The organism is Kitasatospora sp. NPDC048722 (genome assembly GCF_040650235.1).
Lineage (GTDB): Bacteria > Actinomycetota > Actinomycetes > Streptomycetales > Streptomycetaceae > Kitasatospora.
The window spans coordinates 1-228,755 of record NZ_JBEZGX010000001.1 but is presented as its reverse complement, the minus strand read 5'-3'; the positions used below and the strand labels follow the sequence as shown (position 1 = coordinate 228,755).

The following is a 228,755-nucleotide window of genomic DNA, read 5'->3' as shown; positions in this document are numbered from 1 at the left end:
CCAGCGGGAGGAGTGGAAGACCTTGCCGGTGAATCCGCTCAGGCCGGGCAGGTCGGGGATCTGCGGGTCCGCGAGCGGGCCGGAGGCCGAGACGATGGCGTCGGCGGTCCACGCACCGGCCGTGGTCGTGATCCGCCAGCGCGTGTGCTCGCTCTCCCAACGCGCCTCCAGCACCTCGGCGTTGAAGCGCAGATGGGGGCGGAGCCGGAAGACGGTGGCGACCTTCTCCAGGTAGGCGCGGATGTCGGGCTGGCCGGAGAAGCTGCGCGGCCACTCGGGGTTGGGCGCGAAGGAGAAGGAGTAGAGGTGCGAGGGGACGTCGCAGGCGCACCCGGGGTAGCTGTTGTCACGCCACGTGCCGCCGACCGAGTCGGCGCGCTCCAGGACGACGAAGTCCGTGATCCCGGCCCGGCGCAGCCGGACGGCGGCACCGAGGCCGCCGAAGCCGGCGCCGACGACCGCCACCCGGACGTGCGGGACGACCTCGACGGCTTCCACCTCGACGACCTCGACGACCTCCGCCTCGACGGCCTCGACGAGCGCGACGGCCTCGGCCACCTCGGCAGCGCCGGCGCCTTCGGCGGCTTCGGACGCCTCGGGGCCGGCGGACACACCGGGTCGGGGGCGCTTGGTGCTGGATGCCATGCGGCGTCCTCCTGAGGGTGGGGGCGGTCGCGTGCTCTCCGCCAAGAGGAACTCTCCCGGACGTTCTGCCCGGAATCCCGATAACCATGCCAGCAATCACTGGCACGGTTGGCAGGGTAGCCCCTGCCAACACCGGTGGGAAGACGGCCGACCGCCCCGATTCCGGCGGCGACCCCGGCGGCGACGTCGGCGGACCGTCCTATGCTGATCGCCGTGGACAAGGCCAGAGCTGCTGCGGACGACAGAAAACGCGAGTACCGGGTGGAGGAACTGGCCGAGGCGGCCGGCATCACCACCCGCACGCTGCGCTTCTACCGCGAGCGCAAACTGCTCCAACCGCCGCGCAAAGAGGGCCGGATCGCCTGGTACGGGGAGGAGCACCTGGCCCGCCTGCGCATGATCGGCGAGCTGCTCGAACGCGGGCACACCCTCGGCGGCATCACCGAGCTCATCGGCGCCGGCGAGAGCGGGCGGGACGTCGCGGAACTGATCGGCCTGGAGGCGGCCATCATCGCGCCCTGGTCGGACGAGACGCCGGTGCGCCTGAGCTGGGACGAGCTCAAGGACGGCTTCGGCGACCAGCTCACCGAGGAGAACACGGCCGAATCCCTGGCCCAGGGCTACATCACCGTCACCGACGACGGCATCACGCACATCAGCCGCCGCCTGATGGATGCCACGACAGCACTGGTCGCGGAGGGCGTACCGCTGTCGGCCGTCCTGGACGCCAGCCGGCGCACCCAGGCACACGTCGACGCGATCGCCGAGATCTTCATCAACGTCGTCACCGACCACATCCTCGGCGCGCTGTCCGCCGACTCCCCGCTTCCGCCCGGCGAGGCCGCCCGCCTCACCGAGCGCATCCTGCGGGTCCGCCCGCTGGCCCGGACGGTGGCGGACGCCCAGTTCGCCCTCGCGATGGACCGCCGTGTGCACGCCGAGTACGACGAGCTGCTGCGCCACCGAAGGGAGAACGGCGCCCAGGGCTCCGACCGGAGCGAGGACAGGAGTGAGGACGGGAGTGAGGACGGGAGTGAGGGCAGGAGTGAAGGCAGCAGCGAGGACGGCAGCGTCTCCGACGCGTAGCGCGCACGCGTGACGGGCAGGAATTCCCGCGCCCTGCCCGCCCGTTGGTCCGCCGCCGGAGGAGCCGCCCATGCCCGGACACCTGACCCGCCGCGCCGCCATCGGTCTCGCCTCCGGACTCGCCCAGAGCCTCGCGCTTGTCGCCTGCGGAGCCAGCAGTCCGTCACCGAAGACAAGTTCGGCCGGCACGCGGACCGTGCGGCACGCGCACGGCGAGAGCACCGTGCCGACCCGGGCCTCCCGCGTGGTCGTACTGGACACGGACGCGCTCGACTCGGCCGTCACCCTCGGGATCGTCCCGGTCGGCGCGACCACCGTCAGTGAGGGCGCGGGTTTCCCCGGCTACCTTCCCGGTGACCGGATCGCGGGCACGAAAGCCGTCGGCGCCATCGGCCAGCCCAGCCTGGAAGCGATCGCCGCGCTTCGGCCGGACCTCATCCTGAGCAACCAGGTGCGCGACGACAAGCGGTACGACCAGCTGGCCGAGATCGCGCCTACGGTGCTGTCCAAGACCACCGGACCGACCTGGAAGGAGAACGTCCAGCTGCACGCCGAGGCGCTGGGACGGCAGGCGGAAGCGGCGACGGCCGAGGCGGCGTACCAGGCGAAGGTGCGGGACCTGATCACCGCACTCGGCGGACCGGCCAAGGCCGCGGCCACCAGGGTCGAGATGGCGCGCTTCCTCGCGGGCGCGCCGACCAGGCTCTACCTGAACGACACCTTCGTCGGCTCGCTGTTCAGGGACCTCGGGGTCGGCCGGCCCGCCAACCAGGACAAGCCCGGGTTCTCCCTGGAGATCAGCCCCGAGCAGGTCGACCAGGCCGCGGCCGACGTGATCTTCTACTCGGTGTACGGGGATGCCGCGAAGTCCGACCAGCCATCGATCCTCGGCGGCGCGCTCTGGAGGAACCTCGACGCCGTCCGCAACGGCCGGGTGTTCCAGGTGGACGACGGGCTGTGGATGCTCGGCATCGGGTACACGGGAGCCGGGCTGGTCCTCGACCAGATTCGGAAGGACCTCACGGCCGGCTGATGGGGTGACGGGTGACGGTGGCGGGCGACAGCCAACCACCGACGGCGAACAGGTGACAGATGACAGATGTTGAAATCTGTCATCTGTTCGCCGTCGGCCCGCCCCACCCCCCGCGCCCTTGGCCACTCCTCCAATCACCCCTCCCCCCACCCCCAGACTCCACCGGGTGATCAAACGATTACCGTCACAACGCCGCCACCTCTACCGTCTAGGCTCACCCGCAGGTCGCTGTCACCCGGTCGGGCCGGAGACGGGAGGCGGGCGCCCGTACCGGTTCCGTAGAGGAGGCCTGCACCGTGTCCGTGGCCGTGAACTTCCGCATGGCAAGGCAACTGACGGGCAGTCGGGTGCTGCTGTGGTCGCTGCTCGGCCGGCTTCCGAACGCGATGAGCCCGATCGGCACCCTGTTACTGGTCAGCCGGAACACCGGCAGCGTGTGGTCCGGCTCGCTGGTGGCCGGGGCCCTGGCGGGCGGTCAGGCGATCGGCGGCCCGATCGTCGGCCGACTGGCGGACCGGCGCGGGCAGCGCACGGTCGGACTGGCCGCCGCCCTCGTCAACGCCGCCGCCCTGATCGCCCTGGTCACCGCCTCCGAACGCGGGCTCGCGCTCGGCTGGCAGATCGCGCCCGCCGCGCTGACCGGCCTGTCCGTCCCGCTGGTCGGCCCGCTGTCGCGCAGCCGCTGGGTCCGACTGGCGGCCGGTGAACCGGATCTGACCTCGGCCATGCTGGCGCTGGACGGGATCGTCGACGAGGTGAGCTTCACCGCCGGCCCGGCACTCGTCGGCATGCTCGCCACCGCCGTCTCCCCGTCCGCCGGGATGCTCACCGCGGCCGTGCTGTCCGGCGTCTGCGCCACCCTGTTCGCCTTGCACCCGACCGCCGCGCCCGGCGCAGCGGCCCCGGCCCACGCTCAATCCCGTTCCGCCGAGCGCCTGTTCAACACTCCCTACGTCCTCCTCATGGCCGGTATGGCGCTGCTGGGCGCCTGCTTCGGCTCGGTCCAGGTCGGCATCACCGCCACCACCGAGGCGCTGGGCCGGCCGGGTGCCGCAGGGCTGCTGTACGGCTTCCTGGGCTGCACCAGTTCGATCGCGGGCATCGCCACTGCCTCGCTCCCCACGCGCTGGGGCCTGCCGCCGCGCCTGCGGGCGGGCACCGCACTGCTGTTCACCGCCTCCTGCGTCCTGCTCTTCGCGGACGGGAGCCTTCTGGCACTCACCACGGCGGTCGGGTTCCTCGGGGTCGCCGTCGCACCGCAGATGATCACGATGTTCGGCCTGGTCGAGCGCACGGTGCCGGCCGCCCGTCTCGGAGAGGCGATGGCGGCGCTGGTCAGCGCGCTCATCCTGGCCCAGTCGGCGGGCACCTTCGTCAGCGGCTGGGCGGCCGACCACTTCGCGCCGGGCGCCCCCTTCGCGGTCACGGCCGCCGCCGCGGCGACCGCCCTCGTCCTCACCGCCTGCACCGCGACCGAGCACCGCTTCCGACGCCGGCACTCGACGCCGCCCGCACCCGCTCCCGCGAGGGCCGCATCGCCCACCGCATGAAACGGCAGCGGGAGCGGCCGGTGGTCATTCCACCGCCGCCCCCGCCCGGGAACACCGCGTCCCCTCCTGCATCACCGCAACCGCACTACCGCACCTGCATCGCAGCACCAGCTCCACCGGCCCCGCATCACTGCACCGCGGTCACTGCACTGCGGTCGCCGCGCCACTGTCACCGCGCCGCGGCCACGTCACTGGCCTGATGCTACGTCAGTTCACGTTCACCGCAGTCCACGTGGCCGCGACCGCGTTGTACTCGGCGCTGTTCGCCCCGTACAGGTCGGTCGCCGCACTGAGGGTGGCCGCACGGGCACCCGCGTAGTCGGTGGTGGAGGTGAAGTAGGTGGTCAGCGCGCGGTACCAGATCTGGGCCGCCTTGTCGCGCCCGATGCCCGCGAGCGTCGAGCCGTCGTACGTCGGGCTGTTGTAGTCGAACCCGTTGATCGACTTCGCGCCGCTGCCCTCCGACAGCAGGTAGAAGAAGTGGTTCGCCACGCCCGACGAGAAGTGCACGTCGAGGTTGCCGACGTCGGCGGACCAGTAGTCGGCCGAGGAGCCGTCCTTGCTCGGCTGGTCCATGTAGCGCAGCGGGCTGCCGTTGCCGTTGAGGTTGATGAGCTCGCCGATCCAGTAGTTCGGCGGGTTCGAGGGCAGGTTGGCGTACCACTCGACCATCGTGCCCATGATGTCGGAGGTGGCCTCGTTGAGGCCGCCGGACTCACCGGAGTAGTTGAGGTTGGCGGTCGCGGCGGTGACGCCGTGCGACATCTCGTGGCCGGCCACGTCGATCTCGGTGAGCGGGTGGGTGTCGCCCTGGCCGTCGCCGTAGGTCATGCAGAAACAGTCGTCGCTCCAGAACGCGTTGACGTAGTTGGAGCCGTAGTGCACGCGGCTCGCCGCGCCGACACCGTCGTTGCGGATGCCATTGCGATTGAAGGTGGACTTGTAGAAGTCCCACGTGGTCGCGGCGCCGAACTGGGCGTCCACGGCGGCGGATTCGCGGTTCCCGGCGGTGCCGTCACCGAAGCTGTTGGTGTTGTTGGCGAACAGCGAGCCGCTGCCGCCGGTGCCGTTGCTCATGTCGCTGGTGGACTGGCCGCCGCGGGTGTCGTCCTTGAGCGAGTACGAGCCGCCGCTCTCGGCGGTGTTGAGCTGGACGTTGCCGACGAAGACGCCGTTGCCGGTACCGGCCGCGGTCTCGATCTTCTCGTGGGTGGACAGCACCGCGCCGGTGGCGGCGTCGGTGACGAGGACCTGGCGGCTCGGGGTGCCGTCGGCGCGGGTGCCCTCGACCTGGACCCGGTAGGCCAGGCGGGGGTTGCCGTCGCTCGCCCAGACCACCAGCTCGGCGGCACCGGCCTGGCGCACGTCGGCCATCGGGGACTCGTCGGAGTCCCTCGTGACGCCCACGGTGGCACGGACGGCGCCGGCCGCGTTGTCGGCGGCCTTGTCGGCCGGGATCCGCGGGGTGAGGCTCGGCAGGCTCAGCTGCACCGCGACCGCCTTGTTCACGGACTTGACCGCGCCGTCCTTGGCCTGGTGGACCACCAGGTCGCCGCCGATGACGGGCAGGCCGGCGTAGGTCCGCTCGAAGCGGAGGTGGCGGGTGCCGTCGGCGTCGATCACCGCGTCCTTGGCGACCAGCTTCTCCTGGTCGCCGAGGGCGAGCTGCTTGGCCAGCGGGCCGGCCTCGCCGTTCGCCACCGCGAGCACAGCGGCGTGCTGGTGGGCGGCCTGCGCCTGCAGCGCGGCGGCCGGGGCGGCCTGCGCGGCCGTGGTGCTCACCTGGATCACGCCGGTCAGCAGGGCCGTGGCCGAGAGCACGGCGACGGCTGCGAGCTTTCGCTTCACGTACGAGTCCTTCCGGGAAACCGCGTCTGTGCGCGGTCGCACCGCGTCCCGGGGGCCGGGGTCGGCACCTGTGGGGCGGGACGGGCACTGGCGTACTGGGCCCCGTTGCGATCGAACGGCAGGCCACCGAGGGGTGGGGGTGGAGGCTGCCGGCGGGGGCTGTCAAAAAGCATGACAACCCGACAAGCTTTTTGACAGGTCTACTTCATCAAGTGGCCAGGTCCCGCCAACCCGACGGACATCCAGCGACATGGACAAACCGGGGCGTTCCGGCCGCCCTTGCAATGGGTTGCCACCCGAACGATGCCCGCCGGCCTGCGCCGATGCCGCATCGGCCAACCAGCGCGCGGGACATGACAGGTCGCCAGCAGAGTTTTACACGCCTGTAAAACTTTCGATACGGAGTCTTGACGTCCACTTGGCGAGGTCCCGCCACCGGTCGCGCTTGTTCGTGGCCGAGGGGTCTGCTAGCCCCGCTGACTTGCGTGTTCGCCCGACTCCGGTGCGCAGTCGGGTAGTTGGGGCGTCGCGGAGATTTCTCCCGATGGTCCGTACCAATGAGGCGGAGAAGGCTCTCAGGCGACCCGGCCGCCCCGACGGGTGTAGCGAGCGGGGTGCCCCCGTCCGGTCATTCGGTCGGCGGAAGCGCGAACAGGTCGCGGCACTCGGTGAGTTGGAGGAGCGCGATGTCCTGCAAGGGCTGCGGATCGTCGACGACGATCCGCAGGATCTCGCCCGCCGGTGAGAGACCGTCGGGGCGGTCGAGGACGCGGCGCCCGGGCAACGGCCCGCACCGGCCCGCCCCCGCGTCCCGTAGTCCGGGGGCGAGGACACCGTCGCGGTCCAGCAGCACGCCTGCCGCTACCGTCACGTCCCGGACGTGACGGAGCGCGTCCTCCTCGCTCGTACCCGGGTACAGCTCGCGGAACGCCGCCCGGGCCGCGGCCAGGAAACGCTCCGGGTCGACGACCACGACGTCCCGGCGGGTCCGCACACTGATCGTCATCCCGGCGACGGGCTGGTGCGGTTCCTCCTCGCCGCAGCCGCCGACGTGGTCCGCGGTCTCCGGGGCGTCAGCCACTCGTGAGCCGCCACTGCTGGGTCGCGAGGCCGCTGGTGCAGGCCGTCATGGTGACGCGGCTGCCGACGCCGTTGGCAGTCAGGCACCGCGCGCCGCCGTTCTCGGCCAGCGTGTACGTGCCCCCGGTCGCCGGCCGGACCACCCAGGCGGTCAGGTAGCTGAACCCGGGGTTCAGACCGGCCGTGCCGTCATCGTTCTGGACGAGCAGGGGACCGCCCTTGTTGCAGGCGTTGTAGTTGGTGTAGTCACCCGGGCCCAGCGTGCCGATCCAGCCGTACTGCGAAGCGCCGCCCAGGACCGCCGGGTTGCCGGCCGACAGGTTGTCGTTCTGCAGCCCGAGCGGGAGGTTGTACGCCACGTTGACGATGCTCACCCAGTCGTTGCCGCCGCACGCGGTCGGCCTGGGCTTCGTCGGCGTCGAGGACGAACCGCCACCGGAGGGCGAGCCACCGCCCGACGCCACTCCACCACTCGCCACCGCGCCGCCCGCCGCCGCCCCACCGGGCTGGGGCTGGGGCTGGGGATTGCCGTTGCTGGCGGGCTGGTTGCCCGTGCCGCCGGCCCCGCCGCCACCACCGCCCGTCGGGTTCGACTGGCCACCCGACGCGCTGCCACCCGACACGCTGCCACCGGACGCGGTGCCGGCACCCCGGCCACCACCGGACGCCGCCGCGTTGCCGCCCGCCCCGCTGCCGGGCGCCGGCACGGGTGCCGGCGGCTGGTTCGCCGGGTTCGGCGGCTGGTTGGGGGCGGCGGACGCGCCCGGGGCGTCGGTCGGGGACGGGGTGGCCGCCGTCGTGGCCGCCGCGGACGGGGTCGGTGCGGTGTCCGTCCCCGACGTGCCGGGCGCGCCCGGTGTCGCCGGGGCCGTGGCGACGGTCGGCTGGGCGCCGGGTGGTGTGTGGGCACCCGCACCGCCGGGGCCGCGGTCGACGAGCAGGACGGTCGCCGTGCCCACCGAGATGACGACCGGGATGATGACGGGCACCAGCATCGCGCGCCGCGACCGGCGCCGCCCCGGTTCGGTGGCCTGCTGCGGGCCCACCTTCGCGACCTCGTTCGGCGCTCCCCCGTCGGCACCGCCGCCGTCCTTGCCCGGCCGGCCGCTCTTGCTCTCGGCACCCGCCGAACCCGCCTCGGCCTCCTCGTCGGCTGCCGCGGCAGCAGCAGCCGCGGCAGCGGCGGCCAGGGCACGCGTCACCACCTCCTCCGGCACCACGTCCGCGCCCCGGGCGCCGATCGCCGACCGGGCCGCGGCGGCCATGGCGGCCGCGTCGGCGTAGCGGTCCTCGGGCTTCTTCGCGAGCGCCCTCGTCACGAGGAGGCGCACCGCGGGCGGGAACTCCGCTGGCAGCTCCGGCGCGGGCTCGCGCACGTGCTTGAGCGCCACCTCCAGCACGCTCTCACCCTCGAACGGCGGCCGCCCGGTGAGGAGTTCGTGGCCCACCACGCCGATCGAGTACAGATCGGAGGCCGGCACGACCCCACCTTTGCCCTCGGCCTGCTCGGGCGCCATGTAGAGCGCGGTGCCGATGATCGCGTGCGAGGCGGTGATCTTGGTGCTGGCGACCGCGCGGGCGATGCCGAAGTCGGTGATCGTGACATGGCCGTCGGCGCGCACCATCAGGTTCGACGGCTTGATGTCGCGGTGGACGATGCCCTGCCGGTGGGCCGCCTGCAGGGCGTCCAGCGCGGACGCGAGCAGGGCGAAGGCGCGCTCGGGGGCCATCGGGCCGTCGGCGGCGAGGACCTGGTCGAGCGGGCGGCCCTCGATCAGCTCCATGACGATGTAGGCGCAGCGCTCCCCGTCGTCCCCGTCGCCCCCATCGGCGGCGGCGTCCCCGCCGGAGGCGCCGCGGCCGCCCGAACCGCTCTCGCCGTAGTCGTACACGTCGACGATCCCGGGATGGTCGATCGCGGCGACCATCTGCGCCTCGCGCCGGAAGCGCCGGACGAACGTGCCGTCCTCGAACAGCGCCGAGTGCAGGATCTTGACGGCGACCTGGCGCGCCAGCACGCCGTCCTCGGCCCGCCAGACGGTGCCCATGCCCCCGCCGCCGATCCGCTCGGTGAGCGTGTAGCGCCCGCCGAGCACGGTCCCCCGTCCCGTCATCCCCTGCCCCCAGATGTCATGACCCTCCCCAGCGGGCCTTCGGGCACACAGTGTGCCAGAGGGTGCCGCGGGGCCATCACCCGCCGTGCGAGCCGGTCCGGTCCGGTGACAAGGGCGTTTCGCACACGCTCGGCATACCGGGCACACGGGTTGCACCGGGATCCACCGGGCGTACCGGGGCGCACGCTGCTGCGGCGGGCACGCCAGGCGCCGCAGGACCCTCCGTGCGCCTCGTGCGCCCGCCGCTCCGGACACGGCCGTGTCCCGGGCGCGTGCCGCCTCAGGCACTGGTCGCCTCAGGCGCGCGCCGACTGCCGGGCGTGCTCGGCGACTTCCAGCACGGCCGCCGTCACGGCCCCGGGGTCGTCGGCGTGGATGACGTGACCGGCGCCGCGCACGACGATGTGGGTGCCGCGGGTCGCGCGCTCGGCGATGCGCGACTGCAGGAGCGTCCAGCGGGTGCGCAGGACCGCCGGCAGACCCTCGGTCGCGCTGAGGACGGCCACCGGCACGTCGGTCGTCGGTGCGGCGGAGCGGCGGCGCCGGATCTCGGGCACGGCGAGCGCCATCAGCCGGTTCTCGGCGACGGCGGTGCGCCACTGGTGGCGGCCCGGGCGGACGGCCCCGGCACCGGGAGCGACGGCCGACCGGAGCAGCCCGATCCGTACCATCGCGGCCTCGGCGGCGCGGACGGCCGGCGAGTGGAACTCCTCGTGCGCCGGATCCACCAGGACCAGGCCTCCGACGAGCTCCGGCCGCTGCCAGCCGACGAGTTGGGCGAGCAGGCCGCCCCAGCCCTGCCCCGCCAGCACGCACGGGCCGTCGTCGAGGTGTTCCACCAGGGCGACCAGGTCGGCGAGTTGGGTTTCCAGAGTCAGGCCCGCGTCGAAGCCGCTCGCGCCGATCCCGGCCCGGTCGTACGCCACGACCCGTCCGAACCGGGCGAGTTCGGGCAATACGGGCGCCCACGTGAGCGCCGGCGCGCCGCTGCCGGTCACCAGGACGACGGTCGGCCCTCCCCGACCCGCCTCCACCCAGCGCAAAAACCGGCCCCCGAGGTCCAGTTCGCCCTGGCGGACCCCACCGGGAACCCGCTCCGACAGGGCCGCCACCACCGGCGGCACCGTCGCGCCGCCGCTGCGCCGCGGGCGCGAGGCCGTCCGGGCGCGCGCAGCCGCCCCCACAGTCATTTCGTGCACAGTCCGGTTCCCCCCTGGAACTCTGGAACATGGATCGTCGTGATTCGTGATGAATCGCCGTCACGGGTCGCCGTCACGGATCGCCGTCGCAGCCGGGCCGTCACGGATCTCGGTCAAGGGACCACCGCCACGGCTCGCCGGGACGCACCGCTGCGCCCGAGCGGATCGGCCGGCGACCGGCCCGCAGTGCCGGATGCGCGGGTCGGTCCTCACCGCTCGGCGGCGCCGGGGCGCCTCCCCGGCCGCCCGTACGAACGGCGGCCCCGGCGGCCCCGGACGACGTGTGCCGCCGGACCGACCTTGACCGCCCGGACACACCGTAACCCGAACACTTCGTGTCCGTCGCGTGAGTAATGCGCAAAGAGAGAGTGCGAACAACCCGGAACGGACATACGCGGCAAACGACCGTAGGCTCCCGGCATGCACAGCAGCCTGACCGACCACGCACGGTGCCTCTACGGCGACGAGTACCGGCCCGAAGCGGTCGCACCCGGCCCCTGCACCGAACCGGACCACGACGAGGGCTACTTCATCGAGTCGCTGACGTTCGCGGACGCCGACACGATCCTGGCCATGCTTCGTGAGCTCTGCCCGTACCTCTGCGACGGCTACCTGCCGGTGCGGATCCGCAACCTCGCCTACCGACTGGTGCTCCTCCAGCGCCCGGACGAGCCGGACCTGATGCGCGAGGCCGCCATGAGCCTGATCCTGCACGGGCCGGACTGGGACGACGTCGCGACCGAACTGCGGAGGCGCGCCGACGCGCTGGAGGAGTGCGCCGACGCGCCCGGGCCCGGAACCGCCGCCGCCCCGCCGGACGAGCGCGGCTGACGACCCGGGCGAAGGTCCCGGAATCAGGTGCTGTCAGGCGGCGTCAGGCGGGAAGCGTGCGCTTCAGCAGGTCGAGCAGCGCCGTCCAGTGCCGGGCGTCGGCGGCCTCGTCGTAGCGCGTGGTGTCGGCCTGCGTGTAGCCGTGCAGGGCGCCCTCGTACACCTCGGCGCGGAATCGGACGCCGGCCTCGGCCAGCGCCTCGGCGAGGCGGGCGATCTGCTCGGGAGGCAGCGACGGGTCGTCGTCGGCGTGACCGAAGTACAGCTCGGCGGTGATCAGGTGGGCGCCGAGGTGCGGACTGTCCGGCGTCTCGCGCGCGAGGTTGCCCCCGTGGAAACCGGCCGCGGCGGCGACCCGGTCCGGGTGGGTGGCGGCCATGCGCAGCGCGTGCACCGCGCCCCGGCAGTAGCCGGTCAGCCCGACGGGGCCGTCCTTGACGAGCGGGCACTCGTCCAGCCAGGCCAGGTAGGCGTCCGCGTCGCGCCGGTTCACCTCGGGGGTGAGGGTGTTGAGCAGCGGGACGAGCTTGTCGAAGACGGCCGGGTCGTTGTCCGGGTCGATGACCTCGGCGTAGTCGATGACCGGCGCGCGCCCGTGCCGGTAGTAGGCGTTGGGGACGAGGACGGCGTACCCGGCCTCGGCGAGCCGGTCGGCCAGGGCCATCAGGTAGGGCCGGAGTCCGAAGGCGTCCATGTGGACGATGACGGCCGGGTGGGCCAGTGCGTCGTCGGGGTGGACGAAGTAGGCGTCGGCGACGCCGTCCGCCGTCGGGATCTCCACGGTGGTGCCGCGCACAGTCATGTGCTCGCTCTCTGTTCTGCCTGCCGGTCCGGTTGTCGCACCGGTCGTACCGTCTCTCGACGTCGGGCGGCAGGGTAGCCGGTGGGCCGGGGTTCGGCCCGCGAGTTGTGCGGCTCCCCGGACCACCGGCTCCGCTTCGACCGCCCGGGCTGCGGGTCCTGCGGACGGGAACGACCGTACGACCGGGTCACGTTGAGACCACCATGGGGATGATCGTGGGAACGGCGGCGGTGGTGGCCGCGATCGCGGGACTGGTGCTGATCGCGGCGCTGCAGATCCGGGGTGAGGCGTCGCCCCGGCGCGGCTCGAAGTCCGGTGCCGGGGGCGCCGCCGGGGGTGGGGGTGGCGGCGGGTTCGGCCTGGGAGGCGGCATGATGGAGGAACTGCACGCGCTCTTCAGCTCCGGCAAGCAGGTGCAGATCGAGCAGCGCCGGGAGCAACTGGTGCTGCGCGACGACGCGCACGCCGGAGCACCGCCGAACTTCGGCGTGGACCTGGAGGCGGGCGTGGCCGTGCTCCCGGCCGCACCGTCACTCCCGGCCGCGCGGACATCCCCGGCCGCGCCGACATCCCCGGACGGGGACCGGCCGTCCGGTCAGGCGCCCCAGGTGCGGGAGCAGAGCACGAGCCGGTAGCCGTCCGGGTCGGATATCGTCACGCCGTGCGCGTCCCAGTAGGGGTTGTTGGACGCGACCCGGGTGCCTCCGGCGGCCTCCAGCCGGGCGACGAGTTCGTCGTCCACGGGCGCGCCGAGGTAGACGACGAACAGGTCGTCGACGGTCGGGGCCGGTTCCAGCGGGTGCTCCGGGTCGTGGGTGAGCTCGAAGTGCCAGCCTCCACCCGGAGGGCCCACCATCAGCAGGTCGTGCTCGCCGGGGACGCGCTCGGTGGTGCGCCAGAGCACGTCGAGGCCGAGGCCGCCGGCGTAGAAGCGCTCGGCCGCCGCGAGGTCCCGGGAGGGGCGGGCGATCCGCACCCGCGTCGTCGCATCGATGATCACGCGGGGAAACCTAGCAGCCGGCACTGACAGCCCGCCGGAACACCAAGTCGGCCCCGGGCCGCCGGCGCCGGGCCACGGGCCGTCAGAGCCGAGACATCCGCTCCTCGTCGGAGGTGCGCGGGCAGGTCAGGCAGGCGACGGCGTCCGGCGCGACGGCGTAGTAGAGGCAGCAGCCGAGCCGCGTCCGGGTGGGGTGACACCGGCCGTCGGGGGTGTGCAGACGGCGGAAATCGGCCGCGCCGGGAAGCGGGAGCGTGCCGCCGGGCAGGACGGCCCCGGCGGCGGCGACCGCCGCGTCCTCCTCGTCGAGCATCCTGCCGAGGTACCAGATGGCGGAGGCCAGGTCATCCGTGACCATGCCCCAGAGCGCGCGGTCCCGTCGGCGGGTGGGCCCGGCGAAGGCGGCGACCAGCGGTTCGGCGTGCGCGACGACGGCGGCGCGCAGTTCGGCCCGCAGCTCGTCCTCGCCGAGCGGTCCGCCGGAACGGCCGACGTGGCCGCGCGGGCGCAGCGCGAGGTCTCCGGTCGGGGCGTGCAGCCAGAGGTCCGCGGGGTCGACGGCCGGGACGCGCCGGGCGAGGTGCCAGGGGCCGGCGATGAGCAGGCAGGCGGACCACACGTAGTGGTGCAGCAGGCGTGACGCGGTGACGTGCGGCCGGGCGGCGCGGCCGTGGCGGTCGGCGATGCGGGCCTCCTCGCCGGCCAGCGCAGCGGCCAGGGCCGTGTCGTCGCAGGCCAGTTGGGCGCCGGAGTACCAGCCGTCGGCGGCCGACGGGTCGGGGTCGGCCGGACCGAGTACGCGCAGGACGAGCGCGGGGCAGAGGTCGCTCAGGCGCCGGTAGTCCGCGAGCAGTGGCGACGCGGGCGTCGTGAGCGGGACGGGCGGCATCGGCGCCGCGAGCGCCGCCGCGGGCATGGGTGGTCCGGGGATCATCGAAACTCCCGAGCTCTGCTTCCCGAGATCGGATAAGGTGAGGCTCACCTTACAGACTTTCAAGCCGCCCGCGATACACCCACCCAAGCGGCACTCCACCCCAACTCCACTCCACCGCACTCCACTCCACCGCACCCCACAGTCGCCGACAAGCGAGATGTCCGATTTGTCAACGGTTGACGAACTTAGGCAAAGCTAACCTAAGATGTCGACTCGTGTTGAGAACCGATCCGACGGCTTCCACGGCCCCCGCGACGCCCCGGCGCCCTGCGCTCCGGCAGCCCCTGCTGCTGGCCGCCGGCCTGGGCGCGCTCGTGCTGTGCGCCGCGCTGAGCCTCGCGCTCGGCTCGCGCGCGATCCCGCTGTCCACCATGGCCGACGCCCTGACCGGCACCGCCCACGGCGGTGACGCCGACGTGGTGACGGGCCTTCGGGTCCCGCGCACCCTCATCGGGCTGGCGGTCGGGGCGGCGCTCGGCGCGGCCGGGGCCGTCGCCCAGGGCGTCACCCGCAACCCGCTGGCCTCGCCGGTCACCCTCGGCATCAACGCGGGCGCGAGCCTCGCCGTCGTCGCCGCGATCTACGCCCTCGACCTCACCCGGCCCGCCCAGTACGTCTGGTTTGCCTTCGCCGGTGCGGCCCTCGCGGCCGTCGCCGCGTACGCGATGTCCCGCCGCGGCGGCGACCTCGACCCGGTCCGGCTCGCGCTCGGCGGCACGGTGCTCACCGTCGTGCTCACCTCGTGGACCTCGGCGCTGATGCTGGCCAGTCACCGCACGCTCGACGAGGCCCGGTTCTGGCTGGCCGGCTCGATCGCCGGACGGCAGCTGGACACCCTCACCCCCGTCCTGCCCTTCCTCGTGGTCGGCCTGCTCGGCGCGTTCGCGATCTCCCCCGCGCTCAACGCGCTGGCCCTCGGCGACGAGGCGGCCCAGTCGCTCGGCGTGCCGGTGGCCCGGATCCGGGTCGCCGGCGGGCTCGCCGTGGTCCTGCTGGCGGGCGGCGCGGTCGCCGTCGCCGGACCGGTGGCGTTCATCGGACTGGCCGCCCCGCACCTCGTCCGCCCGCTCCTCGGCAACGACCACCGCTGGCTGCTGCCCGGCTGCCTGATCGCCGGTCCGCTGCTGCTGCTCGCCGCCGACGTGCTCGGACGGCTCGTGGTCCGCCCGTCCGAGATCGAGGTCGGCATCGTCACCGCCTTCCTCGGCGCGCCGCTGCTCGCGGTGCTGGCGCGGAAGGTGGCCCGGTGACCGCGATCGCCGCCGCCCCGACGGGCGCGCTCACCCGCCGCCGCGTCCGCACCGCCGCATGGTCGGTGCTGGCCGCCGCCCTGCTCGTGCTCCTGACCGGCATCGCCCTCGGCACCGGGCAGGTCAGCATCTCCGCGTGGGACGCGCTGCGCGCCCTCGTCGGCCAGGGCTCGCCCGGGGACGTCCTCGTCGTGCAGGAGTTCCGGGCGCCGCGCGTCGTGTCCGCGCTGATCGCGGGCGCCGGGCTGGCCATGGCCGGCTCGATGCTCCAGCGCCTCTTCCGCAACCCGCTGGCCTCCCCCGACACCATCGGCGTCACCGGCGGCGCCTCCTTCGGCGCGGTGCTCATGCTGGCCACCGGCGCCTCGCAGCAGCTGATCCCGCTCGCCGCGCTCGGCGGCGGACTGCTCGCCGCGCTCCTCCTCGGCGGCTTGGCGTGGCGCTCCAAGCTGGCCGTGACCCGCCTGGTCCTGGTCGGCCTGGCGGTCCAGCAGGGCCTCGCCGCCGCCGTGAACCTGATGATCGTACGGTTCCCGGCCGAGCTCGCCTCCTCCGCGATGCAGTGGACCACCGGCTCCCTCTACGGCCGCACCTGGACCGAGGTCTCGATCGGCGGCACCGCCATCGGACTCGCCGCCGCCGCCGTCGTGCTCTGCCAGCGCCGCGTCGCCGTCCTGGACCTCGGCGACGACTCCGCCGGCGGCCTCGGGCTCGACCCCGGCCGCGACCGGATGTGGCTGCTGCTGCTCACCATCACCCTCGCCTCGCTCGCCGCCGCCCTCACCGGGCCGGTCGCCTTCGTCGCCCTCGCCGTCCCGCACCTGGTCCGGCTGCTGGCCGGGCCGCCCACCCTCGGCACGCTCGGACTCACCGCCCTCACCGGCGCCGTCCTGTTGCTCGGCGCCGACCTCCTCGTGCTCCACGTGATCCCCGTCCACGGCCTGCCGGTCGGTGCCGTCACCGCCACCCTCGGCGCGCCCTGGCTCCTGGTGCTGATGATCCGCCAGGGCCGGCTTCCCCAGAGGAGCAGCTGATGACCGTCCCCGAGACGCCCCTTGCCGAGCAGACGGCCGCCGAGACGACGGTCGCCGAGACGACGGCCGCGGAGAAGGCGACGGGGGAGAAGACGACGGCGGACGCGACCGTCGGCGGCACGAACCGCCTCGCCGCCCACGGGCTCGGCCTGCGCTACGGCGACCGCGTGATCGTCGACGGGCTCGACCTCGAACTGCCCGGCGGCGCGGTCACCGCGATCGTCGGCCCCAACGCGTGCGGCAAGTCCACGCTGCTGCGCGGACTCGTCCGCCTCCTCGATCCGGCCGCCGGGACCGTCACCCTCGACGGCGCCGACATCCACCGGATGCCGTCCCGGGCACTCGCCAAGCGACTCGGCCTCCTGCCGCAGCAGCCGGTCGCGCCCGAGGCGATCACCGTCGAGTCGCTGGTGCGGCTCGGCCGCTACCCGCACCAGCGGATGCTGAGCCCGTGGTCCAGGGCCGACCAGGCCGCCGTCGAGGACGCCCTGGCCCGCACCGGCACCGCCGAACTGCGCGACCAGCAGGTCGACCGGCTCAGCGGCGGGCAGCGCCAGCGCGCCTGGATCGCGCTCGCGCTCGCCCAGGACACCGACCTCCTGCTCCTCGACGAACCGACCACCTTCCTCGACCTGCGCCACCAGCTCGACGTCCTCGACCTCGTCGCCGACCTGCACGAGGAGGCCGGGCGCACCGTCGTCATGGTCCTGCACGACCTCGGGCAGGCCGCCCGGTACGCCGACCACCTCGTCGTCCTCAAGGACGGACGGCTCGCGGCCGCCGGGGCACCGTCGGAGGTGCTGACGGCCGAGCTGGTGGAAGCCGTCTTCCAGGTGCCGTGCCGAGTGGTGCCCGACCCGGAGACGGGCACGCCGCTCGTCGTGCCGCGGGCGCGGGAGCGTACTCGCGCTCGCGCTCGCGCATCGGCTGCGGTCTGACCTCCTCGACGGGCCGCGTTCTCGTGCCGCTTCCCCTTCCCCTCCCTCGTCTCCTCCCTCTTCGTCTCCACCCTCTTCGTCCCCGCTCTCCGCTCGACCCGATCCAAGGAATCCGATGAACCGCCGACTGCCCGCCGCCGTCCTCGCCGCCACGCTCTCCACCGCGCTGCTCGCCGCCTGCGGCAGCAACGGGGACGGCGCCAAGGCCGGCGGCGACTCCGCCTCCTCGTCCGCATCCGCCGACACCGCCGCGGGCTTCCCGCGCAGCGTCAAGCACGCGGCCGGCACCGCCGAGATCAAGAGCCGGCCCAAGCGCGTCGTGGTCCTGGACAGCGGCGAGTTGGACGACGTCACCCTGCTCGGCATCACCCCGGTCGGCGCCGTCTCCCCGCACATGAAGACCGAGGGCGGCTTCCCGGACTACCTCAAGGACAAGATCAAGGACACCAGGGACGTCGGCCCGATGAACGAGCCGAACCTGGAGCTGATCGCCTCCCTCAAGCCCGACCTGATCCTGTCCTCCAAGGTCCGCCACGCCAAGGTCTACGACCAGCTGAACGCGATCGCGCCGACCGTCCTCGCCGAGACCACCGGCTTCCCCTGGAAGGAGAACCTCGCCCTCTACGCCCAGGCCCTCGGCAAGGAGGACGAGGCGAAGAAGGCGCTCGCCGACTACCAGGCGCGGGCCGCCAAGCTCGGCGAGGAGATCAAGGCGAAGAACGGCGGCACGATGCCGACCGCGTCCGTGGTCCGCTTCGTGGCCGGGCCGACCCGCCTGTACGCGAAGGCCTCCTACAGCGGTGTCGTGCTCAAGGACGTCGGCCTGGCCCGCCCGGCCTCGCAGGACGTCGACAAGAACATCGTCGAGGTGAGCGCCGAGCAGATCAACCAGGCCGACGCGGACCTGGTGTTCGTCACGACGGCCGACGACCCGTCGAAGACCAAGGAGAGCGAGGTCCAGCAGACCCCGGTCTGGCAGGGCCTCAACGCCGTGAAGAACAACAAGGTGTTCACCGTCCCGGACGAGACCTGGATGTCCGGCATCGGCGTCCAGGCCGCCGACGCCATGCTCGTCGACATCGCCAAGGCCGCGGGCGTCGAGGCCCCGAAGTAGCCGACGGCGGCCGGCTCCGGCAGCGGGGCCGGCTGCCCCCGCCCCCCCGGCCCGGCCCCCTGGACCACCGGACTGCCGGACTGCCGGACTGCCGGTAGCGGGCGGGGGACGGCGAACAAGTCCGGAGTGACAGATGACAGCAAACAGATAACAGATTTCGAAATCTGTCATCTGTTCGCAGTCCGCCGTCTCCCGTCAGCCGCCCCCTTCCACCCGCCCCTCCACCCGTCCGCCGCCACTCGCCCGCCACCACCCCAGCGAGGACCTCCACGCCATGCGGCTCTACCTGCTCGCCCTCAACCCCACCGACTCGGTCACCTCCGGTTTCCTGCCCGCCGCCGCCCGGCTCGGGCTCGACGTCACAGTGCTCACCGACTGCGCCGAACCCCACCGGCGGGCCTACGCCTCCCTGCCGTTCGCCGCACCCGAGGTACTGGAGTGCGACGTCCGGGACTTCCGCGCCGTGGTCAGCCTGATCTCCCGCCACCACGCGCCGGACGCGGTGTTCAGCAACAGCGACCACCTCCAGACCCAAACGGCCCTCGCCGCCGAGTACTTCGGTCTGCCGGCCAAGGACTGGAAGGCCGCGCTGCGGGCCAAGGACAAGGGTCAGCTGCGCCGCCACCTCGCCCTCACCGGCCAGGACACCGTCTGGTCCGCCGAGCTGGCCCCCGACCAGGACCCGGCCGAGCTGGACCCGCCGTTCCCGTGCGTCGTCAAGCCGCGCGAGGGAGTCGCCAGCGAGGACGTCACGCTCGTCGCCGACGCCGCCGAACTCGCCCTGCGCTGCAAGGAGATCCAGCACCGCAGGGCCGGCACCACGCTGGTCGTCGAGGAGTTCCTGGACGGACCGCTCTGCACCCTGGAGACGCTCGGCGACGGCCGCACCCGCCACGTCCTCGGCGGCTTCCGCACCCGGCTCTCGCCTCCCCCGGACTTCATCGAGGAGGTCCTGGAGTTCGTCCCCGCCCACCCCGCGGCCGTCGTCGGCCAGGTCCTCGCCCAACTCGACGCGCTCGGCGTCGGACTCGGCGCCTGCCACACCGAGTTCGTCGTCCAGCCGGACGGCCGTGCCCGGATCATCGAGGTCAACTACCGTGCCATCGGCGACCAGTGCGACCTCATGCTCGCCGAGATCCTCGGGATCCCGCTCTTCGAGCACATCCTGAGCGTCCACCTCGGCCGCGAACTCCCTTCCGGCCTGGCGGATTTGTGCGCCGCCACTCCGCGCCGCGCCCGCAACGAGGTGGTCTGCGCCGACCGCGCCGGTGTCCTCACCGCCGCCCCCGCCCCGTACGACGAGGAGCGCGACGGCGTCCGGCTCGCCTACCGCCCGCTGCGCCCGCTCGGCGAGCGGCACGAGCACTACCGCACCAACCGCGACTACCTGGGCGTCATCTGGGCCCTCGGCGAGGACCAGGGCGCCGTCGACGCCGCCGTCGCCCGTTTCCTCGCCGCCAACCGCTGGGAGATCGCCCCGTGACCGCCGCCGAGCAGCTCACCCTTCGCGTGCTCTCCGCCCTCGTGCGCGAGGACGTCCTCGGCCTGCGCACCCACGGCGCGGTCGAACACCGGGCGGACGGCCCCTGGCTCGTCCTCTGCGACGCCGAGCTCGCCGTGCCCGTCGCCCCCGAGGGATTCCAGTCCGAGTACGCGGCGCGCCTGCCCCTCGTCGACCTCGCCGGTCGCCGACTCACCGACCCGGAAGCCATCGTGGCGAACCTCACCGAGCTGGCCGACCTCGAGGACCGGCCCGGCTGGACCGCTCTCGCCGAGGAGTGCCGCCAGACCCTCATCACCATGGAACTCCACGAGCAGGTCCGACCCGAGGTGCACGCACGGCTCACCGACCTCTACGGCGCCGACCCGGCTGCCTGGAACGGCGCCGCCGCGAGCCTCGGCCACGACACCCTCGCCGCCTACCTCGACCACCCGGTCTACCCGACCGCACGCGGCCGGGCCGGTCTCGGCGAGGCCGAACTGCGCGCCTTCGCGCCGGAGTTCCACCCCGCCTTCGAGCTGCGCTGGCTGGCCGTTCCCACCGCCGCCGTCACCGCCCACGGCGCCGAGCCGCTCCCCAGCTGGTGGCCCACCCCGGCCTGGCTCGGCCTCGGCGACGCCTGCCCCGGCGACGGCTGGACCACCCTTCCCGTGCACCCGCTCACCGTCGGCGCCCCGCTCGACGAGGCCCTCGCGGCGACCGGCCTGGCCGGTCGCGCGATACTCGCCGACCGCCCGTACCTGACGGTCGTGCCCACGCTCTCCATGCGCACCGTCGCCGTCGCCGACGACCCCGCCTGCCACCTCAAACTCCCGCTCGCCACCGCCAGCCTGGGCCGGCTCAACCGCCGCACCATCAAGCCCGGCACCCTGGTCGACGGCGCCGCCGGACAGCGCCTGATCGAGGCCGTGCTGGCCCGCGAACCGCGCTTCACGGGCCGGATCCTGCACGCCGACGAGCAGACCTACGCCCACGCCGGGCACGAACTGCTCGCCGTGCTGCTGCGCCGCTACCCGGCCGGGCTCGGCCAGGCCGTCACCGTCCCGCTCGCCTCCCTGCTGGCACCTGCGCCCGGCGGCCGGCTCGTCATCGACCACCTCGCCGACCGCTTCTACGGCGGCGACCCGGTCGCCCTCTACGACGACCTGCTGGCGCTGCTGATCGACTGGCAGACCACGCTGTTCGGCTACGGCATCGCGCTGGAGTCGCACCAGCAGAACACCTCCCTCGTCCTGGACGAGGACGGCCTGCGCCTCCTCTACAAGGACGACGACGGCCCGCGTGTCCACACCGGCCGTCTGACGGCCACACTCGGCGAACTCGCCCCATCTTCCGAGGAGTTCGACGACGCACGGATCTTCGGCGAGGACGACCGGGCGCTGACCGACCTGTTCACCACCATCACCGGCCACCTCTGCACCGCCTCCCTCGCCTTCGGCCTCGCCGACCACGGCCGCGCCGAACTCGGCGACGTGCTCGCCCTGTTGCGCAAGCGTCTCGCCGAAGCCGTCGACCGCCTCGGACCGGTAGGCGCGCCGCTGCGCACGAGCCTGCTGGACGCCGAACGGCTGCCGGTCAAGGCCATGGTCACCGCCGGTACTCTGCTCACCAAGCAGCGCTCGGGTGCCGCCGACATCAACAAGCACTACACGAGCGGCCCCAACTACCTCCTGGTGAACGGCCTCCCGCGATGACCGCGGACGTGGAGGCCCTGCCGCGGCGGAGGCCCGTCGAGGCCGGCGGCTCCGACGGACTCGGCCGCCGTCAGGTGCACGCCGTCGCGGCCTGCTACTTCGTCGCCTCCTTCGCCGCGCTCGGCCTGCCGCCCTACCTGACCGCGATCCTGCCCACACTCGGCGACGCACAGGCCCGCTGGGCCGGCGTGCTCTACATCGTGCCGACCGTGTTCAGCGCACTCGGCGCTCCGCTGTGGGGCCGGCTCGCCGACCGGTTCGGCCGCAAGCGCCTGCTGCTGCGCGCCCAACTCGGGCTCACCGTCTCGTTCCTGCTCGCCGGTGCCGCCGACAGCCTGCCCGCGTTCACCGTCGCGCTCGTCCTCCAGGGCTTCCTCGGCGGCACCTTCGCGGCCACCAACGGCTACCTCGCCGCCGCGCTCGGCGGCCCCCGGCTGTCCCGGGCGCTCACCCTGATGCAGGGCAGCGCGCGAGCGGCACTCGTGGCCGCCCCGATCCTGGTCGGCGCGCTGTCCCCGTGGATCGACCCGCACCGCCAGTACCTGGTGATGGCCGTACTCCCGCTCGCCGCGGCGCTGTTGCTGTCGATGCTGCCCGAGCCCAAGGCCACCCGCCGTGCCGACGTGGCCACGGCCGGCGCCCCTGCGGCCGAGGCCGAACGCAGCGCGCCGGTCTCCCTCCGGCCGCTCTACGCCTTCGAGTTCACCTTCGTCTTCGCCACCGTCATCTCCTTCCCCTACCTGATCACGCTGGCCCAGCAGCGCCTGCCGGGCGTCTCGGGCACCACCACCGGCGTGCTCTTCGCCCTGCCGCACCTGTGCTACCTGGTGTTCGCGGCCCGCACCCACACCGTCTTCCACACCCGCCCGCACACGGGGATCGCACTCGGCTTCGCCTGCGTCACCGTCGGCCTCGCCGGACACGCCGTCGCCTACTCACTGCCGGTGTTCGTCGCCGTGCGGCTCCTGCTCGGCGCCGGGCTGACACTCGGCCTGGTCAGCCTCGCCGTCCTGGCCGCCGGAGCCGCCGAGGGCCGCCAGCCCGGCCGGATGTTCGGCACCCTCGAACTCGTCTCCAAGGGCGGCGCCGTCGCCGCCGGTGCCGTCGCCGCGCTGGCCAACGACCGGTTCGGCGCCGCCGCCCCCGTGGTCGCCGGCACCGCCGCCGCCCTGCTCGCCGCCCTCGCGGCCACCGCACTCACCGTCCCGTCCGCCCGTCAGCGCTGGAGTCGCCGATGACCCACGAACTGCCCACCGCCGACGACGCGGTGGCCCACACCCTGCTCAACTGCCTGCTGCGCGAGGTCTCCGCCCCCGAGCACCAGACCGCCGTCACCGACAACCGCCTCCAGATCCGCCTCCCCCGCCGGGGCGTCCTCCTGCGGGCCGCCCTGCGCCGCACCTCCTTGCTCGGCGCGCACCGCTTCACCGGCCCGGTCGAGATCGAACGCCGCAGCGGCTGGGAGGAGTTGGACTGGCGCGAGCTCGCCGAGCACGTCCAGGGCGAACTCGAACTTCGCACCGGCACGGTGAACGAGGAGTTCACCGACCAGGTCGCCTCCAGCCACGAAGGCGTCCGCGCGGGCCTGGCGCACAGGCCGCCCGGCGGACGGGACCGCTACCTCGACTCCGAGCAGGCCCTGCTGTTCGGGCACCGCTTCCACCCGGCCCCCAAGTCCCGCTCGGCCGCCCGGGGCGAGTGGCGCGACTACGCCCCGGAGTCGCGCGCCGCGTTCCAGCTGCGCCACCTGGCCGTCCGCGAGGAACTCGTGGCCGGACACTCGCTCGACGCCGCCTCGACCGCGCTGCTCGACGGGCTCGGCGAGGTGCCGGCCGGTTACCGCCTGCTGCCCGCCCACCCGTGGCAGTACCAGCTCATCGGCGATCACCCGCTGTTGCGTGGGGCCCTGGCCAGCGGCGATGTGCTCGACCTCGGCCCGCGCGGCGAGGAGTTCGCCGCCACCGCCTCGGTTCGCACGCTCTACGGCGCGGACGCGTTCCTCAAGTTCAGTCTCAACGTCCGGATCACCAACTGTCTGCGCAAGAACGCCGCGTACGAGCTGGCCGGCGCCGTCACGCTCACCCGGGTGCTCGCCCCCGCGCTCACCGACCTCGCCCGGCGCTTCCCCGGCGCCGCGATGCTGCGCGAACCCGCCTACCGCACACTGGCGTTGCCCGGTGCGGACGGCCGACCGGACCAGTCGCTGTTCGAGGGCTTCGGACTCATCGTCCGCGAGGGCCTCGGCGGCGTGCTGCGGCCCGGCGTCACGCCGCTGCTCGCGGCGGCCGTCGCCGACGAACATCCGACGAGCTCCGCACACATCTCACAGCTGCTGGACGGAAGTCCGGACGGCCGCGAGGCCCTCGACTGGTGGCACGCCTATCTGCGCCTGCTCATCCCGCCGGTGCTGGCTGCCTACTTCGACCACGGCGTCGTCCTCGAACCGCACCTGCAGAACGTCCTCATCGGCGTCGACACCGCCGGGCACCCGACCCAGGTGCTCTTCCGCGACCTGGAGGGCACCAAGCTCGTCCCCGAGCAGAACGCCGCCCTGCTCGCGGCCCTGCCGCCCGAGGTCGCCGGACCGATGACGTACGACGCCGAGCGCGGCTGGGACCGGGTCGTCTACTGCCTCCTGGTCAACCACGTCGCCGAGCTGCTCGCCGCGCTCGCCGACCGTCACCCGGAGCTGGAGGGCGCCCTCTGGCAGACGGTCCGGGACACCCTGGAGGAGTACGCGGCCGCCCACGGCCGCCCGCCGCGCCTGCGCGCACTGCTCGCAGGCGTCCCGCTGCCCGCCAAGGCCAACCTGCTGACCCGCTGGGAGCGCAAGGCCGACCGCGAGGCCGGATACGTCCGGCTGCCGTCGCCGCTCGCCGGGTCCGTGCTCGCGGAAGCCGCCCGGATGCCCTTCACCGTCCCCGTTGGGAGCGCCCGATGACCGAGTCCGTCCGCCGGCACGTCGCCGAGCTCACCCCCGACGAACTCCCCGCCTACGTCTACGACCTGGCCGCACTGCGCGACCACGCCGCGGCCGTGCGGGCCGCGCTGCCGGAGCGGGTCGAGCTGTACTACGCCGCCAAGGCCAACCCGGAGGCTCCGGTACTGGCCGCAATCCGCGAGGCCGTCGACGGCTACGAGGTCTCCAGCGGAGGCGAGTTGGCGCACGTGCGGGCAGCCGTGCCCGGCGCTGCCCTCGCCTTCGGCGGGCCCGGGAAGACCCCTGCCGAAATCGTGGCCGCCGTCGACGCGGGCGTGCACCGCTGGCACATCGAGAGCGAGCAGGAACTCCAGCGGCTGGCCGCCGTCCTCGCGGACCGGCCCGGCACGGTGGTCGACGTGCTGCTGCGCGTCAACCTACCCGTCGGGACGGGCACGTTGGACGCCGTGGCGCTCGCGATGGGCGGACGGCCGACACCGTTCGGACTCGACCCGGACCGCGCCGAGGAATGCGTCCGCCTCCTCACCGGCGACGGCCCGATCGGCCGGCGGCTGCGCCTGCGCGGGGTGCACGCCCACCTCGCCAGCGGTCTGGCCGCAGCCGAACACCTCGCGCTCGCGGAAGGGATCGTGGAGTGGTCGGCCGCTCTGGCCGAACGGCACGGCTTCCCGCTGGACGAGGTCAACGTCGGCGGCGGCATGGCCGTCGACTACGACGATCCGGGCCACCGTTTCGACTGGACCGCCTTCGGCGAAGGGCTCGCCAAGCTGCTCGACGCCCACCCCGGCCTGACCCTGCGGATCGAGCCCGGCCGCGCGCTCACGGCGTACTGCGGCTGGTACGCGACCGAGGTGCTGGACGTGAAGACCAGCCACGGCGAGGACTTCGCGGTCGTCCGTGGCGGCACCCACCATCTTCGGACCCCGGCCACGCGCGGACACTCTCAGCCGTTCGAGGTCCTGGCGGTGGAGGCGTGGCCGCACCCGTGGCCGCGTCCCGCGGTGAAGACCGGCCGCGCCACGCTGGCCGGCCAGCTCTGCACCCCGAAGGACGTCCTCGCGCGTGCAGCCGAGGGCGCCGACGGCCTGCGGCCGGCGGACCGGGTGCTGTTCGCGATGGCGGGCGCGTACGCATGGAACATCTCGCACCACGAGTTCCTGATGCACCCCTATCCGGGCTTCCACTACCTGGGCCACTGACCGACGTCCCGAGGCTTCCCGCGGACCCGGACCGCGGCACGGCACCGGACGCCGACGGAAGAGAACCGACGACGAACAGATGACAGCTGACAGATTTCGAAATCTGTCATCTGTCAGCTGTCAGTCGTCACCCCCGCAGGTCACCCCCGCACGGTCGTGCGAAAGTGGTAGGCAGCGAAGGGAGCGCGGACGTGCTGATGGACAGGGTGGCGGAGATTCTCGCCGAGGCTTCGGCCGAGGCGGTGGAGCCGCGTTTCCGCGCGCTCGCGGCCGGCGAGGTGATGGAGAAGGCTCCCGGCGAAATCGTGACGATCGCCGACCGCGAGGCCGAGGCGATCATCGAACGGCGGCTGCGCGAGCTCCTGCCCGTCCCCGTGGTCGGCGAGGAGGCCGTCGCCGCCGACCCCTCGCTCGCCCACGCCCTGCGCTCCGAGCCCGCCGTCTGGCTGGTGGACCCCGTCGACGGCACCTCCAACTTCGTCGCGGGCCGCCCCGACTACGCCGTCATGTGCTCCCTCGTCCGCAGCGGCCGGACCGTCGCTTCCTGGATCTGGCAGCCGTCCACCGCCACCGCCTACCGCGCCGAACTGGGCGCCGGCGCCTGGCGCGACGACGTCCGCCTCACCCGCGCACCGGCCCCCCACGACCCCGCCAAGCTGCGCGGCATCGTGAAAAGCCGCTTCCTCGACCCCGACCACCGCCGCCGCCTCGAAGCCAACGCCGCCGCCTTCGGCGAGCTCTCCCCCGGCCGCAATGCCGCCGGCATCGAGTACCCCGACGTCGCCGACGGCCACACCGACTTCGTCTTCTACTGGCGCACCCTCCCCTGGGACCACGCCCCCGGCGGCCTGCTGCTCGCCGAGGCCGGCGGCGTCGCCGCCCGCATGGACGGCAGCACCTACCGCCCCGAGGCCCCCGGCTGCGAGGACGGCCTGCTGGTCGCCGCCGACCCGGAGACCTGGGAGCTGGCCCGCGGCATCCTCATGGCCGACTGAGCCCCGCTCTCCTCCCCTCTCCGAAAGCCGCGGAAGGCCGCCGAAGGCCGCTCACCACAAGGCCGCTCATCACGCGACCGGTCACCACACGACCGGAAGCCGTTCCGGCAGCCGCTTGATGAACCCCGGCCGCCACGCCAACTGCTCGGCCGGAAGTGCGAGCCGCAGGGCGGGCAGGCGCTCGACGAGCGCCGTGATCGCGATCTCGGCATGCGTGCGGCCGAGCGCCGAGGCCGGGCAGAAGTGGCGGCCCGCCCCGAACGCGAGGTGCGGGTTGCTCGTCCGGCCGAAGTCGATCCGCTCCGGGTCCGGGAAGACCGCCGGGTCGTAGTTGGCGCCCTCGACCAGGATGAGCACCAGCTCGCCGGCCTTCACCTCCACGTCCCCCACCTGAACGTCCTCGAGCGCGAGGCGCGGCAGGGCATCGCCGATCGACAGGTTGACCCGCAGCAGCTCGTCCACCGCGGCTCCGATCAGCGCGGGCTCGGCCCGCAGCCGGTCGGCGAGTTCGGGCTGCTCGCACAGGTAGACGATCGCGTTGAGCAGGAAGGACGACGTCGAGACGGCGCCCGCACCGAAGAGCGACAGCGCGACGGTGGCGAACAGTTCGTCGCTGACGCGGTCCGAGACGTCCGGGGAACGGCGCAGTTCGGCGAACCGTCCGAGCAGGCCCTCCGCCGGCTCCGGGTCCGCGTTGAGCTGCCCGACCATGTAGCCGAGGTCCTTGTACCAGTTGGGAGTCGCGCCCGCGAACGGCGTCGGGCTGGTGATGAAGGCGACGTCGATGCCGGCCATCAGCCGCCGCCAGTCGTCGCTGGGGATGCCGAGCAGGCGGCAGTGCAGGGCCGCCGAGTAGGGCTCGGTGAAGCCGTCCCGGAGTTCACCGGGGGCGCCCTGGGTGACGAGCCCGTCGATCAGCCGGTGGGCCTCGGCCCGGAGCCAGCCGTCGAGTTCGCGGTCGGCGCGCGGGGAGAGCGTCTTCATGACGGCGTTGCGCAGCCCGGCGCTGTTGATGTTGCCCATGTTGTTGACCACCTCGGGCGGGATGGTCAGCGCGTACTGGCGCGGGACACCGGGGTTGGCGGTGTCCTTGAGGCTGAACCGCTCGTCCTCCAGCACCTGCTTGGCGAGCGCGTAACTGCTGACCAGCCAGGCCGGGTCGTCGGTCAGGGTACGGACCTTGGCGATCGGCCGCTCCTCGCGCAGCACGGCCGCCTCGGCCGGGAAGACGTCGCCCCGGCGCGGGAGCGGAAATTCGGCGTACGGGCACGTGGCGCCCTGCGGTGCGCCGTTCGACGTGGCGGGCGCGGTGGTCACCGGGTCGGTGACGGTCATGGGTGTGGCTCCTCGGAGAGATGGTTCGAGCGGCTTGGGGTCGGTCACGCGGCGCGCGCGGACAGCGTGCGCTCGGCGTCGAGTGAGGCACCGGGAACACCATCGGACCCGGCGTCGGACGCGACCTCGGACGCGACCTCGGACGCGATGCCGGTCCGCGTCGCGGCCGGGCGGATCACCGCGTAGCCCTGGCCGGGCATGGCGCGCAGGCCCTCGTCCCGGCCGAACAGGACGGGGGTGAGCGGGAGTTGCATGTGGTAGCAGATGACGGACGAGGGCACGCCCAGCAGGGCCGGGGTGTCCAGGAAGAACGGCAGCTCGGCGGAGATGTACCGCATTCCGGCGGCGAGTTGGGGCTCGCTGGGCGCGAGTCCCTCGTCCAGCCGGGCCGCCAGGAAACCCCGGGCCATGCCCTCCGCCGCGTCGCGGAAGGCCCGGTCGGCATGGAGGGCGTCGACGATCTGCCCGTGCAGTCGCTGGTACACGGGGTCGCCGGTGAAGGAGGAGAGGGCGTGCACCCGGACCTCGTCCCGGCGCCCGGCCTCCTCGACCCCGCGCTCGATCCGCCGGGCCGTCGCCTTGATCTCCTTGAGCGCTCGGCGCCCGGCGTGCTCGGGGGTGTAGCCGAAGGACTCGAACTGGGCGCTGACGTGCAGGTCGGCGTAGACGATGTCGGTTCGATCGAAGAACCGACGCCCCCATCCGAGGAGTTCGGCGATCCTGCGGTGGCTGAAATAGCTGTTGCCCGGGCTGACCCCGATGAGCAGGTGCTCTCCGCGGCGCCAGATCTCGCGGCACCGGGATGAGTACGGCAACGCCTCGTACGCGGCCGGGAATCCGGCCAGGCACCCACCGGCTCCGGCGGTTATCGGGGCTTCGTCCGGGAGGGATTCACGCATGCCTTGCCTCCGCTTCACAGCGATCGTCACAGGACCGTTTTCAGGGGGGAATTACCGCGGTTCACAGAAGTGCACGGCGGGTAGGCGGAGTTCACCCCTAGGTGCGGGTGGACCCGTCGCAGTGGAGGATGCGCGCCTGGTCAGGCGGCCTGACCCGAGATGCCGTGTGCGCATTGTGGGGCGGCGACCACCCGAAGTTACCGTCGCCGTTCGGGATCCCCGCAAGCCCTGCACAGGGGTTGGCGAAATGTGATCAGCGGTCGGCCGAAATCAGCCTGTACAGCCATCCGGAGTGTGTCCACGAAGATATGGCGGAGGTCGGCGAATATCGCCCGGACAGCCTCTCACACCAGTGTGGCTTCCTCCAACGCGGCGACGGAAAAAGGGATTTGTTTTGGAATCGCCGCCCCCTCGGCCCCGCCACGCCGACCGGCTCGACCGGCTCGACCGGACCGGAGTGCCCGCCCCGAGCCGGCCCGTGCCCCCGGTGACCTAGCCGGGCCGTTCCCCGGCGACCTTGCGGCCCGCCTTGACCACCTCGCGCAGCAGGGCGCCGACCTCCCCCGGCGTGGTGTGGGGGTTGAGGAGCGTCAGCTTCAGCCGCACCCTTCCGGGGCCCTCCCCCGGCAGTTCGGTGCGGCCGACCACGGCCCGTCCGCTGCGCAGCAGCAACCGGCGCAGCTGCCCGTTGAGTTCGTCGATCGCCTCGCCGCCCGTGAGACCGCGCGGGCGGAAGCGGAACAGGACAGTCGTGAGGAGGGGCTCGCCGTGGAGCTCCAGGGACGGTTCGGCGCGGACGACCTCGGCGGCGGTACGGGCGAGGTCGTGGCAGGCGTCGACGAGCCGGCCGAGCCCGTCCCGGCCGAGGGTGCGCAGCGTGACGGCGATCTTGAAGGCGTCGGCGCGGCGGGTGGTGCGCAGCGAGCGGCCGAGGAGGCTGGGGTAGCCGGCGTGTTCGTCGTCGACGGGGTTGAGGTACTCGGCGCGGCGGGCGAGGGAGACGTAGGTCTCGGCCCGGCGGACCAGGAAGACGCCGGCGGCGGCGGGTTGCCAGCCGAGCTTGTGCCAGTCGAGGGAGACGGAGTCGGCGCGGGCGATGCCGTCGAGGAGGGGGGCGAGGCGGTCGGAGAGGAGGGCGCCGCCGCCGTACGCGGCGTCGACGTGCAGCCAGGAGCCGTGGCGTGCGGCGAGGTCGGCGGCCGCGTGCAGCGGGTCGATCGCGCCGGTGTCGGTGGTGCCCGCGGTGGCGACGACGGCGATCGGGGTGTGTCCGGCCCAGGCGGTCTCGGCCAGGGCGCGTTCCAACGCTTCCGGCTCCATGCGGAGTTGGCGGTCGACGGGGACGGGGACAACGGACCGTTCGCCGAGGCCGAGCAGGGCGGCGGCGCGCTGGACGGAGAAGTGGGCGGCCTGGGAGGCGATGATGCGCGGGCTGGCGCCGGCCGGGATGCCGTCCAACTCGACGATGCCGTCCAGGCGTTGGTCGCGGGCCAGCATGAGGCCCATGAGGTTGGACTCGGTACCGCCGGAGGTGAGGACGCCCGCGGCGCGGGCGGGGTCGTAGCCGACGAGGGCGGCGAGTTCGGCGAGGATCGCGGTTTCGAGGGCGGTGGCGGCGGGGGCCTGGTCCCAGGAGTCCTGGGAGGGGTTGAGGGCGCTGACGGCGAGGTCGGCGGCGGCCGCGACGGCGAGCGGCGGGCAGTGCAGGTGGGCGGCGCAGGCGGGGTCGGCCGGGTCGGCGGCGCCGTAGGCGAGGAGTTCGGTGAGGCGGGCGAGGGCGCCGCGGCCGTGGGCACCGGAGAGGCCGTCGGCGACGAGGGCGGTGAGCTCGGCGGGGCTTCCGGCGGCTAGCGGTCCGGCGCGCAGGCCGGTGCCGGCGCCGAGGGCGTCGAGGACGGTGGCGAGCAGGGGGCCGAGCGCGCCCGGTCCGCCGGCGCCGCCCGCGAGGGCGTCCAACGGGGAATCCGCGCCGGGGAGTTCGTGATCGGGTTCGCGGCAGGACGCGTCATCGCGCCGGGCCCCGCGCCCGCGCTGGGGCTGGTACGTACTCTCGTCCCCCGGTTCCCGGTCGTGCGCGGGCCCGGAGCCGGCCCCCGCGCCGCCGCTCACCTGCCCTCCCGTACGCTCTCGGCGCCCCGGGCCGCCACCGCACCGTCCCGGCCCGACGCGGACGATCCCGCCGACCTGCTCAAACCCGCCGGTCCTGCCGGTCCTGCCGGTCCCGCCCATCCCGCCGGCCCTGCCGGTCCCGCCCATCCCGCCGGTCCCGCCGCTGCGGACGAGGGCGCCGCCGAACTCGCCGAGGCGATCGCGTCGGCGAGCCGGTCGAACACCGCGGCGGCCTGTTCGTCCGTGATGGTGAGCGGCGGGAGGAGCCGCAGGACGGCGTCGTGGCGCCCGCCGAGTTCGACGATCAGGCCGCGTTCCAGGCAGGCCTCACGGACCCGGACGGCGAACGCCGGGTCGGCCGGGCGCGCGCCGCACGCGTCGGGCTCGGCCGTGGCGTCGACGAGTTCGACGCCGAGCATCAGGCCGCGCCCGCGGACGTCACCGATGGCGGGCAGTTCGGCGGCGAGGTCGCGCAGCCGTGTCGTCAACCGGTCGCCGACGACGGTGGCGCGCTCGGCGAGGCCGTGGGCGGCGACGTACCGGAGGGTGGCGGCACCGGCGGCCATGGCGAGGGTGTTGCCGCGGAAGGTGCCGGTGTGGGCGCCGGGCCGCCAGCCGTCGTAGTCCTCGCGGTAGACGACGACGGCGAGCGGGAGGCTGCCGCCGATGGCCTTGGAGAGCACCATGGCGTCCGGGACGACGCCGCTGTGCTCGACGGCCCACATCCGCCCGGTGCGGCCGACGCCGGTCTGCACCTCGTCGACGATCAGCGGGATGCCGCGCTCGGCGGTGATGCGGCGCATCGCGCGCAGCCAGCCGTCGGGTGCGGGCACGACGCCGCCCTCGCCCTGGACGGCCTCCAGGACCATGGCGGCGGGGGTGGTGACGCCGCCGGACGGGTCGTCCAGCAGCCGTTCGACGTAGGTGGCGGAGAGGTCGGCGCCCGCGTCGCCGCCGACGCCGAACGGGCAGCGGTAGCCGTACGGGTAGGGCAGCCGGACGACGTCCCCGCCGCTCGGCAGGGGCTCCTTGACGGCGGTGTTGCCGGTGAGGGCGAGGGCGCCGGCGGTCATGCCGTGGTAGGCGCCGGTGAAGGCGAGGGCGCCTGCGCGGCCGGTGGCGGTCTGCATCAGCTTGAGCGCGGCCTCGACGGCGTCCGTCCCGGCCGGACCGCAGAAGTGCACCCGGGCGCGGGCGGCGAACTCCGGGGGCAGGCTCTCGAACAGGGCGGTGGTGAAGTCGTCCTTCTCCGCGGTGGCGAGGTCGAGCAGGTGCAGCGGCGCGCCGCTGTCGAGGGTGCGGCGGATCGCCTCCAGCACCACCGGGTGGTTGTGCCCGAGGGCGAGCGTCCCGGCGCCGGAGAGGCAGTCGAGGTAGCGCCGCCCGTCCGCGCCCTCGACGGTCATGCCGTTCGCCCGGACCGGGACGATGGGGAACGAGCGGGCGTACGTCCGGGCGGAGGACTCGCGGACGCGCTGGCGGCGCAGGACGGCCTCGCCGGGCGCCTGGGCGGGAATGGCGGCGAGCGACAAGACGTACCCCCAGGAGAAGTTAGGTAAGCCTAACTTTATCGCCCGCGACCTGGCCGGACGGTCAGGGGTACCCGGAACCACCCGACCGGGTGAACCTCCCCGTCTTCACCAACGAGCGTCCGGGCCAACGGTCACGGCCGCACGGCGGAATATTTTCGGGGATCGCGCCGCCGACTCTCTGGGGCTCCGCGCGCCAGGGCCTCCACAGCCTCACGCGCGGCGCCCGGCCGACCCGTCCCCCGCCTTCCAGCGGTAGCAGAGCTCCGGCCGCCCGACGCTCCCGTACTGCGGCTCGCGCACGGCGAGCCCGGTGTCGACGAGGTGTTCGAGGTACCTGCGCGCGGTGATCCGCGAGACCCCGGCCGCAGCGCCCGCCGCGGCGGCCGACAGCCCGGTCGCGGCCTCGCGCAGCACGCCCGCGACGGTGTCGAGGGTCGGCGCACTGAGTCCCTTCGGCAGGGCGTTCCGCTCGGGCGTGCGGAGCAGGGCGAGCGCCTGGTCGACCTCGTCCTGGCCGGTCGCCTCGCCGGTGCGGCCGAGGCTGTCGCGGTAGCGGGCGTAGCGTTCGAGGCGGTCGTGCAGGGCGGCGGCGCTGAACGGCTTCAGCAGGTACTGGACGACCCCCGCCGAGACCGCCTGCCGGACCATGGCGAGGTCGCGGGCCGAGGTCACCGCGATGATGTCGGTGGTGTGGCCGGCGGCGCGCAGCGTGCGGCAGAGCTGGAGGCCGTGGCCGTCCGGCAGGTAGAGGTCGAGCAGGGTGAGTCCGACGGGGGTCCCGGCGGCGCGGGCGCGCTCCAGGAAGCGCAGCGCGTCGGCGCAGCTGTGGACCGTACCGACGGCGCGGAAGCCGGGCTCGCGCCCGACGTAGAGGGTGTGCGCGGCGGCGGCGACGGGGTCGTCCTCGACGATCAGCACCGGGATGCCGGGCGCGCCGGCCGGGGCGGCGGCCCCGGAGGCGTCCGGCGACCCGAAGCCCGCGGTCACGAGACCACCTCCGCCGTTCTCTCCGCCTTGCCGGCGCCGCCGGCCGTCCTCGCTCCGCCGGTCTTCCCCGCTGCGCCTGCCGTCCCAGCTTCGCCGGTCTTCCCGGCGAGGGGCAGCCGGACGGTGAGCACCGCGCCGCGGTCGCGGCCGACCTCGACGGTGCCGCCGTTGCGCCGCGCGGCCTGCGCGACGAGGGCCAGTCCGAGGCCGTGGCCGCGGCCGTCCTGCTTGGTGCTCCAGCCGCGCCGGAACACGTCCTCGACGGCGGCCGGGTCGATGCCCGCCCCGGTGTCGGCGACGCGCAGCACCAGGTGGTCGTCCGCGTCGTCGATCCGCGCCGTCACGGTGACCTCCGGCGGGGCGGGGCTGTCGGCGGCGCCGGCGATCGCGGCGTCCACGGCGTTGTCGATCAGGTTGCCGAGGACGGTGATGAGGTCGCGGGCGGAGAGGTCCGGCGGCAGGACGCCGTCGTCGATGCGGCTATCCTCGGCGAGGGTCAGTTCCACTCCGCGCTCGGCCGCCTGGGCGGCCTTGCCGAGCAGCAGCGCGGCCAGGACGGGTTCGCTGACGGCTGCGACGACCCGGTCGGTGAGCTGCTGGGCGAGGGCGAGTTCGGCGGTCGCGAACTCCACCGCCTGTTCGTGGCGTCCGAGTTCGATGAGCGAGACGACGGCGTGCAGCCGGTTGGCGGCTTCGTGGGCCTGTGCGCCGAGCGCCTCGGTGAAGCCACGCACGGAGTCCAACTCGCCACTGAGCGACTGCAGTTCGGTGTGGTCGCGAAGGGTGACGACGCGGCCGAGACCGGTACCGATGGTGGACGTGTTGAGCACGACGACCCGTTCGGCGGTCAGGTGCACCTCGTCGCGGACCGGACCGTCGCCCAGCACGGCCGCGACGAGCGCCTCCGGAAGGCCGAGCCCGGCGACCGGACGTCCCTCCACCACCCCTTCCAGGCCCAGGAGTTCGCGGGCGGCGTCGTTGCACAGCACCACCCGGTGGGCGCGGTCGAGCAGGACCAGGCCCTCGCGCACCGAGTGCAGGGTCGCCTGGTGGTACTCGTAGAGGTGGCTGAGCTCGGCCGGGCCCATGCCGTGGGTGTGCCTGCGCAGACGGGAGTTGGCGAGGTACGTGCCGACCCCGCCGACCGCGAGCGCGGCCAACGCCACCCCGACCAGCGCCAGCAGTGGGCCGGTCAGCTGCTCGGAGATGCTCTCCAGTGTGATGCCCGCGCTCACGAGCGCGATCACCCGGTGCTGCTCGTCCAGGACCGGCGTGACCACCCGCACCGACGGGCCGAGCGTGCCGGTGTACGTCTCGCTGCGGGTCTGCCCGGCGAGCGCCCAGTCGATGTGGCCGAGGAAGCGCTTGCCGATCTGCTCCGGCAGGGGGTGGGTCCAGCGCACGCCGTCGGTGTTCATGACGGTGATGAACGAGACCCCGGTGTCGACGCGGACCTGCTCGGCGTATGGCTGGAGGACGGCGGTCGGGTCGGGCCCGGTGACGGCGGCGCGGACGGTCGGCGAGTCGGCGACCGCGTGGGCGACGGCGGTCACCTCGCGGCGGGCCGCCTCCTCGGTGCGGTCGGCGGTGAACAGGTACGCGAGGACGGCACCGCCCGCCACCACGGCGGCCACGATGACGACCTGGACGGCGAACAGCTGTCCGGCCAGGCTGCGGACCAGGCGGCGCGGGTCGGGGAGCAGCCGGCGCGGCGCGGTGGCGGTGGGGGTGCGCACGGACATGCCTGCCAGTGTGCACCACGGGTCCGCGCGTCCCGGGGGTGCGCGCGCCCCGCGGCGGGCCCGGGACGGGTGCGGTGCGGGCCCGGGGCGACTGTGGGCCCGGGACGCGCGGGCCCGGGGCGACTGCGGGTGTGACTGCGGCTATGAACTCTATGAACGCAAACGTGACCCCCGTCACTCCCGGGCCTGATAGTCGGAGCGGCCCACCACCCGGGGCCGCCAGGACTGCAGGGCGAAGGAGCCGCAGATGTCGATCACTGGAGCCGCAAAGCCGTCGGGGGGCAGACGCGAGGAGGAGCCGGACGGGCACCGCACGGAGGGGGCCGCGCAGCCTCCCGCCTCGAAGCGGGACCGCACCCACTACCTCTACCTCGCCGTCATCGCCGCCGTGCTCGCCGGCGTGGTGGTCGGCCTCGCCGCCCCGGAGTTCGCGGTCGGGCTGAAGCCGATCGGGACGGGCTTCGTCAACCTGATCAAAATGATGATCAGTCCGGTCATCTTCTGCACCATCGTGCTCGGCATCGGCTCGGTCACCAAGGCCGCCAAGGTCGGCAAGGTCGGCGGACTGGCCATCGGCTACTTCCTCGCCATGTCGACGGTCGCCCTCGCGATCGGGCTCGTGGTCGGCAACCTCCTGGAGCCCGGCAGCGGCCTGCACCTCACCGCCGCGCTGGCCAAGTCAGGCCACGCGCAGGCGGCGGCCGGCGGCGCGCAGTCCACCTCCGACTTCCTGCTCGGCATGATCCCGAACACCCTGGTCTCGGCCCTCACCGAGGGCAAGGTGCTGCAGACCCTGCTGGTCGCACTGCTCGTCGGCTTCGCCCTGCAGGCGATGGGACCGGCCGGCGCCCCGGTGCTCCGCGGCGTCGAGCACGTCCAGCGACTGGTGTTCCGGGTCATGGCGATGATCATGTGGGTCGCGCCGATCGGCGCGTTCGGCGCCATGGCGGGCGTGGTCGGGGCGACCGGCACGGCGGCGCTCAAGAGCCTCGCCGTCATCATGATCGGCTTCTACGTCACCTGCGCCCTGTTCGTCGTGGTGGTGCTCGGCGCGCTGCTGCGGCTGGTCGCCGGGGTCAACGTGTTCGCGCTGCTGCGTTACCTCGGCCGCGAGTTCCTGCTGATCCTCTCCACATCCTCGTCCGAGAGCGCGCTTCCGCGCCTCATCGCCAAGATGGAGCATCTGGGCGTCAGCCGCCCGGTCGTCGGCATCACCGTGCCGACCGGCTACAGCTTCAACCTGGACGGCACCGCGATCTACCTCACCATGGCGTCGATCTTCATCTCCGAGGCGATGGACAAGCCGATGTCGATCGGCGAGCAGCTGTCGCTTCTGGTCTTCATGGTGATCGCCAGCAAGGGCGCGGCCGGGGTCACCGGTGCCGGGCTCGCCACCCTGGCCGGCGGACTGCAGTCGCACAAGCCCGCGCTGGTGGACGGGGTCGGGCTGATCGTCGGCATCGACCGGTTCATGTCGGAGGCCCGGGCGCTGACGAACTTCGCGGGCAACGCGGTCGCCACCGTCCTGATCGGGCGCTGGACGGGCGAGTTCGACGCGGAGCGGGCGCGCCGGGTGCTCGCGGGCGAGCTGCCGTTCGACGAGCAGACGCTCATCGACACGCACGGCGGGCAGGACGCGGCGCCGGCGGCCGTGAGCCCGGCTCCGGCACCCGAGGGCGTCCCGGTCACGAGCGGCGCCACGACGGCAGCCTGACGGCCTCGCCCCGACTCCCCCGGCCCGGCGCCGCCTGACCAACCCCCGGAACGGCGCCGGGCCGGGGATGCCGCCGAGGGCTGAGCGGCGGCAATCGACAGCTGACAGATAACAGATTTCAACATCTGTTATCTGTCAGCTGTTATCTGTTCGCCGTCCGCCGTCCGCTGTCCGCCGTTCACTCTTTCGCCGTCCGCTGTCGCCCACCGGCCACCGCGCGCCCGGCGCACCCTCCGCCACTCCCGCCGTCACAACTCCTCTGACCCGCTGACCGCCCACGCCAGCCCGCACGCCGGATCCTCCAGAGCCAGGTGCAGGTGCCGCAGGCCGTCCGTCGGCTCGCACCACGTGAAGCAGCGCATCCGGGCCACCAGCGCGTTCACCTCGCCCCGGTCCGGGCCGTCCGCGCCCGCCATCGCCGCCAGCGCCCGCCACAGCGCGAGCCGCCCGTGCGCCGTGCCCCGCGCCGGATCGACCGCCCCCGCCTGCACCAGCGCGGGCACGGCGAGCGCGAACGGCAGGTACCCGCCGGTCACCAGCGCACTGCGGGCCAGATGGGCGGCCGCCTGCGGCGCCGGCCCGCGCACACAGGCCACCTCCGCCCAGTCCACCAGCTCGGCGAGCACCCGGGTGGCCCGCTGCCCGCGCAGCCGCCGCCCCGGGTCGGGCAGCGCCACGGGCCCGAGGCCCTCCCGGCTGGCCGGCAGCGTCAGCACCGCACTGCGCGCACCCCCTCGGGGCAGGTAGTCGCGGACCCGCACCCCCTCGCCCCACCCCGCCGCCTCCCACGGCTCCAACAGCAGCGGCACGCCCTCCGAATCGGGCTCGGCGCCGTAGGACAGGTCCTCCCCGATCAGCACCCGCGTGTGCGCGACCAGCCGCCGCACGCGCGCCGGGACGAGTAGCGGCGCCAGCCTCAGCCACGAGTGCCGGGTCGCCAGCACCTCCCACAGCGGTCCCGCGTCGTGGTCGCCCGGTCCGGCGACCGCGCCCGGTCCACCGTCCCGGTCGAACAACCGCACGGCCACCTCCGGCGGCGCCGCGTACGCGATCAGATGGCCCAGCGGCGCGGCCTCCGCCGCCCCGAAGAGCTCGCCGCAGCGCGCCACCGCCGCCGCTCGGGCCCGCCGGTAGGCGGCCAGCAGTTCGGGCCAGCGGCCCTCGTCGGCCAGGGCGCGCAGACGGCGGTCCTCGTACGTGATCACGATTTTCAGCGTACGGGCCGGGACGTCACATCAGCTGACTTGCCGTCAGTTCGGTGCGTCGGGGCAACGCGCACACCGCCCTCACCGCCCTCACCGCCCTCACCGCCACAGCCGACGCTCCTGCGGCCGCGCTCGCCCGCAGCCGCCCGCTCGCGCTCGACGACGGCGCGCAGGCGCACATGGGCGCGGCGCCGGGTGACCGCCAGCGTGCTGCGGTGGAGACCGAGGAGCTCCGCGGCCTCGTCGACGCTGTAGCCGTCGAGGTCCACCAGGACCACCACCCTGGCCTGCTTGGCGGTCAGACAGCGCAGCAGCCGGACCACCTCCCACCGCGCCTGGAGCTCGGCCATCCCGCCACCCGACGGATCGGCCGCCGCGCGCTCGCGCTCCCGCCCCCGCTCCGCCGGTTCGGGCACCGCCACCCGGCGCCGCTCCCGCCGCCACTGGTCGCGCAGGATGTTCGCCATCGTCGTGAACACGTAGGCGTACGGCTGCGGATGGCCGAGGAACCGCTCCGGGCGCCGGGCGATCCGCAGGTACGCGTCGTGGACGATGTCACCCGCCGCGAACGGGCTCCCGGCGAGCGAGGCGGCCGCCTGGTGGAGCCTCGGCAGCATTTCCGTGAACACCCGGTTGAAATCGGTCGGTTCGCCGCCCAGATCACGTCCGCCGGCACATCGATCGGTCAATTCCGCCATGCCGTTCTCCCCGGAAGTCGGCACCCGAACACCCAGCTGGAGCCCGCCCCAATCAGGCGCAGACATGTGACTCAGCTCACATCATAGTTCGTCGTCTCACTGTACGCGCTCAATCGTGTGCAATGCGTCATCGTCCGCACGGAGAACGGGAATTCGCCGCGGCGCACCGGCTCGAACCGGCTCCCGCCGGCACTCCCGGACTCCGGACGGCCTGGACGCTCCGCCCGATTCGAACGACCGAGCGAGGAGAACCACCATGCCGGGTCGCATCGCCAGGAAGATCACCACGTTCGGGGCCGCGGCCGCCGCCGCCCTCGGCATCCTCGGCACGACCACCCTGCCCGCCACCGCCGACGCCGCGGCCGACCAGACCATCACCGCCGGCCCGAACGCCGCCGCCGCCGACGCCGTCACCGCCTCCTACCACTGCGTCATCACGGCCAACTACGGCTGGCGCTGGGAGGGCAAGTGCAACATCTACTCGGGTGAACTGCGGACCATCACCTACTGCGCCAACGGCACGTCCAGCACCGGCCTGTGGATCGGCGCGCGGCCGGCGGCGTGGGACGTGTGGGGCAACTGCCCGAACTCGACCTGGACCCGCGTGCTGTTCCAGAGCCGGGGCTGATCCCCGAAGCGCGGGTCTGACCGTGGGTGCCGCACCGACCGGGCGACACCCCGCCCGCACACCTGCCGCGCCCGTACACGGGCGCCCTCAGGCCGCCCGGTCGTGCCGACGGGGGTCAGCGGACGCGGGCGCGGCAGGTGCCGGGAACTCCTCGATGGTGAGTTCGCCCGCCGCGCGGCGGCCGGCCCGGTCCCGGGCGGGCGGGGACAGCGCGACGAAGGCCGCGGCGAGGAAGAGGAAGGAACCGAGACCCACGGCGAGCGGGAAGATGAACTCCATGGGGCTCGCTCCGCCGGGGCCGGTCCGGGTGGGTTCGGGGTGGACGTGGACGGCGGCCATGCCCGTGTAGTGCATGCAGCTCACCGCGAGCCCCATGACCAGCGAGGCCGCTGCCGCCGCGAAACCGTTGCGGATGGTGACGGCGGCCCAGAGCGCGGCGGTGGAGGCGCCGACCGCGACCAGCGCGGACAGCGCGACCGTCCCGGAGTCGTAGCGCAGGCCGGCGCGCATCCGCACAGCGGCCATGCCGAGGTAGTGCATCGCGGCGACGCCGAGGCCGGTGATGAGGCCGCCGACCAGGAGGGCGGGTCCGCGGGGAGCGCGGCAGGCGACGACGGCGAGGCCGAGGCCGGTGACCAGCACCGCGACCAGCAGGCTCAGCACGGTCAGCGGGACGTCGTAGCGCAGTTCGGTGCCCTCGACGGTGAAGCCGGACATGGCGACAAAGTGCATCGCCCAGATGCCCGAGCCGATCGCGGCGGCGGCCGTCAGGAGCCAGTTCCGGCGGGCGACGCCGGTCGCGGCGAGGGCGCGCAGGGTGCAGCGCAGGCCGAGTGCGGCGCCCGCGCATGCCAGGACGTACGAGAGCGTGGGCGTCAGCCAGCCGGAGCCGAGGTGATTGACACTTCCCATGGGACCTCCGGTCGACCCGTCCCTGTCATATGCCGGACGCTCATGCGGCCCCGGTCCGGGATGCGTGGGACGCTACCGAGCACTGGCACTGGCCAGCGGAAGATCCGAAAAGCTGCCCGCGAGGCGGGAGTCGTGTGCTCGAATGGATCGGTTGTGGGTCCCGGGACCGTTGAGCCTGGTGGACCGGGCGGGTGCGCAGCGACGAACAGCGGGCGGCGAACAGCGAACAGGTTTCAGATGACAGATGACAGATGTTGAAATCTGTCATCTGTTCGCCGGTCCCTGCCCCGCCACCCGCACCGGATCACCGCGGCGCCACCCGGATCCGCATCGGGCTCGCCGTCCGCAGGGTGATCCCCTGGGCGAGCGCCACCCGGTGGTCGACCACCTCCAGGTCGAAGTCCCGCAGCAGCACGCCCAGCGCCAGCACCGCCTCCAGCATCGAGAAGTGCTGCCCGATGCACGCCCGCGGACCGCCCCCGAACGGGAACCACGCGTACCGGTGCCGCCCCTTCTCCCGCTCCGGCAGGAAGCGGTCGGGGTCGAAGCGGTCCGGCTCCTCCCAGTGGTCGGGGTGCCGGTGGGTGACCCACGGCACCACGAGTACCTGCGAGCCCCCCGGCAGGACGTACCCGCCGATGACCGTCTCCTCCACCGAGCGCCGCCCGATCAGCGAAGCCGCCGGGTAGAGGCGCATCGCCTCCTTCAACACCCGCGTGATGTAGGGCAGTTCCTCCAGGTCCGCGGCAGTCGGCGCCCGACCGCCGAGCACCTTCTCCGCCTCCTCCTGCGCGAGCCGGCGCTGCTCCGGGTGCCCGGCGAGCAAGTGCAGGGCGAAGGCGAGCGAGGTCGCCGTCGTCTCGTGCCCGGCGAGCAGGAACACCAGGACCTGGTCCCGAAGTTCGTCCCGGTCCAGCTGCTCGCCGTCCTCGCCGCGCGCCTGCTCCAGCAGCGTCAGCAGGTCGTCCGCGCCGGGGTCGGCACCGCGCACCGCCCGATCGGCGATGATCCGGTCGCAGACCGCGTACAGGTCCCGCTGGGCCCCGACGCCCCGCCGGTTGCCCGGGGTCGGCCAGTGGCGCGGCAGCCGGATCGGGGCGACGCCCCGGTCCTGGACGTAGGCGCCGAGCACCGGGAAGCTGCGGTGGACGACCGCCACCGCCTCCTCCACGTCCGCGCCGAACAGGATCCGCGACACCGTGCGCAGCGCGAACCTCGACATCTCGTCCGCCGCGTCCACGACGCCGTCCGGCACCGCGCGCCAGCGCGCCGTGAGGGCCCGGGACTCCAGCGCGATCGCGTCCGCGTAGCCGTCCACCCGGCGGCGGGTGAACAGCGGCTGGACGAGCCTGCGCTGGCGCTGGTAGTCGTCGTCCTGGCTGGTGAGCAGGCCGTTGCCGACGCTGGTCCGCAGCTCGTCGTAGAAGGCGTTCTCCTTGCGGAAGTTGGCGGCCTCGCCGCCGAGCACCTGCTGGGCGCCCTCGGGGGAGAACACCGCGTAGAGGTCCGTGCCGAGGCCGATCGGCCCGACGTGGAAGCGGACCAGGTCGCCGTAGTCGCGCCGGGCGTCGCGCAGGGTGCGCAGCGGGCGGCGGCCGATGTCGAGTCCGGAGCCCACGAGGGGCAGGCCGGGCGGTCCGGGTATCGAGCGGGTGGGGGCGGCAGGTGCGGGGGCGGCGGCGATCGTCATCGGGTCTCCTTCTCCACGGCGCCCCGACAACCTAACTGAGCGGTAATCACCGGCGGAAGGGTGCGCGGCGAGGGCGGGCTCCCACCGAACGCGCCCGGTCGGCCCGAACGCGCTCACCCCCGTGCTCGCCCCACTCCCGCCCCCACTCCTGCTCCTGCTCCCGCCCCTACTCGTACTCGGTTCCGCCCTTGCGGGTCAGGTACGCGTCGCCGACCACCTTGGCGATCGCCCGGCTCCCGAGCCGCGGGCTCCAGCGCTCGGTCACCGGCCGGATCACCACGCCTTCGCGCATGTGGAGTCCGCGCCCGGAGACGGTCTCCTCTCCCTGGGCGAGCTCCAGCACCGTGTCGGGGTCGAACGGTCCGCGCCACAGCTCGGGCGCCAGCGGCAGCCGGCCGTCGAGCAGATCGGCCGCGGACAGCCAGCGCAGTTGCCCGTCGACCACGGCGGAGACGTCGAACGCGGCGTAGCCGGGCAGTTGGCTCCGGCCGGAGGCGCCGTACGTCAGGTCCTGGACGCCCGCGCCGAAGACCTCGCCGAAGATGCCGACGCGCTCGGCACCGAGCAGCTCGGCCAGCCGAGCGGCCACGTCCGGTATGCCGTGGGCGCGCACGGCGCGCCAGTAGAGGTTGCGCTCGTCCTCGGCCAGGGCGAGCCCCTGCGCGCCGATGCCCTTGGACGACACGTGCACCTCGCCGGTGGCGGCGGTGTAGGTGACGAGGCAGCAGCTGCCGTGCAGCTTCTCGGTGATCACGACGGGCTCGCCGGGCTCGAAGACGTCCGGGTAGCGCTTGAGGTTCTCGATGTCCACCCAGGGCAGGAGGTCGGGCGCACTGACGACGTCGCCGTTCATCGACGTGGGGATCGGCGGCTGCCACTTCACGATCCCGAGGGCCTCGGCGAAGTCCTCGCCGTGCTCCGCCGCGGCGGCCAGGTCGGTGCCAGCGAGCGAGGCGGGGCGGCAGACGATGCCCTGTGACAGTTCGCCGCGCAGCCGGACGGCCTTCACCCGGTCCGCCTTGCCGCCGGCCAGCTTGCCGGTCAGGCCCAGTTCGGCGATCAGTTCCTCGGGGAGCACGGACTGTTCGGGGATGTAGACGGCGTAGTCGCCGGTCCGGTACACGCCCTTCGCGACCACCGCCCGGTAGAGCCCGACCTGGGCGAGCTCCAGGGCGTCGGCGTTCGGGTGTTCCAGGACGATCAGCTTCTCGGCGGTGACGCGCAGCGTGGACATGGACGGGCTCCTCCCCGTGGTTCTCGGTGCACCCGGCCGGCCGGTCGGGTGCGGACCGCCACCACTCTGTCGGCTAGGACCACCAGGCGCGACGGAATTTCAGCGCGCCCCCGCACCTCCCCTGCTGCTCTCCCACAGCGCCCGGTCCGCGACCGCACCCCCGGTCCGCCCCAGGACCCCCAGGACCACCCCGACACCGACACCACCGTCCGTGCACGTTTGAGCCTTCCCACAGGTGGGCGGACACCCTCACCGCTCCCCGCCTGTGCAATGCGACAGACGCTTTTCCACTCGCATTTGCGGCACTATGATCACCGTAACGGCCGCACCTGCGGCCCCACCCCCGCGCCCCTTCCGGCGCGTGCCGAGGAAGGGAAGCACCGATGGGCTTCCGCACGACCACCACCCGCAGACTCGCCGTCGCCGCCGTCGCGGCCCTCGCCCTCAGCCTCGGGGTCACCGCGTGCGGCAGCGACGGCGGCAAGTCCTCGGCCGGGGAGACGACCCCGGCGGCATCCACCGGCTCGGCGGCGGCCGGCGGCGCGGCGAGCACGGGCTCGGTCCCGAAGGCCACGGGCGACGTCACCGTCTTCGCCGCCGCCTCGCTCAAGGAGACCTTCACCGAGCTCGGCAAGAAGTTCGAGGCCGCGAACCCGGGCGCCAAGGTCAAGTTCAACTTCGGCGGCAGCTCCAGCCTCGCCACCAGCATCAACTCCGGCGCCCCGGCCGACGTGTTCGCCGCCGCCAGCCCGGCCACCATGAAGACCGTGACGGACGCGGGCGGCACGGGCGGCACGCCGGCCACCTTCGTCAAGAACACGCTCACCATCGCCGTGCCCAAGGGCAACCCCAAGCACGTCACCGGGCTGAAGGACCTCACCGCCTCTGGCGTGAAGGTCGCGCTGTGCGCCAAGGAGGTGCCGTGCGGCGCGGCCGCCCTGACGGCGCTGCAGGCCGCCGGCGTCAACCTGACCCCTGTGACCCTCGAACAGGACGTCAAGGGTGCGCTCACCAAGGTCGAGCTCGGCGAGGTCGACGCCTCCTTCGTCTACCGGACCGACGTGAAGGCCGACGCCGGCAAGATCGACGGCGTGGACTTCCCCGAGGCCGCCAAGGCCGTGAACGACTACCCGATCGCCACCCTGGCCAAGGCCCCGAACAAGGACGGCGCCGCCGCGTTCGTCGCCTACGTGCAGTCGTCCGAGGGCAAGCAGGTGCTGACCGCGGCGGGCTTCCAGACACCGTGAGCGGCCGAGACAACAGCACCAGGGCGGGCGCCGGCCACGGGGACACCCCCGTCGGCGCCCGCTCCGCTGCCACCCCGCCCTCCGTACCACCCGGCCCGAAGGCGCCGCGCCGCCGCCAGCACGCGCCGCGCGTCCCGGTCACACTGCTGCTCCCGGCGCTGCTCGGGCTGGTGTTCCTGGTCCTCCCGCTCCTCGGCCTGCTGGTCCGCGCCCCGTGGAGCGCCCTCTCCGAGAAGCTGACCAGCACCGCCGTCTGGGACGCCCTGCGGCTGTCACTCATCTGCGCGACGCTCGCCACCGCGGTGTCGCTGGTCCTCGGCGTCCCGCTGGCGTGGCTGCTCGCCCGCACCGAACTGCCCGGCCGACGGGTCATCCGGGCGCTGGTGACGCTGCCGCTGGTGCTGCCGCCGGTGGTCGGCGGCGTGGCGCTGCTGCTGGTCCTCGGGCGGCGCGGGATCGTCGGCTCGTGGCTGGACTCGGCGTTCGGCATCACCCTGCCGTTCACCACCACCGGCGTGGTGATCGCCGAGGCGTTCGTCGCGATGCCTTTCCTGGTGATCAGCGTCGAGGGCGCGCTGCGCGCCGCCGACCCCCGTTACGAGGAGGCCGCTGCGACCCTGGGCGCGTCCCGGCTGACGGCCTTCCGCCGTGTCACGCTGCCGCTGATCGCGCCCGGCATCGCCGCCGGGGCCGTGCTCGCGTGGGCCCGGGCGCTCGGCGAGTTCGGCGCGACGATCACGTTCGCGGGCAACTTCCCCGGGAAGACCCAGACCATGCCGCTGGCCGTCTACCTCGCCATGGAGTCCGACCCGGAGGCGGCGATCGCGCTGTCCCTGGTGCTGCTCGCGGTGTCCGTCGCCGTCCTGGTCGGCCTGCGCGACCGGTGGATGTCCACCACGCCGTGACCGCTTCCTCCCCTCCCCTTCCCCGCCCCATGGACGCCGCCCGGATGAACCCAGGACCCGTGAACCCCGCTCACCCGAACCCGGCACGCCCGAGCCGGGCGTCAGGGAGCCCGGCCGCCGAAAGTCCCACACCCGCAAGTCCCGCGCCCGCAAGTCCCGTATCCGGGAGTTCCGCGCCCGCCCTCGACGCCCGGCTCCGGATCGAGCGGGCCGCGTTCACGCTCGACCTGGCGCTCACCGCCGCACCCGGGGAGGTGATCGCCCTGCTCGGCCCGAACGGCGCCGGCAAGTCCACCGCCCTGCGCGCCCTCGCCGGACTGCTCCCGCTCACCGGCGGCCACCTGCGCCTGGACGGCGCCGTGCTCGCGGACCCCGTGCGCCACGTCCACACCCCGGCCGAGGAGCGCCCGGTCGGCGTAGTGTTCCAGGACTACCTGCTCTTCCCGCACCTCAGCGCGCTCGACAACGTCGCCTTCGGCCCGCGCTGCCAGGGCCGCTCCAAGCGCGAGGCCCGCGCCGAGGCGGCCGGCTGGCTGGAGCGGATGGGCCTGGCGGACCAGTCCGCCTCCCGGCCCGGCGGCCTCTCCGGCGGGCAGGCCCAGCGCGTGGCCCTCGCCCGGGCACTGGCGGTGCGCCCGCGGCTGCTCCTGCTGGACGAGCCGCTGGCCGCCCTGGACGCCCGCACCCGCCTCGAGGTTCGCTCCCAACTCCGGCGCCACCTGGCCGAGTTCGAGGCGGTCGCGGTGCTGGTCACGCACGACCCACTGGACGCCATGGTGCTGGCCGACCGGCTGGTGGTGATCGAGGGCGGCCGGGAGGTGCAGTCCGGCACCCCGGCGGAGATCGCCCGGCGGCCGCGCACCGACTACATCGCCCGCCTGGTCGGCCTCAACCTGTACCAGGGACGGGCGGACGGCCGGCGGGTCGAGCTGGCGGACGGCACGGTGCTGGCGACCACCGAGGAGCTGTCCGGCCCGGCGTTCGTCGCGTTCCCGCCGTCGGCGGTGACGCTGCACCGGGAGCGGCCCGACTCCAGCGCACGCAACGTGTGGGAGGCCAAGGTCGTCGGGCTGGACCTGCACGGCGACCAGGTCCGCGCCGACCTGACCGGCGAGCTGCCGATGGCGGCGGACCTCACCCCGGCCGCCGTCGCGGAGCTCGACCTGGCGCCCGGCACGACGGTGTGGGCGTCGGTCAAGGCCGCCCAGACGCACGCCTACCCGGCCTGAGGCGGGGGCCGCGCCGCCCCCGCTCCCGTCCCTACTCCGACTCGGACTCCGACGGCTCGACGAACCCCGATTCATACGCCGCGATGACCGCCTGCGTGCGGTCGCGCGCGCCGAGCTTCGCGAGGACGCTGCTCACGTGCGTCTTGACCGTCTGCACGCCGACGAAGAGCCGGTCGGCGATCTCGCCGTTGCTGAGCCCGCGAGCGACCAGCCGCAGCACCTCGGCCTCGCGCTCGGTCAGGGCCGCCCTCGCCAACGCGACGCGGGCCGCCGGGTTGCCGTGTCCGGCGGCGAGGCGGCGGATCGAGGCCGGGAAGAGCAGCGACTCCCCGGCCGCCACGAGGCGCACGGCGTGGACGATCTCGGCCGGGCGGGAGCGCTTCAGCAGGAATCCGTCCGCGCCCGCGCGCAGGGCCTGGTAGACGTAGTCGTCGTTCTCGAAGGTGGTGAGGACGAGGATCTTCGGCAGCCGCTCCTCCGGGCTCCCCGGGTCACCCTGCTTCCGCCGGCTGCCCGGGTGCGCCGTCGTCCGGGGCCGGACGAGTTCGCGGGTCGCGGCCAGGCCGTCCAGGACGGGCATCCGGACGTCCATCAGCACGACGTCCGGCCGCAGCGCGCGGGCGAGCGCCACCGCCTCGGCACCGTCGGCGGCCTCGCCGACCACCCGCAGGCCGCCCTGTGCCTCCAGGACGGCCCGCAGACCGGCCCGGACGAGTTCCTCGTCGTCGGCGAGCACGATGTCGACGGTCCCGGCGGCGCGCCCGTTGTTGATCATCACGATCCCAAGCGTAGGGGCAGCCGGACGGCGAGCACCCATTCATCACGACCGTCGCCGCCCTCGCCCCGCCCCTCCGTCCCCGCCGTGGCCTCGCCCCCGAGCAGGACGGCCCGTTCGCGGATCCCGCGCAGCCCCTTCCCCCCGCGCCCGGCCGGCGCGGAACCCGGCACCGATGCACCGCCCCGCGCCTGTGATGCGTTGCGCAACGGGTTGGCACAGCGCAGCTCCAACCGCCCGTCCCGGACGAAGATCCGGACGCCGACCGGCTCGCCGGGTGCGTACTTGAGCGCGTTGGTCAGCCCTTCCTGGACGATCCGGTAGCACTCCCGGGACAGCACCCCTGGCAGGACAGCGGCGGGCACGTCGATCGACGCGTGGACCGGGTTCCCCGCCGCCCGCGCGGTGTCGAAGAGCGAAGGGAGTTGCTCAACACCCGGATTCTCGGTGGTCGTTCCGTCCGGAGCCTCGCGCAGCAGGACGAGCGTCCGTTCGAGGTCGTCCATGGCCCTGCGGCCGGTCTCCTCGATGACTTCGAGTGCCTTGGCGGCGAACGCCGGATCTCCGACCTCGCGCGCGGCGCCCGCCTGCAGGACCGTCACCGTCAGTGCGTGGCCGATGGAGTCGTGCAGCTCGCGGGCCAACCGGTTGCGTTCCAGCAGGCGTTCGGCCCGCAGTTCGGCCTCGGCCAGGCGCTCGGCCGGTGACGGGCTCAGCAGCGCTACGGCCATGGCCAGTTGAAGCCGACCGGCCCAGACAACCAGCCAGCCGTAGCCGAAGAGCAACACCGGTGCCGCCAGCGGGCGCCAGAACTGCCCCCGTGCGTGCGGAAGTCGGAGCCCACCGAAGGCGGAGTCGGATCCGGTCAGCAGCGCATAGACGGCGGTGAGCGCGGCCACCGACGCGAACCCCATCACTGTTCCGAGCGCGACGCGCCCGATCAGCCAGGCTGCCGTACGCCGCCGGTCGGCCCAGGTGCGGGACGGGTCGGCGGCGATGTCCTCCTCGCGGTCCGGCACCAGCAGCAGCCGTGCCTGGACGCCCTCCGCGCGGCGCATCGCGGGCACCAGTGCGACGAGCGCCAGCAGGATGGCGTCCGTTGTGACGCTCTGCGCCAGGATCTCGGCGAGGCCCTTCCGGTACGTCCCTGGGTAGACCATCAGGACGACGCCCGCGAAGACCCACCCGATCAGCAGGTGCAGCCAGCGCGCGTACGTGGCGCCCGCGAGCAGCGGCGCTATGAACCTCGGCATTGCGCCATCCTGCCAGGTCAGCACCGCGCTTGACGTCCCTCCTCGGTCCACTTCCGGCTCCCTCCCGAGAGGGAGCCGGCTCCCCTCCTCGGCGGGATCCGCCGGACCGGCCCGCCCCGGTCGAATGGAGCAACCCGCCGGAGAACCGGCGCGGAGTCCCGGGCGGAACGCCTTCGGGCCCGGTGGGAGGAACGAGAGGAAGGAGCGTGCGGCCGTGATCGAGATCCAGGGCCTCACGAAGGAGTACGCGGGCAAGCGGGTCGTCGACGACCTGTCCTTCACCGTCCGGCCAGGCGTCGTCACCGGCTTCCTCGGCCCGAACGGCGCAGGGAAGAGCACGACGATGCGCCTGGTCCTGGGCCTGGAACGCCCGACCGCCGGCCGCGCACTGATCGGCGGCGACGCCCCGGCCGGAGGCCGCCCGTACGCCGAACTGACCCAACCCCTAAGGCAGGTGGGAGCCCTGCTCGACGCCCACGCCCTGCACGGCGGACGGACCGCACGCGGCCACCTGCGCTGGCTCGCCGCGAGCAACGGCCTGCCGGAGCGGCGCGCGGACGAGGTGCTCGCGCAGGCCGGCCTGGCCGACGCGGCCACCCGCCGGATCCGCGGCTTCTCGCTCGGGATGCGCCAGCGCCTCGGGGTGGCCGCGGCCCTCCTCGGCGACCCGCCCGTCCTGATACTGGACGAACCGGTGAACGGCCTCGACCCCGAGGGCATCCGCTGGATCCGCACCCTGCTGCGCGAACTCGCCGCCGAGGGGCGGGCGGTGCTGGTGTCCTCCCACCTGATGTCCGAGATGGCACTCACGGCCGACCATTTGGTGGTGATCGGCCGCGGCCGCCTGCTCGCGGACGCCCCGGCGACCGGGTTCATCGAGCGCCACGGCCGCCCCCGGGTGCGCGTCCGCGCCGTCGACGCGACGAAGCTCGGCGCACTGTTCGGCGGCGACGCCGTGCACCGGTTGGCTGCGGACGGCGTCTCGGTCTCCCAAGTGGACGGCGAAGCCTGGGAGGTGAGCGGGACGGAACCGGAACGGATCGCCGCGCTCGCCGCCGAGCACGGCGTGGTGCTGTACGAGATCGCCGTCCAACAGGACTCCCTGGAGGAGGCCTTCATGCGGATGACGGCCGACAGCGTCGAGTACCGCGCCGGCTCGGCGGCCACGGCATGAACCCAACCACCGACGCCGGAAGCGTGTTTCGCCACGCCCTCCGCGCCGAACGCATCAAGTTCACCACCCTGCCATCGCTCTGGATCCCGCCCCTGCTCGCGCTCCTCCTGACGCCCGGCATCACCACTGCGGTCGGCGCCGCGCTCGGGGGCACGGAGCCCCACCTCACCGACGACCCCGGCGCCGGCGTCTACTACGGCCTCAACTTCGGGCAACTACCGATGGTTTGCTTCGGGATCCTGTTGATCGGCCTGGAGTTCAACACCCGCATGATCGGCACCTCCCTGAGCGCCGTCCCGTCGCGCGGACACCTGTACGGCGCGAAGCTCACCCTCGCGGCCGCGGCCGCCCTCGTCGTCGGCGCGGTCGGGACGGCGGGCGCGTTCGCCGGGTACGCCGCCACCGTCCCGGGCGAGTGGGCCGGGCCGGCGCTGGTACGCAGCGCCGCCGCCGGCGTGCTCTACCCCGCGCTCCTGACGGTGTTCTGCCTCGGGGTGACCACCTTGCTCGGCAACCTCACCGCCGCCATGGGCCTGCTGACCCCGACCGTCTTCCTGCTCTCGCCGCTCCTCGGCGGCATCCCGGGAGCAGGCCGGGTGGTGCAGTTCCTGCCCGACCGCGCCGGCCAGTACGCACTGCACTACGCCGACGACCCGCAGATCGCCTACGGACACTGGACCGGCCTGCTGATCACGGCCGCATGGACGACCGCCGCGGCCTGCGGCGGACTGCGGGCGATGAGGCGGTACGAGGCGGCGGGCCACTAGCAACTTCCGGGTTGCACATCGGCGGATCGACGTGCAAAGTTGCCCGCGTGACACCGGAGCGCGGAAGCGATCCGGTCGCGGCGGTACTGGCCGCGCTCGCCGAGCCGACCCGACGGCAGGTCCTCGACGCCCTCGCCGACCGGGGCACGGCGACCGCCACCGAGCTCGCCGGCGGACTCCCCGTCACCCGGCAGCGCGATCGTCAAGCACCTCGCCGTCCTCGACCAGGCGGGCCTCGTCACCGCCCGTCGTGCCGGACGCGAGGTCCGCTACCAGCCGTCCCCCGACGCCCTCACGGCCACCGCCCGCTGGATGGCCGACCTGGCCGACGCCTGGGATCGGCGCCTCCTGGCCATCAAGCACCTCGCGGAGGGGGGCGACGGCGGCGGAGTGACCGCCGACGGGTGACAGCGAACAGCGAACAGATGACAGATTTCGAAATCTGTCATCTGTTCGCTGTTCGCTGTTCGCCGCCAGCGGGAGCGCGGCCGACCCCGTGCCCCTACCGCAGCGCCGGGTGCTCCGCGATCACCGTGCAGCTGCCGGGCGCGATCTCGGTGAAGCCCGCGTCACGCACCACCGGGAGGCCGCTCGCCACCAGCTCCGCCCACGCCGCCGGCGTCGGCGTCCGCACGGCGAGCGCGAAGCCGGACTCGGCCCATTCCTTGCGCTGCGCCTCGTCCAGCCGCCACCAGGCGAGCTGGGCAGCGTGCCCGGTCTGGGCCATGGTCTTGCCCGCGCTCATCTCCACGTCCGGGTTGAGCCACAGCACCGGAAGGTCCGCCTCGGGGGCGCCGATCTCCTCGGTCTCCTCCAGATCCGTCCCCGAGACCTGGAGCTTCGCGAGCTCCTTCGGCCACCCGTCCAGCGGGACCGGCGGGAACACCCGCACCTCCGCCTCCCGCCCCCGCACGGTGATCCCCGGCAGTTCGCCGGCCCGGCGCCACTCCCCGCCCCGGGCCCGCCGGACCACCTTGCGGATCCGCGCGTCCTCCCACGCGGCGACCCGCTCGGCCCACTCGCCGTCCGCCTCGGTCACCCGAGGGTCGGCCAGCAGCGTGAGCACGGCGCGGGCCGAGGTCTCCAGCGCGTCCGTCCGCCCGGGCGGCGTGGCCCGCTCCATCCGCACCACCAGCGGCAGCACGTACTGCGGCCGGCCGTCGCGGTCGTCTGAGGCGGGCACGGGAACGGGGGCATCGAACGGAGAAGTCACCCGTCCAGCATGCCAGTCCCCCCGATCACCCGGTCACGGCAGGTGCCGCCACCGGCCCACCCCCCGGCCCCAGCCCTCGGCCACGCCCGCCGCGGCTACCGCAACCGCTGCCGCAGCTCGTCCACCGCCGTACGGATGCCCGCGCTGTAGGCGTCCTCCGGCAGGGCGTCCAGGCTGCGGACGGCCCGCTCCAGCTGATCGCGCGCGAGGTCGGCCTCGCCCAGCTTGAGGTGGTCGGAGGCCAGGTTGAGGTGCAGCGACGGGTAGAACGCCCGCACCTGGAGCGCGGACTCGTACGTCTGGGCCCGCTCGGCGGTCAGCGAGTCGGCGGCGGCCAGCGCCCGGCGGTCCCACTCCAGTTCGGCCCGCGGGTCGTCCTGGAGGTCGGCCAGGTAGTGGGCGAGCACGCAGCGGTGGAAGACGTCGCCGCGCTCGCCGAGCGCCTCCCACAGCGCCTCGAAGCTGGCCCGCGCCTCGGCCGTGCGGCCGCGCTGCGCCGCCTGCACGCCGTCCAGTCCGAGCGCGATCCGGGAGAGGAACTGGTCGTCCCCGCCCGGCGGGAGCCCGTCCGGGCCAGCGGGCACGTCGCGCATATCAGATACGTCGGACATGCCCGCAGCCTAGCGGCCGCCCCGGGAACGCGCCGGACGGCGGGTCAGCGCCGGTAGCCGCGCTGACCGTCCCGTTCCTCCGCGTCCTCGTAGGCCAGGAACCAGCCCTCCGGGTGCGTCGCCGCCAGCAGCAGCTCGGTGCGCTGCTCGGTGGCGAGCTCCGGGTCGCCGTCGTCCGGCCCGTAGACGCCGAACAGCTCGTCGTGGCAGCCGTCCCAGTCGTAGTCGTACAGGTCGGCGGGCAGGTCGCCCATCATGTCGGCCACCGACTCGGGCTGCGCGCCGAGCAGCGCGCGGGCGTCGAGGAGGGCCATCCGCAGCGCGATCTCCTCGGCCAGGCAGCGCGGCAGCGGCCACTCGCCGAGCGCGAGGTCGTCGGCCAGGTCGTCGAAGGCCCGGGCCATCCCGCGGCGCCAGCCCCGGTGGAGGCGCCAGGTGCGCTGGGGCAGCCGGGCGAAGACCGTCCAGTCGGCGTCCTCGCCCTCGGTGACCGGATCGTCCCCGTGCTCGTCGAGGTCGTCGTACGCGGCGTCGGCCAGTCCGAGCAGCTGGGCGTGCAGGAGGCACGCGGTGCGCGGGGTGAGCGTCCAGTCCCCGCCCGCGCCGCCGCCGTCCTCGTCGTCGCCCTCCAGCGGGAACAGCTCGGCGAAATCCGGCGCGAAGTCCTCGGTGACGCTGATCTCCAGCGTCCCGCCGATCGCCTCGACGCCCGGGATCGCGGCCACCAGCCGGTCCGGGTGCAGCAGCGCGCCGAGCGCCGCGTTGGCGTCCTCGGCCACCTCGCGCAGCAGGTCGCGGCGCTGGCCGGCTGGATCGATGCCGTCGAAGTCCAGTTCCTCCACAGCCGCGATCGCCGCGGCGCGCAGCGCCGGCCAGTTGGTGATCCGCAGGCCCAGCACCACCGTCGCCTCGATCTCCTGCGCACCGGAGTCCTCCGCCGCGCCCGGCCCCTGTGGATGATCGCTTCGCTCGCCCATGGGGCTACGGTACGGCTTTTCGGCCGCCCGATCACCGGTCTGAACCAGCTTCCGGACACCTTGTCCGCCACACCCCGGCCACGCCTCTGTCACTCGGACGCACGACGGCGGCAGGATGGGCCTTATGGCTGACATCAACGAGTACGGCGGCGGGCAGGGCCCGAACGCCGACGTCCTGGTCGTGACCACCAACGACATCCCCGGCTTCCGTGTCGACCACGTGATCGGCGAGGTGTTCGGGCTGACCGTGCGCAGCCGGCACATCGGCAGCCAGATCGGTGCCGGGCTGAAGTCGCTGATCGGCGGCGAGCTGAAGGGTCTGACGAAGACCCTGGTGGAGAGCCGCAACGAGGCGATGGAGCGGCTGGTCGAGCAGACCAAGGCGCGCGGGGGCAACGCGGTCCTGATGATGCGCTTCGACGTGACGGAGGCAGCGGATGTGGGCACCGAGGTCTGCGCGTACGGCACGGCGGCCGTGATCTCCCCGACGACCTGATCGGCTGATCCGGCTGATCCAACTGGTCCGGCTGGCCCGGCCAGTCCCGCTGGTCCGGTTGGTCCGGTTGGTCCGGCGCCCCCGGGCCGCCGGACACTGCGGGGAACACCCGCCCCACCCCCGATGTTTCATCGGCGTGACTGTTTACGGTGCAACCAACGACGCGGGGCAGCGGCGGGTGGACGTCCTGGTGGTGGGTGCCGGGCAGGCGGGTCTGTCCGCCGCCTACCACCTGCGCCGCCGCGGCTTCGCCCCCTACCGGGCGGACGTCGACGGCGGCTTCGTCGTGCTCGACGCCGGGCGCGGTCCGGGCGGCGCGTGGGCGCACCGCTCGCCCTCCCTGCGGATGGCCACCGTGCACGGCTTCCACGACCTGCCCGACGCCGAGCTGCCCGCGCCCGACCCGGCCTCCCCCGCCCGCGAGGTCGTGCCGGGGTACTTCGCGGCGTACGAGGCGCGGCACGCGCTCCCCGTCGTGCGCCCCGTCACCGTCCACGCGGTGCGCGCCGGGTCGCACCGGCCGGACTCCCGGCTGTTGGTCGAGACCGACCACGGCACCTGGTCCACCCGGGCGCTGATCAACGCCACCGGCACCTGGACCCGCCCGTTCCTGCCGCACTACCCGGGCCACTTCGCCGGGCGGCAGCTGCACTACGTCGAGTACGACGGGCCGGAGGAGTTCACCGGGAAGCGGGTGCTGGTGGTGGGCGGCGGAGCGTCCGCGATCCAGGTGCTGTCGGAGGTCGCGGCGGTCGGCGAGACCGTGTGGGTCACCCGGACCCCGCCGGTCTTCCACGAGGGGCCGTTCACCCCCGAGTACGGGCGGGCGGTGGTCGCGAAGGTCGAGGAACGGGTCCGCCAGGGACTGCCGGTGCGCAGCGTGGTGAGCGTGACCGGGCTCGGCCCGTCCGTCGCGTACCGGCGTGCCGAGGAACTGGGCGCGCTGCACCGCCGGCCGGTGTTCGACCGGCTCACCGAGCACGGAGTCGCCTGGGGGGACGAGGAGTTGGCGGTGGACGCGATCGTGTGGGCGACCGGTTTCCGCCCCGAGGTCGGGCACCTCGCCCCGCTCGGGCTGCGCTCCCCCGGCGGCGGCATCGCCCTCACCGGGACGCGGGCCACCGCCGATCCGCGTGTCCACCTCGTCGGCTACGGGCCGTCGGCGAGCACGGTCGGCGCCAACCGGGCCGGGCGCGCCGCCGTCAACGACCTGGTCCGTCTCCTCGGCGACCCGACGGTGCAGCCCGCGGGCGAGCCGGCAGGTGAGCTGGCAGGTGAGCCGGTGAAGCGCCCCGCCCCGGTCGGCGTCTGACCCGGCCGGGGGTCTTCCGGCGCGGTCCGGTCCGGCCTGAAGCGGTCCAGCCTGAAGCGGTCCGGCCGCGCTCCCGGCGGGGGTCCCACGTCAGCGGTCGTAGTCGACCGTGACCCGGTCCGTCAGCGGGCGGGCCTGGCAGGTGAGGACGTAGCCCGCGGCCAGTTCCTTCTCCTCCAGCGCGAAGTTGCGGCGCATCTCCACCTCTCCGTCGGTGACGAGCGCGCGGCAGGTGCCGCAGACGCCGCCCTTGCAGGCGAACGGCAGGTCGGGGCGGGAGCGCTGGGCACCGTCGAGGATCGAGCGGTCGCGCGGGAGGGAGAGCGTGCTGCCGCGCCCGTCGAGGACGACGGTGACCTCGCTGTGCGCGCCGTCCGCGCCGGCGTGCGCCGCGTCGGGGTCGTCGGCGCGCTCCGTGACCGGCTCGTCCTCGGCATGGAAGAGCTCCTGGTGGACGCGTTCGCCCGGCACACCCAGTTCGGCGAGCAGCTCCTTCGCCCCGGCGACCATGCCGAACGGGCCGCACAGCCACCAGTGCCCGACCCGCCCGACGTCCACGAGGGCGCCGAGCAGCGCGCGCACCCGCTCGGGGTCCAGACGACCGCTGAGCAGTTCGGCGTCCCTGGTCTCCCGGGACAGCACGTGGACCAGCTGGAAGCGGCCGAGGTAGCGGTCCTTCAGGTCGGCCAGCTCGTCGGCGAACATGACGGTGTCGCTGCGCCGGTTGCCGTAGAGGAGGGTGACGGTGGAGGCGCGGTCGGCGGCCAGGACGGACGCGGCGATCGACAGCATCGGAGTGATGCCGGATCCGGCCGCGAGCAGCACGTGGTCGGCGGGGACGCCGAGTTCGGGACTGAACAGGCCGGTGGGCGTGAGCACCTCCAGCTCGTCGCCGACCCGGGCCTCGCGCACCAGCCGGCGGGAGAACAGACCGCCCGGCACCTCGCGGACGGCGATCCGCAGCGGGCCGCCGGCGGGGGCGCAGATCGAGTACGAGCGGCGTTCGTCGCAGCCGTTCACCTCCTGGCGCAGCGTCAGCGTCTGGCCGGGCCGGAACGCGTACGCGGCGGCGAGCCCGTCCGGCACGGCGAAGGTCACCGCGACGGCGTCCTCGCAGAGGCGCTCGATCCCGGAGATCCGCAGATGGTGGAAGACGGGGCGGCGGGCGGCGGCGGGAGCCACAGCGCTGATCTCGGCGCTGATCTCGGCGCTGGTCTCCGTGCTGGTCTCCGTGCTGGTCTCCGTGCTGGTCTCCGTGCTGGCGGCGGGCATTCAGATCTCCTTGACGCGTTCGAACGGCTCGCGGCAGGCGCGGCAGCGCCAGAGGGCCTTGCAGGCGGTGGAACCGAACCGGGACAGCTCCTCCGTGTCGGCGCTCCCGCACTGGGGGCACGACACGGGCGCGGCGGAAGCGGCCGTCCGGATGGGGCCCAGGGTGAGCGCGACCGACACCGCGCCACCGGCCCCCGCGCCCGGGCGCGGCGGGGCGATGCCCGCCTCGGCGAGCTTGCGGCGGCCCTCGGCGGTGATCATGTCGGTGGACCACGGCGGGTCCAGCCGCAGCCGCACCCGGACGTCCCGGTAGCCGGCCGCGCGCAGGCGGCGGTCGACGTCGGCGGCCATCTCGGCGACGGCCGGGCAGCCCGAGTACGTCGGGGTCAGCCAGGCGGTCACCGCACCCGTGGCGCCGTCCGCCTCGACGTCGGCCAGCACCCCCAGGTCGGCCAGGGTGAGCATGGGCAGCTCCGGGTCCGGGACGGCCGCGGCGATCGCGCGGGCCAGGTCCCGAACGGTGGGCTCCGCCGAGACGCCCGCGCCCGTCACCACGTCGCCCCCGGGTGGGCGCGGGCCACCACCTGCAGCTCCGCGAGCAGCGGGCCCAGCACCTCCGTGTGCACGCCGTCCCGGCCCGCGCGGCCCAGGACGGTGGCCAGCGGCGGCACGTTTGGCACCGCAAGCCCGGCCTCGGCGAGGACGGCGGCGAGCGAGCGCAGCACCGGTTCGCGCAGCACCGCCGGGTCCACGCCCACGCGCAGTTCCACCGGGTGCGCCGTGAACAGTTCCTCCAGCAGCGGCCACACCGCGTCCAGCCCGGCCTGCATGCGCGCCGACGAGTACGGCGTGCCGTCGCCGAGCCGCAGCGTCCAGGCGGTCGCGTACTCGCGGTGGTACGCCAGCTCCTTGACGCCGCGGGCGGCGACGGCCGCGAGCACCGGGTCCGGGTGGGCGCTCAGCGCCTCGTACAGCGCGCCGCGGGCGGTCGCGAACACGAGCAGGCGGGCGACCGAGTACGCGAAGTCGCCGTTCGGCGTCTCGACGAGGCGGACGTTGCGGAACTCGTGCTCCTCGCGCCAGTACGCGAAGTCGTCCTCGGTGCGCCCGGTGCCGTCCGCCTGGCCGGCCCTGGTGAGCAGCAGGCGGGCCTGGCCGAGGAGGTCCAGGCCGAGGTTGGCGAGTGCGACCTCTTCCTCCAGCTCGGGCGCGCGGGTGCACCACTCGATCAGCCGCTGGGCGAGGATCAGGGCGTCGTCGCCGAGCATCAGGCAGTAAGCGGCGAGGTCGGCGCCGTCCACGCCGTCGGGCAGGGCGGTGTCCACGCCGAGCAGCGGGTCGGCGAAGCCCGTCCCGTACGCCCAGCGGCCCTCGCCCTCGGGGCCGGGGGCGGCCTCGGAGAGGCCGAGGTAGACGTGGTCGTCGTCCGGTGCGGCGGCGGTGCCGGCGGGTGCGGTGTGGTCGTGCACGGTGGTTCCCCCGTCAGATGTGCGGGACATCCTCGGGGATGTCGTAGAAGGTCGGATGGCGGTAGACCTTGTCGCCGCTGGGTTCGAAGAACGGGTCCCGCTCGTCCGGGGTGGAGGCCGTGATCGCGTCGGAGCGGACCACCCACAGGCTCACGCCCTCGTTGCGGCGGGTGTAGAGGTCGCGGGCGGCGAGCAGGGCCATCCGGTCGTCGGAGGCGTGCAGCGAACCGACGTGGACGTGGTTCAGGCCGCGCCGGGGGCGCACGAACACCTCGTACAGCGGCCAGCCGGCCTTGCCGGCGCCGTCGACGTTGGACTCGGTCACTTTCCGTTCTCCTGTTCGGTGCTGCCGGGCTGCTCGGCGGCGCGGTGCTCGGTGCCCCGCTGCTCGGTGCCCCGGTGCTCGGCGGCGCGCTTCTCCGCGTAGGCGACGGCCGCCTCGCGGACCCAGGCGCCGTCCTCGTGGGCGGCCCGGCGGCGCTCGACGCGCTGGGCGTTGCACGGGCCCTGGCCCTGGATGACGCGGGTCAGCTCGGCCCAGTCGGGCTCGCCGAAGTCCCAGCCGCCGCGCTCCTCGTTCCGGCGCAGCTCGGGGTCGGGGAGGGTCACGCCGAGGTGCTCGGCCTGCGGGACGGTCATGTCCACGAAGCGCTGGCGCAGCTCGTCGTTGGTGTGGCGCTTGATCCGCCAGGCCATGGACCGGGCCGTGTTCGGGGAGTCGGCGTCCGAGGGGCCGAACATCATCAGCGACGGCCACCACCAGCGGTCGACCGCGTCCTGGACCATCCGGCGCTGGGCCTCGGTGCCGCGCATGAGGGCCATGAGCAGTTCGTAGCCCTGGCGCTGGTGGAAGGACTCCTCCTTGCAGACCCGGACCATCGCGCGGGCGTACGGGCCGTAGCTGCAGCGGCACAGGGGCACCTGGTTGCAGATCGCGGCGCCGTCGACCAGCCAGCCGATCACGCCGACGTCGGCGAAGGTGAGGGTCGGGTAGTTGAAGATCGAGGAGTACTTCTGGCGGCCGGAGATCAGCTTCTCGGTCAGCTCGGCGCGGTCGACGCCGAGCGTCTCGGCGGCGGCGTAGAGGTAGAGGCCGTGGCCGGCCTCGTCCTGGGCCTTGGCGAGGAGGATCGCCTTGCGGCGCAGCGACGGGGCGCGGGTGAGCCAGTTGCCCTCGGGCTGCATGCCGATGATCTCGGAGTGCGCGTGCTGGGCGATCTGGCGGATCAGGGTCGCCCGGTAGGCGTCGGGCATCCAGTCCCGGGGCTCGATCCGCTGTTCGGCGGCGATCACCGCCTCGAACCGGTCCTCCTGCGTCTGTGCGGGGACCGGCTCGGCCACCTCTGCTGTCACCACGGTCCCCTCTCACGTGCCTTCGCCGCGCATCAACCGACTGACCGTTCGGTCGGTACCATTCTGCGCGGCGAGGCGGGGCCCTGGCAAGGGATGAGGGCACGGAGGGTGGCGGGGGTGGCGGGGGGTTGCGGGACGACGGGGGTGGGGTGCGGGTGGACAGACAGATGACAGCGAACAGATTTCAAAATCTGTTCGCTGTCATCTGTTATCTGTTCGCTGTTATCCGTGAGCTGCCATCTGTTCGCCGCCAGTCGTCAGCCGCCGGTCGTCAGCCTTCCGCGCGGTCCCGCAGCCTCGGCAGCGGCACCGCGAGGAGCGCGGCGAGCAGGGCGATCCGGGGAGCGAGCTGATCGATCCGGATGTACTCGTGACGGGCGTGCGCCCCGGCGCCGACCGCTCCGAAGCCGTCCAGCGTCGGGAGTCCTCGCGAGCCGGGCAGGTTGGTGTCCCCCGCGCCGCCCGCCGGACCGCCGTCGAGCTGCTGACCCAGCACCGCCGCGAGCGAACGGACGTGCCTCAGCAGCGGATTGCCCGAACGTTCCGGCCACGCCGGACGGCTCGACAGCACCTCGGTGCGCACCCGTGCCCCCGGCCGCAGGGCGGTCAGCCGGGCCAGGTTGTCGAGTGTCCTGCGCTGCGCCTCGGCGGTGGAGAAGCGCAGACCGAGCTCGGCCTCGGCCCGCCCCGCGACGACGTTGGCACGCGAACCGCCACTGATCCGGCCGGCGTTGAGCTCCGTTCCGGGCTGGCCTGCCAGCCCGCGGACCACGACGAGCTGGTCGACGAGCTCGTCGACGGCCGACACCCCGTCGCGGGAGTCGTTGCCCGCGTGGGCCTCCCGGCCGGTGACGGTGAGCCGCACCCGGCTGCTGCCGCGCCGGGCGGTCTTGAGCCGGCCGTCCGGATGCGGCGGTTCGAGGCCCAGGACGGCTGCGGCGCCCCGCAGTTGGCGCTCGACGAGGCGCCGCCCGTCCGGGCTGCCGACCTCTTCGTCGGACACCACGACCACCCGCACGCTGCGGTGCGGCCGCTGCCCGAGGTCGGCGAGGAGCGCGAACGCGCCTTCCAGGACCGCCAGTCCGCCCTTCATGTCGACGACGCCGGGACCGGTGAGCGTGCCGTCCTGTTCGGAGACGGGCCAGTCGGCGAGGGTGCCGACCGGCCAGACGGTGTCGTGGTGGCCGACGATGAGCAGGTGGGGCAGGGTCTCGTCCTGCCCCACCCATTCCAGGACGAGGTGGTCGCCGGCCGGACCGGGTTCGCGTCGGGCGGTGGCTCCGGTGGCACGGAATCCACTGGCCAACTCCTCCGCGAGGGCGTCGAGTCGGGGAGCGTCACCGCTCGGGGACTCGATCCGCGCCAGGTCGGCGCAGCGGCGCCGGACGCCGCCGGCGAGGGTCCGGGCGCGGGTGCTGAGGGCCTGCGGGAGCCCGGGGAGCGCGGCGGTGGAAGCGGGTTGGGCGACGGCGCCGGGCCGGGCCTCCGCGACATGGGCGGCGGCGCCATATCCGTCGGTAGCACGGGCCCCAGTACGGGTCTCGACGCGGGCCTCGGACCGGGTCCCCCCCTCGGTGGCGCCCGGCACGGTCGCCCTCCCGGTGGCGGTCACGGAGGAGGCGGCCTTGGGCGCCGGCGCGGAGGCTGCCGTGGACGTCGTCCTGGGCGTGGACTTCGGCGTGGACGCGGACTCCGGTGTGGGCGCGGACTTCGGCGCGGTCGTGGCGGGTGCGGGAGTGGCGGGTGCAGTCGCGGCGGGAGCGGCTGTGGCGGGAGCGGCCGTGGCCGGCGCGGGTGCGGCAGGTGCGGTCGTGGCGGCCGCGGTCGCACGCGGCGACCCGACGATCTGGGGACTCAACGCTCGCCTCCTCGGCCGCCGCCGGTATTCAGCGGCCGCACCGGCCGGCCGGTCCATCCGGCGTGCCGGACCCGGGCGGGCCGGGCCGGGCGGCCGGGATGGTGGGCGGTCCGTCCGGACGGCCCGTCCGGCCCAACTACGGTGGAACGGCTGGTCGGCGTGCTTGGCATTGCGTCCTCCTCGCTCGATCCGGTGGCTCCGGTTCACCCGGTGCCCCGTGGACGGCGGCTTCGTAGCGGTGGGCGCGGTGAGCGCCGCGCAGGGAAGCCGAGATGTGAGCCTAGAAGAACCGTTCGGTTTCCTGCGAGGTGGCCCTGCTCCCAGCGTGCCGGGCCGGACCCAGCCTCGGGCACCCGTCGGGGAACGGCGGCGGACGCTCGGCGTGCGGCCCGGTTCGGCGCGCGGACGCGGTCGCCGGATCGCGTCCACCTCCACCATGGACCCGCCGCCGCGCTTCGGCAGCGCAAACCGCCAAGGCGCCGCATTTCCACGCCGGATGGGTGACACGGGCTCAGCGCGCGGTACGAATCCGGGGCGCGACCAGGGGCATCGGGGTCACCCGCCGGGCCGGAGGCCGGAGACGGTGCCGGGACGCGCCGGGCTCAGGCGCCGTCCGCCACCAGCCCTGCGTCGCGTGCGATCAGCGCGGCCTGGACGCGGTTGCAGACGCCGAGGGCGGTGAGGACCTGGCTGACGTGTGCCTTGACGGTGCCCTCCCGCATCCCGAGGACGCCTGCGATCTCGGCGTTGGAGAGACCGCCGGCGAGTTCGCGCAGCACGTCGGTCTCGCGCGGGGTGAGCCCGGAGACGCTGTTGCGGGCGGCGACGGACCGGGGCGCGCCCGTGCGGTGGTAGCGGTCGATGAGGCGACGGGCGGCGGACGGGTGGAGCATGCCCTGGCCGCCGGCGACGACGTGGACGGCCCGGGCGATCTCGGCCGGCGGGGTGTCCTTGAGCAGGAATCCGTCGGCACCCGCGGCGAGCGCCCGAAAGACGTATTCGTCCAGGTCGAAGGTGGTGAGCGCGATGACGCGCGGGGCCTCGGGCAGCTCGCGCAGGCGGCGGGTGGCGGCGATGCCGTCCAGGCGGGGCATCCGGATGTCCATCAGCGCGACGTCGATCCGCCGGGCGCCCGCCAGTTCGACGGCCTGGAGGCCGTCTGCGGCCTCGGCGACGACGACGAGTCCGGGGTCCTGGGCGAGCAGGTCGACGAGGCCGAGCCGGACCAGCGCGTCGTCGTCGACCACCATTGTGCGGATCATGGGACATCCTCGGGCAGCGGGGGCGGGGCCGGGGCCGGGGCCGGGGTCAGGGGGATCGGCGGGCCGTCCACTCTGTCCGGATCCGGTCTGCCTGTCGGCGGCCCGGCCGAAACCGGCCCTGCGGAATCCGGCCCTTCCGCGTCCGACTCGGCCGAAACCCGACTGTCCGGATCCGGTCCGTCCTCGGCCGCCGTGACCGCTGCGGCCTCTTCGACCACGTCGCCCAGGTCGCCCACATCGACCTCTCCAACCGGCACCGACTCGTGCACGGTAGCGACCGCCGGGACCGCCTGCGGCGGGCGCTCCGGTGCCGGGAGTCGTGCCGAGAGGCGGTAGCCGCCGTTGCCGTCCGGCCCTGCGTCGAGGTGTCCGCCGAGCGCCGCGACACGTTCGGCGATCCCCACCAGGCCGTAACCTCCGCCATTCGCTGGGCCGTTGGACACCGTCGAACCTGGACCGTTGCGGACCTCGACGGTGGTGGCCGGGGCCCCGTAACCGACCCGGACGGTGACGGGCGCGGCGCGCGCGTGCCTGCGGGCGTTCGTCAGCGCCTCCTGGACCAGCCGGTGGACGGCCAGGCGGTGGGTGGTCGGGACGGTCTCGGGGTCACCGGCGAGGGCGAGTTCGACCTCCTGTCCGGCCGCGACGGCCTCGCCGACCAGCTCGGTGAGATCGCGCAGGGCGGGCGCCGCCACCCGCGCGGACTCCTCCGCCCGTGGCCCCGGGTCACCGCTCGGTGGCCTCGGTCCGCGAGCCTGCCGCCTGGGCGGCGGGTCGGAGCGCAGCGCCCCGAGGACGTCTCGCAGGTCGTCGAGGGAGCGGGCCGTGGTGGTGCGCAGGAGTTCGAGCCGGTGGGCGAGTCGGTCGGGGTCCTCGGCGACGGCACCGGCCCTGGCCTGGTCGCGCAGGACTCCGGCGTGCAGCACGAGGAGGCTCAGGCGGTGGGCAAGGACGTCGTGCATCTCCCGTGCGATGCGGGCCCGTTCCGCGGAGCGGGCCTGATCGGCACGCAACTCCCGTTCGCGGCTCAGCGTTTCGACCTGCTCGCGCAGGGTGCGGATCAGGACGCGGCGGTCGTGCAACCAGAGGCCGACGGACAGCGTCACGGCCTGGAGCAGGAGTTGGGACCCGGTGGTGCCGGCCCAGCCGACCAGCGTGTCGGCCCGCGCCGCGTTGAGCACGGCGATGACGGTGCCGCCGACGACCGCGGGCCCTACGCGGCCGAGACAGGCGAGGTAGTAGACGCTGCACAACCCGGGCAGGGCGCGGTTGAGCAGACCGCCGGTGAGGACTGGCAGCACGGCGGAGGCCACCGGGTACCGGCGGGCGAGGAGCAGGGAAAGCGAGGCGAGGCCGGCTGCGACGGTCTGCGGCACACGCAACGGGTCGTCCGTGCGGGACCAGTGGACGAGCGCCTCCTCGGCGGCGAGCGCGAGGACGGCGAGCAGGAGCAGCGTTTCGACCCACGGTCGGCGGCCGGGTCCGTACCAGCCGAGCAGTCCTGCCCGCATCGGCTCACCCCCGCCCTCTCCCGACGCTCCCTCCATCCGTCCGGCTCGATGCTACGGCCGGCCGACGCGGCGCGGCCCCCTCCTTGTGGCCATCGGGACCCTCGACTTTCGCCAGGGGTCGGCGCGGTCCGTCGGCCGATTCCGGGGACTGCGGGCGTTCCTAGCGTCGACAGCATGACGAACGAACAATCCGACTCACCATCTCTGCAGGGCAGTTCGCCCCCATCGGCCGCCCGCGACCATCTGCTGTTCCTCACGGAGGCGCTGCGCACCTTCCACGAGACCGGCGCGCTGGCGCCGAGCAGCACGGAACTGGTGAACGCGCTGGCGGTTCCGGCGACCAGCCGCCCGAACCGGCCGATCTCGGTACTGGAGGTCGGCGCCGGAACGGGCGCGGTGACCCGCAGACTCGTCCAAGTGCTGCGCCCCGGCGACCGGTTGCACGTCGTCGAGGCGAACCGGCGCTTCGCGGAGCGACTGCGCGAGGACCCGGTGCTCGCCGCGCGGCCGACAGGGCTCGAACTGCGCCTCTCCGCCTGCCGGGTCGAGGAGCTGGACGATGCGGCGGACCCGCCGGGCGGTGGCTACGACGCGATCGTGTCGGGGCTGCCGTTCACCAACTTCGAACCGGCGCACGTCCGAAGGATCCTGGACCTGTACGTGCGGCTGCTCGTCCCCGGCGGCGAGCTGACGTACTTCGGCTACCTGGGGACGACGGCCGCCCGCACCCTCGCCTTCGGACCACGGCGCGGCGCCCGGCACCGGGCGGTGGTCCGCCTGCTGCGACGATTCGAGGCGGCGTACGGGCTGGGCGAGCGGACGGCGTGGCGCAACCTGCCCCCGGCTCGGGCCCACCTGCTGCGCACCCCGGGCGCTCGGGCGGCCTGGGACACGGCACCGCGCGCCGGACTCCGCCGCGTGGCCGGTGAGGACACGGCCGCAGTATCCGGCGAACCGACGGGCGACGCGGCTCCGGCCGCTCGATGATGGACCGGGGCCACGCCGGCCCCGCGATTCCGGCAGCGAGGAGCCCAGGATGACCCTGTCCGTACGTGACGCCGAGGAGCGGAACCGCTTCGAGGCCTGGGTGGACGACCGCATGGCGGGCTTCGCCGAGTACCTGCGCAGCGACAATCTGGTGGTGTACCCGCACACGGTGGTCGAACCGGACTTCGAAGGGCAGGGCGTCGGGGGCGCGCTGGCCCGCGCGGCGCTGGACGACGCCCGCGCCCGGAACTTGCCGGTGCTGGCGACCTGCCCGTTCATCAAGGCCTGGATGATCCGCCACCCCGAGTACGTGGCCCTCGCGTACGAGAACCGCAGCCGGGTGAACGACTGATGGGCGACGACGGCACCACCGCGCGCGGCGCGAAGGCGTACGAGGCCCCAGGGATCACGGTGACGTTCGACGCGGGGATCTGCCGGCACGCCGCCGAGTGCGTGCACGGGCTGCCCGCGGTGTTCGACACCGGTCGGCGGCCGTGGATCTCCCCGGGTGCGGCGCCTGCCGCGGACGTCGCCGAGGTCGTGCGGCGCTGCCCGACCGGCGCGCTGCGCTACCGGCTCGCGGGCGGCGAGGCGGAGCCGCCGGACCGGCCGACGACGGTGACGCGGACTGTGGACGGGCGGTTGCTGCTGCGCGGCGAGCTGCGCGTGGCGGCCCCGGACGGCGAGGTACGGGAGACGCCGAGGGCGATGCTGTGCGGGTGCGGAGGCAGCGCCGAGCAGCCGTACTGCGACCGGAGCGGCGCGTGCGGGGGCGGGGGCAGGAACGGCGGGGCGGCGAGTGACGAGTAACAGATGCCAGATTTCAGATGACAGCAAACAGATTTTGAATTCTGTTCGCCGTCGTGCCATAGTGGCACCCGGGTCACTTCGTCCATCGCCTCCCGGCGCCGTTTCGACCCTTGGAGCCCCCATGCCTGCTTCCGACCGCACCTCGAAGCCCGCGCAGCGCGCCCTCGGCGCCTCCGGCCCCCTCACCTCCGCCCTCGGCCTCGGCTGCATGGGCATGTCCGACCTCTACGGCCCCGCCGACGAGTCCGAGAGCATCGCCACGATCCACGCCGCCCTCGACGCGGGGATCACGCTCCTCGACACCGGCGACTTCTACGGCATGGGCCACAACGAGCTGCTGATCCACGACGCCCTGCGCGGTCGCGACCGCTCCACCGTGCAGATCAGCGTCAAGTTCGGCGCCCAGCGCGACCCGGCCGGCCAATGGGTCGGCTACGACACCAGCCCCGCCGCCACCAAGACGGCGCTCGCCTACACCCTGCGCCGCCTGCGCACCGACTACGTCGACGTCTACCGCCCGGCCCGCCTGGACCCGAACGTCCCGATCGAGGAGACGGTCGGCGCGATCGCGGACCTCGTCAAGGCCGGCTACGTGCGCCACATCGGCCTGTCCGAGGTCGGCGCCGACACCCTGCGCCGCGCCGCCGCCGTGCACCCGATCAGCGACCTGCAGATCGAGTACTCGCTGCTCTCCAGATCCGCGGAGGCCGCCGTCCTCCCCACCGCCCGCGAGCTCGGCATCGGCATCACCGCCTACGGCGTGCTCTCGCGCGGCCTGCTCAGCGGCCACTGGAATACCGAACGCCCCCTGGCCGGCAGCGACTTCCGTGGCCACAGCCCGCGCTTCCAGGGCGACAACCTGACGCACAACCTCGCCCTCGTCGAGGCGCTGCGCGACGTGGCGACGGCGCAGGGCGCGAGCGTCGCTCAGGTCGCCATCGCCTGGGTCGCCTCGCGCGGTGAGGACGTCGTCCCGCTGGTGGGCGCCCGCCGCCGGGACCGGCTGACGGAGGCACTCGGCGCGCTCGACGTCGAACTCACCGCCGCCGACCTCGCGGCCATCGAGGCGGCCGTGCCCGCCGGTTCGGCCGCGGGCGAGCGGTACGCCGCCGACCAGATGGCCCGCCTCGACAGCGAGCGCTGACCGGCCGGGGCGCCGAACGCCAGACACCCTCTCCCGCCCGTACCGCCGCCGTCCGCCCCCACGGCGGGCGGCCCACCTGTAAGGACGTACCTCCCGTGACGACGGACACCACCCTCACCGCCGAGCAGATCCTGATCGCGGCGGAGGACGTCCTGCGGCGGTTCGGCCCGGCCAAGGCCACCGTCGTGGACGTCGCCCGGATCCTCGGCGTCAGCCACAGCAGCGTCTACCGCCACTTCCCGAGCAAGGCCGCGCTGCGCGAGGCGGTCACCCAGCGCTGGCTCGACCAGGCCCACTTCGAGCTCGCGAACATCTCGATCGAGGGCGGCCCGGCCGAGGAGCGTCTGCACCGCTGGCTGGTGACGCTGTTCGCGGCCAAGCGGAAGAAGGCGCTCGACGACCCGCAACTGTTCGCGACCTACATGGTGCTGGTCGAGGAGAACAGCGGCACGGTCGAGGCGCACATCGACACGATGGTCCGCCAGATCGCTCAGATCGTCCAGGACGGCATGGAGAAGAAGAACTTCAAGCTCGCCCACATCCTCACGACGGCGCGCGCCGTCTTCGAGGCCACGGCGCACTTCCACGACCCCGCGTACGCGGGCGAGTGGTCCGACCCGACGGCGAACGAGCGCTTCGAGGCCCTCTGGACGCTCATCCTCAACGGCCTGCGCGCCAGGTAACGGCGCACGTCCGGGCCTGGGCGGGCCGGCACCGGAGCGAAAACCGGTCGCCGGTCCGCCCGGTGCTCGGGCAGACTTCCGCGCACGGTTGATCTCACTTGGAGGATGACATGCGCGCGGGTACCACCGGCCCCGTTGTCGACAGCCTGGACGGGCTCGCCCTCGGCGACGCCTTCGGCGACCGCTGGTTCCCGGTTCCCCTCGACGAGGCGCCGGCCGCGCTCGCAGCGCGCCTCACCCGGCCCGCGCCGTGGCACTGGACGGACGACACCGCGATGTCACTCGTCCTCGTCCGCCACCTGGCGACTCACGGAGAGATCCACCAGGACGTGCTGGCCCGGGACTTCGCGGCGGAGTACGCCCGCGAGTACGGGCGCAAGTACGGCCCGTCGATGCACCGGGTCCTGCGCGCGATCGGTCTGGGCGAGGACTGGCGGATCGTCACCGCCGCCCAGTTCGACGGCCAGGGTTCCCACGGGAACGGCACCGCCATGCGGGTCGCACCGCTCGGCGCGTGGTTCGCGGACGACTTGGACGAGGTGGCCCAGCAGGCCGAACTCCAGGCGCTGACCACGCACTTCCACCCGGAGGCCGTCGCTGGCTCGGTGGCCGTCGCACTCGCCGCGGCGCTCGCCGCCCGCAGTCGGGGCCGGAACGCGCCCTCCCGCGCCGAGCTGTTGACCGAGGTGGCCGGGCGGCTGCGGGACAGCGACGTGCGCTCCGGCCTGCGGATCGCCGCCCGACTGCCGGAGCACACCAGTGTCCGGCACGCCGCGAACGTGCTCGGCTCAGGATTCCAGCTGTCCGCACCGGACACCGTGCCGTTCGCACTGTGGTCCGCCGCCGGGCACCTGGACTCGTTGCCCGACGCCGTCTGGCACACCCTCGAAGGCTGGGGAGACAAGGACACCACCTGCGCCATCGCCGCCGGGGTGGTCGCCGCCCGGACCGGCCTAGCCGACGTCCCCGCCACCTGGCTGGCCGCCCGCGAGGACCTGCCGCACTGGGTCGCCGAGCTGTCGGCGACCGTCTGACCGGCTCGGCGCCCGGCCGCCGCCCACCGGCCGCCGAGCCGGATCAGCGGCGGGAGTTGCCGAACAGCAGCCGGTAGACGATCAGCAGCACGAGCGCGCCGCCGATCGCCGAAGCCCAGGTGGCCAGGTCGAAGAAGTGCGTCGCCACCGGCCGGTGCAGGAAGCGCGCGGAGATCCAGCCGCCGACGAAGGACCCGGCGACGCCGATCAGGGTCGTCACGATCAGGCCGCCAGGGTCCCTCCCCGGCAGCAGCAGCTTGGCGAGGCCTCCCGCGATCAGGCCCAGCACGATCCAGGCGACGATGCTCATGTGCCCTCCCGTTCTCCAGCGGACGGCCCCGTCCGACCGCTCTGCCGGTACGGACGCCCGAGGGCGTCCGCTGGTTCCATCACGCACTGGCGGACGATCGCCGACCGGGCCCCGCCCACGGACAGCCACAGGACGGACGCACGGGCGTGGCACCCTCCCGGCACGGCGGCGGCGCCGGGATACTGCGGCCATGCGCATCCTGATCGCCACCGCCGGATCGCGGGGCGACGTCGCCCCATTCACCGGACTCGGCACCCGCCTGCGAGCGGCCGGGCACCAGGTCGCCGTCGCCACGCACACCACGTTCGCCGACCAGGTGCGTTCCGCCGGGCTCGAATTCCGCCCGCTGCCCGTGGACCCACGGGCCGCCCTCGCCTCGGCCGAGGGGCGGCGCCTCCTGAAAACCGGCTCGGGACCACTTGCGGTACTCCAACTTCTTCGCCTGGGACGTCAGTTCATGCCGGCGCTCGGGGACGGCATCGCCGACGCCACCGCACTCGGCACCGACCTCCTGCTCACCACCAGCACCACCAGCGCGCTCGGCCAGGCCGCCGCCGAGGCCGCCGGCGTTCCGAGCATCGGGCTCTACCTCCAACCAATGGCTCCCACAAGGGAGTTCGCACCGGCTGTGACGGGAACCCGATCGCTCGGCGGGCCCGGCAACCTGCTCGCCGGCCACGCCGTCCAGACCGCGACGGACCAGCTCTTCGCCCCCGCCGTCCGCGCGCTGCGCCGCCGCCTCGGCCTGCCGCGCCTCAGCATCGCCCGCGCACGGCACAACCACCCGGTCCTGCACGGGTTTTCGCCCACCGTCATTCCGCGACCCACCGACTGGCACCCGCGCCTGGGCGTCGCCGGGTACTGGTGGCCGTGCCCGGACCAGCGATGGCAGCCGTCGGAGCGCCTACTGGACTTCCTCGCGGCGGGCCCGCCTCCGGTGTTCGTCGGGTTCGGCAGCCTGGTCGTCCCCGATCCGGAGCGGCTGACCGCCACCGTCCTCGCGGCGGTCCGCGCCGCCCGGGTGCGCGCCGTCCTGCAGTCGGGGTGGAGCGAGCTCACCGCGGCGGACACGGACGACGTGCTCACGATCGGCGACACCCCGCACGACTGGTTGTTCCCGCGGGTGGCCGCGGTGATCCACCACGCGGGCGCCGGGACCACGGCCGCGGCCCTGCGCTGCGGCACGCCGGCCGTCCCGGTGCCGGCCCAGCTGGACGCGCCGTTCTGGTCTGCGCGCCTGGCCCGGCTCGGGGTCTCCCCCGGCCCGGTCCCCCTCCGCGACCTCACCGCCGCCCGCCTCTCGACCGCCATCCGCCAGACCCTCGACGATCCCCGGTTCCGCGACCGGGCCGCCGGGGTGGCCGCCACGCTTGCCGCCGAGGACGGCACGGCGAAGGTCCTCACAGCGATCGAGCGGGCTGCCGGCTGACGGGGAGCGGCGCGCGCGACAAGTGACGGGCGACGGACGACAACGAACAGGTAACAGATTTCGAAATCTGTCATCTGTTATCTGTCACCCGTCAGTCGTCCGCCGCCAGCCGCCCCCTCCCCCGCCACCCCAGCCCCCCGTACGACACGAACGACGCCGCGAACCCGACCGCCCACCCGTAGTCGGCGAGCGGCTTGAGCGCCGGCACCAGCCCGTCCGCCGGGAACGGCCCGCCGTGCGACCCGCCGACCGCGAGCAAGCCGCCGACCACGAGCGCGGCCACGGCCCGCCAGTTCCACCCGCCCGCGTACCAGTACGCCCCACCCGGCCGGTACAGCTCCGCGAGCCGGAGCCGGGTGCGGCGCAGCACCCAGTAGTCGGCGATGAGCACCCCTGCGACCGTACCGAGCAGGCCGCCGACCACTCCGAGCCAGGTGTAGATGTACACGTGCGGGTCGGAGATCAGCTTCCACGGGAAGACCGCGATCCCGACGACGCCCGTCACGAGCGCCCCGGTCCGGAAGCCGATGAACCTGGGCAGCAGGTTGGAGAGGTCGTAGGCGGGCGAGACCACGTTGGCGGCGATGTTCACCGACAGCGTCGCGACCAGGACGGTGAGCAGCGCGAAGAGGAGGCCGACCGGGCTCTCCATCCTCGCGGCGAGTTCGATCGGGTCCCACACCGGCTTTCCGTACACGGCCTGCGAGCCCGAGGTGACGAGGACGGAGAGCAGCGCGAAGAGCGTCATCGTCGTGGGCAGGCCGAGGGCCTGGCCGCGGATTTGAGCGCGCTGGCTGCCGCCGAAGCGGGTGAAGTCGGGGATGTTGAGCGAGAGCGTCGACCAGAAGCCGATCATGCCCATCAGTGCCGGGAAGAAGACCTTCCAGAAGCCGCCGCCCCAGCCGAGTTGGGACGGCTGGTCGAGCAGCGGCCCGAGCCCGCCGGCCTTGAGGGCCATCCAGGCGAGGAGCGCGAGGGCGCCCACGATGACGAAGGGCGCGGCCCAGTTCTCGAAGCGCCGCAGCGTTTCCATGCCCCGGGCGATGATGGCCATCTCGATCAGCCAGAAGATCAGGAAGGAGAGCCACTGCGTCCACGGGTAGCCGCCGAACTCGCCTGCGGTGCGCCAGGATTCGCCGAGGAGTTTGCCCGCGAGCAGGAAGATGCCCTCGCCGCCGATCCAGGTCTGGATGCCGAACCAGGCGCACGCGACGGCGGCCCGGACGAGGGCGGGCAGGTTGGCGCCGCGCAGTCCGAAGGAGGCGCGGGCGAACACCGGGAACGGGATGCCGTACTTGGTGCCCGCGTGTCCTGTGAGCAGCATCGGTACGAGCACGATGAGGTTGGCGAGGGCGATGGTGAGGACGGCCTGCTTCCAGTCCATGCCGAGTGCGACGAGGCCGGAGGCGAGCGTCCAGGAGGGGATGTTGTGGGCCATGCCGACCCAGAGGGCGAGGAAGTTGTAGGTGGTCCAGGTCCGCCGTGCCACCGGGACGGGCCGCAGGTCGCCGTTGGTGAAGCCGTTCGGCGGCAAATCCCCGGTGGACGGGTCGAGTTCGACCCGTCCGTCGGAGTGCTGCAGTTGTCCGCCGCCGGTGGTCGCGGTGTCGGCCATGGGTGACTCCCCTATCCGTTCCCGGGCGTGGTCCGTGCAGGGCGTGACCGTCGTGGGCGCGACGGCGTGGTCGCGACGGCGTGGTCGCGCGTCACAACTGCGGGATGACGTCCGTCCCGTAGGCGTCGATGGTGGCCTCGACGGCGTCGTGCATCGCGTAGACGGCGAACTGGTCGACTCCGAGGGAGCGGAGCTCCTCCAGCCGTGCGAGCTGCGCCGCCGGGGGCCCGATGAGGCAGAAGCGGTCGACGATCCCGTCCGGGACGAAGGCGGTGTCGGGGTTTCCGGCGCGGCCGTGGTGGCTGTAGTCGTAGCCCTGGCGGTCCTTGATGTAGTCGGTGAGGGCGTCCGGGACGAAGTCGGAGTGCTCGCCGTAGTGGCTGACGAGGTCGGCGACGTGGTTGCCGACCATGCCGCCGAACCAGCGGCACTGCTCGCGGGCGTGGGCGAGTGAGGGGGGCGAGTCGTCGACGGTGACGTAGGCGGGCGCGGCCACGCAGATGGTGACGCCGTCGGGGTCGCGCCCGGCCTCGACGGCGGCGGCCCGTACCGCCTTCACCATGTACTCGGTGAGGTACGGGTCGGCCAACTGCAGGATGAATCCGTCCGCTTGACGTCCGGTCAGCGCGAGCGCCCTCGGCCCGTACGCCCCCATCCAGATCGGCAGGGAAGCGCCGGGCCGCACCCACGGCAGGTGCATCTCGGTGCCGTCCACCTCGACGGTGCGCCCCTCGGCCAGCTCCTTGACGGCGTGCATGGCGTGGGAGAGCCGGTCGAGGGTGGCGGGGCGGCGTCCGGCGACGCGCATGGCGGAGTCGCCGCGACCGATGCCGCAGATGGTGCGGTTGCCGTACATGTCGTTGAGGGTCGCGAAGAGGGAGGCGGTGACCTCCCAGGTGCGGGTGGAGGGGTTGGTGACCATCGGGCCGACGGTCAGCCGTTCGGTCTCGGCGAGGATGCGGCTGTAGATGACGAAGGGTTCCTGCCACAGGACGCAGGAGTCGAAGGTCCAGCCGTGACTGAACCCGGCCCGTTCGGCGCGGATCATCCGGTCGACGAGCAGGCGGGCGGGCGGATCGGTCTGCAGGACGAGGCCGATGTCCATCGGTGGCTCCAGAGAGAGGGACGGGGCCGCCGCCCGGGGCCGGAAGGGGCCCGGGCGGCGGACGGACCGGAGGGCGGGGAAAGGAAGGGCGGTGTCAGACCAGGTACTGGCAGGTGTCGCGGCGCAGGAACACGCCGTGTCCGGCGCGGCCGAGCCACCTGCCGCCGTCGAGGACGACGGTGCCGCGCGAGAGCACCGTCCGCGCCCGACCGGTGAGTTGACGTCCCTCGTAGGCGGAGTAGTCGACGTTCATGTGGTGGGTGGCGGCGGAGACGGTCTGCACCGCGGTGGGGTCGTAGACGACGATGTCGGCGTCGGCCCCGGGCGCGATGGTGCCCTTGCGCGGGTGCAGCCCGAACATGCGGGCCGGCGTGGTGCAGGCGATCTCGATCCAGCGGCGGCGGGTGATGTGCCCGTCGACGACGGCCTGGTGGAGGAGGTCCATCCGGTTCTCCACGCCCGGAAGGCCGTTGGGGATCTTCGAGAAGTCACCGCGCCCGAGTTCCTTCTGCCCGGCGAAGCAGAACGGGCAGTGGTCGGTGGAGACGACCTGGAGGTCGTTGGCGCGCAGCCCCCGCCACAGGGCCTCCTGGTGCGCACGCGGCCGGAGGGGCGTGCTGCACACGTACTTGGCGCCTTCGAAGCCGTCCGCGCCCTGCTCAGCGAGGTTGTCGGTGGAGAGGAACAGGTACTGCGGACAGGTCTCGCCGAAGACGTTGAGCCCGGCGTCGCGGGCCTGGGCGATCTCGGCGAGGGCGGAGGCGGCGGAGACGTGGACCACGTAGAGCGGGCTGCCGGCCACCTGGGCGAGCTTGATGGCCCGGTGGGTGGCCTCGGCCTCCAGGAGTTCGCGGCGCACCTCCCCGTGGTGGCGGGGCGCGGTGTGCCCGGCGGCGAGCGCCTGTTCGACGAGGACGTCGATGGCGATGCCGTTCTCGGCGTGCATCATGACGAGTCCGCCGTTGGCGGCGCCGCGCTGCATGGCCCGCAGGATGCGGCCGTCGTCGCTGTAGAAGACGCCGGGGTAGGCCATGAAGAGCTTGAAGGAGGTGGACTCTCCGGAGTCGACGAGAGCGTCCATCTCCTTGAGGACGCCGTCGGTGACGTCGGAGACGATGGTGTGGAAGGCGTAGTCGACGGCGCAGTTGCCGTCGGCCTTGGCGTGCCAGGCGTCCAGACCCTCGCGCAGGGAGCCGCCGACGGGCTGGACGGCGAAGTCGACGATGGTGGTGGTGCCGCCCCAGGCGGCGGCGCGGGTACCGGTCTCGAAGGTGTCGGACGCCGCGGTGCCGCCGAAGGGCAGTTCCATGTGGGTGTGGGCGTCGACGCCGCCCGGGATGACGTAGTGGCCGGCGGCGTCGATGACGGTGTCGGCGGTCCAGGCCCCGGCGGCGGAGCTGCCGGTGGTGGCGAGGGCGGCGACTCGTTCGCCCTCGATGAGGACGTCGGCGTGGAGTTCGTCGGCGGCGGTGATGACGAGGCCGCCGCGGATGACGGTGCGGTGGCGGGGGTCGGGAGTGGTCATCGGGGTGCTCCTCAGGCCTCGGCGAGCGGTCCGTAGGCATCGGGGCGGCGGTCGCGGTAGAAGGCCCACTGCTGGCGGACCTCCTCGATCAGGCCGAGGTCGAGGTCGCGGACGACGAGTTCCTCCTCCTTGTCGGAGGCGACCTCACCGACGAACTGGCCGCGCGGGTCGACGAAGTAGGAGGTGCCGTAGAAGTCGTTGTCGCCGTACTCCTCGGTGCCGACCCGGTTGATGGCGGCGACGAAGTACTCGTTGGCGACGGCGGCGGCGGGCTGTTCGAGCTGCCAGAGGTAGGCGGACAGGCCGCGGCTGGTGGCGGAGGGGTTGTAGACGATCTGGGCGCCGGCGAGGCCGAGGGCGCGCCAGCCCTCGGGGAAGTGCCGGTCGTAGCAGATGTAGACGCCGACCTTGCCGACGGCGGTGTCGAAGACGGGCCAGCCGAGGTTGCCGGGCTTGAAGTAGTACTTCTCCCAGAAGCCCTTGACCTGCGGGATGTGGTGCTTGCGGTACTTGCCGAGGTAGCCGCCGTCGGCGTCGATCACGGCGGCGGTGTTGTAGTACACCCCGGTCTGCTCCTCCTCGTACACCGGGACGACGATGACGAGACCGAGCTCGCGGGCCAGGTCCTGCATGCGGCGGACGGTGGGGCCGTCGGGCACGGCCTCCGCCCAGCGGTAGTGCTCGGGCTCCTGGACCTGGCAGAAGTAGGGGGCGTTGAAGACCTCCTGGAAGCCGATGATCTTCGCGCCCCGGGCGGCGGCCTCGCGGGCGTACCGCTCGTGGAGGGCGATCATGCTCTCCTGGTCGCCGGTCCAGCGGGTCTGGACGAGCGCGGCACGGACGATCTGCGACATGGGTACCTCCGCAACTCCGGGGCCCGGCCGGGGAGCCGGGCCTGCGGTCTGAGGGTTGACGGGGTGGCTCTGGCCTGCGGCGCGCAGGCTGGTGTGCGGGGTCGCGGCACGGTCTCCGCGCGCCTTCCCGCGCACGCTCGGCAGGCGTGGCAGGGCGTCCGCGTGCGTCCACGCGGAGCCGCGTGCGGCGGCATGCGTCTACGTGCGTAGAAATAGCGATCTGTCGACCGTAGGCCGGGTTCGGTGGCCTGACAATACGTCGGGGGTAACGCGTCCGGGGCGATCTTGTTACACGGACACGCGGGTCCGCCTGAACGGGAGGAATCGGTCATCTACCCCGGGAGTGCGCTCCTTACTCATTCGAGTGAATCCAGGCGTCCCGGGTGCCGGTTCCGGCCAAGGTGGGTAAAACGGCGCGTGGACGCAGCTGCGGACCGTTACCGTGCGGCGGCGCAGCGCTACTGCGCCCACCGGTGCGGGCTCGGGGACCAGGGGGTGGCAGGCATGACGACGGCTCTCGGGAGGGCGGTGCGCAAGGCGCCGCCCGGGCACGGTCCCGGCCGCCTGCTCGCGTGGGCGCGGCGAGCGGATCCGCCGGCCGGACCGCCCGCCGTGCCGGCGTGGGCGGGTCTGCTGCTGTCGCTCGGCGCGCTGCTGCCCTTCGCCCTCGGCGGTCTGGTGTTCCGCCGGATGGCGCCGCCCGGCGGGGTGGTGGCGCTGCGGCTGGCCGGTTCGCGGACGGCCGCGCTGGCGGCGCTCGGCGGCCGTGCCGGGGACGGGCCGGCCGCCCTGCGGGCCGACGCCTGGCTCACCGCCGGCGCCGGTCTGACGCTGGTCGCCGCCGCGCTGCTCGGCCTGTACGTGTTCGGGCGGGCGCGCTGGCGGCTGACCGCGCTCGCCGCCGGGGGTGCCGGGCTGCTCGCGGCGTGCTGCGCCTTCGCGGCGGACGGCCTGCTCGCCCGCGCCCTGGACCGCCCGGGCGGCTCGGACGGGCCGTTCGCCGTCGCCTCGGGGCTGGCCGCCACGGCGTGGCTGCTGCTCCTGCCCGCAGGGGCCGCGGCGGCAGGGGTGCTCGCCGTCACCGCTGTTCGAGCGGTGCGCGGGGTCCGGGCCCGTCCACCCGCCACGGCCCCGGGCGCGGACACGGACACTGACGCGGGCGCGACCGCCGGCGACTCCCCCGACCACCCCGCGCTGATCCCGCCCTGGCCGGTCGTCACCACGCACGGGGCACTCTGGCCGCCGAACGCCGGAGCTCCGGGCTCCCGCCCCGAGGCCCGCGCGGACGCCACCGCCCGGGCCGGCCAGGTCCGTTGGCGTGACGGCTCCCGGGTGCCGCCGGGGCGCGAACCCGCCGAGCTGGGCTTCTGCGCCTCGGGCGGCGGCATCCGCTCGGCTTGCGTCACGCTCGGCGCGCTCCAGTCGCTGCGGCCATGGCTCCGACGGGCGCGGTACCTGGTCTCCGTCTCGGGCGGCGGATACGCGGTCGGCGCGATGCAGCTCGCGCTCAGCGACTCCGCGCCCGGCGCCCCCGTGCACGCCGTCTCGGGCCTGACGGCCGACACCGTGCTGGAGCCCGGCTCCCCCGAGGAGGACCACCTCCGCCGCCACAGCAAGTACGTCGCCGACGGCTCGGGCGAGTGGCTGGTCGCCCTCGGCACGCTGCTGCGCGGCGTGATCTCGGCGTTCACACTGCTGCTCACCGCCGTCCTGGTGATCGGCCTCGGGCTCAGCCGGTTCTACCGGCTCGTGCCGGTCACCCCGCTGGACGGCCTGGCGGCGGCCGGGCTGCGCACCGGCGGGACGGGATCGCCGGGGGAGTTGGACTTCCGCGCACCCGCCGTCGCCGTCCTGACCGCCCTGCTCGTCACCGCCGCCGCGTGCTGGCTGCTCTCGGTGCTCGTGTTCCCCCCGCTCGGCTGGGACGCCGTGCTGCCGCGCGTGCTCCGTCGGCTCTTCCAGGGCAGCCTCGCGCTGGCCGCGCTGGTGGCCACCGGCGTCCTCGCGGTGCCCGCGCTGGCGTGGAGCGCGGTGCGGCTCCAGGCCGCGCTGGCGGCGGGTCCGCGGCTCACCGGCGCCGGGCTCAGCGTCACCGTCGTGCTCAGCTACCTCGCGCTGCTGCTCGGCATACTCTGGCGCGACCGCCGGACGATCCGCCGGGGCGCGGCGGCCGTCACCGGGGCGCTGCGCGGGGCGGGCCGGTTCGGCGGTGGCCTCGCCGCCAACCTCCCCCAGTACGTGGTGGTGTGGGCGGCGCTGGCGGCCCTGTCGGCCGGATCGCTGCTCGCGCTCGGCTGGGCGGTCGCGACCGGGTACGCGTGGCCGACGGCCGTCCAGGTGGCGCTGCCACTGGTGCTCGGCGCGGTCGGGCTCAACCTGGACCAGACGTGGCTGAGCCTCCACCCGTTCTACCGGCTGCGGCTGGCAAGGGCGTTCGCGGTCCGCCGGGTCGCCGAGGGCGGAGCGGTGGTGGCCCGGCCGTACGACTTCTTCCGCGAGGAGACGTGGCTCAGCCACTACGGCGCCCGGCACCCGGACTTCCCCCAGGTGATCTTCTCGGCGGCGGCCAACCTCTCCGGGGACACCCGCACCCCGCCGGGCCGCCGGGCGGTGTCCTTCACGCTGTCGCACGACTACGTGGGCGGTCCGGACGTCGGCTACGCGCGCACCGACCTGCTGGAGCGGCGGACCCGGCGGCACATCGCCCGGGACCTCACCGTGCAGTCGGCGATGGCCGTCTCGGGAGCGGCGTTCTCCTCGGCGATGGGCCGTCAGTCCAAGGCGTACCAGGGGCTGTTCGCGGTCACCAACGCACGGCTCGGCACCTGGCTGCCCAACCCGGCCGTGCTGGGCCCGGACTGGTCCGGCGTGCCTGACTGGCGGCGCCCCGCGCAGCCGGCCGTGCGGCGGCTGCAGTACCAACTGCGGGAGCTGACGGGGCGGTTCCCGATGGACGACCGGTTCCTGCTGACCACCGACGGCGGGCACTACGAGAACCTGGGCCTGGTCGAGCTGCTGCGCCACGGCGTCCGGACGGCGGTCTGCATCGACGCCAGCGGCGACTCCGGGTACGCGGCCAACCTCGCCGCCGCGATCACGTTGGCACGCGAGGAGCTGGGCGTCGTCATCACGCTGCACGAGCCGGAGGTGCTGATCCCGGGGAGCGCCGCGGAGCACGTGGCGCAGGCGGCACAGGCGGCACAGGCGGCACAGGCGGCAGCCGCCGACGGCAGGGCGCCGGCGGACGGGCCGCAGCCGTTGCGGGGGCTCGCGGCGCAGCTGTCCGCGCGGCTGTCGGAGCGGGCGGTGGTCACGGGGGACATCCACTATCCGGTGCCGCTCGCGGGTCTCCCCAGGGAGGGCGGATCCGGGGAGGACGGATCCCAAAGAAGCGATGACGCCCGGCGCGGCACGCTCATCGTCGTCCAGGCCGTCCTGACCGCCGACATGCCGTACGAGCTGCTGTCCTACGCGGTGGGCAACGCGGCGTTCCCGAACGACCTGACCAGCGACCAGTGGTTCGACCACCGGCAGTTCGACGCGTACCAGACGCTGGGCCGCTATCTGGGCGATCAAGCGGCACCGCTGGTCGAGGCCGCCCTGGCGGCGCAGGGGGTGACGGGCACCGCGGCGGGGCCCGTACCGGCGCAGTCGCCCGGCAGCGCCGACACGGCCCGATCGCCCGTCACTCCCCCGGCTCCGCGGCGCCCGGCCGAGGGGTGACGCGGGCCTGGAGACGAGGGGCGCAAGGAGCGGAGCTGTCCGAGGTGTGAGCGGCTTTCGTCCGGGGTGTGGACGGACCGCGGGTCCCGCTTGACTCCCGCCACGCGGGTCGGGAAGGATCCGGAGCATGGATTCCGGCACCGCCCTGGTCTGCCGCCTGCACGTCGATCTGCGACGCCAGGCGAGCTCCATGTGTGCCTGTTGACCTTGCCCCTCCGCGCCGGTTCCGCCCTGTGACGTCTGCCAGGGCCCGCGCCGCGCACCCGCATCCGCAGTTCTGAAGCCCGCCTCCGCCCGGTGCACCCCTCGCGCTGCCGTGCCGCTCCATCGGCACCGGTCCACCGCGGCTCCCGGACGGCGGGCGTACCCTCCCGACGTTCCCGCCGCACCCGAGGACGCCCCATGAGCCTGGACCTCGCCCCCGACCATCCACCCACCGTTGCCCGCACCGATGCCGTCACCACCAACGGCGTCGGGGAAACCCGCGCGCCGTTCACGCCGAACACCCTGCGCGCGATCGTCCGCGAGCTGGCCGAACGGCCCGACCAGTGGATCCACCACGTCCGCCTGTCGACGGACGATCGCTGGTACCGGCGCCTGGTGGCCGACGACGACCACGAGGTGTGGCTGATCAGCTGGCTGCCCGGCCAGTCCACCGGCTTCCACGACCACGGCGGCTCGCGCGGCGCCTTCACCGTCGCCCTCGGCGAACTGGAGGAGCTCTCGCTCGGCGGCCCGGACCAGGGCCTGCTGATCCGCCGCGTCCCGGCGGGAACGGCCCGCGCCTTCGGCCCCGAGTACGTGCACGACGTGCGCAACACGGCGTCCGGCCCGGCCGTCACCCTGCACGCCTACTCGCCCCCGCTGAGCTCGATGGCGCACTACGACCTGCGGGCCGGCGGGCTCGTCCGCACCTCTGAGGAAGGACCGGAACAGTGGTGACCACGATCGACGACCTGGTGGAGCGGGCCCGCGAGGGCGTGTACCGCCCGCGCGCCCGCGAGGCGTACCAGGCGCAGCTGGACGGCGCACTGCTGGTGGACATCCGTCCCGCGGCGCAGCGGGCGGCGGAGGGGGAGATCCCCGGGGCACTGATCATCGAACGCAACGTGCTGGAGTGGCGGCTGGACCCGACGGGCGGTCACCGGATCCCGCAGGCGTCGGGGTACGACGTCGAGTGGATCGTGGTGTGCTCGGAGGGGTACGCGTCGAGCCTGGCCGCGGCGTCGCTGCGCGAGCTGGGGCTGCACCGGGCGACCGACCTGGACGGCGGGTTCGTCGGTTGGGCGGCGGCCGGACTTCCGATCCGTCAGGGCGGTTGAACAGCCCGGTGGCTGACGGCCACGTGGCTGAACAGCCGCGCGGCCGGCCGGTTTGACGCCCCGCCGGAGCCCTGCCGGAGCGGCCCCGCTCCGCGTGCCAGGTGGTAAATCAGGGACAGGAGATGATGCAGGTCATAGTCTGATCAGAGTTTCCGCCGGTCCGAAGCTGGGCAGCCACGCGGGCGGAAGAACGCCCGGGCAGGAGATCCGACAGGCACCACCGCGGTCCGCACCGCCATCGTTTGTCGACAAACCGCCATCAACCGAAGAACCGACGACAGACCGACCAACGGCGCCGCCACCGAGGGGCGCCCGGACGAGGAAACTCCCCGTGATCAGATTCGACGGCGCCGGCAAGCGCCACCCCGACGGCACCACCGCCGTCGAGGGCCTCGACCTGGACGTGCCGACCGGACGGATAACCGTCCTGGTCGGACCGTCCGGGTGCGGCAAGACCACCCTCCTGCGCATGGTCAACCGGATGGTCGAGCCCACCTCGGGCCGGGTGCTGCTGGACGGCGCGGACGTCGCCGGGCTGGAACCCGCCAAACTGCGCCGCGGCATCGGCTACGTGATCCAGCAGGCCGGGCTCTTCCCGCACCGCAAGGTGATCGACAACGTCGCCACCGTGCCCTACCTCCTCGGCTGGGACCGCAAGAGGGCCCGCGCCCGGGCCGCCGAACTGCTCGACCTGGTCGGGCTCGCGCCCGAAACCGCCAAGCGCTACCCGTTCCAGCTCTCCGGCGGCCAGCAGCAGCGCGTCGGCGTGGCCCGCGCCCTGGCCGCCGACCCGCCTGTGCTGCTGATGGACGAGCCGTTCAGCGCCGTCGACCCGGTGGTGCGCGCCGGGCTCCAGGAGGAACTGCTGCGCCTCCAGTCCGAACTGCACAAGACGGTGCTGTTCGTCACCCACGACATCGAGGAGGCCGTCCGGCTCGGCGACCAGGTCGTCGTGCTGCGCGGCCAGGGCCGGATCGCCCAGCTGGCCGACCCGCACACCCTGCTCACGACGCCCGCCGACGACGACGTGGCCGCCTTCCTCGGCCGCGACCGCGGCCTGCGCGGCCTCGGCCTGCGCCCCGCGAGCACCGTCTCCACCCGCCCACTGGCCGGCGGACTGCGCTTCGGCGACTGGGAGCTGGCACTGGACGACGAGCGCCGCCCGATCGGCTGGATCGACCGCGCCGCCCCCACCGCCGAACTGCGCCCGGCCCCCGGCTACCGGTCGGACACCGACACGCTGCGCACCGCGCTCGACGCCGCCGTCCTCTCCCCCGCCGGGGTCGCTGTGGCCCTCGACTCCGACGGCCGGGCCACCGGCACGGCGGACCGCGAGGCCGTCCTCCGTGCCCTGACGGCTCCGGGCGGCACGACCGCCGCCGTCCCGGGCGACGCCGGGGCACTCGCGAAGGACGGGACGAAGGACAGGGCGAAGGACGACGCGAAGAGCGCGGCGGACGGCGAGGACGGAGCCACCGGTGGACGATGAACCGATCGTCCGCTGGTACTGGATCGGCGACCACCTCGGCTACCTCGGCAACCTGCTGGCCGACCACGCCGTGATCGCCCTGGTCCCGGTACTCATCGGCCTGCTGGTCGCCGTCCCGCTGGGCCTGGCCTGCGCCCGCTACCCGCGCGCGTACCAGCCGCTCGCCGCCGTCTTCAACGTCGTCTACGCGCTGCCCGCCGTAGCCGTCTTCATGCTGCTCATCCCGTACACCGGCCTCGCCACCCAGGCCACCGTCATGATCCCGCTCACCTTCTACGCGCTCGCCGTGCTCCTGCCCACCACCGTGGACGGGCTGCGCGCCGTGCCGGACGCCGTCCGGCAGGCCGCCACCGCCATGGGCTACGGGCCGTGGCACCGGCTGACCGCCGTCGAACTGCCCGCCGCCGTGCCGTACCTGATCGCCGGCCTGCGGGTCGCCGCGGTGTCCAGCATCTCGCTGGCGAGCGTCGGCGCGCTGGTCGGGCGTGGCGGGCTCGGCTACCTGTTCATGGACGGGTTCCAGCGCACCTTCCCGACCCCGATCGTGGCCGGCATAGCGCTGATCGCGGCACTCGCGCTGACCGTCGACCTGGTGCTGGTGGGGGCGCGGCGGCTGCTCGCGCCCTGGGCCGTCCGCGAGAAGGGAGCAGTCCGGTGAACTGGCTCTCCTGGCTGAGCGACTTCTTCTCCGACCCGAATCACCGCAGCGGTCCGGACTCGATCGCGCACCGGATCGCCGAACACCTGGCGTTCTCCGGCGAGGCGCTGCTGTTCGCCGCGCTCATCGCCGTCCCGCTCGGGCTGCTGATCGGCTACACCGGACGCGGCGTCACCGCCGTCACGGCGCTGGCCGGGTTCGCCCGCGCGCTGCCCACCCTGGGGCTGGTCACCCTCGCGGTGCTGCTCGCCGGGGTCGGCGACACGGCGGTGCTCGTCCCGCTGGTCGCGCTCGCGGCCCCGCCGCTGCTGGTCGCGGCCGTCGAGGGCGTGCGCGGCACCGACCCGGACGTGCGCGACGCGGCGCGCGGCATCGGGCTGACCCACCCGCAGGTGCTGTGGCATGTGTGCCTGCCCTCCGCGGCGCCGACACTGCTGGCGGGCTTCCGCACGGCGGCCGTCCAGGTCATCGCGACCGCGACGGTGGCCGCGTACGTCGGGCTCGGCGGGCTCGGCCGGTACGTGTTCGACGGGCTGGCCACCCGCAAGTACGCGGTGACGGCGGGCGGCGCGGTGCTCGTGGTGCTGCTCGCGGTCGCCGCCCAGCTGCTCTTCGTCCTGCTCGCCCGGTACGCGCTGCCGCGCGGGGTGCGCGCCCAGCGCCGGGCCGCCGACCGGACCCGCTGACTTCGGCCCGCTGGCTCGGGCCCGTTGACTCGGGCTCGCTGCCTTGGGCCTGTTGACGCGGCTCCACGGCCGGTCCCCTAAACCTCTGTCCCCATCGTCTCGGAAGGACATCTGTCAGCATGTCGACAATTCGCAGAACCAGGCGCGCCGCCGTCCTCGGCACCCTCGCCGCCCTCGCCCTCGGCGCCACCGCCTGCGGCTCCTCCGGCGGCAACCCGCTCGACGGCGGCTCGCCCTCGGCGGCGGCCGGCGGCGCGAGCGGCGGCGCCGGCGACGGCGGGACCGTCGTGGTCGGCTCCGCGAACTTCCCCGAGAACGTGCTGCTCGGCTCGATCTACTCGCAGGCGCTCAAGGCCAAGGGAGTCAAGGTCGAGGAGAAGTTCAACATCGGCAGCAGGGAGGTGCTCTACGGGCAGCTGCAGAGCGGCGCCCTCACCGTCCTGCCCGAGTACAACGGCGCCCTGCTCGCCTACCTGGACGCCAAGTCCACCGCCACCGCCAAGGACGACGTCAACGCGGCACTGGCCAAGACCCTGCCGGCCTCGCTCGGGATCCTGGACTCCTCACCCGCCGAGGACAAGGACTCCCTCAGCGTCACTCAGGAGACCGCAGACAAGTTCGGGCTCAAGACCGTCGCCGACCTGGCCGCCAAGGCGGGCGAGCTCACGATCGGCGGGCCGCCGGAGTTCAAGTCCCGCCGCGAGCAGCAGTTCAAGGACGTCTACGGGCTGACCTTCAAGGAGTGGAAGCCCACCGGCGACACGACGGCAAACGCACTCAAGGACGGCGCCGTCCAGGTCGGCAACGTGTTCACCACCGACCCGAAGATCGTCCAGTTCAAGCTCGTCCCGCTGGCCGACCCGAAGGGCGCCTTCGGCGCGCAGAACGTCACGCCGCTGGTCAACAAGGCCGCCGTGGGGCCGACGGCGACGGCCGCGCTCAACGCGGTGTCGGCCAAGCTCGACACGAGCGGGTTGACGGCGCTGATGAAGCGCGTGTCGGTCGACAAGGAGGATCCGTCCGCGGTGGCCAAGGACTGGCTGAAGGCCAACGGGCTGGGCTGACGGGTTTCGGATGACCGCCGACAGATAACAGCTGACAGATTTCAACATCTGTCAGCTGTTATCTGTTCGCCGCTCACCGTTGCCCCGCCTGGGGGCCTTCCCTCCCGCGCCGCGAACATGACAGTGTGACGCCATGCGCACTCGTCTCCTCGCCGCCACCCTCACGGCTTTCGCCGCGGTGAGCCTCGCCGCATGTTCCAGCTCCAGCTCGAATTCTGCCTCGGGCTCAGGAGCGGGCACCGGCGCCTCCACGTCCGCAGCGGCCTCCCCCACCTCGGCCGCCGCCGCGACACCCGCCCCCGGAGCCACCCCGACCGCGGACGCCTCGACGGGCTCCGCCGCCGGGGACGCGTCCGGCGGATCGGGCGCGACTGCCGGTTCCGGCACGACGGGCGGGTCGGCGCCGGCCAAGCCCGCGCCGCCCACCGACGCCGGAATGCCCGCCAAACCGGGCACCGACGTCACCGCCAAGCTGGTCGCCGCGCTGGACGCGATCGACCCGGCGATCGTCGGCGGCAAGCCCGACCAGGCCGTCGACCGGGCCCGAAGCCAGTGCCAGTCGATGTACCAGTTCCCCAAGGACAAGGCGAAGCTGGTCGAACTGGCCGACCAGCGCTTCACCGCACCCGACCACCCGCAGGGTTTCGGACCGGACAAGGCCGCGAAGATCAACGAGGCCCTGCGCGCGACCCTCTGCCCGCCGCCGGCCTGACCCGGCGCGGTGCCCCCGCGCGCCCGGTGTCCTGAGCGCCGGGCCGCCGCGGCCGCGCGTCGTCAGCAGACGCGCGGCCGCGGCACCTCGGACGCCCGCACCCGACAGCCTTACCGGAAGCGGGAGCTGGGCACCGGACCGCTCGTGCGGCAGCGGTCGCGCGGGCCGTCCAGCCAGCGCTCGCGTACCGCGCGGGCGAAGGCCGCCAGTGCCTCGTCCGGGTCGGACGGGGTCTCGCCGTCGCCGGCGTCCGGGGCCGGGTCGGCGGCCAGGATCTCGGCCGTCAGCTCCTCGTCCGGGCGCTCGTCCGGCTCGTTGCCGAGCATCCGCCACGGCGGGGCGACGGTCTGGCCCAGCAGGCCGCTCACGTCCGCGGTGACCGGCGGCGTGTCGGTCCAGCAGGTCGCGTGCTCGTACAGCACCTCGCCCGCGGAGCGTGTGCGCAGCGCCGTCAGCGTCTCCGGGCCGATGCCCTCGACGTCGCTCAGGTCGTAGGCCACGACCACGGTGTCCCCGGTGCCCGGCTGGTACGGGCGGGCGGGCAGGCCGAGCAGTGCGGCGGCGGCGAGACCGAGGGCGCGGTCGGCCCGGCCCGGCAGCAGCGAGACCGATTGCGGGCGCACGCCGGCGGCGTCCAGGATCAGGCGAAGCCGCTCCAGCCCGTGCCGGCACAGGCCGTAGGAGTCCTGGAGGAAGGCGTAGCGGCCGGTCATGCCCGCCGTGAACCCGTACGGGGAGAGAGTGGCGAGAAGGCCGCCGGTGAGGGCGAAGTGCCAGCCGCGCAGGTCCTGACGGCTCATCGGGTCCGTGGTGGGCGCGGCGGCCTCGACGGCATCGGCGCGGCCGAGGGCTCGGCGCACGCGGTCCGCGGCGGGGCGCCACTGGTCGTCGGGGGCGCAGAGCCGGTCGAGGGTGGTGCGGGCGGTGGTCCGGTCGCCGGCCATCAGGGCGTTGTAGGCGAGGAGGTAGCGCTCGGGCCAGTCTCGCAGAACGGGCTCGTGGGCTTGCAGGGCGGCGGCGGCCTCGGCGTGGCGTTCCTCGTCCTCCAGCGCGGAGACGAGTTCGGCGAGGATCGGCAGGCGGTTGTCGGGGCGCGGCTTGCTGCGACCGAAGAGGCCCCGCTTGGTCTTCTCGCCCGCGCGGACCTCGGCGGTGGCGATGCGCAGGGCCTCGGCGAGGGCGGGTGCGGCGAGGAAGGCGGCGCCGCGTTCGACGCAGGCGTAGCCGTACTTGTAGAGGGCGACGGCGTCGGGGGTTCCGACCCCAGTGGCGCTGCCGGCGGTTGCCCCGCTCGCGGTGGTGACGCGGGCGGCCGCCTCGGCCAGGTCGTCGAAGCCGCTGCCGGCGGCCAGCCGCTGGACCAGCGGGGCGACCTGGGCGGCGGGCAGGTCCTCGGCGAGGGTGCGCAGTTCGCGCAGGACGGCCTGCGGGTCGCCGGCTTCCAGGTGGCGCCAGGCTTCGTCCAGCGAGGGGGTCGTCACAGGGGTGTGCCTCCGGGGTGGGTGTGGTGCCGTGTCGGGCGTCCTGTCGGACTGGGGTCCGATCCTTCCGGACGGGGTTCGGTGTCCACAATCCAATATCCGGCCCGGGGTTCCGGCCGGCCGCCTTCGGCGGCTCCCGGTGCGGCCGGGGCCGTGCGGTGACGAACCGCGAGGCGCCTTGACAGAGAAGTGGTCTAGTCCAACCATAAGCATGTCGATCCGGCCGGGATGCACTGTGGGGGTGTGACCACCGGCGGCTGAGGCACCGCCCTGCCCTGTTCCGCTCCACCCCCGAACCCGCCCGGCGTGCGCGCGTCCGCACCACCCGCACCGCCGTTCGCCGCCGCGCGAGTCCGTGGACACCGCCTGCCCCGAGCACTCCGCCCCGCTCCCCGCCGCGCGACCCGCACGTCCCTGCGCCGCCCCAACGTCCTGCCCCACCATGCCTGTTGGAGAATCGATGCGTCTACGCAGAACCATCCAGGCGGCCCTGACGGCCTGTGCCACGCTGGCCGCCTCGGCCGGCCTCGTCGCCGCCGGGACGGGATCCGCCCAGGCCGCGACCCCGCTGCCCAGCCGGGTCTTCGCCCCCTACTTCGAGTCCTGGACCGGCCAGAGCCCCGCCACGCTGGCCGCCCAGTCCGGCGCCAAGTACCTGACGATGGCCTTCCTCCAGGCCTCCGCGAAGGGCTCGTGCACCCCGTACTGGAACGGCGACACCTCGAAGCCCGTCTCCTCCTCGACCTTCGGCGCCGACATCGCCACCATCCGCGCCAACGGCGGGGACGTGATCCCGTCCTTCGGCGGCTACACGGCCGACCACAACGGCACCGAGATCGCCGACAGTTGCACCGACGTCAACCAGATCGCGGCCGCCTACGAGAGCCTCGTCACGACGTACGACATCAGCCGGATCGACCTCGACATCGAGGACAACTCGCTCACCGACTCGGCGGGCATCGACCGCCGCAACAAGGCGATCAAGCTGGTGCAGGACTGGGCCGCGGCCAACGGCCGGTCCGTCCAGTTCTCGTACACGCTGCCGACCACCACGAGCGGACTGGCCGACAACGGGCTCTCCGTGCTGCGGAACGCGATCGGCAACAACGCGCGGATCGACGTCGTCAACATGATGACCTTCGACTACTACGACGGCGCCACTCACGACATGGCCGCCGACACCCAGACCTCCGCGCAGGGCCTGTACAACCAGCTGGCCACGCTCTACCCGGGCAAGTCCCCGGCGCAGCTGTGGGGTTCGATCGGGATCACCGAGATGGTCGGCATCGACGACTACGGCGCGGCCGAGACCTTCACCGTGGCCAACGCGACCACCGTGTACAACTGGGCGGTGTCGAAGGGCATCAACACACTGTCCTTCTGGGCGCTCCAGCGCGACAACGGAACTTGCCCGGGCACGGCCGGGAACGACTCCTGCTCCGGGATCACCCAGAACACCTGGGACTTCACGCACGTCTTCGCGCCGTTCACGAGCGGCACGCCGGCGACGAACGACTTCTCGGTGGCCGCCAACCCGAACTCCGGCACGGTGGCCGCTGGTTCTTCCACGTCTGCCTCGATCGCGACGGCCGTGACGTCGGGCGCGGCGCAGAGCGTCAGCCTCTCGGTGAGCGGCGCCCCGGCGGGCGTCACCGCCACCGTCACCCCCGGCAGCGTCACGGCCGGCAACGGCGCCACGCTCAACGTCACCACGACGGCGGCGGCCGCCGCCGGGACGTACCCGCTGACGGTGAAGGCGAGCGCTCCTTCCGGCACGCACACCGCCACCTACACGCTGACCGTCACCGGCACCACGCCGCCTCCCGGCGGCCTGGCCAACGGCGGCCTGGAGAGCGGCGCCCTCGCCCCGTGGACCTGCCAGAGCGGGGGCGCCGTGGTGAGCACGCCGGTCCATTCCGGCTCGTACGCGCTGCAGGCAGCGCCGACCGAGGGTCAGACCGGCGAGTGCGCCCAGACCGTCACCCTGAAGCCCAACACCGGCTACACGCTGAGCGGCTGGGTGCAGGGCAACTACGCCTACCTCGGCGTCAGCGGCGGGGCGAACGCCAGCACCTGGACCAACTCCGCCGGCTGGACCAAGCTGAGCGTCCCGTTCACCACTGGCGCCACCGGCGCCGTGACGGTCTACCTGCACGGGTGGTACGGGCAGGGGACCGTGTACGGCGACGACTTCGCGATCGGCTGACGGGGGCCGGCTGACGGGTGACCGGTAACAGCCGACAGATGACAGCTGACAGATTTCAACATCTGTCAGCTGTCATCTGTTCGTCGTCCGCCACCCCGGTCAGACGTCCGCCGCCCTCAGCCCGCCGGGCTCCCCGGGTGTCCCGTGGCCTCGGCCCGCGCCTGCCACGGCCGGCACAGTGCCACGTACGCCGCGCTCGACAGCACCACGCTCGACAGCACGACCACCGCCAGCAGCACCGCCGACGGCCGCCCGCCCAGGCTGCTCAGCGGCGCGACCAGCGCCCCGCACAGGAAGTTGCCGGTCCCCAGCAGCGCCGAAGCCGTCCCCGCCGCCTGCGGCTCGACCAGGCTGAGCGCCTGCGCCGCCGAGTTCGGCAGGATCATTCCCATGCTGCCCATCATCACGAACAGCGCCGGGCAGACCCCGAACAACCCGAAGTCCCACACCGTCGTCACCAGCACCAGCGCCACACCCGCGACCACCGCCACACCCAGCCCGGCCAGCATCAGCGCGCCCGCCGTGAAGCGCCGCGCCAGCACCCGCCCGTTGATCTGCGTCATCCCGACGATGGCCACCGAGTTCAGCCCGAACAGCAGGCTGTAGGTCTGCGGCGACACGTGGTAGACGTGCTGCAGCACCGTCGACGACCCGCTGATGTACCCGAACAACGCCCCGAAGCCGAACGTGCCCGTGAGCATCAGCCCGAGGAACGGCAGGTCGCGCAGCAGCCCGCCCATCGTCCGCAGGGTGGAGCCGAACCCGCCGCCGTGCCGCGCCTGGGCGGGCAGCGTCTCGCGCAGCGCGCCGAACGCCACCAGCGCGAGCAGCAGCCCGAGCGCCGTCAGCGCTCCGAAGGTGCCGCGCCACGACGTCACCCGGAGCAGCTGCGCCCCGATGATCGGCGCGAGGATCGGCGCCAGTCCCGATATCAGGGTGATCGAGGCCAGGAACCGGAGCATCGCCACGCCCTGGAAGCGGTCCCGGGCGACGGCCCGTCCGATGACCAGACCGGCGGCCCCGGCCGCACCCTGGACGAACCGGGCGGCGATCAGCAGCGGCAGATCGGGCGCGATCACGCACACCGTGCTGGCCAGGGTGTAGACGACGAGCCCGGCGAGCAGCGGCGGGCGGCGTCCGAAGCGGTCGCTGAGCGGCCCGAACAGCAGCTGTCCGGCCGCCACCCCGAACATCGAGAACGTGAGGGTGAGCTGCACCGCGGCCGGATCGGCGGCGAGGTCGTCGGCGATCGCGGGCAGGCCCGGCAGGTAGAGGTCGGTGGTCAGCGGGCCGAGCGCGACCAGGCCGCCGAGCACGGCGACGGTACCCCGGTCGGGCCCTGCCAGGACCGCCGGAGCGGCCGGAGCCGCCGGTGCCCCGGCTGGGGGCGACGACAGGTCGGCGGTGGGGCCGGAGGTGGGGCCGGGCGTCTCGTCGGACGGGTCGGCACTCGGGCCGGGGCCGGGGCCGGGCATGGGGCTCCCTCGCTGGACGGGGCGGGACGGGTTTGTCCACGCTCCGTCCTATCGCAGCCCGGCCCCGCTCCGACAGCGGGGGCACCGGACCGTTCACCCGTCCGCCCAGGGGCCCGTGCGCCCGGCAGGCCCGTGAACGACCCGGGGGACGACCCCGAGGGGACGACCCCGGGAGACCGTCCACTGAAGGACCCGCTGAACGGCCCGGGGCCGTGCCTCAGTGCTTCTCCGGGCGCTCCGCCCTCATGGCCGCCTGGACGGCGGCCCCGTCCTGCCAGGCGTAGAGCTGGTTGCCGGAGAGCATCACGTTGTAGTGCCCGCAGGTGCCGGTGGCCTTGCCCGCGACGCCCTCGGGGAACCAGCCCGCCTTGAGCGACGCCGGCACCGGGTGCACCCCCTTGCCGGCCAGCCCGGTGGTGCAGCCTGCGGGCAGCCGCCCCTCGGGGAGGGTGGCGCGCAGCAGGCGGTCGTCGCCGGTGGTCGACATCAGGTAGCGGACGGCGGAGGCGTTGTCGGGCAGCCAGCCGGGCATCGAGTGGCGGTCGGCCTTGGCCTCGCTGCCGGTGGCGTACGAGACCTGCTCCTGGTGGCGGCCGTCGTACCACTCGGACACGCGTGGGCCGATGACGACGGCGGCCACGGCGACTGCCATGCCCGTTCCGGCGACTCCGAGCGCGACCTTGCTGACGATGCCCTTCATGTCCGCCTGCCCTCTCCCTGTCCGGCTTCCGAGTCCGCTGTCGGTGCGGGTGTCGAGTGTTCCGCTTCGGCCCGTGGAGTTCCCCCGGCCGGTGCATCCATCCTGGCCCGCGCCGGACGGCCGGGGCGTCACCACGAGGTCGTGATCACGCCTCCATCCCACGGGGTAGCCTCTCCACCTTCAGACGTACGCGTCGCCACGCGCGGTTTCGGGTGGCGGGCGCCGCACCGGCGGTGTGCCCCGGAGCGGTGCCGGGGTCCCGATAGAGCGTCACTCACGTCCGGCCCGTGCGCAGCCCGGTGTGCTGCACCCGGGGGCACCGGCCCCGTACCGTACACCCGTCAGACGGCGGCGGGCACCGGCCGGGAGACGGGGAACGGGCGGCCGTCGAGGGTCCAGTGCGGGTCGATCGGGCGCAGCAGGGAGGCGTACACCTGGGCGGCGACGTCGGGGTGGCGGATCTCCCCGGTGGGCGGGCCGGCGGGGATGCCGTGGCCGGCGCAGGCGACCCAGGCGGTGCGCTCCTCGGTGGTGCGGCCGCCGTGGCCGCCGGCGTCGACGTGGCCGTGGTCGGTGACGACGATGACGGTCCACTGTTCGTCGGCGTGGGTGGCGCGGCCGCGGACGGCGTCGAGGAGGCGGCCGAGGCGCTCGTCGGCGTTGCGCATGGCGGCGCGGTACTCGTCGCCGCAGCCGAGGAAGTGGGCGGTCTCGTCGACGGCGCCGAGGTAGACGAAGGAGGCTTCGGGGTCGGCGGTGGCGAGGACGTGGACGGCCTCGCGGGTGACCTCCTCGTCGACGGTCTCCCAGGCTTCGGGGGTGTCCTCGGCGGGGGCCACGTAGGAGAGACGGCCGGGGGCGCGGAAGAGGGGGCCGCCGGACTCGTTGATCATCAGCGGGTCCCAGCCGGCGGCGACGAAGGTGCGGCGGCGGTCGCCGCGGTTGAGGCGGGTGGCGAAGTCGGGGAAGACGTCGAGGCGGTTGCCGGCGAGGTGGTTGCCCCAGACGCCGTGCTTGGCGGGCTCGACGCCGGTGACGATGGTGGCCCAGCAGGGCCCGGACATGGTGGGGGTGGTGTCCGCGACGGTCACGGGCACGAGGAACCCGGCGTCGGCGATCTCCGTGAGCCGCGGCATCGGCACGTGCTCTAGGTAGTCGTACCGGACGCCGTCGATGCCGACGACGAGCACGCGGGGGCGGGGCCACGGGGCAGCGGTCATGGGGGGTCCTTTCGGTCGTGCGCACCCGGCGCGCGCCCGCCGAGGGCGCCGCCGACCGCGCCATGGTTCACCGCCCGCCGTACCGGCTGGTGTCCGGTCACCGAACAGGTGGTGTCCGTGGGGTGTCGGGCGGTTGTCCTGGCACCCCGCCGGTCGGCGGGGGTCGTGGGGTGGTGGTCGGGGGGCGGTGGTCGACGGCGGGTGGCGGCGAGCGGCGCGCGTCAGGCCTGCGGCCGGAACTCGTGGACGACCTCGATCCGGCCGACGATGTGCCGGTTGAACTCGGCCAACTCATCAGCGGGCACCCAGAGTTCGAGGATGGTCCGGCCACCCGCCCGCTGGACGGGGTAGCGGGCGAGGAAGTCCGTCTCGACCTCGAAGCGGGTGACGTAGCCGACGCCGGAGGCCGGGACGTTCCAGTCGCGGGCGATCCGGACCGCGTAGTCCTCGTTCAGGACGGGGTAGAAGATCGGCTGCTCGGGCAGGCGGGGCGGCCAGGCGCGCCAGCCGGAGGCCTCGACCAGGGCCAGTTCCTCGGGCCCGGTCGGGCGCCAGAGGGTCGTGGTGGCGATCGGGGCGCTCTGCGTGGTCGGGGCGCTCTGGGTGGGCTGGCCGTTCATGGCAGGGGACGGTAGCCGAGCCCGCGGTGGCCCGGCCACCGCGTTTCCCCCGCGCGGGCCCGGCCACCGCGCTTCCCCCCGCCCGCCACCGGCTCACCGGACGTCAGCGGTAGGCGGACTCCCCGGTGATGGCCTCGCCGAGCACGAGGGTGTGGATCTCGCTGGTGCCCTCGTAGGTGAGCACCGACTCCAGGTTGTTGGCGTGCCGCAGCACCGGGTACTCGGTGGTGATGCCGTTGGCGCCGAGGACCGTCCGCGCGCTGCGCGCGATCTCCAGCGCGGTGCGGACGTTGTTGAGCTTCCCGAAGCTGATGTGCGGCGGACGGGCGGCGCCCTCGTCCTTGAGCCGGCCGATCCGCAGAGCGACCAGGTAGGACTTCTCCACCTCCAGCATCATCTCGACCAGCTTCTGCTGGGTCAGCTGGAAGCCGGCGATCGGGCGCTCGAACTGGATGCGGGTCTTCGCGTAGTCCAGGGCCGCGGTGTAGCAGTCGCGGGCGGCGCCGACGGTGCCCCAGAGGATGCCGTAGCGGGCCTCGTTGAGGGAGGACAGCGGGCCGCGCAAGCCGACGACCCCGGGCAGCACGGCGTCGGCCGGCAGCACGATGTCGTCGAAGGCCAGCTCGCTGGTGACGGAGGCCCGCAGGGACAGCTTTCCGTGCACATCGGTGGCGGTCAGGCCGCGGGCGCCGCGCTCCACGAGGAAGCCGCGCACGCCCTCCTCGGTCTGCGCCCACACGACGGCGACGTCCGCGATGCTCCCGTTGGTGATCCACATCTTGCTGCCGGACAGCACCCAGTCACCGCCCTCGCCGCCCTTGCGCACCGCCCGGGTGCGCATGTTGGCCGGGTCGGAGCCGAAGTCCGGCTCGGTGAGGGCGAAGCAGCCGATCAGCTCGCCCGCCGCCATGCCGGGCAGCCAGCGCTGCTTCTGCTCCTCCGAGCCGAAGGCGTGGATCGCGCGCATGGCGAGCGATCCCTGAACGGAGACGAAGCTGCGCAGCCCGGAGTCGGCGGCCTCCAGTTCCATGCACGCGACGCCGTAGGCGACCGCGCTCGAACCCGTGCAGCCGTACCCGTCGAGGTGCATGCCGAGCACACCGAGGGCGCCGAGTTCGGGGGCGAGTTCGCGGGCCGGGAACACCCCTCGCTCGAACCAGTCGCCGATGTGCGGGCGGATCCGCTCGTCGGCGAACTTCCGGACGGTGTCGCGGATGAGCCGCTCCTCGTCGGTGAGGAGATCGCCGACGGCGAGCAGGTCGGCCGGGTCGATCCGGGTCGGCTTCGTCATCGAAGCTCCTTGGGGTCTCGGTGGTCTCGGCGGGATGACGGATACCGGGGAGTATTCCGCACCCGGCGGGGCGGCGGGCCGGCGCGAGCGAGTGAGGAAAGCGACATGCCCGGTGACGGGTGGGGGCGAACGACGAACAGATGACAGATTTCGAAATCTGTCATCTGTTCGCTGTTATCTGTTCGCCGTCACTTGTCGCCCGTCGCCGGTCAGCCCACCCCGCACAGCCGCAGCACCGCAGTCGTCGCCGCTCCCGCCACGACGACGGCCGGAAACGGCGCACGACGCAGGGCGAGGACACCCGCGACCAGGACACCCGCCGGCCGGGCCCACCCGGCGAAGCCGTGGCCCTGAGTGAGCGCACCCGTGGCGACCAGGGCAACCAGCAGGACGGACGCGGCCACGGCCAGCAAGTGCCGGAGCCGCTCGGACAGTTCGATCCGGTGCCCGAGCAGCGGCCCGGCAAGACGGTAGGCGTACGTGCCGGCGGCCAGCAGCAGCACGGCATACAGAGGCATCAACGGACTTCCTCCTTGACGGCGTTGGGCCGGCTCTCCGCGGCGACCACCACACCCCCGGCCCCTGCCGCCCGAGGCTCCCCCGTCACCAAGGGCTTACCCGCGAAAAGCAGCCCGACGAGCGACAGCAGCACCGGCAGCCCGGCCGGCAGACAGGGCGTCGCCGCCACCGCGACCACCGCACCCACCACCGCGGCCGCGCGCGTCCGACGGTCGTCGAGCGATGGCAGCACGAGGGCGAGCAGCACCGCCGGGAAGGCGGCGTCGAGGCCGAGCGCGTCCGTGTCGCCGATCAGCCCGCCCGCGGCCGCGCCGAGCACGACGGACACGTTCCACACCACGAAGAGCGCGACCCCGCACAACCAGAACGCGGCCCGCCGGCGCCGCCCGTCCGACTGCCGCAGAACGAACGCGGCGCTCTCGTCCGTGATGAGCTGGGCACCGAACAGCCTTCGCCACCAAGGGCCTTCGAGCACGTCGGCGACGGTGAAGCCGAACGGCAGCAGGCGGGCGTTGAGCACCAGCCCGGTGGCGACGGCCGCGAGCGCACCGCCGCCGGACAGCACCACGCCCACGGCGGCGAACTGGGACCCGCCCGCGAAGACGAGGAGGGACATGACGACCGGCACCCACAGCGGCAGGCCGCCGGAGACGCTGATCGCACCGAAGGAGGCGCCGACGAGGGCGTCGGCCAGGCAGACCAGAGCGATGTCACGGACAGTGGCAGACTCTAGTGTTCGGAAGAGCGAACGCATGTCCATTAGAGTGAACCCGAAGCCTGTCGTTCGTCAAGGCGAACCTTTGGACCGCCAAACCGAACGCCGGGCGCTGGAGCCGGGAGCCGGGGAGTCAGGAGCCGGGAAGCCGGGAAGCCGGGAAGCCGGGCATGGGAGCATGGCGCGGCCGGCAAGGCACACGGGACCGCAGGAGGCACGAGGAAGCGTGAGTGGACAGCATGAGTGACCCGACCCCCAACCCCGCCCCTCCCGCCGGATCCGGGACGGCCTCCGGCGCGGGCTCCCCCCTGGGCTCCGGCACGGAGCTGATCGGCCTGATCGCCGCGTCGATCCGGCGCGAGCGCGAGCGCAGCGGCCTGTCGATGGCCGAACTGGCCCGGCGGGCGGGCATCGCCAAGTCCACGCTCTCGCAGCTGGAATCGGGGGCGGGCAACCCGAGCGTGGAGACGCTGTGGGCGCTCGGCGTGGCGCTGAACGTCCCGTTCAGCAGGCTCGTCGATCCGCCGCGCCCGGCGGTGCGGGTGATCCGGGCGGGTGAGGGCCCCGTCACGCACTCGGAACGGGCCGACTACGCGGCCACCGTGCTGTCGTCCTGTCCGCCGAACGCCCGGCGCGACATCTACCGCATCGAGGCGCAGCCGGGCGAGACCCGGGCCTCCGACCCGCACATGCCCGGCACGGTCGAGCACCTGATGCTGGGGGCGGGGCGGGCGCTGGCCGGGCCGACGGAGGCCCCGGTGGAGCTGGGCCCGGGCGACTACGTGAGCTACCCGGGTGACGCCCCGCACGTGTTCCGCGCGCTCGCCCCGGACACCCTGGCCGTGATCGTCATGGAACACATCTGACGCTGCCGATGGATCGTCAATGCGGTTCGTCGACACCCGACCGTTCGGAGTCGGCTACGTCAACAGGCGGTCCAGGAAGGGGTTTCCGAACACCCGGTGGGGGTCGTGCCGGTTCAGGACGGCCACCGCCTCGTCCCAGCCCGGCCCGCCGCCGTCGCGCAGGGTCGCGGGGATGACCCGGCCGAGCAGGTCGGGGTCGGACCAGGCCGCGTCGGCGGTGTAGGCCCAGCCCTTGGACCACTCCACGCGCAGGCCGGCCCGGGTGCCGTCGAAGGTGCGCAGCAGCCACTGCTCGAGTTCGCGGGCGAAGCCTTCGAGGCCCGGGGTGCCGGGGAAGGCGAGGACGTCGAGCCAGACGGCGGTGTCCCACTCGGGGCGGTCCGGGCGCGGGCGCAGCGCGGAGAGCAGGGGCGGCCGGGCGCCGGGGACGCCCGCGTAGGCGGGATCGTCCAGGCCGGTGACGCGGATCTCAACCGCGCCGTTCACCGGGAACTCGCCGCGCGCCTGGTGGTCGGCGAGCGACTTCCGGTACTGGGCGGCGAATTCGCTGACGACCCACTGCAGGTCGGCGCGCTTGCAGAGGATCGCGTAGCCGTTGGCGGCGACCCTCAGGGTGGTGGGGCGCACGTACTGGAGGAGGGCGCGGGAGGGGCCCCAGAGGTCGGAGCGCAGTCCGCCGGCGAGGAGGTGGGTGAGGATGTCTCCGGTGAGCAGGTCGCGCAGCAGTCCGCCCGAGAGGAGGACGTCCGTGAGGTCGCCGGTGAGTCCCACCTTGGCGACGAGGTACTGGAGTTGGCCGAAGATCGGGGCCGACGCCCAGGCGCCGGAGACGATCTGGCCGGCGAGCCGGGCGACGGGTTCCGGAACGTTGTCCGAGAACGGGTAGTTGTAGGGCTGGTCGACGGCGCGGGCGGCGAGCGGTTTGGCCGGGGCCACGCTCCAGGTCTTGAGCCAGGGGTACTCGGTGTAGGCGAACCAGATGGCCTCGGCGCGCCCGTCGCGGTCGACGAAGTCGGCGAAGGTGCGCGGTGGGCCGCCACCGAGCAGGCCGCCGAGGAGTCCGCCGCCGGTGTCGCCGGGACGGGCGAAGAGTTCGCTCGCCGGGATGTCGAGGCGGCTGACGCAGCGCAGCGGCCGGTCGGCGCCGGCCCGCAGGACGACCTCGGTGAGGAACGCCCGGCCGAGGTGGACCAGGAAGGCGGCGCTGTCGGCCTCGGAGCGGTCGAACGTGCGCAGGGCGTAGCGGCCGGTGGCCGGGTCGAGGACGACGGCGGTGAGCCGGGTGACCTGGTTGCTGACCGATCCGTAGCCGTGCCCGTCCTGGCGGGTCTCCCCGGCGGCCGGGACGGCGGTGCCGTGGCCGCCGATGGCGAGGACGCCGCCGACGGTGAGCTCGCCGGGCGCCGGGCAGGCGGTGAAGCCGAGGCCCCGGCCGGCCAGGTGGGCGAGCAGGTCCTCCATGGTGGCACCGGTCTGGACGCGGACGGTGGTCGGCGAGTCGGCGGTGATCGCATTGAGGTGGCGGCCGGTGTCAACCAGGAGCACGCGGGCGCTGTCGGGGGTCCCGTCGGCGACGGTGAGCGGCGCCCAGGTGTGGCGGTGGCCGGTGGCGCGCAGGCGCCAGCCGTTGGCGTGCGCCCAGTCGGCGAGGGCGGGGACCTCCTCCGGGGTGCGGGGCGCGCACGTCCACAGCTGGTCGGTGCGGATCTCGCCGGACCAGTTCTGGAAGACCCGCTGGTACAGCTCGGTGCCGGCGGGCAGCCCGGGCGGGACGGGCGCGGCGGCCTCGGCATTGTCCGGGCCGACGGTGCCGCGCAGCAGCCAGGCCCCCGCCCCGAGCGCCGCGGACGCGCCGAGCATCCGGCGCCTGGTCAGGCCGCCGCCGTGCGCCCGGGGTCCGTCGGCGGGGCCCGGATCCGCCGTCCGCACCGCTTCGCCGTCCCGGCCGCCGTCGGCTCCGCGCCACCGTCCTGTGGTCAACCGTCCCGCCCCCTGAGATTCGTCGCCCGGGTGTCCGTCGTCGGTCCCGGGTCTGGGCAGGAGCGTACGAAGCGGCGGACGGCCGTTTGAAGCGTTCCAGCCGATCATTCACCCGTACGAGTGATCATGTTCCATGCCAATGCGCGGCCGGGGTCCGTCAGCGCGGCGAGGGCGGCCTCCGCGTGCCGCCGCCACCGCCCGGCCGCCGATCGGGAAGGCGGACCCCGTCCTCTCATCGGCCGCCGTCCGCCTACCTGTCCGCCTGTCCGCCTGTCCGCCTGTCCGCCTGTCCCTGCTGAAGCCTCTTGTCGGCCCATCGGACGACCGCATGCGTTGATCTTTTCCGCCTCGCGCCCGGGAGCACCACCAGATGCGCCTGCACGCCGAAGAGCTGAACCGTTTCACCCCCGGGGACGGACCTGTTGTCCTGGAGCTGGACGGGGTCAGGCTCGGCCTCGCGATCTGCGCGGACGCCGCCGACCCCACGCACGCCGAGGAGACGGCGGCCCTCGGCATCGACGCCTACGCCGCGTCCGCCCTCCACGGCCCCTCGCCCGAATCCGCCGCCCGCCGCGACGGGGCACCTCGGGGGCCGGGCCGCCGCTCACGGCGTCTGGGGCGTCCTCTCCACCAGCGCCGGGGCCAGCGGCGAGTGCCCGGCCACCTCGGGCGGCTCGGGCTTCTGGGCGCCGGGCGGCGCGCCGGTCGCGCGGGCCGGCACCGCGCCCGGCGAACTGGTCCGCGCCGAAGTGCCGTAACCCCCCGGGGTGAACGCGCGGGTCACCGGAAATACCGGGGGCCCGCGCGCGGCTGTCAAGATCGGAGACCGGGACGGGAACGCCGTTCGGGACCGTTCAGGAGGTGCAGCACGCGATGGGTGATCAGCAGGGCCACGGACAGCGGGCCGACCAGAACCACCGGGGTCGCCAGGCCGGCCAGGTCCACGGGGCCGGGCAGGAGTACCGCGTCGAGCACGACTCGATGGGCGAGGTCCGCGTGCCCGCGGCCGCCAAGTGGCAGGCGCAGACGCAGCGGGCGGTGGAGAACTTCCCGGTGTCCGGGCAGCGTCTGGAGCGCGCGCACATCGCCGCGCTGGCCCGGATCAAGGCCGCGGCGGCACGGGTGAACGCCCGGCTCGGCGTGCTGGACGAGCAGACGGCGGCGGCCATCGCGGCGGCGGCCGAGGAGGTCGCGGAGGGCCGCTGGGACGGCGAGTTCCCGGTGGACGTCTTCCAGACCGGCTCGGGCACCTCGTCCAACATGAACGCGAACGAGGTCATCGCGACCCTCGCCGCCGAGCGGCTGGGCCGGCCGGTGCACCCGAACGACCACGTCAACGCCAGTCAATCGTCCAACGACGTGTTCCCGTCCTCGATCCACATCGCCGCCACCGCCGCGGTCACGCACGACCTGATCCCCGCGCTGGAGCACCTGGCCGAGGCGCTGGAGCGCAAGGCCGCCGAGTTCGCGCAGGTGGTCAAGTCGGGCCGCACGCACCTGATGGACGCCACGCCCGTCACGCTGGGCCAGGAGTTCGGCGGCTACGCCGCCCAGGTGCGGCACGGTCGCGAGCGGCTGCTGGCCACGCTCCCCCGGGTCGCCGAACTCCCGCTCGGCGGCACGGCGGTGGGCACCGGCATCAACACCCCGCCCGGCTTCCCGGCGGCCGTGATCGAGGAGGTGGCCCGCGCCACCGACCTGCCGCTGACCGAGGCCCGCGACCACTTCGAGGCGCAGGGCGCGCGCGACGCCCTGGTCGAGCTGAGCGGTCAGCTGCGCACCGTCGCGGTCGGGTTCACCAAGATCGCGAACGACCTGCGGTGGATGGGCTCGGGCCCGCGCACCGGCCTCGGCGAGATCAACCTGCCGGACCTCCAGCCCGGTTCGTCGATCATGCCGGGCAAGGTGAACCCGGTGCTGCCCGAGGTGGTGCTGATGGTCGCGGCGCAGGTGGTGGGCAACGACGCGACCGTCACACTGGCCGGCGCGAGCGGCAACTTCGAGCTGAACGTCATGCTCCCCGTCATCGCCCGCAACGTGCTGGAGTCGGTGCGGCTGCTCGCCAACAGCGCCCGGCTGCTGGCCGACCGCACGGTGGACGGCATCACCGCCAACGCCGATCGGGCCCGGGAGTACGCCGAGTCGTCGCCGTCGGTGGTCACCCCGCTGAACCGGTACATCGGGTACGAGGAGGCGGCGAAGGTCGCCAAGCAGGCCCTGGCGGAGCGAAAGACCATCCGTCAGGTGGTGCTGGAGCGCGGGTACGTGGAGGAGGGGAAGCTCACCAACGAGCAGTTGGACGAGGCGCTGGACGTACTGCGGATGACGCGTCCGTAGCGGAGGCCGTCACGGACGGACGCGGCGACGGACGCGGCGACGGCTCGGCGCCAGGCTCGACGGCGGGCCCGTGCGACGGCCGTGCGCCGGGGCGCGGAGGGCGGCGGGCCGCCGTTCCGTGCCCCGGACGCGGGCTGCGGGGAAGGTCAGCCCTTGGCGCGGCCGGCCCGGCCGAGTCGCATCGCTGCTCCGTTCGACGTGATCGTGGCCATCGAGATCGCCGCGAGGCCGAGCAGGAACATCACGGCGCCGGCGATGATGCAGGTGATGATGTTCTTGCCGTGCGCGACCGATCCGGAGACGGCCCAGGGGGAGATGATCGTCCAGATGCCGAGCGCCGCGGCCGCCCAGGCCCGCGCGTGGGTGCGCTCGTAGGCCGACCCGTAGCCCGCCATCAGCAGGGTGTAGGCCAGACCCACGATCAGGCAGGTCACGGTGAGGGTGCTGAAGGCGGTGAAGCCGACGATCCAGGGCGATGCGGCCAGGAACAGGCCCGCCAGCACGGCCAGGGCCTCGACGCCCTGGGCGCGCGGGGTCGAGGTGACCCGCTCGTAGTGCTCGCGCAGTTCGACGATGTCCGGATGGTGCTCCATGCCCATCGGGGTGTGGGTTGACACCGATACCACCTCCTGTGGTTCGGATTGTGGAAGGCGCTTGCCCCGTACCCATTCTGGCGCTTCTCGAACGTTTTGCACCTAATAGTCCGAAAAGGTCGATAACCATCCGGTCACGGCGGTGACCTGCGTCTCACCGCTTCGGCGCGCCATTGCCTATGCAACTCGTTGCATAGCAGGATGCGGGGCATGGCACTGGAGCACGCGATCCTCGTCTCACTGCTGGAGCAGCCCGGCTCCGGCTACGAGCTGGCCCGGCGCTTCGACCGCTCGATCGGCCGCTTCTGGACCGCCACCCACCAGCAGATCTACCGGGTGCTGCGGCGCATGGAGGCGGACGGCTGGATCGCCGCCGAGGAGGTCGCCCAGGACGGCCGGCCGGACAAGAAGGTCTACTCGGCGGCTGGACCCGGCCGGGCCGCGCTCGCGGACTGGCTGCGCGAACCGGTCGAGCCGGAGACCGTCCGGCACGAGCTCGCGGTGAAGATCCGCGCCGCCGCCTTCGACGACCCGGCCGCGCTGATCTCCGAGGTCGAGCGCCACCGCGACGGCCACGCCGCCCTGCTCGCCCGCTACCTGCACGGCGAACAGCGCGACTTCCCCGACCTCACCTCGCTCGACACCGCCCAGGAACTCCAGCACGTGGTGCTGCGCGGCGGCATCGAGTACGAGCGGATGACCCTCGCCTGGCTGGACGACGTGCTCACCACCCTGCACCGCCTCGTCGCCGACGGCACCAGTCCTGACGATGCGCCAGGCGACGCGGGGCGGGCGGCGGCGAACAGATGACGGCCGACAGATGACAGAAAACAGATGACAGAGTTTGAAATCTGTCATCTGTCACCTGTCAGCCGTCGGTCGTCGCCCCGCCCTCCCACACCGCCCTCGCTCCACCCACAGCCACTCCACACCCTCGACCCCCGGGAGCCCGTGATGCTCTTCAACCCGCGTACCTACGACCCCGCGCAGTTCGACGAGCCGACCCGCCGGCTGCTGCGCGCGACCGTCGACTGGTTCGAGACGCGCGGCAAGAAGGCGCTGATCGACACCTACATCGACCGCACCTGGTACGGCGACTTCCTCGAATTCGCCGCCAAGGAGGGCCTGTTCGCGGAGTTCCTGACCCCGTCCGCCGCCGACCCGGACAAGCGCTGGGACACCTCCCGGATCGCCGAGCTGAACGAGATCCTCGGCTTCTACGGCCTCGGCTACTGGTACACCTGGCAGGTCACCATCCTCGGCCTCGGCCCGGTGTGGCAGAGCGAGAACGAGGCTGTCCGCGCCCGTGCCGCCCGCCTCCTGGCGGAGGGCCACGTCATGGCCTTCGGCCTCTCCGAGCGCACCCACGGCGCCGACATCTACTCCACCGACATGATCCTCACCCCGGACGGCGAGGGCGGCTTCACCGCGACCGGCCCGAAGTACTACATCGGCAACGGCAACGTCGCCGGCCTGGTCTCGGTGTTCGGCCGCCGCTCGGACGTCGAGGGCCCCGAGGGCTACGTCTTCTTCGCCGCCGACAGCCGCCACGAGGCGTACCACCTGGTCAAGAACGTCGTGAACAGCCAGATGTACGTCAGCGAGTTCCGGCTGGAGGACTACCCGGTGCGCGCCGAGGACGTGCTGCACACCGGGCAGGCCGCGTTCGACGCCGCGCTGAACACCGTCAACGTCGGCAAGTTCAACCTCTGCACGGCGTCGGTCGGCATCTGCGAGCACGCCATGTACGAGGCGGTGACGCACGCCCACAACCGCGTCCTGTACGGCCGCAAGGTCACCGACTTCCCGCACGTGCGCCGCGAGTTGACCGACGCGTACGCCCGCCTCGTGGCGATGAAGCTGTTCAGCGCGCGGGCCGTGGACTACTTCCGCACCGCCTCCCCCGAGGACCGCCGCTACCTGCTCTTCAACCCGATGACCAAGATGAAGGTCACCACCGAGGGCGAGAAGGTCATCGACCTCATGTGGGACGTCATCGCGGCCAAGGGCTTCGAGGCGGACACCTACTTCGACAAGGCCGCCAAGGACATCCGCGGCCTGCCGAAGCTGGAGGGCACCGTCCACGTCAACCTGGCGCTGATCCTCAAGTTCATGGCCAACTACCTTTTCGCCCCGGCCGATTACGCGCCCGTGCCGACCCGTCGGGACGCCGCCGACGACGTCTTCCTGTTCCGTCAGGGCCCCGCCCGCGGCCTCGGCGCGATCCGCTTCCACGACTGGCGCACCGCCTACGACCGGCACGCACACCTGCCGAACGTCGCACGCTTCCGCGAGCAGGCCGACGGCTTCTGCGAGCTGCTGCTCACGCACGCGCCGAGCAAGGAGCAGCAGGCGGACCTCGACTTCCTGCTGGAGATCGGCCAGCTGTTCGCACTGATCGTCTACGGCCAGCTGGTGCTGGAGCAGGCCGAGTTGACCGGTCTGGAGGCGGACGTGCTGGACCAGATCTTCGACGCGCTGGTCCGCGACTTCTCCGCGCACGCGACCGAGCTGCACGGCAAGGCCTCCGCCACGGAGGAGCAGGCCGCCTGGGCGCTCGCGAACGTGCGCCGGCCGGTGGCCGACGCCGAGCGGGCCGCGAAGGTGTGGGCGCGCGTCGAGGCGCTGTCGGGCGCGTACGAGATGCAGCCGTAGTCCTGCGGGCGGCTACGCAGGACCCGGGGGTGCCGGTCGGCGGACCGGCACCCCCGGGTGCCCTCGCGGGTCGGCGGGGTCAACGCCCGTCGGCCGAAAGGGTCCAGATCGCGTGGGCGATGGCGTCGGTCATCCGCCCCAGCGCGGTGTCGTCGATGTTGGCGCTGGTGTCGCACGCGGCGTGGTAGCAGGCGTCGAACGCCTGGCCCGCGGTGCCGCCCCACTTGGCGGCCTGGTCGGCCGTCTTGATGTAGTCGGCGCCGCTGAACAGCCCCCCGACGCGGATGCCCGCGTCCTGGAAGGGCGCGTGGTCGGAACGGCCGTCACCCTCGAAGTCCTGCTCGGTGGCGATGCCGCGGGCGGCGAACCAGTCGTGGAACAGGGCGTCCAGGGCCGGGTCCTGGCGGTAGGTGAAGTAGCCGGGGTTCGGTGAACCGATCATGTCGAAGTTCAGGTAGGTGTCGATCGCAGAACGGTCGTTGGCGGCAAGGCCGTCGACGTAGCTCCGGGAGCCGACCATGCCGTTCTCCTCGGCACCCCACCATGCGAACCGGAGGTGCTTGGTGGGCTTGAGCCCGGCCCGTGAGACGGCCAGGGCGGTCTCCAGGATGCCCGCCGTGCCGGAGCCGTCGTCATTGACGCCGGGCCCGGCCTGGACCGAGTCGAGGTGGGCTCCGGCCATCACGACGTGCGCGGAGTCGCCGGACGGCCAGTCGGCGATCAGGTTGGCGCCGCCCGCACCCCCGTCGTCGAACTGCTGGACGGTGGTGGTGAATCCGGCCGCGTCCAGCTGAGCCTTCACGTAGTCGAGGGAGGCCTGGTAACCGGACGTGCCGTGGGCACGGTTGCCGCCGTTGGCGTCGGCTATGGACTGCAGCTGCGCGAGGTGGGCCTTGACGTTGGCCACGGGTATGGCGGGGGCGTCCTGAAGCGCCTTGAGACTGGCGGGTTTCACCCAGACGGCAGGGGCGGCAGGTGCGGCTGCGGTGGCCGGGGCGGCAGGTGCGTAAAGGGCGGCGGCGAACAGGCCGGCCAGCGCGGTAGGCAGAACCGTACGGCGAAGGGCCGAGCGGCGAAGGGCTGCGCGGCGACGGACAGCGCGGAGGCCGCGCGGGGTGTGCTCGGTCACGGGAGGCTCCAGGTTCCGGTGGGGCAGAACGGAAGGCGCAACCTCGCCGACGCGCACCGGAGTTGGGGGCTCCGGACGGAACACCTGACGCTGGGACGGGACGGATCACGGCCGCGAGATTGACGCGTTCATGAGGATCGGGCCGGGCCCCGGGTCCGTCAAGGGGTGGCGCAGCAGTCGGCCGTCGTCGTCCGACATGGTCGGCATCAGTACAGGTGGGGCCTGGTCGCGCCCCGCATGTCCCGGCGGGCGAGGCAGCGGACGCGGACGCGTTCGCCGTCCGGGCCGAGGATGACGGCGGCGGAGGCCGTCGTACTGGAGACGATCACCGGGGTTCGCCTCCTTTCGGGGCTCGGACGGGGTGCGGGACGGCGAGGACCGCGTGGAAGTACTCCATCCCGGCGGTGCCGGCGGTGAGAACGGTCCGTGCGCCGATCGGGAGGGTGAGCGCGGCGCCCTCGACGAGGGGGACACCGCCGTCGGGGGCGGCGGCCCCCTCGGGTCCGCCGGCCAGGCCGGGGCCGGCGGTGACGTAGAGCATGTGCTCGACGGTGTCGGCGCGCACCTCGGCGCTGTGGCCCGGGTCGAGCCACTGCGGGCCGACACCGCGGAGGGGGCCGGCGAGCAGGCGGCCGGGGTCGACGGCGCCGCGTCGGAGCAGGTCGGTGAGGACGGTAGCCGGCATCTCGGGCTCCTTCGCGTCGCGGCGGGCACCGGCGGCCCGCCTTCGACATCACGGTCCGCCGCCCGCTGTCCCGGCCGCACGGGGGCTTGGTCCCGTGCGCTTTCCGGCCCGCGCCCGGGCCGTGCCCGGGCCGTGCCCGGGCGGGGAGCGGGACGAGGGCAGGACAGGGTGGGACCGGGCAAGGCGGCGGGCGGCGAGGCGGCGGGCGGCGGGCAACCCGACGTACGGTTGAACTCGGAGGCTGCGCGATGCACGTCACCGGTACCCACTTCACCGACCGCACCGACGCGGGCCGCCGGCTGGCCGCCCGCCTGGGACACCTGAACGGGTCGGGCGCGGTCGTGGTCGCCCTGCCGCGCGGCGGGGTGCCCGTGGCCGCGGAGGTCGCCGCGGCGCTCGGCGCGCCCCTGGACATCTGCGTGATCCGCAAGCTCGGCGTGCCCTACCAGCCCGAGCTCGGCATGGGCGCCATCGGCGAGGGCGGCGTCCGCGTCCTGAACGACGAGGTGATGCGCCTCGGCGGGATCACCCCCGACCAACTGGCCGACGTGGAACGGCGCGAGCGCGCCGAGCTGGAGCGCCGCGCCCGCCGCTACCGGGGCGACCGCCCGCCCGCCGACCTGCACGGCCGGACCGTCGTCGTCGTCGACGACGGCATCGCCACCGGCTCCACCGCCCGGGCCGCCTGCCGGATCGTCCGCGCCCGCGGCGCCGCCCGCGTGGTCCTCGCCGTCCCCGTGGCCCCCCGGGACTGGACGGACCGCCTGGCCGACGTCGCCGACGAGCTGGTCTGCGTCGCCACGCCGTCCCCGTTCTTCGCGATCGGCGAGTTCTACGACGACTTCTCCCAGACCGGCGACGACGAGGTCCTGAGCCTGCTCGCCGACGCCCGCGGCAAGCGCCCGCCCGCACCCGTCGCCCTCGACCGCGACGTGGAACTCTCCGCCGCCGGCGTCCGCCTGCCCGGCCACCTGACCGTCCCCGCCGACGCCCGCGGCATCGTCGTGTTCGCACACGGCAGCGGCAGCAGCCGCCACAGCCCCCGCAACCGGCACGTCGCCCGCCATCTCAACCGGGCCGGCCTGGCCACGCTGCTGTTCGACCTGCTCACCGAGGCCGAGGAACCGGACCGGAACAAGGTGTTCGACGTCGGCCTGCTCGGCTCCCGCCTGACCGCCGTCGCCGAGCAGCTGCCCACCCTGGAGGCCACCCGGGCCCTCCCGCTCGGGCTGTTCGGCGCGAGCACGGGCGCCGCCGCCGCACTGCACACCGCCGCTGCCCTCGGCCCCGCGGTCGGCGCCGTGGTGTCGCGCGGCGGGCGCCCCGATCTGGCCGGGCCGGACGCCCTGGACCTGGTCACCGCCCCGACCCTGCTCGTCGTCGGCGGTCTCGACGCCACCGTGATCGACCTCAACCGGCGGGCGCGGGCCCGGCTGCGCTGCGAGAGTGAACTCGCGGTGGTCCCCCGAGCGGGCCACCTGTTCGAGGAGCCTGGCACGTTGGACCAGGTCGCCGGGCTGGCCGGGGACTGGTTCCGGCACCACCTCGGCGCACCGGACGCCCCCTCCGGCCCGGTTACGCAGAGTTCGTGAATCGACCCCGATCAGCAGCGCAGATTGCGCAGCAGAACGCGGGATTTCCTGATCAGCTTGTACACATTGAACAGTGAAAAACCGACCTGTTGCCCAACCACCCGGACAGGAGCAAGCTCTCCGCTCAGCCGCACCGCCCACCCCCCATCAGCGGCGCGGCCGCCTCAAGCGGACGCCTCAGAGCCGAGGCCCAAAGTGGAGGAAGACCGATGACCCCGCAGTCCTACGCCCTTGAGCTGACCCCCGAGGAGCGCGAGGCCGGTCTCGACGCCGACCAGCTGCGCCGCCTCGTCGGCCTCGTCGAGCACGACCCGGCCACCGACCCGTTCCCCGTGACCGCGCAGGACGCGGTCGTGTTCGTGGTCGGCAACGCCACCCAGACGGCGCAGTTCTACCAGGCCGTGTTCGGCATGGAGCTGGTCGCCTACTCCGGCCCGGAGACCGGTCGCCGCGACCGCAAGGCCTTCGTGCTCCGCTCCGGCTCGTGCCGCTTCGTGATCAAGGGCGGCGTCCAGCCGGACAGCCCGCTGCTGGACCACCACCGCCGCCACGGCGACGGCGTCGTCGACCTGGCGCTGGAGGTGCCGGACGTCGACAAGTGCATCGAGCACGCCCGCGCGACCGGCGCCACCGTGCTGGAGGAGCCGAACGACGTCTCGGACGAGAACGGCACCGTGCGCCGCGCCGCGATCGCCACCTACGGCGAGACCCGGCACACCCTGATCGACCGCTCCCGCTACCACGGCCCGTACCTGCCGGGCTACGTCGTCGCGGAGAGCAAGGTCAAGCACCCGGAGGGCTCGCCGAAGCGGCTGTTCCAGGCGCTGGACCACGCGGTGGGCAACGTCGAGCTCGGCAAGATGGACGAGTGGGTCTCGTTCTACAACCGGGTCATGGGCTTCGTGAACATGGCCGAGTTCGTCGGCGACGACATCGCCACCGACTACTCCGCGCTGATGTCGAAGGTCGTCGCGAGCGGCAACCACCGGGTGAAGTTCCCGCTGAACGAGCCGGCGATCGCCAAGAAGAAGTCGCAGATCGACGAGTACCTGGAGTTCTACACCGGTCCGGGCTGCCAGCACATGGCGCTCGCCACCAACGACATCCTCACCACCGTCGACATCCTGCGGGCGCGCGGCGTCGAGTTCCTCAACACCCCGGACGCGTACTACGACGACCCGGAGCTGCGCGCCCGGATCGGCAAGGTGCGCGTGCCGATCGAGGAGCTGAAGAAGCGCGGCATCCTGGTCGACCGCGACGAGGACGGCTACCTGCTGCAGATCTTCACCAAGCCGATCGGCGACCGCCCCACCGTGTTCTACGAGTTCATCGAGCGCCACGGTTCGCTCGGCTTCGGCAAGGGCAACTTCAAGGCGCTGTTCGAGTCCATCGAGCGCGAGCAGGAGCGCCGCGGCAACCTGTGAGGGTCGCGGGGCTCTGAACACGGTCGACGTACCGTGAGCACGAGCGGCTGAGCACGGTCGAGGAGGAGCAGGGAGATGGCGTACTACCGGCAGCTGGGCAGCATCCCGCCCAAGCGGCACACGCAGCACCGCACACCCGAAGGCGGGCTGTACTACGAGGAGTTGATGGGCGAGGAGGGGTTCTCCTCCGATTCCTCGCTGCTCTACCACCGCGGCATCCCGTCCGCCGTGGTGAACGCGGTGCCGTGGGAGCTGCCGGACCAGTCCACGGTGCCCAACCATCCCCTGCTCCCCCGCCACCTGAAGCTCCACGAGCTGTTCGCCGGCCAGGAGTGGAAGGCCGCGGACGTGGTGAGCGGCCGCCGTCTGGTCCTCGGCAACGGCGACGTGCGGATCTCGTACGTCGCGGCCGGGGCGCCGAGTGAGCTGTACCGCAACGGGCTCGGCGACGAGTGCGTGTACGTGGAGTCCGGCTCCGGCACGGTGGAGACGGTCTTCGGCGCGCTGGAGGTCGGCCCGGGCGACTACGTGATCATCCCGCGGGCGACCACGCACCGCTGGGTGCCCTCCGGGGACGAGCCGCTGCGGGCGTACTGCATCGAGGCGAACAGCCACATCACGCCGGTGAAGCGCTACCTCTCCAAGTACGGGCAGCTGCTGGAGCACGCGCCGTACTGCGAGCGCGACTTCCGCGGGCCCGTCGGGCCGCTCGTCGTCGACACCCCCGGGGACGTCGACGTGCTGGTCAAGCACCGCGGTCCGAACGGGATTTCGGGCACCCGCTACACCGTGCCGCACCACCCGTTCGACGTGGTCGGCTGGGACGGCTGCCTGTACCCGTACGTCTTCAACATCCGGGACTTCGAGCCGATCACCGGGCGGATCCACCAGCCGCCGCCGGCCCACCAGGTGTTCGAGGGCAACAACTTCGTGATCTGCAACTTCGTTCCGCGCAAGGTGGACTACCACCCGCTGTCGATCCCGGTGCCGTACTACCACGCGAACGTGGACAGCGACGAGGTCATGTTCTACTGCGGCGGCGACTACGCGGCCCGCAAGGGCTCGGGCATCGGCCAGGGTTCGATCTCGCTGCACCCGGGCGGGCACACCCACGGCCCGCAGCCGGGCGCGTACGAGCGCAGCATCGGCGCGGAGTTCTTCGACGAACTCGCGGTCATGGTGGACACGTTCCGCCCGCTGGAGCTGGGCGAGGGCGGCCGGGCGAGCGAGGACGCGAACTACGCGTGGACGTGGTCGGGCCGGGGGCCCGGGCGATGAGCGCCGGCGGATCCGCGATCCCGGACCTGTTCCGCGGACTCTTCGACGACGCGGCGGTGTTCCCGCCGGGGAACCTGCCGGTCGTCGAGGCGGTGCCCGCGCACCGCGCCCACCGCACGGCCTGGTACGCCGACGCGGTCGGCCCGTTCCTGTGCGGGGCTGGCCGGTTGGGCGAGCTGGCCACGGCGGTGGAGGGCACCGGGCCGCTCAGGGTCGGGCTGGTGCTGCCGGGGGGCAGCACCGAGCTCGGGCCGGCGCTCGCCGCCGCCGCGCCGTTCGAGGTCGCGGGCGTCGAGCTCGCGACCCGGGACGTCCACGAGGCGGTGGCCGAGTTGGACCGGCTGCTGCCGCCGGACGTGCCCGCCGCCGTCGAACTGCCGCGCGAACTCCTGCACGGGGACGGGCTGGACGAGACGCTCGACGCTCTGGTGGACAGCGCCTACCGGGCGAAGTTCCGCACCGGCGGGGTCGTCGCACAGGCCTTCCCGGGCGAGGACGAGCTGGCCGCGTTCCTCACCGGCTGCGCACAGCGAGGCCTGCCGTACAAGTGCACGGCGGGGCTGCACAACGCCGTCCGGCACACCGATCCGGTGACCGGCTTCGAGCACCACGGCTTCCTCAACGTGCTGCTGGCCGCGCAGGAGACGGACCGCGCCGCGGCCGCCGAGGTGCTGGCGGAACGCGACGGCCACGCGCTGGCCAAGGCCGTCCACGCCTTGAGCGCGCATCAGGTTACGGTGATCCGCAACTCGTTCACCGCGTTCGGCACCTGCAGCATCGCCGAACCCCTGGACGACCTGGCCGCGCTCGGCCTGCTGTCGCCCAGCCCACTTGTCCAGGAGGACCGTTGAGCACCCCCCGCAGCTGGCTCGCCAGCGCCCAGGACTCGCCGTTCGGCGTGCACAACCTGCCGTACGGCGTCTTCACCGCCGCCGATCAGCCCGGGCGGCGCCGGATCGGCGTGCGCGTCGGGGACTTCGTGCTCGACGCCGCGGCCGCCGCCCGTGCCGCCGGGGCGCCGTCGGTTCTGCTGGCCGCGGACTCGCTCAACCCCCTGATGGCCGCCGGGCGTTCGGCCTGGACGCAGGTGCGGGCCGACCTGACGCTGTGGCTGACGGACGAGTCGTACCGCGAGGCGCTGAGCCCGGCGCTGCTGCCGGTGGGCGAGGTCGAGCTGCACCTGCCGTTCGAAGTCGCGGACTACGTCGACTTCTACGCGAGCGAGCACCACGCCACCAACCTGGGCCGGATCTTCCGCCCGGGCTCGGAGCCGCTCACCCCCAACTGGAAGCACCTGCCGATCGGTTACCACGGGCGGGCGGGGACGGTCGTCGTGTCCGGCACCCCGGTCGTGCGCCCGCACGGACAGCGCAAGGCGCCGGCCGACGCGGTGCCGTCCTTCGGGCCGACGCGCCGGCTCGACATCGAGGCCGAGGTCGGCTTCGTCGTCGGCGCGCCGTCCACGCTCGGGCGGCCGGTCGTCCTGGACGACTTCCGCGACCACGTGTTCGGCGTGTGCCTGGTCAACGACTGGTCCGCGCGCGACATCCAGGCCTGGGAGTACGTGCCGCTCGGGCCGTTCCTCGGCAAGTCCTTCACGACGTCGGTCTCGCCGTGGATCGTCCCGCTGGACGCCCTCCAGCACGCCCGGGTCAGCCCGCCGGAGCGCGACGTCGAGCCGCTGCCGTACCTGGACGACCGCGGCGGCGAGCCGTGGGGCCTGGACCTGGCGATGGAGGTCCGCCTGAACGGGCACCTCGTCTCCCGGCCGCCGTTCGCGTCGATGTACTGGACGGCGCAGCAGCAGCTCACCCACATGACGGTCAACGGCGCGTCGCTGCGCACCGGTGACCTGTTCGCGTCGGGGACGGTCAGCGGGCCGGAGCCGGACACCCGGGGTGCGCTGATCGAGCTGACCTGGAACGGCGAGGAGCCGCTGAAGCTGGCGGACGGCACGACGCGGACGTTCCTGGAGGACGGCGACGAGGTGACGATCACCGCGACGGCGCCGGGGCCGGACGGGACGGTCATCGGCTTCGGCGAGGTGACGGGGCGGGTCGAGCCGCAGTCGGGTCGTACGACCGGCGCGTGACGGCGGACAGATGACAGATGACAGCTGACAGATTTCGTCTTCTGTCAGCTGTCATCTGTTCCCCGTTCGGCCTAGTACGGTGGGCGACAGGGACGGGGATCTTCGACACCGACGAACGGGAGCGGGCCCGATGAGCGGCGAGGTGCAGGACTTCCAGGACGGCTGGGCCGGGCGGATCGTGCTGAACCGGCCGAGGGCGCTCAACTCCCTCACCCACGGCATGATCACCGCCGTCCGGGAGGCGGTGGACGCCTGGGCCGCGGACGACACCGTGCGCACCATCGTGCTGACCGGAGCCGGCGAACGCGGGCTCTGCGCCGGCGCCGACGTCCGGGCCATGCACGACGACGCCAAGGCCGGCGGCGCCGGCGCCCGGGCGTTCTTCCGCGACGAGTACCGGCTCAACGCCCTCATCGCCCGCTGCCCCAAGCCGTACGTCGCGGTCATGGACGGCATCACGATGGGCGGCGGCGTCGGCCTCTCCGCCCACGGCTCGGTGCGCATCGTCACCGAGCGCTCCGTCATCGCCATGCCCGAGACCCGGATCGGCCTCGTGCCGGACGTCGGCGGAAGCCGCCTGCTGGCCCACGCCCCGGGTGAGTTGGGCACCCATCTCGGCCTCACCTCCGCGTCGATGGGTCCCGGGGACGCCGTCCTGTGCGGCTTCGCGGACCACTTCGTCCCGTCCGCGAAGATCCCGGCCCTGCTCTTCGCCCTCGCGGCCGCCCCGGACGCGGACGCCGTGACCGCCATGGTCGCCGCCGCCGCCGAACCGGCGCCGCCCTCCGCCCTCGCGGCCCAGCGCGAGTGGATCGACGCCTGCTACGCCGCCGACACGGCCGAGGAGATCGTCGAACGCCTCCTCGACTCCGGGGTGCCCGAGGCGAAGGAGGCCGCCGAGCTGGTCCTCGCCAACTCGCCGACCGCCGTCAAGACCACCCTCGCCGCACTGCGCGCGGCCCGGTCCCTGCCGTCCCTGGAGGCGGTGCTCGACCAGGAGTACCGCATCTCCTGTGCGGCGCTGGACAGTCACGACCTGGTCGAGGGCATCCGCGCCCAGGTGATCGACAAGGACCGCAACCCGCGCTGGTCCCCCGCCACGCTCGCCGAGGTGACGGAGGCCGACGTGGCCCGCCACTTCGCCCCGCGCGAGGGCGACGAGCTCGGCCTGGCCTGACCCGCGCGGCCCAGCACCGCTCCGCTTCCGGCACCGCTCGGCCCCGGGCCGGACCCGTGACGACCGTCTCGCATGCCAAGACTGGCGCGAGGCGGGGCGCTTCGTAGATCGTTGGGTGGTCAGGGCGCGCCCGTGCGGCGCCGAGCAGCGGAATGGGAGTCGACGGCGATGACCGAGACCGAGACCTACGAGACGATCCTGGTCGAGCGCAAGGGCCGGGTGGGGCTGATCACGCTCAACCGTCCGAAGGCGCTCAACGCGCTGAACACGCAGCTGATGAACGAGGTCGTCGAGGCCGCGACGCGCTTCGACCGGGACCCGGAGATCGGCTGTCTGGTGATCACCGGGTCGGAGAAGGCCTTCGCGGCGGGCGCCGACATCAAGGAGATGCAGGGCAACCAGTTCCCGGACGTCTACCTGGACGACTGGCTGGGCCCGTGGGACCGGCTCGGCCAGCTGCGCAAGCCGGTCGTCGCGGCGGTGGCGGGCTTCGCGCTCGGCGGCGGCTGCGAGCTGGCCATGCTGTGCGACATCCTGCTGGCCGCCGACACCGCGAAGTTCGGGCAGCCGGAGATCAAGCTCGGCGTCATCCCCGGCATCGGCGGCTCGCAGCGGCTGACCCGGGCGGTCGGCAAGGCGAAGGCCATGGAGCTGTGCCTGACCGGCCGGATGATGGGCGCCGAGGAGGCCGAGCGCGCCGGTCTGGTCTCCCGGATCGTCCCGGCCGACCAGCTGCTGGCCGAGGCGCTGGCCACGGCCGAGACCGTCGCGGCGATGTCCGCCCCGGCCGCGATCATGATGAAGGAGAGCGTCAACCGCGCCTTCGAGACCACGCTGGCGGAGGGCGTCCGCTTCGAGCGGCGCCTGTTCCACGCGGCCTTCGCGACCGCGGACCAGAAGGAGGGCATGAACGCCTTCGCCGAGAAGCGGCCGGCCGCGTTCATCAACCGCTGAGCACGGACCGCGCGCCCGGGGCAGGACGGCGAACGCCTGACAGGTGACAGATGACGGCGAACAGATGACAGATGATGAAATCTGTCATCTGTTCGCCGACTCCCGTCAGTCCTCCTCCGCCAGCACCGTGTTGAGCCGGGCGAACCCGCTGCGGGTCGCGGCGACGACGATCTGGTCGCCCGGGCCGAGGCGGCGGGTGCGGTCGGCGTAGTTCCACTGCAGGTGCGGACTGCGGGCGACCCGGGCGGCGATCACCCGGACGCCGCCCGGGTCCTCCAGGTCGTGCCGGTTCATGCCGATCAACCCGCTGCCGTCCTCCACCGTCAGCTCCGCGATCAGCAGCACGTGCCGGAAGACCGAGAGGGTGCCCAGCACCTCACGCCCCATCAGGGCGGCGGCGAACGCGGGCGCCGCCAGGTAGGAGACGGACCGGGACGCCGCGTTGTCCAGCGTCGCGTAGAAGTGCCCGGCGAAGTCGTCGTCGAACAGCCGCACCACCACCCGCACTTCGGGGTTGCCGTGGCGCGCCTCCAGCGCCGCCTCCAGGTTGGTCGCGTCGTCGCCGCTGACCGCGACCACCGCCCGGCTGTGCTTCAGCCGGGCCCGGCGCAGTTGCTCCTCGAACGGGCCGTCCCCGAGGACGACCGGGATGCCGAGCGCCCGGACGGCGGCGATGCCGCGCGCCTGCGGGTCACGCTCCATGCACACGACCGGCACGCCCAGTTCGTGGAGCTGGCTCGCGACGCGGGTGCCGACGTTGCCGAGGCCGACGACGATCACGTGCTCCCGGGTGCCGGCGCTCGGGTTGCGGGGCTGGCCGCGCCGCCCGGAGGCGAGCGCCTCGACCACGATCGCGGTGGCGACCGGCGCGAACGTGATGCCGCAGAGCGTGATCACCACCTGCGCGGCCCGCTGCCACGCGCCGCCCGTCCCCGTCCCGGCGGCGATGTCGGCGGGCTGGTCCGGCTGGGCCGCGCCGGCGAGGTCGAGCAGCGAGATGTAGACGGTCCAGCCGAAGTCCCGGCTCAGGTACCAGAGGACGGAGAAGGCCATCAGCACGGCGGCGAGCGCGATGAGCAGCACCAGCCGCATCCGGGCGCTGGTGAAGTAGCGGGCGGTGTCGAGCAGTCGCCAGCGCAACCGCCGTGCCCAGTTGATCGGTTCGCGCGGCTCGACCGGCAGCACCTGGAGGGCGGCGACCCCGCCCTGGTCGTCGAGGGCCGCGGACACCGCTCCGGTTGCCTCCTCCTGCGCGGCTGGCCCGGCGGCCCCGGCCGGGCGGCGCGGGTCAGGGACCTCGGCGCCGCCGACGCGCACCGGACCGTCGTCCCCGAACTCTCTCGCGAGCCGGACGAACTCGGCCGAGTCGCCCTCCTGTTCGGGCATCAGCCGGATCCTGCCGACGTCCTGGCGGTCGATGCGGTCGGCGACGATGCAGAGCCGGTCGGCGGTGATCGCCTCGTCGAAGGCGATGTGCAGGAAGCGTCCGCCGACCGCGACCGAGTTGGGCCGGCCCAGCGCCGCCGCCGCGAACGCCGGTGCCGCGGTGGCGGAGCCGGAGAGTGCGGCGCCGTTCCTGAGGAGGCGTTCGATGTTCTCCCCGAGGCGCTGGTTGAACATCCGCAGGACGATCCGGATGTTCGGGTTGTGGCCCTGCGCGCTGAGCGCCGCGTGGATGTTCTCCTGGTCGTCGCCCTCGACGAGGGCGAGGCCGCGCGCGGTCCCGATGGACACCGCGCGCAGTGCCTCGTCGGTGATGCTGCTGTACTCGACCACGGCCGAGACGCCGGCCAGCTGCTCGATCCGCGGCGCGTGGTCGCGGTCGCGGTCCGCGACCAGGACGACGACCGGTACCTCGTAGTGCTCGACGAGTTCCAGGACCAACCGGTGGGCCAGCGCGTTCCCGCCGCAGACGACGAAGTGCTGGCTGATCGGCTCGACCGGAGGGGTCCCCCACCCTTCATAAGTCATACCGCCGGATGATAACCACGCCGGGTGTTCGGAAGATGTCGTTCCCGGAACCGCGGGACCCCCGAACGGCGGTACCGCACGGGCGGTTCGCCGCCGGTGCGTCGAGGGTGGGTGTCGTCCCCCGTCCGCTTCCGATCGGTCCCTGACCCGCTCCTGACCCGCTCCCCACCCGTTCCCGGCTCACCCCGGCCCGAGGAGGCACCACCGTGGTCCCCCCGATCATCACCCCCGACGGCACCGAGGCGCAGGGCCCGCTCGGGCTGCTCGCCAAGGCCGCCTGGCAGGTCCTGCTGCTCGCCGGTCTGGCCTCGCTCGGCCTCGGCATCGTCGTCTTCGTCTGGCCGCGCGAGACCCTGCTGGTGGTGGGCGTACTCTTCGGCCTCTACCTGCTGGTCATCGGGATCGTCCAGCTGGTCGCGGCGTTCGGCACCCACGCCACCACCGCGCTGCGGGTGCTGGCGTTCATCAGCGGCGCGATCTGCGTGCTGCTGGGTCTGCTCTGCTTCCGCAGCGCGGCACAGTCACTGCTGCTGCTCGCGCTCTGGATCGGCATCGGGTGGCTGTTCCGGGGCATCACCCAGCTCGCCGCCGCCTTCTCCGACCCGGACATGCCTGCGCGCGGCTGGCAGGGTTTCGCGGGCGTGGCGAACACGGTGGCCGGTGTGCTGCTGATGGTGTGGCCGGTCGGTTCGATCACCGCGCTGACGGTCCTGGCGGGCTGCTGGCTGCTGGTCCTCGGCCTGATCGAGATCGTGACGGCGCTCCAGGTGCGCGGCCGGGCGAAGCGGATCCCGTCGGGCGTGTAGCCCGGGCGGGCTCGGGCGTGCGGCCCTTCCGTGCAAGGCCGGGGGCGCGTCACGGCCTGGGCGCGTAGCCGATCCGGAAGGTCGCCGCCTCCAGGCGGTCGGCGCCGATCCGGACGTCCGTCAGCCGCTCGGCGAGGGCGAAGGCGGACTCGGTGTTGAACTCGGTGTTCTTGTCGTCGAGCCGGAAGCCGCAGGCCGTGAGCAGGTCCGGGATGCCGGGGGCGTCGGCGTCGGTGCCGTCCCGCTGGTCGGGGAAGAGCGGTTCGAAGTGGAGCCGGCAGGTGGGGCCCTCCCACCAGTTGAAGTGGTCGACCGCGTTGACGTTGCGGAAGTGGGAGACGGCGCGGGTGCCGTCGGCGAGGCGGGGCAGGAGGTCCCAGAGGCTGCCGAGGTAGCCGTAGGGCTCGACGGCGAGGGCCCAGCCGTCGAGTTCGGTGACGGCCACGAGGAGGCGGTCGGCGTACTCGTCGTCGTCGAACAGGGCGCCGGCCGTCTCGTCCTCGCCGTCGTCGAAGGTCTCCCACGCGGTGACGACCGCGTCCAGGCCGGTGACCTCGCCGCCCGGGGCGGCGTTGAAGCGGCGCAGCAGTTCGTCGGCGCCGATGCCCTGGACGTGCGTCAGGCAGTAGGCCTCGCCGAGCACGGGGTGGCGCTCGGCGAACCAGGTGAAGTCGGTGGCGTGTGCGGTCATGGGGCGATGCTGCCAGATGGCTGTGACGGCGTCAGAGCCAGGTGGGCCGGTCGGTTCCCCAGCGGCCGGGCGGGCGGGACCAGTTGGTGGGCGCACCGTCGTAGGCGACGGGCGGGAGGGCGTGGCGCAGGCGTCCGTAGGCGGAGTCGGTCTCGGCGAGGTACGGCGCCGGGTCGTAGGGGGTGACGTCCGACGGACTGCCGGGGCCGGTGCGGTCTTCGGGGCGCGGGATGTCGTGGAGGAGCCAGGACGCGGTGCCGGCGAGGGAGAAGCGGAGGTGGCGTCCGCCGGGGCGGCCGGTGCGCTGCTCGGTGAGGGCGCGCAGGACGGCGGCGGCGATGAGGTAGCCGGTGCCGTGGTCGAGTGCCTGGGCGGGGAGGACCCCGGGGTGGTCCTCGGGGTGGCCCTCGGGGGTGACTTCGTGGGCGGCGATGCCGACGCCGGCCTGGACGAGGCTGTCGAAGCCGCGGCGTCCGGCCCAGGGCCCGGTCCAGCCCCAGGCACACAGCTGGGCGACGATCAGGCCGGGGTGGCGGTCGAGGAGGGCGTCGGGGGCGAGGCCGTGGGCGTCCAGGGCGCCGGGGCGGTAGCCGGTGATGACGGCGTCGGCGGTGGCGAGGAGTTCCTCGAAGGTGGCGCGGTCGGCAGGGCCGGAGAGGTCGAGGAGGACGGAGCGCTTGCCGAAGCCGGTGTCGGCGTGGGCGTCGTCGGCCTCGGGGAGGCGGGGGGAGTCGACGCGCAGCACGTCGGCGCCGAGGAGGGCGAGAGTGCGGGTGGCGACCGGGCCGGCGATGACACGGGTGAGGTCGAGGACGCGGATGCCTGCGGCGGGCAGAGGTGCGGGGCCGAGCGGGCGGGGTGCGGCGGGCGCCGGGCCGTTCGGCGTCATGATGCGGGTCTCGACCAGGGGGTGAACGGTGTCGCCCACCGGTACGACGGCCACCGCGAGCGCCCCCGCCTCGTACGCGCGCTCCTGGACGAGTTCGGCGGGCTGTTCGCTCAGCACCGCTGCGAGCTGCTCGGGTCCGGCGTCACCGGGCAGTCCGAGGGCGGTGAGCAGCCGGGTGCGGTGGTGCGGGTAGTTGGCGTGGGTGCGGATCCAGCCGTCGGCGGTGCGCCAGAAGCCGGAGTGCGGGGCGAAGCTGACGGGTGCGCGGCCGTCGACGGTCAGGTGGCGTTCGCTGACGAAGGCGGTGGCGACGGCGCCCTGGTCGATCCGGACGGCGGGGACGGGGCCTCCGGTGCGGTGGGCGGCGAGTTCGGCGGCGGCGAGGGAGCAGGCGGCGACGGTGGCCCGGGCGAGGCGGCGCACGGGCAGGCCGGAGGGCAGGACGGTGTCGGGACCGTGGAAGGTGACCCGGTCCAGCAGGTCGGCGGAGCCGCCGAGGGCCGCCCAGGCGTGCGCGGTGGGGCCGTCGGCGTCGACGGGTGCCGGGGCGGGCGGGTTCTGTCCGAGGGGCGTCGGCCCGGCGGACGTCGGCCCGTGGGCCGTCTGGACGGCGGGGGCCTGCTCGGCCGGGGACGTCGGACGCTCTGTCATGTGCCGCATTGTGCTCCGCTTTCCGGACGTCCGCCGTGACGGCCGCCACCCCGCTTCGCCGGTTTGCCCCACGGAGCCTGCTGATCGGCGGATTGAACGCGGGCAGCCGACGGGTAGGGTGCGGACCGGGCGCCGGTGCGGCGCCCGTACGCGTCCGGGGGCCTGAATGCACGCGATCCACCGTCTCGACCTGGGCTACTTCGTCCGGCCGGCCGCCGAGACGGGCGGGCCGCAGCCGCGCGTCGAACCGGTGCTCGCCTACCTGGTGCGGTGCCCCGAGGGACTGCTGCTCTTCGACACCGGCGTCGGCGGCGGCGATCCGGGGACCGAGGCCCACTACCGCCCGGTCCGCCGCCCGCTTCCGGAGGCGCTCGCGACGGCCGGCGTGGCGCTCGGCGACCTCGACCTGGTGGTCAACTGCCACCTCCACTTCGACCACTGCGGGGGCAACCCGCTGCTCGCCGGCACGCCGGTGCTCGTCCAGGCGGAGGAGCTCGCGGCGGCCCGCGAGGGCGGCTACACGATCGACGCGCTGGTCGACTTCCCGGGCGCCGACTATCGCGTTCTGGACGGCGAGGCTGAGGTCTGGCCGGGGGTGCGGGTCGTGCCGACACCCGGGCACACGGCGGGGCACCAGTCACTCGTCGTCGAACGCCGGGACGGCGCGATCGTCCTGGCGGGCCAGGCGTACGACTTCGCGTCCGGCTACGGGTCGGCGGTGCTCGCCCGGCGCGCGGCGCTCGACGGCGTGGCGCAACCGCTGCCCGACCACCCGCGGTGGCTGGACCGGCTGGCGTCGTTCGGGCCTCGCCGGGTGCTGTTCGCGCACGACAACGCGGTGTGGGAACCGTCGGCCGGGTAGGGGTTCGCGGGCGTCACACGACGGCCGCCGGGCTCACAGGGCTCGGAACACGCAGGGCTCGGAACACGCAGGACTCAGAAGGTGAAGCGCAGCGACCGCACGCGGTTGTCGAAGCTGGACGGGACGAGGTCGGGTCCGCCCACCGACCGGAGTCCGGGCAGGCGGGTGAACAGTTCGCGGAACAGCACCTTCATCTCCTGCCGGGCCAGGTGCGCCCCGAGGCAGTAGTGCGGACCACCGCCGCCGAAGCCCAGGTGGGGGTTGGGGGTGCGCGTGATGTCGAAGGCGTCCGGGTCGGCGAAGACCGTCTCGTCGCGGTTGGCCGAGCCGAAGAAGAGGACCGCCTTCTCGCCTGCCCGCAGGAGTGGTCCGCCGGGGCCGCCGAGCTCGTGGTCGACGGCCAGGGTGCGGCGGAACTGGATGATCGGGGTGGCGTGCCGGACCATCTCGTCGACCGCGCCGCCGAGCCGCCCGTCCAGGTCGTCGAGGAGCAGGGCGCGCTGGTCGGGGTGGGTGGTGAGCAGGTGGAGGCCGTGGGCGAGCGCGTTGCGGGTGGTCTCGACGCCGGCGACGAGCAGCAGGGAGAAGAAGGCGCCGAGCTCGCGGCCGGTGAGCCGGCGTCCGTCGACGTCGGCGGTGACGAGGGCGGTGATCAGGTCGTCGGCGGGTGCGCTGCGGCGCTGGCGCCCGATCGCCGCAACCATGAGCTGCATCCGGGCGAGCGCCGCCATCCCGCGGCCGGGCACGCGCAGGCGGCGGCGCAGCGGCCGGGCGACGCCGGTGTGTTCGGAGGCGTGGTTGACCTGGTCGAGGATGGCGCGGCGGGGCCGCTCGGGGATGCCCATCAGGTTGCAGATCACCTGGAACGGGAGTTCGGCGGCGACGGCGGTGACGAAGTCCTCGGGGCGGTCGCGTTCGACGTCGTCGACGAGGCGGGCGGCGACGCGGCGGATGTCGTCCTCGGCCCCGGAGAGGAGTCGGGGGGTGAAGGCGCGGGAGATGACGCGGCGCAGCTGTGCGTGGCGGGGGGCGTCCAGGTTGACCATCGAGTCGCCGAACAGGGCCCGGACCCAGCGGGGTGGTTCGGGGGTGGTGACGCCGGGGGCGCTGCGGAAGACGGCGGGGGTGCGGCTGGCCTCGACGACGTCGGCGTGGCGGACCAGCGCGTGGTAACCGCGGCCGGTGGCGCGGTCGCCGACGTAGAGGGGGGCGGGGCGGCGGCGCAGTTCGGCGAAGGCTGCGGCGCGGATGGGGGCGGGGAGCTGCCAGAAGCCCGGATCGGCCAGGTCGGGGGGTCCGCTGGACGCCGGGGTCGGGTGGGCGCTGCGGCCGGGGCCGGCCTCGGCGGAGGCCGACCGGCCGGTCGTGGTGTCCATGGCCGGGCCTCCTGGTGGTCCGCTGTCCTGACGCTGGTGCCGGGCGCTGGTGCCGGTGTGTGCGCATCGTACTGGGCTGTGCACATTTAGTGACCAAGCGATGGGAGATGTCAAATCACCCCGATGGTCGTACGAGCAGCTGTTCGCCTCGTCTGCTCGTCGGCCGGTCGGGCCGGTCGGGCCGGTCGGGCCGGTCGGGCCGGTCCGATCTCGGATCTCGGATCTCGGCCCGGGCGCGGCCAGGTGAGCCGGGGCGGCCACGGCCGGGCGCGGTCGGGCCGGCCGGCCGGTCGTGTCCGGTGAGTAGACGGCTTCCGGCGACGCGGCCGGGCATGGTCTCACGCGGCGGAGCCCGGCCAGTACCGGAGGGTGCGGTACGAGCGCGGGCCGACGGGTGCGACGATGAGTGCCATCGTGATGACCGACCGGATCCGCTCGCTGCGCGCCGCGGTCTTCGCCACGCTGTGCGTGGCGCTGGCCGCCGCGGCGCACGTCGCCATGGGCGGGGCCGGGGTGTCGCCGTCGGTCCTGGTCGGCGCGTCCGGCGCGGTCCTCGGCATGACCTGGCTGCTCGCCGGCAAGCGGCGCGGGCTCGGAGTGATCAGCGCTTGGATGGTCGCGGCGCAGACCGCGCTGCACCTGTTGTTCGAGCGCGTCGGAGCGCTCGTGCCCACGGGCGGCGGGCTCGACCGGCTGACCGGCACGGACTGGGCCGCCCTGCTCCTGTGCAACCCCGGCCGGGTGCCGGGCGGACTGTCTCCCGTGGACCTGGCCAGGATGGCCGGACTCGACCCGGACACCCCACCGGCCTCCGGGCTGCACGCCGCGGCAGGGCTGCGGCACGGCGCGGGTTCCGCCGCGGCTTCGGGGGCCGGTCTCGCCGACGTGACCGGCATGGCCGGGATCGATGGAATGAGCGCCATGCCGGGGATGCCGGGCATGTCAGGGGTACCGGGCATGTCAGGGGTACCGGGCTCGGCGCCCGTCGTGGCCGACGCCTCCGGGCAGGCCGCGGCCGCCCACGGGATGGCGCACGGCATGGCCCACGGGATGTCCGTGGGGATGGCCGCCGCCCACGTGCTGGCCGCGCTGGCCTGCGCCCTGCTGCTGTGGCGCGGCGACGCCGCGCTGGTGCGGATCTTCGAACTGCTCGGCGCGCTCGGCGCCGTCGTCGCGGGCGCGCTGGTCGTTCCGCTGCTGACCCTCTTCGCGCGGCCCTTCGGCTTCCGCCCGCCGGCCCCGCCCCGGCGCACCGCCCGGCAGACCCGGCTGCCGCGACAGGTGCTGCTCACGCACGCCGTCGTGCGACGCGGGCCGCCCGCGTTCTCCCTCGCCTGCTGACGCGCCCGTCTCCCCGCGTTCCACTCGCCCCGCCCGGTCGGCCACTGCCACCGGGGGCACTGTGACGGGCAGGTCGCCCTGCCGCCCGGCCGAGCGCGCTGCGCCGCCGTGCCGCCAGGGCACGGGCTCGCGACTTCCGCCGCTCCGCCTTGGGCGCGGCGTGCGGCGCGGACGGCCCATGGACACCTGCGGCGCCGCTCAGGGCGGTGCCGCTCCCAGCCCTTCTCTCAGGACCCTTCATGCCTGACTACGACGGCGCACCGGTTCCGGCCGGCGCCCTCGTCCTACCGCTGCGGGCCGCCCGGCCCGTCCTCCGCCAGCCGGGCCAGCAGGCCTGCGGACCAGTCCGCCGACGGGCCGTCGGCCGCGCTCTCCGCCACTCGGCTGCGCAGCCGTTCCGCCTGCTCCAGCCACTCCCGGCAGCCCGCGCAGCGGGCGACGTGACCGTCCAGACGGCCGTCCGGGATCCCGGCCGCCTCGCCGTCGAGGCGGCCGGACAGGGCGGTGCGGAACTGCACGCATCTCATATGGTCATGGTCCCTCACGGCTTCGCCGGGCAGCGCGGCCGGGTCCGGTCGGCCTGCGGGGTCCGCCGGGTCCGCCGGACCGACGGGTGGCTCCACGGACGGCTCCACGGACGGCGCGGCGGAGGTCGCCGTGGATGACGACCAGCTCACCGCGCTCGCCCTGACCGCCCGGGCCGGACGGGCGCAGGACGTCGAGGCCTTCGTCCGCGCCACCCAGCGGGACGTGTGGCGGTTCGTCGCCCACCTGACCGACGTCCAGTCCGCCGACGACCTCGCCCAGGAGACGTTCCTGCGGGCGCTGCGCAGCCTGCCCGGGTTCGCGGGGCGCTCGTCGGCCCGTACGTGGCTGCTGTCGATCGCCCGGCGCACCGTGATCGACCGGTACCGGACGGCCGCCGCCCGGCCGCGCCTGGCCGCGCTGCCGGACTGGCAGGAGGCGGCAGAGCGGCAGGACGCCGGGCCGGCGGCCGGGTTCGAGGACGGGATCGCGCTCGGCGACCTGCTCGACCGGGTGCCCGCGCAGCGGCGCGAGGCGTTCGTGCTGACGCAGGTGGTCGGTCTGAGCTACGCCGAGGCCGCCGAGGTGGCGGGCTGCCCGGTCGGCACCGTCCGGTCCCGGGTGGCCCGGGCCCGGGAGGAGCTGATAGCCCGCCTCCGGGCGGCCGACGGCGGGGGGCTCGCGGCGGCGTGCTGAGCACGGCGAGTGAGGACGACGGCGGGCGGCGAGCGGCCCGCGGCGGGCGGCTGCTGAGAAACGACGGCTGACAGTCGACAGGTTTCCGATGACAACTGACAGATGACAGATTTCGAAATCTGTCATCTGTCAGTTGTCCGTCGTTCGCCGCCCCGCCCGCGCCCCTCGTGCGGGTTTCGGAAAAATTCCTCCAAGTGTTCGGGAACCCCGCCCCCTCCGCCCCCGACTGCTGTACCGGACTCCGCCGCGACGGCGGTGTCCGGTACGCAGCGGGGGAACGGAGGACGCCATGGCAGCGCAACACGACCTGCCCGAAGCCAAGTTGAGGCACAGCACAGGCAACCCGGACGGTCCGGTGGACCGTTGGAGCCTCGTCGTCGCCGCCGGGCTGCTCTCGTTCGTCGCGATGCTGGACATGAACGTGGTCAACCTTGCACTCACGGACATCTCCGCCGGCCTGCACATCTCCCCCGGGGTCGCCCAATGGGCCGCTCTCGGGTACCAACTGCCGCTCGTCGCACTGCTGTTGCCCGCCGGGCGGTGGCTGGACCAGGTCGGCACGCGCTCGGCCCTCCTGCTGGCGGTCGGCTGCTTCGGCGCGTGCAGCGCGCTCGCCTCCTCCGCCCCGTGGGCGAGTTGGCTGATCGCGGCGCGCTTCGCCCAGGGCGCCTTCGGCGCGGTGCTGTTCGTCCTGATGCCGGTGCTCGCCGCCACCGCCGTCAGGCCCGAGCTGCGCGGGCGGGCGATGAGCGTGCCCGCGACGCTCGGTCCACTCGGGGCCGTCACCGGTCCGGTGATCGGTGGTCTGCTGCTCGACCACATCGGCTGGCGGGCCGTGTTCCTGATCAAGCTCCCGGTCTGCCTCGCCGCCGCGCTGATCGTGCTCCGCCACGCCCCGCGCGCCGGCAGGCTCTCCCCGCCCGACCGCGGTTCGCTCGGCGACGCCGCCCTGATCGGCTCCGCCGTCGCCACCGTCCTGCTCGCGCTCACCCTCGCGCCGAAGGCCTCGCTGTGGCTCCTGCTCGCGCTGCCCGCCGCTCCGCTCGTCGCCGTCTGGCTGCGCCGCCCCGGCGGCCGGCCGGTGGCCGAGACACTGCGGGCCGCCGGCACCACCGGTGTCAACGCCGCCGTCCTCGCCCTCGCCGCGGGCTTCGCCGCCTGCCACTACCTACTCGCCCAGCACCTGCGCGGCCAGGAGGGCGAGAGCGCCACCCGCACCGCGCTCACCATGCTGGCCTTCCCGCTCGGCATGGTGGTGGCCGGCCGCTTCGGCGGACGGCTCGCGGACCGCTGGGGCGCCCGGCCGACCGCACTGACCGGCGCCGCCGTCACCACCCTCGGCCTGCTCCTGCTGCTCCCCTTGGACGAGGGCTGGGCCGACGCCGACATCGCGTGGCGCCTCGCCCTCGCCGGCGCCGGCATGGGCCTCAACGGCGGTCCCACCCAGGCCCTGGTCATGACCGCCTCGCCGCCGGGCCGGCTCGCCACCGCGGGCTCCGCCGTCCAGCTCGCCCGCAGCCTCGGCTTCGCCCTCGGGCCCGCCCTCGCCACCGCGGCCACCCTGGCCGGCGACCGCACGACCACCGGCACCCGCTCCGGGATCGCCCTGGCCGTGACGGCCGCCGCGAGCGCCGTCGCCCTCCTCGCCCTGCACCATCACCGCGCCCACCGCGCAACCGCGTGACACGGCCGCCCAGACCGACCGCCACCCCCTGGAACACCGTACGACCGGAGGTTCACCGCACATGACCGACACGGACACCGACTTCGATCCTGCCGCCGTCCTCCTGCCGGACCCGGTAGACCCGGCGGACCCGGCGGACCAGGCGGCTCCGACGGACCCGGCGGACCCGGTAGACCCGGCGGACCCGGCGGACCAGGCGGCTCCGACGGACCCGGCGGACCCGGCGGACCCGGCGGCCCGCTGCCCGTTCGGCCATGGCCTCCCGTCCGATGACGGCGGTGGCAAGGACCGCGACGGCGCCGAACTCCCCTCTCCCGTACCGCTCTACGGAACGGAGTACAAGCGCGACCCGTACCCGCTGTACCGGCGGATGCGCGAGGCGGGACCCGTCCACCGGGTGGAGTTCCCGAGCGGCATCCACGCCTGGCTGGTCACCGGCTACAAGGCCGCGCACGCGGCCCTCAACGACGGCAGGCTGGGCAAGAACCACGCCCTGGGCAACGAGAACTGGCGCCGGCTCGCCTCGATCATGCCCGAGCCGCAGCACTCGCAGCTCCAGGTGCACCTGCTCCACCAGGACCCGCCCAAGCACACGACCATGCGCCGGCTCGTCATCGACGCCTTCGCGCCCCGCCGGGTCGAGGCCCTGCGGCCGCGCCTCCAGGAGCTCGCCGACGCCCTGGTCGACGAGCTGCCCGCCACCGGCGGGGCCGATCTGGTCGCCGGGTTCGCGGCGCACTACCCGTTCCGCGCACTCGCCGAAACCATCGGCCTGCCAACCGAGTTGGCCGTGCACTTCGACCGCGACTGGGGCAAGGTCGTGCAGCCGGTCGGCCCGCTCGACCCCGGCCGGCCCGCGTACGAGGCGCGGCTGCGCGGCCTGCAGACGTACATCGCGGACGTGGTCCAGCACAAGCGCGCCCACTACGACCCCGCCCGGGCCGAGGACGACCTGCTCGGCCGACTCGTCGCGGCCCGTGACACCGGCGAGTTGAGCCCGGAGGAGCTCGACTCGATCGTGTTCCAGCTGCTGGTCGCCGGGCAGGAACCGGTCACCAACCAGATCACCACCATGCTGATCACCCTGCTGCGCCACCCCGGGCAGCTCGCCCGACTCGTCGAGGGCATCGCCGCCGACCCCGGCCTGCTCCCCCGCGCGGTGGAGGAACTGCTGCGCCACGACGCCGCGTTCGAACTCACCACCTGGCGGTTCTTCGCCGAGGACAGCGACCTGTTCGGCACCGCCGTGCCGGCCGGCGACTCGGTCATCGTCTCGCTCTGCGCCGCCAACCGGGACGGCGAGCAGTTCCCGCACGCCGACCGGCTCGACTTCGACCGCACCCCGAACGCCCATCTCGCCTTCGGGCACGGCATCCACTACTGCCCCGGCGCCGCCCTCGCCCGCGCCGAACTCCAGGTGGCCCTCGGCACGTTGCTCACCCGGCTCCCCGGGCTTCGCCCCGCCGGTCCGGCCGAGGGCGGCGGCCTGGACGCCCTGACCTGGATCCCCGCCGTCCTGGCCCGCGGCGTGAACGAGCTGCCGGTCGCCTACGACCGGCGCCTCTGACCGGCGGCGACCGCCACCCCTGGCCCGCGACCGCACCGCCGGCCAGGACACGGCCACGCCTGCCCGTAGCCCGTGCTCGTAGCTCCCGCAGCCCGCAGCCCGCAGCCCGCAGCCCGCAGCCCGCACGACAACGTCCCGTTGGAGGACCACCATGCCGCCCGTCGGCACCATCACCGCCCACGCGCCATCCGCCCGCACACACGGGACCGCCGAGCACCTCGCCGCCCGCATCCTCGGCCTGCTCCTGCCGCACCGCCGCGCCTCCGACCCCGAACTCGCCGCGGGGCCGCACCACTTCCCGCTCCAGCTGGCGCAGCTCGCGGACTTCATCGCCGCCGGCGAGCCGATCGTGTTCACCCTGCCCGGCTTCCCCTGCAAGTCGCCGAACCCGGCGAAGGTGCTCGGCCACCTGCCCGACGAGGGCGAGCGGCTGTCGCTCACCTTCCTCAACGCGCTGTGCGAGCGGATCGGCGCGCTCCACACGCCCGGTGCGCGGATCCTGATCTGCTCGGACGGGCACGTCTTCGGCGACCTCATCCACGTCCCCGACGACCACATCGACGAGTACTCCGACGCCCTGGCCGCGATGATCGAGCGCGAGGGCCTGCACCACCTGGCCACCTTCGACCTGCGGGCCGTCCTCGGCGACCTCCCGTTCGACGAGAAGCGCGCCCGTGTGCACGGTCGATACGCACCGAGCGTCGAGGAGCTGCGCGAGCAGGTGCTGACGGACGAGGAGACCCTGCGGCTCTACCGGGGCATCACCCGGTTCCTCGCCGAGGACACCGTCGGCTTCACCGGCACCAAGTCGGCCCTCCAGCGCGAGTGCCGCCGCCGTGCCTACGGGGTGATCCAGCGCAGCCGCGCCTGGGGAGACCTGATCGCCGAGCACCACCCGGACGCGTTCCGGCTGTCCATCCACCCCCAGCGGGCCGGGGCGCCGAAGTTCGGCATCCGCCTGCTGGAGGCGGCGGACGCGTGGACGACGCCCTGGCACTCCTCGGTGCTCCGCCGGGCCGACGGACGCTGGGAGTTGCTGCGCAGCGCGGACGCCGCGGAGCTCGGGCGGCTCGTCGAGAGCGACGGCCGCCCGAGCCACTACGAGACGGTCTGAGCCCGCGCCGCGCCGTCCAGGGCCGGTGCTCCGGCCGGAGCACCGGCCGAGGACGCGGGCGTGCGGTGGTCGAAGGCGATCAGCGGGTCGCCGGTGAGCGGGTGTTCGACCACCGCCGCACGCACGCCGAAGACCTCGGCGAGCAGGTCGGCGGTGAGCACGTCGCGCGGTGCTCCGGAGGCCACGAGGGCGCCGCGGTGCAGGACGTGCAGACGGTCGCAGACCGAGGCGGCGGCGTTGAGGTCGTGCAGCGCGACCAGGGTGGTGCGGCGCTGCTCGCGCAGCAGGGCGAGGAGTTCGACCTGGTGGCGGACGTCCAGGTGGTTGGTCGGCTCGTCCAGCACGAGGACGTCCGGCTGCTGGGCGAGCGCTCGGGCGAGCAGCACCCGCTGGCGTTCGCCGCCGGACAGCTGGGCGAACCGGCGGCCGGCGGCCTCCGCCATGCCGACGCGCACGAGGGCGTCGGCGACGATCCGGTGGTCCTCGGCGTCGTCGGCGGCGAAGGCGCGCTTGTAGGGGGTGCGGCCCATGGCGACGACCTCGCGGACGGTCAGCTCGAAGTCGCCGCCGCGTTCCTGCGGGAGGGCCGCGACGTGCCGGGCGGACTCCGCCGGGGGGATGCCCTCCAACTCCCGTCCGGCCAGCAGGATCCGCCCCGCGCTCGGCCGCAGGTGCCGGTAGACCGTGCGCAGCAGGCTGGACTTGCCGCTGCCGTTGGGTCCGACCAGTCCGGCGATCTCGCCCTCCTCGGCGACGAGGTGGACGCCGGCCACGACGGTGCGCCCGGCCAGGGTGACGCTCAGGTCTTCGACGGCGATCCTCAATTGCGCTCCAGTCGTCGGTCCAGCAGGTAGAGCAGGGTGGGGGCGCCGAGGACGGCGGTGACGACGCCGATGGGCAGTTCCTGGTTGTCCAGGGCGGTGCGGGCGAGGGTGTCGACGACGACGAGCAGCAGGGCGCCGGTGAGGGCGGACAGCGGCAGCAGGCGCCGGTGGTCGCCGCCGACGAGCAGCCGGCACACGTGCGGCACCATGAGTCCGACGAAGCCGATCGCGCCGGAGACGGCGACCAGCACGCCGGTGAGGACGCTGGTGACGACGAAGGTCTCGCGGCGCAGCCGGGTGACGTCGACGCCGAGTCCGGCGGCGGTCTCGTCGCCCATGAGCATCGCGTTGAGTGCGCGGGCGCGGGCCTGGAGCAGGGCGAGACCGAGCGCCACGGCGGCTGCGGGTATGGCGAGTTGGGTCCAGACGGCGCCGCCGAGGCTGCCCATGAGCCAGAACAGGACGCCTCTGGTCTGCTGTTCGTCGCTGGTCTGGAGGACGAGGTAGCTGGTGATGCCGCCGAGGAACTGGGCGATGCCGATGCCGGCGAGGACCAGGCGCAGCGGGGAGAAGCCACCACCGCGCCGGGCGAGGAGCCAGACGAGGGAGAACGCGGCGAGGGCGCCGGCGAAGGCGGCGAGGGAGACCGTGAGGCCGAGGGCGCTGCCGAAGGAGAGCTGGAGGCCGAGGGCGGTGCCGAGGACGATGGTGGCGACGGCGCCGAGGGAGGCGCCGGAGGAGATGCCGAGGAGGTAGGGGTCGGCGAGGGGGTTGCGGACGAGGGCTTGGACGGCGGTGCCGACGAGGCCGAGTCCGGCGCCGACGACGGCGGCCAGCAGGGCGCGGGGGACGCGCAGTTGCCAGACGATGAGGTCGCGGGTGCCGGGTTCGGGGGCGCGTCCGGTGAGCCGGCGGCCGATGACGGCCCAGACTTCGCCGGGTGGGACGTCGACGGCGCCGAGGCAGACGGCGGCGGTGAGGGCGAGGACGAGGGCGGCGCCGAGGGCGGCGGCCAGGGGCCCGGCCCGCAGGGAGCGGGCCGGGCGATCGGCGGAAGCGGTCGCCGAAGCGGTCGCGGAAGCGGTCGCGCCGGGATCCTCGTCGGTGACGGACGACGTCACGGTCTACTGCCCGTTCTTGACGAGGTTCGGGTGGACGGTGGCGGCGATCTGCCGGACGGCGTCGGCGTTGCGCACGCCCGCGATCGTGGTGACCTCGGAGCCGAGCCGCACGAAGTGTCCTTCCTGGACGGCCTTGAGGCCCTGGGTGGCGGGGAAGTTCTCGAGGAACGCCTCGGCGTCGTCGTAGGCCTTGCGGGTGGCCTCCTCGCTGCCGCGGTTGCGGACGGCCAGCTGGATCCAGTCCGGGTTCTTGGCGACGACGTCCTCCCAGGAACCGGGCTTGAAGTCGGCGTCGCAGTCGGCGAAGACGTTGCGGGCGCCGGCGAGGGTGATCACGGCGTTGGCGACCTGACGGCCGCAGACGGCGGTGGGCTGCTTGGTGCCGGCGTCGAAGTCGAAGACGAAGTAGGTCGGCCGCTTGTCGTCCGGCACTCCGGCGAGGGCGGTCCGCACGTCGCCCACGCTCTTCTCCATGCCGGTGACGAGTTCCTCGGCGCGGGCGGCGGTGCCGGTGACGGCGCCGAGCCTGCGGATGTCGTCCTCGATCTGGCCGAGGTCGGTGCGCGGAGCCTTGGCGGCCTTCGGGGTGCCGGCGCAGGCGGTGGAGAGGAGGTAGACGTGCTGGATGCCGGCCGCGGCGAACTCCTCCGGGCTCGGCCCGGTGGCGCCGCCGCCCATCATCGGCATGGCGCCGAAGGTGTCGACGTAGAGGTCGGCGCCGGAGCCGAGGAGCTTCTCCTTGGGGATGGCGCGGTCGCCGAGGACGGGCACCCTGGTGCCCTGCTCGGCGAGGTCCGCCGGGAGGCTGCCCTTGCCGGGCGGGAAGCCGGTGCCGATCAGGCGGTCCCCGGCCCCGAGTCGGAGCAGCATCTCCAGGCCGGCGGCGTTGCTGGTGACGATCTTCGAGGGGGCCTTGGCGATGGTGGTCTCCTGGCCCGTGCAGTCGGCGACCTTGACCGGGAAGGATCCGGCGGGCGCGGCCTTGACCGTCACCTGTGCGTCCGCGCCGCCCCCTCCTCCGTTGCTTCCGCAGGCCGTGGCCGTGGCGAACAGGGCGACGACGGCCGCGACGGCGCGGGCGGTGCGAGGGCGCATGGGGACTCTCCTGGTGGGTGCTCGTGTCGGGGCCCGTCCTGCGGACCCGGACCAGGTAGTCGGCCGGTTCGCGCGGCGGGTTCCCGCGGATCTCGGGGAGTTCCGCGCCGGGCCCCGTCCGCACGGCCCCGGGTGCTCACGCGCGGGGCGTAGGCTGGCCCGATGGCCGAACCCACCGTCCTGCGGGACGATCTCGACCTGCCCGTCCGGTTCGGTCCGGGCCCGGTGCGGCGGGTCGTCTCGCTGGTGCCGTCGCTGACCGAGTCGCTCGCCGTCACCGCCCCCGGCGTGCTGGCCGGCGCCACCGACTGGTGCACCCACCCGGCCGGACTGGACGTACCGCGGATCGGCGGCACCAAGAACCCTGACGTCCGGCGGATCCTCGCCCTCGCCCCTGACCTCGTGCTCGCCAACGACGAGGAGAACCGGCGGCCGGACCTCGACGCGCTGCGGGCGGCCGGGGTGCCGGTGTGGGTGACCGACATCCGTACCGTCGACGACGCGTTCCGTTCCCTGGAGCGGATGCTGACACTCGCGTGTGGCCTGCCTCGGCCGGGCTGGCTGGACGAGGCGCGGGCGGCGTGGCGCGGGGCCGACGGTCGGCCGAGCGGGCAGGAGGCGGACGGTCCGCGGGCGATCGTGCCGGTCTGGCGGCGCCCGTGGATGGTCCTCGGCCGCGACACCTTCGCCGGGGACGTGCTGCGGCGCATCGGGGTGCGGCTCGTCCACGCCGACCACACCGAGCGCTACCCGGCCGTACCGCTTCCCGAACTGCTCGCCTGCGCGCCCGACTTGGTGGTCCTGCCGGACGAGCCGTACCGGTTCACCGCCGGGGACGGCCCGGAGGCGTTCCCCGGCGTGCCGGCGGCGCTGGTCAGCGGACGCCACCTGACCTGGTACGGACCCTCGCTCGCCGAGGCCCCGGCGGTGCTCGGCGCGGCGCTTGAGCACCCGTTCGTACAGGGTGGGAACACGCCCCCGTAGGATGACCGCCACTCGCCGGGAGCACCGGTGATCAAGTGGGGGGAACCACACATGGCAGTGAGCACATCCCGGCGTGCGCTGGTGATGGTGTCGGCCGCGGCCGTCTCGACGGCCGTCCTGGCCGGGTGCGGGAGCAAGTCCGCGACGACCGACACCCATGCGGCGCCGAGCCCGACTACTCTGGCCACGAGCGCCTCGCCCGCCGAAGCGGCCGGCGCGAGCGCGTCCGCGAGCTTGTCCGCGAGTGCGACGCCGTCGCCCGGCGCGAGCACCACCGGCAGCCCGGGCGCGAGCGCGTCGGCGGGCAAGTCGGCCAAGGCGAGCCCGAGCCCGAGCCCGACGGCGAACGGCGACAAGCCCGGCGCCGCCAAGCCGTCCACCGGCAGCGCCGAGAAGGCTCCCGCCCCGGCCGTCGTCCCCGTCGCCGCGGCTCCGGCGCCGACCGCCAAGCCCGGCCCCGTCGCTCCCCCGCCGCCGCCGGCGCCCGAGGGCCCGCACGCCCCGCCGCTGCAGAGCAGTTGCAAGCCGAGCAAGCCGCAGCCGGACGAGCCCAAGGACGCCGTCGGCGCGGCGCTCACCGCCGCGGCCGGCCAGGCCCGCACGCTCACCCTCAGCAGCGGAGGCACCGACAAGCTGCCGCCGCTGCCGGTCAACCTGGTCAAGGCCATCGCCTGGCAGGAGAGCGGCTGGCAGTCCGGCATCCTCGCCTGCGACGGCGGGATCGGCACCATGCAGGTCATGCCGGACACCGTGAGCTGGATGAACACCAAGTTCGGCACCGTCTCCGACGCCAAGACCCTCGCCGGCAACGTCCAGCTCGGCACCCAGTTGCTCGACTGGCTGGTCGCCTACTTCGGCGACTCCGGCTTCGGCGGCACGTACGACCTCTCCCCCGACCCGGCCACCGGGAAGGCTCCGCTGCTCGACCTCGTCATCTCCGCCTACAACGCGGGCGCGGGCAACGTCCACTACAACACCGCCATCGACCCGGCCACCGGCGGGACCGTCGGCAGCCTCGTCATCCCGAACCCGGGCTACGTCGCCAACGTCAAGGCGCTCATGGCGAGTCAGCCCTGGAACAAGGCCGGCTGAGACCGGAGAACGCCCGAGGGGCCCGGAACGCACGTCGGCGTTCCGGGCCCCTCGGGCACTGCGGTGGGTCCGTCAGCCGCGCGCGGCGGTGACGGCGGCGCCCAGCGCCTCCTTGATGCGCGGACCGAGGCGGGCGAAGCCCAGCTCCTTCATCGCCGCGCGCAGCAGTTCGTCCTCGCTGCGCTCGACCCCGTCGCCGTCCACCCAGCGGACGACCGCCAGCAGCTCCTCCGCCGAGTAGGCGGTCACGGGTCGGCCGGGCGTGAAGTCCGGCTTCGCCGGGCGACCCGCGGACGCGGCCGGCTCGACGGGCTGCTCCTCCGCCTCGACCGCCGCTGCCTCGACGCCGGGCTCCTCCTCCACCGGGCCCGGAGCCTCGGCGGCGGGCTGGACGGCGGCCTCCGGCTCGTCCGTCACCTCGGCCTCGGCGGCCACCGGCGCCTCAACGGCCTCCGGGGCCTCGGGGGTGGGCTCGGGGGTCGGCTCGGCAGTGGCCTCGGCCTCGGCGATCGGCTCGACGACCGGCTCGGCCTCGACGGCGGCTTCGACCTCAACAGCCTCGGGCTCGGCCTCGACGGTCGTCTCCGGCTCCACCGCCTCTGCCTCGACGCCGGGTTCCTCCTCCACCACGACGGGAGCCTCGACGACGGCCTCGGGCTCGGCGGCCACCACCTCGACGACGGGCTCGGCACCGGCTTCGACCTCGGCTGCCGTCTCCTCGACGGCCTCCACCGGCTCGGCGGCCACCTCGGCCTCGACCGGCTCGGCGGCCACCTCGGCCTCGACGGCCTCCGCCTGCACAACCTCAGCCTCAACCGACGTCTCGACGGCAGCCCCGACGGTCTCCTCGACCACGGCCTCCAGCTCGACAGCCTCGGCCTCGCTCTCGGCCTCGGTCCCGGCGGTCACCTGAGCCTCGGTGGCTGTCTCCTCGACGGCCTCCACCGACTCGACGGCCGCCTCGGCCTCGACGGCCTCCGGCTCCACAACCTCGGTCGCAACGTCGGCAACGGCAACGGCCTCGTCCGCAGTCACCTCGGTCTCGAAGGCCTCGACGACCTCGACGACCTCGACGACCTCGACGACCTCGACGGCCTCAGGCGCCTCGACCGCAACCTCAGTCTCGGCGGCCGTCTCCTCGGCGGCCTTCGGCTCCTCGGCCTCGACCGGCGCGTCCTCGGTCCCGACGAGCGCGGCAGCGGCGGCCACGAGGTCGTCGGCCGCCGGGGACGGCGCCGGGAGGGCGACGACCGACGGCTCGTCCTCGAGCTCCGCCTCGACCTCCGCCTCTGCCACCGGCTCCGCCGAAGTCTCGGCCTCGGTCAGGCCCTCGGCGTCGGAGACGGTCTCGGCCGCCTCGTCGACCTCCTCCGCGACAGCAGCCGCGACAGGAGCCTGCGCCAGCCCGTCGCGCTGACCGCCGGCCAGGGCCTGGCGGGCCGCGTAGGCGGCGTCGGCGGCGCGGCGGTCGGCCCTGGCGGCGGCCAGCTCGGCGAGCAGGTCGCCGAGTCCGGCCTCCTCCAGCGTGGTGCGCAGGCTGTGAATGGTGGGCAGGCGGTAGAGGGTGCCCTCGTCGGCGGCGAGGCGCTCGACGAGGTCGACGAGCTCGACGAAGGCCAGGCCGTCGAGGTCGTGGTCGGGCAGGACGCGGGCGAGTTCGCGCAGACCGGCGCTGATCGCGTCGAAGGTCTGGGCGGTGCGCTCGACGAGGGTGCGGTCGCCGGGGGCGGTGGGCAGGGTGCCGGCGGGGGCGAGGGCGGCCCAGGCACGGCGCTCGACCTCGGCGGAGGCGAGGGCCTCGTGGAGGTCCTCGCGGCGGGTGCGGCGCTCGGCCGCGAGGGCGGCGGCCTGCTTGCGCAGGGCGCGGACGCGCAGCCAGGAGAGCTTGATGCCGCGCTCGCGCCGCCAGGCGCCGTCGGCGGTGGCGGCGGTGAGGGCGTCGAGGTCGGCGTCGTAGGCGGCGGCCGTCAGGGTGCCGGAGGTCCGGTGGACCCGCTGGAGGAGTTCGACGAGGAGCACGGTCTTGGCGACGGTGTCGGGTTCGTCGAGCTTGGCGTCGGCGGCGAGCGCGGTGACGGCCTCCCAGGTCCTGGTGAGGTCGTGGCCGCGCAGTTCGGCGAGGGCGCTGCTGGCGGCGCGGGCGTCCTCGGGGGTGGCGACGGTGTCGAGCGCCGCGTACCAGGCGTGGGTGTCGGTCGTGAGGGTGAAGGCGCCGAGTTCGGCGTAGCGGCCGAGGTCCTCGCGGAGGTCGGGCTCCGCGGCGGCGTCCTGGGGGTCCTTGACGTCTGCGGCGTCGGCGACGTCCGCCGGGTCGGCTGCGTCGGCGTTGCGCGAGTGAAGCACTGTCATGTGAGGTCCGGTTCTGGGCGACGGCGGCGGGGCTGGCGGCGAGGGGGCGGCGGACCGTTTGCGCGGGGTGCCCCGGGGCGGGGGCGGGGGCGCGCGGCCGGGCCGCCGGTTGTGGACGCCCAGAATACGGGTGCCCGTTCGAGCCTTGCACGCACCCACCGCCCGACGGGCCGGTGTCGCGTGCCATGACGCCCGGCTGGACGCTACCCGGGAGGGCCGGGCGGGTGGCCGTCGGCGGGGCCGGGCGGGTGGTGGTGTCGGCCGTCCGGGCGACGGAGACGATCGAGGGGGACGGTGCGGGTGCGCTGGCCGGACGGTGGGCGGCGGCCGGGCGGTGGGTGGTGGCCGGCGCGGGCGAGGGCGGCGAGGTCGACGGGGGCGAGGTATTCGGACAGGGGGGTGCGGTGCCACCAGGCTCCGGTCCGCCGCAGTTCGCGCCATCCGGTGAACCGGTAGAGGTGGAGGGTCGCCCGGACGTGGGTCGGCGGGGCGTCGGGGAAGGGGTTGTGGCGCAGCAGGCGCAGGGTGGCGGGGTCGCCGGTGAGGAGGCGGGCGGCGAAGGGCAGGAACCAGGGGCGGGCGTAGCCGGGTGAGATGCCGGCGAACCACATGAGCCAGTCGAGCCGTAGATGGTAGGGGGCGTACTGGCGGGGCAGGCGGCGGACGTCGCCGGGTTTGCCCTTGAAGCCGTATTCGCGCCAGACGGTGTCGGGGGTGAGGACGGGTTCGTCGGTGCCTTCGACGACGACTTCCTGGCGGACGCGGTTGATGCTGCCGAAGGCGCCGTAGGTGTTGACGAGGTGGAGCCGGTTGAAGGAGCGGTTCATGACCTGGCCGCGGGAGACGAGGTTGCGCACGGGCCAGTAGCTGAGGACGGCGACGGCCGCGGTGAGGGCGAGGACGAGGGCCTCGTACCAGGCGGGGGTGGCCGGGTAGCTGCGGGCGTGGACGGGCAGGCCGATGCGGGCGGGGTCGACGGCGGCGAGGGCGAGGGCGATGGTGAGCCAGTTGAGCCAGGCGAAGTTGCCGGAGGCGATCAGCCACAGCTGGGTGGCGGCGATCAGGCAGGCGGCGTAGGTGGCGACCGGCTGCGGGAGGAGGAGGCCGAGCGGGACGACGAGTTGGACGGCGTGGTTGGCGGCGGCCTCGACGCGGTGGAGCGGGTCGGGCAGGTGGTGGAAGAACCAGCTGAGCGGTCCGGGCATGGGCTGGGTCTCGTGGTGGTAGCGCAGGCAGGTGAGGTCGCGCCAGCAGCTGTCGCCGCGGATCTTGATCAGTCCGGCGCCGAACTCGACGCGGAAGACCAGCCAGCGCATCAGCCACAGGACGGGGGCGGGCGGGGCGGTGTCGGCGGTGCCGAGGAAGGCGGCGAGGAAGCCGGCTTCGAGGAGGAGGGACTCCCAGCCGAAGGAGTACCAGGTCTGGCCGACGTTGACGATGGAGAGGTAGAGGACCCAGAGCAGGGCCCACGGCAGCGGGGAGGCCCAGAGCGGGAGGGCGTCGCCGAGTCCGGCGGCGAGGGCGGCGGCCGCGGCGGCTCCGGTCCACGCGACGGCGGCGAAGTAGCGGTCGCTGTAGTGGAGGTGGAACAGGCTGGGTGCCCGGCGGAAGGGGACGCGGGCGGTGAAGCGCGGCACCGGGAGCATGCCGTCGGCGCCGATCAGGGCGCGGAACTGGGCCGCGGCGTTGAGGAAGCCGATCAGGTAGAGGCCGGCGAGCATCCGCTGGACGAGCATCCGGCTCGGCCAGTAGTCGGGGGCGGCGAACCAGTCCATGCGGCCCATGCCTACCACCGCGGGAGGCCGGTCGGGCCCGAACGGGCGGCCGGGGGCGGGCGGTTCACCCGCTCGGTGGCGGGGGTTAGGGCCGCGGGCGGCGGACGGCGGGGTGCAGGGTGTGTGGGGTGTGGGGTCCGGGCCGGGACGGCAGTGGGGCGGGGAGCCTCTCCTCGGGGGTGAGAGGCGCCCCGCCCCACTGGACGGTCCGGTGATCTCGACGGTGCCGCGGACGGCCGCTCGGGTGTTCAGCCCGGCAGGACCATTCCGCTCTCCCCGGCGATGCCCGGGCGGCCGACGGATCCGTTCTGCTGGAGGCGGTCGACCAGGAGGGCGGCCAGGGTGCCGAGTTCCTCCTCGGTGCGGGACTGCGCGGTGACGTCCATGCCGACGGTGAGGACACCGTTGACCTGGCCGGTGCGGGCGGTGCGCATCGGGGTGCAGGTGAAGCTGAAGATCTGCTGCCCGCGCTGGTCGGGGCGCCCTGACTGGATCCGGACGTCGCCGAGGACGGTGGCCCGCCCGGTGTGGTAAGCCTCGGCGACGGCCTGCTGGAGGCCGGCCGCGCCGAGCTGCGGGTAGGCGGCGCCGATCGTGCCGTACGCCACCGGGGCTCCGAAGGTCTCGGCGTGCTGGGCGTTGGCGTAGCGGATCTCCTGGCCGGGGCCGTCGGTGAGCATGATCGGGAAGGGCGAGCCGTCGAAGGCGGCGAACATCTCCTGCTGCTGGGCGAGCAGGGTGTCGCGCAGCCGGATCTCGGAGAGGAGGGCCTCGGCGAGGTGCTGGATGTCGCGCAGGCGCTCGCGGCCCCACTGGCGGGGTTCGCGGTCGAGGACGCAGACGGTGCCGATGACGGTGTTGGTGTCGTCGACGAGCGGGGCGCCCAGGTAGGCCCGCACCCCGAGTTCGTCGACGACCGGGTTCCCGGCGAACCGGGGGTAGGCGAGGATGTCGTCGAGGGCGAGCGGGGAGCGCTGGGCGACGACGTGGGGGCAGAAGCCGTGACTCAGCGGCATCTCGCGCGTGGGGAGGTCGAAGGCGATGCCCCGGTCGGCCCAGGAGGCGCCGTCGTCGGAGGCCGTATCGGAGGAGTTTGGCGGAATGTAGAGCCCCCGGAACATCTGGCGCTCGTCGTTGATGAAGTTGACCATCGCGATGGGGGCCCGGGTGATGCTGGCCGCCAGGTGGGCGAAGCGGTCGAAGGCTTCGTCCGCGGAGGGCTCGTTGAGACCGAGGGTGCGCAGTCTGCGGGTGCGCTCGGACTCGCCGGCGGCACCCGGGAACTGGCCTTGAGTGCTCATCACATCAGTCATGGCGCACATGTAATCAGACATCCGGGGGGTTCGGTGCCCCCGGGCCGGGTGGTTCTGGTTGCTGATGGACAGTCAAAGCCGCATGTGAACGGCCGCTCAGCAGGTTGCCGCAGGGGCGAAGATCACTTCCCATCCGGCCACACGGCGAAACCAAGCGAAATTCGGACGATCTTTTTCGCGCCAATCCAAGATCGGCTCTGGGTGACTTCCTTATGCCCATATGACAATGAGCCCTGCCGAAGACACGGACGGTAGCCCCACCCCTCGGGGAACCCGGCCGGAGTTCCGCACGCACCGGTTGCAAAGGGGCGAACAAGGGCAACCGGCCGCCACCCACGACCCCACACCCCACCGCAGCGGCGGCCGGCGCGGCATCGACGGCACGGACGGAGGCACGACACCCCGAAACGAGAGGACCCCGGCATGACCATGGACTACTTCACCGACGAGCGTCACGAGAGCCTCCGGGCGGAGGTGCGCGAGTTCGCGGAGAAGGAGATACGTCCGCACGTGGCCAGAATGGAGGCCGACCGGCAGGTGGAGTTCGAGCTCTCGCGCGAGATCGCCCGCCGGGGCTGGATCGGCGTGACCATCCCGCAGGTCTTCGGCGGGCTGGGACTCGGGCACCTCGCCAAGACCGTCATCGTCGAGGAACTGGCCCGGGTGAGCGGTGCGATGGGCGCCGTGGCCCAGGCCTCTCAGCTGGGCGTGGCCAAGGTCCTCCACTACGGCTCGGACGCCCAGCGGCGCAAGTGGCTCCCGAAGTTCGCCTCCGGGGAGGCCCTGCCCACCATCGCCGTCACCGAGCCGGAGTCCGGTGGCCACGTGCTCGGCATGACGGGCACCGCGCGCCGCGAGGGGGACGAGTACGTCCTCAACGGGCGCAAGTGGTTCGTGGGCAACTCCCACATCGGCGACGTCCACGGCGTCGTCCTGCGCACCGACCAGGGCAGCCGGGGGCTGTCCGCGTTCCTCGTCGAGAGCGACCGCCCGGGCTTCCGCACCGGCACCCGCGGCTCCCAGAGCGGGCTGCACGGCTTCAGCTTCGGCGAGATCGTCTTCGAGGACTGCCGCATCCCGGTCGGCAACCGGCTCGGCCGCGAGGGCCAGGGCCTGGACGTCGCCTACTCGTCCTCCACGCTCTACGGACGGCTCAACCTGGCCGCCGTCGCCCTCGGCATCCACGTCGCGATCGTCGAGGACACCGTGCGCTTCGCCGAGGAACGGGTGCTGTACGGCAAGCCGCTCAACCAGCTGCCCAACATCGCGCTGAAGCTCGGCGAGATGCAGTCCCGGCTGATGACCGCCAAGCTCGCCGCCTACCACGCCTCGCACCTGCTCGACCACGGCAAGGCCTGCGACGCCGAGCTGATGAACGCCAAGCTCATCAACACCGAGTACGCGCTCGACTCGGCGCGCAACGCCATGGAGATCCACGCGGCCCGCGGCCTGCACAGCGACTTCAACATCGAGCGCTACCAGCGGGACGCCACCCACGTCTACCCGCCGGCCGGCACCTCGGACATCCAGCGGCTGCGGCTCGGGCAGATCGCCTCGGGCACGTACGGCAAGCAGTGGTCGGCGGAACTGTCCGGGCCGGCCAGCTGGGCGTGGACCGAACTGGCCCAGCGGGAGGCGCAGCTGGAGGAGGAGGCCGAGCGCCGCGGCGGAGAGGTGATCACGATGCCGCTGGCGGGATAGCGACCGGGCCCGGCACCGCCGTCGACCCCGATCGGACCGACCACCCCTGTTCGCCGGTCCGCCCACTCGTCGACCGTCCGCCGACGCCCCTGCCGACGTCTCCGCCGATGCCTCTGTCGCCGACCCTTCAGTATACCGACGTTTGACCTGTTCCTGACGGCTCCGTGGAAGGATCCCCCGACCCCCCGCGGAGCCGTCCCCCTCCCGGGGAGAGTCGCTCGACCTGCGACGATCCGTCACCGCACGATCCGACGAGGGGTGTTCACTTCTGCCATCAGTCGATCACATATCGTCAGTTGATGTTGCGATGGGGGCACCAGGGGCTGGTAGCGTTCCTGCCGTCGGCGGCCGTGCTGCACCCCGCCCGGACACTGACACCGCGTCACCCCGGTGACACCGCGTCATGATCGTGACACCGCGTCACCCCCGTCCGGCGTCCCCGGCCGTGGCGCCCCGAAGCCCCGGCCGGACCGCGCGCGGGCACAACCCGTTCGGCCCAGCAACAAGGAATCAGATGCCAGGCATATCGGCCCCCCGCACGGGCCACCGCGCCGGCCGGTCCGGCTCCCTCAGCAGCTCGCTCCTCGTCCTCGTGCTGGTCCCCAGCGCGGGTCTCGCCGCCGCCTGGGGCTACGCCGCCTACCTGCTGCGCGACGCCGGGCAGAACACCGCGCTCGCCGCCGGCAGCGCCGTCGTCGCGCTGGTCCTGCTGGTCAGCCTGGTCCGCGGCATCCGCGCGGCCCGCTCGCTGCCGGCCCGCCTCGCCGGACTCCGCGCCGACACCCTCGCCCTCGCCCAGCAGGAACTGCCCGCCGTCGTCGCACGGCTGCGCTCCGGCGAGCCCGTGCCCGTGCCGCCCACCTGGTCCCCGTCCCGGCGCACCGGCGACGAGGCTCAGCAGATCGCCGACGGCCTCGCCGCCGTCCGCCAGGCCGCCGTCGCCGCCATCGTCCACCAGGCACAGGGCCGCGAGGGCACGAAGAAGGTCTTCCTCAACATCGCCCGCCGCACCCAGATCCTGATCCACCGGCAGATCAGCATGCTGGACGCGCTGGAGCGCGAGCACGAGGAACCCGAGCTGCTGCGCGAGCTGTTCGCCGTCGACCACCTCGCCACCCGCATGCGGCGCAACGCCGAGAACCTGGTGATCCTCGGCGGTGCGCTGCCCGCCCGCCGCTGGCGCAACGCCGTTCCGGTCGTCAACGTGCTGCGCAGCGCCGTGTCGGAGACCGAGAACTACTCGCGCGTCGTCGTCCAGGGCGTTCCGCGCGCCTCCCTCAGCGGGCAGGCCGTCGCCGACGTCATCCACCTCGTCGCCGAACTGATCGAGAACGGCACCACCTTCTCGCCGCCGTACACCCAGGTGCAGGTCTCCGCGCAGGAGGTCCCGAAGGGGCTCGCGGTCGAGGTCGAGGACCGCGGCCTCGGCATGGGCGAGGAGGAGTACGAGCGGCTCAACGACTACCTCGCCAACCCGCCCGAGTTGGACGTCTCCGCGCTCGGCGACGACCTGCGGCTCGGCCTGTTCGTCGTCGCGCGCCTGGCCGCCCGGCACGAGATCCAGGTGACCCTGCGGCCCTCGCCGTACGGCGGCACCCGGGCCGTGGTGCTGGTGCCGGCCGTGCTGTTGGAGAAGGCCGAGAAGCCGGCCGCGGTGCCCGGACTGCCCTCCGGCGCGCGCGTCACCCGCACGCCCGTGCCGGGGCCGCGTCCGGCGGCGGAGGACGATCTCGGGGTGCTGGACGGGGAGTTGGTGGACGACCTCGGCGTGCTGGAGGACGTGGCCCCGGGGCCCACGGTTCCGTCGATGCCGTCCATGCCGTCCATGCCGTCCATGCCGTCCATGCCGACTGTGCCCCCGGGGTCTTCGACACCTTCGGGCGCTTCGGCGCCGCCGGTCGGCTCCGCGCCGTCGGGTGTTCCGGTGGCCCCCGCCCTTCCGGTGCGTCCGGTCGGCGGTGACTCCGGGTCCGTCATCAGCGAGCTCCTCGCCCAGTACCCCGTGGACGACGACCGGCACGACGCGCAGGCCGCTCCGCCCGCCGACGGCGGCCTGCCCGTGGGTGCCTCGATCCCCGGCCTGCCCGGCGCCGTCGTCGTTCCCCGGCCCGTGTACCCGCGCCCGTACGACGACATGGCCGAGAACCTCGCCGACGGCCTCGGCGGCGACGGCGCGGGTGGCACGGGTGGCACCGGCGACGCGGTCGAGGCCGACCTCGGCACCGTGTCCGCCGACCGGCTCGTGCCCACCCACGAGCGCGCGGCCGACGCCCCGTTCGTCCACGGCCCGGACGGCGAACTGCGCACCCCGCGCGTCCTGCCGCAGCGGGTCCGCAACGCCAGCCTCGCCGAGCAGTTGCGGGAGGCCAACGCGCCCGCCGGCGTGGCGGGCCTGGCCGGCCCCGCCGCCCCAGCCCCGGCTCCCCGGTACGGCGGGAACGACGGCGGCAGCGACTTCAGGGACGCCGGGCGGGGCGACGGCTCCCTGGGCGGCGGTCCCCAGGGCGGCGGCACTCGCGGTGAGGTGGACGAACCCTCCCCCCAGCGCTCCCGCGCCACCATGGCCGCCATCCAGCGCGGCACCCGGACCGCCCGCGCGTCCGACCCCGCACCGGGCTCGCCGACCGCACCCGGCGAGCCCGCCACACCTGCCACATCTGCCACGCCCATCGCGCCGACCGCACCCACCACACCCCCCGCACCGGCCGCGCCTCCCGCCGCTAAGGAAGCCAAGGAACAGCAGTGATGACGCAGCACACCGACACCCAGCGCGACCTCAACTGGCTGCTGGACCAGCTGGTGGCGCGGGTACCCGAGACCCGGCACGCCATCGTCCTCTCCGAGGACGGCCTGCTGGTCGGCCTGTCCCAGGGCCTGGACCGGGCCGACGCCGAGCACCTGTCCGCCGTCGCCTCCGGCCTGCAGAGCCTCGCCCGCGGTGCCGGCCACCGGTTCAACGGCGGACGCGTCCGGCAGACCGTGATCGAGATGGACCAGCTGTTCCTGTTCGTCACCACCGCCGGGCAGGGCGCCCGTCTGGCCGTGCTCACCAGCGAGCAGGTCGACGCCGGGCTGATGGCCTACGAGATCAACATGCTGGTCAAGCAGGTCGGCCAGTACCTCACCGCCGCGCCGCGCAGCGACGCCGGCCAGGTCGGCGTGGGTGGCGGTGCGTGACCGCCGACGCCGACGAGGCCTGGTTCTTCGACAAGGACGCAGGCCATCTGGTCCGTCCTTACGCGATCACCAACGGGCGCACCGGCCCGGTCCGTGACGGCTTCGCGCTGATCACCCTCGTGGTCACCGCCGACCCCCGCACCGACACCAGCCGGCTCGCTCCCGAACCGGCCGCGATCATCGACCTGTGCCGCGAACGGCCGCTGGCGGTGGCCGAGATCGCGGCCACGCTCGACCTGCCGGTGAGCGTGGTCAAGGTGCTCCTCGACGACCTGGCCGAGGCCCGGCTGATCCTCACCCGCGCCCCGGTCCAGCTCGCCGAGGCGCCGGACATCTCCCTGATCCAGGCCGTGATCGAGGGGGTCCGCCGGCTCTGAACCGGCGGCGGACCCTCGCCCAGCAACTCCCACTCCCCTCCCAGGAGACCGAATTGACGACCCAGAGCCTCGTGCCGGGCGCGGTCAAGATCCTCGTCGCCGGCGGCTTCGGCGTCGGCAAGACCACCATGGTCGGCTCGGTCAGCGAGATCGAACCCCTGCAGACCGAGGAACGGATGACCCGCGCCAGCATCGGGGTCGACAGCCTCGAAGGCGTCCAGGACAAGTCCACCACCACGGTGGCCATGGACTTCGGCCGCATCACCGTCCGCGACGACCTGGTGCTCTACCTCTTCGGCACACCCGGGCAGTTCCGCTTCTGGTTCATGTGGGACGACCTCGCCCTCGGCGCCCTCGGCGCGATCGTCCTCGCCGACACCCGCCGGCTCGAAACCAGCTTCGCCGCCGTCGACTTCTTCGAGCAGCGGGGCATCCCCTTCGCGATCGGCGTCAACTGCTTCCACGGCCGCCGCGACGCCACCCCGGAGGACGTCCGCCACGCCCTCGACCTCGGGCCCGAGGTGCCGGTCGTCCTCTGCGACGTACGGGAACGGGCCTCCAGCAAGGAGCTCCTGCTCGCCCTGCTCGACCGCGTCCACCGCGACGCCCTCGCCGGGCGGCGCTGAGGCGCGGGGGCGCTGAGGCGCCGGGGTGCGGGGGTGTCGAGGCGCCGGGGTGTCGAGGCGCTGAGACCGCGGGGTGCCGTTTCAGGCTGAGGCGGGCGTCTCCAGGGCCGCGAGCGCACGGACCAGCGGAGCCAGCTCCGGTACCTCCGCCGCCCGGGCCAGCGTCGCCTCCAGGGTGGCGTCGTGCACCGGACGGGCGGCGGCGAGCAGTTCCCGGCCCTCCGGCGTCAGCTCGGTGTAGATACCGCGGCGGTCGTCCGGACAGAGGTAGCGGCTGAGCAGGCCGCGGCCCTCCAGCCGCGTCACCAGACGGGTGGTCGCGCTGCTGCTCAGTGCCGCCGCCCGGGCCAGCTGCTGCATCCGCATGTGCCAGCCGTCCTGGCGCGACAGCGCGTCCAGCACCGTGTACTCGACCACCGAGAGCCGGTGCTCCGCTTGGAGCGCCTTCTCCAGCGCCGTGTCGATCAACCCGTGCAGCGCGGCGAGCGTGCGCCAGCCGCCGGCCCGGATCTCGGCGGCGTCGTCGCGGATCCCCATGGCTCGACTCCCTCTCGCGCGGTTCGGTCGCTCGTCCGCTCAGTATGACAGCTGACGCCGGTTACCTGTTCGTGCAATTACCTCGCCTTATGCATCGGGTGCGGGGCGTCCGGTGTGGGCGGTTCGGGGAACGTGGGGGCATGAGGGGCGTGGGGGCGTGAGGGGCGTGGGGGGCGGGTGGTGCCCGACGGCACGAACGAAGCGGGCGGGGCAGGACGGTGGTTGGGTCACGCGTGGGCCTCCGGTGGTGTCCAGGCCGCCTGGCAGAGGGCCGTCGCCAGGGCCTCCGTGTAGTGCGCGGCGGCCAGCCAGGCGGTGGTGAACGCGCTGTGGTCGTCGGGGACCACACGGCCGAACACGTCGCGGCGGTGGTCGGTCGCGGCGGTGCGCAGCGCGTCGAGGAGGTCGGCGGCGGTGGTCAGGCCCGCCTCGCGCAGCCGGGCAGCGTCGGCGGCGGTCGTGCTCGTGCCCGGGGGCAGGGCGCTCCGGCCGGAGGTGACGGTCTGCTCGATCCGACGGCCGAGCAGGTGCGCGGGCGGGTCCAGCGGGTGGGCGGACGGGTCCAGGGGCGGTGCGGGGAGGCCGGGGGTCGCGGGGACGTCGGCGGCCTGGAGGCGTTCCAGGCCTAGGTTGACGCGTCCGGCCCGGTCGGCGGGGAGGGCGAGCGTCGGGGTGCGGGTCGGGGTGTCGGTCGGGGTGTCGGTGGACGCCTCGGACGCAGCGGTGCCGATCGCGAGCAGCCGCAGTTCGGGGCGGGCCGCGCGCTCCAGACGGCCGATCACCCGCAGCCGCAGGCCGGGGGCGGCGGCGAGCAGGGCCAGGTTCACGCGGTGGGCGAGCCCCGGGTGGTCGTGGGCGGCGCGCAGCGCGACCACCGGGCCGTCCTCGCCGCAGCGTGCCAGGAGGCGGGGTGCTCCCCCGGGCGTCTTCGCCGGGGCGTGCTCGGTGGGACCGTCGGTCGTCGGGCCCAGCAGGGTGACGTCCAGGAACAGGAGATCGCTCCCGGCCGGGCGCGTCTCGTACGGGACGGCCTGCGCCGCCAGCGCGCGCTCCACCTGGGCGGCCACCGGTTCGGCCCAGAGGCCGGCGACGGGCGCCGCGGTCCACGCCGCTCCAGTGGCCCGGACCGCGCGCACGGCGGCACCCGCCCCGAGCCGCCCGCTCGCCGATCTGGTGGCGCCCTGGACGGCCAGCCCGGCGCGCGTGAACTCGCGGTGACTCAGCGAGGTGTCGCCCAGCCGGACCGCCCGGTTGCCCGCGCCGACGGCCTGCGCGGCCGCCGCGTCGGGGTCGGCGTACGGCAGCACCTCGGCGACGGTGCTGAGCCGGCCTTCCGCGTCCACCGCCCAGCTGAGAACGCCCGCGTGCGTGGCCGTCAGCACCGGCTCGGCGAACAGCCCGTGCAGCCGCAGCGCGCCCGCGTCGCCGTACGCCTGGCGGGCGGTGCCGCGCAGCTCCGCGACCGGGCCGCGGGCGGGGCCGGTGGCGGAACCGGCTGCGGTGGCGGGGCCGGTGGCCGGGTCCGCGGTGAGGCGGCGGGTGAGGGTGAGCAGCTCGCGCAGGTCGGCCACGAGGTCCGCGAGGCGGTGTTCCGGCGCACCGGAGCGGGCCGCGCGGATCCGCGTCGCCACGGTGACCGCCACTGCGGCCGGGCGGTACAGCCCCGCCGCGCGGGCGCCGTGGGCCGCCCGCAGCAGCTCCGCCTGTGCGACGGCCCCCGCCCCGCTCACGCCCGCCGCCAGGACGGCGGACGCGGCGCGGTGGAGGTGGCGGGCGGCGGCTTGCTCGGCGGGGGTGAGGGCGTCGTCGTCCGCCACCTGTTCAGTGGGGACGGCGGGTTCGGAGAGTGAGGCGGGTTCGGCGGGCCCGGTCGGCCCGGACGGCCCGGACGGCCCGGGTTCGTCCGTGGCGTCGGCCAGCGGGCACAGCGTGACCGCCGCCGCCCGGTGCACGCACGCCGGGGCGAGCAGGCAGCCGCAGTGCACGCCGGACGGGTCGGTGAGCACTCCGCCCGGGGCGCGCAGGACGAGCACCGTCTCCTCGTCCACCTCCACCCGCCACTCGTCGCCGGAGCTCGTCACCGGACGCTCCGCCAGCTTCGCCGCCGCGCCGTCCAGCCGCTTCTGCAGCCGGGCGCTCAGCCCCGCCACCACCTCGGCGACCACCTCGGGCCGCACCCGCGGCCAACCGGTCGACCGTGTCGTCATCGCACCTTCTCCCCCACCCAGCGGGCCAGTTCCAGCGGGCTCAGCGCCGCCACCGGCATGCCGGCCGCGACCAGTCGGCCCGCGATCGCCGTCGAATACCGGGCCGTGCCCGTGTCGTCGAGCGCCGCGCAGCCGAGCACGTGCACGCCCGAGTCCACCAGCGCCCGGGTCTGCGCGAGCAGCGCGCCGACCGGGCCGCCCTCCTCGAAGTCGCTGATCACGGCGACCAGCGTGCGCGACGGCACCGTCACCAGCTCCCGCGCGTACCGCAGGCCGGACGCGATGTCCGTGCCTCCGCCGATCTGCACCTCCAGCAGCAGGCCCAGCGGGTCCTCCACCCGATCGGTCAGGTCGACGATCTCGGTGGAGAAGGCGACGAAGTGCGTGCTCAGCGACGGCACCCCGGCCAGGATCGAGGCGGTGAGCGCCGCCCAGACCGTCGACGCCTCCATCGAGCCGGAGACGTCCACCACGAGGATCAGCCGCCAGTCCGCCGACTTCCGCGCCCGCGTCCGGAACACCGGGCGCTGCGGCACGATCACGGTGCCGCCGTCCGGGGCGGGGCGGGCGGTGGCGAGGTTCGCGCGGATCGTGCGGTCGAGGTCCAGCCCGCCGCCCGGGCGACGGCTCGGGCGCGGCAGGCTGATGCCCGTCAGCGCCGGGCGCAGCCGGGTCGCCAGCTCGCGGGTGAGCTCCTCCACCAGGCGCCGCACCAGCGGGCGCAGCCCGGCCACCCGTGCCTCCGGCAGGCCGCCCGCGTGCTCCAGGACGGTGCGCAGCAGGTCGACGGACGGGCGGGCGGCGCGCGGGTCGATCGCCTCCAGGGCGTCCGTACGGCCCTGGGCGACGGCCGCCGCCAGGACCTCCTCGCGGATTCCGGGCCCGAACAGCGCCGACAGTTCCTCGGCCCACTCGCGGACGCCCGGGTAGGGGGCCTCGCGGCCGCCCCGGCGGCCCCGGCCGTCCAGGTCGGAGCCGGAGCCCTCGCCCCGGCCGGTGCCGTACAACTCGTCGAGGGCGGTGGCCAGTCGGCCGGCGCGGGCGCCCCGGCCGGAGCCGCCGGGGCGCCCGAGGAGCAGACGCCAGCGCTCGGCGGGGGCGAGGGTGTGGCCGGCTTCGGGGAGGGCCGGCAGGGGTTCCGGGGCGGGGGCGGGGGCGGCGGGCGGTGCCGGGAGCAGCCCGAGTTCGCCGAGCACGCCGCGGGCGGCGAGGTCGGCCCGGGCCCACGTCGCCAGGATGGCGGGGGGCACGGCGTCGGGCAGGTCGACGAGCCGCGTGCCGAGGCGCTCCTCGACCAGCGCGAGCAGCCGGTCGCGGGCGGCCGGGCTGAGCGTGTCGAAACCTCCGCGCAGGGCGGGCAGGCGGTCGAGGAAGGCCTCGTCGGGCAGGGAGACGACCCGTTCCAGGACGGGTTCGAGCACCTCGGGCGCGGTGGCGAGCAGGCCCTCGGCAGCCGTCAACAGCCCGACCAGCGACCGGACGAGGGCATGGCGCGCCTCCGGCGCGGTCGCGCCGTCGACCCACGACGCGGCCCGGTAGCCGAGCTCGGCGGCCGCCTCCTGCCCGAGCAGGACGCGGACGGCCCCGGCGGCACCACGCACCATCGGGCTCCCGCCGGCGGCGAGTTCGCGCAGCACGTACCCGAGCCGCACCCCGCCGCCGAGATCCGCCCGCCGTGCCAGCTCCACCAGCGCCCGCGCATCCGCCGGATCGTCGGACCCGCTCAGCCCCTCCAACTGCCGCACGGCAGCGGCGATCAGGAGGTCGGTGACGGCGGCCGGCGAGGCATGGAGGTGGGAGGGGGCGGCCGCCTCCGGGCAGGCGCCGTCCGGAAGGGGGACGGCGCTTCCGGGGGACCGCGTGGAGGGGCGACGGTCCGGCAGCGCAGAACCGCCGTGCGGCAGACGGCTGTCAGGGTCGGCGGCGGGGTCGGCGGCGGGGTCGGCCTCGGGTGCAGGCCCGGAGCCGAGGTGGGCATCACCCGCCACGGGCACGCTGGGCGCGACGCCCGGGGCGAACGCCCCCGCCGACTCCGGCTGCGTGCCGGGCGCCGTGACGGTGGCCGGGGGTGCGGTGTCCGGACCGGCGCATCCTGCCGACTCCCGTTCGGCCGCGGGTGGGGTCAGGGTCACGGGGAAGTGGCCGGCGGACAGGCGGTCCAGCGTGGTGAGGGCTTCGAGGAGGTCGGGGAGGGTGCCGGCGGCGGGGAGGGTGGTGGCGACTTGGGTGAGGCGGGTGCGGGTGAGGGCGGGGAGGTCGCAGGCCGCGGCGTCGGTGAGGCCCTGGATGACGTCGCGCGGGGTGGGGCCGTCGGCCTGCTGCTCGCGGCGGAGGCGGTCTCGCAGGGTGCCTTCCGCGGCCTGGGCGGGAGTGACGCCGCGGGTGCCGGCGACGGTGAGCATCGCCGCGGTGGCCGGGGTCCAGTGCAGGCGCCAGCGGGTGCCGAGGGTTTCGGTGCCGCCCGGGCCCGTCGTGTCGACCCGGTCGCCGTAGGGGACACCGCAGGCGCGGAGGCGGTTCAGCAGGGTTTCGCGGCGGCGGTCGAGGGTGCTGCGCAGCGGGTCGAGGCGCAGTTCGCGCGGGCCCGGGTCGGCGGGGCCGGGCAGGCCGAGCGTCCCGGTGAGCGTTTCGACGGCGGGGCCGAGGCCGCTGCGGGGCGCGGCGGGGGTGGCGCGGCCGGTGCGGCTGCCGACGAGGACGCGTTCGAGGGCGCGGGCGACGGCCCGGCCGCGGCCGAGGGGTTCGCCCTGGGCGAGGACGGTCTGGACGGCTTCGACGAGTTCGCCGCGGCCGGGGGCGGCGAGGCCGCGCAGGCGGGCGAGGTCCCCGGTGAGGCGGACGATCTCGCGGGCGTCGGCGGGGCCGGAGGGGTGGTCCTGGGTGCGCAGGGCCTCGGTGATGCGGACGGCGGTGGTGGTGAGGGCGGCGGCGAGGCGGTCCGGGTCGCCGGCCGCGTCGAGGACGGTGTGCTGCCACTCGGGGTCGCGGATGCCGGCCGGGTAGCCGGAGCGGGCGTCGAGGAGCGGATAGGTGTAGGGGATGAGGGAGACGACGTGGGCGGGCGCCTCCGCGCCCGGCGGTCCGTCGTCGGCGTGCGACTCGTCGGCGTGCGGCCCTTCGAGCAGCGCCGGTGCGTGGAAGGCGCCGATCACGGCGGCGACGCGCCGCCCGCCGGCCGAGGCGGCCGCGATCCGGGCGCGCATCCAGGCCTCGCGCCGGAGGTCGTACGGGTCGACTCCGGGGCCGGTCTCGGCGTCGCGGCGCATGGCCCAGCCGACCAGCAGCGCGGCCCGGCGCACGGCCTCCGGGGCGGAGCCGGGGGCGGCGGTCTCGACGAGGCGGTCCCAGAGGTCGTCGTCGCCCGCGCGGCCGGTGAGCCGCCGGCGCAGGGCGTCGGTGACGGACGGGTCGGCGGCCGGGCCGCCCGCGGACCGCTGTCCGGTGCCCCGGTGGGCGAGCGGCAGGTCGCAGGCGATGGCCTCGACGCCGTTGCGCCGGGCCCAGCGCAGGGCGGCCAGCTCCGGGGAGAAGTCGGCGAACGGGTAGAAGGCGGGCCCGTCCGCGGTCTCGGTGGACGGGTCGGCCGGGGCCGCCGCGAGGGCGACCGGGGCCTCGGTGGCCTCGTCCGCCAGGTGGCCGAGCCAGGGCTGGAACTCGGCGGGGAGTTCCACCAGCACCACCCCGGGCCGGGCGGCGTCGAGCAGCGCGGGGACGACCGCGCTGAGGGACGGCGCATGGTGGCGCACGCCGATCAGGTAGGGCCCGGGCCGTTCGGTGCCGGCGGCGGCCAGGCGGGCCGCCGCCTCCTCGACGACGTGCCGGGAGCCGTCGGACTCGGCGGCCCCGGTCGGGATTTCGGGCATCACCGCGCTGCTCATGGCCTCACGCCTCCAGGGCCGGGCGCAGGTCCCACAGGGTGCGCCAGGTGGCGGCGCCCTGTTCGGCGCGGCGCCGGACCGGACCGTCCCAGTAGCCGAGCAGCCGGGCGGCGTCGGCCGGGTCGTCCTTGCGCACGACGCCGATCAGCTGGCCGGGCAGGCGGCCGAGCAGGTCGCCGCCGTCGGGCAGGTAGGCGGCGGTGACTCCGAGGGCGGTGGCGACCGAGACGGCCTCGGCGGTGCTCATCACCGTGGACGGGCGCTCGACGTCCCAGCCCTCGGTGGAGCGGCCGGTGCGCAGGTCCCGGAAGGCGGTCACGAGCGCTTCGAGGACGGCGTCGTCCACCGTGAACGGCGCGCCCGCGCGGGCGACGGCGGCGGTGGACTGGCGCCGGACCAGGTCGACCTCGGCGGCGAGGCTCGCGATCGGGCCCACCGTCTCGAAGTTGAACCGCCGCTTGAGGGCCGCGGACATCTCGCTGACGCCCTTGTCCCGCAGGTTGGCGGTGGCGATCAGGGTGAAGCCGGGGGCCGCGTGCAGTTGGGCGTCCGGGGTGCCCGCCAGCTCGGGGACGGCGACGCGCCGTTCGGAGAGCAGCGAGACCAGGGCGTCCTGCACCTCCGGCAGGCAGCGGGTGACCTCCTCGACCCGGGCGACGGCGCCGGCCGTCATCGCGGTGAGCACCGGGGACGGCACGAGGGCCTCCCGGCTGGGGCCCTTGGCGAGCAGGAGGGCGTAGTTCCAGCCGTACTTCAGCTGGTCCTCGGTGGTGCCGGCGGTGCCCTGGACGGTGAGGGCGCTGGTGCCGCACACGGCGGCGGCGAGCAGTTCGGAGAGCATCGACTTGGCGGTGCCGGGCTCGCCGACGAGCAGCAGGCCGCGCTCGCCGGCGAGGGTGACGACGCAGCGCTCGACCAGCGCCCGCTCGCCGACGAACTTCCGCTCGATGACGAGGCCCTTGCGGCCCGCCCTGAGCTTCTCGCCGTCGCTGCCGAGGACGAAGGTGACGACGGCGCGCGGGGTCAGCCGCCAGCCGGGAGGGCGTGGGCCGGAGTCGTGTGCGGCGAGGAACTCCAGTTCGGCGGCGTACTTCTCCTCGGGCGGCGTGATCTGCCGGGCGGGCGCGTCGGCAGGGGTCGTGGTGGGGGCGGTCATCGGCGGGCCTTCCTGCGCTTCGCGGTCTGGAGCTGTTCGTATCCGGGGGCGTCGCCGTCGACGGTCCGCTGCCAGGCGCGGGCGAACAGCTCCGGGACGGGCTGGTGCGGCAGCGCGGGACGGTAGGTGGCCAGCTCGTAGAAGTCGGCCTTCCAGGTCTCGGCGGGCAGGGCGGGCGCCTTGGCCTCCTGCCAGCCGCAGGGCAGGAACAGCGTGCGGCCGGCGCGGGCCCGCTTGGCCTCCATGACGAGGTCGGTGGCGGCGAGTTCGGCGCGGGCGCGCTTGAGCCGGGCGGGCTTCCAGCCCGTCCAGCGGGCGGCGTTGCGGTCGGTGGGGTCGGGCAGGGCGAGGAGCTGGAGGTAGAGCGCGGCGGCGTCCTCGCCCAGGCCGTGGGTGCGGGCCGCCTCGGTGACGAGGGCGGGGACGGAGAACTGCGGGTTCTGCAGCCACCGCGCGTCGCCCTCGGCGCAGCCGGCCGGCTCCGTGGGGGCGGCCAGGTTCTCCGGTTCGCCGCGGAGGACGGTCGCGATGGCGGCGAGCTCGCTCGCGAGCCCGTAGCCCGCGCCCAGCCCCTCCAGCAGTTCGAGCACCTGGTCGTCAGCGCCGGTGAGCCCGGCGGGGCGCAGCAGGACCCGCTCCATGGTGCCGCCGCTGGGGGCGAGGACGAGGGCGGGGCCGCAGCGGACCAGCCCGTCGGTGTCGGCGCCGCCCTCGGGGGGCAGGCCGAAGTGGGAGCGCAGGATGACGGCCAGCGACTGGCCCTTGGCGGTCTGGAAGAGGTTGAAGTCGAACAGGAGCTCCGGGTCGGCGAGGCGTTCGCGCAGGGCGGTGGCGGTGCGCGGCAGCAGCGGGCGCAGCGGGCTGTCGGCGGGCAGGTGGTAGACGAGCCACCGGAGGGCGTCGATGGCCCCGCGCAGCACGCCGAAGCCGGGGACGGCGGAGGGGTCGGCCGCGACCATCTGCTTCATCGACCCGTCGGGGGTGGTGGTGAGGCGAAAGGTGGTGGTGCGGCTGAGCCAGGGTGTCCGGTCGGGGTTGAGGACGGCCTCGACGTGGTCGACGTCGACGCCGGTGACGGTGGCCTGGGCGTCGTCGGGGAGGGTGACGAGCCGTCCGAAGTGCCGGATCCAGGCCTCGGCTCCGGCGGCCAGGTCGGGGCCGTCGGTCCAGAGGGTCTTGGGGTCGGCGGGCAGCAGCGCGGCCCAGACCTCGTCGAGTCCGGCGCGCCCGCGCCGACGCAGCCAGTCGCGGGCGGCGGTGGCCTCGGCGGCCTTGAGGCCGAACTCCGGGAGCCGGTCGGCGGGCAGTACCGGGCCGTGCCACTGGAAGAGGGCGGGCGCCGCGGCGAGGACCAGGGAGGCCCGGGCCGTGCCGGTGCCGGTGAGCTCGCCGAAGGCCTTGGACCGGGCCTGGTCGGCGGGGACGGGCCCGTGCAGGGCGAGGACCCGCCAGAACTTGGCGATCCAGGCGGCGTCGAGCCGCTCCTCGGTGTTGCGCTCCTCGATGGTGGTGAAGTGGTCGACCGGGCCGAACCCGCCGCTCGGGTCGTGGTCGACGGCCAGCCAGTGCGCGTGGTCGCCGCGGTTGTTGCGGTGGCCGAGGATGACGACGGTGCGGTCGCCGTGGCGCAGCACCTGGCCCTGGCGGTGGGCGGTGGGCCGGCCGGTGGTGGTGCGCTCGGTGGGCTCGCTGAGGACGATCTGGCGCAGGGTGGCGCCGCGGTCGGCGAGCGGGCCCCTGGTGAGCTCGCCGAGCAGGAGCACGAGGGTGGAGCGGTGGGCCGGTTCGGTGAGCGGGGAGGCCGCGGCCTGGACGAGGAGGTGGAGGCGGCCGAGCAGGGACAGCCACGCGTGGTGGACGTCGCCGCCCAGCAGCCCGACCGAGGCCGGGCTGCTCCAGCCCTCTGCGGTGGCCGGGGGCGGGTCGGCGAGGACGGCGGTCACGGTGCGCAGGTTGTTCAGCACCTTCCAGGTGCCGGGGGCGCCCCACGAGGTGCCGTAGCGGTCGGCGTCGGGCACCCATCCGCTGATGGCGGCCTGGAGTTCGGCGTCGCGGCCGTGGTCGGGCCGGTGCTCGGGGGGTGCGGCGGCTGCGGTGGAGCGTGCCTCGGCCTCGGGCTGCTCGACGAACCGGGCGACGCGGTCGAGCAGTTCGGCGGCGATCCGGGCGAGGCCGGCGACCCCGGCGAGCAGCCGCTCGTCGGTGATGCCGGGCAGGGCGGCACCGACGGCGTGGACGGGCAGCCTGCGGCGGGCGCCGCTGCGGTGGGCGAGCTTTCGGCGCACGCCCTGGACGGTGATCCAGCGCTGCTCGGCCTCGGGCACCGGTTCGACGTCGGCGGGCCAGACGATGTCGATGAGCGCAGCGGCCTGCTCGGGGGTGACGGCGCGCAGCACGTGCGAGCCGGCCTCGTCGCGCGGGCGCAGCGCGTGCCAGTGGTCGAGCGGCGGCACGAGCCCGGTGCCGGCGGCCTGGAGGTCGCCGGGGCGGCAGGGCATCAGGTCGACGGTGCGGGCGTGGTCGGCGCTTTCGACGCCGTCGGTGCCGAGGTCGGGCAGGGCGAGGGCGAGGTGGTCGCGGATCGACCTGGTGACGACCGGGCCCGTCGCGGCCGTCCCGCTCGTCTCCCCCGGCGTTGCGTTCGTGCCCGGCAGGGTGAGCCGGCCGACGGGCACGACGCTCGGGTGACCGCCGTTCAGGGGCACGACGATCGTGCCGCCGTCGGCGGTGACGGTGGTGACGGTGCGCCCGGTGTCGACGCGCACCCAGCTGCCCAGCACGGTGCCGTCGGTGCCGAACGGCGTCCGCTCCAGCCCGGGCTGGAGCGGCAGCAGCCGCGAACGGTCGAGGTCGAGCGTGCCCGCGGCGGCCGAGGCGGCGATCACCGGCGGCTCGGCGGCGCGGCCGAGGGCGCCGGTCGCCGGGTCGAACTCGTGCAGCACCGGGCCCGTCGGGCCGTGCCGCAGCGTCCAGTGGCCGGTGCCGTCGCCGAGGACGCGGTGCTCGGCGGGCATCCGGGTGTCGCCGGTGTGCAGCGGGCGCTCTCCGGTGGTCCGTCCGCCGCCGGGCAGCGGGAGGGACGGGGCCTCGGGGTGCCGGTCGCCGTAGAAGTACCAGGCGATGGTCTCGCCGCCGAGCTCGAAGGTCTCGGCCGGGCGGCCGGACCAGTAGGCCCGCTGCTTGCCCTGCTCGTGCCAGACGACGAGGAGTTCACCGTCGACGAAGCGCAGCCGGGGGCGGTTCCAGGTCTCCAGCTTGGGCAGCCGCAGGGTGTGCTCCAGCACGATGCCCTGCGGGCCGACGACGACGGCGCGGTCCAGGCGGGCGAGGATCAGGTGCGGCCAGGCGTCCTCGACGATCAGGCCCTGCAGGATGCGGGCGCCGGGGGTCTTCTCCGGGCCGCCGTCCTGGTCGCTGCCGGTGGCCGTGGCCGCTCCGGCGACGGTTCCGGTGCCGGTGCCGGTGCCGGTGCCGGTGCCGGTGGCCGGCGGGTCGGCGAGCTTGTCGAGCGCCTCCTCCAGGGCGGGCCAGCCGAGTTCGTCGAGGATGCCGGCGCCGAGCGCGCGGGCGAGCAGCCCGGCGACGTCGAGGGCCGCGATCCGTTCAGCGGCGGCGGGGGAGATCGATCTCAGCACACTGCGGTACGGGGAGAGCGTGCGCACGAGGTCGGCGGCGCCGGCCAGGCCGCGGGCGGCCGAGACGTCGGCGGCGCGTTCGTCGGCCCACTCGGCGAACAGCTCGCGCAGCAGCGGCAGGGCGGGCACCTTCTGCTGGACGGCCGTCTCCCACGCCGAGGGCGTCGCGGCGCGCAGCACGCCCCGGAAGCGGGGGTCGGCGGCGACGGCGGCCAGGTCGGGGCCGGTGGAGCCGCTGTGGCGGGCCCAGCCGGTGAGGTCGAGGCCGAGCCCGGCCGGCGGGTCGGCGACGGGCACGCCGTCGGCCAGCAGTCGCTCCAGCAGGTCGAGTTGGGTGGTGCTCCGGCGGATCCCGGTGAAGAGGTCGACCGGGGTGCCGTCGGCGCGCAGCCGCTCGGCCATCCGGCCCGCGAGTGCCACCGTGGCCGCGCAGGTGGGACGGGAGCCCCAGCCGCGGCCGAGGTGGTCGGTCCAGCGGCGGAGCCAGGCGGCGGGCGCGGTGTCCTCGGAGCCCGCGGTGCCCTGGGTGTCCTCGGGGCGCGGGCCGGTGAGCAGGCTCTCGGCGCCCGTCTCGGCGAGCACGGCCAGCCAGGCGGCGTCGTGCGCGGCGGCGTCGGAGTTGCCGCCCGCCGTGGGCATCAGCTCCAGCAGGCGGACCCGCACCGCCTCGTCGCGCCTGCCGAGGGCGACGAGGGCGCCGTGCCAGGACTTCCAGAACGCGACGGGCGCCCGGTTGGCCGCCGGCGCCGCCAGCAGCTCGGCGAGCAGGGACTGTTCGTGCTCCTCCCGGTCCAGCCCGGCGGCCTTCACGAGGGCGCGGGCGTCCTCGGCGACCCCGGCGTAGGGGGCCATGCCGGCGGCGGCGCGCTCGGTGCACAGCTGGCGGAAGCGCTGCCAGGCCGTCGCCGCGTCGAGCCGGGCGCCGAGCGACTTCACGTACTGCCGCAGGGACTTGACGGTGAGCGCGCCGGCCAGGGCGAACTCCAGGAAGACGGCGCGCAGCCGCTCCTCGTCCACCTCCAGGCCGTGCGTGCGCTCGGCCTCGCGGGCCTTGCCGAACCAGCTCGCGGCGTAGGTCTGGTTGCCGACCCCGAGGAAGATCCGACCGACCTCCTCGCAGAAGGTGGGCAGGAAGTGCGGCACGGCGCGGCCCAGGCGCGCGGCGAGCGCGTCGAAGCCGTCCTTGGCGGCGCCGGGCTTGGACTTGGCCTGGCGGGCCAGCCGCTCCAACTCCTTGACCAGGGCCAGCGCGTGGTGCCCGTTGGCCGGGTCGTGGACCAGCGCCCACGCCGGGAAGCCGAGCGCCTCCTGGCGCACCTGACCGACCTCGGCGGGCTCGGCCTGCGGCGCGAGGCCGAGGAAGTCGACGGCCAGGTCCTCGGCGGGGCCGAGCGCTCCGGGCACCAGCCGGACGATCCGGCGGCCGTCGAGCGCGGGGTGGGCGTAGGTGCGGGCGGTCAGCACGTCCGCGGCGCTGTCGGAGCGGCCGGCGCCGGGCACGGTACCGGCCGGGAGGACGGCGCCGGCGTCGAGCAGCCGCTCGTGCCGACCGGCGTCCGGCAGGGCGCTCGGGCCGGTGCCGTTCGTGCCGGCCTCGTTCGTGCCGGCGCCGCTCAGGCTGGTGGCGGTCATGCCGCTTCCTCCCCTTCGATCGTGCGGCCGGCGTACAGCGCGGCGGCCATCCGCATGCCCTCGGACCACGCCACCGGACCGACCTGCGCCAGCGGCAGCGCCCGGCCGTCCGGCCCCGCCCAACTGAGCGGGCCCGTCTCGCACTCGTCGTAGTCGTAGTAGTCGCCGACCCACAGCCGGGCCTCGACCGTGCGGCCGTCCTCGACCACCGGCACGACGGCGCTGCCGCCGCGCACCCGGTAGCCGAGCCGGGCGCAGCGCCCGACGAGCTCGCGAAGTTCCTTGTAGCGCCCGCCCGCGTAGGTGGTGACCTCGGTGCCGGCCGGCACCTCCGCCGGCCGGTGCCAGACCTCGCGGTAGAGCTGCTGGACCCGCTGTGAGACGCCGAGTTCGACGGCGAACTCGCGCAGGTCGTCGAGGTCGGCGAGGAGGACGGGGTGGGGTATCCGGATCTCGCCGTCAGCGAGGCGCACGGTGTCGCCGTCCGGGTCGACCAGCCCGAGCCCGCGCTCGGCGTCGGCGTCGCGCAGGAACCCGGCAACCTCGCCGTCGGCCCCGGTGACGACCAGGTCCCGCAGGACGCCGCGCCAGGCCTCGTCCGCCCACACCGCGGTGACCACGGCCGCGGGCACCGGCAGCGAGCGCACCATCCACCGCTCGACGTCCTCCAGGCAGCGCCGCTCGTGCGCCCCCAGCCACTCGGCGAGCTGCCTCAGCTGGGTGACCACCGGATCGTCGCCGAGCTTCGGCGGCACGGCCTTCAGCTGCCGCCCCGCCGCGTTCCGGCACAGCACCGTGCCGTCCCCGTCGAGCGCGACGCGGTACCCGCCCGCACTCGTCTCCACCCATGCCACGGCCGTTCTCCTCCCACCTGTCGGTCAGCGATGGGAGGAACGTAGCGAGGCCCACTGACAACGCGGCGCCCAGGGTCCCGGCTTCACGACCTGCGGAAACCAAACCCATCGAACGGGTGAACGATCCCGGATGGCAACCCCGGAGAATCCGCGGCGGCCCGTCAGCGGGGGCGCGGGCGGGCGACGATGACCGGGGCGCCGTCGTCCGGGGCGGGGAGGATGTCGGCGTCGACGTCGTACAGGGCGCGCACGAGGTCCGGGTCGACCACCTCGCGGGGCGGGCCGCTGGCGACGACGGCGCCGTCGCGCAGGGCGACGAGCAGGTCGGCGTAGCGGGCCGCCGCGGCGAGGTCGTGCAGGACCATGACGACGGTGCGCCCGTCGGCGGCGACCTCTCGGACGAGCTCCAGCACCTCGACGGCGTGGCCGAGGTCGAGGGCGCTGGTCGGCTCGTCGAGCAGGACGACGGGAGCGTCCTGAGCCAGCACCATGGCGAGCCAGCAGCGCTGGCGCTGGCCGCCCGAGAGTCGGTCGAGGCGGCGGTCGGCGAGCGCCTCGACGCCGGTGGCGCGCAGGGCGCGGGCGGTGCGCCGCTCGTCCTCGGCGGACCACTGGCGGAACAGACCTTGGTGCGGGTGACGGCCGTAGCGCACCAGGCCGGCGACGGTGACCGCCTCGGGCGCCTGCGGGCTCTGCGGGAGCAGCGCGACGCGGTGCGCCGCCCGGCGCGGGCGCAGCCGCCACACGTCCTCGCCGCCGACCAGGACCCGCCCGGCGTCGGGCCGGTGCAGTCGGGCGACCGCCCGCAGCAGCGTGGACTTGCCGCAGCCGTTGGGGCCGACGACGGCGACGACCCGACCGGCCGGCACGGCGAGGTCGACGCCGTCGAGCACGGGGCTCCCGGGGCCGTAGCCGGCGGTGAGGCCCTGGACGGTCAACTCCACTGATTCTCCGTATGGTTGATGAGAGGCGTGCGGATCAGGAGCCGGTCAGGGCCTTGGCGATGTCCTCGATGACGACGCCGGCCGCCAGCGGGCCACCGCGGGTGGACCAGACCGAACCGTCCACGGCGACGGCGTGGTTGTTCTTCACGGCGCCCAACTCCCGGTAGGCGGGCTTGGACTGGACGTCCTTGAGCGCGGACTTGCCGTCGTCGGTGAGGGTGGAGAGGAACAGCCAGTCGCCGTCGATCTCGTCGAGCTTCTCCAGGCTGAGCGCCGGACTGTGCGCGTTGCCGTCCCTGTCCTGGGCCTTGGGACGGGCGAGGCCCATGTCGAGGGCGACGCCGCTGGCGAACTGCTTCTTCTCCATCCAGCTGGGCCCGGTCGGGTTCCAGCGGACGATCGAGACGGCCGCGCCCTTGGCGGAGCCGAGACCCTCGCCCGCCCGCTTGGCCTTGGCGTCGTAGTCGCCGATGACCTTGTCGGCCCGGTCGAGCCTGTTGACGGCGTTTCCGATGCCGCGCAGGGCGAGCTTCCAGTCGTCGGCGGGTGCCATGGTGACGAGGGTGGCCGGGGTGATCTCGCGAAGCTGCTTGAGCACCTGCTCGTCCTGCATGTCGCCGGCCAGGATGAGGTCGGGCTTGGCGGCGATCACCTTGTCCATGACGGGCTGGAGCAGGTTGCCGACGACCGGGACGCCCTCGACTTCGTCCTTGAGGTAGGCGGGCGGCGCGTCCAGGCCCTGGCCGTTGGTGATGCCGACCGGCTTCACCCCGAGGGCGAGCACCGCGTCGAGGTCCTCCTGGGTGAGGGTGACGATCCGCCGGGGGGTGGCGGGGACCTCGACGGCCCTGCCCGTGGCGTCCTTGACGGTCCGCTTGTCACCGGCCGCCTGCGGCGCGTCCGCCGCCCTGGACGGGGACCCCGAGGAGCCGGACGGTCCCGACGAGCCGCACCCGGCGAGGAGGAGGGCCGCCGCCCCCGTGACGGCCAGCACCCGGGCCGCGCGGTGGCGGGCGGGACGGAGCGGGCTCTGGGCGTACGGCATAAGTGCCTCCGGGCAGTGGTGGTACGGGAGTTCAGCGAGGTCCGTCGGATCGACGCGACGGGGCGCCACAACGGAGCCCTTCGAAGTTAGGTTAGCCTTACCTTATGACATCGTCGCAAGTGGGCGCCCGCGAAGCACCCCGGCCCGGCCCGCGCAGCTCCCCCGCACCCTCCGAGCCCGCCGAGGCGCCGGCGCGCGAGGGCCACGGCCGGACCTGGCCGGTCGCCGCCGGGGCGCTCGCGGCGCTGCTTGTGCTCGCCGCCCTCTCGCTCTCCGTCGGCGCGGGCGAGGTCGGCCCGGGACGCGCGCTCGCCTACCTGCTGGACCGTGACGGCGCCCGCGCGGACGGCCGACTCGCCCTCGTCCTCGGCGATCTGCGCCTGCCGCGCACGCTCGCCGCGCTGCTGGTCGGCGCCGCCCTCGGAGTCGCCGGCGCGCAGCTGCAGTCCGTCACGCGCAACCCGCTCGCCGAGACCGGCCTGCTCGGCGTCAACGCGGGCGCCTCGCTCGGGGTCGTGCTCGGCATCGCCGTGCTCGGCGTCCAGAGCTCGTACGGCCACCTCGCGCTCGCGTTCGGCGGGGCCCTGCTGTCCGGCGTGCTGGTGCTGCTGATCGCGGGTGCCCGGGGCGGCGGTTCGCCGATGCGGCTGGTCCTCGGCGGATCGGCGGTCGGCGCGACCTTCGGCGGCCTCACCGGCGTCCTGATCGTCAACTCTCCCGAGGCCTACGACCGTTACCGCGTCTGGGTGCTCGGCTCGCTGGCCGGGACGGAGGGCTGGTCGACGCTCGGCCGGACCGCACCGGTGCTCGCCCTCGGCTTCGCGGTCGCCGCGCTCACCACCCGCCCGCTCACCGCGCTCGCCCTCGGCGACGACCTCGCCCGCGGCCTCGGCCACCGGCCCGGCGCCACCCGCGCGGCAGTCGCGCTCGCCGTCACGCTGCTCACCGCCTCTGCGGTCGCGCTGGCCGGCCCGGTCTCCTTCCTCGGCCTCCTCGCCGGATTCCTGGCCCGTGCCGCCGCCGGCCCCAGGGTCGGCCGACTGACGCTGCTCGCGGGCCTCTTCGGAGCCGCCGTGCTCACCGGTGCGGACGTGCTCGCCCGCGTGGTGGCCCGGCCGTTCGAGGCGCCCGTGTCGGTGATCGTCGCCCTGATCGGCGCACCGGCCCTGATCGCCGTCGTCCGTTCGCGCCGCACGTCCGCGCTCGCCGTCACCGAGACCGCCCCGACCGCTCCGCCCGCCCGGCCCGCCCCGCCCGGCCGCGAAGTCCCCGCCGGGAAACCTGACGTGATCCTGCGCCGCGGCGCGTGGTCGCTGCTCCTCCCCCGCCGCCCGCTGCTCGCCGCACTCGGACTCGCCGCCGCCCTGCTCGCCGCCGTCGTCGTCTCCGCGCACGCCGGACAGGGCGAACTCGGCCTCGGCCGGACGTTCCAGGCCGTGTTCGGCTACGGCGACCGGCTCGACGTCCTGCTCGTGCAGCGCTTCCGGCTCGGCCGGATCGTCGCCGGGCTCACCGCCGGCGCCGCCCTCGGCCTGGCCGGCTGCCTCACCCAGACCCTCGCCCGCAACCGCCTCGCCACCCCCGACCTGCTCGGCGTCAACGACGGCGCCACGGCCGCCGTGCTCGTCAGCGCGGCCGTCTCCGGCACCTTCGGCGCCTGGTGGGCCGGACCGCTCGGCGCGCTCGCCGCCGCCCTCGCCGTCACCCTCGTGTCCGGCGGGCTCGGCGCGCGCGGCTACCGTGTCCTGGTCGTCGGCCTCGCGATGTCGGCGCTCGCCTCGGCCGTCGTCCAGGTCGCGCTCGCCCGCCGCTCGCTCAACTCGGCCGGCTCGCTGTACGTGTGGACCTCCGGCAGCCTCAACGGGCGGGACCACGACATCGCCACGCCCGTCCTCGCCGGGCTCGCGGTCCTGGCGCCGGTCGCGCTCGCGGTGGCCCGGCGGCTGGCCGTACTGCGCTTCGACGACGACGTCGCCGCCTCGCTCGGGGTCGAGCCGGGGCGCGTGCGGCTGGTGTGCCTGCTGCTGGCCGTCGCGCTGGCCGGGCTGGCGGTAGGGGTGTGCGGGCCGGTCGGCTTCGTCGCCCTCGCCGCGCCCGTCCTGGCCGGGCGGCTCGCGGGGCCGGCGCGGGTCCCGGTGCTGGGCTCGGCGCTCGCGGGCGCCCTGCTCGTCGTGCTCGCGGACACGCTCGGACGGGTGCTGATCGGCGGTGTGGAGATCCCGGTCGGCATCGTGACGACGGTGCTCGGCGGCCCGTTCCTGCTCTGGGTGCTGCTCGGACGCAGGGACGGCGCGCCGTGAGAGCGAGCGGGGTGTGAAAGCGGGCGCAGCGTGACGACGGATTCAGCAGAACGGAAGGGGAGTTGGACCATGGAGCAGCAGACGGGCCCGCGCATCGAGCCCGATCCGGACGATCCGGTTTACCGGCAGGTGACGTTCGCGTACGACGGTCCGGACTGCGACGGCGTGCTCGCACTCGTCCACACCGTCACGGACCGGGACCGGCACGCCGGCGACCTCACCCCGCACCTCATGAAGCCGACGGGAAACGGGCGTTGGGAGATCACCTACCGTCTGCGGGCCGACCACCGCGCCTCCTACCAGGTGTACCCGTTCCACGGCGCGCCCCCCGGCACCGCGCGCGCCGACTGGACGCGCGTCCTCGACGACGCCCGGCCCGACCCGTGCGGCGGCCCCCTGCTCCCCGCCCGGGACGGCCGGCGGCCCGCCACCGTCCTCAGCCTCCCCGAGGCGCCCGCCCAGCCGTACGCGGCCCGGCGCGACGGCGTGCCGCGCGGGCGGACGGCGGCCCGTGCGCTCGACGGGCGCCGGGTGGACGTCCACCTCCCGGCCGGCTGGAGCGCCGACGGGCCCGGCGCACCGTACGCGGTTGCGGTGCTGCTCGACGGCGAGATGTGGGGCGAGGTGCTGTCCGTCGGCGACACCCTCGACAATCTGGCGGCCGACGGCGCCCTCCCCCCGACGGTCGCGCTGCTGGTGCACACCATGGGCCCCGAGCGCGCGGCCGACCTCAGCTGCAACCCGGACTTCGTCGACTTCCTCGCCGACCGACTCCTCCCCTGGGCCGCCCGCGGGTTCGGCACGACCACGGACCCGGCGGCCACCGTCATCGCCGGCCAGAGCGCGGGCGGCCTCAGCGCCGCGTTCGCCGCCTACCGGCGCCCGGAGCGCTTCGGCAACGCGCTCGCCCAGTCCGGCTCGTTCTGGTGGCCGGACGAGACCGAGTTCGACGCCGGCAGCGAGTGGCTCACCCGCCGTTTCGCCACCGAGGAGCGCCGCGCGGCGCGCTTCTACGTCGAGGTGGGGCTCCAGGAGTGGCTGCTCCTCGCCCAGAGCCGCCACCTGCGCGACGTCCTCACGGCGCGCGGCTACGACCTCGAGTACCGCGAGTTCAACGGCGGGCACGACTACGCCTGTTGGCGCGGCGGACTCGCCGACGGGCTCGCGCACCTGCTGCGGGACCGGGGCTGACCGGGCCGGCCGGGGCCGCACGGCCCCGGCCGCATCAGCCCTCCGCGGGCCCCAGCCCGGTGCGGGCCAGCCAGCGGGCCGGGGCGGAGAGCTCGCGGCGGGTCGGCACCAGGGAGCGGTCCGCCCAGATCCGGTTCACCGTCTCCGTCCCGCCCGCCTCGACCAGCGTGTGCACGAACCGGACCGCCTGGTCGTGGGTGTCCGGCTCGGCGCGCACGCCCGGCAGGCGGGACAGCAGCCGGGCGGCCCGGGCCGTCTTACGCTCCCCCGCCTGGTCACGGGCCAGCAGACGGCGCGTCGCCCAGCGCGCGTGCCCCTCCCACAGCGCGCCGAGGACCGGGTCGTCCTCCCGCGTGCCGCCGGACGTCCGGTGGAGCAGGAGCGCCTCGACCGCGTCCGCGCCCGGCCGGGGGCCGCCCGCGCGGATCTGGGCCTGGTGGGTCAGCAGGTGTGCCAGCACCGCGCGCAGCGGGGCCCGCTGCGGCGCGCCCGCCAGCAGCGCCGGGGCCAGCAGGAGCACCCACCGGCCCTCCTCGTCCTGAACCACCCGGCCGGACGGCACGCAGGTGATCCTGCGGTCGGAGTCCGCCGACGCCGGCCCCTTGCGCAGCGCCGCCTCGGCCTTCTCCCGCTTCGCCGGGTCCGCGACGGCCGCCAGCGCCTCGCCCGCGAGGACGGTCTCGCAGACCCGGCGCACGTAGGCCTCGCGGCGCTGCGCGAACGCGTCCGGGTCCACCAGCGCGAGGCGCACGCCGGGGCCGAGGTCGAGGCCCGTGGTCTCCTCGACGGGACCGGCCAGTTCCCCGGTCAGGGCGCGGGCCTCCTCCGCCAGGGCGTCCCACGCACCGCCCGCCTGCTGTTCGACGACGATCTCGATCTCGATCACGAAGCGGAACTGTACGTCGCCTGGAAAACTCTTCCCACTCGGTCCGCCGGACCGGCCGGAAACCGGCGCCCGGAAGGCGGTCTCCTGGGCATCATGAGGCCGGTCCGGCTCCGTGCTAGCGTCCCGGTGGCGGCGCACCGGCGCGACCGCCCCGGACGAGACGTGCGCCGTACCCGGCCCGACAAGACGACGCACCGGAGGAGGCGTCATGCCCGACTTCGCCCGGGCCGTCCCGGTGCCGCGGCCGCTGGACGTGCGGTGGATCCACGGCTCGCCGTCGGCCAAGCACGACACCGGGCCGGAGATCCAGGTCCACGCGTACGACGAGCACACGGTCGTGCTGCGGCAGAACAAGGCCGTCCACTACGAGGCGCCGTTCCTGTACCTCCTGTTCGGGGCCGAGCGGGCGGTGCTCCTCGACACCGGGGCGACCGCCGACGCCGCGCACTTCCCGCTGCGCGCGGTGGTCGACGAACAGATCGGGACATGGCTCGCCCGCCACCCGCGGGAGGGGTACGAACTGCTCGTGCTGCACACGCACCCGCACGGCGACCACGTCGCGGGCGACGGCCAGTTCGCCGACCGCCCCGGCACGACCGTGGTCGCCGCCGACCCGGCCGTCGCGTGGCCCCGCTTCGGCTTCGACGCCGACCCGGACGCCGTGGCCCTGGTCGACCTCGGCGGCGGCCGGGTGCTGGAGTGCCTCGCCACCCCGGGCCACCACCCGGCGGCCGTCACGTACTACGACCCCTGGACGGGCGTCCTCCTCACCGGTGACACCGTCTACCCGGGGCGGCTCTACATCGACGACTGGCCCGCGTTCACGCGCAGCATCGACCGCCTGATCGCCCTCACCGACCGCCGGCCGGTCACCCACGTGCTCGGCTGCCACATCGAGATGACCACCACCCCGGGCGTGGACTACCCGATCCGCACCACCTACCAGCCCGACGAACCCCCGCTCCAGCTCACGGTGGCGGACCTCCACGACATCCGCACGGCCCTCACGGCGCTGGGCGGCACCCCGACCCGCCACGCCCTCCCGCACCTGATCCTCTGGCCGAGCGAGTAGTAAGTCCCGGCAGGGGACCGGCCCGGACAGGTCCCGTTCGAAGCCGGACGGTTCGGGGATGTTGATCGACTCGCCGAACACTGTCTCGGGCAGGTACGTGAGGTCGGGGTCACGGACCGACCTGGCCGTGGGCGAGGCGAGGCCGATGGTGCCCGCCGGGAGACACCCGGACGGCCTGTGCGGCTCGAACTGCCGGTGGACGAGCGCCCGGTTCAGCTGCTGGACCGAGGACGGCGACGCCCGCATGGCGATGATGCCACCCGACGGCTCCACCTGTAGCCCTCCGGGAGGCTCCGCCGAGCCTCTTCGAGGAGGCGGTGGCGCTCAGGGTTCATGACGCCACCGCAGGGCAGGGCGGAGCACTTCACGGGGACGCACCCGCCGATGCGTCCCTCGGGAGACGGCTCGCGGGGAGGGTCGCGGCGGCGATCAGGAGGCCGGTGGCGAGGAGGGCGGTGCGGTAGGGGGTGGGGTTGTCGCCGTCGGCCAGGAGGGCGATGAGGGCGGCGCTCGTCGCGACGCCCAGGGCTCCGCCGATGGTGCGGACGATCGTGAACAGGGCCATCGCCCGGCCCGTCGCGGGCGGGGGGACGTCCGCGAAGCCGGCGATCTGCAGGGTGAGCACGGCGGTGCCCAGGACCAGGCCCACGGCGAACATCAACGCCCGCACCGCCCACGGGTCTTCGGTGAACGCCAGCGCGGTCAGGACCGTCGCCGCCAGCAGCAGGGCGGGCAGCGCCAGGCGGCGCGGGCCGAGGCGGGGAAGGAGGCGGTCCACCGCCTGGGAGGCGGCCATCAGGCCCACCGCCTCGGGGAAGACGCTCAGGCCGGCGTCCAACGCCGAGGCACCGAGGGCCACTTGGTGGAGCAGCGGAAGGACGAACAGCGCGCCCATCAGCCCTGCCGATGTCAGCAGCGCGATCCAGGTGGCGGCGCCGAAGGTGCGGTCGGCGAACAGTCGCAGGTCCACCAGGGGTTCGGCGGAGCGGAGTTGGTGGCGGATGGTGGCCACGAGGAGTGCCGCTCCGGCCAGCCCGCTCACCAGCACCCACGGCGACGACCAGCCCCGTGCCGGGCCGAAGCCGAGCGCGTAGGTGAGCAGGCCGAGGCCCGGGGTGGCGAGCAGGAAGCCGGTGGCGTCGAAGCGTCCGGCCGGGGGCTCCTCCTCCGCCCGCAGGCCGACGAGTCCGACTGCCACGGCGGCGGCGCCGATCGGCACGTTCACGAGGAACAGCCAGTGCCAGGACAGGTGTTCGGTGAGGAAACCGCCGAGCGGCGGGCCGAGGGCGGGCATCAGGGCCGTCGGCACGATCAGCACCTTGCCGAGGCCCGCCCGCTCGTGCGGGGCGAAGGCCCGGAACAACAGCGTCATCCCGACCGGCGTCAGCAGCCCGCCCGCGACGCCCTGGACGGCCCGGGCGGAGGCCAGCGCGCCCAGCCCGGGCGCGGCGGCGCACAGCGCGGAGGCGAGCGTGAACGCGGCCAGCGCGCCGAGGAACACCCGTTTCGCCCCGTACCGGTCGCCGAGCCAGCCGGCCACGGGCAGGCCGGCGGCGAGGCCGACGAGGAACGCGGTCTCGACCGCGTTGGCCGCCTCGACGGGCCACCCGAAGTCCCCCGCGATCGTGTACAGCGCGGGGTTGACGATCGTCGAGTCCAGGCCGCTCATGCACATCGCGGCCGTATAGACGACGACCACCGCGGTCCGGCCGGCCAGTTGGGGCGGGGCCTCGGCGGGTGCGGTCACAGGTCGGTCCAGTGCGCGGAGATCCAGTCCAGGGCGGCGGTGCGGGCGCAGGGGCCGTGGGCGACGTCCCAGCCGGCCGGGACGGCGGCGAAGGCGGGCCAGAGGGAGTGCTGGCCCTCGCCGTTGACGAGGGCCAGGAAGTCGCCGTCGGCGTCGAAGGGGTTGGCGGGTGCGTCACTCATGGGTGGCGTTCTCCAGGTGGTCGGCGATCACGCGGGCGATGTGCGCGATGGGGGTGGGCAGGGTCATGTCCTTGTGCGAACAGGCGACGTCGGTGTTGGCGATCCGGCCGGACACGTACGGCCTCCACAGCTCGGGCACGAGCGTGTCGTCGATGGTGTCGACGGTCGCGCGGAAGAACAGCACGTCGCCGTCGAAGCGCCGGTGGTCGTGTCCGCGCACGAGGCGGTCGGTGTTGAGGTAGATCCGGTTGAGGGCCTCGACGGTGGCGTCGCCGAGCCCGGCGAGCGGGCTGCCCTCGCGGCGCAACAGCGCGGTGACGGAGGCGAGTTCGAGCGGCTGGCCGGCGAGGTCGGCCGGGCCGTAACCGCCCATGGTGAGCAGGGCCTCCAGTGCCTCGGCCTGGTCGGGGACGGGCAGCTCGCGGAAGCCCTCGGCCGGGTAGGCGTCCAGGACGGCGAGCAACTCGACGGCGTGGCCCAGCTCCTGGAGCCGGACGGCGACGGCGTGCGCGATGATGCCGCCGGTGGACCAGCCGAGCAGCCGGTACGGGCCGTCGGGCTGCACCTCGCGCAGCCGGTCCGCGTAGTGCGCCGCGAGTTCCTCCAGGGTCCGCGGCAGCGGCTCGTCCGCGGTGGCGGCGCCGACGCCCTGCGCCTGGAGGCCGTAGATCGGGACGTCGGCGGGCAGGTGGCGGATCAGCCCGGTGTAGCACCAGCTCAGCCCGCCCGCCGGGTGTACGGCGAACAGCGGGGCCCGTCGTCCGGGTGCGGCGGGCCGCAGCGGGAGCAGGACGTCGAGCGCGTCGGCGTCCTCGTCCCCGGTGGCCAGGGCGGCGTCGAGGGCGGCGACCGTCGGGGCGCGGAACAGCGTGCCGATGCCCACGTCGAGGCCGAGCACGGCGCGGATCCGTCCGGCGAGGCGGACGACCAGCAGCGAGTGGCCGCCGAGGGCGAAGAAGTCGTCCTCGGCGCCGACCGCGGGCACGCCCAGGACCTCGGCGAACAGTTCGCACAGCTGCTGCTCGCGCGGAGTGCGCGGCGAACGGCCGGCACCGGCGGCGGGCACCTGCGGCACGGGCAGCGCGCGGCGGTCCAGCTTGCCGTTGGCGGTGAGCGGCAGGCGGTCGAGGAGCACGACGGCGGACGGCACCATGTGGGCGGGCAGTCCGGCGGCGGCGTGGGCGCGGAGCTCGTCCGGCGTGGTCGTGGCGACGGCGTAGCCGACCAGCCGCCTGTCGCCGGTCGCGTCCTCGCGGACGACCACGGCGGCGTCGGCGACGCCCGGGTGGGCGGCCAGGACGGCCTCGATCTCGCCGGGTTCGATCCGGAACCCGCGGATCTTCACCTGCTGATCGGCCCGCCCGAGGTACTCCAGCTCCCCGTCGGCGCGGCGGCGGGCGAGGTCGCCGGAGCGGTACATCCGGGTGCCGCGCTCGCCGAACAGGCCGGCGTACGGGTCGGCGACGAAGCGCCCGGCGCTCAGCGCGGGACGGCCGAGGTAGCCGCGGGCGAGGCCGGCCCCGGCGACGTACATCTCGCCGGTGACGCCGGGCGGCACGGGCTGGAGGTGCTCGTCGAGGACGTAGACGCGCAGGTCGGGGATGTTGACGCCGATGGTGCTGCCGGCCCCGGCGGCGGCGCTCGCCCGGTCGAGGGCGCGGTGGGTGACGTGCACGGTGGTCTCGGTGATGCCGTACATGTTGACCAGGACGGGCGCGTCCCCGGGGTGCCGCGCGTACCAGTCGTCGAGGCGGCCGAGTTCGAGCGCCTCGCCGCCGAACACGACGTAGCGCAGCGCGAGTTCGTGCCCCGGGCGGTCCCGGTCGGCGGCGCTGAGCTGGTAGAACGCGGAGGGGGTCTGGTTGAGGACGGTGACGCGCTCGCGGGCGAGCAGGTCGAGGAAGGCCGCCGGGTCGCGGCTGACCAGGTGCGGGACGACGACCAGCCGGCCGCCGTGCAACAGGGCGCCCCACAGCTCCCAGACGGAGAAGTCGAAGGCGTAGGAGTGGAAGAGCGTCCAGACGTCCTCGGGACCGAAGCCGAACCATTGGTCGGTGGCGCCGAACAGCCGGACGACGTTGTGGTGGGTGACGGGCACGCCCTTGGGCCGGCCGGTGGAACCGGACGTGTAGATGACGTAGGCGGTGTCGTCGGCCCGCAGCGGGCGGGTGCGTTCGTGCTGGGCGAGCGGAACGGCGGGGAACGCCTCTTCATCTTCGTCGACGAGGAGTCGGGGCACGTCGTGGCCGGGCAGCCGGGGTGCGGTGGCGCGGTCGGTGAGGAGGGCGGCGGGGGCGGCGTCGGCCAGCATGTAGGCGAGGCGGTCGGCCGGGTAGTCGGGGTCGAGCGGCAGGTACGCCGCGCCGGACTTGGTCACCGCGAGGAGGGCGACGACCAGTTCGAGCGAACGGGGCAGGGCGAGCGCGACGATCGTGCCAGGGCCGATGCCGCGCGCCGCAAGAGCGCGGGCCAAGCGGTCGGCGCGGGCACCGAGTTCGGCGTAGCCGAGCCGCTCGTCCCCGTAACTGACGGCCACGGCCCGAGGATCGGCCTTCGCGGCCGCCTCGAAGAGCTCGGGCAGCGTGGCGCCGGGCACCGACGGGACGGGCGTGCCGTTCCAGTCGACGAGTGCGCGCCGGCGCTCCTCCTCGCCGAGCAGCGGGAGTCGGCCGATGGCGGTGTCGGGGTCGGCCGCGGCAGCGGTCAGGAGCCGGGCGAGGCGGGTGGCCAGGGCCTCGGCGGTGGACGCGTCGAACAGGTCGGTGCGGAACTCCAGGAAGCCGCCGATGCCGCCCCCGGGGAGCTCGCCCGCGTTGAGGGTGAGGTCGAACTTTGCGGTGCCGGTGGGCACGGCGGCCACGCGGGCGGTCAGGCCCCCGGCCATCGCGAAGGCCTCGTCCGGGCGGCTCTGCCAGGCCAGCATCACCTGGAACAGCGGGTGCCGGGCCAGCGAGCGGGGCGGGTTGAGCTCCTCGACGAGCCGGTCGAACGGCAGGTCGGCGTGCTCGTGCGCGGCCAGGACGGTGCCGCGCACGCGCCCGAGCAGGTCGCGGAAGCCCGGGTCGCCCGAGGTGTCCGTGCGCAGGACCACCGAGTTGACGAAGTGGCCGACAAGCGCGGCGGTCCCGGGCTCGTCGCGGCCCGCCACCGGGGTGCCGACCGGGATGTCGGTGCCGCAGCCGTGCCGGGTGAGCAGGGCCGCGAGACCCGCCTGGACGGCCATGAAGACGGTGCTGCCGGTGGCCCGGGCGAGCACCACGAGGGCGGCGTGGGCCTCGGCGCCGAGCGTGAACGGCACCGTGGCGCCGTCGTGTCCGGCGACGGCCGGGCGCGGGCGGTCGGTGGGGAGTCCGAGCTGGTCGGGCAGGCCGTCGAGCACGGTGCGCCAGTGGTCGAGCTGCCGGGCGGCGAGCGGGGTCGGCGACTCGGGCGTGCCGAGGAGCTGTCGCTGGCGGGCGGCGTGGTCGGCGAACTGGACGGCGAGTTCGGCGAATTCGGGATCGGACCCGGCTGCCCGCGCGCGGTAGGCCGTGGTGAGGTCGCGGGCCAGCGGGGTGGTGGACGCGCCGTCGCCGGCGATGTGATGGAGCAGGAGGAGGAGCGTGTGCTCCTGTTCTCCGTCCCTGAACAGGCTTGCCCGCAGGGGTGGTTCGGCCGTCAGGTCGAAGGCGTGGCGGACCGCCTCGGCAAGGCTGTCGCCGTGGTGCAGCACAACGGGCGCGGCGGGCAGAACCCGCTGGTACGGCGTGCCGTCGGGCTCCTCGCCGTAGACCGTGCGGAGGATCTCGTGCCGGGCCGCGAGGTCGGCGACGGCGAGCGCCAGCGCGTCCCGGTCGAGCGGGCCGGTGAGGGTGAGCGCGAGCGGGATGTTGTAGGTGGGGCCGGGGCCTTCGAGGCGGTGCAGGAACCAGAGTCCGCGCTGGGCGGGGGACAGCGGCATGCGCCCGGTGCGCGGGACGGGCACGAGGGCGGGGCGCGGCTCGGGAGCCGAGCGCTCGCGCAGCAGGGCGACGAGCGCGGCCGGGGTGGGATGGCGGAAGACGTCGGCGAACCCGACGGCGGCGCCCAGGGTTTCGCGGACACGGGCGGCCAGGCGGCCCGCGAGCAGGGAGTGGCCGCCGAGGTCGAAGAAGGACGCGTCCCGGCCGGGCGTCTCGGCGAGGGCGAGGACGTCGGCGAAGAGGCCGCAGAGGATCTCCTCCTGCGGGGTGGCCGCGGGCCCCGATCCCTCTGCGGCGGGGGCTGGTTCGGGCAGGGCGCGGCGGTCGAGCTTGTCGTGGGCGGTGCGCGGCAGGTCGTCGAGGACGAGGACGGCGGCCGGCACCATGTGCTCGGGCAGGCGAGCGGCGAGTCCGGCCCGCAGCGCGGCCGGCGAGGGCATGGCGCCGGGCGCGGGGACCGCGTAGCCGAGCAGCCGCTTGCCCTGCGGGCCCGGCCGTGCGATCACCACGGCCCTCTCGACATCGGGGAGTTGCGCCAGGACGGCGGCGATCTCGCCGGGCTCGACGCGGAAACCGCGGATCTTCACCTGATCGTCGGCGCGGCCGAGGAACTCCAGCGTCCCGTCGGGGCGGCGCCGGGCGAGGTCCCCGGTGCGGTACATCCGGGAGCCGGGCGGACCGTACGGGTCGGCGACGAAGCGCTCGGCGGTGAGGTCCGGACGGCCGAGGTAGCCGCGCGCCAAACAGGCTCCGGCGATGTGGAGTTCGCCGGTCGCGCCGTCGGGCACCGGGCGCAGGGAGCCGTCCAGGACGTAGGCCCGGGAGCCGCGCACCACCCGGCCGACGGGGGTGCCGTCGGGGCCCGGGGTCCACGCGTAGGCGTCGACGGTGGTTTCGGTGGGACCGTACAGGTCGACGGGGCGCACGCCGGGGACCGCGGTGAGGCGCCGCCACAGCGCGGGCGGAGTGGCCTCGCCGCCGACGGCGATGACGGCCGGGTGGTGCCGCCCGTCGCCCAGGAGGCCTTCGCCGAGCAGGACTTCGAGGTAGGACGGGGTGACGTCGAGGTAGTCGACGCGCTCGCGCTCGACGTGGGCGGCGAGCGCGGCCGGGTCGCGGTAGGTGGCGTCGTCGAGGAGGTGCAGTTCGTGACCGTGGACCATCCACAGGAGCGGGTCCCACGAGGCGTCGAAGGCGAAGGAGGCGCTGTGGGCGACGCGCAGGCGGGTGCGGCCGGTGCGCCGGACGGCCGGGGCGATGTGGTCCTCGCCGTGTCCGGCGTGCAGGTTGGCCAGTGCGGCGTGGGTGACGACGACGCCCTTGGGCCGGCCGGTGGAGCCCGATGTGTGCAGGATGTAGGCGGCGTCGGCGAGTTGGGGCACCGGAAGAACGGTGACCGGCTGTTCGGTGGGCGGCCCGTCGAGGACGATCGTGGGCACGTCGCCCGGCAGGTCGAGCCCGGCGAGGGCGGCGGCGGTGCCGACGGCGCAGGCCGGGCGCGCGTCGGCCAGGACGGCGGCGAGGCGCTGCCGGGGGTGGGCGAGGTCGAGCGACACGCAGGCGCCGCCGGCCTTGAGCACGGCGAGCATCACGGCCACGGTGTCGGAGCTGCGGGGCAGGGCGAGGGCGACGGGTGCCCCGGCGCGGACGCCGAGCGCGGCGAGCCGGTGGGCGAGGTGCGTCGACATCTCGTCCAACTCGGCGAAGGTGAGGGAGACGTCGCCGCAGCGGACGGCGACGGCGGCCGGGGTCCGGGCGGCCTGCCCGGCGAACAGCTCGGGCAGCGTCCGGTCGGCCGGCGGCTCGTCGCGGCCGACGGTGGTGCGGCGCAGGGCGTCGGCGTCGAGCAGGTCGATGCGGCCGATCGGCGTGCCGGGGTCGGCGAGGAGCAGACCGGCGAGACCGTCGAGGTAGCGCAGCAGGCCGTCCCGGTGGGCGGCGAGCGCGTCGGAGTCGTAGCGGACGGGGTCGGCCTCCAGGACCAGCCGCAGGGCGCCGTCGGGGCCGGGCGAGACGGCGAGCGCGAGGTCGTCGACCGGGCCGGCGGCGAGGTTGCGCACGGTGCCGGGCAGGCCGGCGAGGTCGAGGTCGCCCTCGAAGGCCTTGATGTTGACCACCGGGCCGAACAGGGCGCGGCGGTCGCCGGTCAGGGCGAGGTCGCGGCGCAGGTCCTCCAGGGGGTAGCGCTGGTGGCGGCGGACGGCGCGCAGTTCGCGGACCACCCGGCGCAGGAGCCCGTCCGCGGCGTCGGCGGGACGGACGGCGAGGTGCAGCGGGAGGACGTTGGCGGTGGCGACGGGGGTGCGCAGGGCGGCGGGGCCGCGCCGGTTGGCGAGCGGGACACCGAGGGTGACCTCCTCGGTGGCGGCCAGGCGGTGCAGGTAGCCGGCGGTGGCGGCGAGGACGAGTTCGGCCCAGGTGGCGCGGGCGGCGGTGGCGGCGCGCTCCAGGCGGTCGCGGGTGCCGGCGGGGAGGTCGGCGGCGAGGCGCAGGGGCGGGGCGAGGGCGGGGTCGGGGGCGTTCGCATCGGGATCAGCGGCGCGGCCGGGGAGCGTGGCGGGTGCGGCGCTGTCGGCGTCGGTATCGGTATCGGCGTCGGCATCGGCGTAGGTGCCCGCGAGGCGGGCGGTCCAGAAGGCGCGGTCGGCGGCGTAGTCGTCGGAGTGGCGGTAGGCCTGCTCCTCGGCGACGAGTTCGGCGAGCGGGGCGAACGGGCTCCCGGCGGGACGGGTGCCGCCGACGCCCGCCGTGTACAGCTCTGCGACGCGCTCCCCCAGAAGGGTCAACGCGTAGGCGTCGACGGCGAGATGGTGGATCCGCCGGTACCACAGGTGCCGGTCGGCGGCGAGGCGGATCAGGGCGTGGGTGAACAGCGGGCCGGTGGTGAGGTCCGCCGGGCGGGCGAGGTCGGCGCGCATCCAGGCCTCGGCCTCGGCGTCCGGGTCGGCGGCGGCGCTCACGTCGAGGCGGTGCAGCGGCCAGGGGTGGCCGGGGCGCAGCCGCTGGCGAGGGGTGCCGTCCGGGCCGGTGACGACGACGGCGCCCAACGCCTCGGCCTCACCGACGGCCTGACGCAGGCCGCGTTCGAACAGGGCCTCGTCGAGCGGGCCGGTGATCTCGACTGCGTCGCCGGTGTTGTACGCCGGACTGCCGGGGTCGAGCGACTGGGCGAACCAGACGGCCGCCTGGGTGGCGAGCAGCGGGAGGTCGGCGACCGCGCCTCGGAGGGGGGCGGCTTGGTCGGACGCGGCCTGGTGGCGGGGCATGGTGCGGGGAGCTCCTCGGGGTCCGGTCGGTCAGGTCGGGTCCGGCGAGCGGAACGGGAAAGCGGTTCGGCAAGGGGACCGGCAAGGGAGACGGCAAGGGGGACGAACAACTTAGGTTAGCCTAACCTAATGTCATACGATCTGGTCAACGGCCCGCTGGAGCGCGGGCCCTGACGATCGGAGACACCCGCCGTGCCGCTCACCACGACCAAGCAGGCCGTCCGCGAGCGCGTCCACGCTCACCGCGCGGACCTGCTCGCGCTCAGCCACCGCATCCACGCCCACCCCGAGACCGCGTTCGCGGAACACCGGGCGGCGGCCTGGTGCGCCGAACTGCTGGCCGCCCACGGATACGTGGTCACCGCACCCGCGGGCGGCCTCGACACCGCGTTCACCGCAACCCTCGGCAGCGGGCCGACGACCGTCGCGCTCGTCTGCGAGTACGACGCGCTGCCCGGTCTCGGCCACGCCTGCGGACACAACCTGATCGCCGCCGCCGGCGTCGGGGCGGCGCTCGGGCTCGCCCCGTACGCGGACCGGCTCGGGCTGACGGTGCGCGTGATCGGCGCACCGGCGGAGGAACGCGGAGCCGGGAAGGTCCTGCTGCTCGACGCGGGCGTGTTCGACGGGGTGGACGCCGCGATGATGGTGCATCCGTGCCCGGTGGAGGTCGCGGACTTCCGGTCGTTCGCGCTCGGCACCCTGTCCGTCCGCTACAAGGGTCGCGCCGCCCACCCGAGCCTCAACCCGCACGAGGGCCGCAACGCCGCCGACGCGCTGACCGTCGCCCAGGTCGCCCTGGGGCTGCTGCGCCAGCACCTTCCGCCGCAGTGGCGGGTCCACGGCATCACGACGGCCGCCGGGACGGCACCCAACCTCGTCCCGGACCGGGCGAGCGCCGAGTACGAGCTGAGGGCGACGGCGGCCGAGGACCTGGCGAAGCTCCGGGAGCGCGTCGAGGCCTGCTTCCGCGCCGGGGCGCTCGCGACCGGCTGCGAGGTGGCGCTGACGCGGCCCGAGCCGGACTACCTCGACATGCGCGGCGACGCCGGGCTGCTCGCCCTGTGGCGTGCGAACGCGGCGGCGCTGGGCCGCCCGGATCCGGTCGAGAGCGGACCGTTCGCCTGCACCGACATGGGCAACGTGTCGCACGCGGTACCGGCGATCCATCCGGTCCTGGACATCACCGGCGGCGCGTGCGCCCCGCACGAACCTGCCTTCGCGCAGGCGGCGGTGTCGCCGGAGGGCGACCGCGCCGTCCTCGACGGCGGTGTCGCCATGGCGTGGACGGCGGCGGACTTCGCGGCGGGCCGGTCGGTGGCGGGAGGGCTGACGCGGGAACCAGGGAGGGGGGACCGGTGACAGATGACAACTTTCAGATGACAGATTTTGAAATCTGTCATCTGAAAGTCGTTCGCTGTCGGCCGTCAGCCGTCAGCGAGCACGATCGCCGCACCTGTCCGCAGCGGCCAGAAGTACGCCCACGTCGGCAGCCCAGCCTGCAGGACCTGGTCGTCCGGGCCCAACCGGTACGCCGCCTGGAGCTCGCGCACCCGGCGGTCCGCCTCCCCGTGCGTCAGCCGGATGGCCGACGGGCGGGGGCCCGGGCCGTGGGCGACGCACAGCGGGTGCTGCGGCGTCAGTGCCCGCGGCGGGTCGGTGGCGAGCCCACCGCCGACCGACAGGTCGTCGGCCTCCAGCACCAGTACCGGAGTCGCCTCGACCAGGGCACCCACGTCTCCCGGCTCCCCCGACTCCCCGGGTTCCGCCCGCTCCGGGGTCAGGAACGCCGCCCCCGACTTGGCCACCGCCAGCAGCGCGGTCAGCAGGTCCACCGGTCTCAGCCGGCTCAGCCCGACGACCGTGCCAGGCCGGGCGCCCCGCGCGGCCAGGGCGCGCGCCAGCCGGTTGGCCGCCGCGTTCAGCTCGCCGTACCTCACCACCGCCCCGCCCGCGAGCACCAGCGCGGGCGCGGCGGGCGTCCGGGCGGCCTGCGCCTCGACCGGGCCGATCACGGTGGTCGGCGGGTGCTCCGCCGCCCGCTCCGGCCGCGCACCACCGATCACGGTGACCGCGATCGCAGACGCGACGGCAGGCGCCGTAGCGGGCGACGCAACCGGCGCGGCCACGGCCGTCACGCCGTCGCGCCCAGCAGCGCGGCCCAGGCCCCGACCTCCGGTCGCTCGGCCAGCCGCACGAACGCGACGTCCGCCCCCTCGGCCCGCCAACGCTCGGCGAGCGACATCAGCCGAACCGAGTCCAGCCCCCAGTCCGCCAGGTCCTCGTCCAGCGGGATGCCCGCCGGGTCCTCGCCGAGTAGGTCGGCGACCTCGGCCCGGATCCGCTCCACGGTGAAGGCCATGGCGCTCACTTCCCTTCCAGCATGCTCAGAACGGTGTCGGTGGTGGTGACCCGCCCGCAGCGGCCGGCCACCCAGGAGAGCGCGGCGAGGTGCTCGTCCGGCCCGAAGTCGGCGACGGCGTCGGCCACCACGAAGGCCGGCAGGTCGCGCGTCCACGCGTCGCAGGCCGTGGCCTGGACGCCGATGTGGGCGTAGACACCGGTGATCACCAGCTGGTCCCGGCCCGTCTCGCACAGCAGGCGCGCCAGCTCGGTGCGGACGAAGGCGCTGTACTTCCACTTGGCCAGGACGGTGTCCCCGGGGGCCGGTGCCACGGCGTCGGCGATCGCCACCGCGTGCGGGTCGTCCGGGATCCCCGGGCCCCAGAAATCCTGCTGGAGCCCGCGTTCGGTCGCGCTCTGCCCGCCGGGCTGGGCCGAGTACACGACCGGGACGCCCCGGGCACGGGCCGACTCGGCCAACCTCCGAACGTTGCCGAGGAGTTCGGGCACCGGGGCGGCGGACGTGTCGAAGGCGGAGAGGTAGTGGTTCTGCAGGTCGTGCACCAGGAGGACGGCGCGCGACGGATCGACCGTCCAGGCCACCCGGCTGGCGGGCAGCTCGGCGGCGCCGGGCATGGGGTACGAGGGGATGCGGGGCAGGCCCACGGCGTCACTGCTTTCGGTTCGGGCCGGCGTTCGGGCCGGCGTTCGGGCCGGCGTTCGGGCCGGCGTTCGGGCCGGCGTTCGGGCCGGCGTTCGGGCCGGCGTTCGGGCCGGCGTTCGGACCGGTGGCCGTACGGAGGGAGGTGGCGATGGCGGCTCGCAGGTCCTTCTTGCTCACCTTGCCGATGCCGGTGGCGGGGAAGGCGTCGACGAACTCGACCCGGTCCGGCACCTTGTAGTCGGCGAGCCCGCGCCCGCGGACGAAGCGCTTCAACTCGACCACCTTCGGAGGCCGTTCGCGCTCGGACCGCCGCAACACGACGTACGCGCAGGTGCGTTCCCCGAGGTAGGGGTCGGGCATCGACACCACCGCCGCATCGTGCACGGCCGGGTGGGCGAGCAGGTGGTTCTCGATCTCCTCCGCGGCGACCTTCTCGCCGCCGCGGTTGATCTGGTCCTTGGCGCGGCCCTCGACCACGAGGTGGCCGGTGGAGGTGCGCCGGACGAGGTCCCCCGTGCGGTAGAAGCCGTCCGCCGTGAAGGAGTCGGCGTTGTGTCCGGGCGCGTTCCAGTAGCCGCGGATCGTGTACGGGCCGCGGGTGAGCAGGTGGCCGGTGGTCCCGTCCGGCACGTCCCGGTCGTGGTCGTCGACGACCCGGATCTCGTCGTCCGGGGAGATCGGTCGGCCCTGGGTCGTGGTGATGACGTCCTCGGGGTCGTCCAGGCGGGTGTAGTTGACGAGCCCCTCGGCCATGCCGAACACCTGCTGGAGCGTGCAGCCGAGGAGCGGGCCGACCCGGCGGGCGGCCTCCTCGCTGAACTTGGCGCCGCCAACCAGCAGGACCTCCAGGCTCGCGAAGCCGCGCGCACCACGCTCGGCGGCGTCCAGCCAGAGCAGCGCGAGCGGCGGCACCAGGCCGGTGATCGTCACGCCCTCGCGTCCGATCAGCGGGAACGCCGTCTCGGGGCCCGGCTGCGGGCAGAGCACCACCCGGCCGCCCGCGTACAGCGTGCCGAGCGAACCGGGCGAGCTGAGCGGGAAGTTGTGCGCGGCGGGCAGTGCGCACAGGTAGACGCTGTCCTGGTCCAGCCCGCACAGCTCGGCTGAGCCGCGCAGGGAGTAGATGTAGTCGTCGTGGGTGCGCGGGATCAGCTTCGGCACGCCGGTGCTGCCGCCGGAGAGCTGGAGGAACGCGACGTCCCCGGGCTGCGGCTCGCCGAACTCCCCTCCGAGGGGCGAGTCGCAGGGCACGTCGGCCAGTCGCGCGTGCTCCCCTGGGTCCTCGCCCGCCACCAGGACCAGCCGCAGCGCGGGACTCTCCGCACGTACCCGGTCCGCCAGTTCGCGGTAGTCGAAGCCCCCGTCGACGTCCGGGATCACGTACGCGACGGCGCCCGTGAAGGAGCAGAAGTGCACGATCTCGGTGTACCGGTGGGCGGGCAGCGCGAAGACCGGCAGCGCGCCGATCCGGAACAGCCCGAAGACCACTTCGAAGAACTCGGCGACGTTGGGCAGTTGGACCACGACGCGGTCCCCGCGCCGGATCCCCCGGGCCACCAGCCCGGCGGCCATCCGGTCGGCCCGGCGGTCGAGTTCGGCGTACGTCCAGCGCCGTCCCTCCCCCGCCGGGTCGACGATCGCGACGCGCTCGCCGTGCCCGGCGGCGCGTTCGCGCAGCATCCGGCCGAAGGTCTCGCCGCGCCAGTGCCCGGCGGCCCGGTAGCGCACGGCGAACTCGGCCGGGTACGGGGTGAATCCGGCCGTCACCTCTCCCAACGGCGTCGCCTCCTCCAAGGCCGTCGTCCCTTCCGGACGAGCCACCTCCTCCAGGGGCCTCACCGCGGCACCCCCGCCGCGTCCAGGAAGGTGCGGAACTTTGCCTCGGTCTCGGCGAGTTCGTCCTCCGGCCGCGACTGCGCGACGACGCCCGCGCCCGCGAAGACGCGCAGGGTGCGCTCGTGCGCCTCGGCGCAGCGGATGGTGACCACCCACTCGCCGTCGCCGTCCGCGTCACCCCAGCCGACCATGCCGGCGTACAGGCCGCGGTCGAACGGCTCGGTCTCGCCGATGACCCTGCGGGCGACGGGGGTCGGGGTGCCGCACACCGCCGGGGTGGGGTGCAGCGCGGCGGCCAGTTCCAGTGCAGAGGCGGCCGGATCGGCCAGTTCGCCGGTGATCGTCGTCGCGAGGTGCCACATGGCAGCCGTCCGCACGAGGGTCGGCCGCGCCGGGATGTCGAGGGTGCGGCAGTACGGTGCCAGCGCGGCGCGGATGGCGTCGACGACGACGGCGTGTTCGTGCAGGTCCTTGGGAGATTCCAGGAGGGCGGCCGCCCGGCGGACGTCCTCGCCGAGGTCGGCGCTGCGCGGCACCGAGCCGGCCAGCGGGTTGGCGCGGACGGCCGTGCCCCGGCGGGAGAGCAGGAGTTCGGGGCTGGCGCCGATCAGCGTGCGGCCGACGCCGGCGGGGACGGCGAAGGTGTAGCCGCCCGGGTCGCGGCGGGCCAGGCGCTGGAGAACGGCGGGCAGGTCGAGCGGGGCGCGGGAGGTCAGTTCCAGCGTGCGAGCCAGGACGACCTTGCTCAACTCCCGTGCGCGCAGCCGCTCGACGGCCGCAGCGACGCCGGCGCCGTACCCGGCGGGCCCGGGCACCGGGCGCACCTGCCAGTCCACCTGTTCGACCGGCGGTGCGGGGAGGGCTGTCAGCGGGTCGTCGCGCAGTGCGCCGGTGGTGCGGATCCGGACGGGCACGGCGAGTTCGGCCCGCGCGTCGTGGTCGAACGCCACCGCGCCCACCACGAGGGGTCGTTCGACTCCGGCCCGACGGGCGTCGGCGAGCGTGGCGGCGACGCGGGCGGGCAGCGGGCGCCGGTCCTGCGGCACCCGGGCGTGGACGCCGGAGGTGAGCAGGGTGCGGGTCGGCGAGGCGAAGAACGCCTCGTCGGAGGCGGCCCGGTACTGGCCGAGCAGGCCGCTGGCCGCACCGATGACGGTGTGGTCCGGGGCGGGGGTGGCCGCGGGCGGATGTGGTGGGTCCCCGACGGGGGCGTGGTGGACCGTGGTCACCTGGAGTCTCCAGTCTGCGTGGGGTGGACGTCCGGGAGCTGCCCGGGAGCTGCCCGGGAGTTGGCGGCCGGCGGGGGCCTGGGGAGTTGACGGCCGGCGGGGGGAGTTGGCGGCCGGCGGGGGCCTGGGAAGACATCGGCCGGAAAGGAACGGAAAGGGCCTAGCGAGAACGGAACGGCGGCCGGAGGATCCGACGCGCCCGTCAGGCGCGCAGGGTGGCGCCGCCGTCGACGTACAGGTCGTGCATGGTGATGTGCCGGGCCCGGTCGGAGAGCAGGAACAGCACGGCCTCGGCGACGTCGGCGGGTGCGGCGATCCGTCCGAGCGGGATGCCGACCCGCCAGGCCGCCAAGTCTCCGTCGATGACGCGTTGTCGGGCGGCCTCGGCGTCCTCGCTCCAGAGGGAGCGCTGCATCGCGGTGTCGGTCGAGCCGGGCGAGACGATGTTGCAGCGCACGCCCGAGCGGGCGAGTTCGAGCCCGAGGCAGCGGGTGAACATGGTCGCCGCCGCCTTGGAGGCCGCGTAGGCGGCCATTCCGGTGCGCGGCACCCCGGCGGCGTTGGAGCCGACGGTCACGATGGCGCCGCCCCCGCGCTCGGCCATTCGCCGGCCGACCGCGCGGCAGGTGTGGAACACCCCGGTGGAGTTGACGGCGAAGGTGTCCGCCCAGTCCCGGCCGGAGAGTTCGACGGCGGGTGCGGCGCGGAGGATCCCGGCGACGTTCACCAGGGCTCCCAGCGGCCCGAGTCGGCCCTCGACGGACGCCACGACGGTCTCGACGGCCACTGGGTCCGTCACGTCCAGGACGTACGGGCGGATGGCGGGCGACTCCTCGGCGAGCGCGGCGAGCGCCCCGTCGTCACGGTCCGCCGCCGCGACGACGGCCCCCTCGGCGACCAGCGCCCGGACGACGGCCGCGCCGATGCCCCGGGCGGCCCCGGTGACCAGGGCGACCGTACCGGTGAGTTCGGACTGCAGCACGGACTTCCCCTCCGACCAGCTCTCTTAGGTAAGGCTAACCTAACATAGCTGTTCGCCTACGCCCAGACGCCGTGAGGCACGGCGCTCCCGCGGCCGAACCGCCCCGGGCGCCCGGCCTCCTGAAGCCCCGAAAGCCAGCAGCCCTCCCACCGAGACCCACCCACCGGATCTCCGGCCACCGGAACCCCACCGACCGGATGTCCGCCCCTCGGAACCCCGCCCGCAGCTCACCACCCCGTCCGGCCCGCACCTCCCGCACCACGTCGGGCCGACACCGCGTCCGTGTAGAGCTCCGTGGTGAAGTCGCCCTCTTCGATGCCGAGTTCGACCATGAGACCGCGCACCACGGCCAGCGCGGGGGCCAGCTCGCCCGAGGCCTCGGCGCCCGTCTCCACCTCCAGGTACACCCCGTCGAGCCCCGGGACCCGGACGAGGGTCGCGAGGAGACGGCGGCCGTCGCGTTCCACGGCGTAGTTGCGGCAGCGCTTCTCGAAGGCGAGCCGGGGCAGGTACCCGAGGCCCCGGGCGATGCCGTGGGCGGCGCCGGCGTCCGCCACCGCCGTCTCGTGCTAGGGCTTCGAGCCGGACGGTCCGTCCATCCGGGGGCCCTTGTAGGTGAGCAGGGCGCGCCGGGATCCGTCCGCGCCCTCGATCTCGCGGATCCGCAGCTCCCGGTCGCCGTCGAGCAGTTCGCCGCTCGGCGTGTCGTAGTAGGTGTCCCGGTACACCTCCGCCCGCCCCGGGCCGTACCCGCCTTCCAGCTGGCGCAGGACCGCCCCCGGCCGGCGCACGAGCGCCTTCAGTTCCGCCTCGATCATCCGTCCGCCTTCCGGGCCCGCCCGACGGTCCGCCCTGTCGGCCGATCCTGCCACCGTCCGCACGCGCCGAAAACCGGGTGCCGCCGCGCGCCGGCTCTCCTAGCCTTGCGCGCATGTGCACGCGATCGCAGACCTCCCGGCGCCACTACGTGTGCGTGTCCTGCCGGGTGTCGATGAAGCGCCACGGCGCGGCCGGGCGGGACGGGTGTCCGCGCTGCGGTGGGCAGTTGACGGACGCCGGGCACGACCTGGAGGTGCCGGGGAAGCGGGACGCCGCCGGCTGGCGGGCGCTCACGGCGCTGCTGCGTGCGGGCGTGACGTTCCACTCCTCGTGCTGCGACGGTCCCGGCTGGCGCCCGCGCACGCCGCGCGAGGTCCGCGAGCGGCTGGCCGCGTCGCGCGGCACCGGCCTGTCCGCGGCCGCGGCGCTGACCACCCGGGACGTCGGCGAGCTCAGTGCGCGGCGGCGGGAGCGGGCGCGAGTCCCGCGCAGCCGCGCAGGCCGTCACGCCGCTTGAGCGCCGCCTCGGCGGCGGCACCGGTGACGGGCACCGGGACGCCCCGGTCGTCGACCGTCGCCGGGGCGAACGCCTCGCCGGTCACCCGGCCGTCGGCGGTGACGGTCAGCGTGGTGACGCCGGTCTCGTTCGAGAACGGGTAGTTGGAGGTGCCGTACCAGAGGAAGTTGCCGAAGCCGTACCCGACGTACGTGTTCCCGAGCATGCCGGAGCCGACCATCGTGTGGGCGTGGGTGCCGACCACGGCGGTGGCACCGGCGGCGGCGAGCTTCTTCGCGATGGAGGTCTGGGCGGCGGTCGGGCAGGCCTTGCCCTCCTCGCCCCAGTGCAGGTAGACGAGGACGACGGAGGCCTGGCGCTTCGCGTCCTCCACCGCCTTGACCACGGCGGGGACGTCGAGGGCGGAGGCGATGCCCGGCTTGGCGGCGCCGGCGCGCCACTTCTGGTTGGTGAGGTCCTCGATCTGGCTGGCCGCGACCACGGCGACCTTCACGCCGCGCACCGTGGAGACGTACGGCGCGTACGCCTCCTTGGCGGTGCGGCCGACGCCGATGACCGGGATCGGCGCGGAGTCCTTGGCCGCGAGGGTGTCGGCGAGGCCGTCGGCACCGAAGTCGACGGCGTGGTTGTTCGCCATGGAGACGACGTCGACGCCGGAGGCCTTGAGGGCGTCGAGCGCCTTGGGCGTGGTGCGGAAGGTGTAGAGCTTGGGCTCCGGGGCGCCGCGCCCGGTGATCGCGGTCTCCAGGTTGAGCACGGACAGGTCGGCGTCCGCGAGGGTCGCGGAGATCGGACCGAGCGGCGGCTCGGGCGGCTGCACGGCGAGCCGGGCCTCGGTGCGGCCCTCGAAGTGGACGTCCCCGGCGAAGGCCACCCGGATGGTGCCGTCGGGCCGGGGCGCCGTCGGCTTGGCCGTCGCGGGAGCGGGGGCTGCCCCGGAGGCGGTCGGCGCGGCGGACGCCTGCCCGGAATCCGCGGCGGACGCCTTCCCGGACTCCGCGGCGGCGGACGCGGAGTCCCCCGCCCCGGCCGCCGGGTCGTCGGGTCCGCACGCGGCGACGCCGGTCAGCCCGAGCAGCAGCGCGGCGCAGGCGGCGGCGGACGAGACGGCACGGCGCATGAGTGGTTCCCCCCGAGATCGACACCAGCAGCAAGACTGAGCGGCCGCGCAGAGCATCGGCACAAGAGCGGTCAGCCTACGTCACGCACCCGCGCGGTTTCGGCACCGTTCGGACACAGTGCGGACAAGACCGGAGCCGGAACCCACCCGCCCGGAGTCGGAACCCGACCCGCCCCACCCGACCGGCGCAAGGGTGAACCCGCCCGAGGACGGGCCGCACCCCGGCCCGGTGCGCCATGCTGAACCCCGACATCCGCCGTCCAGGACCCCGGAGCCGCACCCCTCCCATGGACACCACCACCACGGACGACTTCACCCCCGCCGAACGCGCCCGCGGCCGGGCCCTGCGCCGCGCCCAGCTCCCGTGGGCGCTGGGCGGGCGGCTGACCGGCCTCGCGCTCACGCTCGTCCTCGGCCTCACCCCCGCCGGGGCGGCCCTGGTGAGCGCCGTCGGCGGCTGGTTCGGCGGCTCCCGCACGGCCGAGGTCCTGGCGGGCGCCGCGGCGCTCGTCGTGCTCGGCCAGGCGGCCCAGCTGCCGTTCGGCGCCGGCGCGCGGACCGTCCGGGCCCGGTACGGGCTGGTGACGCAGGGCTGGGCGGGCTGGGCGCTGGACGCGGTGCGCGGCCTGGCGCTGGCGCTCGTGCTGGCCCTGCCGCTCGCGCTCGGGCTGTTCGCGCTGACGGCGCGGTCGCCGGAGCGCTGGTGGGTGCCGGGGGCGGGCGCGGCGGCGGTGCTCGTCGGGGCACTGTCGTTCCTGCACCCGCTCGTGGTCGAGCCGGTGTTCAACCGCTTCACCCCGATGCCGGAAGGACCGCTGCGGACGGCGCTGCTCGCGCTGGCGGAGCGGGACGGCGTCGGGATCCGCGACGTCCTGGTGGCGGACGCCTCCCGGCGGACGACCGCCCTGAACGCGTACGTGTCGGGACTGGGCGCGACCCGCCGGATCGTCGCGTACGACACGCTGCTGTCGACGGCCGAACCGCGCGAGGTCGAGCTGGTGGTCGCGCACGAGCTGGGGCACGTGAAGCACCGGGACGTCCTGACCGGCACCGTGCTGGGTGCGGCGGGCACGGCCGTGGCGGTGGTGGTGCTGGGTCTGCTGAGCACGTGGCAGCCGCTCCTGGCGGCGGCCGGGGCGGCGGACGCGGCGGATCCGCGGGCGCTGCCGCTGCTGGCGGCGATCGGGGCGCTGCTGGGCGCGTTGTCGGGGCCGGCACAGTGCGCGGCGAGCCGCCGGATCGAGGCCAGGGCGGACCGGCACGCCCTCGAACTGACCTCGGACGCCGAGCAGTTCATCGCGATGCAGCGCAGACTGGCACTGGTCAACGTGTCCGATGTCGACCCGCCCCGGGTGCTTGAGCTACTGTTCGCCACTCACCCCAGCGCGACCCGCCGGATCGCCGCCGCCCGCGCGTGGCGGGCCGAGGTCGCGAACGCCGACGGGACACCGGATGGACCGCCGGACGAGTCGACGGACCAGTCGGCGGACGGACCGACCGGTGGACCGGCGGGCACCCCGCCGAAACCCGTTGTATAGTGCAACAAATCCCGAGGAGGTAGGACGCCGTGCCCGGCCGCCAGACGTCGATCGACACCATCCAGCGCGAGCTGACCGCCTTCGCCCGCCGCGCCCGCCACAAGGCCTCGCAGCTGCACCCAGACCTCTCCCTGGTCACCTACAGCATCCTCGACCTGATCACCGAGCGCGGCGGCTGCCGGGCGGCCGACGTCGCGGCGTACTTCATGCTCGACAAGTCCACCGTCAGCCGACAGGTCACCGCCCTGGAGCGGCTCGGCCTGCTGCGCCGCGAGACCGACCCGGACGACCAGCGCGGCCAGATCCTGCGCGCCACCGACGCCGGGCTCACCCTCCTGCGGGACGCCAACGAGCAGCGCCGGCTGGCCTTCACCGAGCGATTCACCGACTGGTCCGACGCCGACGTCGCCCGCTTCGCCGACTACCTCGCCCGCTACGGCGCCGAGGGCTGAGCCGCCGCTCCCCCGCGGCCCCCGCACGCCGCCCGGGGTGCGCCGCACCGCCCCGACGGTGTACAGAGGAGAGGTGCCACTACGGCAGCGAGACCGTGACCCGCGCCCCCGCGACCGCCGCCGATCGTGGCGGCCCGACCGCCGCGCGCTGACGGCGCTGCCGCTCGCGCTGATCGTCGTCATCACGGTCGTCGACATCCTCTCGCCGCCGTCGATCCACCTCGGCCCGCTGCTGATCGTCGCCCCGGCGCTCACCGCCTCCCTGGCCGGCGCCCGCGCCACGTTCGGCGTCGCCGTGCTGGCGCTCGCCGCGCTCGCCGTCGTCGGCGGCGTCCGGGAGGCGGGCCTCACCACCACGAACATCCAGACCCAGCTCGCCGCCCAGCTCGCCGTCTCGGTGCTCATCGTCGTGCTGCGGGTGCTGCGCGACCGGCACGAGCGCGAGCTGGCCCGGGTCCGCTCGGTCTCCGAGGCCGCCCAGCGGGTACTGCTGCGCCCCCTCCCGGACCGGATCGGGCCGCTGCACCTCGCCTCCGTCTACCTGGCCGCCGAGGCCGAGGCGCAGGTCGGCGGGGACCTCTACGCGGCGGCCCGCACCCCGACCGGCACCCGGCTCCTGGTGGGCGACGTGCGCGGCAAGGGCCTGTCCTCGCTCGGCGACGCGGCGCTCCTGCTCGGCGCCTTCCGCGCCGCCGCCCACCTGCACGCCGAGCTGCCCGGGCTCGCCGCCTACCTGGACGGCAGTGTCTGCTGGGACCTCGCCCAGCTCAGCGCCCAGGCGAGCCGCCGCCGGCTCGTCGGCGGGTCCGGCGACGGGCCCGAGGAGGACACCGGGACGGACGCCAGCAGCGAGTCCTTCATCACCGCCGTCCTGCTCGACTTCCCCGACGACGGCACCGAGGTCCGCCTGATCGACTGCGGCCACCCGCCCCCGCTGCTCCTGCGCGCCGACGGCATCACCCCGCTGGCCGCCGACCACCCGGCGCCGCCGCTCGGCCTCGGCGAACTGGCGCCGGGCGAGTACCAGGTCGAGGTGTTCCCGTTCCGGCCCGGCGACCGGCTGCTGATCTACACGGACGGCGTGATCGAGGCCCGGGACGCCCACAAGCGCTTCTACCCGCTCACCGAACGCGTCGCGGCCTGGCAGGCCGACCGCCCGTCCGTCCTCCTGCACCGCCTGCGCCGCGACCTCCTGGCCCACGTCGGCGGCCGCCTGGACGACGACGCTGCGATGGTCGTGGTGGAGCGGCTCGCGGACGACTGACGCACGGGACCGGTCAGGGCCTGTACGGCAGCTGTGGCACGTCGTAGCAGGTCGTCGTCATCGAGGGCACCTGGGTGACCCAGCCGCCCGCGCCGCCCTCGGCCGAGTCCTCCCAGCGGGCGGCGTTCAGGCAGGCGCGCGCGAGGCCCGCCGGCGGCGGCTGGGGGACGAACGAGGCGGGCAGGATCAGGCCGTGCGCGTCGTACGGCTCGGCGCGGTTCATGAACGCCTCCACGCAGGCCCGGGTGAGGGCCGCGCCGCAGGAGTCCATCGCGTCGGTGAGCCACTGGGCGCCCGCCCAGCCCTCCAGCTCCCAGGCGGACAGCTGCGCCGCCCGGTCGGGGTAGTAGCGGGCCGTCGCCGCCCGGAAGTCGCGCACCGCCGGGTACTGCCGGTCCTCGTAGTTCAGGCTGGACGAGGTCGCCCAGAGCACGTTGCGGCAACCGGGTGAGGACTGGTAGTCGGTGCGTACCGACTCCGACCAGTTCTGCACGTTGGTCACCTTCGCCGTCACCCGCACCCCGGCCTCGTCCAGGGCGCGGCACAGGGCCGCGTTGCCGCGGGTGTCCATGGCGTCGAAGAGGAGCTGCGAGCCGTCGGCGCGGACGGCGGCCGCGACCGCTTGGAAGTCCGGCAGCGCGAAGTCCACCGTCTGGAGCAGCACCCGGTAGCCCTCCGCCTCCAGACCGGCCTTCAGCTGGGCGGCGTAGCGGGCCGAGTCGGCCTGGTTGTAGGCGACGACGGCGGCGCTGGCCGCGCCCAGGCGCTCCTTGAAGAAACGGAACACCTCGGTGCTCTGGTAGAGCGTCCCGTTCCAGCCCACCGACCGCCCGTCGCGCGGCGCGGCGCTGCCGTAGATGCCGTACAGGTGCGGCCAGCGGTCGTAGGCGGTGCCGATCGGCTGCCCGCCGACGTCCGGCACGGCCTTGCCGCTGACGTACGGCGCGCCCGCGTAGTCGAGGACGCTGCCGCTCACGAAGGCGAAGACGTGGGCCTGGTCGATCAGGCGGTGGACGCAGTCCTGGTTGCCGATGCCGCTGCCCGCGTCGTCGCAGGTGACGAGCCGGACGGTGCGCCCGTGCAGGCCGCCGCGGTCGTTGAGGGCCTGGAAGAACGCCTGGGCGCCGTAGCGCGGACCGCTGAACACGTCGCTGCCGACCGGGCTGGTCAGCGACGTGACGATGCCGATCCGGATCTCGCCGGCGGTGACCCCGGTGTCCGAGGCCGGGTTGGCGCCGGAGGCGGGGCCGGGACCGGACCCCGGGCCTGCGGGTGTGGGGCGGCCGGTGAACGCACCGTCCGGAAGCCGGGTGCCGCAGGCCGTCAGCAGCAGGAGCAGGGCCAGCAGGACGACGGGCACCCGGCGGGGGGCGGCGGCCGTCAGACGCATCCGGCGATCGGGGTGCCGCTCGCACCGGCGGCCTGGGTCAGGAGGCCGCAGAGCGTGGCGCGGGAGACCTTCCACGTACCGTTGTCGAGGACGGCCTGGCCGGACGCGTTCGGCTCGACGACGGTGCCCTGCAGCGAGAGCGCGTAGGTGACGGTGGCGTGGGTGGCGTCGGTGAACGTCACGTCGGACACCTGGGCCTGCACCTGGCCGACGCGCGGGTCCTGGGAGAAGCCCTGGAGGACGGGGAGCAGGACGTCACCGTTCTGGAGCAGCTTGGCCTTGTCGGCGACGGGGGTGGCCGGGTCGAAGAACTTCTCCCAGTTGGCGGTGACCTCGGCCTTCGCGGCGGCCGGGTCGGCGGGTGCGGTGCCGCTCGCGGAGGCGCCGGGGGAAGCGGCGGCGCTCGCACTGGCCACCGCCGACGAGATGGCCGCCGACGCCGAGGAAACGGCCGCCGAGGCTGCCGACTTCTCCGAAGACGCCGACGACGACGAACCGGACGTGCTGCTGCTGCACGCGGCCACCGATCCGGCCAGCAGCAGCGCGAGCAGCGCGGTCGCCGCCGTCCGCAGGACCCTGGGCTTGCCGCTCTCCGTCACAGGCATGGCTGTTCCCTTTCGGGTGTTCCCTCGCGGGGTCGATCTCGCGGGGTCGATCTCGCGGGGTCGATCTGATGGGGTCGATCTGGTGGTGTCCCGGATGCCGTTCCAGGCCGATCCTGGAAACGTCGCAAGTGACACCATGAAGGCGGATCGATGGACGAATCGCAATCCGGCGGACGAACCGCCCGGAACGCCGCGCGGGAGTCCCCCGTCCGGCGCGGCGCCCGTCGGCCGCGGGTCCTGCGGGGCGCGCGCGAGTGGGCCGGGTGGCTGCTCGTCGCGGCCGGGGCGGTGCTGTGCGTGCTGGGCTGGTACGGGGTGTCCGGCGAGCCCTTCGTCGAGCAGCAGATCCCCTACCTGGCGTCGTCCACGATCCCCGGCGCGGCGCTGATCGTGGCGGGCGCGGTGGTGGTCGCACTGCGGCCGCCGCCCCCGTCGGGGCGCGGCGACCCGACCGACCTCCGGGTGGAGCGGCTGTACGCGCTCCTGGTCGAGCCGGAGGATCCTGGGGCTGCCGGGGAACCGCCGTTCTCGCCGGAGTCCGAGAGCCGCGGGTGGCTCGCCGTGCCCGGCGGCACGCACTACCACCGGCCGGACTGTCCGCTCGTCACCGGGAAGGACACGGCCATGCGGGTGGACCCGGAGGCCGTCCGGGCCCGGAGCTTGACGGGCTGCCCGGTCTGCGAGCCTCCCACCGCACCGGACGACGGCCCCGCCCGTCCCGACGGTCCCGCCGCCACTCGTCCGGGCGAGTCCGCCCCGCCCGCAGGCTGAGCCCCGATGGCCGCCTCCGACTCCTTCGGCCTCACCGTCGACCTCGCCCTCGCCGGGCTCACCGTCGGCAGCGCCGCCGCGCTCAGCGGCATCGGCCTGGTGGTGTGCCACCGTGCCACCGGCGTGCTCAACATCGCGCAGGGCGCGCAGGCGATGGCCGTCGCCTACCTGTTGCGCGACCTCGTCGTGGTGCGGCACTGGCCGGTGTGGCCCGCCGTCGCGTTCTGCCTGCTGCTCGTCGCCCCCACGCTCGGCGTGCTGCTGGACGTCCTCGTCTACCGCCCCCTGCAACGGCGCGGCGCCGGACCGGCCGACACGATGGTCGCCGGGCTCGGCGTGTTCGTGCTGCTCATCGGCGCCGTCGTGCTGCTGTGGGGCGCCCCGCCGCTGGCCGGTGCGCCCTCACCGCTCGGCAGCGCGCCGATCCGGCTGCCCGGCGGGCACGCACTGCGGGCCGACACCGTCGCCCAGCTCGCCGCGATCCTCGTGCTCGCGCTCACCGTCGCCGCCACCACCCGCTGGACCCGCTTCGGCCTGCACCTGCGCGCCGTCGTCGACGACCGCCGCCTCGCCGGCCTCGCCGGGGTGGACGCCGACCGGGTCTCGGCCGCCGGGTGGGCGTTCGGCTCGTTCACCGCCGGACTGGTCGGCATCGCCCTCGCGCCGTACCTGCTGCTCGACCCGTACGGGCTGCCGCTGCTCGTCATGGAGACCATGGCGGTCGCCGTCGCGGCCCGGCTGCGCAGCATCCCGGTCGCCGTCGCCACCGGGCTCGGGCTCGGCGTCGCCCAGGCAGAGCTCACCCGGCTGCACCCGGCCGGGCAGTTGCTGCCGCTGGTGGAGGCGGTGCAGTCGAACCTGTTCGTGATCGCCCTGCTCGCCACCGCACTGCTCGCCGGCCCGCGCATCTCCGGCGAACGGCACGGCCGTCCCGCGTTCTCGGCGCCCGGGGCCGCAGGTGGCGGGCGCGGGGCGGCGGCGGTGTGCCTCGTGCTGCTCCTGCTGCCGCTCGGGTTCCGGGGCAACGACCTGCGCAGCGCGCTGCTCGTACCGGCGCTCGCCCTCGTGCTGCTGTCGATCGTCGTCGTCACCGGGTACGGCGGGCAGATCTCGCTCGGGCAGGCGGGGTACGCGGGGATGGGCGCGCTCGGGACGGCGCTGCTGATGTCGGGCCGGGTGCCCGGGCTCCCGCCGATGCCGGCCGCGCCCGCGCTGCTTCTCGCCGTCCTCGTGACCGCGCCGCTCGGGCTGCTCACCGGCTGGCCGGCGATCCGGCGGCGCGGGCTGGCGCTCGCGCTGGTCACCTTCGCGGTCGGGACGGCGATGAGCCGGTTCGTCTTCCAGCAGCCGTACGCGACCACCGGGCTCACCCTCGACCGGCCGTCCTTCCTGGCCGGAGACCGCGCCTTCTACGTCGCCGAACTCGTGCTCCTGGGGCTCGGGGCGGCGCTCGTGCGCGGCCTCCACCGGGGGCGCCTCGGACGGGCGCTCACCGCGATGCGCGACCACGAGGCCGGCGCCGTCGCGGCAGGGGTGGACGTGCCCGGGCTGAAGCTGCTCGCCTTCGTGGCGGGCGCGGCGCTCGCGGCACTGGGCGGCGGGCTGATGGGGCTCGCCGGGCGGGCCTTCGACGCGGCGTCGTTCGACCCGGTGCGGGGGCTGTTGTGGTTCGCGGCGGTGGTGGTGGCGGGGGCGGACAGCGCGCTGGGGGCCGTCCTGGCCGCCGCCCTGCTGATCGGCCTCGACGCGGGCACGGTCGCGGGCGTGTCGGCGGTGGCGGTGGGCGTCCTCGCCGCCGCCATCGGACGGTTCCCCGGCGGGCTCGCCGCCCTGCCCGGCCGCAGGCCCGCGCAGGCGCCGCCATCACTGCCGCCCGGGCGCCTCACCCCGGCGGGCCGCAGGGTGCGGGCGACGATCGCGGTGCGGATCGCGCGGGAGGAGGAGCGGTGAGCGGGGGCGCGGCCCGCCTCACCGCCCGCGGCATCGTGCGCCGCTACGGCGGGATCGAGGCCGTCGGCGGTGTCGACCTCGTCGCGCCCGCCGGGCGGATCACCGCGCTGATCGGGCCGAACGGAGCAGGGAAGAGCACGCTGTTCGACTGCCTGGCCGGGACGGTCAAGCCGGACGCCGGGCGGGTGCTGCTCGGCGGGCGGGACGTCACACGGGTCGCGGCGCACGCGCGGGTGCGACTGGGGCTCGCCCGGACCTTCCAGCAGATCGCCGTCTTCCCCACCCTCTCCGTCGCCGACAACGTCCGCGTGGGCGCCGAGCAGCGGCCCGACCGGGCGGACGTCCGGGGGCGCACCGAGCGGGCGCTCGCGCTGTTCGGGCTGCGGGAGATGGCCGAGGAATCGGCCGGGGCGCAGCCGACCGGGGTGCTGCGCCTGGTGGAACTGGCCCGGGCGCTGGCGGGCGAGCCGCGGGTGCTGCTGCTGGACGAGCCTGCGGCGGGGCTGGATTCGGCCCAGACGGCCAGGCTGGTGGCGGTGTTGCGGGGACTCGCGGGGCGCGGGATGGCACTGCTGCTGGTCGAGCACGATGCCGGTCTGGTCGCCGAACTCGCCGACACCGTATACGCGATGGCGGCCGGCCGGGTGGTGGCGGCCGGCACCGCGGCGGCGGTGCTGGCGGATCCGCGGGTGACCCGGGCGTGGGGCGGGGGGGCGTGATGCCGGTGGAGATCGCGTTGTGCTCGGCGCGGGTCCGCTACGGTCCGCTCGAAGCGCTGCACGGGGTGGACCTGGCGTTCCCGTCCGGGCTGGTGAGCGTCCTGCTCGGGCCGAACGGCGCCGGGCGGACGAGCGCGCTGCACGCCCTTGCCGGGCTCGTTCGGCTGTCCGGGGGCCGGGTCGTGTGGCGGGGCCGGGACGTCACCGGGCTGTCGGTGCGGCGGCGGGTGCGGGCGGGGCTCGCGCTGGTTCCGGCGGAGCGGGCGGTGTTCGGTTCACTGACGGTGGCCGAGCACCTCCAACTCGCCGGTCCCGGCGGCGAGTCGGCGCTCGACCTGTTTCCCGAGCTGGCCGCGCTGCTGCCCCGCCGGGCCGGCACGCTCTCCGGCGGACAGCAGCAACTCGTGGCCCTTGCAAGGGCACTGGCCGCCGAGCCCGAGCTGCTGCTCCTCGACGAACCCGAGCGAGGCCTGGCGCCGGGCGTCGTCGCCCGCCTGCACGCCCACCTGCTCGCCGCCGGGACGACGGTGGTCCTGAGCGCGCAGGACCTCCCCGGCACTCTGGCCGGCGCGGCCGTCGTGCACGTGCTGCACCGCGGCGAGGTCGTGTTCTCCGGCGAGCCCGGCGAACTCGCCGCTACTGCGCCAGGTACCCGCCGTCCACCGGCAGGACGGCTCCCGTGATGAACGACGCCTCGTCGGAGGCCAGGAACAGCACGGCCGCCGCGACCTCCGCCGGGGAACCGAGCCGGCCCATCGGGTGGAGCTTCTCGATCGCGGTGAGGTACTCGGGGCCGCCGGGTTCGTCGCGCAGCCGGACGACGCGTTCGGTGGTGATGGTGCCGGGGGCGACCGCGTTGACGCGGATACCGCGGTCGGCCCACTCCACGGCGAGGTGTTTGGTGAGGCCGGAGGCGACGAACTTGGCGGGCCCGTAGACCGCCTGGCCGCGCTGGCCGGCCTCGCCGGAGATGGAGGAGACGCAGACGACGGAGCCGCCGGGCCGCTCCTGGGCGGTCATCGCGGCGATCGCGTACTTGCAGGTCAGGAACATGCCGCGGCCGTCGATGGCCATGACGTGGTCCCAGTCCTCGGCGGTGGCCTCGGTGATCTCCATGAGCGGGAGCACGCCGGCGTTGGCGACCAGGACGTCGAGCCGGCCGTTGCGCTCGACGGCGGCGTCGATCATCCGGCGCGCGTCCTCGTCGCGCGCGACATCGCCGACCACCGTTCCGATGTCGTACGGGAGTTGGTCCGCGAGCCGGGCCAGGCCGACGGCGTCGACGTCGGTCGCGGTCACCGCCGCGCCCTCGCGGGCGAAGCGCTCGGCGACGGCCCGGCCGATGCCGCTCGCCGCGCCCGTCACCACGCAGGACCTGCCCGCGAGCCGCCCCACCCCGTCACCTGTTGCGTGCACAGTCGCCATGACGCCGGACTTTATCGACGAACGGCCAGAAAGGCGGGGAAGGCGCCTGTTTGGCCTGCTCGACGAACGGCTCACAGCGGTCGGCGGTCGGCGGTCGGCGGTCGGCGAACAACTTTCAGATGACAGATTTCAAAATCTGTCATCTGAAAGTTGTCGTCTGTCATCTGCTCGACCTCACACCGTGAGCACGATCTTCCCCCGCAGGTGCCCGTGCTCGCTCACCCGGTGCGCCTCCGCCGCCTCGGCGAGCGGGAGCACCCGGTGCAGCGGCAACCGCAGGTCCCCCGCCGCGTGCAGCGCGAGCGCGGCCTCGAACGCGCGGCCGTAGTAGGGCTCGACGCCCTCGGCTCCGCCGGTGAAGCGCACCCCGTGCTCCGCGGCGCCCGCGAAGTCGGCGATCGTCAGCACCCGGTCGGCGCCGCCCGCGAGCTCGATCGAGAGCGGCAGCACCCCGCCGAGCCCGGCCGCGTCCAGCACCTTGTGCACACCGCCCGGCGCAGCGGCCCGTACGCGCTCGGCCAGCCCGTCGCCGTAGGCCACCGGGATGGCGCCCAGCTCGCGCAGGTGGGCGTGGTTGGCCGCGCTCGCGGTGCCGACGACCGTGATCCCGCGCGCCCGGGCGAACTGCAGCAGCACGGTGCCGACCCCGCCGGCCGCGCCGTGCACCAACAGCGTCTCGCCGGCCCTGACGTCCAGGACGTCCAGCGCCCGTTCGGCGGTCTCCGCCGCGACCGGGATCGCCGCGGCCTCCTCCCAGCCCAGCGTGGCGGGCCTGCGGGCCAGCTGGGCGGCGGGCACGATCACGTGCTCGGCGTGCGCGCCGCCCATCACCGCGCCGAACACCTCGTCACCGGGCCTCCACGCGGTGACGTCCGCGCCGACCGCCCGGACCACGCCGGACAGTTCGAAGCCGGGGACGAAGGGAAGGGGCACGGGGAAGACCTCCGCCATCAGGCCGGCGCGGATCTTGTGGTCCAGCGGGTTGACGCCCGCCGCACGGACCTCGACCAGGACCTCGCCGGCACCCGGGGCGGGCAGGTCGAGGTCGATGGGGCGCAGCACGTCCGCGCCGCCGTACTCGGAGATGACGATCGCCTTGGTCATGGGAAGGTCCTTGCCGTGTCGAGGAGTTCGTGAACCCCGTGTTCTCGTACGGCTCCATCCTCGGTGCCCGGCCCGCTCTCCCCGGCCGTCCTTTCGGACGGTTCCGCCCCTCCCAACGGCCAGGTCGGCCGGCCGCGCCCGGGGCTAGGCTGGACGGCATGACCGGAGTGAGCACGGACGTGGACTGGCAGAGCGCGTGGGGACGTCCGGAGGACGCGCTCGCGCGGGCCGTCGAGGTGCTGCGCGCGCCCCGGCCGATGTTGCTGGTCCGCCTCTCCGAGGTGCTCGGCACGCTCGTCCCGCACGTGGCGGTCGCCCAGCTCAGCGGCATCTGCACGTACTCCCCCGCGAACGCGCTCGGCCTGCCGGAGGTCGCCGGGGAGGTCGTCAGCCTGGAGCTGGCCCGGCTCGCCGAGGCCACCGCCGACGCGACCGCGCAGGGCCGGCCGTGGCAGGGCGAGTCCCTGCTCGCGGGCCGCACCCGGCCCGTCGTGGTGGTCTCGGCGACGCCGGGCACCGGCAGCACGCCCGCACCGGGCACCGGCAGCACGCCCGCACCGGGCACCGGCAGCGCCCCGGACACAGGCGGCGCGCCGGGCGCCGACAAGACGCCCAACGCCGGCAGCGCCGCCCTGCTGGTGCTGGTCCGCGCGAGCGCCGAGCCGGTGCCCGACGGCGCGCTGGCCGTCCTCCAGCAGCTGTGGGAGCTGCTCGTGACGCACTCGCACCACCGCGCCACCGACGCGGGCCCCAAGCACGCGGCGACGTCCCGGGCCTCGGCGAACGCCCGGGCCCGCGCGATCGCCGAGTTCACCGGCATGCACAGCGCCGCGCTCACCGCGATCCTCGGGCCGCTGCGCTCGCCCGCCCTGGACGACGCGACCGCGCGCCGCAGCGCCGCCGAACTGGCCGTGACGGCACTGCTGGACCTGCGCGCGGGCGCCGAACTCGACCGGACGCTCAGCGAGGAGCCGGCCGACACCGCGTTCGCCCGGCTGGCGGAGGAACTGCGCCCGCTGCTGCGGCACGGCCGGGTCCGGCTGGACCTGGTGCCCCCGGCGGAGTCCGCCCGGTCGGTCCCGGCGGACACCGCGCACACCGCCCGGGACGCCGTCCGGGCGACCGTCCTCACCATGCTCGACCAGGACGGGGTGACGCGGCTTCACGTGAGCTGGGCGTTCACCGGAGACGTGCTGCGGGCGGTGGTGCGGGACGACGGCCCGGGCCTGCTCGCCTCCGACGCCCTCGCCGTGCACCGCACCGCCGACCGGATCACCGCCCTCGGCGGCCGGGCCGCCGTGGAGGCCGTGCCCGGCTGGGGCAGCACGGTGACGGTGGACCTGCCGCTCGTGGCTCCCGGACCGGCCCTCGCCGGGGATCCGCTGGACGGCCTGCAGCCGCGCGAGCTGGAGGTCCTGGACCAGGTGGCGCGCGGCCGGCGCAACCGCGACATCGCCCGGGAACTGCACATCAGCGAGTCGACGGTGAAGTTCCACGTCGCCAACATCCTGGCGAAGCTGGGCGTCGCCTCGCGCGGCGAGGCCGCCGCCCTCGCCCACCGTACCGGGATGCCGGCGGCGGCGGGGCTCTACGTCGCGTCGTGACCGACGCTCAGGAATCGTTCAGCGGTTCAGCGGGCCGCGCCCGGGACGGCGTTCCAGCCGGTGTCGTTCGAGCCCGAGTCGGAACCGGCCCCGGAGCGGACAGGGGACGCGGCGGCGGTGGCGGAGGAGACCGGACAAGGGACGTACGCAATCATGGACATCTCCCTCGATAAGGGGCCGGACAGCGGCCCTGCCGACGATTAAAATCGCCAGCCTCGCTCCAGCACAAGCGAAAATCCGAAGGGATGACGTGCCCGAGACAACGTGGGACCCGACCGCCCCCGGCATCCTGCGGCTCCCGTCCGGCCGCCTCCTGCGCGGCCGGGGCCTCAGCCGTCCGCTGCCGCCCGGCCCCTCCCCCGACTTCGCGCTCTACCTCCTCGGTCACCGGCCCGCCCCCGTGCCGTGGGAGGCCCGCTGGGTGCGCTGGCCCGACTTCCGCCTGCCCGCCGACCGCGCCGACGCCCGCGCCGCCTTCCACGAGGCGTGGCGGCGCTGCGCCGCCCAACGCGTGGAGGTCGCCTGCCTCGGCGGCCGCGGCCGCACCGGCACCGCGCTCGCCCGCATCGCCGTCCTGGACGGCGTCCCGCCCGCCGAGGCCGTCGCCTACGTGCGGGCGCACTACCGCCCGCACGCCGTCGAGACGCCCTGGCAGAAGCGGTACGTCCGGCGGGCTCTGGAAGACTGCCCTCCATGTGGCGCGAACTGATCCTTGAGCTGGCTCCGGGCACCGAGCTCGGCGCCCCGGCCTCCGACGACACGCTGGCGGAGGCCGAGCGGGCACTCGGACAGCGGGTGCCGTCCGACCTCGCCGAGCTGCCGACAGCCGCTCGATGGTCGCCGGCAGGCTCCGCCAGTACCTCGAACGGAGCCTGTGCGAGGGCGGGGACTGGTACCGCTAGGACCGTGGCCGGGTGTCAGGTCTTGCGCAGGTCCGGGGCCGGGGCACCGATCAGGAGGCGGCGCACGGCGTCCCACGCGGTGCGCATCGCGGCGGCGCAGGCGCGGGTGTCGTCGCCGAGCAGGCGCAGCCAGGCGCCGGCGTCGTGCGGCAGGACGCTGACGCCGTACAGCAGGCCACGGCCGATGAGGGCCTCGTGCAGGGCGTCGGCGACCCGGGCGGCCGGGGCGAGCGGCGTGATCGCGTACAGGCTGGCCATCACGTCGTGTCCGGCGAGCACCGCCGGGCCCGAAACGCCCCCGCCGCCCGGCTCCAGGCGGACGGTGTCCAGGGCGACCAGTCGGCCGTCCGGGCGCCGCACTTCGAGGTCGGAGGCGAACACCCGGTAGGCGTTGCGCTCGCCGCGGGCCAGGCGCCCGGCGAGGACGGTCTCGCCGGCGAGGACGGTGGCGGCGGGGTCGACGGTGAGGACGGTGCGCTGGTAGAGGCGGGAGTCGACGAAGGGGATGACGGGCTCGGGCAGGTACTCGACGTAGGCGCGGGGGCCGGCGCGCAGGTTGACGAGCTGCGTCGCGTAGTCGAACTCCATCCGGTAGACCTTGGTGGCCGCCTGGGTGGTGAGGTGCACGGCCGTGTCGGCGCCGCAGTGGAGGTCGGTGCGCAGCCGGTCGGCCTGGAGGATGCCGCCGCCGGTGGACATCAGGAGGGTGACGGCGAGGTCCGGACGGGCGGGGTCGTAGTAGAGCGGGCGCATGATCTGCAGCGGCGACTTCTGGTAGTGGCCGGTGAGTTCGGTGCGGGCGCCGATCTTCTCGAAGGACAGTTCCAGCAGGCCGACCTTGCCGGGGCGCCCGACCCCGAGGGTGTCGGGCGTCCCGGCGTGCCGGCGGACCTCGGCCGGGACGCGGGCCGGCTCGTAGTGCCGGGGGTCGAGCCTCGGTGGTGCCACGTCCGGCGCCACGTCAGCGGCCATGTCCGGCGCCACGTCCGGCCCCATGCCCGGCGCCACGTCCGGCGCCACGTCAGCGGCCACGTCCGGGGCGGCCGTCATGCGGCGACCTTGCGGAAGGTCTCCAGGAAGGCGGCGATCTCCTCCAGTCCCTCGCCGGTCAGGCAGTTGGTGAGCACGACGGGTCCGCCCTCGCGGACGCGGTGGGCGTCGGACTCCATGACGCCGAGGTCCGCGCGGACGTACTGGGCGATGTCGATCTTGTTGATGACCAGGAGGTCGGACTCGGTGATGCCCGGGCCGCGCTTGCGGGGCATCTTCTCGCCCTCGGCGGTGTCGAGGACGAAGAGGAAGAGGTCGACGAGGACGGGGCTGAAGGTCAGGGTCAGGTTGTCGCCGCCGGATTCGTAGAGCAGGGTGTCGACGTCGGGGAAGCGTTCCAGGAGCTCGGCGCCGGCGGCGAGGTTCATCGTCGGGTCGTCCCGGACGGCGGTGTGCGGGCAGGCGCCGGTCTCGACGCCCACGACCCGCTCGGGGTCGAGCAGGCCGGCCAGGGTGCGGCGCACGTGCTGGGCGTCCTCCTGGGTGTAGATGTCGTTGGTGACGACCGCAGGGCGGTGGCCACGGGCGATCAGGACCGGGACGAGGGCCTCGATCAGCGCCGTCTTGCCGGAGCCGACGGGGCCGCCGATGCCGACGCGGAGCACGTTCTCGGTCAAGTTTCCTCCTCTGGTGCGGTGTTGCTCGGATCTCGGTGGCGCCCACGGCGCCGTTGCCGCGGCGGGTCAGCTCATGAACAGCCGGGCCTCGGCCCGCTCGTGCCGTCCGGACATCGCGTCCGCGACCGGCACGCAGCCGCCGAGGTCGGCCAGCTCCCGCGCCAGGGCGGCCCGGACGACCTCCCGGAGCACCGGCGCGACCGACCGCAGCACGACCTGCGCCTTGCGGTGGTCGGTCAGCCGCAGTCTCAGCGCGGCGCCGACGAAGCTGGTGCAGAACGCGAACAGGTCACCGGCGAGGGCCTGTTCGGCCGGGACGCCGGCGGCGGCGTACGCGACCCCGGCGGCGACCGCCTGCGAGCCGGGGGCGCGCTTGTCGGCGACCAGTTCGGCGTACCGCTCCAGGGGTTCGCCGCCGAGCGACTCCCGGGCGATGTCCAGGAGTTGGCGTCCGGTGCGGGTGGAGGCCAGACGCAGTTCGCGGTTGAGCTTGGTCGCGTGCAGCCGCTCGTCGACCTCGGCGAGCAGCTCCCAGTTTCCGGCCGTCGCGGCGCGGTGGGCGAGGGCCAGCGCGGTGGCGTCGCCCGGGCCCACCGAGTGGCGCAGCAGGTCGGTGAGCAGGTCCGGCATGGTGTCCGGGGTGACGGCCTTGGCCTGGGCGTAGCCCTCCAGCCCGTGGGAGAGGGTGTAGAACCCGCTGGGGAATGCGGAGTCGGTGAGCTGGAGGCAGACCAGCAGGGCGTCCAGGCCGCCCGGGTCACCGCCGTGCGGGACACCGCCGCCCGTGTCCCCACCGAGCGGGTCACCGCCGACCGGGCCGCTCATGCGAGGTAGAACAGGTGGTTGAGCGGGAGTTCGCGGGCGGGCTCGATGGTGGCGGGCTCGCCGTCCAGGGTGACCTTGTAGGTCTCCGGGTCGACCGCGATCTTCGGCAGGGCGTCGTTGCGGACCATGTGCTGCTTGCCGACCGAGCGGCACCGCTGCACCGGCAGGACGCGGCTGTCGAGGCCGAGCCGGGCCGGGACGCCGAGGTCGACCGCGGCCTGGGACATGAAGGAGACCCGGGTGGCCTGCTTGGCGCGGCCGAGCGCGCCGTACATCGGGCGGTAGTAGACCGGCTGCGGGGTGGGCAGGGAGGCGTTGGGGTCGCCCATGAGGGCCCAGTTGATGACGCCGCCCTTGATGACCATCTTGGGCTTGGCGCCGAAGGAGTTGATCGGCCAGAGCACGATGTCGGCGAGCTTGCCGGGTTCCAGGGAGCCGATGTGGTCGGCGGTGCCGGAGGCGATGGCCGGGTTGATGGTGAGCTTGGCGAGGTAGCGCAGGACGCGGAAGTTGTCGTTGCGGTCGGTGTCGCCGGCGAGCTTGCCGCGCTGGTCCTTGCAGTGGTGGGCGGTCTGGAAGGCGCGGGTGAAGGACTCTCCGATGCGGCCCATGGCCTGCGAGTCGGAGGAGAAGATCGAGATGACGCCCTCGTCGTGCAGGACGGTCTCGGCGGCGATGGTCTCGGCGCGCACCCGGGAGTCGGCGAAGGAGACGTCCTCGGGGATGTCGTGGCTGAGGTGGTGGCAGACCATCACCATGTCGAGGAGCTCGTCGACGGAGTTGACGGTGTAGGGCAGGGTCGGGTTCGTCGAGGACGGCAGGACGTTGGCCTCGCCGGCGATCCGCATGATGTCGGGGGCGTGGCCGCCGCCGGCGCCCTCGGTGTGGAAGGTGTGGATGGTGCGGCCGTCGATCGCGGAGAGGGTGTCCTCGAAGAAGCCGCCCTCGTTGAGGGTGTCCGTGTGGATGGCGACCTGGACGTCGTACTCGTCGGCGACGCGAAGCGCGGTGTCGATCGCGGCCGGGGTGCTGCCCCAGTCCTCGTGCACCTTGAGGCCGCACACGCCCGCCTCGACCTGTTCGCGCAGGGCGCCGGGCAGCGAGCCGTTGCCCTTGCCGAGGAGGCCGACGTTGACCGGGAGGTCCTCGACGGCCTGGTACATCCGGCCGATGTTCCACGGGCCGGGCGTGCAGGTGGTGCCGTTGGTGCCGTCGGAGGGACCGGTGCCGCCGCCGATGAGGGTGGTGATGCCGTTGCTCAGCGCCTCCTGGACCTGCTGGGGGGCGATGAAGTGGATGTGGGTGTCGATGCCGCCGGCGGTGGCGATCAGGTGCTCGCCGGAGATGACCTCCGTACCGGGGCCGATCACCAGCTTGGGGTGCACGCCGCTCTGGGTGTGCGGGTTGCCGGCCTTGCCGACGGCGGTGATGAAGCCGTCCTTGACGCCGATGTCGCCCTTGACGACGCCGAGGACCGGGTCCAGGACGACGACGTTGGTGATGACCAGGTCGAGCGCGCCCTGGACGGAGGTGGCGGCCGGGTCCTGGGCCATGCCGTCGCGGATGCCCTTGCCGCCGCCGTAGACGGCCTCGTCGCCGTAGTGGCCCTGGTTGAAGTCCTTCTCGACCTCGACCACGAGGTTGGTGTCCGCGAGGTGGAAGCGGTCGCCGACCGTGGGCCCGAACAGGTCGGTGTACTGCTTGCGGGAGAGCATGGCCATCAGAGGGCGCCTTCCTTGCGGTCGTCCTTGTGGTCGAGGTTGGTGCCCTTGAAGCCGAGCGCGATCGCCCGGCCGATGGCGCGGGCGCGCGTGTCGGCGGACTTGATGCCGCCGTCGACGAGGTTGCTGAAGCCGACCAGGCGGCCGTGGCCGCCGAACTCGGCGAGCGTGACGTCCAAGGTGTCGCCGGGCTCGAAGCGCACGGCGGTGCCGGCCGGGATGTCCAGGTGCTTGCCGTAGGCGGCGTTGCGGTCGAAGTCGAGGGCGCGGTTGGCCTCGAAGAAGTGGTAGTGGGAACCGACCTGGATCGCCCGGTCGCCCGTGTTGCTGACCGTGACGGTGACCGTGGCGCGGCCGGCGTTGATCTCCACCGGGTCGTCGCCGTACAGGTACGTGGCGCCACCAGACATGGCTGGCCCTTCCTCTCCCTCGGTTCAGTGGGGTTCGTTCAGTGGTGCGTGTGGACGTGCGCGTGGCCGTGCCCAGGAGCGTGGCCGTGACCCGCGCCCGGGCCGTGGCCGTGAGCGCCGCCCGGGCCGTGGCCGTGAGCGCCGCCCGGGCCGTGGCTGTGGGCGTAGCCGTGCCCGTGCTCGGCGTCGAGTCCGGCCGCGACGCCGTCCTCGCCGCGGCCGAGCAGGTGCAGGGCCGCCGCCGTGCGGGCCGCGACCACCCCGGCGATCGCGGAGGGGCGCAGCAGCGGCCCGCCGTCGCGGACGCCGGCCGGTGCCCGCGGCGTGACCGCCCGTCCGAAGGAGGCCGGGACGGCGGTGACCGTGCGGGCGCCGAGGAGGCGGCAGCGTTCGGCGCCCTCGGCGGGGCCGGGGTCGCCGCCCGCGAGGGCCACCTCGACCAGGCGGTGGTGCCCGTACTGGCGGACGAGCCGGGCGATCCGGAAGAGCTCGGCGTCCTGGAACGGTCCGGCCGCCGGGGCGGTGACCAGAATCGCGCCGTCGGGGTCGGGGGCGGCGCCGGCCGCGGCACGCAGCCAGCCGACGAGGTGTTCGGCGGCGCCGAACGGCGCGGTGAGGGCGAGCCGGCCGCGGGCCTCGCCGGCGGCGAGCCAGTGCAGGGCGCGGGCGCTGTCGGCGACGAGCCTCGGATCGCGGCCGAGCGTCATGGGGACGACGCACACCGGTCCGCCGGTGGCGGCGAGTGCCGAGCGGACGGCCGCGTCGAGGTCGCGTCCCGGGGCGGCCGCCGCGTGGATCGCGGGCTCGCGCTCCACCAGGGGGGCGAGGTCGTGGGCGTGGCCGCTCTCGTGCCCGCCGGCCAGCACCACGGTGGCGGCCCGGCGGTCGGCGGTCACTCAGGCACCGACCGGGTCGTGGCAGGAGACGAGCTTGGTGCCGTCGAGGAAGGCGGCCTCGACCTGGAGCAGCGGGAGCATCTCGCGCACGCCGGGCATGACGTCGGCGCTGCCGACGACCTGCTTGCCGATCTCCATGCACTCGGCGACGGTGCGCCCGTCCCGGGCGCCCTCCATGATGGCCTCGCTGATCAGTGCGCAGGCCTCGCTGTAATTCAGTTTGACGCCGCGGTCGCGGCGTTTGCGGGCCAGATCGGCCACGACGTAGATGTACAGCTTGTCCATCTCGCGCGGGGACAGGTTCACGGGGATCACGCTTCCTTTCCGGCATTTCGACGAGGCGTCGGAGAAACGCAGAGGAGTTCGGGGAATGGGACGGACCCTCAGACCCGGCGCAGCCGCGGAACGGCCGGCACCGCCGCGAGGAACAGCACCGTGGTAACGACGAACGGCCACGTGAAGGCATGGCTGCCGAAGGGCGCGGCGACGGCGTCGAGCGCCGGGGTCAGCACGGTCGCGGCGACCGCCCCGGACAGCGCGTAGGCCGCGCTCCAGGCGCCGGGGGCGACGAACACCCCGCACAGGGCCATCGTCACCAGCACGCCGTTGTAGCCGAGCAGTCCCTCGCCGACGGCGCCGGGTGCGAGCTGCAGCGCGTACGCGGTGCCGGTGCCGACCGCACTGCCGAGCAGGCCGTAGGCGCCGTACCGCCAGCCGGCGGCGAGGAGCGCGGCCGTGAAGATCAGGCCGCACACCGCCGACGGCAGGAGATCCACCTGGGCCATTCCGCGCAGAACTTCGATCACTAATCTGACGGATATCGGGTGGGTGGCCTCCCGGGCCGCTGGTCCGTCCTTTTCCTGACCCATTCGTCGCACCAATTCCCGCTACGGCTGTTCACCGCGTGGCGAAGTACCCCGCGAAGCTGTTCGACGTGCTCTCTCGAACGGCTCGCGATTCCTTCGGAACCGTACTCCTGCAGATCGCCGACATGCTTGCATACGTCAGGTTACGGGCGAATGACAATCGGTGATCACCTTGCCGCTGAGCTGCAACAATCTGTTGAATCTGCAGGTGGGGGACCCCTCTGAAGAAGTCCATTCTTTGCGAAGTTTTACTCACCGCTGTCGCAATGGAGAAGGTGGCCAGGCCGGGAATCCCGCCCGAATCCCCTCCTGACCGGCAATTCGGACATCCGGCGGCGAGACGTCCCCGGGCACCGGCCCCGGGACCGGGACCGGGACCGGGACCGCCTTCCCGAGGTGACGGAGGGGTTCCCGGCTGACGTCGGCGTTGTCCGGTCCGCGGCGGGTAAGTGGTCGGGCATGGATGCGATATTGGTGGAAGAGGACTTCGTCCACATCGACGGCACCGACATGAACGCGATCCTCGAACTGCTCGGTCGGCTGGGCCTCGAGGCCGAGCCGACCGCCCCGCGCGGCGGCGGCCGGGGCCGGCCGTGGGAACTGACGATGCACTGGCAGGCGCCCGGTCCGATCTCGGAGGCGACCGAGGCCGGGCTGCGCGACACGGCCGGCCGGATCAGGGAGTACTTCGTCGCCGCCGGCAAGCGGGCCCCGTCGCGGGTCGTCCTGTGCGGGCGGGACGGGCTCGTGCTCCGGACCTTCCAGTAGCCGGCCCGCGCCTGCTGAACGGGGAGCGGGAAGTCGGTGCGGCCGACTTCCCACTCCCGCGCGCTCATCCCCGCGCGCTCAGCCCCGTACGCCCAGCCCCGCACGCCCAGCCCCGCACGCTCCGCCGCGCGCTCGGCTCCACGCCCCGCGCACGGCCGACGGCGCTGAGCACCGCCCGCACGCCCGCCGTCAGGACCGACGCGTCGCGCCCGGCACCCCAGCGCACCTCGCCGCCGACCCGGGCCTCCACGTAGGCGACCGCGTCCGGGCCGGACCCGACGACCTCGCGGCCGGCGCGGCGGACGACGCGGCCTTCGTCGACGCGGACATCGCGCGGCACACCGCCGTCGTGGCGGCGGCTCACAACCCGGTACTGGACGACCCGTTCGCCCAGTTCGCCCCCCTCCTGAGGGAGCACCCGGTCGCGCTCGTCGGACTGCTGGGGCTGCGCGCCGGGGACCCGGACCACGGCTACGACGCCCACGCCGGCCTCCTCGCGGCGCTGCGCCGTGCGGACGCCGAGGAGGCCGGACGGGTGCTCGCGGTGGAACTGGAGAGCACACGGGCGCGGCTGCTCGGGACCTGATGGCATGTCCGCGATGGACGTCACACATTCTTCACACAGGCGCCACCCTCCGGGCGGCCACGTGCATGACACTGGGTCGAACGGCCCCGACCAGGGGCCGTTCGCTGGCGAACGGCCAACGGGGAGATGACATTGTGTCGGAGCGGTGCGCGAGCACCGTCCAGACGGCGAACGGGCTTTCACTTCAATAACACGGTATGACTAGTATCGCTTCGTCAAAAAGCCCGCCCTAAGGAGTCAGCTCTGCGCGCGCGTGCGAATCGGCGGCCCCCGACGCCGAAGGCCCCCCGCAGGCGTCCGCGCCTGTCCCTGCGGACGGCGCTGCTCGTCCTGGCCGTCGTCCCCAGCATCGCCCTCGCCCTGCTCTGGGCGGTCACCAGCGGCGAGACGCTCTCCTCCTTCCAGCGGCAGGCCGCCCAGGGCATGCTCGCCCAGAAGGCCGGCCAGCCGTCCAACATCGTCTACTACAACCTCCAGGAGGAGCGCCGGCTCAGCGCCGAGGCGCTCGCCCGACCCGGCGCCAACGTCGACCAGCTGCGCAGGCAGCGGCAGCTGACGGACGACGCGGTGCGCCAGTTCCAGGCGCTGTCCGGCGAGACCGCCGACGAGGCCCCCACCGAGGTGCGCACCGCCGTGGCCGAGGCCCGCCAGGCGCTCGGCCGGCTCGGCGAACAGCGGGCCGCCGTCGACCGCGCCTCCATCGACCAGCAGTCGCTGTACGCCTACTACACCGACCTGATCGCCGTGGACCTGCGGCTGTTCACCGCGCTCAGCCACGTCGACACCGGTGAGATCACCTGGATCTCCAAGACCCTCGTCAACGCCTTCTGGGCCAAGGAGATGCTCGCCCGCGAGGACGCGATCCTGGCCCGCGGCTGGCCCTCCGGGCGGCTCGGCGTCGCCGAGTACCAGCAGGTGCAGGAGGCGATCGGGGCGCAGGACCACCTGTTCGCCGTCCAGATCGCGCCGTACGTCCCCGCCGGGGAGGCGCCGGCCTGGCACGACCTGATGAACAGCCCGTCCTGGCAGGCCAAGACGGCCGTCGAGCAGGCGCTGACCAAGCCGACGGCCGCCGAGCCGGGCGGTGCCACCGTCAGGCTGCCGCCGATGCAGGACCAGTGGCGCCAGGCCGTCGACCAGGTCAACCCGCAGCTCGTCAAGGCGATCGAGACCCGCACCGACGGCGTGGTCAAGGTCGGCCTGAACTCCATCGTCTCGCTCCTGACCACCGTCGTGCTGACCGCCGCCGTCGGCCTGGTCGCCGTCGTCGGGATCGGCATCGCGAGCTGGCGCCTCAGCCGCTCGCTGCGCCGCCGGATCAAGGAGCTCCAGACCCAGGCCGAGGAGCTGGAGCGCACCCTGCCCGAGGTCGTGGAGCGCCTCGGGCGCGGCGAACAGGTCGACGTCGAGGCCGAGAGCCGCGCGATCACGGCCGCCGCCGGCACCCTGCGCGGCGGCGGCACCGACGAACTCGCCACCCTCGGCCAGGCGCTCAACGCCGCCCGCACCTCCGCCCTGGAGACCGCCGTACGGCAGGCCGAGCAGCACCGCGGCTTCGAGCGGCTGCTCCAGCGCATCGCCCGCCGCACCCAGCTGCTGATCGGCCGCCAGCTACGGCGCCTGGACGAGCTGGAGCGCAAGCACGAGGACCCGGAGGTCCTGGAGGGCTTGTTCGACCTCGACCACCTCACCGCGCGCCTGCGCCGCTACGAGGAGAACCTCGTCATCATGGCCGGCGGCCAGCCGCAGCGGCGCTGGCGCAAGCCCGTCCCACTGCTGGACGTGCTGCGCGCCGCGCAGGGCGAGGTGCAGGACTACCGGCGGATCATGCTGGACGTCGAGGGCCACCCCTGGCTCTCCGAGCGGGCCGTCGGGCCGGTGGCCCACGTGCTCGCCGAGCTGATGGAGAACGCCACCACCTTCTCCAAGCCGCCGACGCCGGTCGAGGTCAGGGCCGCGATGGTCGGGCGCGGGCTCGCCGTGGAGATCGAGGACCGCGGCCTCGGCATGGACCCGGAGCAGTACGACGCGGCCAACGCGCTGATGCTCCGCCCGCCCGCGCGCATGGACGTCCTGGAGCGCGGCGACGACATCCGCCTCGGCTTCCACGTCGTCGCCCGGCTGGCCGCCAACACCGGCCTGAAGGTCGAGTTCCGCCCCTCCGCGTTCGGCGGCACCCGGGTGGTCGTCCTCGTGCCGTCCGAGCTCGTCATCGACGGCGACGCCGGGCTGCCCGACGCCGCCCACGCGCCGGCCGCGGCCGCCGGGCCGATCCCGCTCGTGCGGCGCTCGCGCAAGGCGCTGATGACGGCGTCCAGCGAGGCGCCCGAGGCGCGGCCGGTCCACGCGCCCTCCCCGGCGGACTCCTTCGGGGCGGCCGGCGGGGACCACGCCCCCGCCGGGTCCTCCGGGCCCGCCGAGTACACCGGGCACGCCGATCCGGCCACCGGGACAGCGGCCGGGTCGTTCGGGCCCGCGGGCCGACACGCCGCGCCGCACGCCGTACCCCACACCGCACCGCAGGGCGGCCCGTCTCCCGACCCGCACGACGACCGGTACGGCGCCCCGTACGACGGTCAGCGCCCCGGGCGCCCCGCCGACCAGCCGGTCGAGCACAGCTCCGCGGCCCCGGACACGGCCCTCGACCAGGCGCCCTCGCACGACGCGCCCTCGCACGAGACGCCCGCCCACGACGCCCCCGCCTACCCGGACATCGCCTACGCCCTGGTGACGGACGCCGAAGCCCCATACGCCGACGAGCAGTACCGCCCGGCCGACCACTACCGGCTGGCCGAGCGGCGCCGACGACGCGAGTACGCCTCCGCCGTGCCGCTCAGCGCCGCCGACGGCCACCAGCCGCCGCTGCCGCAGCGCATCCGTCAGGCCAGCCTCGCGGCCGAGCTGCGCGTCCCGCCGCCGCCCGGCGAGCAGGCGGAGCCCCGGCGGCCCGTGCCGGCCGCGCCCGGGGCGGACGGGCAGCCCGCCGGCGGCCCGTTCCAGCGCCCGGTGCGCCGCTCCGGCGCCACCATCGGCGCCTTCCAGCGCCAGTCCCGCGCGGCCCGCGCACAGGGCCTCCAGGGCGGTTCCCAGGACAGTGGCGAGACCTCCCTCGCCCGGACCGCCACCCCGCCGGTTGCCCCCACCGCCCCGGCCGGCTCCCCGACGCACGCACCGGAGTCCTCCCCCTGGGCGCTGCCGGCCGCGGACCCCCGAACGACACGAACGGATGACCAGTCATGAACCGCACGATCGCCACCCACCAGGACCTCGACTGGCTGCTGGACGGACTCGTCGACTCGGTCCCCGGGACCAGGAACGCCGTCCTGCTCTCGGACGACGGCCTGGTCGTCAGCCACTCCCGCAGCATCGAGCGCGCCGACGCCGAGCGCCTGGCCGCCGTCGCCACCGGCCAGCAGAGCCTGGCCCGCGGCGTCGGCCAGCTCTTCGACGGCGGACCGGTCCACCAGGTGATCGTCGAGCTCGCCGAGTGCTGGCTGTTCGTCATCGCCGCCGCCCAGGGCACCCACCTCGCCGTCGTCGCCTCCCAGGAGGTCGATGCCGAGGTGATGTCGGTGGCCATGCACACCCTCGTGCAGCAGGTCGGCCAGAAGCTCGGCACCCCCGTGCGCGGCGAGGGCGCCCCCGGCTCCTTCGACGCCTTCGCCGCCCGCCGGCCCGGCGCCACCGGACGGGGCTGACGCGGGTGGGCCCGCACTGGAGCGAACTCGACGACGAGGACGACGACCTCGACGGCGGGACGATGGTGCGCCCGTACACCATCACCCGCGGCCGCACCGCGCCCGAACGCGACGACCTCACCCTGATCACGGTGCTCACCACCGACGAGGAGGAGGCCGCCCGGGCCCTCGCGCGCAGCCGCGGCGGCGTCCGCGCCCTCCAGCCCGAACACCGGGCGATCCTCGACCGCTGCCGCCGGCCGGCCGCGGTCGCCGAGGTGGCGGCCGGCCTGGACCTCCCGGTCTCGGTCACCAAGATCCTGCTCGGCGACCTGGTCGCCCAGGGCCTGCTGCGGGCCCGTGCGCCGCTCTCGGTGGCCCGGGCCGCCGGCGGTGCGGACCTCGGCCTGCTCACGGCCGTACGCGAAGGACTCCGGAGACTGTGACCATGGCAACACCCCACCCCGCGGCCCCCGCCGCCGTCAAGATCCTCATCGCGGGCGGCTTCGGCGTCGGCAAGACCACCCTCGTGGGCACGGTCAGCGAGGTCGCCCCGCTGCGCACCGAGGAGTACCTGACCAAGGCCAGCGTCGGCGTCGACGACCTGGCCGGCGTCGACCAGAAGGACACCACGACCGTCGCCCTCGACTTCGGGCGGATCACCGTCAGCCCGGAACTCGTCGTCTACCTGTTCGGCACCCCCGGCCAGGAGCGCTTCTGGTTCATGTGGAACGACCTGGTCAACGGCGCCCTCGGCGGCATCGTCATCGCCGACACCCGGCGGCTGGACACCAGTTTCGCCTCCATCGACTTCTTCGAGAGCCGGGGCATCCCGTTCGTGGTCGCGATCAACTGCTTCCACGGCCACAACACCCGCGCCCCCGACGAGATCCGGGCCGCGCTCGACCTCGACCCGCAGGTGCCGATGCTGATCGGCGACGTCCGCGAACGGGCCTTCGGTCGGGACCTCCTGCTCGCCCTCGTCGACCACCTGATGGACCTCGCCGGCACCGCCGCCCCCGTCGGCTGAGCCGGCTCGCCCCTCACTCCCTGGAGCCCCGCATGACCTCTCCCCTGCGCGTCCTCGTCCACGGCGGCGGCATCGGCGGTCTCACCCTCGCCACCGCCCTCGCCCGGCGCGGCCACCACGTCGACGTCGCCGAACTGCGCGACGGCCTGGAGGCGCTGGGCGTCGGCATCATCCAGCCCTCCAACGCCCTGCACGTGATGCGCGGGATCGGCGTCCTGGACGCCTGCCTGGACGCCGGCTTCGAGTGGGAGGTGCTGACCATCTGCGACCCGGCCGGCACCACCCTCGCCCGGATCCCGCAGCCCCGCATGGGCGACGCCCCCGCCAACATCGGCATCCCGCGGCCCGCCCTCGCCGAGGTGCTCGGCGCCGCCGCCACCGCGGCCGGGGCCCGCCTGCGCTTCGGCACGACGATCGCCGAACTCGCCGACGACGCCGACGGGGTGGACATCACCCTCACCGACGGCCACAGCGGCCGCTACGACCTCGTGGTCGGCTTCGACGGCATCGGCTCGCCGCTGCGCAGGCGCCTGTACGGGGAGAAGTACGCCCCCGAGTACACCGGCTTCGCCAACTGGCGTGTCACACTGCCGCGTTCGCCCGAGGTGCAGGGCGTCGTGATGTCCGCCGGAAACCTGGAGGCCAAGGCGCTGCTCACCCCGATCAGCACCGAACTCATGTACCTGGGCGCGGTGTTCGCCGAGCCCGAGGACTTCCGCCCGGACCCGGAGCGCGCCCACGACCAGCTCGCCGAGCGCCTCGCAGGTTTCGGCGGCCCCGTCGCCGAGGCCCTCGCCCAGGTCACCGACCCGGCCGCGGTGGTCCACTCGCGCATCTCCCAGGTGACCGTCGAGGAGCCCTGGCACATCGGACGCATCGCCCTCGCCGGCGACGCCGCCCACGCCAGCACCCCGCACCTCGCCCAGGGTGCGGCGATGGCCGTCGAGGACGCGCTCGTGCTCGCGCTGAGCCTCGACGCCGCCGACTCCGTCGAGGCCGCCCTCACCGCCTGGGAGGAGCGCCGCCGCCCGCGCGCACTGTGGGTGCAGGCACTCTCCCGCGCGATCCTCAAGCAGGAGACCGGAACGCCCACCACGCCGGAGGAGGACGAGTTGCTGAAGGTCGGCATCCCGGGCGCGGCGCACGTGCTCGTCAAGCCGTACTGATGACGGCAGCCCGGTTCACGGTCGGGCGGTGACGTCCCGGCGGCGGTCCCAGACGGCCGCCGAGATCCGCGCGACCAGCCGGGCCGCCGGGTCGGCGGTGCCGTGGCCGGAGGCGAGCGGGCCGGTGTAGCAGACGGCGATCAGGTAGGGCGGGCAGTCGTCCGGGTAGACGACGCCCGCGCTGTGCCGGGCACCGGTGACCCAGCCGTTCTTGAACGCGATCCGGGTGCCCGGCGGCAGTCCGGCCGCGAGGTCCACCCGGTAGGCGTTGCGCTCCAGGAGGGCCAGCAGCTCCGGCTCGCCGTCCAGGGAGCGCAGCAGCCGGACGAGGTCGCGGGCGGTCACCAGATTGTCGACACCGGCCTCGCGCGCGGCGACGTCCTCGATCCCGCGCGGGGTGGTGCTGTGCGTCGCCCCGGCCCGCCGCCAGACCCCGGCCACCGCCTCGGGGCCGACGGCGGCGAGGCACAGGTTGGTGGCGAGATTGGAGGAGTGGGTGATCATCCGCTCGGCGAGCGTGCGGAGCGGCGCGGTTGCGCCGAGGAGCTCCCAGGGCAGCTGATCGCCGTCGCCGTCACGGGAGTTGGCGAACTCGCCGCCCACGGCCGAGTCGAACCGGTTCACCACGGGCACCTCGGCGTCCAGGTCGACGCCGCTCCGGTGCAGCGCCGCGAGCACGGCGACCTTCATCGTGCTCGCCGCGTAGTGCCGCACGTCCGCCGCACGTCCGAACACCGGCTCACCGCTCCCCCAGGGAGCCACCACCACAGACAACATCCGGCAAGCGTAGGCCCGCGAGCGGGCGGTACCGGGGGATTTACGGCGCAGGGCGCGACGCCGGCGGAGGACAACCGGCGGCAAACAGATGACAGCTGACAGATGGCAGATTTCGAAATCTGTCATCTGTCAGCTGTCGGTACGCCACCCGGCGCGTGCCGTCGCGTCAGCTGCTCGGGCGCGGCGACGGGAGGGCGGCCGTGCCCGCGAGGAGGGGCCATTCGCGGTGGAAGGGCGGCAGCGGGAGCTTGCCCTCGATGATCGGGGTGCCGAAGATCTTCAGGTGCGCGGTGAGCGCGCCGTTCAGGTCGATGCCGCCGACCACCGACCAGCTGCCCTGCGCCTGCGGGGTGCCGCCCGGGACGTCGGCACTCAGCGAGCCCTCCGCCTTCGCGCTCAGGTAGGGCGCGACGGTGGTCTCCACCCCGACCGTGTCGTACAGGCCGACGCTGGCCTCGGCACCGAGCGCGGCGCGGACGCCGGCCTTGCCGTTCAGCCGCAGGTGGACCGGGGAGACCTTGGTGTCGGCGGCGTCGCTGATCGGGGCCCAGCCCTTGCCGCCGGTGTAGTCGGCGCGCACCGACCACGTGCCGGTGGCCTCCTGCTCGGCCTCGACGTGGACCTGGCCGTCGGCGCTGATCTCCAGGTAGCAGGTGAGGCCGAGGTTGACCACGACGGGCAGGCCGGCGACGGTCAGCACCGGGCTCGCCTGGAGCTTGGCGAACGGTAGCCGGACGGGCGCCGCGCCGGTGCTGCGGGCCAGGTCGCCGGTGACCTTCCAGTGGGCGTTGGCCCCGAGGTCGAAGCCGATGGACGCCGTGCGCGGGCTGCCCGCGGCGGCGCCGTGGTAGGCGAAGTGGACCGCGGGGTGCAGCTGGAGGGATCCGGTCGCAGCCACGCTCGCGCCCTCGGGCAGCGGGATCGGGGCGTTGACGTCGACCTCCAGGGTGCCGGAGGCATCGGCCTGCACGCCGCCGGAGCCGGCGCCGACGGTCGCCTTGAGGTCCTTGACCAGCGGCGTCACCTTGATGCCGTGCGGGTCGACGGCGACCTTGCCGTCCGCCTCGGTGCCGCCGAGCAGTTCGGCGAGCGTGGCCGGGCGGGTGGCGAGCTTGATGCTGTCGCCGGCTCCGGGCTGGACGGCGGTGACGGCCACGAGCGCGCCCTGGGGAGCGGCGGCGGTCGGCGGGCTGGCGATCAGCGCGCCGGGCTGCACGGCGGCGGCGCTCGCGGACGCGCTCGGCGCGGCCGTCGACGGTGCGGCCGACGGGGCGCTCGGGCTCGCGGTCGGCGCGGCCGCGCCCGGGGCGGCCGCCAGGACGGCCGTGCCGCCCGCCGGGTCGTACGCCGTGAGCTGGAGGTTCTTCGCGGTGGCGGTGACGGCGCCGCCGTCCTTGCCCGGCGTGCCGATGGCGGCCTGCTGGGCTCCGGCGGGGGCCGCCGCGACGGTCGCGGAGGCCGTCGGGCGCACGGTGGGCGCGGCGGCGGCCGTGGTGGCGCGGGCACGCGGGGCGCCGGAGGTCGGGGCGGCACCGGCCGGACCGGTGTCGGTCGCCGCGGCGGCGACGGGGGTAGCGGCCGGCTCGGTGGCGGCCTGGGGGGTACCGGTGGACGTCGGCCCGCACGCGGCGACCCCGGTCAGGACGAGGGTGAGGATGGCGGGGCGGACGGCCCTGCCTATCGAGCTGTTGAACACGCGGCGTCATGTTACTGACGGGGAATAACTTTGTCGAAGACAGGCCAAGTCGGGTAAAGGGCCGTCGGTTGGAGCCGGCTCGGCTCGTCCCGGCCCGCGTCAGCCCAGCCGGGCCGCCGGCAGCCGGTCGGTGCTCAGCGGGCGGAGGTCCGCGGGCGCCGCGAGTTCCTCCAGGTAGTCGGCGCGGGGCAGCGGCGCCGCGCCGAGGCTGCGCACGTGCGGGCCGTCCCACTGCGCGTCGAGGAGCCGGCCCCCGGCGGCGGCGAAGCGGGCGGCGAGGTCGGCGACGGCGACGCGGGCCGCGTCGGGGCGGCGGCGGAACATCGAGTCGAGGCTGAGGACGGGCCCGGCGGTGACACCGAAGACGCCGCCGATCAGCTCCTCCCCCTCCCACACCTCGGCGCTGTGGGCGGCGCCGAGCGCGTGCAGCCCGGCGAGGCCGTTGACCAACTCGGGTACCAGCCAGGCCGGTTGGCGGCCCTCGGCGCACCGCGCGAGGACCTCGCCGAAGGCCAGGTCGGCACTGGTCCACCACCCGAGCCGGTTGCGCAGCCGCCGCGCGAGCCGCCGCCCGAGCCGGACCCCGCCGGGCCGGATGACGGGCCGGGGGTCGGGCGACCACCACGCGACGGCGTAGGGGTCGTCGCCGCCGAGGAGGGCGATCTCCCCCGCCTCGACGGCCTCCTCGAACCTCGCCTCGTTGTAGGCGATGGCGAACTCGTCGGCGGCCGGCAGGGGGAAGAGCCCGCACCGGTAGGCGGCGAGGATCTCCTCGGCCCCGAGCCCCGCCCCGAACGCCACCGGCCCGTCGCCGGGCGCGGCCCGCAGGTCCACCCCGGCGAAGGCGTTCACGCTCCCGCCCCCAGGTACCCGTCCGCCTCCAGCTGCCCGAGGTAGAGGTCGAGCAGCTCGGCGTCCACCGCCGGGAGCCGGATGCCGCTGCCCGCCAGCGCCGCTTCGGTGTGCGTCCGGTCGAAGCGCGGGAAGGTCGGGTGGAAGTACATCTCGCTGATCGACATCGCCGCTCCCGGGGCCCGGTCGACGAACAGCGGGACGAAGGGGGCGATCGGGTGGGTCGGGTGCGCGGCGGCGTACCGGACCAGGCCCTGCACCCACTCCCGGTAGGGGACTTGGGCCACCGGGTAGCCGCGCACCCGGAGCCGTTCGGCGAGGTCGGAGAGGTCGGCGGGCAGGGGCGAGGTCACGTGGTACACCTCGCCGTCGGCGGGCGCGTGGGCGGCGATGTGGACCACCGCGCGGGCGAAGCGGTCGGCGGGGACGTAGTCGAGCGCGAGCCGCACGTCGGGGCAGGTGCCGCTGTCCGCCATGTACTTGATGAGCGCGCACATCTCCGTGCCGTGGTTCATGACGCCGGTCGCCAGGTCCCCGGTGACGTCGTTGGTGCGCAGGACGGTGACGGGAAGTCCGGCCGCGGCGGCGTTGTGCAGCAGCTGTTCGGCCACCCACTTGCTCTCGACGTACCCGACGCCCAGCCGGTCCGGGTGCGCGAGCGGCGTCCGTTCGGTGACCTCGCGGATGCCCGCGGCGCCGAACCCGGCGATGACGGCGAGCGTGGAGAGGTAGTGCACGGGCACGCCCCGGCTGAGCCCGGCGAGGCGGACGACCTCGCGGGTGCCGCCGACGTTGGGGCCGCGCAGCTGGTGGTAGGGGTAGATGAAGTTGACCTGCCCGCCGAGGTGGTGGACGGCGTCCAGGTTCTGCGCCATCCAGTCGAACTGGCGCCGCGTCATTCCGAGCAGCGGTTCGCCGAGGTCGCCGACCACCGGCACCACCCGGGCGTCGGCCAGGTCGTGGCGCAGGAAGCGCTGCTGGGTGGCGCGCAGCCGTTCGAGGGCGTGTTCCTCGTCGGGGGCGCGGACCAGGCAGTGGACGCGGGCGCGGGTGGTGGCGAGCAGGGCGTTCAGCAGGTGGGCGCCGCAGAAGCCGGTGGCGCCGGTGAGCAGGATCTCGGCGGGTTCGGCGCGGCAGGGCGCGGGGTGCCAGGACTGGCCCACGGGGTGGCCGAGTTCGGCCTCGGCGGCCCAGTCGACGGCGGTCTCGCGGGAGCCGCTGCCGCCGGCCCGCGCGTCCCGCACGGCGGCGGCGAAGGCGCGCAGCGTGGCGTCGCGCAGGAGGGCGCGGGTGAGGGCGCGGATGCGGGTGACGTCGATCCCGAAGACGAGGCGGGCGCGGGCGAGCATCTCCATGGCGAGCAGGGAGGTGCCGCCGAGGTCGAAGAAGTCGTCGGCGGGGTGGACGAGTTCGACGTCGAGCAGTTCGGCCCACAGGTGTCCGACGGCGTCCTCGACCGCGCCGGCCGCGCCCGGGCCGGTGCCGGTTCCGGGGCTCGCGACGGCGCCCGCGGTGGAGTTCGTGACGGCGTCGGCGGCGGGGCTCGCGGCGGGGCTCCTGCCGACCCCGCGCGCCTGCGGCCGGGCCTGCGGGAGGCGGCGGCGGTCGATCTTGCCGGCCGGGGTGAGCGGCATGGCGTCCAGCGGCACGAAGGAGGCCGGGACCATGTACGCGGGCAGCCGCTCGGCCAGGTAGGCGCGGAGGCCGTCGCGGCGCCCGTCGCCGTCGGCGGCGGCGTGCTCGGCGAGCGTGTAGTACGCGGTGAGGCGGCGGGGGCCGCCGGCCGGGTCGCCGTCGGCGGCGACCCGGGCCAGCCGGACGTCGGGGTGGCCGGCCAGGACGGCCTCGATCTCCGCCGGGTCGACCCGGTAGCCGTGCACCTTGACCTGGTCGTCGAAGCGGCCGAGGATCTCCAGCTGCCCGTCGGCCCGCCAGCGTCCGGCGTCGCCGGTGCGGTACATCCGCTCGCCGGGAACGGCGGCGTACGGGTCGGGTAGGAACGATTCTGCGGTGAGACCGGGGGCCCGCCAGTAGCCGCGGGCGAGGCCGGGCCCGCCGAGGTGGATCTCGCCCTTCTCGCCGGGCCGCACGGGGCTCATCCGGGCGTCCAGGACGTGCACCCGCACGCCCGGCAGGGGCCGGCCGATCGGCACCGGCGCCCCCGGGCCGGCCGCGCCGCCGTCCAGCACCGCGGGCGTCACCTCGCACAGCGTCGAGGTGACGGCCGCCTCGGTGACGCCGTACGCGTTGACCAGCCGGACGCCGGGCAGCCGCTCCAGGCAGGTGCGGCAGTCGTCGGCGTGCACGACGTCCCCGCCGACGACGATCAGCCGCAGCGCCCGCGGCCCCGGCCCGCCGGCGGGGAGCAGCGCGAGCACGTGGTGCCAGTAGGCGGGGGTGAGGTCGGCGACGGCGAGGCCGAGTTCGCGAAGCCGGGCGACGAGTTCGAAGGGCGCCCAGGTGCGGCTGCCGCCGAGGACGAGGGTGGCGCCGGAGAGCAGGGCGGCGAGCACCTGTTCGAGCGCGGTGTCGAAGCCGAGCGCGGCGAGCTGCAGGACGCGGTCGCCGGGGGTGAGGCCGTAGGCGTGGATGACGCGGTCGAGCGTGAAGACGAGCGAACGGTGCGTGACCGGGACGCCCTTGGGGGTGCCGGTGGTGCCGGAGGTGTAGATCAGGTAGGCGAGGTCGTCGGGGGCGCAGGCATCGGGCACGGGGCCCCGCGCCGCCGGGCCGTCCACCGGGACGGTCTCCACCCCCGGGACGGCGCCGACCGCCACCCGCGCCCCGCAGTCCTCGACGAGCCGGGCCTGCCGCCGCTCCGGGTTGGCCGGGTCCAGCGGCAGGAAGGCCCCGCCCGCCTTGAGCACCCCCAGCCACGCGACGACCAGGTCCGCACCCCGTGGCAGGCAGACCGGCACGACCCGTTCCGCGCCGACGCCGCGGGCCCGCAGCGCGGCCGCCAACCGGTCGCTGCGCCGGTCCAGTTCGCGGTAACTCAGCGTGACGTCGTCGGCGACCACCGCGACCGCCTCCGGGTCGTGCGCGGCCCGCACCCGGAACAGCCCGTGCACGGTGCCCGCGAAGCCGGCGGGCGCCCGGGCAGCAGTGGCGTCACGGCCTCCCGGCCGCCCGGACACCGCGAACCCCAGGTCGTCCGGCCGCCATTCCCGCTCGACGTGCGCACGGCACTCGGCCCGCCCGGCCGGCCCGAAGACGCGCCGCCAGCCGCCCGGAACCGTCAAGTCGCCGGGCCAGATCGCATACTGACCGTTGTCATTGCGGACCACGGCGTGACGACCGGGGCCCGCTTCCTTGGGTGCGCCCTGTGCGCTGTCGACTGCGTCGTCCACCGGCTTGACCTCGTGGTGTGGCGGCAGAATGCTGGGAGGTGCGACATTTCCGACTATACGCACTCACGGCACATTGGGAACGTCCGGTGGCGATCCGCCGGAAGTCCCGGCACCGGACGGGACCGGGCGCCCCAGGACCGGACGCCCGGCGACGCGCGCGCCCCCGTCACGCGCCCCCGCCCGACCGGCGGGGTGAAGTCGCGGAGGAGGTAGCCTCGTTGACACGCCGGCGACAACGCCTGATGGTCTGTTACCTGCTGTGGATGGTGGCCTTCGTATCGGCCTACTACTCCGACCCCTCGCAGCGGATCGTCTGGTGGACGGGCATCGGGCTGGGCGGCGTGGCCGCCATCGTGATCGGCGTCCGCCTCAACCACCCGTCCCACGCGCTGCCCTGGTACCTGCTGGCGCTCGCGAACCTCAGCTTCACCGCGGGCGAGGTCGTCCAGGCCGTCCAGCTGCAGATCCTGCACCTGAACAACCCGTTCCCGTCGGTGGCCGACGGCTTCTACCTCGCCGAGTTCGTGCTGTACGCGGCCGGCGTGCTCGGCTTCATCCGCTGGCGGACGGCCCATCAGGACCGCGCGAGCCTGCTGGACGCCCTGATCCTCACCATGGGCCTCGCCCTGCTCTCCTGGATCTACCTGATCCTCCCGTACGCCCGGAACGCCGACCTCGACTGGTTCCCGAAGGCCGTCTCCATCGCCTACCCGCTCGGCGACGTCGTCGTACTCGCCCTGCTGCTGCGCCTGCTGACCCCGCGCGGCGGCAACAGCCGCTCCCTGCAGCTGCTCACCGTCGGCACCCTCGGCATCCTGACCTCGGACGTCCTGTACGGGCTGATCCAGCTGCACGGCACCTGGCGCATCGGCGGGCCGGTCGAACTCGGCTGGGCCGCCTTCTACACCGCGTGGGGCGCCGCCGCGCTGCACCCGTCGATGGTCGAGCTGACCCGGCCGGTGCCCACCCAGCAGCCCGACCTCGGGCGCGGCCGGCTCGCGCTGCTCACGCTCGCGTCGCTGATCGCCCCGGCGATCCTGATCATCGAGTCGCTGAACGGCAACACCAGCAACGCGGGCGTGATCGGTGCCTTCTCCGCCCTCCTCTACCTCCTGGTCCTGGCACGCCTCGCGGTGGTCGTGGTGGCCCGCCGGCAGGCCGTCGGGCGCGAACGCGCACTGCGCGTGGCCGGGGCGTCGCTCACCGCCGCCGTCACCGTCGAGGAGGTCGCCGACGCCGTCCAGGCCGCCGCCTCCACCCTCATGCCCGCCGAGGCCGGGCACGTCGCGCTGCTCGCCGTCACCGAGGGCGGCGTCCTGCACGTCCGGCACGCCGAGCGCGGCGCGGCCCGGCACACCGCCACCGAGCACCCCGGGGGGCCGGACGAGGTGCTGGCGCTCGCCGCCTACCGCGAGACCCGCCTCCTGCCGGTCGAGGACATCGGCAACGGCCTCGTCACCCGCCCCGACGGCATGCCCTGCGCGCTCCTGTGCCCGCTCACCCTCGCCGAACGCCCCTCCGGCGACCCGCTGATCGGCGCGCTCATCGTCACCGGCACCGAGCAGGAGCTCACCAGTCTCTGGGGCTCACTGGAGATCCTCGCCGCGCAGGCGGCCCTGGCCGTCGAGCGCGTCATGCTGAGCCGGGAGATCATCCGCCGCAACAGCGAGCTGTACTTCCGCACCCTCGTGCAGAACGCGAGCGACGTCATCCTGATCCTCGACGCCGACGACGGCATCCGCTACGCCTCGTCGTCGGCCGAGCGCGTCCTCGGCTACCCGGACCTGGAGGGCACCCAGTTCACCGAGCTCGTGCCGCCGGAGGACAGCCGGGCCGTCGGCAAGGCGCTGGCCCGCATGCGCGGGCCCGCCGACCCGTCGGGGGCGCCGGAGCACGCCAGCGACCGGCCCCGCGACACCCACCGCGAGCAGCCGCGCGACCACTGGCGCCTGCTGCGCACCGACCGCACCCCCATCGAGGCCGAGGTCCGCCACACCGACCTCCGCAGCGACCCCACCGTCGGCGGCCTGGTGCTCACCCTGCGCGACGTCACCGACCAGCGCCGCATGGAGCGCGAGCTCACCCACCGCGCCTTCCACGACTCGCTCACCGGCCTCGCCAACCGCGTCCTGTTCCTGGACCGCGTCGGCCACGCGCTGTCGCGCGGCGAGCGCAGCGGCGCCGTCACCGGGGTCCTGTTCATCGACCTCGACGACTTCAAGGTGGTCAACGACACCCAGGGCCACTCGGTGGGCGACGAACTGCTGGTCGCCGTCTCCCTGCGGGTCTCCACCGCGCTGCGCTCCTCCGACACCGCGGCACGCCTGGGCGGCGACGAGTTCGCGGTACTGGTGGAGGACGTGCTGCGCCCGGACGACGTCGACGCGATCGCCGAGGGCGTGCTGGCGGTGTTCGCCGAGCCGTTCAAGCTGAGCGCGGGCTCGGTGCGGGTGACGGCGAGCATCGGCGTGGCGACGACCGAGGACAGCGTGGACGCCGCCGAGCTGCTCACCCACGCCGACCTCGCGCTGTACTCGGCGAAGGCGGCCGGGCGCCGCCAGTCCTGCCACTACCAGCCGGCCTTCCAGGCCGGGCTGGTGGAGCGGCACGAGCTGAACGAGAACCTGGACACCGCGATCGCCGAGTCCGCGTTCAAGCTGTACTACCAGCCGATCATCGACCTGCGCACCGGCGACCTGGTCTCCTTCGAGGCCCTGGTCCGCTGGCCGCACGACCGGCGCGGGATGGTGCTGCCCGACGAGTTCATCGCCCTCGCGGAGGAGAGCGGCCAGATCGTCCCGCTCGGCGCGTGGGTGCTCGAACGCGCCGCCCAGGAGGCCGCCGCGTGGCACGCGGTGAGCTCCGCCGCCCGCGCCGCCACCGGGCGGCAGCCGCTGCGCGTCAACGTCAACGTCTCCGCCCGGCAGTTCCGCGACGCGGGCTTCGTCGACGTCGTGCGGCACGCGGTCGCGACCTCCGGGATCGACCCGTGCACGCTCGTCCTGGAACTCACCGAGTCGGTCCTGATGCGCCGCGACGAGCGCGTCCACGACGACATGGGCACCCTCTCCGGTCTCGGCGTCGGCATCGCCATCGACGACTTCGGGACGGGCTACTCCTCGCTGTCCTACCTGCGCGAGTTCCCCATCTCGATCCTGAAGATCGACAAGTCGTTCATCGACGGCCTCGGCTCCTCGCAGCAGCAGTACGCCCTCGTCGAGGGCATCGCCCGGATCGCCGACACGCTCGGCGTCCAGGTGATCGCCGAGGGCATCGAGCACCCCGAACAGCGCGACCTGCTCGCCGCCATGGGTTGCCCGCTCGGTCAGGGCTACCTCTTCGCCCACCCGCTCACCGCCGAGCAGGCGCGTGCGCTCGTGCGCACGACGACGAACGAGCCGGTGCGCCCGGGAGCCCGCTAGGCGGTGAACGCGGTGCGCAGCGCTCCGGCGAGGGCGGTCAGGAGCGGAAGGGTCGGCGCGGCGTGGCCGGACTCGATCGCACGCACCTGATGTACCGTCAACTTCGTTCGCTCCGCCAGCTCTTCGACGGACAGCCCGAGGGCTGCACGGCGCTCGCGGACCGCGTGGGCCAGGTCGGCGGCCGGGTCGCCGTCCGGGTGGGCGGGGAAGTCCTCGATCGGGCGTCTCGGCTCGCTCACGGCTCTCCTCGTCGGCACGCGCACGCGCGGCGGTGGGGCGCACAGCGTGGCACACCGCCGGGGTCCGGGCGTGTGAAGCGGCGGTCAAGAATCCTTGACCGCCGCTTGGGAGTTGGGGAACCCGACGGTCCGGCCACCGCCTCAGCCGAGCGGATCACAGGCGGTCCTGGAGCCGCGTGGCACCACCCGGCCGCCGGCGCGCCCCCGGGCGCCGTACCCGTCGCACCGTTGCGCCCTTACCGTGGCAGAACGAGCTGCGCGCGCTCAGGAGGCCACTGTGGACCGGGAGTTGCTCTGCGGGGAGACGTACGTCGACGGCTGCGGGCGGGCGCTCGCCGCGCCCGCCTGGTGTCACGAGGGCGAACGCCCGGCCCTCCGGGACGGCCTGCCCGACGAGGTGCTGCGCACCCTGGCGGCGAGCACCTCGTCGGCCGTCCGCCTCGCCGTCGCCCGGTACGCGACCGCTCCGGCCGACGTCGTCGACCGGCTCGCCACCGACCGCCACGAGGCCGTCCGCGTCCACGCGGTGACCCGCACACGCTCCGAACCCGCCCTGCGCCAGGCCGCCCTGCGCGGCAGCAGGCCGGTGCGCAACGCCGCGGCGGGCAACCCGCACACGCCCGCCGCCGCGCTGCGGCGCCTCGGCGGCGACCCGGACGTGGAGGTGCGGATCTCGGTCGTCACCAACCCGGCCGCCCCGCCCGCACTCGTCGACGCGGGCGTCCGCGACCCCCACCGGTACGTCCGCTGGTGGGCCCTCGCCCGCACGACCGACCCCGCCCTCCTCCGCACCGCCGCGGCCTCCGCCTACCGCCGCGAACGCGAGTGGGCCGCCGGAAACCCGCACTGCCCGCCCGACGTCCTGGCCGGGCTCGCCGGCGACCGCAGCCCGCGCGTCCGCGCCCGGGTGGCCGCCAACCCGGCCTGCCCCGCCCACCTGCGCCTCCAACTGGCCGAGGACGCCGACCGGTAGAGGTCCGCTCCCGGGTGGCCTGGGCTCGGCCCGTGCTGCTCCGGCACCTCATCGGCCGGCCGGTCTTCCTCGTCGGCCCGGGCCTCCTCGCCCACTCCCGCAACGTCCCCCGCGCGGAGACGGCCGCCGGCGGCAGCGACTGGCGCCGGGCGCTGCCCGGCTTCGTCATCACCGTGGCCGCAATGGTCGTCATCGGCTGAGTGCCGCCGACCTCAGACCGCCGCGGACTGGGCGGTCGTGGGCAGCGTCGGGGGCGTGTTGGTGCCGGCCGTGGCGCCGAGGGTGCGTTCGGCCTTGGCCACGGCGGTACGGTACTGGAAGGACGCCTCCTGGGAGCCGTCGTCCTGGCGCTGGAAGTAGCCGAAGACCATCGCGACCGTCCCGAAGCGCTCGATGCCGATGTAGGCGTTGAGCTGGACGCCGGCCAGGGTGCCGTCGAGGCGGACGGCGGGGGCGTCGGGGCGGTCGCCGAGGGTCACCGGGGCGACGGTGAAGCTCACCGAGTCCTCGGTGCCGGCGTTGAAGGTGATCTGGCGGCAGGTGCGGAACGCGTCGGTGGCGGTGTTGAAGTCGGTGGTGAGCTTGCCCGCGTCCTCGGCGGTGAGGTTCTCGGTCACCATCGGATTGCCGTCCTCGCCGTCGAGTTCGACCTCGACGTGGGGGCTCCCGGGCGTCGGGGTGGCGTCGGCGTGCATGTTGATGAGCGCGCTGAGGGCGTCGCAGCCGCTGGCCGGGGAGGGATTCTCGCCAGGGCTGGGGCTGCTGCTGGCGGTGGGGACCTCGGTGTAGCCGGGACCGACGTCGTCGACGGTGAGCAGCGCCGCCTTGAGCTGGTCGGCCGTGGGGAGGTCCTGCGTCGGCGTCGAGGCGGCGGCCAGGTGCGCCGGGCCTAAGACGACCGCTGCGACGAGCACCGCGGTGGTGAGGGCGTGGAGCGGCCTGGAGTGAGGCATGCGGGCCCCCGGTCGAGAGTTCGGGCAGGGACAGGCCACCAGTGTCCCACCGGGGTCGGCGCGGAGCGCGCGGGAACGGAAAGCCGCAGGTCAGTCGGTCGGCAGCGCGTCCAGCGTCTCGGTGAGCCACTCCACCCAGAACGTCTCCAGCCCGATGCCGGCCCGCAGCACGGCGTGCTGGAGCCGGTTCTCGCCGTCGGCGCGCTCGGACGGGAAGTCGTGCCGCTCGATCGCCAGGTAGTCGTCCAACTGCGCTCGGTGGAGCGCGAGGTGCCGCCGCAGCTCGGCGTCGAGACCGGCGGAGCCGACGACCGCCGCGGCGCGCAGCCGCAGCAGCAGGGGTTCGCGGACGGCCCGCGGGTCGGAGCCCTCGGCCGTCCAGCGTTCGAGCTCGGCGCGGCCGGCCGCCAGCACCTCGTACTCCTTCTTCTGGCCGCGGGCCGGGCCGGCCTGCGGGAGGGCCCGGATGTGTCCGGAGGCCTCCAGCCGGCCCAGCTCGCGGTAGATCTGCTGGTGGGTCGCGGACCAGAAGAAACCGATCGACTTGTCGAAGCGCCTGGTCAGCTCCAGCCCGGAGGAGGGTCTCTCCAGCAGGGCGGTGAGGATGGCGTGGGGCAGCGACATGCGGTCGATCCTAGGCCCGCGACCGGTTACAGCGCCGCCGCCAGCTCGGTGCCCTGCTTGATGGCCCGCTTGGCGTCGAGTTCGGCGGCCACGTCGGCGCCGCCGATCAGGTGCGGGGTGCGGCCGAGGGCGCGCAGCTCGGCGTCGAGGTCGCGGCGCGGTTCCTGGCCGGTGCAGAGCACGACGGTGTCGACGGGCAGGAGCTGGCGCTCGCCGTCGATGGTGACGTGCAGTCCGGCGTCGTCGATGAGGTCGTAGGTGACGCCGGCGACCATCTTCACGCCGCGGTGCTTGAGTTCGGTGCGGTGGATCCAGCCCGTGGTCTTGCCGAGTCCGGCGCCGACCTTGGTGGTCTTGCGCTGGAGCAGGTGGACCTGGCGCGGCGGCTTGGGCGGCTCGGGCCGGCGCAGGCCGCCGCGCTCGCGGTACTCCGTGTCGATGCCCCACTTGGCCTGGAAGACGGGCGGGTTGAGGCTGGCGGCGTCGCCCTGGTCGGTGAGGTACTCGGCGACGTCGAAGCCGATGCCGCCGGCGCCGAGGATCGCGACGCGCTCGCCGACGTGGACGCCGTCGCGCAGGACGTCGAGGTAGCCGACCACGCTGGGGTGGTCGACGCCGGGGATGTCGGCGGGGGTGCGGGGGGTGACACCGGTGGCGAGGACGATCTCGTCGAAGCCCTCGGCGGTGAGCTGTTCGGCGGTCACGACGGCGCCCAGGCGCTGGGTGACGCCCAGTTCGGCCAGCCGGGTGCGGTAGTAGCGCAGCGTCTCGTCGAACTCCTCCTTGCCGGGGATGCGGCGGGCGATGTTCAGCTGCCCGCCGATCGCGTCGGCGGCGTCGAACAGCGTGACGTCGTGGCCGCGTTCGGCGGCGGAGACGGTGAACGCGAGCCCGGCCGGGCCGGCCCCGACGACGCCGATGCGCTTGCGGAGCTTCGTCGGCGAGAGCACGAGCTCGGTCTCGTGGCAGGCGCGCGGGTTGACCAGGCAGGAGGTGATCTGGAGGTTGAAGGTGTGGTCGAGGCAGGCCTGGTTGCAGCCGATGCAGGTGTTGATGGAGTCGGCGCGGCCGTCGGCGGCCTTGGCGACGAAGTCGGCGTCGGCGAGCAGCGGGCGGGCCATCGACACCAGGTCGGCGTAGCCGTCGGCGAGCAGCTGCTCGCCGATCTCCGGGGTGTTGATGCGGTTGGTGGTGACGAGCGGGATGCCGACCGAGCCCATCACCTTCTTGGTGACCCACGCGAAGCCGCCGCGCGGCACCGAGGTGGCGATGGTGGGGATGCGGGCCTCGTGCCAGCCGATGCCGGTGTTGATGATGCTCGCGCCGGCCGCCTCGACGGCCTGGGCGAGCTGCACGACCTCGGCGAGCGTGGAGCCGCCGGGCACGAGGTCGAGCATGGAGAGGCGGTAGACGATGATGAAGTCCTCGCCGACCCGCTCGCGGACCCGGCGGACGATCTCGACCGGGAAGCGCATCCGCCGCTCGTACGGCCCGCCCCACTCGTCCTCGCGGTGGTTGGTGGCCGCGACGATGAACTCGTTGATCAGGTAGCCCTCGGAGCCCATGATCTCGACGCCGTCGTAGCCGGCGCGGCGGGCGAGCTCGGCGCAGCGCGCGAAGTCCTCGACGGTCTGCTCGACCTGCTCGGCGGTGAGCGCGTTCGGGACGAACGGGCTGATCGGCGCCTGGAGCGCGCTGGGGGCGACGAGGTCGCGGTGGTAGGCGTAGCGGCCGAAGTGGAGGATCTGCATCGCGATCCTGCCGCCGGCCGCGTGCACGGCGTCGGTGACGACGCGGTGCTTGTCCGCTTCCTCCTCGGTCGTGAGCATCGCGCCGCCCTCCCAGGGGCGCCCGGCCTCGTTGGGGGCGATGCCGCCGGTGACGATCAGGCCGACGCCGCCGCGGGCGCGCTCGGCGTAGAAGGCGGCCATGCGGTCGAAGCCGTCGGGGGCCTCCTCCAGGCCGACGTGCATCGAGCCCATCACCACGCGGTTGGGCAGGGTGGTGAAGCCGAGGTCGAGCGGGCTGAGCAGGTGGGGGTAGGGGCTGCCGGGCGTGGCGCTCATCGACGTCTCCTGGAGGGCGGGGTTGCTCTGGTTACCGCAGGGTAGGGGACGCCCGGAGCCATGTGCAACTAGTTGCATAATGGCTCGGCGGTATCGTCCTGGCACTGGCAACGTCGAAGCACCCGAAGCAGTCGAACGCACAGGAGGGGGACGGACATGAGGGGTGGCTCGGTCGCCGTGGTCGGCGGCAGCATCGCCGGAAGCGCCTTCGCCCGGGCGGCGGCCCGGCAGGGGGCCGAGCGGGTCGTGGTCCTGGAGCGCAGTCCGGGCCTGCTGGAGGACCGCGGCGTCGGCCTCTGCATGCAGGACGCCCGCTTCGCCGAGCTCGTCGACGCCGGGCACGTCCCGGCGGACGTCCGCCGCCACCGCCTCGCCCTGCGCCGCTGGGTCACCCGCGACGACGCACCGGGCGCCGGCGACGCGCGCGGACGGCGGCTGTGGACCCAGCCCTTCGAGTTCCACTCCTTCCACTGGGGCGTGCTCTGGCAGTCCCTGCGCGCACGGACGCCCGCCAACGTCGAATTCCGGCTCGGCACGACGGTGACGGAGGTCGGCGGCGACGACGACGGCGACGGCGCCTGGGTGGCCGACGGTCACGGGGCCCGCGAGCCGTACGACCTCGTGATCGGCGCGGACGGCTACCGCTCGGCGGTGCGCGAGGCCGTCTGCCCGCAGGTGGGGCCCGAGTACGCCGGGTACGTGTGCTGGCGCGGCAGTTACGACGCCACGCTGCTGGAGCAGCTGCCCGGCGGGGCGCGGGCCTGGCCGGAGGAGGAGTGCGCGACGGTCTGCTACCCGGGCGGCCAGGTCGTGCTCTACCGCATCCCGGGCGTCGACCCCGGCACGACGCAGGTGAACTGGGTCTTCTACGCGCCCACGCCCGCGTGGCTGCGCCTGAGCGGCCCGACCAGCATCCCGGCGGGCGCGCTGGACGCCGGGCGGGCGGGCGAACTCGCCGAGCTCGCCGAACGGCGGCTGCCGCCGTACTGGGCCGCGGTGGTCACCCTGACCCCGCCGGAGCGCACCTTCCTCCAGCCGATCTACGACCTCGCGACCCCGCGGCGCACGGCCGGGCGCCTGCTGCTCGCCGGCGACGCCGCCACGGTCGTCCGCCCGCACAACACCAGCGGCGCGGTGAAGGCCCTCCAGGACGCGCACGCCTTCGAGGAGGCGGTGCGCGGCGCCGACGGCTCGTGGACCGCCGCACTGTCCGTCTACGAGCGCGAACGGGGCACGGCGGGGCTGGAGTTGGTGGACCTGGGCCGCCGGCTCGGCGCGGCGCAGGTCGTCGACGCGCCGGACTGGTCGGCCATGGACGAGTCCGCGATGGCCGACTGGTGGCACCGGCAGGTCACCGGCAGCGGGGGTTTCGGCGGCAGCCCCCTCGGCTCACGGCCGGGGACCTGAGCGAACGCGGCGAGCGGGCCGCGCGCGTCTCGCGCGGGCCCGCTCGGCACCCCGCCGGGCCCGTGGAGACGGGCCGGAGGGATGCTCTTATGGATGTCAAGCAGCGATGGTGAGCTGCTCGGTGGTGGTGCTCGGTGTGCTGGGCGTGGTCAGGACTCGGTAGATCTCTCGGGC

Annotated in this window: 193 protein-coding genes, 2 pseudogenes and 1 riboswitch (1 of these 196 running past the window's edge); of the genes and pseudogenes, 90 read left to right on the top strand and 105 right to left on the bottom strand. The window is 74.3% G+C overall.

The window, feature by feature from the left end; translation table 11 throughout:
* A protein-coding gene (locus AB0C76_RS00975; protein ID WP_359957586.1) for an NAD(P)/FAD-dependent oxidoreductase crosses the window boundary here: on the bottom strand, positions 1-645 show its beginning. Its footprint begins 1,038 nt before the window's first position; 645 of the gene's 1,683 nt are visible here — the first part of the coding sequence; it begins with the start codon at positions 643-645; the stop codon falls past the left edge of the window.
* 213 nt (positions 646-858) lie between these two features.
* On the opposite strand from AB0C76_RS00975, the gene AB0C76_RS00970 reads away from it, so the two are divergent.
* The 3 genes from AB0C76_RS00970 to AB0C76_RS00960 all read left to right on the top strand — a co-directional run bounded on the left by AB0C76_RS00970 (position 859) and on the right by AB0C76_RS00960 (position 4,314).
* Positions 859-1,731 carry a MerR family transcriptional regulator gene (locus AB0C76_RS00970; protein ID WP_359957583.1) on the top strand — a complete coding sequence of 291 codons (873 nt, stop codon included), beginning with the start codon at positions 859-861 and terminating at the stop codon, positions 1,729-1,731.
* Between the two features lie 70 nt (positions 1,732-1,801).
* Positions 1,802-2,764, top strand: a complete 963-nt coding sequence (locus tag AB0C76_RS00965; RefSeq protein WP_359957580.1) for an iron-siderophore ABC transporter substrate-binding protein — start codon at positions 1,802-1,804, stop codon at positions 2,762-2,764.
* A 296-nt stretch (positions 2,765-3,060) separates the two neighbouring features.
* Positions 3,061-4,314 carry an MFS transporter gene (locus AB0C76_RS00960; RefSeq protein WP_359957577.1) on the top strand — a complete coding sequence of 418 codons (1,254 nt, stop codon included), beginning with the start codon at positions 3,061-3,063 and terminating at the stop codon, positions 4,312-4,314.
* 207 nt (positions 4,315-4,521) lie between these two features.
* On the opposite strand, the gene AB0C76_RS00955 is transcribed toward AB0C76_RS00960, so the two are convergent.
* From AB0C76_RS00955 to AB0C76_RS00940, 4 genes are all read right to left on the bottom strand, one after another.
* Complete coding sequence (locus tag AB0C76_RS00955; RefSeq protein WP_359957574.1) at positions 4,522-6,162, bottom strand: M4 family metallopeptidase; 1,641 nt, start codon at positions 6,160-6,162, stop codon at positions 4,522-4,524.
* Between the two features lie 628 nt (positions 6,163-6,790).
* The gene (locus tag AB0C76_RS00950) at positions 6,791-7,243 is read right to left on the bottom strand and encodes a hypothetical protein (protein ID WP_359957571.1); all 453 of its coding nucleotides are present in this window, start codon (positions 7,241-7,243) and stop codon (positions 6,791-6,793) included.
* Positions 7,236-9,356 carry a protein kinase gene (locus AB0C76_RS00945; RefSeq protein WP_359957568.1) on the bottom strand — a complete coding sequence of 707 codons (2,121 nt, stop codon included), beginning with the start codon at positions 9,354-9,356 and terminating at the stop codon, positions 7,236-7,238. The genes AB0C76_RS00950 and AB0C76_RS00945 overlap by 8 nt, the downstream gene beginning before the upstream one ends.
* A gap of 296 nt (positions 9,357-9,652) precedes the next feature.
* Positions 9,653-10,546 (bottom strand): alpha/beta hydrolase, encoded by an 894-nt coding sequence (locus AB0C76_RS00940; RefSeq protein ID WP_359957566.1) that lies wholly within the window; start codon positions 10,544-10,546, stop codon positions 9,653-9,655.
* 429 nt (positions 10,547-10,975) lie between these two features.
* Here AB0C76_RS00940 and AB0C76_RS00935 point away from each other — a divergent pair, with 429 nt between their 5' ends.
* The gene (locus AB0C76_RS00935; protein ID WP_359957563.1) at positions 10,976-11,386 is read left to right on the top strand and encodes a hypothetical protein; all 411 of its coding nucleotides are present in this window, start codon (positions 10,976-10,978) and stop codon (positions 11,384-11,386) included.
* A 43-nt stretch (positions 11,387-11,429) separates the two neighbouring features.
* On the opposite strand, the gene AB0C76_RS00930 is transcribed toward AB0C76_RS00935, so the two are convergent.
* The gene (locus tag AB0C76_RS00930) at positions 11,430-12,188 is read right to left on the bottom strand and encodes a dienelactone hydrolase family protein (protein WP_359957560.1); all 759 of its coding nucleotides are present in this window, start codon (positions 12,186-12,188) and stop codon (positions 11,430-11,432) included.
* A 203-nt stretch (positions 12,189-12,391) separates the two neighbouring features.
* Here AB0C76_RS00930 and AB0C76_RS00925 point away from each other — a divergent pair, with 203 nt between their 5' ends.
* A complete protein-coding gene (locus AB0C76_RS00925; RefSeq protein WP_359957558.1) occupies positions 12,392-12,823 on the top strand; it encodes a DUF6191 domain-containing protein in 432 nt (143 codons plus the stop codon).
* Here the strand turns inward: AB0C76_RS00925 and AB0C76_RS00920 are convergent.
* Together AB0C76_RS00920 and AB0C76_RS00915 are read right to left on the bottom strand one after the other, a co-directional pair.
* Positions 12,784-13,188 (bottom strand): VOC family protein, encoded by a 405-nt coding sequence (locus tag AB0C76_RS00920; RefSeq protein ID WP_359957555.1) that lies wholly within the window; start codon positions 13,186-13,188, stop codon positions 12,784-12,786. The genes AB0C76_RS00925 and AB0C76_RS00920 overlap by 40 nt on opposite strands.
* A gap of 82 nt (positions 13,189-13,270) precedes the next feature.
* Positions 13,271-14,122, bottom strand: coding sequence for a (2Fe-2S)-binding protein (locus AB0C76_RS00915; protein WP_359957552.1), 852 nt, complete (start codon positions 14,120-14,122; stop codon positions 13,271-13,273).
* Between the two features lie 284 nt (positions 14,123-14,406).
* Here AB0C76_RS00915 and AB0C76_RS00910 point away from each other — a divergent pair, with 284 nt between their 5' ends.
* From AB0C76_RS00910 to AB0C76_RS00865, 10 genes are all read left to right on the top strand, one after another.
* Positions 14,407-15,372: an iron ABC transporter permease gene (locus tag AB0C76_RS00910; protein ID WP_359958085.1), complete on the top strand. Its 966-nt coding sequence runs from the start codon at positions 14,407-14,409 to the stop codon at positions 15,370-15,372.
* Positions 15,369-16,406 carry an iron ABC transporter permease gene (locus AB0C76_RS00905; RefSeq protein ID WP_359957549.1) on the top strand — a complete coding sequence of 346 codons (1,038 nt, stop codon included), beginning with the start codon at positions 15,369-15,371 and terminating at the stop codon, positions 16,404-16,406. The genes AB0C76_RS00910 and AB0C76_RS00905 overlap by 4 nt, the downstream gene beginning before the upstream one ends.
* Positions 16,406-17,344 (top strand): ABC transporter ATP-binding protein, encoded by a 939-nt coding sequence (locus AB0C76_RS00900; protein WP_359957547.1) that lies wholly within the window; start codon positions 16,406-16,408, stop codon positions 17,342-17,344. The genes AB0C76_RS00905 and AB0C76_RS00900 overlap by 1 nt, the downstream gene beginning before the upstream one ends.
* 115 nt (positions 17,345-17,459) lie before the next feature.
* Positions 17,460-18,458 (top strand): iron-siderophore ABC transporter substrate-binding protein, encoded by a 999-nt coding sequence (locus AB0C76_RS00895; RefSeq protein ID WP_359957544.1) that lies wholly within the window; start codon positions 17,460-17,462, stop codon positions 18,456-18,458.
* 274 nt (positions 18,459-18,732) lie between these two features.
* Positions 18,733-19,941 (top strand): ATP-grasp domain-containing protein, encoded by a 1,209-nt coding sequence (locus AB0C76_RS00890; protein WP_359957541.1) that lies wholly within the window; start codon positions 18,733-18,735, stop codon positions 19,939-19,941.
* Positions 19,938-21,653 carry an IucA/IucC family protein gene (locus AB0C76_RS00885; protein WP_359957539.1) on the top strand — a complete coding sequence of 572 codons (1,716 nt, stop codon included), beginning with the start codon at positions 19,938-19,940 and terminating at the stop codon, positions 21,651-21,653. Before AB0C76_RS00890 ends, AB0C76_RS00885 begins: the two co-directional genes overlap by 4 nt.
* Positions 21,650-22,891 carry an MFS transporter gene (locus AB0C76_RS00880; RefSeq protein ID WP_359957537.1) on the top strand — a complete coding sequence of 414 codons (1,242 nt, stop codon included), beginning with the start codon at positions 21,650-21,652 and terminating at the stop codon, positions 22,889-22,891. The genes AB0C76_RS00885 and AB0C76_RS00880 overlap by 4 nt, the downstream gene beginning before the upstream one ends.
* Complete coding sequence (locus AB0C76_RS00875; protein WP_359957534.1) at positions 22,888-24,594, top strand: IucA/IucC family protein; 1,707 nt, start codon at positions 22,888-22,890, stop codon at positions 24,592-24,594. Before AB0C76_RS00880 ends, AB0C76_RS00875 begins: the two co-directional genes overlap by 4 nt.
* Positions 24,591-25,793 (top strand): type III PLP-dependent enzyme, encoded by a 1,203-nt coding sequence (locus AB0C76_RS00870; protein ID WP_359957532.1) that lies wholly within the window; start codon positions 24,591-24,593, stop codon positions 25,791-25,793. Before AB0C76_RS00875 ends, AB0C76_RS00870 begins: the two co-directional genes overlap by 4 nt.
* A 197-nt stretch (positions 25,794-25,990) precedes the next feature.
* On the top strand, positions 25,991-26,788 hold the full coding sequence (locus AB0C76_RS00865; protein WP_359958082.1) for an inositol monophosphatase: 798 nt from the start codon (positions 25,991-25,993) through the stop codon (positions 26,786-26,788).
* Between the two features lie 81 nt (positions 26,789-26,869).
* Here AB0C76_RS00865 and AB0C76_RS00860 read toward each other — a convergent pair whose 3' ends face one another.
* From AB0C76_RS00860 to AB0C76_RS00835, 6 genes are all read right to left on the bottom strand, one after another.
* Complete coding sequence (locus AB0C76_RS00860) at positions 26,870-28,123, bottom strand: cytochrome P450 (protein ID WP_359957530.1); 1,254 nt, start codon at positions 28,121-28,123, stop codon at positions 26,870-26,872.
* Positions 28,124-28,167: 44 nt separating this feature from the next.
* Entirely contained in the window at positions 28,168-29,022 is an 855-nt protein-coding gene (locus AB0C76_RS00855; RefSeq protein ID WP_359957528.1) for a tRNA-dependent cyclodipeptide synthase, read from the bottom strand.
* Positions 29,023-29,514: 492 nt separating this feature from the next.
* Positions 29,515-30,978, bottom strand: coding sequence for a pyridoxal-dependent decarboxylase (locus AB0C76_RS00850; RefSeq protein WP_359957525.1), 1,464 nt, complete (start codon positions 30,976-30,978; stop codon positions 29,515-29,517).
* 149 nt (positions 30,979-31,127) lie between these two features.
* Entirely contained in the window at positions 31,128-32,663 is a 1,536-nt protein-coding gene (locus AB0C76_RS00845) for a diaminobutyrate--2-oxoglutarate transaminase family protein (RefSeq protein ID WP_359957522.1), read from the bottom strand.
* A gap of 210 nt (positions 32,664-32,873) precedes the next feature.
* Positions 32,874-33,587 carry a response regulator gene (locus tag AB0C76_RS00840; protein WP_359958079.1) on the bottom strand — a complete coding sequence of 238 codons (714 nt, stop codon included), beginning with the start codon at positions 33,585-33,587 and terminating at the stop codon, positions 32,874-32,876.
* Positions 33,588-33,646: 59 nt separating this feature from the next.
* Entirely contained in the window at positions 33,647-35,392 is a 1,746-nt protein-coding gene (locus AB0C76_RS00835) for a sensor histidine kinase (protein WP_359957519.1), read from the bottom strand.
* 247 nt (positions 35,393-35,639) lie between these two features.
* On the opposite strand from AB0C76_RS00835, the gene AB0C76_RS00830 reads away from it, so the two are divergent.
* Positions 35,640-37,106: a cation:dicarboxylase symporter family transporter gene (locus tag AB0C76_RS00830; protein WP_359957516.1), complete on the top strand. Its 1,467-nt coding sequence runs from the start codon at positions 35,640-35,642 to the stop codon at positions 37,104-37,106.
* A 248-nt stretch (positions 37,107-37,354) separates the two neighbouring features.
* On the opposite strand, the gene AB0C76_RS00825 is transcribed toward AB0C76_RS00830, so the two are convergent.
* Positions 37,355-38,311 (bottom strand): hypothetical protein, encoded by a 957-nt coding sequence (locus AB0C76_RS00825; protein WP_359957513.1) that lies wholly within the window; start codon positions 38,309-38,311, stop codon positions 37,355-37,357.
* A gap of 5 nt (positions 38,312-38,316) precedes the next feature.
* Complete coding sequence (locus AB0C76_RS00820; protein ID WP_359957510.1) at positions 38,317-39,009, bottom strand: RNA polymerase sigma factor; 693 nt, start codon at positions 39,007-39,009, stop codon at positions 38,317-38,319.
* Between the two features lie 256 nt (positions 39,010-39,265).
* Between AB0C76_RS00820 and AB0C76_RS00815 the strand changes: the two genes are divergently transcribed.
* Positions 39,266-39,637, top strand: a complete 372-nt coding sequence (locus AB0C76_RS00815; RefSeq protein ID WP_359957507.1) for a hypothetical protein — start codon at positions 39,266-39,268, stop codon at positions 39,635-39,637.
* Between the two features lie 87 nt (positions 39,638-39,724).
* On the opposite strand, the gene AB0C76_RS00810 is transcribed toward AB0C76_RS00815, so the two are convergent.
* From AB0C76_RS00810 to AB0C76_RS00800, 3 genes are all read right to left on the bottom strand, one after another.
* Complete coding sequence (locus tag AB0C76_RS00810) at positions 39,725-40,549, bottom strand: MHYT domain-containing protein (RefSeq protein WP_359957505.1); 825 nt, start codon at positions 40,547-40,549, stop codon at positions 39,725-39,727.
* Positions 40,550-40,853: 304 nt separating this feature from the next.
* Complete coding sequence (locus AB0C76_RS00805) at positions 40,854-42,239, bottom strand: cytochrome P450 (RefSeq protein WP_359957502.1); 1,386 nt, start codon at positions 42,237-42,239, stop codon at positions 40,854-40,856.
* A gap of 166 nt (positions 42,240-42,405) precedes the next feature.
* On the bottom strand, positions 42,406-43,473 hold the full coding sequence (locus AB0C76_RS00800; RefSeq protein ID WP_359957499.1) for an RNA ligase (ATP): 1,068 nt from the start codon (positions 43,471-43,473) through the stop codon (positions 42,406-42,408).
* Positions 43,474-43,856: 383 nt separating this feature from the next.
* Here AB0C76_RS00800 and modA point away from each other — a divergent pair, with 383 nt between their 5' ends.
* From modA to AB0C76_RS00785, 3 genes are all read left to right on the top strand, one after another.
* On the top strand, positions 43,857-44,720 hold the full coding sequence (gene modA, locus AB0C76_RS00795; protein ID WP_359957496.1) for a molybdate ABC transporter substrate-binding protein: 864 nt from the start codon (positions 43,857-43,859) through the stop codon (positions 44,718-44,720).
* Positions 44,717-45,625 carry an ABC transporter permease gene (locus AB0C76_RS00790; RefSeq protein WP_359957493.1) on the top strand — a complete coding sequence of 303 codons (909 nt, stop codon included), beginning with the start codon at positions 44,717-44,719 and terminating at the stop codon, positions 45,623-45,625. Before modA ends, AB0C76_RS00790 begins: the two co-directional genes overlap by 4 nt.
* A gap of 200 nt (positions 45,626-45,825) precedes the next feature.
* Entirely contained in the window at positions 45,826-46,854 is a 1,029-nt protein-coding gene (locus AB0C76_RS00785; RefSeq protein ID WP_359958077.1) for an ABC transporter ATP-binding protein, read from the top strand.
* A gap of 31 nt (positions 46,855-46,885) precedes the next feature.
* Here the strand turns inward: AB0C76_RS00785 and AB0C76_RS00780 are convergent, their stop codons facing one another.
* Together AB0C76_RS00780 and AB0C76_RS00775 are read right to left on the bottom strand one after the other, a co-directional pair.
* On the bottom strand, positions 46,886-47,629 hold the full coding sequence (locus AB0C76_RS00780) for a response regulator transcription factor (RefSeq protein ID WP_359958075.1): 744 nt from the start codon (positions 47,627-47,629) through the stop codon (positions 46,886-46,888).
* A complete protein-coding gene (locus AB0C76_RS00775; RefSeq protein ID WP_359957490.1) occupies positions 47,629-48,882 on the bottom strand; it encodes a histidine kinase in 1,254 nt (417 codons plus the stop codon). Before AB0C76_RS00775 ends, AB0C76_RS00780 begins: the two co-directional genes overlap by 1 nt.
* A 214-nt stretch (positions 48,883-49,096) precedes the next feature.
* On the opposite strand from AB0C76_RS00775, the gene AB0C76_RS00770 reads away from it, so the two are divergent.
* From AB0C76_RS00770 to AB0C76_RS00760, 3 genes and pseudogenes are all read left to right on the top strand, one after another.
* Positions 49,097-50,056: an ABC transporter ATP-binding protein gene (locus AB0C76_RS00770; protein WP_359957487.1), complete on the top strand. Its 960-nt coding sequence runs from the start codon at positions 49,097-49,099 to the stop codon at positions 50,054-50,056.
* The gene (locus AB0C76_RS00765) at positions 50,053-50,823 is read left to right on the top strand and encodes a hypothetical protein (protein WP_359957484.1); all 771 of its coding nucleotides are present in this window, start codon (positions 50,053-50,055) and stop codon (positions 50,821-50,823) included. Before AB0C76_RS00770 ends, AB0C76_RS00765 begins: the two co-directional genes overlap by 4 nt.
* Before the next feature lie 47 nt (positions 50,824-50,870).
* A pseudogene (locus AB0C76_RS00760) lies at positions 50,871-51,231 on the top strand (metalloregulator ArsR/SmtB family transcription factor).
* 94 nt (positions 51,232-51,325) lie between these two features.
* Here AB0C76_RS00760 and AB0C76_RS00755 read toward each other — a convergent pair.
* From AB0C76_RS00755 to AB0C76_RS00745, 3 genes are all read right to left on the bottom strand, one after another.
* Positions 51,326-51,946: an aminoacyl-tRNA hydrolase gene (locus AB0C76_RS00755; protein WP_359958073.1), complete on the bottom strand. Its 621-nt coding sequence runs from the start codon at positions 51,944-51,946 to the stop codon at positions 51,326-51,328.
* Positions 51,947-52,131: 185 nt separating this feature from the next.
* Entirely contained in the window at positions 52,132-52,647 is a 516-nt protein-coding gene (locus AB0C76_RS00750; RefSeq protein ID WP_359957481.1) for a hypothetical protein, read from the bottom strand.
* Positions 52,648-52,691: 44 nt separating this feature from the next.
* Entirely contained in the window at positions 52,692-53,624 is a 933-nt protein-coding gene (locus AB0C76_RS00745) for a hypothetical protein (protein ID WP_359957478.1), read from the bottom strand.
* Between the two features lie 124 nt (positions 53,625-53,748).
* On the opposite strand from AB0C76_RS00745, the gene AB0C76_RS00740 reads away from it, so the two are divergent.
* Both AB0C76_RS00740 and AB0C76_RS00735 read left to right on the top strand, forming a co-directional pair.
* Positions 53,749-54,120 (top strand): YbjQ family protein, encoded by a 372-nt coding sequence (locus AB0C76_RS00740; RefSeq protein ID WP_359957476.1) that lies wholly within the window; start codon positions 53,749-53,751, stop codon positions 54,118-54,120.
* Between the two features lie 136 nt (positions 54,121-54,256).
* Positions 54,257-55,432 carry an NAD(P)-binding domain-containing protein gene (locus AB0C76_RS00735; protein WP_359957473.1) on the top strand — a complete coding sequence of 392 codons (1,176 nt, stop codon included), beginning with the start codon at positions 54,257-54,259 and terminating at the stop codon, positions 55,430-55,432.
* A gap of 90 nt (positions 55,433-55,522) precedes the next feature.
* On the opposite strand, the gene paaE is transcribed toward AB0C76_RS00735, so the two are convergent.
* From paaE to AB0C76_RS00695, 8 genes are all read right to left on the bottom strand, one after another.
* Positions 55,523-56,704, bottom strand: coding sequence for a 1,2-phenylacetyl-CoA epoxidase subunit PaaE (gene paaE, locus AB0C76_RS00730; protein WP_359957470.1), 1,182 nt, complete (start codon positions 56,702-56,704; stop codon positions 55,523-55,525).
* On the bottom strand, positions 56,705-57,256 hold the full coding sequence (gene paaD / locus AB0C76_RS00725; RefSeq protein WP_359957468.1) for a 1,2-phenylacetyl-CoA epoxidase subunit PaaD: 552 nt from the start codon (positions 57,254-57,256) through the stop codon (positions 56,705-56,707).
* Positions 57,253-58,173 carry a 1,2-phenylacetyl-CoA epoxidase subunit PaaC gene (gene paaC, locus AB0C76_RS00720; protein WP_359957465.1) on the bottom strand — a complete coding sequence of 307 codons (921 nt, stop codon included), beginning with the start codon at positions 58,171-58,173 and terminating at the stop codon, positions 57,253-57,255. Before paaC ends, paaD begins: the two co-directional genes overlap by 4 nt.
* Before the next feature lie 13 nt (positions 58,174-58,186).
* Positions 58,187-58,498 (bottom strand): 1,2-phenylacetyl-CoA epoxidase subunit PaaB, encoded by a 312-nt coding sequence (gene paaB, locus AB0C76_RS00715; protein ID WP_359957462.1) that lies wholly within the window; start codon positions 58,496-58,498, stop codon positions 58,187-58,189.
* Positions 58,495-59,526: a 1,2-phenylacetyl-CoA epoxidase subunit PaaA gene (gene paaA / locus AB0C76_RS00710; RefSeq protein ID WP_359957459.1), complete on the bottom strand. Its 1,032-nt coding sequence runs from the start codon at positions 59,524-59,526 to the stop codon at positions 58,495-58,497. The genes paaB and paaA overlap by 4 nt, the downstream gene beginning before the upstream one ends.
* Positions 59,527-59,797: 271 nt before the next feature.
* A complete protein-coding gene (locus AB0C76_RS00705; RefSeq protein ID WP_359957456.1) occupies positions 59,798-61,138 on the bottom strand; it encodes a M20/M25/M40 family metallo-hydrolase in 1,341 nt (446 codons plus the stop codon).
* Between the two features lie 848 nt (positions 61,139-61,986).
* Positions 61,987-62,646: a response regulator transcription factor gene (locus AB0C76_RS00700; RefSeq protein ID WP_359957454.1), complete on the bottom strand. Its 660-nt coding sequence runs from the start codon at positions 62,644-62,646 to the stop codon at positions 61,987-61,989.
* Positions 62,643-64,157: a histidine kinase gene (locus tag AB0C76_RS00695; protein WP_359957452.1), complete on the bottom strand. Its 1,515-nt coding sequence runs from the start codon at positions 64,155-64,157 to the stop codon at positions 62,643-62,645. The genes AB0C76_RS00700 and AB0C76_RS00695 overlap by 4 nt, the downstream gene beginning before the upstream one ends.
* A gap of 174 nt (positions 64,158-64,331) precedes the next feature.
* Between AB0C76_RS00695 and AB0C76_RS00690 the strand changes: the two genes are divergently transcribed.
* From AB0C76_RS00690 to AB0C76_RS00665, 6 genes are all read left to right on the top strand, one after another.
* Positions 64,332-65,144: a methyltransferase domain-containing protein gene (locus tag AB0C76_RS00690; protein ID WP_359957449.1), complete on the top strand. Its 813-nt coding sequence runs from the start codon at positions 64,332-64,334 to the stop codon at positions 65,142-65,144.
* A 49-nt stretch (positions 65,145-65,193) separates the two neighbouring features.
* Positions 65,194-65,496: a GNAT family N-acetyltransferase gene (locus tag AB0C76_RS00685; protein ID WP_359957447.1), complete on the top strand. Its 303-nt coding sequence runs from the start codon at positions 65,194-65,196 to the stop codon at positions 65,494-65,496.
* Positions 65,496-65,954: a (4Fe-4S)-binding protein gene (locus AB0C76_RS00680; protein ID WP_359957444.1), complete on the top strand. Its 459-nt coding sequence runs from the start codon at positions 65,496-65,498 to the stop codon at positions 65,952-65,954. The genes AB0C76_RS00685 and AB0C76_RS00680 overlap by 1 nt, the downstream gene beginning before the upstream one ends.
* A 121-nt stretch (positions 65,955-66,075) precedes the next feature.
* Positions 66,076-67,098 carry an aldo/keto reductase gene (locus tag AB0C76_RS00675; protein WP_359957442.1) on the top strand — a complete coding sequence of 341 codons (1,023 nt, stop codon included), beginning with the start codon at positions 66,076-66,078 and terminating at the stop codon, positions 67,096-67,098.
* A gap of 95 nt (positions 67,099-67,193) precedes the next feature.
* Positions 67,194-67,781 (top strand): TetR family transcriptional regulator, encoded by a 588-nt coding sequence (locus AB0C76_RS00670; protein WP_359957439.1) that lies wholly within the window; start codon positions 67,194-67,196, stop codon positions 67,779-67,781.
* 110 nt (positions 67,782-67,891) lie between these two features.
* Entirely contained in the window at positions 67,892-68,815 is a 924-nt protein-coding gene (locus tag AB0C76_RS00665) for an ADP-ribosylglycohydrolase family protein (RefSeq protein WP_359957436.1), read from the top strand.
* A 43-nt stretch (positions 68,816-68,858) separates the two neighbouring features.
* Here the strand turns inward: AB0C76_RS00665 and AB0C76_RS00660 are convergent, their stop codons facing one another.
* A complete protein-coding gene (locus tag AB0C76_RS00660) occupies positions 68,859-69,125 on the bottom strand; it encodes a GlsB/YeaQ/YmgE family stress response membrane protein (protein WP_359957433.1) in 267 nt (88 codons plus the stop codon).
* A 190-nt stretch (positions 69,126-69,315) separates the two neighbouring features.
* Here AB0C76_RS00660 and AB0C76_RS00655 point away from each other — a divergent pair, with 190 nt between their 5' ends.
* Positions 69,316-70,554 carry a glycosyltransferase gene (locus AB0C76_RS00655; RefSeq protein WP_359957430.1) on the top strand — a complete coding sequence of 413 codons (1,239 nt, stop codon included), beginning with the start codon at positions 69,316-69,318 and terminating at the stop codon, positions 70,552-70,554.
* Positions 70,555-70,645: 91 nt separating this feature from the next.
* On the opposite strand, the gene AB0C76_RS00650 is transcribed toward AB0C76_RS00655, so the two are convergent.
* The 4 genes from AB0C76_RS00650 to AB0C76_RS00635 all read right to left on the bottom strand — a co-directional run bounded on the left by AB0C76_RS00650 (position 70,646) and on the right by AB0C76_RS00635 (position 75,653).
* Entirely contained in the window at positions 70,646-72,169 is a 1,524-nt protein-coding gene (locus tag AB0C76_RS00650; protein WP_359957427.1) for an NCS1 family nucleobase:cation symporter-1, read from the bottom strand.
* A 91-nt stretch (positions 72,170-72,260) separates the two neighbouring features.
* A complete protein-coding gene (locus tag AB0C76_RS00645; protein ID WP_359957424.1) occupies positions 72,261-73,274 on the bottom strand; it encodes a TIGR03842 family LLM class F420-dependent oxidoreductase in 1,014 nt (337 codons plus the stop codon).
* 94 nt (positions 73,275-73,368) lie between these two features.
* Positions 73,369-74,799, bottom strand: a complete 1,431-nt coding sequence (gene hydA, locus AB0C76_RS00640) for a dihydropyrimidinase (RefSeq protein ID WP_359957421.1) — start codon at positions 74,797-74,799, stop codon at positions 73,369-73,371.
* A gap of 11 nt (positions 74,800-74,810) precedes the next feature.
* Positions 74,811-75,653, bottom strand: coding sequence for a nitrilase-related carbon-nitrogen hydrolase (locus AB0C76_RS00635; protein ID WP_359957418.1), 843 nt, complete (start codon positions 75,651-75,653; stop codon positions 74,811-74,813).
* Between the two features lie 504 nt (positions 75,654-76,157).
* Between AB0C76_RS00635 and AB0C76_RS00630 the strand changes: the two genes are divergently transcribed.
* The 8 genes from AB0C76_RS00630 to AB0C76_RS00595 all read left to right on the top strand — a co-directional run bounded on the left by AB0C76_RS00630 (position 76,158) and on the right by AB0C76_RS00595 (position 85,307).
* The gene (locus AB0C76_RS00630; protein ID WP_359957415.1) at positions 76,158-79,376 is read left to right on the top strand and encodes a hypothetical protein; all 3,219 of its coding nucleotides are present in this window, start codon (positions 76,158-76,160) and stop codon (positions 79,374-79,376) included.
* Between the two features lie 402 nt (positions 79,377-79,778).
* A complete protein-coding gene (locus AB0C76_RS00625) occupies positions 79,779-80,318 on the top strand; it encodes a cysteine dioxygenase family protein (RefSeq protein WP_359957412.1) in 540 nt (179 codons plus the stop codon).
* Positions 80,312-80,698 (top strand): rhodanese-like domain-containing protein, encoded by a 387-nt coding sequence (locus AB0C76_RS00620; RefSeq protein WP_359957409.1) that lies wholly within the window; start codon positions 80,312-80,314, stop codon positions 80,696-80,698. The genes AB0C76_RS00625 and AB0C76_RS00620 overlap by 7 nt, the downstream gene beginning before the upstream one ends.
* Before the next feature lie 331 nt (positions 80,699-81,029).
* Positions 81,030-82,187: an ATP-binding cassette domain-containing protein gene (locus tag AB0C76_RS00615; RefSeq protein ID WP_359957406.1), complete on the top strand. Its 1,158-nt coding sequence runs from the start codon at positions 81,030-81,032 to the stop codon at positions 82,185-82,187.
* The gene (locus tag AB0C76_RS00610; RefSeq protein ID WP_359957403.1) at positions 82,177-82,845 is read left to right on the top strand and encodes an ABC transporter permease; all 669 of its coding nucleotides are present in this window, start codon (positions 82,177-82,179) and stop codon (positions 82,843-82,845) included. Before AB0C76_RS00615 ends, AB0C76_RS00610 begins: the two co-directional genes overlap by 11 nt.
* Positions 82,842-83,531, top strand: coding sequence for an ABC transporter permease (locus tag AB0C76_RS00605; protein ID WP_359957400.1), 690 nt, complete (start codon positions 82,842-82,844; stop codon positions 83,529-83,531). The genes AB0C76_RS00610 and AB0C76_RS00605 overlap by 4 nt, the downstream gene beginning before the upstream one ends.
* Before the next feature lie 119 nt (positions 83,532-83,650).
* The gene (locus AB0C76_RS00600) at positions 83,651-84,595 is read left to right on the top strand and encodes an ABC transporter substrate-binding protein (RefSeq protein WP_359957398.1); all 945 of its coding nucleotides are present in this window, start codon (positions 83,651-83,653) and stop codon (positions 84,593-84,595) included.
* A 436-nt stretch (positions 84,596-85,031) separates the two neighbouring features.
* Positions 85,032-85,307, top strand: coding sequence for a hypothetical protein (locus AB0C76_RS00595; RefSeq protein ID WP_359957395.1), 276 nt, complete (start codon positions 85,032-85,034; stop codon positions 85,305-85,307).
* Between the two features lie 110 nt (positions 85,308-85,417).
* On the opposite strand, the gene AB0C76_RS00590 is transcribed toward AB0C76_RS00595, so the two are convergent.
* On the bottom strand, positions 85,418-86,788 hold the full coding sequence (locus AB0C76_RS00590) for a hypothetical protein (RefSeq protein ID WP_359957392.1): 1,371 nt from the start codon (positions 86,786-86,788) through the stop codon (positions 85,418-85,420).
* Positions 86,789-87,248: 460 nt separating this feature from the next.
* On the opposite strand from AB0C76_RS00590, the gene AB0C76_RS00585 reads away from it, so the two are divergent.
* The gene (locus tag AB0C76_RS00585; RefSeq protein WP_359957389.1) at positions 87,249-88,994 is read left to right on the top strand and encodes a glycosyl hydrolase family 18 protein; all 1,746 of its coding nucleotides are present in this window, start codon (positions 87,249-87,251) and stop codon (positions 88,992-88,994) included.
* A gap of 116 nt (positions 88,995-89,110) precedes the next feature.
* On the opposite strand, the gene AB0C76_RS00580 is transcribed toward AB0C76_RS00585, so the two are convergent.
* From AB0C76_RS00580 to AB0C76_RS00550, 7 genes are all read right to left on the bottom strand, one after another.
* Entirely contained in the window at positions 89,111-90,469 is a 1,359-nt protein-coding gene (locus AB0C76_RS00580) for a multidrug effflux MFS transporter (protein ID WP_359957386.1), read from the bottom strand.
* A 217-nt stretch (positions 90,470-90,686) separates the two neighbouring features.
* On the bottom strand, positions 90,687-91,169 hold the full coding sequence (locus AB0C76_RS00575) for a hypothetical protein (RefSeq protein WP_359957383.1): 483 nt from the start codon (positions 91,167-91,169) through the stop codon (positions 90,687-90,689).
* Positions 91,170-91,510: 341 nt separating this feature from the next.
* Positions 91,511-92,389: an alkaline phosphatase family protein gene (locus AB0C76_RS00570; protein WP_359957381.1), complete on the bottom strand. Its 879-nt coding sequence runs from the start codon at positions 92,387-92,389 to the stop codon at positions 91,511-91,513.
* Positions 92,390-92,610: 221 nt separating this feature from the next.
* Positions 92,611-93,009, bottom strand: coding sequence for an ADP-ribosylation/crystallin J1 (locus AB0C76_RS00565; RefSeq protein ID WP_359957378.1), 399 nt, complete (start codon positions 93,007-93,009; stop codon positions 92,611-92,613).
* A 103-nt stretch (positions 93,010-93,112) separates the two neighbouring features.
* Positions 93,113-94,300 (bottom strand): acyl-CoA dehydrogenase family protein, encoded by a 1,188-nt coding sequence (locus AB0C76_RS00560; protein WP_359957376.1) that lies wholly within the window; start codon positions 94,298-94,300, stop codon positions 93,113-93,115.
* Positions 94,301-94,509: 209 nt separating this feature from the next.
* Positions 94,510-94,818: an AzlD domain-containing protein gene (locus AB0C76_RS00555; RefSeq protein ID WP_359957373.1), complete on the bottom strand. Its 309-nt coding sequence runs from the start codon at positions 94,816-94,818 to the stop codon at positions 94,510-94,512.
* The gene (locus AB0C76_RS00550) at positions 94,818-95,573 is read right to left on the bottom strand and encodes an AzlC family ABC transporter permease (RefSeq protein WP_359957370.1); all 756 of its coding nucleotides are present in this window, start codon (positions 95,571-95,573) and stop codon (positions 94,818-94,820) included. Before AB0C76_RS00550 ends, AB0C76_RS00555 begins: the two co-directional genes overlap by 1 nt.
* Positions 95,574-95,917: 344 nt before the next feature.
* Between AB0C76_RS00550 and AB0C76_RS00545 the strand changes: the two genes are divergently transcribed.
* A complete protein-coding gene (locus tag AB0C76_RS00545) occupies positions 95,918-96,400 on the top strand; it encodes an XRE family transcriptional regulator (RefSeq protein ID WP_359958070.1) in 483 nt (160 codons plus the stop codon).
* A gap of 54 nt (positions 96,401-96,454) precedes the next feature.
* Here AB0C76_RS00545 and AB0C76_RS00540 read toward each other — a convergent pair whose 3' ends face one another.
* Positions 96,455-98,260 (bottom strand): cholesterol oxidase substrate-binding domain-containing protein, encoded by a 1,806-nt coding sequence (locus AB0C76_RS00540; protein ID WP_359958067.1) that lies wholly within the window; start codon positions 98,258-98,260, stop codon positions 96,455-96,457.
* A 724-nt stretch (positions 98,261-98,984) separates the two neighbouring features.
* Positions 98,985-99,164: a hypothetical protein gene (locus AB0C76_RS00535; RefSeq protein ID WP_359957367.1), complete on the bottom strand. Its 180-nt coding sequence runs from the start codon at positions 99,162-99,164 to the stop codon at positions 98,985-98,987.
* 89 nt (positions 99,165-99,253) lie between these two features.
* Between AB0C76_RS00535 and AB0C76_RS00530 the strand changes: the two genes are divergently transcribed.
* On the top strand, positions 99,254-100,717 hold the full coding sequence (locus AB0C76_RS00530) for a class II fumarate hydratase (RefSeq protein WP_359957365.1): 1,464 nt from the start codon (positions 99,254-99,256) through the stop codon (positions 100,715-100,717).
* Between the two features lie 146 nt (positions 100,718-100,863).
* On the opposite strand, the gene AB0C76_RS00525 is transcribed toward AB0C76_RS00530, so the two are convergent.
* Positions 100,864-101,334 (bottom strand): SPW repeat protein, encoded by a 471-nt coding sequence (locus AB0C76_RS00525; protein WP_359957362.1) that lies wholly within the window; start codon positions 101,332-101,334, stop codon positions 100,864-100,866.
* Positions 101,335-101,520: 186 nt separating this feature from the next.
* Between AB0C76_RS00525 and AB0C76_RS00520 the strand changes: the two genes are divergently transcribed.
* A complete protein-coding gene (locus tag AB0C76_RS00520) occupies positions 101,521-102,120 on the top strand; it encodes a PadR family transcriptional regulator (protein WP_359957359.1) in 600 nt (199 codons plus the stop codon).
* A gap of 144 nt (positions 102,121-102,264) precedes the next feature.
* On the top strand, positions 102,265-103,965 hold the full coding sequence (locus AB0C76_RS00515) for an acyl-CoA dehydrogenase family protein (RefSeq protein WP_359957356.1): 1,701 nt from the start codon (positions 102,265-102,267) through the stop codon (positions 103,963-103,965).
* 79 nt (positions 103,966-104,044) lie between these two features.
* On the opposite strand, the gene AB0C76_RS00510 is transcribed toward AB0C76_RS00515, so the two are convergent.
* The 3 genes from AB0C76_RS00510 to AB0C76_RS00500 form a co-directional block, all read right to left on the bottom strand.
* Positions 104,045-104,920, bottom strand: coding sequence for a M28 family metallopeptidase (locus AB0C76_RS00510; RefSeq protein ID WP_359957353.1), 876 nt, complete (start codon positions 104,918-104,920; stop codon positions 104,045-104,047).
* Between the two features lie 380 nt (positions 104,921-105,300).
* On the bottom strand, positions 105,301-105,423 hold the full coding sequence (locus AB0C76_RS00505; protein ID WP_359957350.1) for a hypothetical protein: 123 nt from the start codon (positions 105,421-105,423) through the stop codon (positions 105,301-105,303).
* Entirely contained in the window at positions 105,420-105,779 is a 360-nt protein-coding gene (locus AB0C76_RS00500) for a hypothetical protein (protein ID WP_359957347.1), read from the bottom strand. The genes AB0C76_RS00505 and AB0C76_RS00500 overlap by 4 nt, the downstream gene beginning before the upstream one ends.
* Positions 105,780-106,027: 248 nt before the next feature.
* Between AB0C76_RS00500 and AB0C76_RS00495 the strand changes: the two genes are divergently transcribed.
* The 7 genes from AB0C76_RS00495 (at position 106,028) to AB0C76_RS00465 (ending at position 114,296) form a co-directional block, all read left to right on the top strand.
* Positions 106,028-107,371, top strand: a complete 1,344-nt coding sequence (locus AB0C76_RS00495; RefSeq protein ID WP_359957344.1) for a phosphoribosyltransferase family protein — start codon at positions 106,028-106,030, stop codon at positions 107,369-107,371.
* Positions 107,372-107,580: 209 nt separating this feature from the next.
* Positions 107,581-108,795 carry a 4-hydroxyphenylpyruvate dioxygenase gene (gene hppD / locus AB0C76_RS00490; protein ID WP_359957342.1) on the top strand — a complete coding sequence of 405 codons (1,215 nt, stop codon included), beginning with the start codon at positions 107,581-107,583 and terminating at the stop codon, positions 108,793-108,795.
* Between the two features lie 75 nt (positions 108,796-108,870).
* Positions 108,871-110,073, top strand: coding sequence for a homogentisate 1,2-dioxygenase (locus AB0C76_RS00485; RefSeq protein ID WP_359957339.1), 1,203 nt, complete (start codon positions 108,871-108,873; stop codon positions 110,071-110,073).
* The gene (locus tag AB0C76_RS00480; protein WP_359957336.1) at positions 110,040-110,924 is read left to right on the top strand and encodes a hypothetical protein; all 885 of its coding nucleotides are present in this window, start codon (positions 110,040-110,042) and stop codon (positions 110,922-110,924) included. The genes AB0C76_RS00485 and AB0C76_RS00480 overlap by 34 nt, the downstream gene beginning before the upstream one ends.
* Positions 110,921-112,165 (top strand): fumarylacetoacetase, encoded by a 1,245-nt coding sequence (gene fahA / locus AB0C76_RS00475; protein ID WP_359957333.1) that lies wholly within the window; start codon positions 110,921-110,923, stop codon positions 112,163-112,165. The genes AB0C76_RS00480 and fahA overlap by 4 nt, the downstream gene beginning before the upstream one ends.
* Before the next feature lie 130 nt (positions 112,166-112,295).
* Positions 112,296-113,342, top strand: coding sequence for an enoyl-CoA hydratase/isomerase family protein (locus AB0C76_RS00470; protein WP_359957331.1), 1,047 nt, complete (start codon positions 112,296-112,298; stop codon positions 113,340-113,342).
* Between the two features lie 168 nt (positions 113,343-113,510).
* Positions 113,511-114,296: an enoyl-CoA hydratase gene (locus tag AB0C76_RS00465; protein WP_329930762.1), complete on the top strand. Its 786-nt coding sequence runs from the start codon at positions 113,511-113,513 to the stop codon at positions 114,294-114,296.
* Between the two features lie 105 nt (positions 114,297-114,401).
* Here AB0C76_RS00465 and AB0C76_RS00460 read toward each other — a convergent pair whose 3' ends face one another.
* Complete coding sequence (locus tag AB0C76_RS00460; RefSeq protein ID WP_359957328.1) at positions 114,402-116,267, bottom strand: NAD-binding protein; 1,866 nt, start codon at positions 116,265-116,267, stop codon at positions 114,402-114,404.
* A gap of 206 nt (positions 116,268-116,473) precedes the next feature.
* On the opposite strand from AB0C76_RS00460, the gene AB0C76_RS00455 reads away from it, so the two are divergent.
* Positions 116,474-117,073, top strand: a complete 600-nt coding sequence (locus AB0C76_RS00455) for a DUF308 domain-containing protein (RefSeq protein WP_359957325.1) — start codon at positions 116,474-116,476, stop codon at positions 117,071-117,073.
* 49 nt (positions 117,074-117,122) lie between these two features.
* Here AB0C76_RS00455 and AB0C76_RS00450 read toward each other — a convergent pair whose 3' ends face one another.
* Positions 117,123-117,764: a DUF6461 domain-containing protein gene (locus AB0C76_RS00450; protein WP_359957322.1), complete on the bottom strand. Its 642-nt coding sequence runs from the start codon at positions 117,762-117,764 to the stop codon at positions 117,123-117,125.
* Between the two features lie 31 nt (positions 117,765-117,795).
* Positions 117,796-119,304 (bottom strand): CoA transferase, encoded by a 1,509-nt coding sequence (locus tag AB0C76_RS00445; RefSeq protein WP_359957319.1) that lies wholly within the window; start codon positions 119,302-119,304, stop codon positions 117,796-117,798.
* Positions 119,305-119,470: 166 nt separating this feature from the next.
* On the opposite strand from AB0C76_RS00445, the gene AB0C76_RS00440 reads away from it, so the two are divergent.
* The gene (locus tag AB0C76_RS00440) at positions 119,471-120,166 is read left to right on the top strand and encodes an N-acyl homoserine lactonase family protein (RefSeq protein ID WP_359957316.1); all 696 of its coding nucleotides are present in this window, start codon (positions 119,471-119,473) and stop codon (positions 120,164-120,166) included.
* 74 nt (positions 120,167-120,240) lie between these two features.
* On the opposite strand, the gene AB0C76_RS00435 is transcribed toward AB0C76_RS00440, so the two are convergent.
* Positions 120,241-121,542 carry a cytochrome P450 gene (locus AB0C76_RS00435; protein WP_359957313.1) on the bottom strand — a complete coding sequence of 434 codons (1,302 nt, stop codon included), beginning with the start codon at positions 121,540-121,542 and terminating at the stop codon, positions 120,241-120,243.
* 402 nt (positions 121,543-121,944) lie between these two features.
* Here AB0C76_RS00435 and AB0C76_RS00430 point away from each other — a divergent pair, with 402 nt between their 5' ends.
* Complete coding sequence (locus AB0C76_RS00430) at positions 121,945-122,883, top strand: hypothetical protein (RefSeq protein WP_359957310.1); 939 nt, start codon at positions 121,945-121,947, stop codon at positions 122,881-122,883.
* 284 nt (positions 122,884-123,167) lie between these two features.
* Here the strand turns inward: AB0C76_RS00430 and AB0C76_RS00425 are convergent, their stop codons facing one another.
* Positions 123,168-123,410 (bottom strand): zf-HC2 domain-containing protein, encoded by a 243-nt coding sequence (locus AB0C76_RS00425; RefSeq protein WP_359957308.1) that lies wholly within the window; start codon positions 123,408-123,410, stop codon positions 123,168-123,170.
* Between the two features lie 130 nt (positions 123,411-123,540).
* On the opposite strand from AB0C76_RS00425, the gene AB0C76_RS00420 reads away from it, so the two are divergent.
* The 4 genes from AB0C76_RS00420 to AB0C76_RS00405 all read left to right on the top strand — a co-directional run bounded on the left by AB0C76_RS00420 (position 123,541) and on the right by AB0C76_RS00405 (position 128,469).
* Entirely contained in the window at positions 123,541-124,104 is a 564-nt protein-coding gene (locus AB0C76_RS00420) for a sigma-70 family RNA polymerase sigma factor (RefSeq protein ID WP_359957305.1), read from the top strand.
* 289 nt (positions 124,105-124,393) lie between these two features.
* Positions 124,394-125,788 (top strand): MFS transporter, encoded by a 1,395-nt coding sequence (locus AB0C76_RS00415; protein ID WP_359957302.1) that lies wholly within the window; start codon positions 124,394-124,396, stop codon positions 125,786-125,788.
* Positions 125,789-125,849: 61 nt separating this feature from the next.
* Complete coding sequence (locus AB0C76_RS00410; RefSeq protein ID WP_359957299.1) at positions 125,850-127,355, top strand: cytochrome P450; 1,506 nt, start codon at positions 125,850-125,852, stop codon at positions 127,353-127,355.
* 151 nt (positions 127,356-127,506) lie between these two features.
* A complete protein-coding gene (locus AB0C76_RS00405; protein WP_359957296.1) occupies positions 127,507-128,469 on the top strand; it encodes an isocyanide synthase family protein in 963 nt (320 codons plus the stop codon).
* Here the strand turns inward: AB0C76_RS00405 and AB0C76_RS00400 are convergent.
* The 3 genes from AB0C76_RS00400 to AB0C76_RS00390 form a co-directional block, all read right to left on the bottom strand.
* Positions 128,454-129,293: an ABC transporter ATP-binding protein gene (locus AB0C76_RS00400; RefSeq protein WP_359957293.1), complete on the bottom strand. Its 840-nt coding sequence runs from the start codon at positions 129,291-129,293 to the stop codon at positions 128,454-128,456. The genes AB0C76_RS00405 and AB0C76_RS00400 overlap by 16 nt on opposite strands.
* A complete protein-coding gene (locus AB0C76_RS00395; RefSeq protein WP_359958064.1) occupies positions 129,290-130,324 on the bottom strand; it encodes an iron ABC transporter permease in 1,035 nt (344 codons plus the stop codon). The genes AB0C76_RS00400 and AB0C76_RS00395 overlap by 4 nt, the downstream gene beginning before the upstream one ends.
* A gap of 93 nt (positions 130,325-130,417) precedes the next feature.
* The gene (locus tag AB0C76_RS00390) at positions 130,418-131,509 is read right to left on the bottom strand and encodes an ABC transporter substrate-binding protein (RefSeq protein ID WP_359957290.1); all 1,092 of its coding nucleotides are present in this window, start codon (positions 131,507-131,509) and stop codon (positions 130,418-130,420) included.
* 162 nt (positions 131,510-131,671) lie between these two features.
* Between AB0C76_RS00390 and AB0C76_RS00385 the strand changes: the two genes are divergently transcribed.
* Together AB0C76_RS00385 and AB0C76_RS00380 are read left to right on the top strand one after the other, a co-directional pair.
* A complete protein-coding gene (locus AB0C76_RS00385) occupies positions 131,672-132,493 on the top strand; it encodes a helical backbone metal receptor (protein ID WP_359957287.1) in 822 nt (273 codons plus the stop codon).
* A gap of 51 nt (positions 132,494-132,544) precedes the next feature.
* Positions 132,545-133,585 carry a lytic transglycosylase domain-containing protein gene (locus AB0C76_RS00380; protein WP_359957284.1) on the top strand — a complete coding sequence of 347 codons (1,041 nt, stop codon included), beginning with the start codon at positions 132,545-132,547 and terminating at the stop codon, positions 133,583-133,585.
* A 72-nt stretch (positions 133,586-133,657) separates the two neighbouring features.
* On the opposite strand, the gene AB0C76_RS00375 is transcribed toward AB0C76_RS00380, so the two are convergent.
* The 3 genes from AB0C76_RS00375 to AB0C76_RS00365 form a co-directional block, all read right to left on the bottom strand.
* Positions 133,658-135,934, bottom strand: a complete 2,277-nt coding sequence (locus AB0C76_RS00375; protein ID WP_359957281.1) for a hypothetical protein — start codon at positions 135,932-135,934, stop codon at positions 133,658-133,660.
* A gap of 203 nt (positions 135,935-136,137) precedes the next feature.
* A complete protein-coding gene (locus AB0C76_RS00370) occupies positions 136,138-137,709 on the bottom strand; it encodes a lipase maturation factor family protein (RefSeq protein ID WP_359958061.1) in 1,572 nt (523 codons plus the stop codon).
* Positions 137,710-137,957: 248 nt separating this feature from the next.
* Positions 137,958-139,010 carry a GAF domain-containing protein gene (locus AB0C76_RS00365; RefSeq protein WP_359957278.1) on the bottom strand — a complete coding sequence of 351 codons (1,053 nt, stop codon included), beginning with the start codon at positions 139,008-139,010 and terminating at the stop codon, positions 137,958-137,960.
* Positions 139,011-139,451: 441 nt separating this feature from the next.
* On the opposite strand from AB0C76_RS00365, the gene AB0C76_RS00360 reads away from it, so the two are divergent.
* From AB0C76_RS00360 to AB0C76_RS00340, 5 genes are all read left to right on the top strand, one after another.
* Positions 139,452-140,723: an acyl-CoA dehydrogenase family protein gene (locus AB0C76_RS00360; protein ID WP_359958059.1), complete on the top strand. Its 1,272-nt coding sequence runs from the start codon at positions 139,452-139,454 to the stop codon at positions 140,721-140,723.
* A gap of 514 nt (positions 140,724-141,237) precedes the next feature.
* A complete protein-coding gene (locus AB0C76_RS00355; RefSeq protein WP_359957275.1) occupies positions 141,238-143,469 on the top strand; it encodes an ATP-binding protein in 2,232 nt (743 codons plus the stop codon).
* Positions 143,469-143,900 carry a roadblock/LC7 domain-containing protein gene (locus AB0C76_RS00350; RefSeq protein WP_359957272.1) on the top strand — a complete coding sequence of 144 codons (432 nt, stop codon included), beginning with the start codon at positions 143,469-143,471 and terminating at the stop codon, positions 143,898-143,900. Before AB0C76_RS00355 ends, AB0C76_RS00350 begins: the two co-directional genes overlap by 1 nt.
* Positions 143,897-144,277, top strand: a complete 381-nt coding sequence (locus tag AB0C76_RS00345) for a DUF742 domain-containing protein (protein WP_359957269.1) — start codon at positions 143,897-143,899, stop codon at positions 144,275-144,277. The genes AB0C76_RS00350 and AB0C76_RS00345 overlap by 4 nt, the downstream gene beginning before the upstream one ends.
* Positions 144,278-144,330: 53 nt before the next feature.
* Positions 144,331-144,903 carry an ATP/GTP-binding protein gene (locus AB0C76_RS00340; RefSeq protein WP_359957266.1) on the top strand — a complete coding sequence of 191 codons (573 nt, stop codon included), beginning with the start codon at positions 144,331-144,333 and terminating at the stop codon, positions 144,901-144,903.
* An 81-nt stretch (positions 144,904-144,984) separates the two neighbouring features.
* Here the strand turns inward: AB0C76_RS00340 and AB0C76_RS00335 are convergent, their stop codons facing one another.
* The 8 genes from AB0C76_RS00335 to AB0C76_RS00300 form a co-directional block, all read right to left on the bottom strand.
* Positions 144,985-145,440, bottom strand: a complete 456-nt coding sequence (locus tag AB0C76_RS00335) for a MarR family transcriptional regulator (RefSeq protein WP_359957263.1) — start codon at positions 145,438-145,440, stop codon at positions 144,985-144,987.
* A gap of 227 nt (positions 145,441-145,667) precedes the next feature.
* Positions 145,668-147,647, bottom strand: coding sequence for a hypothetical protein (locus AB0C76_RS00330; protein ID WP_359957260.1), 1,980 nt, complete (start codon positions 147,645-147,647; stop codon positions 145,668-145,670).
* The gene (locus AB0C76_RS00325) at positions 147,644-151,510 is read right to left on the bottom strand and encodes a DUF5682 family protein (protein ID WP_359958056.1); all 3,867 of its coding nucleotides are present in this window, start codon (positions 151,508-151,510) and stop codon (positions 147,644-147,646) included. Before AB0C76_RS00325 ends, AB0C76_RS00330 begins: the two co-directional genes overlap by 4 nt.
* Before the next feature lie 19 nt (positions 151,511-151,529).
* A complete protein-coding gene (locus AB0C76_RS00320) occupies positions 151,530-152,681 on the bottom strand; it encodes an AAA family ATPase (protein ID WP_359957257.1) in 1,152 nt (383 codons plus the stop codon).
* Positions 152,678-157,948 carry a hypothetical protein gene (locus tag AB0C76_RS00315; protein ID WP_359957254.1) on the bottom strand — a complete coding sequence of 1,757 codons (5,271 nt, stop codon included), beginning with the start codon at positions 157,946-157,948 and terminating at the stop codon, positions 152,678-152,680. The genes AB0C76_RS00320 and AB0C76_RS00315 overlap by 4 nt, the downstream gene beginning before the upstream one ends.
* Positions 157,945-158,802 (bottom strand): DUF4132 domain-containing protein, encoded by an 858-nt coding sequence (locus AB0C76_RS00310; RefSeq protein WP_359957251.1) that lies wholly within the window; start codon positions 158,800-158,802, stop codon positions 157,945-157,947. Before AB0C76_RS00310 ends, AB0C76_RS00315 begins: the two co-directional genes overlap by 4 nt.
* Before the next feature lie 161 nt (positions 158,803-158,963).
* The gene (locus tag AB0C76_RS00305) at positions 158,964-159,746 is read right to left on the bottom strand and encodes an ABC transporter ATP-binding protein (protein WP_359957248.1); all 783 of its coding nucleotides are present in this window, start codon (positions 159,744-159,746) and stop codon (positions 158,964-158,966) included.
* 34 nt (positions 159,747-159,780) lie between these two features.
* Positions 159,781-160,791 carry an ABC transporter substrate-binding protein gene (locus AB0C76_RS00300; protein WP_359957245.1) on the bottom strand — a complete coding sequence of 337 codons (1,011 nt, stop codon included), beginning with the start codon at positions 160,789-160,791 and terminating at the stop codon, positions 159,781-159,783.
* Positions 160,792-160,895: 104 nt separating this feature from the next.
* Between AB0C76_RS00300 and fhuB the strand changes: the two genes are divergently transcribed.
* Both fhuB and AB0C76_RS00290 read left to right on the top strand, forming a co-directional pair.
* Entirely contained in the window at positions 160,896-163,091 is a 2,196-nt protein-coding gene (gene fhuB, locus AB0C76_RS00295; RefSeq protein ID WP_359957243.1) for a Fe(3+)-hydroxamate ABC transporter permease FhuB, read from the top strand.
* A 69-nt stretch (positions 163,092-163,160) separates the two neighbouring features.
* A complete protein-coding gene (locus AB0C76_RS00290; RefSeq protein WP_359957240.1) occupies positions 163,161-164,282 on the top strand; it encodes an alpha/beta hydrolase-fold protein in 1,122 nt (373 codons plus the stop codon).
* A gap of 34 nt (positions 164,283-164,316) precedes the next feature.
* Here AB0C76_RS00290 and AB0C76_RS00285 read toward each other — a convergent pair whose 3' ends face one another.
* Entirely contained in the window at positions 164,317-165,168 is an 852-nt protein-coding gene (locus tag AB0C76_RS00285) for a zinc-dependent metalloprotease (protein ID WP_359957237.1), read from the bottom strand.
* A 126-nt stretch (positions 165,169-165,294) separates the two neighbouring features.
* Positions 165,295-165,364, top strand: a riboswitch (guanidine-III (ykkC-III) riboswitch).
* Positions 165,365-165,376: 12 nt separating this feature from the next.
* Between AB0C76_RS00285 and AB0C76_RS00280 the strand changes: the two genes are divergently transcribed.
* The gene (locus AB0C76_RS00280; RefSeq protein ID WP_359957234.1) at positions 165,377-166,240 is read left to right on the top strand and encodes an MBL fold metallo-hydrolase; all 864 of its coding nucleotides are present in this window, start codon (positions 165,377-165,379) and stop codon (positions 166,238-166,240) included.
* Between the two features lie 364 nt (positions 166,241-166,604).
* Here AB0C76_RS00280 and AB0C76_RS00275 read toward each other — a convergent pair whose 3' ends face one another.
* The 3 genes from AB0C76_RS00275 to AB0C76_RS00265 are packed head-to-tail and all read right to left on the bottom strand — an operon-like array spanning position 166,605 to position 175,376.
* Entirely contained in the window at positions 166,605-167,987 is a 1,383-nt protein-coding gene (locus AB0C76_RS00275) for a DHA2 family efflux MFS transporter permease subunit (protein WP_359957231.1), read from the bottom strand.
* Positions 167,984-168,169, bottom strand: coding sequence for an MbtH family protein (locus AB0C76_RS00270; protein ID WP_359957228.1), 186 nt, complete (start codon positions 168,167-168,169; stop codon positions 167,984-167,986). Before AB0C76_RS00270 ends, AB0C76_RS00275 begins: the two co-directional genes overlap by 4 nt.
* The gene (locus tag AB0C76_RS00265; RefSeq protein WP_359957226.1) at positions 168,162-175,376 is read right to left on the bottom strand and encodes an amino acid adenylation domain-containing protein; all 7,215 of its coding nucleotides are present in this window, start codon (positions 175,374-175,376) and stop codon (positions 168,162-168,164) included. Before AB0C76_RS00265 ends, AB0C76_RS00270 begins: the two co-directional genes overlap by 8 nt.
* Positions 175,377-175,568: 192 nt before the next feature.
* Here AB0C76_RS00265 and AB0C76_RS00260 point away from each other — a divergent pair, with 192 nt between their 5' ends.
* Positions 175,569-176,738 carry a M20 family metallopeptidase gene (locus AB0C76_RS00260; RefSeq protein ID WP_359957224.1) on the top strand — a complete coding sequence of 390 codons (1,170 nt, stop codon included), beginning with the start codon at positions 175,569-175,571 and terminating at the stop codon, positions 176,736-176,738.
* A gap of 65 nt (positions 176,739-176,803) precedes the next feature.
* On the opposite strand, the gene AB0C76_RS00255 is transcribed toward AB0C76_RS00260, so the two are convergent.
* The 8 genes from AB0C76_RS00255 to AB0C76_RS00220 all read right to left on the bottom strand — a co-directional run bounded on the left by AB0C76_RS00255 (position 176,804) and on the right by AB0C76_RS00220 (position 183,248).
* Positions 176,804-177,442, bottom strand: a complete 639-nt coding sequence (locus tag AB0C76_RS00255) for an AMP-binding protein (protein WP_359957221.1) — start codon at positions 177,440-177,442, stop codon at positions 176,804-176,806.
* A gap of 68 nt (positions 177,443-177,510) precedes the next feature.
* On the bottom strand, positions 177,511-177,738 hold the full coding sequence (locus AB0C76_RS00250; RefSeq protein WP_359957219.1) for a phosphopantetheine-binding protein: 228 nt from the start codon (positions 177,736-177,738) through the stop codon (positions 177,511-177,513).
* A 5-nt stretch (positions 177,739-177,743) separates the two neighbouring features.
* The gene (locus AB0C76_RS00245) at positions 177,744-178,385 is read right to left on the bottom strand and encodes an isochorismatase family protein (RefSeq protein WP_359957216.1); all 642 of its coding nucleotides are present in this window, start codon (positions 178,383-178,385) and stop codon (positions 177,744-177,746) included.
* A gap of 4 nt (positions 178,386-178,389) precedes the next feature.
* Positions 178,390-180,150, bottom strand: coding sequence for a (2,3-dihydroxybenzoyl)adenylate synthase (locus AB0C76_RS00240; protein WP_359958053.1), 1,761 nt, complete (start codon positions 180,148-180,150; stop codon positions 178,390-178,392).
* 68 nt (positions 180,151-180,218) lie between these two features.
* A complete protein-coding gene (gene dhbC / locus AB0C76_RS00235; protein ID WP_359957213.1) occupies positions 180,219-181,448 on the bottom strand; it encodes an isochorismate synthase DhbC in 1,230 nt (409 codons plus the stop codon).
* A gap of 202 nt (positions 181,449-181,650) precedes the next feature.
* Entirely contained in the window at positions 181,651-182,430 is a 780-nt protein-coding gene (locus AB0C76_RS00230; RefSeq protein ID WP_359957210.1) for a 2,3-dihydro-2,3-dihydroxybenzoate dehydrogenase, read from the bottom strand.
* Positions 182,431-182,657: 227 nt separating this feature from the next.
* Positions 182,658-182,987 carry a hypothetical protein gene (locus tag AB0C76_RS00225; RefSeq protein WP_359957207.1) on the bottom strand — a complete coding sequence of 110 codons (330 nt, stop codon included), beginning with the start codon at positions 182,985-182,987 and terminating at the stop codon, positions 182,658-182,660.
* A gap of 12 nt (positions 182,988-182,999) precedes the next feature.
* Complete coding sequence (locus tag AB0C76_RS00220) at positions 183,000-183,248, bottom strand: CYTH domain-containing protein (protein WP_359957204.1); 249 nt, start codon at positions 183,246-183,248, stop codon at positions 183,000-183,002.
* Positions 183,249-183,361: 113 nt separating this feature from the next.
* Between AB0C76_RS00220 and AB0C76_RS00215 the strand changes: the two genes are divergently transcribed.
* Positions 183,362-183,766 (top strand): hypothetical protein, encoded by a 405-nt coding sequence (locus AB0C76_RS00215; RefSeq protein WP_359957201.1) that lies wholly within the window; start codon positions 183,362-183,364, stop codon positions 183,764-183,766.
* On the opposite strand, the gene AB0C76_RS00210 is transcribed toward AB0C76_RS00215, so the two are convergent.
* Positions 183,702-184,886, bottom strand: coding sequence for a CapA family protein (locus AB0C76_RS00210; RefSeq protein ID WP_359957199.1), 1,185 nt, complete (start codon positions 184,884-184,886; stop codon positions 183,702-183,704). The two genes, AB0C76_RS00215 and AB0C76_RS00210, sit on opposite strands and share 65 nt — an antisense overlap.
* Before the next feature lie 287 nt (positions 184,887-185,173).
* Between AB0C76_RS00210 and AB0C76_RS00205 the strand changes: the two genes are divergently transcribed.
* From AB0C76_RS00205 to AB0C76_RS00195, 3 genes are all read left to right on the top strand, one after another.
* Complete coding sequence (locus AB0C76_RS00205; protein WP_359957196.1) at positions 185,174-186,424, top strand: M48 family metalloprotease; 1,251 nt, start codon at positions 185,174-185,176, stop codon at positions 186,422-186,424.
* Between the two features lie 29 nt (positions 186,425-186,453).
* A complete protein-coding gene (locus AB0C76_RS00200) occupies positions 186,454-186,876 on the top strand; it encodes a MarR family transcriptional regulator (protein WP_359957193.1) in 423 nt (140 codons plus the stop codon).
* 73 nt (positions 186,877-186,949) lie between these two features.
* Entirely contained in the window at positions 186,950-188,140 is a 1,191-nt protein-coding gene (locus tag AB0C76_RS00195) for a PP2C family protein-serine/threonine phosphatase (RefSeq protein WP_359957190.1), read from the top strand.
* A gap of 13 nt (positions 188,141-188,153) precedes the next feature.
* Here the strand turns inward: AB0C76_RS00195 and AB0C76_RS00190 are convergent, their stop codons facing one another.
* The gene (locus AB0C76_RS00190) at positions 188,154-189,530 is read right to left on the bottom strand and encodes an ABC transporter substrate-binding protein (RefSeq protein ID WP_359957187.1); all 1,377 of its coding nucleotides are present in this window, start codon (positions 189,528-189,530) and stop codon (positions 188,154-188,156) included.
* A complete protein-coding gene (locus AB0C76_RS00185; protein WP_359957184.1) occupies positions 189,521-190,135 on the bottom strand; it encodes a hypothetical protein in 615 nt (204 codons plus the stop codon). Before AB0C76_RS00185 ends, AB0C76_RS00190 begins: the two co-directional genes overlap by 10 nt.
* Before the next feature lie 150 nt (positions 190,136-190,285).
* Here AB0C76_RS00185 and AB0C76_RS00180 point away from each other — a divergent pair, with 150 nt between their 5' ends.
* The 3 genes and pseudogenes from AB0C76_RS00180 to AB0C76_RS00170 all read left to right on the top strand — a co-directional run bounded on the left by AB0C76_RS00180 (position 190,286) and on the right by AB0C76_RS00170 (position 194,258).
* On the top strand, positions 190,286-190,906 hold the full coding sequence (locus tag AB0C76_RS00180; RefSeq protein ID WP_359957181.1) for a hypothetical protein: 621 nt from the start codon (positions 190,286-190,288) through the stop codon (positions 190,904-190,906).
* A 6-nt stretch (positions 190,907-190,912) separates the two neighbouring features.
* Positions 190,913-193,575 (top strand): annotated as a pseudogene (locus tag AB0C76_RS00175) (ATP-binding cassette domain-containing protein).
* A complete protein-coding gene (locus AB0C76_RS00170; protein ID WP_359957178.1) occupies positions 193,575-194,258 on the top strand; it encodes an ATP-binding cassette domain-containing protein in 684 nt (227 codons plus the stop codon). The pseudogene AB0C76_RS00175 and the gene AB0C76_RS00170 overlap by 1 nt, the downstream one beginning before the upstream one ends.
* Here the strand turns inward: AB0C76_RS00170 and AB0C76_RS00165 are convergent.
* Positions 194,212-195,000, bottom strand: coding sequence for an SDR family NAD(P)-dependent oxidoreductase (locus tag AB0C76_RS00165; RefSeq protein WP_359957176.1), 789 nt, complete (start codon positions 194,998-195,000; stop codon positions 194,212-194,214). The genes AB0C76_RS00170 and AB0C76_RS00165 overlap by 47 nt on opposite strands.
* Before the next feature lie 174 nt (positions 195,001-195,174).
* Positions 195,175-196,104, bottom strand: coding sequence for an NADP-dependent oxidoreductase (locus AB0C76_RS00160; protein ID WP_359957173.1), 930 nt, complete (start codon positions 196,102-196,104; stop codon positions 195,175-195,177).
* 158 nt (positions 196,105-196,262) lie between these two features.
* Here AB0C76_RS00160 and AB0C76_RS00155 point away from each other — a divergent pair, with 158 nt between their 5' ends.
* Positions 196,263-197,708 carry a LuxR C-terminal-related transcriptional regulator gene (locus tag AB0C76_RS00155; protein ID WP_359957170.1) on the top strand — a complete coding sequence of 482 codons (1,446 nt, stop codon included), beginning with the start codon at positions 196,263-196,265 and terminating at the stop codon, positions 197,706-197,708.
* Positions 197,709-197,734: 26 nt separating this feature from the next.
* On the opposite strand, the gene AB0C76_RS00150 is transcribed toward AB0C76_RS00155, so the two are convergent.
* A complete protein-coding gene (locus tag AB0C76_RS00150) occupies positions 197,735-197,863 on the bottom strand; it encodes a hypothetical protein (RefSeq protein WP_359957167.1) in 129 nt (42 codons plus the stop codon).
* Between the two features lie 95 nt (positions 197,864-197,958).
* On the opposite strand from AB0C76_RS00150, the gene AB0C76_RS00145 reads away from it, so the two are divergent.
* Complete coding sequence (locus tag AB0C76_RS00145) at positions 197,959-198,417, top strand: protein phosphatase (protein ID WP_359957164.1); 459 nt, start codon at positions 197,959-197,961, stop codon at positions 198,415-198,417.
* Between the two features lie 208 nt (positions 198,418-198,625).
* Here AB0C76_RS00145 and AB0C76_RS00140 read toward each other — a convergent pair whose 3' ends face one another.
* From AB0C76_RS00140 to AB0C76_RS00105, 8 genes are all read right to left on the bottom strand, one after another.
* Complete coding sequence (locus tag AB0C76_RS00140) at positions 198,626-199,582, bottom strand: urease accessory protein UreD (protein ID WP_359958050.1); 957 nt, start codon at positions 199,580-199,582, stop codon at positions 198,626-198,628.
* Between the two features lie 74 nt (positions 199,583-199,656).
* A complete protein-coding gene (gene ureG, locus AB0C76_RS00135; RefSeq protein ID WP_359957161.1) occupies positions 199,657-200,277 on the bottom strand; it encodes an urease accessory protein UreG in 621 nt (206 codons plus the stop codon).
* Between the two features lie 66 nt (positions 200,278-200,343).
* Positions 200,344-201,102 (bottom strand): urease accessory UreF family protein, encoded by a 759-nt coding sequence (locus AB0C76_RS00130; RefSeq protein WP_359957158.1) that lies wholly within the window; start codon positions 201,100-201,102, stop codon positions 200,344-200,346.
* Positions 201,099-202,823, bottom strand: coding sequence for an urease subunit alpha (gene ureC, locus AB0C76_RS00125; RefSeq protein ID WP_359957156.1), 1,725 nt, complete (start codon positions 202,821-202,823; stop codon positions 201,099-201,101). Before ureC ends, AB0C76_RS00130 begins: the two co-directional genes overlap by 4 nt.
* Positions 202,823-203,233 (bottom strand): urease subunit beta, encoded by a 411-nt coding sequence (locus AB0C76_RS00120; protein ID WP_359957153.1) that lies wholly within the window; start codon positions 203,231-203,233, stop codon positions 202,823-202,825. Before AB0C76_RS00120 ends, ureC begins: the two co-directional genes overlap by 1 nt.
* A gap of 38 nt (positions 203,234-203,271) precedes the next feature.
* On the bottom strand, positions 203,272-204,129 hold the full coding sequence (locus AB0C76_RS00115) for a cobalamin biosynthesis protein CbiX (RefSeq protein ID WP_359957150.1): 858 nt from the start codon (positions 204,127-204,129) through the stop codon (positions 203,272-203,274).
* On the bottom strand, positions 204,130-204,435 hold the full coding sequence (locus AB0C76_RS00110; RefSeq protein WP_350739600.1) for an urease subunit gamma: 306 nt from the start codon (positions 204,433-204,435) through the stop codon (positions 204,130-204,132).
* Between the two features lie 77 nt (positions 204,436-204,512).
* Complete coding sequence (locus AB0C76_RS00105; RefSeq protein ID WP_359957147.1) at positions 204,513-204,998, bottom strand: urea transporter; 486 nt, start codon at positions 204,996-204,998, stop codon at positions 204,513-204,515.
* Positions 204,999-205,454: 456 nt separating this feature from the next.
* Here AB0C76_RS00105 and AB0C76_RS00100 point away from each other — a divergent pair, with 456 nt between their 5' ends.
* Positions 205,455-205,763, top strand: a complete 309-nt coding sequence (locus AB0C76_RS00100) for a hypothetical protein (protein ID WP_359957144.1) — start codon at positions 205,455-205,457, stop codon at positions 205,761-205,763.
* Positions 205,764-205,827: 64 nt separating this feature from the next.
* Here AB0C76_RS00100 and AB0C76_RS00095 read toward each other — a convergent pair whose 3' ends face one another.
* Positions 205,828-206,103 (bottom strand): hypothetical protein, encoded by a 276-nt coding sequence (locus AB0C76_RS00095; protein ID WP_359957142.1) that lies wholly within the window; start codon positions 206,101-206,103, stop codon positions 205,828-205,830.
* Between AB0C76_RS00095 and AB0C76_RS00090 the strand changes: the two genes are divergently transcribed.
* The 6 genes from AB0C76_RS00090 (at position 206,092) to AB0C76_RS00065 (ending at position 212,222) form a co-directional block, all read left to right on the top strand.
* On the top strand, positions 206,092-206,349 hold the full coding sequence (locus AB0C76_RS00090) for an FCD domain-containing protein (RefSeq protein ID WP_359958047.1): 258 nt from the start codon (positions 206,092-206,094) through the stop codon (positions 206,347-206,349). The genes AB0C76_RS00095 and AB0C76_RS00090 overlap by 12 nt on opposite strands.
* 423 nt (positions 206,350-206,772) lie before the next feature.
* Complete coding sequence (locus AB0C76_RS00085) at positions 206,773-209,589, top strand: nitrate- and nitrite sensing domain-containing protein (RefSeq protein ID WP_359957140.1); 2,817 nt, start codon at positions 206,773-206,775, stop codon at positions 209,587-209,589.
* The gene (locus AB0C76_RS00080) at positions 209,586-210,047 is read left to right on the top strand and encodes a roadblock/LC7 domain-containing protein (protein ID WP_359957137.1); all 462 of its coding nucleotides are present in this window, start codon (positions 209,586-209,588) and stop codon (positions 210,045-210,047) included. The genes AB0C76_RS00085 and AB0C76_RS00080 overlap by 4 nt, the downstream gene beginning before the upstream one ends.
* A gap of 62 nt (positions 210,048-210,109) precedes the next feature.
* On the top strand, positions 210,110-210,472 hold the full coding sequence (locus AB0C76_RS00075) for a DUF742 domain-containing protein (protein ID WP_359958044.1): 363 nt from the start codon (positions 210,110-210,112) through the stop codon (positions 210,470-210,472).
* Between the two features lie 2 nt (positions 210,473-210,474).
* Entirely contained in the window at positions 210,475-211,056 is a 582-nt protein-coding gene (locus tag AB0C76_RS00070; RefSeq protein ID WP_359957134.1) for an ATP/GTP-binding protein, read from the top strand.
* A 32-nt stretch (positions 211,057-211,088) separates the two neighbouring features.
* On the top strand, positions 211,089-212,222 hold the full coding sequence (locus tag AB0C76_RS00065; protein ID WP_359957131.1) for an FAD-dependent monooxygenase: 1,134 nt from the start codon (positions 211,089-211,091) through the stop codon (positions 212,220-212,222).
* A 15-nt stretch (positions 212,223-212,237) separates the two neighbouring features.
* Here the strand turns inward: AB0C76_RS00065 and AB0C76_RS00060 are convergent, their stop codons facing one another.
* The 4 genes from AB0C76_RS00060 to AB0C76_RS00045 form a co-directional block, all read right to left on the bottom strand.
* Positions 212,238-212,999, bottom strand: a complete 762-nt coding sequence (locus AB0C76_RS00060) for a serine hydrolase (protein ID WP_359957128.1) — start codon at positions 212,997-212,999, stop codon at positions 212,238-212,240.
* Positions 213,000-213,165: 166 nt separating this feature from the next.
* A complete protein-coding gene (locus AB0C76_RS00055; RefSeq protein WP_359957125.1) occupies positions 213,166-214,695 on the bottom strand; it encodes a hypothetical protein in 1,530 nt (509 codons plus the stop codon).
* Positions 214,696-214,794: 99 nt separating this feature from the next.
* The gene (locus tag AB0C76_RS00050) at positions 214,795-215,547 is read right to left on the bottom strand and encodes a leucyl/phenylalanyl-tRNA--protein transferase (RefSeq protein WP_359957123.1); all 753 of its coding nucleotides are present in this window, start codon (positions 215,545-215,547) and stop codon (positions 214,795-214,797) included.
* Entirely contained in the window at positions 215,544-218,897 is a 3,354-nt protein-coding gene (locus AB0C76_RS00045) for an amino acid adenylation domain-containing protein (RefSeq protein WP_359957120.1), read from the bottom strand. Before AB0C76_RS00045 ends, AB0C76_RS00050 begins: the two co-directional genes overlap by 4 nt.
* Before the next feature lie 218 nt (positions 218,898-219,115).
* Here AB0C76_RS00045 and AB0C76_RS00040 point away from each other — a divergent pair, with 218 nt between their 5' ends.
* Entirely contained in the window at positions 219,116-222,319 is a 3,204-nt protein-coding gene (locus AB0C76_RS00040) for an EAL domain-containing protein (RefSeq protein ID WP_359957117.1), read from the top strand.
* On the opposite strand, the gene AB0C76_RS00035 is transcribed toward AB0C76_RS00040, so the two are convergent.
* Complete coding sequence (locus AB0C76_RS00035) at positions 222,316-222,558, bottom strand: helix-turn-helix transcriptional regulator (RefSeq protein ID WP_359957114.1); 243 nt, start codon at positions 222,556-222,558, stop codon at positions 222,316-222,318. The genes AB0C76_RS00040 and AB0C76_RS00035 overlap by 4 nt on opposite strands.
* A gap of 277 nt (positions 222,559-222,835) precedes the next feature.
* On the opposite strand from AB0C76_RS00035, the gene AB0C76_RS00030 reads away from it, so the two are divergent.
* Positions 222,836-223,531: a hypothetical protein gene (locus AB0C76_RS00030; protein ID WP_359957112.1), complete on the top strand. Its 696-nt coding sequence runs from the start codon at positions 222,836-222,838 to the stop codon at positions 223,529-223,531.
* A 32-nt stretch (positions 223,532-223,563) separates the two neighbouring features.
* Positions 223,564-223,731 (top strand): hypothetical protein, encoded by a 168-nt coding sequence (locus tag AB0C76_RS00025; protein WP_359957109.1) that lies wholly within the window; start codon positions 223,564-223,566, stop codon positions 223,729-223,731.
* Between the two features lie 12 nt (positions 223,732-223,743).
* Here the strand turns inward: AB0C76_RS00025 and AB0C76_RS00020 are convergent, their stop codons facing one another.
* The 3 genes from AB0C76_RS00020 to AB0C76_RS00010 all read right to left on the bottom strand — a co-directional run bounded on the left by AB0C76_RS00020 (position 223,744) and on the right by AB0C76_RS00010 (position 227,174).
* Positions 223,744-224,484 (bottom strand): hypothetical protein, encoded by a 741-nt coding sequence (locus AB0C76_RS00020; RefSeq protein WP_359957106.1) that lies wholly within the window; start codon positions 224,482-224,484, stop codon positions 223,744-223,746.
* Between the two features lie 90 nt (positions 224,485-224,574).
* Positions 224,575-225,108, bottom strand: a complete 534-nt coding sequence (locus tag AB0C76_RS00015) for a PadR family transcriptional regulator (protein ID WP_359957103.1) — start codon at positions 225,106-225,108, stop codon at positions 224,575-224,577.
* A 26-nt stretch (positions 225,109-225,134) separates the two neighbouring features.
* Positions 225,135-227,174, bottom strand: a complete 2,040-nt coding sequence (locus AB0C76_RS00010; RefSeq protein ID WP_359957100.1) for an NADPH-dependent 2,4-dienoyl-CoA reductase — start codon at positions 227,172-227,174, stop codon at positions 225,135-225,137.
* Between the two features lie 156 nt (positions 227,175-227,330).
* On the opposite strand from AB0C76_RS00010, the gene AB0C76_RS00005 reads away from it, so the two are divergent.
* Positions 227,331-228,581, top strand: a complete 1,251-nt coding sequence (locus AB0C76_RS00005) for a monooxygenase (RefSeq protein WP_359957097.1) — start codon at positions 227,331-227,333, stop codon at positions 228,579-228,581.
* Positions 228,582-228,755 lie beyond the last annotated feature (174 nt).

Bases quoted from the DNA above. Each gene is read 5' to 3' on its own strand.
- AB0C76_RS00965 (WP_359957580.1), top strand. From the start codon at position 1,802: ATGCCCGGACACCTGACCCGCCGCGCCGCCATCGGTCTCGCCTCCGGA.
- AB0C76_RS00945 (WP_359957568.1), bottom strand. From the start codon at position 9,356: ATGACGGGACGGGGGACCGTGCTCGGCGGGCGCTACACGCTCACCGAG.
- AB0C76_RS00940 (WP_359957566.1), bottom strand. From the start codon at position 10,546: ATGACTGTGGGGGCGGCTGCGCGCGCCCGGACGGCCTCGCGCCCGCGG.
- AB0C76_RS00935 (WP_359957563.1), top strand. From the start codon at position 10,976: ATGCACAGCAGCCTGACCGACCACGCACGGTGCCTCTACGGCGACGAG.
- AB0C76_RS00930 (WP_359957560.1), bottom strand. From the start codon at position 12,188: ATGACTGTGCGCGGCACCACCGTGGAGATCCCGACGGCGGACGGCGTC.
- AB0C76_RS00925 (WP_359957558.1), top strand. From the start codon at position 12,392: ATGGGGATGATCGTGGGAACGGCGGCGGTGGTGGCCGCGATCGCGGGA.
- AB0C76_RS00915 (WP_359957552.1), bottom strand. From the start codon at position 14,122: ATGATCCCCGGACCACCCATGCCCGCGGCGGCGCTCGCGGCGCCGATG.
- AB0C76_RS00900 (WP_359957547.1), top strand. From the start codon at position 16,406: ATGACCGTCCCCGAGACGCCCCTTGCCGAGCAGACGGCCGCCGAGACG.
- AB0C76_RS00895 (WP_359957544.1), top strand. From the start codon at position 17,460: ATGAACCGCCGACTGCCCGCCGCCGTCCTCGCCGCCACGCTCTCCACC.
- AB0C76_RS00890 (WP_359957541.1), top strand. From the start codon at position 18,733: ATGCGGCTCTACCTGCTCGCCCTCAACCCCACCGACTCGGTCACCTCC.
- AB0C76_RS00880 (WP_359957537.1), top strand. From the start codon at position 21,650: ATGACCGCGGACGTGGAGGCCCTGCCGCGGCGGAGGCCCGTCGAGGCC.
- AB0C76_RS00875 (WP_359957534.1), top strand. From the start codon at position 22,888: ATGACCCACGAACTGCCCACCGCCGACGACGCGGTGGCCCACACCCTG.
- AB0C76_RS00870 (WP_359957532.1), top strand. From the start codon at position 24,591: ATGACCGAGTCCGTCCGCCGGCACGTCGCCGAGCTCACCCCCGACGAA.
- AB0C76_RS00865 (WP_359958082.1), top strand. From the start codon at position 25,991: ATGGACAGGGTGGCGGAGATTCTCGCCGAGGCTTCGGCCGAGGCGGTG.
- AB0C76_RS00860 (WP_359957530.1), bottom strand. From the start codon at position 28,123: ATGACCGTCACCGACCCGGTGACCACCGCGCCCGCCACGTCGAACGGC.
- AB0C76_RS00855 (WP_359957528.1), bottom strand. From the start codon at position 29,022: ATGCGTGAATCCCTCCCGGACGAAGCCCCGATAACCGCCGGAGCCGGT.
- AB0C76_RS00835 (WP_359957519.1), bottom strand. From the start codon at position 35,392: ATGTCCGTGCGCACCCCCACCGCCACCGCGCCGCGCCGGCTGCTCCCC.
- AB0C76_RS00830 (WP_359957516.1), top strand. From the start codon at position 35,640: ATGTCGATCACTGGAGCCGCAAAGCCGTCGGGGGGCAGACGCGAGGAG.
- AB0C76_RS00820 (WP_359957510.1), bottom strand. From the start codon at position 39,009: ATGGCGGAATTGACCGATCGATGTGCCGGCGGACGTGATCTGGGCGGC.
- AB0C76_RS00815 (WP_359957507.1), top strand. From the start codon at position 39,266: ATGCCGGGTCGCATCGCCAGGAAGATCACCACGTTCGGGGCCGCGGCC.
- AB0C76_RS00810 (WP_359957505.1), bottom strand. From the start codon at position 40,549: ATGGGAAGTGTCAATCACCTCGGCTCCGGCTGGCTGACGCCCACGCTC.
- AB0C76_RS00805 (WP_359957502.1), bottom strand. From the start codon at position 42,239: ATGACGATCGCCGCCGCCCCCGCACCTGCCGCCCCCACCCGCTCGATA.
- AB0C76_RS00800 (WP_359957499.1), bottom strand. From the start codon at position 43,473: ATGTCCACGCTGCGCGTCACCGCCGAGAAGCTGATCGTCCTGGAACAC.
- modA (WP_359957496.1), top strand. From the start codon at position 43,857: ATGGGCTTCCGCACGACCACCACCCGCAGACTCGCCGTCGCCGCCGTC.
- AB0C76_RS00780 (WP_359958075.1), bottom strand. From the start codon at position 47,629: ATGATCAACAACGGGCGCGCCGCCGGGACCGTCGACATCGTGCTCGCC.
- AB0C76_RS00775 (WP_359957490.1), bottom strand. From the start codon at position 48,882: ATGCCGAGGTTCATAGCGCCGCTGCTCGCGGGCGCCACGTACGCGCGC.
- AB0C76_RS00765 (WP_359957484.1), top strand. From the start codon at position 50,053: ATGAACCCAACCACCGACGCCGGAAGCGTGTTTCGCCACGCCCTCCGC.
- AB0C76_RS00755 (WP_359958073.1), bottom strand. From the start codon at position 51,946: ATGGAGCGGGCCACGCCGCCCGGGCGGACGGACGCGCTGGAGACCTCG.
- AB0C76_RS00750 (WP_359957481.1), bottom strand. From the start codon at position 52,647: ATGTCCGACGTATCTGATATGCGCGACGTGCCCGCTGGCCCGGACGGG.
- AB0C76_RS00745 (WP_359957478.1), bottom strand. From the start codon at position 53,624: ATGGGCGAGCGAAGCGATCATCCACAGGGGCCGGGCGCGGCGGAGGAC.
- AB0C76_RS00740 (WP_359957476.1), top strand. From the start codon at position 53,749: ATGGCTGACATCAACGAGTACGGCGGCGGGCAGGGCCCGAACGCCGAC.
- paaE (WP_359957470.1), bottom strand. From the start codon at position 56,704: ATGCCCGCCGCCAGCACGGAGACCAGCACGGAGACCAGCACGGAGACC.
- AB0C76_RS00700 (WP_359957454.1), bottom strand. From the start codon at position 62,646: ATGATCCGCACAATGGTGGTCGACGACGACGCGCTGGTCCGGCTCGGC.
- AB0C76_RS00695 (WP_359957452.1), bottom strand. From the start codon at position 64,157: ATGCGGGCAGGACTGCTCGGCTGGTACGGACCCGGCCGCCGACCGTGG.
- AB0C76_RS00690 (WP_359957449.1), top strand. From the start codon at position 64,332: ATGACGAACGAACAATCCGACTCACCATCTCTGCAGGGCAGTTCGCCC.
- AB0C76_RS00685 (WP_359957447.1), top strand. From the start codon at position 65,194: ATGACCCTGTCCGTACGTGACGCCGAGGAGCGGAACCGCTTCGAGGCC.
- AB0C76_RS00680 (WP_359957444.1), top strand. From the start codon at position 65,496: ATGGGCGACGACGGCACCACCGCGCGCGGCGCGAAGGCGTACGAGGCC.
- AB0C76_RS00675 (WP_359957442.1), top strand. From the start codon at position 66,076: ATGCCTGCTTCCGACCGCACCTCGAAGCCCGCGCAGCGCGCCCTCGGC.
- AB0C76_RS00665 (WP_359957436.1), top strand. From the start codon at position 67,892: ATGCGCGCGGGTACCACCGGCCCCGTTGTCGACAGCCTGGACGGGCTC.
- AB0C76_RS00660 (WP_359957433.1), bottom strand. From the start codon at position 69,125: ATGAGCATCGTCGCCTGGATCGTGCTGGGCCTGATCGCGGGAGGCCTC.
- AB0C76_RS00655 (WP_359957430.1), top strand. From the start codon at position 69,316: ATGCGCATCCTGATCGCCACCGCCGGATCGCGGGGCGACGTCGCCCCA.
- AB0C76_RS00650 (WP_359957427.1), bottom strand. From the start codon at position 72,169: ATGGCCGACACCGCGACCACCGGCGGCGGACAACTGCAGCACTCCGAC.
- AB0C76_RS00645 (WP_359957424.1), bottom strand. From the start codon at position 73,274: ATGGACATCGGCCTCGTCCTGCAGACCGATCCGCCCGCCCGCCTGCTC.
- hydA (WP_359957421.1), bottom strand. From the start codon at position 74,799: ATGACCACTCCCGACCCCCGCCACCGCACCGTCATCCGCGGCGGCCTC.
- AB0C76_RS00635 (WP_359957418.1), bottom strand. From the start codon at position 75,653: ATGTCGCAGATCGTCCGTGCCGCGCTCGTCCAGACCCGCTGGACCGGC.
- AB0C76_RS00630 (WP_359957415.1), top strand. From the start codon at position 76,158: ATGACGACGGCTCTCGGGAGGGCGGTGCGCAAGGCGCCGCCCGGGCAC.
- AB0C76_RS00625 (WP_359957412.1), top strand. From the start codon at position 79,779: ATGAGCCTGGACCTCGCCCCCGACCATCCACCCACCGTTGCCCGCACC.
- AB0C76_RS00600 (WP_359957398.1), top strand. From the start codon at position 83,651: ATGTCGACAATTCGCAGAACCAGGCGCGCCGCCGTCCTCGGCACCCTC.
- AB0C76_RS00595 (WP_359957395.1), top strand. From the start codon at position 85,032: ATGCCCGCCAAACCGGGCACCGACGTCACCGCCAAGCTGGTCGCCGCG.
- AB0C76_RS00585 (WP_359957389.1), top strand. From the start codon at position 87,249: ATGCGTCTACGCAGAACCATCCAGGCGGCCCTGACGGCCTGTGCCACG.
- AB0C76_RS00580 (WP_359957386.1), bottom strand. From the start codon at position 90,469: ATGCCCGGCCCCGGCCCCGGCCCGAGTGCCGACCCGTCCGACGAGACG.
- AB0C76_RS00575 (WP_359957383.1), bottom strand. From the start codon at position 91,169: ATGAAGGGCATCGTCAGCAAGGTCGCGCTCGGAGTCGCCGGAACGGGC.
- AB0C76_RS00570 (WP_359957381.1), bottom strand. From the start codon at position 92,389: ATGACCGCTGCCCCGTGGCCCCGCCCCCGCGTGCTCGTCGTCGGCATC.
- AB0C76_RS00565 (WP_359957378.1), bottom strand. From the start codon at position 93,009: ATGAACGGCCAGCCCACCCAGAGCGCCCCGACCACGCAGAGCGCCCCG.
- AB0C76_RS00560 (WP_359957376.1), bottom strand. From the start codon at position 94,300: ATGACGAAGCCGACCCGGATCGACCCGGCCGACCTGCTCGCCGTCGGC.
- AB0C76_RS00555 (WP_359957373.1), bottom strand. From the start codon at position 94,818: ATGCCTCTGTATGCCGTGCTGCTGCTGGCCGCCGGCACGTACGCCTAC.
- AB0C76_RS00550 (WP_359957370.1), bottom strand. From the start codon at position 95,573: ATGCGTTCGCTCTTCCGAACACTAGAGTCTGCCACTGTCCGTGACATC.
- AB0C76_RS00545 (WP_359958070.1), top strand. From the start codon at position 95,918: ATGGCCGAACTGGCCCGGCGGGCGGGCATCGCCAAGTCCACGCTCTCG.
- AB0C76_RS00540 (WP_359958067.1), bottom strand. From the start codon at position 98,260: ATGCTCGGCGCGTCCGCGGCGCTCGGGGCGGGGGCCTGGCTGCTGCGC.
- AB0C76_RS00530 (WP_359957365.1), top strand. From the start codon at position 99,254: ATGGGTGATCAGCAGGGCCACGGACAGCGGGCCGACCAGAACCACCGG.
- AB0C76_RS00520 (WP_359957359.1), top strand. From the start codon at position 101,521: ATGGCACTGGAGCACGCGATCCTCGTCTCACTGCTGGAGCAGCCCGGC.
- AB0C76_RS00515 (WP_359957356.1), top strand. From the start codon at position 102,265: ATGCTCTTCAACCCGCGTACCTACGACCCCGCGCAGTTCGACGAGCCG.
- AB0C76_RS00500 (WP_359957347.1), bottom strand. From the start codon at position 105,779: ATGCCGGCTACCGTCCTCACCGACCTGCTCCGACGCGGCGCCGTCGAC.
- AB0C76_RS00495 (WP_359957344.1), top strand. From the start codon at position 106,028: ATGCACGTCACCGGTACCCACTTCACCGACCGCACCGACGCGGGCCGC.
- hppD (WP_359957342.1), top strand. From the start codon at position 107,581: ATGACCCCGCAGTCCTACGCCCTTGAGCTGACCCCCGAGGAGCGCGAG.
- AB0C76_RS00485 (WP_359957339.1), top strand. From the start codon at position 108,871: ATGGCGTACTACCGGCAGCTGGGCAGCATCCCGCCCAAGCGGCACACG.
- AB0C76_RS00470 (WP_359957331.1), top strand. From the start codon at position 112,296: ATGAGCGGCGAGGTGCAGGACTTCCAGGACGGCTGGGCCGGGCGGATC.
- AB0C76_RS00465 (WP_329930762.1), top strand. From the start codon at position 113,511: ATGACCGAGACCGAGACCTACGAGACGATCCTGGTCGAGCGCAAGGGC.
- AB0C76_RS00460 (WP_359957328.1), bottom strand. From the start codon at position 116,267: ATGACTTATGAAGGGTGGGGGACCCCTCCGGTCGAGCCGATCAGCCAG.
- AB0C76_RS00450 (WP_359957322.1), bottom strand. From the start codon at position 117,764: ATGACCGCACACGCCACCGACTTCACCTGGTTCGCCGAGCGCCACCCC.
- AB0C76_RS00445 (WP_359957319.1), bottom strand. From the start codon at position 119,304: ATGACAGAGCGTCCGACGTCCCCGGCCGAGCAGGCCCCCGCCGTCCAG.
- AB0C76_RS00440 (WP_359957316.1), top strand. From the start codon at position 119,471: ATGCACGCGATCCACCGTCTCGACCTGGGCTACTTCGTCCGGCCGGCC.
- AB0C76_RS00435 (WP_359957313.1), bottom strand. From the start codon at position 121,542: ATGGACACCACGACCGGCCGGTCGGCCTCCGCCGAGGCCGGCCCCGGC.
- AB0C76_RS00430 (WP_359957310.1), top strand. From the start codon at position 121,945: ATGAGTGCCATCGTGATGACCGACCGGATCCGCTCGCTGCGCGCCGCG.
- AB0C76_RS00425 (WP_359957308.1), bottom strand. From the start codon at position 123,410: ATGAGATGCGTGCAGTTCCGCACCGCCCTGTCCGGCCGCCTCGACGGC.
- AB0C76_RS00415 (WP_359957302.1), top strand. From the start codon at position 124,394: ATGGCAGCGCAACACGACCTGCCCGAAGCCAAGTTGAGGCACAGCACA.
- AB0C76_RS00410 (WP_359957299.1), top strand. From the start codon at position 125,850: ATGACCGACACGGACACCGACTTCGATCCTGCCGCCGTCCTCCTGCCG.
- AB0C76_RS00405 (WP_359957296.1), top strand. From the start codon at position 127,507: ATGCCGCCCGTCGGCACCATCACCGCCCACGCGCCATCCGCCCGCACA.
- AB0C76_RS00390 (WP_359957290.1), bottom strand. From the start codon at position 131,509: ATGCGCCCTCGCACCGCCCGCGCCGTCGCGGCCGTCGTCGCCCTGTTC.
- AB0C76_RS00385 (WP_359957287.1), top strand. From the start codon at position 131,672: ATGGCCGAACCCACCGTCCTGCGGGACGATCTCGACCTGCCCGTCCGG.
- AB0C76_RS00380 (WP_359957284.1), top strand. From the start codon at position 132,545: ATGGCAGTGAGCACATCCCGGCGTGCGCTGGTGATGGTGTCGGCCGCG.
- AB0C76_RS00375 (WP_359957281.1), bottom strand. From the start codon at position 135,934: ATGACAGTGCTTCACTCGCGCAACGCCGACGCAGCCGACCCGGCGGAC.
- AB0C76_RS00370 (WP_359958061.1), bottom strand. From the start codon at position 137,709: ATGGACTGGTTCGCCGCCCCCGACTACTGGCCGAGCCGGATGCTCGTC.
- AB0C76_RS00365 (WP_359957278.1), bottom strand. From the start codon at position 139,010: ATGAGCACTCAAGGCCAGTTCCCGGGTGCCGCCGGCGAGTCCGAGCGC.
- AB0C76_RS00360 (WP_359958059.1), top strand. From the start codon at position 139,452: ATGGACTACTTCACCGACGAGCGTCACGAGAGCCTCCGGGCGGAGGTG.
- AB0C76_RS00355 (WP_359957275.1), top strand. From the start codon at position 141,238: ATGCCAGGCATATCGGCCCCCCGCACGGGCCACCGCGCCGGCCGGTCC.
- AB0C76_RS00350 (WP_359957272.1), top strand. From the start codon at position 143,469: ATGACGCAGCACACCGACACCCAGCGCGACCTCAACTGGCTGCTGGAC.
- AB0C76_RS00335 (WP_359957263.1), bottom strand. From the start codon at position 145,440: ATGGGGATCCGCGACGACGCCGCCGAGATCCGGGCCGGCGGCTGGCGC.
- AB0C76_RS00330 (WP_359957260.1), bottom strand. From the start codon at position 147,647: ATGACGACACGGTCGACCGGTTGGCCGCGGGTGCGGCCCGAGGTGGTC.
- AB0C76_RS00325 (WP_359958056.1), bottom strand. From the start codon at position 151,510: ATGCCCGAAATCCCGACCGGGGCCGCCGAGTCCGACGGCTCCCGGCAC.
- AB0C76_RS00320 (WP_359957257.1), bottom strand. From the start codon at position 152,681: ATGACCGCCCCCACCACGACCCCTGCCGACGCGCCCGCCCGGCAGATC.
- AB0C76_RS00315 (WP_359957254.1), bottom strand. From the start codon at position 157,948: ATGACCGCCACCAGCCTGAGCGGCGCCGGCACGAACGAGGCCGGCACG.
- AB0C76_RS00300 (WP_359957245.1), bottom strand. From the start codon at position 160,791: ATGCCGTACGCCCAGAGCCCGCTCCGTCCCGCCCGCCACCGCGCGGCC.
- fhuB (WP_359957243.1), top strand. From the start codon at position 160,896: ATGACATCGTCGCAAGTGGGCGCCCGCGAAGCACCCCGGCCCGGCCCG.
- AB0C76_RS00290 (WP_359957240.1), top strand. From the start codon at position 163,161: ATGGAGCAGCAGACGGGCCCGCGCATCGAGCCCGATCCGGACGATCCG.
- AB0C76_RS00280 (WP_359957234.1), top strand. From the start codon at position 165,377: ATGCCCGACTTCGCCCGGGCCGTCCCGGTGCCGCGGCCGCTGGACGTG.
- AB0C76_RS00270 (WP_359957228.1), bottom strand. From the start codon at position 168,169: ATGAGTGACGCACCCGCCAACCCCTTCGACGCCGACGGCGACTTCCTG.
- AB0C76_RS00265 (WP_359957226.1), bottom strand. From the start codon at position 175,376: ATGCCCCGCCACCAGGCCGCGTCCGACCAAGCCGCCCCCCTCCGAGGC.
- AB0C76_RS00250 (WP_359957219.1), bottom strand. From the start codon at position 177,738: ATGGCCTTCACCGTGGAGCGGATCCGGGCCGAGGTCGCCGACCTACTC.
- AB0C76_RS00220 (WP_359957204.1), bottom strand. From the start codon at position 183,248: ATGATCGAGGCGGAACTGAAGGCGCTCGTGCGCCGGCCGGGGGCGGTC.
- AB0C76_RS00215 (WP_359957201.1), top strand. From the start codon at position 183,362: ATGTGCACGCGATCGCAGACCTCCCGGCGCCACTACGTGTGCGTGTCC.
- AB0C76_RS00210 (WP_359957199.1), bottom strand. From the start codon at position 184,886: ATGCGCCGTGCCGTCTCGTCCGCCGCCGCCTGCGCCGCGCTGCTGCTC.
- AB0C76_RS00205 (WP_359957196.1), top strand. From the start codon at position 185,174: ATGGACACCACCACCACGGACGACTTCACCCCCGCCGAACGCGCCCGC.
- AB0C76_RS00190 (WP_359957187.1), bottom strand. From the start codon at position 189,530: ATGCGTCTGACGGCCGCCGCCCCCCGCCGGGTGCCCGTCGTCCTGCTG.
- AB0C76_RS00185 (WP_359957184.1), bottom strand. From the start codon at position 190,135: ATGCCTGTGACGGAGAGCGGCAAGCCCAGGGTCCTGCGGACGGCGGCG.
- AB0C76_RS00180 (WP_359957181.1), top strand. From the start codon at position 190,286: ATGGACGAATCGCAATCCGGCGGACGAACCGCCCGGAACGCCGCGCGG.
- AB0C76_RS00170 (WP_359957178.1), top strand. From the start codon at position 193,575: ATGCCGGTGGAGATCGCGTTGTGCTCGGCGCGGGTCCGCTACGGTCCG.
- AB0C76_RS00165 (WP_359957176.1), bottom strand. From the start codon at position 195,000: ATGGCGACTGTGCACGCAACAGGTGACGGGGTGGGGCGGCTCGCGGGC.
- AB0C76_RS00160 (WP_359957173.1), bottom strand. From the start codon at position 196,104: ATGACCAAGGCGATCGTCATCTCCGAGTACGGCGGCGCGGACGTGCTG.
- AB0C76_RS00155 (WP_359957170.1), top strand. From the start codon at position 196,263: ATGACCGGAGTGAGCACGGACGTGGACTGGCAGAGCGCGTGGGGACGT.
- AB0C76_RS00150 (WP_359957167.1), bottom strand. From the start codon at position 197,863: ATGATTGCGTACGTCCCTTGTCCGGTCTCCTCCGCCACCGCCGCCGCG.
- AB0C76_RS00140 (WP_359958050.1), bottom strand. From the start codon at position 199,582: ATGGCCGCTGACGTGGCGCCGGACGTGGCACCACCGAGGCTCGACCCC.
- AB0C76_RS00130 (WP_359957158.1), bottom strand. From the start codon at position 201,102: ATGAGCGGCCCGGTCGGCGGTGACCCGCTCGGTGGGGACACGGGCGGC.
- ureC (WP_359957156.1), bottom strand. From the start codon at position 202,823: ATGGCCATGCTCTCCCGCAAGCAGTACACCGACCTGTTCGGGCCCACG.
- AB0C76_RS00120 (WP_359957153.1), bottom strand. From the start codon at position 203,233: ATGTCTGGTGGCGCCACGTACCTGTACGGCGACGACCCGGTGGAGATC.
- AB0C76_RS00105 (WP_359957147.1), bottom strand. From the start codon at position 204,998: ATGGGTCAGGAAAAGGACGGACCAGCGGCCCGGGAGGCCACCCACCCG.
- AB0C76_RS00100 (WP_359957144.1), top strand. From the start codon at position 205,455: ATGGATGCGATATTGGTGGAAGAGGACTTCGTCCACATCGACGGCACC.
- AB0C76_RS00085 (WP_359957140.1), top strand. From the start codon at position 206,773: ATGCTCGCCCAGAAGGCCGGCCAGCCGTCCAACATCGTCTACTACAAC.
- AB0C76_RS00080 (WP_359957137.1), top strand. From the start codon at position 209,586: ATGAACCGCACGATCGCCACCCACCAGGACCTCGACTGGCTGCTGGAC.
- AB0C76_RS00075 (WP_359958044.1), top strand. From the start codon at position 210,110: ATGGTGCGCCCGTACACCATCACCCGCGGCCGCACCGCGCCCGAACGC.
- AB0C76_RS00070 (WP_359957134.1), top strand. From the start codon at position 210,475: ATGGCAACACCCCACCCCGCGGCCCCCGCCGCCGTCAAGATCCTCATC.
- AB0C76_RS00065 (WP_359957131.1), top strand. From the start codon at position 211,089: ATGACCTCTCCCCTGCGCGTCCTCGTCCACGGCGGCGGCATCGGCGGT.
- AB0C76_RS00060 (WP_359957128.1), bottom strand. From the start codon at position 212,999: ATGTTGTCTGTGGTGGTGGCTCCCTGGGGGAGCGGTGAGCCGGTGTTC.
- AB0C76_RS00020 (WP_359957106.1), bottom strand. From the start codon at position 224,484: ATGCCTCACTCCAGGCCGCTCCACGCCCTCACCACCGCGGTGCTCGTC.
- AB0C76_RS00015 (WP_359957103.1), bottom strand. From the start codon at position 225,108: ATGTCGCTGCCCCACGCCATCCTCACCGCCCTGCTGGAGAGACCCTCC.
- AB0C76_RS00010 (WP_359957100.1), bottom strand. From the start codon at position 227,174: ATGAGCGCCACGCCCGGCAGCCCCTACCCCCACCTGCTCAGCCCGCTC.
- AB0C76_RS00005 (WP_359957097.1), top strand. From the start codon at position 227,331: ATGAGGGGTGGCTCGGTCGCCGTGGTCGGCGGCAGCATCGCCGGAAGC.